Raw genomic sequence first — 228,318 nt, 5'->3', positions numbered from 1 at the left:
TTCTGCTGCGCTTCGATATCCGGCATAGTATCCGCTAATATTAGGGAGAAGTGGTTGAATTTTACTTAGGCCGATGGCCTGTCAATCCGGAGCCTGTTCATTTCCCGTCTTGGGCAGGCATATTGCCAATCGAAACGGGGCGTATAGCAAAACCCGCCGGTCGGGCCGGCGGGTCGAACGAGTGAGATCAAATCTAACGCGATCAGAACGAGACGGAGAAGCCGACGACCGGCCCGTGCTGGGTCACGTCATACTTGAACTTCGCAATCGTATCGTTGTCCTTGTAATCCTGGTAGAGGGCCCGATAACCGACGCGGAACGTCGTGGGAACGTCGAAAACCATCGTGCGGTAACCCAGATAGATCTGGCCGTTGGCACTGAGCTTGGTGCCGGCGCCAAAACCGCCAATGTCGGCTTCCGCGAAAATGTTCCAGCGGTCGTTGATATCATAGAAGACGCGCGTTCCCACGAACGGGTCTGTCCATTCCACCTTGCTCGTTTCGCTGAAGCGGCCAACCTGCAATCCTGCTTCAAGCTTTGTCCAGCGAACGCCGACCGTCGGTTCGATCGCGAAGACGCGCTGGTTTCCGAATAGTGTCGTTCCTTCGAGCTGCTGCTCATAGACGCGATAGTAAGCGCCAGCCGACAGGCTCGCTGTCTTGATGTCGAGAGCAAGCTCATTGTCGCGGAGGCTTTCGTCCTGGCTGGTCTTGACGTACTGCCCGTCAATGAAAAAGCCGAACGTGCCGTTGGTGATATCGACATTGCCCATCACGCCCATATCGAGATTGTCGAAAATCTCGCTGAACGGCATATTCACGTCTGTGCTGCGGCCAAGCAATCCGGCGCTACCATTGAGTGACGCGCCCCAGAGATAAGGGCTGACAATCACCTGCCAGCGCTGCTGGTCCTGAATTTCTGGTTGTGCTGTTACGGCATCGGCCGCGAGCGATGCCGTTGATGTTCCAATTAAAACAGACGATGCTAATATAATACTTCTGTAAAATTTTAACAGTAAATTCCCGTTCTGGTTACGTAATTTTCCGTCTTTCACTGAAAAAACCCCCTCAATTATGTATTAGCATTCCTGATAATACATCGGAATCAAATCTTTCTCCATATATATGTTAATCGATTTGGGAAATAAAATGAAAATTCTTACTTGTACTGGTGTTTGTTCTGTGGATTTTAAACGGGCGTTGCAATTTATTGGTGGGCAGCGCTGCACGGCGCTCTTCTGCCGTTGCTGCCTGAGAGCCAGTCTATCAGCGCAAATGCGCATCTTTCTCGCCAATTGTCGCAAGCTAGTGATGACTGGAATTGCTGCCATTTTTTCCTGCGCTGTTGATAATGATTTCGAGCAGCCAGGGCCTGTGGTCGATGATTTCGGTCAGTTCCTGCAGACCGATCTGCGAACCGGCTTCCTTCAGCAGCGCGTTGGCGTCGGAGGCCGATCCGTTCTTGCCTTCGAGCGCCACGCGGTGTGCCCGGCGGATAAGCAGTTCGGGCTGTGTAAAACTGCTCTCGGCAAGTCTTTTCTCAATTCGGCGCTGCAGTTCTTCCGGAGCAATCATCTGCTGAGTTCCTTCATTCCTGTAAAAGTGCGCAGCCATTGCTGACCGTGATCCGCACCCGGAATCTATGTTGAGATTAAGTTTTTACCACGTGACAATTCGTACAAAGCGATCATGTGGAGAGGATTTTACTGCCGGGAGCGAGGCAGGAGACGGCGGGTGGGTTCGACTTTAGTATCACGGAATAGTAACGAAATATTTCAGCACATCAAATCCGCAAAATTGCCAATTTATTGCCACGCTTTCTCTTGTTTGCATCTCACATGCTACTTACATAGCCGATACGCCTTGGCGGGAAGAGCAGTGGTCAGGTAGAACGGATGCGGGAAGCGGGCTTCGCTTCGCGGGTTCGTTGCGCGGTGTCCATTGCCTGTTTCCGTTTGATAACAATAATAATCCGATGGTTTGCAATGGCCACTCTTCGCTATTTTATCTGGCCCATGGTTTTTACCGTATTGGGTCTCGCAGGTGCCGTCTGGCTCGGTTACGAAATGACCGGCACTTTTGGGGGAATGGTCTCCGTCTTCATCATCTGTGCGGTTCTCAGCGTTCTGGAAATATCGCTTTCCTTTGATAACGCCATCGTCAATGCGCGCATCCTGCGCGACATGACGCCGGAATGGCAGCACCGGTTTCTGACCTGGGGCATTATCATTGCCGTTTTCGGCATGCGCATCATCTTCCCGCTCGCCATCGTCGCGGTTGCCATGTGGACCGATCCGATCTCGGCGCTGAAACTCGCCATCTGGCAGCCCGATGAATATGCCCGCGTGATCTCGGAATCGCACACCGGCATCGCCGCCTTCGGCGGCACGTTCCTGCTGATGGTCGGCATGAAGTACTTCTTCGATGTCGAAAAGGATGTGCACTGGATCAAGGCCATCGAAAGCCGCATGTCGAAGTTCGCTTCCGTGCAGGGAGTGGAAATCGGGGTCGCAATCGCGCTGATCATCTTCTTCTCCTACCAGCTGGATGCCGAACATTCGCACACATTCCTGATTGCGGCGCTGTTCGGCCTTCTGACCTTTCTGGCTGTCGAAGGGCTGGGCGAGGTGCTGGATGCGACGCAGGAACAGATGGACATGGTCCATCGCGGCGGTCTTGGCGCCTTCATCTATCTGGAAGTTCTGGATGCCAGCTTCTCGTTCGACGGTGTTATCGGTGCCTTCGCGCTCACCACGAACCTGTTCATTATCGCCATCGGCCTCGGCATCGGCGCCTTCTATGTGCGTTCGCTCACCATCATGCTTGTCGAGCGCAAGACGCTTGGCCAGTACCGCTATCTCGAGCATGGCGCTTTCTATGCAATCCTGGTTCTGGCGGTCATCATGTATGTCCAGACACTGGTGCATATTCCGGAAGTCATCACCGGCCTTATCGGTGCGGCCCTGATCGGTCTCTCGTTCATGTCTTCGCTGCGCTACAACCGGCTCAATCCGAACTGGCAGGAAGAAGCTGAAGAGGTCACAGGGCATTAGAGCGGTTCCTGTTCTGAAGAATCGCCGGAACCGCTCTAACTATTTGTTTTATCGCATTATCCAACGCAAAACCGTTTCACACTTTTGCTGGAAATGCTCTAGCCTTGCCTCGTGCAGTCTGAACAAAGGGGCAGCTTACGCTGCCCTTTTTTGTTGGTCTTGACCGAATCGCCGGAGTTGAGGACCATTGATCATTGCGATGGGTTTCGCAATTTGCCGCGGGTCGTCTCGAATGCAGCGATGCGGCTTCACTGGGGAGGGCACGTTTCCATGGTCGTTACACGGTTGAGCAAGACCGCCTTCGTGGCGGCAATAGCCTTTTTCGCAACGCTGGTTTCGTTCGGCAATATCACCGATTACGATACCAATTTCGCCTTCGTGCAGCACGTTTTGATGATGGACACGATCTTTCCCGATGCCACGATCAAGTACCGTGCCATCGATAATCCGATGCTGCACAATGCCGCCTATATTCTGATCATCGCGGCGGAAACGCTGACGGCGATCCTGTGCTGGATCGGGGCTTTTGCCATGCTTGGCCGCCTGACCGACCGGGCGGCGAGCTTCAACCGCTCCAAGAAGTGGGCCATTGCCGGCCTGTCGCTCGGCTTTCTGGTCTGGCAGGTCGGCTTCATGTCGGTCGGCGGGGAATGGTTCGGCATGTGGATGTCGCAAACCTGGAACGGGATCGAATCCGCGTTCCGGTTCTTCATCACCATCATCGCCGTGCTGATCTTTATCGCCATGCCGGACGGCGAGCTAGAGTAAGTGGGATGCCGAAACAGGCTCGTCGATCAGTTCGACGCCAGCCTGTTTCATCCTTTCGAGCATGATGTCCATCGAGCCGTTGAGGTCGATGCCGCGGCAGGCATCGAGACGGACGCGCACCTGAAAGCCTTGGGCCACGGCATCCAGCGCCGAATAAGCGACGCAGAAATCGGTGGCGAGGCCCACAAGGGTGAGCGAGCCGATATTGCGTTCGCGCAAATATCCGCCAAGGCCGGTCGGCGTTTTATGATCGTTCTCGAAGAATGCTGAATAGCTGTCTATGCCGATGCGAAAGCCCTTGCGGATGACGAGCTGCGCCCGCGTCCATTGCAGGTCCGGGTGGAAATCCGCTCCGTGGCTGCCTTGTACGCAATGGTCGGGCCAGAGCGTCTGCAGGCCATAGGCCATTTCGACCGTATCGAAAGGCCTGGCGCGAGGGTGGGTCGAAGCAAAGCTTGAATGGTTGGCGGGGTGCCAGTCCTGCGTGAGGATGACGTTTTCGCTTTCCTCAATCAGCCGGTTGACGGTCGGAATGATTTCATCGCCGCGATCGACCGCCAGCGAACCGCCGGGGCAGAAATCATTCTGGACGTCGATAACCACAAGTGCATGACCGATCATGAAACGCTCCCGCTTGGCTTGCTTTGCAACCAGATATAGAGCGCATCCTGAAAAGTGGGAACCGGTTTTCGGGCAAGATGCGTGCCACGGCAGGAGCCGGAGCGGTTTCGCGAGGCCTGCAATAAGCCGCGTTCTGGTATAACATCGGCAAGGGTGCTACGGACGAGCCAGATCAGACACCAGACAGGAAACCACCATGACAGATGTAATCGTCCGCGACAGCAATGGCACCCAATTGAATGACGGCGATTCCGTCACGCTCATCAAGGACCTGAAGGTGAAGGGAACCTCCACCACATTGAAGCGGGGAACGCTGGTCAAGGGCATTCGCCTTACCGGAAACCCGGCGGAAGTCGATTGCAGCACCAAGCAGGTCAAGGGATTGGTGTTGCGGACCGAGTTTCTGAAAAAAGCCTAGGCCTCTTCCAGAGCTCGTGCTGTGACTGCAAGGTCAGGCATCGATCTCCACGCGGCCGCGCGGGCGGCTGCAGCAGGCGAGGATATAGCCCTCCGCGATCTCGTCATCGCGGATGCCGCCATTGTGGTTCATTTCGGTCTCGCCGCCGAGGCACTTCACCTTGCAGGTGCCGCAGATGCCGAACTCGCAGGCGCTCGGAATCTTGAGCCCGCCATTGCGTGCCGCAAGCAGGATCGTGTCGTTTTCCGTGCATTCCACTTCCACGCCGGAAAGGCTGAAGACGACGCTGGCGGACGCTACCGCCGGGGCGGCGGGGGCTGCCGCAGCCGTCTCGGAAAGTGTTGAAGGCACCGGCACCGACGAAATCTCGCTTGCCGGATTAAAGCTTTCCTGATGGTAGTTGGCCATGTTGAAGCCGGCATCTTCCAGCAGGCCGCGCACACCGTTCATGAACGGCTCCGGCCCGCAGCAGAAAACCGTGCGGTGCAGGAAATCTGGCGCAAGCAGTTCGAGCCGGGCGCGGTCGATGCGCCCGTGCAGGCCCGGCCAGACATGGCGCGCCGAGGATTGCTCGACGATAAAGGCCAGCCGCATGGCTTCCATGCGGCCCGAAAGCAGTTCCAGCTCCCGGCGGAAAATGATGTCGTCCGGCGTGCGGGCGCAGTTGATGAAGGCGACGTCGGTGGCAGGCGCACAATCGAAGAGCCAGCGGGTCATGGAGACCATCGGCGTTATGCCTGAACCGGCGGAGACGAAGAGATATTTTTCGCCGGGATGGTTGGCGAGCGAGAAGTCGCCATTCGGCCCGTAAGCCTTGATCTTCATCGGCGGGCGCAGATTGTCGAGCATCCAGCGCGTGCCGATGCTGCCCTTCTGCGCCTTGACGGTGACGGAGATATGGTAGGGACGGGAAGGGGTCGAGGACAGCGTATAGGTCCGCAGCACCGGCCCCAGCCCGTCGGCCCGTTCAATCGGCAGTTCAAGGGTGACGAACTGGCCCGGCGTATAGCGGAACCAGTTGTCCTCGGCAGTCTTGAAGGAGAAGGTCATGACGTCTGGCGCTTCTTCGATGGCCGAAATGCATTCCAGCATCTGCAACCTGTCGTTCCACGGCAGCATCTCATCCAGATATTTCAGAGGCTGCATGGCCTTCTCACTTCTCGCTTCGTATTACGGTATCAGGCGACGCGGCTAAGCTTTGCCGCTTCGCCACGCAGGCGCGGCGTCATTGTGTTGGTGTACCATTCGAGGAACTGCATCACGCCGCCTTCATGTTCGACCGAGTAAGGGCCGGGCTGATAGGCGGGCGACCGGATGCCGACGGCGTTTTCTTCCACGATCTGCCGGTCCTGATCGTTTGTCTGTATCCAGACATGGGTCAGTTCGTCGAGATCGTAATCCACACCTTCAACAGCATCCTTGTGAACGAGCCATTTGGTGGTGACAAGCGTTTCCTCGGCGCTGATCGGCAGAACGCGGAAGGAAATCGCGTGGTCCGCCATCAGATGGTTCCAGGTCGACGGATAGTTGAACAGCAGCATGGCGCCGATATTCGTGCCGCCAGCCACCTGATCGCTCAGATGCTTCTTCACCGCCGCCTTGCCGGACATCGTGTAGCTCACCGCGTCGCGCAGGAGCGGGATGCGGGTGATGCGATAGCGGCCGTCTTCCGACATGTTGAATTGTGCTGGCAGGCCGACGCTGGCGCAGTTCTTCCAGAGCTGGTTGATCTCCGGATCTTCCATGACGCCCTGCACGCCGGTTGCCGACGGCGCTTCTGGATAGGTGCGGCAGAGTTCGGGATGGTTGGCGGCGCAGTGATAGCACTCGCGATTGTTTTCCCAGACGAGCTTCCAGTTGCCCTTCTCGATGATCGAGCTTTCGAAGGCGACCTTCGCGTCCTTGATGTTGTGCGGTGCGAGATAAGGCTCGACCAGATTGCGGAAGGAAGCAAAGTCGGGGGCTTCGTCGGCCACGCAGACATAGATATAGCCGGCGACGGTTTCACAATGAACCGGCTTCAGGCCGTATTCGGCTGGCTTGAAGTCCGGGCCGACCTGACGCGCGAAGAGCAGGCGTCCGTCCAGTTCGTAAGTCCACTGGTGGTAGGGACAGACGAGCTTCGCGGCAGTGCCCTTTTCGGCAGCGCAAATGCGCGAGCCGCGATGGCGGCAGGAATTGTGGAAAGCACGAATGCCGCCCTGCGCGTCGCGAACGATGACGACAGGGTAAGCGCCGATCTGCACGGTCATGTAGGAACCGGTCTTCGGCAGCTCGCAGTCGTGGCCGACAAACAGCCAGTCCTTGTAGAAAATGTTGTCCAGATCCTGCTTGTAATATTCAGGATCGGTGTAGAATTTCTGCTCCAGGCTGAAATTGGGGTCGCGCCCGGTCAACAGCCCCAGCATTTCGTTGCGAACGTCCATAGCCTCGAACCCTTGCTTTCCATCTTGATCGGCCCTTCTGCTGTTCTCGCAGCGACTATGGCTCGATCCGGTGTTCCCTTTGTCTTCCGGAAGCACGGCTTGTCCCGTTATCTCAATGGCTTGCCCACATCTCCCGAGGTCTGTGAACTGGCTTCCGTTATCCTGATTCAATCACTGAACTATTCTAAACGCGCATTGGGATGCGACATGGTTTTCGCGTAAAGACGACACGCCAAAATGTCGCTTTTGCGGCGCAGCCAGATCATCGCAAATGTGTGTTACATGCGCCTGCGGAGCGTTTCCGGGATTGCAAATTGGTTTAAAAGCCAGTTACCACGTCAACCATATCCCAATTGTTTCATTCCATGGGAGGCTCGGTGGCCATGAAACGTTCTGAAATCAACGAAATCATCCGCGAAAGCGACGCATTCATCCGTTCTTTCGGCTATGTCATGCCGCCCTTTGCCTATTGGTCGCCCGAGGAACTGAAGGCACGCACCTCGTCTGATGCGCGTGCAATCCGCGATGCGCGTCTCGGCTGGGATATTACGGACTACGGACAGGGAAAGTTCGCCGATCTCGGACTGTTCCTCTTCACCACGCGCAACGGCAATGCCGAGGACCTCAAGCGCGGCGGTGGCATGCTCTATGCCGAAAAGATCATGATCTCGCGCAAGAACCAGCTTTCCCCGATGCATCGCCATGTGGTGAAGGCGGAAGACATCATCAATCGTGGTGGCGGCACGCTGGTGCTCGAACTGTTCAATTCGCGGTCCGACGGCAGCGTGGACAAGGAAACCGACGTGACGGTTGCAACCGACGGACGCCTTGTGACGCAGAAGGCCGGCGCTCACTTGAAGCTTCAGCCGGGTGAAAGCGTGACACTGCTGCCCGGCAACTGGCATGCCTTCTGGGGCGAGGGCGGTGACGTGTTGATCGGTGAAGTTTCGACCGTCAATGACGACCTGACTGATAATATTTTCCGCGAGCCGATCGGCCGCTTTTCGAATATCGAAGAAAACGAGAAGCCGCTGCATCTGCTGGTGTCGGACTACGACAAATGGCTGTGATGCTACCGATATTTCGGTTCTGGCAGCCTGCAAATGGTGTTGTTTGACGCTTCCGGTCCGCATGTAACTTTAAGTGAACGATGCTCCGGTTCTCTAACGCCTCCATTTCCGGCAAACCGGAGCCGGAATCTCATCAGGCTCTCGCGAATGCAAACTGAAGGACTGAACATATGAAGCTGGCGATGATCGGAACGGGCTATGTGGGGCTGGTTTCGGGTGTGTGTTTTGCCGAATTCGGCTTTCACGTCACCTGCGTGGACAAGAATCCGTCGATCATCGAACGGCTGAAGGCCGGTAAGGTCACCATCTTCGAGCCGGGTCTCGATGAATTGATGACCCGCAACATTCGCGATGGCAGGCTGGAGTTCAGCACTGACCTTCCGGCAAGTGTCGCGGATGCCGATGTCATCTTCATCGCGGTAGGCACGCCATCCCGTCGCGGCGACGGCGAGGCGGATCTGCAATATATCGAGGCTGCTGCGGACGAAATCGCTGCCGCCATGAAGCCCGGCGCCGTCGTCGTCATCAAGTCGACAGTCGTAGTCGGCACCAATGCGCGCATACGCGACCGCATCAAGGCCGCCAATCCGGGTGTACCGTTCTCGATGGTGTCCAATCCGGAGTTTCTGCGGGAAGGTTCGGCGATCGAGGATTTCATGCGACCCGACCGTGTTGTCGTCGGCGTGGAGGACGAGCGCGGCAAGGCCGCAATGCAGCGCCTCTATCGTCCGCTTTACCTGCGTGAAACACCGATGGTCGTCACCTCGCTGGAAAATGCCGAAATCATCAAATATGCGGCCAATGCCTTTCTGGCCATGAAGGTGACTTTCATCAACGAGGTCGCCGACCTTTGCGAGAAGACCGGCGGCAATGTGCAGGAAGTGGCTCGCGCCATCGGTATGGATAATCGTATTGGCTCCAAGTTCCTGCATGCCGGACCGGGTTTCGGCGGATCGTGCTTCCCGAAAGATACGCGCGCCTTTGCTGCAACCGGCAAGAAATACGAGGCGCGTCAGTCGCTGATCGAGCAGGTTATAGCGGTCAATGAAACCCGCAAGCAATCCATGGCGGAACGGATCGTGACCGCCGCCAAGGAGAGCGGTGCGGACAGGGTTGCTGTTCTAGGCGTCGCCTTCAAGCCGAACACCGACGATATTCGCGAGTCTCCCGCGCTCGACATTATCGCGGCCATTCAGAAGGCCGGAATCAGGGTTCAGGCGCACGATCCGGAAGCTATGGACGCGGCCCGGGCGGTGCTGCCCGATGTTGTCTGGTGCAATTCAGCCTACGAAGCTGTAGAGGGGGCGGGTGTCGTGGCTCTGCTGACGGAATGGAACGCCTATCGTGCGCTCGATCTGAAACGGGTGGCGGGTGTCATGGCCGGAAATGTGCTGATCGATCTGCGCAATGTCTACAAGGCCGAGGACATTGCCGGTACCGGGCTTGACTATCGCTCAGTGGGCCGGACGCTGAGGGCCTAAAAACAATAATTCTGAACCGGGGAGTTTACTCCCCGGCTGTCAGCCGCTTCTTTTCGTTGGCGATGAGCCAGAGATTGCGGATATAGACGATGAGGCCGAGGCCCTGACCGGCGATGAAGACCGGGTCCTTGCGCTGGATGGCATAGATCAGCAGCAAAGCGCCGCCGAACAGCGAGAAGAACCAGAAGGCCACCGGCATGACGCTGCGCCTTGCCTTTTCGGATGCGAGCCACTGCACCACGAAGCGCATGGTGAAACAGGCCTGGGCGACAAAGCCCAGCACGATCCAGCCATCCCATTGCGCCACGAAAACGTCGTGCAGCCACTGCGACAGGCTGTTGAAAATATCAGTCATGGGTGATCTCCCTCACGCGAGGAACGACCTTGCGGCGCTTGCGCAGCCACCAGACGCCATAAAGGTCCAGAATGCCGCGCATTCCACGGTCCAGAATGCCGTAATTGGATTTGCCGTGGCGGCGTTCGCGATCGACCACGTCGACATGCACCACATCGTAGCCTTCGCGCAGCGCCAGCGCAGGAAGGTAGCGATGCCAGCCATCGAAGAACGGCAGTTGCCGGAACAGGTCGGTATGCAGCGCTTTCAGGCCGCAGCCGGAATCGCGCGTCTTGTCCTTGAGGATCGCGCCGCGCAGATTATTGGCAAAGCGCGACGACAACTGCTTGAGTTTCGTATCCGTGCGCTTGAGGCGCTGTCCCGCTGCAATGCCGTAATCCGGTCCGGCTTTGATCAGCGCATCCGCCAGAACGGGGAGATAGGCGGGATTGTTCTGCCCGTCGCCATCCATGGTCACGACGATCTTGCCGCGCGCCGCGAAGACACCGGAGCGCACTGCGGCGCTCTGGCCCGATGAACGATCATGGCGCAGATGGCGAAGCGGCTTGCCTGCATGGATGCGGCCCGCGAGTACGTCGCTGGTCGAGTCCGTCGAACCGTCGTCTACGACGATGACTTCGTATGCGCGGCCCTGCATGGCGGCATCGACTTCATCCAGCAGAAAGGCAAGATTGTCGGCTTCGTTGCGGCAGGGGATAACCACAGAAATCGTCGGTGTGTCCAAGCGGAGTGTTCCTTCATTCCTCGCGCCATCTGCTTAAGCCCGGCTTACCTGCCCGGAAACCCGATAGCGCGCAAGGCGCGCTGCATAGCATTGATTGCATGGCAAAGCCAAGACGGTTCAAGTAATCGTGAGTTCTGGCCCGGATAATAACTCGATTGATCGGTTGACTGCCGTTTTCTAGCTGGTCAATGCCGGTGACGGAAGAGCCTCCGCCAGCCAATCCAGAAAATTCTGCATCACCTGATCCCGGTTGGTCTCGTTGAGGCTTTCGTGGCGGGTGCCGGGAAGGATCGTGCAATCGACACGCTTGAAGCCCATCTTCCGCATTCTCTCCCCCAACTTCTGCACAGCGGCGCCGTTCGCCGTTGCCGGGTCTTCGGCGCCGCCAACCAGATTGAACGGCATGTCCCGCGGAACCTTTGAGAAATTGCGGTCGTCGGCCCCGCGCCGGATCAACCGGAAAATGTCGATCCACAGCGCCACGCTGGCGTCGAAGCCGCAAAGCGGATCGGCGATATAGGCATCGACCTCCGCTGCATCGTGCGAAAGCCAGTCGAACAGCGTGCGGTGGCCCTTTATGGACCGGCCCCAGGCGCGGAAGGTCATTTTCGGCAGAATGCTGCTTGGAACGTCCGAGCCTTTCAGCATGCGCTCCATATAAAGAAGTGCGAGTGCCGCAGCGCTTTGCGCTCCACCGTCAAAATTTGCATTCCAGACCGCCGCCGCATTCACTGTGTCGGCATGGTCCAGCACATAGTTCAGCGCGATCAGCCCGCCCATAGAATGGCCGAAAAGTACCACGGGCAAGCCCGGATGCTTCTCGTGAATGTGACGGTTGAGCGCCCGCACGTCCTCGATGGCCACGATATGGCCCTGCTTTTGCGCGAACGTGCCTCTCGGTGCATGAGCACCGATATTGGTGCCGTGCCCGCGATGGTCGTGAATATAGACGTGGCAGCCAGCCGCCGCGAGGGCGAAGGCGAAGCGTTCATATCGCGCCGAATGTTCGGCGAGGCCGTGGCACAGCTGGACAACCGCTCGCGGCATGGCGGCGCGGACGGTGCGGAACGGAAGTTCTGATTTGTCTGCGACCGGCAGATGATGAATGGTTTTGAACGTCATTTCGCCATCTGATTTTATGCCGTGCAAATAGTCAATCTCCCCGATGCAGCGTCGCTAAAACAGGCATTGGATCGACGGGTGAACGAATTTTAGGCAATAGCGTTTTTTGTGCAGATTCTGCTTGAAAAGCGCAAAAGCTTGGGCAAATCTAGCTTTGCAGACGGGGTTTTGAAGGGCATCCAGGGGCGTCTAGAGACAGAATTCACGTCATAACTTGCAGGCCGTCCGATGAAAGGGAGGAAACTTTCGCGGACGGTGGCCAGAGGGGAAACCGGGTGACGGAAATATCCGCGCCCGGTTTCATTATATTTGTTTCTCGAGCAGATGCGGACTGGTGGTTCCGGCTGCTTCCATTTCGCGGGTTGGCGTTTGCTTCCGGGGCATATTTGGCCTACATACGCCTCAGCAATTTCCGCGCGGTTCGACCTGATCGGCGACCCGCGCTTCTCAACCTGCGGAGACGACGCGCTTTATGGCACGCCAGTTCATTTATCACATGTCCGGCCTCAACAAGGCCTATGGCAACAAGAAGATTCTGGAGAACATTCATCTCTCCTTCTACCCTGACGCCAAGATCGGCATTCTCGGTCCCAACGGCGCCGGTAAGTCGACCGTGCTCAAGATCATGGCCGGTCTCGACAAGGAATATACCGGCGAGGCGTGGCTCGCCGAAGGCGCGACCTGCGGTTATCTCCCGCAGGAACCGGAACTCGATCCGTCCAAGGATGTGCTCGGCAATGTGATGGAAGGCGTCGCTGAGAAGAAGGCGATCATCGACCGTTACAACGAACTGATGATGAACTATTCCGACGAAACGGCGGATGAAGGCGCAAAGCTGCAGGACATCATCGACAGCCAGAACCTCTGGGATCTGGACAGCCAGGTGGAAATGGCCATGGAAGCGCTGCGCTGCCCTCCGGGCGATGCGGACGTGTCCAAGCTTTCGGGTGGTGAAAAGCGTCGCGTGGCGCTTTGCAAGCTTCTGCTTTCCAAGCCCGACCTGCTGCTTCTCGACGAACCGACCAACCATTTGGATGCCGAAACGACCGCATGGCTGGAAAAGCACCTGCGCGAATATCCGGGTTCGGTGCTGATCATCACCCACGACCGTTACTTCCTCGACAATGTGACGGGCTGGATTCTCGAGCTCGACCGTGGTCGCGGCATTCCGTATGAAGGCAACTATTCCGCCTATCTGGAAGCCAAGGCCAAGCGCATGCAGCAGGAAGGCCGCGAGGAAGCAGCGCGTGAAAAGGCGCTGTCGCGTGAACGCGAGTGGATTTCAGCAAGCCCGAAGGCGCGTCAGGCCAAGTCCAAGGCGCGTATCAAGGCCTATGACGAACTGGTCAAGAGCGCGGAAGAACGCCGCCCCGGCGACGCGCAGATCATCATCCCGGTGGGCGAGCGTCTGGGTCAGGTGGTCATCGAGGTTGAGAACCTGTCGAAGGGCTTTGGCGACCGCCTGCTGATCGACGATCTGAGCTTCAAACTTCCGGCTGGCGGCATTGTCGGGGTGATCGGCCCGAACGGCGCCGGTAAATCGACGCTCTTCAAGATGCTGACGGGGCAGGATCAGCCGGACAAGGGTTCGGTTCGCATCGGCGACACGGTTCACCTTTCCTATGTGGACCAGAGCCGCGACGCACTCGACGCCAACAAGACCGTATGGGAAGAAATTTCCGGCGGCAATGACGTCATCAAGCTCGGCAAGTTTGAAATGAACTCCCGCGCTTATTGCGGTGCGTTCAATTTCAAGGGCGGTGACCAGCAGCAGAAGGTCGGCAATCTTTCGGGCGGTCAGCGCAATCGCGTTCACTTGGCCAAGATGCTGAAATCCGGCGGCAATGTCCTGCTCCTCGACGAACCGACCAACGATCTCGATACGGAAACGCTCGGCGCGCTTGAAGATGCGCTCGAAAATTTCGCGGGCTGCGCCGTTATCATCAGCCACGATCGCATGTTCCTCGACCGCCTGGCGACGCACATCCTCGCATTCGAAGGCGACAGCCACGTCGAATGGTTCGAAGGAAACTTCGAGGATTACGAAGCCGACAAGATCCGCCGTCTTGGACCGGATAGCGTCAATCCCAAGCGGGTTACCTATAAGCCGCTCACTCGTTAATTACTCTCAAAAGGCCGGTGCATAGCGCCGGCCTTGTCGTTTGATGAAGGGAGACAGGATGAAAGACTGGTCCGCAAAGCAATATCTGAAGTTTGAAGACGAACGCAGTCGCCCGGCGCGTGATCTTCTGGCCCGGATACCGCTCGACGCGCCGCGCAAGGTTGTCGATATCGGCTGCGGCCCGGGCAATTCGACGGAGCTTCTGGCCGAACGTTGGCCAGACGCCCATGTCTCCGGCTTCGACACATCACCCGACATGATCGAAAAGGCCAGGGCGCGCCTGCCGCATGTTGATTTCACCATCGGCGACGTGACGAGCTTTGAGCCGGATGCGCAGACCGATGTTCTTTTCTCCAATGCCGTGTTCCAGTGGCTTCCCGATCACATCGCGCAGATGAAGCGCCTCTTGTCGCTGCTTCGTCCCGGCGCAGTGCTGGCCGTCCAGATGCCGGATAATATGGGTGAGCCCACGCATGTCGGCATGCGCGACGTGGCCAGAACGGAAGCCTTTGCCGCCAAGATCGGCACCGAGGGCAGGGAGCCTTTGCCGCCGGTGGCGGAATATTACAACGCACTGGCCAGCCAGGCTGCACGGATCGATCTATGGCATACGATCTATAACCATCCGCTGGATGGCGTGGATGCCATTGTGGAATGGGTGAAGGGGACAGGTTTGCGGCCTTTTCTCGATCCGCTCGATGAGCAGGAACAGGCCGACTATCTGGAGGCCTACAAAGAGCAGATCGCGCCGCATTATCCAGCGACGGTCGACGGAAAAGTGCTGTTGCGTTTTCCGCGTATTTTTCTGGTCGCTCAAAAGAAATAACTGTCTCAAAGGTCGCTCCACACGGGGAATTGATCGATTGCCCGTGCGGGCGATCTCAATTATTTATTTGTTATTTCAAAGGGTTGCATCGTCTCTGGAACAGGCGGCGCTGCCAGCCGTTTCATTTAGCAATTTCTCATATTGTAATAGATTGCATGCAAACGATTTTGTTCCTATGGTCTGGCCGCATCCTGAAACCGCTCTAGATATGGAGCCTGTGATCGCAACGCCGTGATGCGTTTCATCCCGTCGCGATTTCGTTCAGGAGGCCGGTTTCGATGCTCTTGCTCCGTTTATATTCTTCGTTGGGAATGAACACCGAGACCGCCGGTTCAAGGACCGTCTGTCATCGCCAGCGATTCAGACGGCATGATTTTGACCGGGAGGACATTTCAAATGCGAGGCTGCCTTTCGACTGAAACGCGGATCGCTTTTTATGTTTGTGAAGTGAAACAATCGCCGATTTCGGTCATCCCGCATGGGACCGGCGGCTTGCGGGCTGTTCGACAACTGCCCGCTATCGGGAGTTTTCAGAATGAACAATGCAGAAATGCATGCTGACGCCAATGGCGAGATCGAAGCGGCACATGATGCCCATGACACGCGCCGCCGCGTCTTTGCCATCGTGGCCAGCGCATCGGGCAATCTGGTGGAGTGGTACGATTTTTACGTCTATTCCTTCGGCGCGCTTTACTTTGCGTCGCAGTTTTTTCCCGCCGAAGACCAGACCAGCCAGTTGTTGAACGCGGCTGCGATTTTTGCGGCTGGTTTCCTCATGCGCCCTATCGGCGGCTGGCTCTTTGGCCGCATTGCCGATAGGCTCGGCCGACGCACATCCATGCTGATTTCGGTCACGATGATGTGCCTCGGTTCTTTCGCGATCGCCATTCTGCCGACCTATCAGAGCATTGGCATTGCGGCACCATTCCTGTTGCTGATTGTGCGGCTTTTGCAGGGGCTTTCCGTCGGTGGCGAATACGGCACCACCGCTACCTATATGAGCGAGGTGGCGTTGGCCGGTCGTCGTGGCTTCTTTTCCTCGTTCCAGTATGTCACGCTGATCGGCGGGCAGTTGCTTGCCGTTCTGGTGATCGTGGTGCTGCAGTTCTTCCTGACATCGGATGAGCTTCACGCCTGGGGCTGGCGCATTCCTTTCGCCATTGGCGGTGTCGCGGCCATCGTGGCGCTTTTCCTGCGGCGGACCCTTCACGAGACCTCGACGGAAGAAACCCGCAGCAACAAGGCAGCGGGCAGCTTCGCCAATATCTGGAAGAACCACCGCAAGGCTTTCCTCGTTGTGGTCGGCTTCACGGCTGGCGGTTCGCTCGCCTTCTATACCTTCACCACCTATATGCAGAAATATCTGGTCAACACGGCTGGCATGAGCAAGGAAACGGCCAGCGAAACCATGACCGTCGTGCTGCTGGTCTATATGCTGATGCAGCCGCTCTTTGGCGCATTGTCCGACAAGATCGGGCGCAAGACGATGATGATCGGGTTTGGCGGCATTTCCATCCTGACGACGATTCCGCTCCTGACGCTGATCGGTTCGGTTCAGAGTCCGCTCTGGGCGTTCATCTATATCGTGATCGCGCTGGCGATCGTCAGCATGTACACCTCCATCAGCGGCATCGTGAAGGCAGAACTGTTTCCGGCGGAAGTGCGGGCGCTGGGCGTCGGCTTTTCCTATGCCATCGCCAACGCTATTTTTGGCGGCACGGCGGAATATGTGGCGCTGTGGTTCAAGCAGCAGGGCATGGAAAGCGGCTTCTTCTGGTATGTGACCGTGATCATGGTGGTAGTCTTCGTCGTCAGTATCGTGATGCCGAACCCGCGCACGCACGGCTATCTGCAAGGGCACGGTTCGGTCGATTGACATTCGCCAAGCTGGAATATTTTCAGGCCCGGATCGGTACGATTGCGGGCCTGAATGCATTGTGTGGCCTTGCATTCCGCGATGCGCTATCATCCGGGAGTTTTTATGGGGCGTTTTCATGAAATATTTTCTGAGATCAGAGCATTTCAAGCAAAGGCATAATGCGTTCGCGGTCCCGTTTTTGGGGGCGGCCCTATTCATGGTGCTGCTTACTTTCCCTGCTCATGCGGTGCTCGCACCGAATGTCGAGGCAGGCCGGGAACTCGCCTCCGTGACCGAGGCGGTCGGAAAGCGCTTTCCGGGCCAGCCCATCCAGAGTATCACCCGACAGGATTCCGGTTCTTACGATGTCCGGGTCGGAACATGCAGGTTGAAGGCCAGGATCGTCACCCTGCCGACACCGCAAGGCATGGTTGGTCCACGGCAATATACCGTGCGGTTGACCCGGCCCAAATGTGCGGCGGCAAAACAGTAAATCCCGGCTGGTTTACATCTGTACGACTTCATCGTCCTCCGGCGAGACGAGCCGTGTGGAGCGCCACTCCGTGAGTTTCGCGTTGATCGCATCCAAAACGAAGAACCGTGCCGAATCCCTGTCATAGCCTTCGTCGCGCAGCGCGTCGTAATCGGTGTGGGAATGGCGCACATGCGCAACGGTCGCGAGCCACACGGCAGTGGAAGGCGGCAGCGTCTTCATATGCGGAGCAAGTGCTGCGGCGCGGATAGGTTCGGAGTCCGAATAGGGGACGGCCGGAAGCAGAAGCGTCAGGGACTTGGCGATTGCCTTCTGGCGATTGGTGCCTGCGCTCATTCTGCTCTCCTTCCATATCCGCATGCGCCTGAAAATCCGAACCGATTTCAGGAAGCACGACGCTTGGCTTCCTGTCTGGAACGTTTTTCGTGCATCCGTAAGGCGTGGGGCGCTCGTTTGCGAATCCCTTACGCCGCCATTCTGCATGAAAAGTCCTTGCGTCAAAATTGTTTTCCATATAAACATATCTTTATGTCTTTTAGTCAGCCCGAGGGCCAAGTGATGAGCAGTTTGCAGCTGCAACTCGATCAGATGGTGGATGTGTTGAAGGCGGTGGCGGAGCCAAGCCGCTTGCGCATTCTGGCGCTGTTGGCGCGGGGCGACCTGACCGTTTCGGACCTCACGACGATATTGGGGCAATCCCAGCCGCGTGTTTCGCGTCATCTGAAGCTGCTGGCCGAAGCTGATCTGATCGATCGCTATCAGGAAGGGGCGTGGGCCTATTTCCGTCTCGCTGACAATGTGATCAGCGGTGATCTGGCGCGCGGGCTTCTGGCGCGCCTCGACAGTGCCGATGCGCTGGTCGAGCGCGACATGGAGCGCCTGTCGCAGGTGAAGTCCAGCCGTCAGGAAAAGGCAGCCGCCTATTTCAGCGCCAATGCCGGCAGCTGGGATCAGATACGCAAGCTGCATGTGCCCGAAGACGCGGTCGAAGTGGCGCTCAAGAAAATAGTCGGCGACAAGCCGTTTCAGGCCATGCTGGATGTCGGCACGGGTACGGGCCGGTTGCTGGAGCTTTTTGCGCCGCTTTACCTTCGCGGCGTCGGTATCGACATCAATCGCGACATGCTTGCCGTGGCGCGGGCCAATCTCGATCTGGCGGCAATCGGCAATGCCCAGGTTCGTCAGGGCGATGTCTATGCGCTGCCTGTCGAGCGCGAGAGTTTCGATCTGGTGACCATTCATCAGGTTCTGCACTTTCTTGACGACCCGCTGGCTGCGATCAGGGAAGGCGCGCGGGCGCTGCGCCCCAACGGGCGGCTGCTGATCGTCGATTTTGCACCGCACAGGCTTGAGTTCCTGCGCGAGGAGCACGCGCATCTGCGGCTTGGCTTCAGCGACGAGCAGATGCTGGGCTGGATGAGGGATGCCGGTCTTGAACCGGAAAAGACACTGGAGCTGGAGCCGAAGGCTACCAACGGAGATCAGGGGCTGACAGTGAAGCTGTGGCTTGCCCGCGATCCGCGCCTTCTGATCGCCGACCCGGTGTCGAAAACGATAGAGCGCGTTTCGGCTTGATGAAGTCAGACGGAAGCACACTCTAAATATTTGTATTCACGGCATTATGCGACGCCCGATGTTTCCATCTGGCTGCAAAATGCTCCGAGCATGACGGAGACAGTTTGATGGGTTTTTACGGTCTTTCCCGCCGACCGGACGTTGGCCAGACCACCCGGGTATCGTTCGAATTCTTCCCTCCCAAGACGGAAGAAATGGAACAGCGTCTCTGGGATACGGTCACGCGGCTCGCCCCGTTGCAGCCTGAATTCGTTTCGGTGACCTATGGCGCCGGTGGTTCCACGCGGGAACGCACGGCGCGCACCGTTGCGCGCATTCTCAAGGAAACCGACGTCAAGCCCGCCGCGCATCTGACCTGCGTGGATGCGACGCGTGAGGAAGTCGACCGTGTGGTGCGTGAATTCGCAGCGTTTGGCGTTAATCGTTTCGTGGCGCTGCGCGGTGATCCGGCGGCGGGTATAGGCGAAAAATATGTGCCGACGCCGGGCGGCTACCAGAACGGTGCCGAACTGGTCTCCGGCCTGCGCAATATTGCGGATTTCGACATTTCAGTTTCCGCCTATCCTGAAAAGCATCCGGAAAGCCCGGATTTTGCAACTGATATCGATATGCTGAAACGCAAGGTCGATAATGGTGCGACGCGCGCCATCACCCAGTTCTTCTTCGAGAACGATCTTTACGAGCGTTATGTCGAGCGGGTTCGCCGCGCAGGCATCTACATCCCCATCGTTCCGGGCGTGCTGCCGGTACACAACTTCAAGCAGGTCAAGAATTTCTGCGCGCGGTCGGCGACGCATATTCCGGCCTGGCTGGCCGAGCGTTTCGACGGGCTGGACAACGATCCGCAGACGCACCAGCTGGTGGCAGCCGCAATTGCCGCCGAACAGGTGATGGATCTGATCGAACGCGGCGTGCAGGATTTCCATTTCTACACGATGAATCGCGCCGATCTGCCCTTTGCGATCTGCCATATGATCGGCATAAGGCCGAAGGCGGAAGCAGCGCTGGAAATGGCCTGAAACAAAAGAAAGTCCGGCGATTTCGCCGGGCTTTCTCGTTTCCGTGCGGGTCGACCTATCCTCAAAAACCGAAGCCGCCGTAATGGTTTAGGCCATTTCCCTTAGAGCATTTCCTGTTTAGGCTGGTGTCTTTATCCCGAAACCGGTTCCCACTTTCGGGAGACATACTCTAAGGGATGACCCCTGCTATCAACGCTGCAACAAATGCAAATGCCGCACAGATCATGAGGACATTCAAAGATCGCGTAAGTCCCATTGGTCTGTCTCCTTCATATGCGCCCGACTGGTCGGACGCGCGCTGGTAGGAAACCGGAATCTAAGCGCAAAACGCCCCGAACAAAAGAAGATTTCGTTCTGCAATCTGCCGTGATAGGGGAATAAACCTATTGTTTACCCTCTAAACTATTGAAATATTTGACTAGAAAAATTTGTTCACATTTCATGAAAAAGACATCGAACTGCCACGTTTGGTGCTGTTTTCGCCGCACTTGCCACAGCTTTTTTGACACGTTTTTAGCCCATTTCAGCGAATTAGCGCCAGATATGCCGACAAGGTGAGGACTGATATCACGGTCGAATAGAGGATGACGTTGGAGGTTATCGCCGCTTCGCGACGATAATGCTCGGCCAGCATGAACGGCCCGGTGCCGGTCGGCAGGGCTGCGAGAAGCGCGGCGCTCTGCGCCAGCAGGGGCGGTAGTCCGAACACATGGACCGCCAGCAGCCAGGTTGCGAGCGGTTGAACGATGAGCTTCACCGAGACCAGGAAGGCGATGGCATTCACGCTTTCACGTTCGATCTTGCGCGGTTGGGCGAGGAACAGGCCAAGGGCCACGAGCGCGCAAGGCGATGCGGCACCGCCGAGCATCTTGAGGAAGGTTTCCGCCGGGGGTGGGATCGCGAGCCCCAGAAAGGACACCACGGCACCAAGCGCTGGAGCGACAAGCAGCGGATTGCGGATCAGGGATAGCACCACCTTCCAGATGAGACGGAGCGGCTTCTTTTCGGTTTGCAGGCCGATTTCGATTAGCACGATGGCAAAAGCGAAGGTGACGCAGACGGTGATGATGATCGAAATGGTTGTCGCGGCCAGAACGCCCGAGCCGAAAGCGATCATCGAAAGCGGGATGCCCATATAACCGGTATTGGGATAGGCGGCGTTCAGGCCGTCCAGCGCGGTATCGGCAAGCGGCATTTTTCCGCGCAGCCGCACCAGAAATGGCAATGCGAAAGCAATGGCGCTTGAAAGCAGAAACACTGCGATGAAGCCTGGCTGCCACAGCTCGCTGCCATGGGTATTGGCCATGATGTCGAAGAGCAGGGCAGGCAGTGCAAGATAGACGACGAAACGGTTCAGCTCCGCTATTGCATGCGGCCCGAGAATTTTCAGCCTGAAGGCACCCCAGCCGGAGAAAATCAGCGCGAAAACGGGAAGGACGACGAACAGCGTTGTGAGCATGGGGCGCATTTCAGTTCGGGAAAGGAAAAGGCGCGGGCTTTGAACTCCGCGCCTTGTCGAATATCAGAGCTTGTCGAGAAGCTCCTGCGTTGGCCAGGAATCGGCGGGCATTCCGAGGCGCAACTGTTCGGCGCGCACGGCATCGCGGGTGGCGACACCGAAAACGCCGTCGATCTTGCCCATTTCATAGCCGCGCGCCTGCAGCTTGGTCTGGAGTTCCTTCAGCTGGTCCTGCGTCAGGCCGGGAACCGGGGTGCCGGGATCGAAGGCAGGCGCACCCGCCAGACGGGTCGCGAAATAGGCCGCCGTGGTCGCATAGACGATGGACTTGTTCCATTCCACGAACACGTCGAAGTTCGGATAGGACAGGAAAGCCGGTCCCTTGCGGCCAAGCGGCAGCAGAAGCGACGCATCACCGTCATCCGGACCGAGCGGACCATTGAGGCCGGTCACGCCCTGTTCAGCCCACCAGGAATGCGGCTTGCGATTGGTGCGGATCGCTTCTTCCCAAGGCAGGTCCTTGGTGAGGCGAACTTCCTCGAGCCATGGCTGGCCACGTTTCCAGCCGAGTTCCGAGATCATGCGACCGGCGGTCATCATGGCGTCGGGAACGCTGTTCTTCAGATCGACCTTGCCGTCGCCATCGCCGTCAACGCCACGTTCAAGATAGTCCTTCGGCAGAAGCTGCATCATGCCGATTTCGCCAGCCCATGCGCCAGTGGTCGCCGCATCGACGACCCCCTGATCGAAAAGCTTGAGAAGGGCGATCAGCTGCGGGCGGAACAGGTCCGGGCGGCGGCAGTCATAGGAAAGGGTGACAAGCGCATTGAGCGTGTCGAAATCTCCCTGAATTGCACCATAGTCGGTTTCCAGGCCCCAGAAGGCGGCAAGGACTGGTCCCGGTACGCCATAGGTATCTTCGACCTTCTTGAAGACATCGGCATATTTGACCAGATTGTCACGGCCCTTCTTCAGGCGCGCTTCCGAGATGAGGCGCTTGGAAAATTCGGTGAAGGTCAGGTTGAAGACAGTCTGCTTGCGGTCGCGGTCGAGCACCTTCTGCTCAAGCATGGCCTTGTGCAGTTCGGCGATGCCCTTCTCGCCGACACCGGCGTCACGGGCTTCCTTGGTCAGATTGTCCATCCACTGGCCGAAATCGATCTCGCATTCCGGCTTTGGAAGATTGACGGCGTTTTCAGCCGGGGCCGCAGCAGGCGCAGGGGACGCGGCGGCCTGTGCATTGGACATGGCTGTCGATGCCAGCAGGGCGGCTGCGATAACTGAAGCAAACAACTTCATTGGTAACTCACACTAATAAACCGGGAGCAGTCGGCTCCCTTCCGAGGATTGTTTTGCTATTGCCCCAACAAGCCCCGGAAATGAAGCAAAACTTGGTGTGAACTGCCAAACTGGGCCGTGTTAGCGGACCTTGTTGCTTTCCAGCCACTTTTTCCACGTATTGGCGTCACCTGCGAAGACGTTGATGTCGGCGTCGCCCTTGATGCCGGGAATGGAGCCGGTGCCGGTATATTGCCAGAACGTCCACGGATGCGGTCCGTATTTTTCGTCAGGATGACCGGCGACGGAGCGCAGCCAGAACGGATAATCCGCCATCTGCCGCAGATCGTTGTCATCGAAGAAATCGACCGTCGTGTAGACGATCGGGCGCTTGCCGTAATGTTTTTCCAGCGCTTGCAGGAAAATGCGCATTTCCTTGCGCACAACGGCTGCGTTGGGGCGCAGCTTGCAGGTTGGCGACTGCGGGTTCCATTCCATGTCGAGAACGGGCGGAAGCGCGCCGGGGTCACGCGGTACGTTTTGAATATACCAGCGCGCCTGCTCGATCGCCGGACGGCAGAAATAATAGAAATGATAGGCGCTCCGGGCGATGCCTGCCTGACGGGCGCCGTTCCAATGTTCCTGAAAGCGGTCATCGACCCGGTCGCCGCCTTCGGTCGCCTTGATGAAGGCAAAGGAAATGCCACTGGCGCGAACGGCGCTCCAGTCAATATTGGTCTGGTATTTGGAAACGTCCGTGCCGTGGATCGGATAGTGCCACGGCGTCTTGCCGGTCCAGTCGTGCGGGTCGCGATCCCCGAAACGGGGCGCCTTCACCGGGCCTGACGGCGGTGGAATGCGGGCTACCGAACCACCTGATTTCTTTACGTCGGAAAAGTCGTAGTCCACCGTCGTGCAGGCGGAAAGAAGTAAAGCGCCGAGGGCGAGAATGCTGCAGCTGGCCAGACGGTTCATATAGTGGTTCCGTGTCGCGAATCAGTCCTCTAACGGTTACGCGATCCGGAGGCAGACGTCACCAGTCTGCCGGTCAAGTTTGCTGCTAATCTGTTGAAGTGGCTGGCATCGCCGCACGAACGACCGCTATCCAGGCAAAGCCGCGATACAGAATGCGCTTTTCAACAGTGGCGTTCCGTTCCTGTGCGAGCTGATCGCAAATCGCAAAAAGGTCGCTGCGCGGTGTGACGTGGAACCATTCCAGCCATTTGAACAGAGCTTTTGCGAACCAGCGGGGCAGACGAGACTGATCGCCAAAATCGACGATATGCAGTTCGCCGCCCGCATTGAGGTGTCGGACGCTTTCCCGGATGACCGATTGCCATTGCGGGATCATCGACACCGCATAGGAAATGAAAATCCGGTCAAAGCCCGCTTGTCCGAACAATCGCTCCGGGTCGAATTGCGCTGCGTCGGCCCGGTCGAGGCGGACGCGGCTTTCGATGCCGGCGCGTTCCGCCGCATGGCGGGCGGTATCCAGCATTTCCGCGGAAATATCGATGCCGAAGAGCGTGACGTCAGGATAATGTTCCGCAGTCTTCACCAGATTGCGGCCCGTGCCGCAGCCGATTTCCAGAACCGTGCCGTTCCGGGGAACGTCCAGCCCCGCAATCATTGGGTCGCGACCCAGAAGATAGTATTTGCGGGTTGCATCGTAGAAATGCCGCTGACGACGGTAGACCCGATCCATGAGGTTGGCGTGGTCCATACCCTGAACACTCCATGGGCTGCGCAGCATGTCAGGCATCCTTCAAGATATAGAGGTGGAAGCCGCCATAGATCGACGAACGGTCGCGATCATGCAGGGCGCGGGACTCGTCTGCCTGATATTCCCAGCGATCCAGTATCTCGGGCGCTACCCGTCCCGGAAGCAGGCTCGGTTCAGCAGCAGTGCGGAAGATGACGCGGGCGTTCGGCGCGGCCGTGCGGGTGATTTCGATCCACAGCGCGTTGAGTTGCTCGTCATTCATCCAGTCCTGCGCATCCAGCAGGATATAGCGGTCGACGGAAGCGGCGGGCTTGGCGGCGAGAAAATCGGTATAGCTGGCGTTTTGCACTGTCATGCGGTCGGCACGCGCCCGCACCGTTTCGAAATTGCTGCGCGACAGATAGGGCGGCAGCGGACCGGTCTCCTCATTGCCGCTATAGCCGCGCCCGAAGGCCTGCCACGCGAAATAATTGTCGGTAAGGGGAAAGCCGCAGGCGAGTTTTTCAAGGCGGCTGCGCAGGACAAGCGCCATATCGCCATTCCCAGCGGTAGCAAGGGCATCATATTGCTGTGGCGGTATGCCGAGCCCAAACAGGGAGGATTTGCGGGCCGTCGCCCAGCGCACCATGCGTTTTTCAAAAAGCGGTGCCAGCGCGGTGTCGAAGAAACTGCGCTGCTCTTCCATGGTGCGCGCCTTCAAGATGTCGCGCGGATCGATCCCATAGAGCCGCGCCACGCGGTGGCCCATGCCGATGAAGACGCCAAGCAAACCGTGGCGATAGAGGTCGCGCCAGAAAATGGAAATGCGCTGGCGGCCGTTCCACTTGCGCTTTTCCCAATAGGTGCGGCTTTCGCTGTCGAGGTGCGGGCGGATGAAGCGCTTGTAGGCCGCCAGATTGGTCTTGTCATCGGCCTTGCCGTAGAAGCGGTAGAAAGCGTTGTAATCAGGGAGGTTTTTGACGGCGGCGAGTTTAAGCCGGTTGAACGCGACATGCGCCCGATTGAGATCGACCGCTTCCACGCATGCCGGATCGGCGGTTAGGTAGGACATGGCATTGCATCCGCCGGAAGCGATGGTGACGATGCGGTGGCCGGGCTCGATGGCAAGTGCCGCCATGTCGACTTCCGGGTCTTCCCAGATTTGCGGATAGACCAGCCCCTTGAACAGCCACGCGAACAATCTTTCGGAAAAGCCCGCGCGCGAAAGAGCGTTGTTTTGTGTCACAGCACGCTTGAGAATTGTGCCGCCTGTTGCCTGCTCTGTCATCAAAAGTTCCCCTGATCCTCGAATCCAGACTTCGATTTTGCAAAGTTAAACATCGTCCAATGACAGGGACGTGACGAAATAATTGCGGGCTTATAAACGGGAAAAAATGGGCTACTGCTCTGTAATACTGTCGCTTTATTACGTTCGGTAAGACTATTTGAGAGAACTTTTCCGCGCTGTTGCCGTTTTTCGGTGTGAAGGTCCAGTCGACAGGACTTCTGTGTCGATGAGCGACCGTAAAGGTGATTGGCCGGGTAAACCGGCCACGCACGGAGAAACAGCGAGGCGTTTGGCAAGCTTGCCATTGATGCCTGAAACCAGGCCAAGAGCCTAACCTAGGAAGGAGAGCCTAAGTGAAGAAGTTTCTGATTGCTTCTGTCGCCGCCGTATCGCTTCTCGGTCTTGCAGCTTGCAACGACAAGAAGGACGATACGAACAACGCACCGGCACCATCCACGCCGGCAGCGCCTTCGAACAATGACACGACGCCAGCGCCGACCACTCCGGCCACCCCGGCACCATCGACGCCGGGTACGGGGACTGCACCTTCCAACTAAGGGTGCGATGTCGTGACTGCTTTGCAGGCGGATGGCGATCCGGTGTCGGGTCGCCATTCGTGCTTGACGGCTTCGGCCGGTTTCGGATTTGACATGAACGCTAAGGCAACCACAGTGGGAAAAGACGGGCACTCTGCGTTTTCCGTGTTTCAACGCAGGCTCGGTTCGGTTATGGCTTTCGTCATGAACCGTAACTTTCTCTTTTTCATTTCTGCGATCGTTCTCGTTGCGCTTGCCGCATGCGGCAAGGGAGATGACGAGAGCGCTGCCACGACCAATGGCGGAGAGCAGGGCGCTGCCGCCATTTCGCAGCCTGCCAAGCCGGCAGAAAGCACGGGCACGGAAAAAGGTCCCGATCTGGTCAAGTCGCTTCGCGAGAGTTCAGGTGTGGTGACCCCGGAAGAAAAAGCCGCCGCCATCGAAAGGGCGCGCGCAAATGCGGTTGCCGCCGCTCAGTCGGTGGGCCAGACGGATGAGCAGGCACAGGCGGCTGGAGAGGCTGCGGCTGCTGTCGCACAGCGCTCCTTCAACGACCGCGAGCCGCAGCAATAATGTAAGAGCCTGTTCCAACAGTCGTCGTGCCGGTCTCCAAATGGCGCCTTTCTGTATTCCGCTGCTCACGTATCCTTAAGTACGCTCCGCTCCGGTACTCGAAAATTACCATTTTCGCCACGGCCCCACGCTTTTTGATTGAGGCTCTCAGCCTGCGGTTCGATATTCTTTCTAAATGTTTGTTTTTTCAACTTTCGCCTGCCTAGGCGGTTTTCAGTCCTTTCGGAATTCTATAGAAAAGTGCCATGTCGATTTGGGTCCGCATCGGTGAGTTTGTCACGTCCGTGGCGTCGAATGCCATTACTGGCGTTATCGAAGCCGTGCGCACCGTTTTTGAAGGCGATGCCGACACGCGCCGCCGGGTGGCTTTCTCCATCGCGATGATCGCGCTTTCCGCCAAGATGGCCAAGGCGGACGGGGTTGTCACCCAGGATGAAATCCGCGCCTTTCAGGACATATTCGCGGTGCCGAAGGAAGAGACGGCGCATGTCGCGCGGCTCTACGATCTCGCCAAACAGGATGTTGCGGGCTACGAATCCTATGCGCGTCAGCTTGCCGGATTGTGCAGCGAGGGGCAGACCGACTGTCATCTGCTGGAAGACATCCTTGACGGGCTTTTCCATATCGCCACCGCCGATGGCTATGTGCACGAAAAGGAAATGGCCTTTCTTGCAGGCGTGGCGGATATATTCGGCTATGACGAGGCGGCCTTCGACCGTATTGCGATCCGGCATGTCCAGCGCGGCGCTGACGATCCCTACGCCATTCTGGGGTTGGAGCGCGGCGTGTCCTTCGATATGGCCCGCAAGCGCTATCGCGCGCTGGTGAAGGAACACCACCCTGACCGGCTGGTGGCCGAAGGGTTGCCGCTCGAATTCATAACCATTGCCAACAGGCGTCTTGCGGCGATAAACGCAGCCTGGGCGAGTATCGAGAAGAATCTGGAGGCTGCATGAGCAGCGCACACGAAATCGAGAACGAATTGTTGGAGGAGCTGGTGCTTGTCCGGCCTGATTTCGTCGGTGCAATGCTTGACCCGTCGCCCAATTTCGGTCCGCGCCGCGACGGCAAGGTGCCAACCTTTCTCATTCTCCACTATACGGGTCTGGCAACCGCCGAAGAGGCGGTGCAGGTCCTGAAGTCGCCGGACATGGAAGTTTCCGCGCATTATCTCGTCCATGAAGACGGGCGGATCGTGCAGATGGTATCGGAAAAGGCGCGGGCCTGGCACGCAGGCCAGAGCTTCTGGAAGGGCGAAACGGACATCAATTCGGCTTCCATCGGCATAGAGATCGTCAACCCGGGCAACCTCCAGGATTATCCGCCGTTCAAGGATGCACAGATCGAGGCGGTTATCCGCCTTTGCCGCGACATATGCGAGCGCCAGGCCATCAGACCGGAGAATGTGCTGGCCCATTCGGACATCGCTCCGTCCCGCAAGACCGATCCCGGCCATAATTTTCCGTGGAAGCGGCTTCATGAGGCAGGTATCGCCCATTACATCGAGCCGACGCCGATCCGCGGCGGAAGGTTTCTCGCAAGGGGCGAAAACGGCCAGCCGGTCGAAGCCTTGCAGTCCATGCTGGCGCTTTACGGCTACGGAATTGCCATCACTGGCATCTTCGATGAGGATACGGAGACCGTGATTAAGGCCTTTCAGCGCCATTTTCGGCCACAGAATGTGGACGGCGTGGCCGATGTTTCTACCATAGATACCCTCTACAGGCTGATTTTTTCCCTGCAAAATGTTACCGCCTGAAGCGGCACGAGTGATCTGTTTGTCTAAGGGCAACATTTCAGATTTTCGTAATGTTTTCATAAAAATAGATCGATCCAGTCCCGTTGCAGCGGGGCTGTGACGGCGGTTCGCTGCGGCCGCGCATGAATCGCTAATGTTGCAACCTGTAAGACTATTTTACTTTTGCAACCAATCTTCAGCTGCATTTCCCCGCCAATTCATTGGTCAATCCCAGCGGTCACGGGCCCTTACAGGCCATATCGGGCGGGATCAAAAAACAGGATCGTCTCCCCCAAGACAGGCGGTCTGACAAAAGAAACGTTTCAAGACGGTAGGTTATGAAAGTAAAATTTGTTGTTGTTAGCGCCCTTGTCGGCGCGATGAGTTCGTTTGGCCTGAATCCGGCGCTGAGTGCCCCTTCAACTGAACCGACCAACCTCGCAGCTCTCCTCAAGGCACGCCAGCAGAACAAGTCTGCCGCGGCGGAAAAGCCAACCACAGCGCCCAAGAAGGCATCGGTCGTCAGCCGTCGTGCGGCCCCGGCCACAAAGGGTTCCACCGGTAAGCGTTCGCAGTCGAAAGACACGACGACCGCCCGTAACGCCAAGGGCGGCGCCTATTCCACCATCATCAACCGTTATGCGTCGACCTATGGCGTGCCCTCCGCACTGGCCCATGCGGTTGTGCGTCACGAGAGCAATTTCCAGCCGAATGTGCGCGGCAAGGCCGGTGAAATCGGCCTGATGCAGATCAAGCTCTCGACCGCTCGCAGCCTCGGCTACACCGGCTCCGCCAAGGGCCTCTACGAGCCGTCCACGAACATCCAGTTCGGCATGAAGTATCTCGCCATGGCGCAGAAGCTCGGCGGCGGAAGCACCTGTGGCACGATTCTGAAATACAATGCCGGTCACGGCGCAACGCGCATGAACCCGACCTCTGCGAAGTACTGCAGCTCGGTCAAGGCCTATATGCGCGCTCTCTAACAGATTTGCGTCAGCGGTCGCGTAGAGTACAGGCAGCCTGATGCGAACGGAAAGCCGACAGTGGCAACACTGTCGGCTTTTCTGTTGTGACGAGATTTTTTCGAAATCCGGTTTCACTGTCGCGCTATCGTTGCTATATGCGCCGTGTCAGTCGGTCGGGCAGCCGCGCCTGTCATATGCCGAAAGGCGGCAGGTGAGGAAAGTCCGGGCTCCATGGAAACACGATGCCGGGTAACGCCCGGCGGGGGTGACCCCAGGGACAGTGCCACAGAAAGCAGACCGCCCCGTCTTCCGTACCGTTGCAATGACGAAACGGCAGGGATGACGGGGTAAGGGTGAAAGGGTGGGGTAAGAGCCCACCGCGTCGGCAGCAATGCAGACGGCACGGTAAACCCCATCGGGAGCAAAACCGAATAGGGACGGCGCGTCGGTTCGCAAGGGCCGGCAATCGGTTTCCGGATCAGCCGTCCGGGTGGGTTGCACGAGGCGGGTGGCGACATCCGTCCCAGATGAATGGCTGCCACGTCGGGCGCAAGCCTGGCCATACAGAACCCGGCTTACAGACCGGCTGACAATTTCCTCCAGGACGGTTTCGATCTTCCAACGCAAGAAACGGATAGTTGCGTTGCGGCCGAGGCTCTAATTGGGACCTCCACGAAATCATGGAGGTTCACTATGACCAGCTTGAAGGACAAGGTTGCAATCATTACCGGCGCGTCGTCCGGGATAGGACGTGCGGCCGCATTGCTCTTTGCAAGAGAGGGCGCGTCGCTGGTGCTGAACGCGCGCGGACTCGCGGGACTTGAGCGCGTTGCACAGGAGATCGCGGCGTTTGGCGGAAAGGCGCATTGTGTTGCCGGGGATGTGTCGGAAGCCCGGACCCATGCGGCGCTGGTGGCAGCGGCGAAAGATCAATTCGGCGGGCTCGATATTGCTTTCAACAATGCCGGAACCGTCGGTCCCATCGCGCCGCTTGCCGAAATCGCGCCCGGCGATTGGGAAGCGGTACTGGCGGGTAATCTCACTTCCGCATTTCTGGGAGCAAGATCGCAAATCCCCCTCATGCTCGAACGGGGCGGCGGCTCAATCATCTTCACCTCCACATTTGTCGGCACGAGCGTCGGCATACCCGGCATGTCGGTTTACGGAACCTCGAAGGCGGCCCTCATGGGGCTGGTGAAGGGCATAACCGCCGATTACGGCGTCCGTGGTATCCGGGCAAATGCGCTTCTGCCGGGCGGTGTGGACACGCCAATGGGCGGAGATGAAAAACACAAGGAGTGGGCCGCCGGTCTTCATGCGATGAAGCGGATCGCCCAGCCGGAAGAGATCGCGCAGGCTGCGCTTTTTCTAGCGGGTCCCATGTCCAGTTTCGTTGCGGGGACAGCGCTTTATGCCGATGGCGGCAATGCTGCGGTAAAATGAATGAAAGGGCGGCTCTGCAATGCAAAGTCGCCCTTTTGAAGCACTTCGGGCCTTAGATGGGCACGCCGGTCAGGAAGTCGTAAATCAGCTTCATGTTCAGGACGATGATGATTGCAGCGGTGATGGCGGCAAGCAGCGTGACCCAGCGCGGAGCGACAAGCGATCCCATCTTCTTTTTCTCCGCCGTGAACATGACAAGCGGAATGATCGCAAAGGGCAGTTGCAGGCTCAACACGACCTGAGACAGGATAAGAAGCTCGGTCGTTCCCTGAGAGCCATACATGATCGTCACCACGGCAGCCGGAACGATGGCCACGAAACGGGTGATCGCACGGCGCAGCCACGGCTTCAGGCGAATGTCGATGAAGCCTTCCATGACGATCTGCCCGGCCATGGTCGCGGTGATGGTGGAGTTCAGCCCGCAACACAGAAGCGCAATGGCAAAGAGTGTTGGCGCGAGGGCCGAGCCGAGCAGCGGGTTCAGGAGAGCATGTGCCTTGTCCAGATCTTCGACGGCGGTATTGCCGGTGGCGTTGAAGCTCGCAGCAGCCAGGATCAGGATCGACGCATTGACGAGCAGCGCGAATGTCAGAGCAATGGTGGAATCCCATGTCGCAAAGCGTATGGCCTCGCGCTTTTCAGCGCTCGTATGGCCGTAGTCGCGCGTCTGGATGATACCGGAATGCAGATAGAGGTTATGCGGCATCACCGTCGCGCCGATGATGCCAAGCGCAATATAGAGCATGTCCGGATTGCGGATGATCTCGGTCGTGGGTGCAAAGCCTTTGATGACTTCGCCCCATTGCGGCTGCGCCATCAAAATCTGAATGAGGAAACAGAGCGCGATCACGCCAAGCAGCGTGATGATAAGCGCCTCGACGCGGCGGAATCCCTTGTTCTGGAGATATAGCACCAGAAGCACGTCGGCTGCGGTGATGATGACGCCGATTTCCAGCGGAATGCCGAACAGGAGGTTGAGGCCGATGGCTGTGCCGATGACTTCGGCAAGGTCGGTGGCGCAGATTGCAAGTTCCGCCAGAAACCAGAGCGGCCAGGCGAGAAAACGCGGATAGGCATCCCGGCAGGCCTGCGCCAGATCGCGGCCCGTCGCGACTGCAAGGCGAGTGCAAAGCGCCTGCAGGAGCACGGCCATAAGGTTGGACAGCAGAACGACGGAAAGCAGCGTATAGCCGAAGCGGGAGCCGCCAGCCAGCGAGGTTGCCCAGTTGCCGGGGTCCATATAGCCAACAGCTACCAGATATCCCGGGCCGAAAAAGGACAGCGCGCGACGAAACTTCGAGCCGGAGCGATTGACCCTGATCGAACGGTGGACATCGGACATGGATGCTTCACCGCGATCGCGCCGCCAGCCTTCAAATGTAACTTCGCCAGCGCCGGACGAATTTTCTCCATATGGAGCCATTATAAACGCCTTGATGTCGTAATGCAGTTGCAAACTATTTGCATTAAATACGGCAAGGACGCGGAGACGTCAACAGGGGGCAGGGCATCACAAATCATAAGCTTGTGATGCATAGCGTGTGGGCCGGAGGTGATGCGTTGAGTGAAACGCGCTCCGGTTTTCGGTCGATGCCGCGAAACTGCTCTCCAAAAAATCTCTGTTGAAAGTTCCGAGGCTGAGCGGGTTCCGGCGCGAAGCCCATCCAAAGGATAACGCTTCATTAAGCTTAATATCCGATAACTGACGAACGAATCCGTCATGCCCTCAAGTCGACGGCAAATGGGCGGAATCCAAAGGCAACACTCAGGCATGTCTCCCGAAAGCGGGAAGATGCTCTCAAGCGCAATGCGCTTTAGCTAACGGGCTGCGTACCCGGGAAAGGATCGGAATGATGGCAAGCCTCGGCGGAGACAATTCTCAAGCCGGTGGGGCTGAAGTCCGTCACGTTCCGGTGCTGATTGCCGAAGTGATCGATGCCCTGAAGCCCGTAGCTGGCGCGGTGATCGTCGATGGGACATTCGGCGCGGGTGGTTACACGCGCCGCATACTCGAAGCGGGTGCGGACGTGATCGCGATTGACCGCGATCCGACCGCAATCGAAGCCGGGCGGGTGATGGAAAAACAGTTTCCGGGCAGGCTCAATCTGGTCGAGTCCCGGTTCTCTGCCCTGGATGACGCGGTCTCGACAGTGAAGGGAGCGGGCAGCAAGGTGGACGGCGTTGTGCTCGATATTGGCGTGTCGTCGATGCAGATCGATGAGGCCGAGCGCGGCTTCTCCTTCCAGAAGGACGGTCCGCTCGACATGCGCATGTCGAAAAAAGGGCCGAGCGCTGCCGATGTGGTCAACCGTCTCAAGACCGGCGATCTGGCTCGTATCTTCAATTTCCTGGGCGAGGAACGCCATGCGGGCCGCATTGCGCGCATGATCGACAAGCGCCGCACGGCGCAGCCTTTCACGCGCACGCTCGATCTTGCCAATGCCATCGAAACGCTGGTCGGTCGCAACCCGAAGGATCGCATTCATCCGGCCACGCGGGTGTTTCAGGCGCTGCGTGTCTATGTGAACGACGAGTTGGGCGAACTGGCGCGGGCGCTGCTTGCTGCCGAGCGCATCCTGAAACCGGGCGGACGGCTGGTTGTCGTGACCTTCCATTCGCTCGAAGACCGCATGGTGAAGCGTTACTTCGCGGACCGGGCGGGCGGTAGTGCCGGATCGCGCCATCTACCGGAAACGCATGTTCGTCTCGCGAGCTTTACGCCGGCGATCAAGGGTGCGGTCGGCCCGACGGCTGAGGAAGAAGAACGAAATCCGCGTGCGCGCTCGGCGAAGCTGCGCGCCGGAACAAGGACGGAAAATCCGCCACTGGAAGACGATCTATCGCTTTTCGGGTTGCCCAAACTGCCCGAGACGAACGAACTGGCCCGGAGTTAAACGAGTGCTGCGTACTTTCGACATCATCATGATAGCGGCGATGCTGGTGGCGGCGACCGTCACCTACACGATCAAATATGACGCGGAAAAACAGATCGCGGTAATCGCCAAGCTGAAGCGGCAGATCGACTCCGAGAAGGACACCATCACGCTCCTGCGCGCCGACTGGGCATTGATGAACCAGCCGGGCCGCTTGCAGAGCCTCGTGGGCGTCTATGAAAAGGAACTCAATCTCCAGCCGATCGAAGCCGAACAGCTTCTCCTTGGCGTCAACGAAATTCCGGAACGCCCGGTGGATGATATCCAGAAGATCATCTCCGGCAGCGACGAACTGTTGGCAAGCGGCGTGCTTGAAAAGGATGCCATCACGACCGGCAGCGTCAAGAATAGCGGGACGAGGCACTGATCATGCGGCTGAGACCTTTCAGAAAAAAGAACATGCAGGCAGGTAACGGTGTTGAGCCGGTTGGCGATGAAAAGCTGGCCGGCAACATGGCGTTTGTCGGCTCGCGCAAGAAACACGGCAACCGCGCGCGCAATCGCCTGTGGATGGCCATCGCCTGTTTTGTCGGCATCTATGGCGTGATGGGTGGAAAGCTCATCTATTTCGGCGTCATCGGCGGCGAAAACGAGGATAATGCTGGCCCGGCTGTCCAGCAGCTGGCATCGCGCCCGGATATCCTCGACCGGAACGGCGAAATTCTCGCTACCGATATCAAGACGGCGTCGCTCTATGCCGAACCGCGCAAGATCGTCGATCCTGACGAAACCATCGAAATGCTGTCCACCGTGCTGCCGGACCTCGACTGGGAAGCGACATACAAGCGCCTGAAAAGCGGCGCGGGCTTCGTCTGGGTCAAGCGCGGGCTGACGCCTCGCCAGCAGAGCCAGATCATGGCGCTCGGCGTACCGGGCATCGGTTTCCGGACGGAAAAGCGCCGTTTCTATCCGGGTGGCCCAACCGCGTCGCACATCCTCGGTCTCGTCAATGTCGACAATCAGGGCATTGCGGGCATGGAGAAATATATCGACAGCCAGGGCCTGACCGACCTGCGCTCCGTAGGTCTTGCGACCGGGCAGTCGCTGGAACCGGTGCGTCTCTCCATTGACATTCGCGTGCAGCACATCATGCGCGATGTGCTGGTCAAGGCCATGGAACGCTATCGGGCGATTGCCGCCGGTGCGGTTGTGCTGAACGTCAAGACCGGCGAAGTCATCGCCATGGCATCGGTGCCGGATTTCGACCCGAACAATCCGGTCCATGCGCTGGACAAGGATCGCCTGAACCGCATGTCGGCAGGCACCTATGAAATGGGCTCGACCATCAAGAGCTTTACCACGGCGATGGCGCTCGATTCCGGCAAGTTCAACCTGAACTCGCGTCTTGATGCGTCGCGTCCGCTGGTGTTCGGTCGCCAGACCATCCGTGACTTCCACGGCAAGGGCCGTGTGCTGACGCTGCCGGAAGTCTTCATCTTCTCGTCCAACATCGGTTCGGGCCGCGAGGCCGATGCCGTCGGCATCGAAGGCCACCGTGCGTTCCTGAAAAAGATCGGTCTTCTCGACCGCTTGCAGACGGAACTGCCGGAAGTGGCGCGCCCCGTCGAGCCGCGTGTGTGGAAGAAGGTTCATTCGATGACCATTTCGTTCGGCCACGGCATGATGACGACGCCGTTGCAGACGGCAGTTGGTGCTGCGGCGCTGATGAATGGCGGCAAGCTGATGCCGCCGACATTCCTGACGCGCACGCAGGCCGAGGCCGATCAGGTGGCCAAGCAGATCATCCATCCACAGGTTTCTGCCGACATGCGTTATCTCTACCGCCTCAACGCGACTGCGCAGGGCGGTTCCGGCAAGCGCGCGACGGTTCCGGGCTATCGCGTCGGCGGCAAGACCGGCACGGCGGAAAAGGTGGTGCATGGGCGCTATTCGAAGGATGTGCGCTTCAACGCATTTCTGGCGTCATTTCCGATGGATGACCCGACTTATGTCGTGCTGACCATCATCGACGAACCGAAGCCGGAGGAAGGCAAATTCAGCGCAACCGCAGGTCTCAACGCAGCGCCGATGGTTTCGGAAATCATCCGCCGGTCCGCTTCGTTCCTCGGCGTGAAGCCCGATTTCCAGCTCGAAGCCCAGCCAGCAATGGTTAGCAATTTAAGCGGCAAGCCTGATTTTCAACAGGATGTGCCGCCAGCAATGGTTTCCAACGAATACGACTGATTCGCATAAAACAGCCTTTGCAGCGTTACGCGCACAACTGAATCTGGATTTGGTATGACCATGAAACTGAAGGAAATCGCTCTTTTCAAGGAACTGGCCTCCGGCAATGCCGGCGAGGTGGAGATCACCGGTGTCACGTCGGACTCCCGCAAGGTCGAACGCGGTTTTCTTTTCGCAGCCTTGAAGGGTGTGAAAGCTGATGGCGCGGCTTTTGTCGCCGATGCCGTCAAGCGCGGCGCCAGCGCCATCGTTGCGGGCAAGGATACGGTCATTGCCGATGCGGGTGTGCCGGTCCTTCATGTCGACGATCCGCGTCTTGCCCTGGCAGTTGCGGCGGCACAGTTCTATGGCAAGCAGCCGCAGGTCATGGTTGCGGTCACCGGCACCAGCGGCAAGACGTCCGTTGCATCCTTTACCCGTCAGATATGGGCGTATGCCGGTTTCCCCGCCGCCAACATCGGCACGACCGGCGTCTTCTCACCGACCCGCAGCGACTATAACTCGCTGACCACGCCCGATCCGGTGGAGCTGCATCGCGTGCTGGCCGAACTTGCCGACGAAGGCGTCACCCATGCCGCCATGGAAGCTTCGTCTCATGGTCTCGACCAGCGCCGTCTCGATGGTGTCAAGCTTGCTGCCGGTGCCTTCACCAATCTCGGTCGCGATCATATGGATTATCACGCGACCATCGAGGAATATCTGGGCGCGAAGATGCGTCTCTTCAACACGCTTCTGCCGAAGGGCGCGCCAGCCATCATCTTCTCCGACGATCATTTTTCGGCGCAGGCCATCGAAGCGGCGACGCTAGCTGGATGCGACGTCAAGACGGTCGGACGCAAGGGCAATTTCATCGCTCTCAAGCGCGTGGAGCATGAGCGTTTCCGCCAGCATGTCGAAGTGCGCATCGGCGACGAGATCTTCGAGATCGAGCTGCCGCTCGCCGGAGATTTTCAGGTGGCTAATGCGCTGGTGGCGGCAGGACTTGCCGTGGTCACGGGCGTTCCGGCTGCGGCTGCAATGCGCGCACTGGCGCTCCTGAAAGGGGCGCCGGGACGGCTGGACCTCGTCGGCGCGACGGAAGATGGCGCACCGGCCTATGTCGATTACGCCCATAAGCCGGAAGCGCTGGAAAATGTGCTGACTTCGGTACGCCCGTTCACGACGGGCCGTGTGATCGTGGTTTTCGGTTGCGGCGGCGACCGCGACAAGGGCAAGCGCCCGATCATGGGCGAAATCGCGTCGCGTCTGGCCGATGTGGCCATCGTCACGGACGATAATCCGCGTTCGGAGGTTCCGGCACAGATACGCTCGGAAATCATGGCGGCAGCGCCCGGTGCGACGGAAATCGGTGATCGCCGCGAGGCGATCTTCACCGCCGTGTCGATGATGCAGCCGGGCGATACGCTGGTCGTTGCAGGCAAGGGTCATGAAGAAGGGCAGATCGTCGGCAACATCACCCTGCCGTTCTCGGATCATGCGGAAGTTGCGGCAGCACTGGCTGCCCGTCTTGAGGAGCGCTCGGAATGAGTGAGTGGCTCTGGAAATCCGACGATATGGTCGAAGCCATGGAAGGAAGGCCATTCGGCAACCTTCCCGGCGGCATAACCGGCATCTCTATCGACAGCCGCTCGCTGAAGCCAGGTGAGGCGTTCTTCGCCATCAAGGGCGAGCAATTCGACGGCCATGATTTCGTCACCGCTGCCATGGCTGCCGGTGCCGGTCTGATCGTGGTGGCGGAACACCGTCTGCCCGCTTTCGGCAATTCCAAGGTGCCGATGATCGTGGTGGAGGACGTGCTTGAAGCCCTGACCAAGCTTGGCATTGCTTCGCGCGCCCGCTCGAAGGCACAGATCATCGCGGTGACGGGTTCTGTCGGCAAGACCACGACCAAGGAAGCACTGCGCCATGTACTTTCGGAAGTCGGCAAGGTTCATGCTTCGGTGGCGTCGTTCAACAATCACTGGGGCGTGCCGCTGACGCTTGCGCGCATGCCTGCCGATACGGATTACGGCGTCTTTGAAATCGGCATGAACCATCATGACGAAATCCGCCCGCTGGTAAAGATGGTGCGCCCGCATGTGGCGCTGATTACGCTGATTGCGCCTGCCCATCTTGGTCATTTTGCCAATCTGGAGGAAATCGCCGTCGCCAAGGCGGAGATTTTTGAAGGCATTGTCCCGGGCGGTTATGCACTTCTCAACCGTGACGACAAGCGTTTCAAGCAACTGGAAGAACTGGCTGAAAAGGCAGGCGTCGAGCATATCGTCACCTTCGGCGAGAATGCACGCTCCGATTACCGCCTGCGCGAAGTGAAGCTGCATCCCACCTGTTCCTGCATGACGGTGAAGGCTGGTACGCATGAAGCTGCGGTCAAGGTCGGCATGCCGGGCCGCCATATCGTCCAAAATATGCTCGCCGTCCTCGGCGCAGCCGATCTGGTTGGTGCGGATATCGCCAAGGTGATGATGGCAATGGCGACGCTCACCGCGGAAGGCGGTCGCGGCGCGCGCCATGTGCTGCAGCACCCCGAAGGCACGTTCACGCTGATCGACGAAAGCTATAATGCCAATCCAACCTCGATGCGCGCAGCCCTGTCGCTCTTGCATTCAACGGCGCCGGAAGGTTCGCGCGGCCGTCGCATTGCGGTGCTGGGGGATATGCTGGAGCTTGGGCGTCAGTCGGGAAAACTCCACGCCGATCTCGCGCGTCCGATCGTGGATGCCGAGGTGAATGCGCTTTTTATCGGTGGACCGGACATGTCGGCGCTTAAAAATGCCTTGCCGGTTGAAATTCATACCGAGTACAGGCAGAGCACCGACGAATTGTTGCCGCTGGTGGTCAAGACTGTCCGTCCGGGCGATGTCATCATGGTGAAATCGTCGAAGGGAATCGGTTTTTCCAAAATCGTCAAGGCGCTGATCAGCCAGTTTCCGCCGGTGGAACCGGCGGAATAAGCGGTATTTGAGGGATTTTTCTCTAAATGTTGATGCTTCTCACCTTCTTCGCCGAACATATGACACCGCTCAATGTGTTCCGCTACATTACTTTCCGCACCGGCGGCGCGATGATCACTTCGGCGCTGATCGTGTTCCTGTTCGGCCCGTCGATCATCAACTCGCTCCGGGTGCGTCAGGGGAAAGGCCAGCCGATCCGCGCCGACGGCCCGCAGACCCACTTCAAGAAAGCCGGTACACCGACCATGGGCGGTCTGATGATCATGACCGGCATTCTTGTGTCGTGCATGCTCTGGGCCAATCTCTCCAGCGTCTATGTCTGGGTGGTGCTGCTGGTTACCGTGGGTTTCGGCGCAATCGGCTTTTATGACGATTATCTCAAGGTGACGAAGCAGTCCGACAAGGGCTTTTCCGGCAAGGCGCGTCTTGGCATCGAATTCCTGATCGCCGCCGCCGCCGCTTTCATCATCATGCGGGCAGGGCAGGAGCCGTTCTCGTCCTCGCTGACATTCCCGTTTGCCAAGCAGTTCGTCATCAATCTGAGCTGGTTCTTCATTCCGTTTGCTGCTTTCGTCATGGTTGGCGCAGGCAATGCCGTGAACCTGACCGACGGTCTCGACGGGCTTGCAATCGTGCCGGTCATGGTCGCCGCTGCCTCCTTCGGCTTCATCGCCTACCTGTCTGGCAATGCGATCTTTGCCGATTACCTGCAGATTCATTTCGTACCCGGCACGGGTGAGCTTGCAGTGGTTCTGGGCGCCGTCATCGGCGCGGGCCTCGGCTTCCTCTGGTTCAATGCGCCGCCTGCCGCAATTTTCATGGGCGATACGGGTTCGCTTGCGCTTGGTGGCATGCTGGGTACGGTTGCCGTTGCGACAAAGCACGAAATCGTTCTCGCCATCATCGGCGGCCTGTTTGTCGTGGAAGCGCTTTCCGTCATCATTCAGGTTGGGTCCTTCAAACTGACCGGCAAGCGCGTGTTCCTGATGGCGCCGATCCACCATCATTTCGAAAAGAAGGGCTGGACCGAGAGCCAGGTCGTGATCCGTTTCTGGATCGTCGCGATCATTCTCGCGATGATCGGCCTTTCCACCCTCAAGCTCCGGTAAAGTGCCATGATCCCGATCACCGCCCTCAAGGACAAGACGGTCGCCCTTTTCGGACTGGGCGGGTCGGGCATCGCGACCGCCAAGGCCATTCTTGGTGGAGGCGCAAAGGTCATTGCCTGGGACGACAATCCCGACAGCGTTGCCCGTGCACAGAGCGCGGGCATTGCCACGGGCGACCTGCGGCAGGCGGACTGGTCGCAGTTTGCGGCTTTCGTGCTTTCGCCGGGTGTCCCGCTGACCCATCCGAAGCCGCACTGGACCGTCGATCTGGCTCATGCTGCCGGGGTCGAGATTATCGGAGACGTGGAGCTGTTCGTTCGCGAGCGGAACCACATTGCTCCCGATTGCCCGTTCATTGCCATTACAGGCACCAATGGCAAGTCGACGACGACCGCCCTGATCGCCCATATCATCAAGGCTTCCGGTCGCGACATGCAGCTCGGCGGCAATATCGGCACAGCAATCCTCACGCTAGAGCCGCCGCAGGCGAACCGCTTTTACGTGGTTGAATGTTCATCCTACCAGATCGATCTGGCGCCTTCGCTGAACCCGACCGCAGGCATCCTGCTCAATCTGACACCGGACCATCTCGACCGTCATGGATCGATGGAAAACTATGCGGCGATCAAGGAACGGTTGGTCGCGGCAAGCGACACGGCCATTGTCGGGGTCGACGATCAATATTGCGAAGCCATTGCCGACCGGCTTTATCGTGACGGCGTGCATGTCGTGCGGATTTCCAAGGAAAAACAACTCGGCAAGGGCTATTTTGCTGACGGTGCGAAACTGCTCTGGGCACAGGATGGAGAAGTCGATGAAATCGCTTCTCTTGAAGGTATCGGCTCGCTGCGCGGCGCGCATAATGCGCAGAATGCACTTGCGGCGATTGCCGCCTGCCTGTCCGTGGGCCTGAGCCTTGAAGAAATCCACGCCGGTCTGAAAAGCTTTCCTGGCCTCGCTCACCGTATGGAACAGGTCGGACATCGCGGGAAAGTCCTGTTCGTCAACGATTCCAAGGCGACCAATGCGGAAGCGACGGCTCCGGCATTGTCTTCGTTCCCGCAGAACATCTACTGGATTGCAGGTGGCGTGCCGAAAGCTGGGGGAATTGCTTCGCTGGCCGGGTTCTTCCCACGGATTGCCAAGGCCTATCTGATCGGCGAAGCCGCCGCGCAGTTTGCGGCAACGCTTGGCGATGCGGCGCCGTTCGAAATTTCCGACACGCTTGCGGTCGCCGTTGAACACGCTGCCCGGGATGCCGGCAACGATGCGGCTCCCGAGCCGGTCGTGCTGCTGTCGCCTGCCTGCGCGAGCTTCGACCAGTTTCAGAACTTTGAAAAACGCGGCGATGCATTCCGCAGCGCTGTTCTCGCACTTCCGGGTGTCGAGCGGATAGGAGGGGAAAGCTGATGGTAAGCCGTGTCGATCGCGGTCCTGTCGCCAACTGGTGGTGGACAATAGACCGCTTCTTCCTCGCTGCATGTCTGGCCCTGATGGGGCTTGGCATTTTGTTGTCATTCGCCGCAAGTCCTGCCGTCGCGTCGCGCATCGGGCTGGACAGTTTTCATTTTGTCGAACGACAGATTTTCTTCATGCTTCCGGCGGTCGTCGTCATGATCGGCGTGTCGTTTTTCTCGCCGCGCCAGATCAGGCGCTTTGCCCTGATCCTGCTCGGCATTTCGCTCGTCCTGATGGTCGCGGCACTGTTCTTCGGCATCGAAGTGAAGGGTGCTCGGCGCTGGGTCAACCTGGCGGGCATATCCATCCAGCCATCGGAATTCATGAAGCCCGCCTTCGTGGTGGTTTGCGCCTGGCTGTTCTCGGAACGTGAGCGCGGCGGCGAAATGCCCGGCAATTTTCTCGCCATGCTGCTGTTCGGCACCGTTGCGGCCCTGCTCGTGCTTCAGCCAGATCTTGGTCAAACGATGCTGACCACCGGCACATGGGGCGCGATGTTCTTCCTTGCGGGCCTGCCGATGTTCTGGATTCTGGTTCTTGGCGGTCTTGCGGTTTGTGGCGGCATTTCGGCCTATTTCATGTTCGATCACGTCGCCGGACGTATCAATCGCTTCATGACGGGCGAGGGCGACACGTTCCAGGTCGATGCCGGTCGCGAGGCGATCCTGCGCGGTGGCTGGTTTGGACAGGGGCCGGGCGAAGGCACCGTGAAGCGCATCATTCCGGATAGCCACACCGACTTCATTTTCTCGGTCGCGGCGGAAGAATACGGCATCATCCTGTGCATGGTCATCATGCTGCTGTTCGCGTTCATCGTCGTGCGTGGCCTTTCCATCGCGCTGCGCGAACGCGATGCGTTTACGCGTCTGGCCGTCTCGGGGATTGTCATCCTGTTCGGCTTCCAGTCGATCATCAACATGGCGGTGAACCTGCATCTTATGCCTGCAAAGGGCATGACCCTGCCGTTCATTTCTTATGGCGGATCCTCGCTCATCGCCATCGCCATCACGATGGGCATTCTTCTGGCATTGACACGCCGCCGTCCGGAAGCCCGCATGACCCATACGGTGAGCATGGGCGCCGATGTGAACAGGCGCATTCCGGCTTTGTGAGGGGAATATGGGGAAAGGCGTAATCGTACTGGCCGCCGGGGGAACGGGCGGCCATCTGTTTCCGGCGGAAGCGCTGGCACATGAACTGAAGGCGCGCGGTTGGGACGTCCATCTGGCGACCGATGCGCGCGCGCAGCGTTTCGCTGGCGCCTTCGCGGAAGACCATGTTCATGTCATTCGTTCGGCGACGATCGCAGGACGCAACCCGATTGCGCTCCTGAAGACGTTCTGGTCGCTGTGGCAGGGCAATCTCGATTGCCGCAAATTGTTCCGTCGGCTGAAGCCAAAACTGGTTGCGGGCTTTGGCGGCTATCCGACGCTGCCGCCGCTTTATGCCGCCAGCAACATGAACATTCCGACCATGGTCCACGAGCAGAACGCTGTTATGGGCCGCGCCAATAAGGGCCTTGCGGGCCGGGTGAAAGCCATCGCCGGTGGCTTTTTGCCTGAAACAGGTGGCATCCATGCCGAGAAGACGGTCACGACCGGCAATCCGGTGCGTCCGCCTGTGCTGGTTGCAGCCGGAACGCCTTACAAGCCGGTCAAGGCGGAAGAACGTTTTCGCCTGCTGGTTTTTGGCGGCAGCCAGGGCGCGCAGTTCTTTTCGACCGCTATTCCCGCTGCCGTGGCCTTGCTGCCGGAAAAAGATCGCGCGCGGTTGCTGATCACCCAGCAGTCCCGCAAGGAAGACGAAGCCGCGGTGCGGGATGCTTACAAGAAGCTTGGCATTCCGGCGGACGTGGCGCCGTTCTTCAACGACATGCCGGCACGCATGGCCGATGCCCAATTCGTGATTTCACGTTCCGGGGCTTCCACCGTTTCCGAGATCACGGTCATCGGTCGCCCGGCCATGCTGGTGCCGTTTCCGCATGCGCTGGATCACGATCAGGCAGCGAATGCGGCAGCGCTCGCGGCAGTGGGCGGCGGCGAGGTCGTTCGCCAGTCGGAATTGTCGCCGGAACGCCTGGCGGGGATACTCCAGGCTGCGATGAATGAGCCACAGCGCCTCGAAGCACAAGCAAAAGCTGCGAAAAGCGTTGGCAAGCCGGATGCTGCGCGGTTGCTTGCCGATCTGGCAGAGGCTATTGCAGCGGGTAAATCTGTTCAGGAATTCAAAGAAGGAACTCGGCCATGAAAATGCCGCTGAATATCGGGCTCGTCCATTTCATCGGAATTGGCGGCATCGGCATGAGTGGTATTGCCGAAGTGCTGCATAATCTGGGCTACAAGGTACAGGGCTCGGACCAGTCCGACAGCGCCAATGTGCAGCGCCTGCGCGAAAAAGGCATTGAGGTCTTTGTCGGCCACAAGGCCGAAAACATTGGCGATGCTGAAGTCGTCGTCGTTTCGACCGCGATCAAGAAGAACAATCCCGAACTGATCGCCGCACGCGAAAAACTGCTCCCCATCGTGCGCCGCGCGGAAATGCTGGCCGAACTGATGCGCTTCCGGCATGCGGTTGCGATTGGCGGAACTCACGGCAAGACGACCACGACCTCGATGGTTGCGGCATTGCTAGATGCCGGGCACCTCGATCCGACCGTCATCAATGGCGGCATCATTAACGCCTATGGCACCAATGCCCGCATGGGCGATGGTGACTGGATGGTCGTGGAAGCGGACGAAAGCGACGGCACGTTTCTGAAGCTGCCAGCCGACATTGCGGTTGTCACCAATATCGATCCGGAGCATCTCGACCACTACGGCAATTTCGATGCCGTGCGCGCCGCTTTCCGCCAGTTCGTGGAAAATGTGCCATTCTATGGTTTCGGCGTGATGTGCCTCGATCATCCGGAAGTGCAGGCTCTGGTGAGCCGCATCGAGGATCGCCGCATCATCACCTACGGTCAGAACCCGCAGGCGGAAGTGCGTTTCGTCAATCACCGCATGGACGGTGCTGCGAGCCTGTTCGATGTCGTGATCCGCTCGCGCAAGGGCGAGGCGACCGAGATCAAGGATCTGCGCCTGCCTATGCCGGGCCAGCACAACGTATCTAACGCGACGGCGGCAATTGCGGTTGCGCATGAACTCGGTATCTCCGCCGACGATATTCGTCGTGGTCTCGGCTCTTTCGGCGGTGTGAAGCGCCGCTTCACCCATACCGGCACATGGAACGGCGTCGAGATATTCGATGATTATGGCCATCACCCGGTTGAAATCCGCGCGGTGCTGAAAGCAGCCCGTGAAGCCGCCAAAGGCCGTGTGATCGCCATCGTCCAGCCGCACCGTTTCACGCGTCTGGCAAGCCTGTTCGATGAATTTGCGGCATGTTTCAACGATGCCGATACGGTCATCGTGGCGCCGGTCTATACGGCAGGCGAAGACCCGATCGAAGGCGTCAATTCCGAGACACTGGTATCGCGCATCAAGACCGCAGGTCATCGCGATGCGCGTTATGCGAACGGCCCGGAGGCGCTGGCGCCATTGGTCGCGTCGATTGCGGAGCCGGGCGACTTCGTGGTGTGCCTCGGTGCAGGCAACATAACGCAGTGGGCCTACGCATTGCCGAAAGAACTGGCTGAACAGGGCAAGAAGTAAGATGGAAAGCGGCGAGACGCTTCTGAAAAAGCTCGACGGCAAGTTGTCGGGCCTGCGCGGCAGGCTGACAGCGGATGCCGGCATGGACAAGATTACCTGGTTTCGCGCTGGCGGACCGGCGCAAGTCCTTTTCCAGCCCGCTGACGAGGAAGACCTTTCCGCTTTTCTGAAGGCGGTGCCCGAAGAGATTCCGATCCTCGTTGTGGGCATCGGCTCCAACCTTTTGGTGCGCGATGGCGGCGTTCCCGGCTTTGTCGTGCGGCTCTCGGCCAAGGGTTTCGGCGAAGTCGAGCAGGTTTCCGACACGCAATTGCGGGCAGGGGCGGCAACGCCTGACAAGCGTGTGGCTGCGGCGGCGCTGGATGCAGGGCTTGCCGGATTTCATTTCTACCATGGCATCCCCGGCGGCATAGGTGGCGCGCTGCGCATGAATGCGGGCGCGAACGGCGTGGAAACGCGCGAGCGCGTCGTGGAAGTGCGCGCGCTTGACCGCAAGGGCGAGGTGCAGGTGCTTTCCAATACGGATATGGGCTACGCCTATCGGCATTCCTCGGCTTCGCCAGACTTGATTTTTACCTCCGTCCTGTTTGAGGGGATTGCGGGCGAGCGCGACGCAATCAGGCAGGCCATGGACGAGGTGCAGCATCACCGCGAGACGGTGCAGCCGGTGCGCGAAAAGACAGGCGGTTCGACCTTCAAGAATCCGGAAGGCACATCGGCCTGGAAGGAAATCGACAAGGCAGGCTGCCGCGGTTTGCGGGTCGGCGGCGCGCAAATGTCAGAGATGCACTGCAATTTCATGATCAATACAGGCACCGCAACGGGGCATGATCTGGAGACTTTGGGCGAAACGGTTCGCGCCCGAGTTTTTGAAAATTCGGGTATTCGCCTTCATTGGGAAATCAAACGTCTTGGTTTGTTCCGCGATGGCGAGCCGGTTGAAGAGTTTCTTGGAAAATTTTGATAAAAAAGTTGCCCGGATTTTCTACCTGATATTCCGGGCTTTTTTGCCTTCGCAAGCGACACGTAAGGTTCGTCCCTTCCTATAGGGTCTTGTCACGGAATCAATCCTCTGATTCTTTAGGGTTAACCACACAGTGATTTGATTCGGCAGGATTTTCCTGCCGCGGGTGCCTGCGGCCTGTGCTGCTGGGTTGCTCGGATTCTGTTTAATTGATGCGCAGGGGATTGCGCAGAGGGGATGCTAACATGACGGGAAAGCACGTTGCCGTTTTGATGGGCGGTTTCTCTTCGGAGCGTCCGGTAAGCTTGTCCTCCGGAGCGTCTTGTGCTGCGACCCTCGAAGAGTGCGGCTATCGCGTGACGCGTATTGACGTGGATCGCAATGTTGCCACCGTTCTTGCCGAGCTGAAGCCTGATGTTGTTTTCAACGCGCTGCATGGGCCGTTCGGTGAGGATGGCGCTATCCAGGGCGTTCTCGAATATCTCCAGATTCCCTACACGCATTCGGGCGTTCTCGCTTCGGCGCTGGCCATGGACAAGGATCGCGCCAAGAAGGTTGCCGCCGCCGCTGGCGTTGCCGTTGCTCCTTCGCTTCTGCTCAATCGTTTCGAGATCGGCGCCGAGCATCCGATGAAGCCGCCTTACGTGGTCAAGCCGGTGCGTGAAGGTTCCAGCTTTGGCGTTGTGATCGTCAAGGAGGATCAGGCCCATCCGCCGCAAATCATCAGCTCTGCCGAGTGGAATTACGGTGCTGAGGTTCTGGTCGAAAAATACATTCCCGGTCGCGAGTTGACCTGTTCCGTTATGGGTGATCGCGCCATGGACGTGTGCGAGATCATTCCCGTCGGGCATCAGTTCTACGATTATGATTCAAAATATGTTGCAGGCGCATCAACTCACGTGTGCCCGGCGAAAATTTTACCAAATATTTACCAAAAAATACAAACAATGGCCCTTACGGCGCATCGGGCAATCGGGTGTCGGGGCGTAAGCCGGTCAGACTTCCGTTTCGATGATCGTTTCTCCGAAGATGGCGAAGTTATCTGGCTGGAAATCAATACCCAGCCGGGGATGACTTCCACCTCGCTCGTGCCTGATATCGCCAGAGCGGCTGGTATCTCTTTCGGTGAATTGTTGAGTTGGATGGTGGAGGACGCGTCTTGTTTGCGTTGAACGGAAAATCGGACGGATACGGGCGCTCGGGCTCGATGCGGGATGCATCGGGTGCGATGGGTGCCGCTTTTGTCCTGCCCCGCTTCCTGCGCAAGCCGTTCCGCTTTGCCGTCCGCCTGTTTCAGGGCAATGTCAATATTCCGCGCCATGCTGGCACCGTCGGTATGCTGGGCTTCCTCGGTGCGACCGGTCTCTATGGCATGGCCGTCGGCGGTCATACGCCCGAGGTCGTCAAGGCAACAGCATCCACGCTTGGTTTTGCAATCGAGGATGTGAAGGTTGTCGGCAACAACGAGACCTCCGACATCGATATTCTTGGTCAGCTCGATCTCGACGGCGAGACGTCCCTTGTCGGCCTGAGCGCCGAAGAGGCACGCCAGTCCATCGACAAGCTGCCCTGGGTTGAAAGCGCGGAAGTCCGCAAGGTTTATCCCGGCACCGTTCTCGTGTCGCTGCGCGAGCGCAAGGCGTTTGCCATCTGGCAGAACGACAAGGATCTGTCCTTGATCGACGCTGCGGGCGACACCATCGTTCCGTTTCGTCCGGGCCGTTACAATTCGCTGCCTCTCGTGGTGGGTGAAGGCGCAGAAAAAAAGGTCAAGGGCTTCGTCGATGAGATTGCCGCCTATCCGGCGCTGGCCGGAAAGGTTCGCGCTTACGTCCGGGTCGGCGACCGTCGCTGGGACCTGCTTCTGGATAATGGCGTGCGCATCATGCTTCCGGAGACTGATCCGCTGAAGGCGCTGGCGCATGTCGAGAAGCTTGATCAGGAGCAGCATCTTCTGTCGCGCGATATCGCTGCGGTCGATCTTCGTCTCGAAGATCGCGTGACGGTGCAGCTGACGGCAAGCGGCATGGAGCAGCGCCAGAAATTTCTGGCAGAGCGTAAAAAAGAACTATCCCGCACGGGGAAACGCGTATGAGTATTCTGGGCGGCAAGGGGACATCACAAGGCGGGACTGCAGGGCGCAAGGTGCGCCTGTTAACGGTTCTGGATGTCGGGTCGAGCAAGGTTTCCTGCGTCATCGCGAGGTTGCGTCCGCATGAGGGCGGCGCACTGCTGCCAGGCCGCACGCACCGCATGGAAGTGCTGGGCATCGGCCATCAGCGTTCGCGCGGCGTCAAGTCGGGCGTCATCATCGATCTGGATGCGGCTGAACAGTCGATCCGTCTTGCGGTCGACGCCGCAGAGCGCATGGCCGGCCTGACCGTCGATAGCCTTATCGTCAATATTTCCGCTGGTCGCCTCAAGAGCGAAACCTTCACGGCAAGCGTCAATCTGGGCGGCCATGAAGTGGAGCAGACGGATATTCGCCGCGTTCTGGCGGCGGGCGCAAAGCAGGCGCTGGCCGCTGAACGTCACCTCGTCCATTCGCTGCCCGTCGGCTATACGCTCGACGGTGAGCGCGGCATTCGCGATCCGCTTGGAATGCTCGGCGACAGTCTCGGTGTCGACATGCATGTGCTGACAGCCGATGCTGCGCCGCTGCGCAATCTGGAGCTTTGCATCAATCGTTGCCATCTGTCGGTGGAAGCCATCGTTGCAACGCCTTATGCCAGCGGTCTTGCGGCTCTGGTCGGCGACGAGGCTGAAATGGGCGCGGCCTGCATCGATATGGGCGGCGGCACGACGACGATTTCCGTCTTCTCCGAAGGCAAGTTCATTCACGCCGATGCAGTGGCCATCGGCGGCACGCACGTTACGATGGATGTGGCGCGCGGCTTCTCCACCCGTATGGAAGACGCCGAACGCCTCAAGGTCATGTACGGCTCTGCGCTGCCAAGCGCTGCCGATGACCGCGACCTCATCTCGGTTCCGCCGATCGGTGACGATGAGCGTGATGTACCCAATCAATATCCGCGCTCGGTACTGACGCGGATTATCCGTGCGAGAGTGGAAGAGACGCTGGAACTGGTGCGCGACAGACTCAACCAGTCCGGCCTCGGACATATCGTCGGCAAGCGCGTGGTTCTGACGGGGGGCGCAAGCCAGCTGCCGGGAATGCCGGAGGCTGCCAGACGAATCCTTGCAAGAAATGTACGAATCGGGCGTCCTCTAGGAATAGCGGGATTGCCTGAGGCGGCTAAGGGGGCGGCTTTCGCCGCGACCGTTGGACTTCTGATTTACCCGCAGGTGGCCGGGATAGAAGAACGGTCGGTGAAAGCGGCTTCCTCCGGTCTCATGACCGGTACGGGTGGGCGCATTCAACGTGTCAGCCAATGGCTGAAAGAGAGTTTCTGAGTATCCAGTATTGTGTAAGCTGTTGAAATAGCGTGTTGAATTAGCGTGTCGACTTATTGGGGCGTGACCATCTGGGTAACAACCAATCCACACCGCGGCGGCGAAGCGGTGGTAAGGCTTAAGAGGAACAAGGACCTATGACTATCAATCTGCAAAAGCCGGATATCACCGAGCTGAAGCCCCGCATCACCGTATTCGGTGTCGGCGGCGGCGGTGGCAATGCGGTCAACAATATGATCAATGCCGGCTTGCGCGGCGTGGATTTTGTCGTGGCCAACACCGACGCTCAGGCTTTGACGATGTCGAAGTCCGAACGCATGATCCAGCTCGGCGCTGCCGTTACAGAGGGTCTTGGTGCTGGTTCCCAGCCAGAGGTTGGCCGTGCGGCTGCTGAAGAATGCATCGACGAAATCGTCGATCATCTGAACGGCACCCACATGTGCTTCGTGACGGCAGGCATGGGCGGCGGCACCGGTACCGGTGCTGCTCCGGTCGTGGCGCGTGCTGCTCGTGAACGCGGTATTCTCACCGTCGGCGTCGTGACCAAGCCTTTCCATTTCGAAGGCGCACGCCGCATGAAGACCGCCGATCTCGGCATCGAAGAACTGCAGAAGAATGTCGATACGCTCATCGTCATTCCGAACCAGAATCTTTTCCGCATCGCCAATGACAAGACTACCTTCGCCGATGCTTTCGCAATGGCTGACCAGGTGCTCTATTCGGGCGTTGCCTGCATCACCGACCTGATGGTCAAGGAAGGCCTGATCAATCTCGACTTCGCCGACGTTCGCTCGGTGATGCGCGAAATGGGCAAGGCAATGATGGGTACGGGCGAAGCGTCCGGCGAAGGCCGCGCGATGGCTGCTGCCGAAGCTGCAATCGCCAACCCGCTGCTCGACGAAACCTCGATGCGCGGTGCGAAGGGTCTCCTGATCTCGATCACCGGCGGTCGCGACATGACCCTGTTCGAAGTGGACGAAGCCGCGACGCGTATTCGCGAAGAAGTCGATCCGGATGCGAACATCATTCTTGGCGCGACCTTCGACGAAGGCCTCGAAGGCGTCATCCGCGTGTCTGTCGTCGCTACCGGTATTGATAAGCAGTTAGGAGACGCGGCGCCTGCGCCGCTGGAATTTCGCCAGCCGGTAAAGCAGACCGCACAGGCAAAGCCGATGGCTCCGCATGGCGCACTGCGTCCTCCGGTCGTTGAACAGCCGCGTCAGGTTGATCCGATTGCCCAGGCGATCCAGTCTGCTGAAGCTGAAATTCCCGCCGCACCGGCTGCACCTGCCGCTTCGGCAGAGCCGGAATTCCGCCCGCAGAGCCGCATCTTCCAGGCTCCGGCACCGGAATCCTTCGAACGCGCTCCGGTTGCCCGTGCGCCGATGCCGCAGGCTCCGGCTGCCCATCAGGCACAGGCCGTGCAGCAGCCGGCCTATCAGCAGCCGCAGATGCATGAACAGCCGGTTCGTGAACCGCGTCCTGCTCCGCGCATGCCAGCCGTTTCGGATTTCCCGCCGGTTGCACAGGCTGAAATCAATGCCCGTCGCGCTCCGCAGCAGCCTGTACAGGAAGAGCCGCGCGGTCCGATGAGCCTCTTGAAGCGTCTGACCCACGGTCTGTCGCGTCGTGAGGACGATCAGCCTGCGGCCCGTCTGGAACCGGCTCAGCACCGCGAACCCGGCATGCGCCCGGCTGAACGCCGCGCTCCACAGCAGGATTCGTCGATCTATGCACCGCGTCGCGGCCAGCTTGACGATCAGGGCCGCCCGCAGCCGCGCGCAGCTTCGGAAGAAGACCAGCTCGAAATCCCGGCCTTCCTGCGCCGCCAGTCGAACTGAGCCATTTCTGGCAATGAATATGAAAGCCGCGGGTAACTCCGCGGCTTTTCGTTTCTGTAAACAGAAACAGCACGTTCGTAAGAAAGCGTGATTTTGTTCAGGCCGCGCGAATTATTATCTTGATCGAAACGGGTATGGTTCGGGCGGCGGAGTTTTGTACACCCTTGCGTATTTCCTGTCGCAATTTTAGCTATATCTATCCATATAGACCCAAGAATTGCGAAATCGGTCGTTGAAATTCCTTTTGGGCGACCTGCACTCATTATATTCAGCAGATTGGAACTGTCTTGAGCGCTTATCAAAAGACAATTGGTCGTGCGGTTACGCTTTCAGGCGTCGGCGTTCATGGCGGAGCTCCTGCTTCGGCGACATTCTTCCCGGCGGATGCCGACACCGGCATCGTATTCCAGCGCTCCGACCTGAAGGGCAAGGCGCCCGAAGTGCGCGCCCATGTCTCGCAGATCGGTGCGACGGACCTTTGTACGTCTCTCGGGCCGAAAGAGTCCAAGATCGACACGGTGGAGCATCTCATGGCGGCAATCGCCGCTCTCGGGATTGACAACCTTGTCGTGGAAGTCGATGGCCCTGAAGTTCCCATTCTTGATGGTACCTCTGCGCGTTTTATCGAGGCTTTCGATGAAGCGGGTATCGTCACGCAGGAAGCGAAGCGCCGCTTTATCCGCATTTTGAAAACGGTCCGCGTCGAGGCTGGCGGCTCCTGGGGTGAGTTTCGCCCCTTCGCCGGCACGCGATTTGAGGTCGAGATCGACTTCGAGTGCCCGCTGATCGGCCGGCAGAAATTCGCGGACGATGTGGATGAGGCAACCTTTCGCAAGGAGCTTTCCACCGCACGCACTTTCGGTTTCATGAAGGACGTGGAGCGCCTCTGGGCTTCCGGCCATGCGCTTGGTTCGTCGCTCGACAATTCGCTCGTCATCGGTGACGATAATTCGGTCATCAATCCCGGTGGTTTGCGTTTCAAGGACGAGTTCGTCCGTCACAAGACGCTCGATGCCGTTGGCGATCTGGCCTTGGCAGGCCTGCCGTTCATCGGTTGCTTCCGCTCCTATCGCAGCGGCCACCGGCTGAATGCGGAAACCGTGAAGGCGTTGCTGTCGGACAAGTCGGCATTCGATATTGTCGAAGCTTCGGGTGTCCGCAAGAATTCAAGAGCCTCCGATTTCGTTGCCGTGAAGCCGAATATCGCTGCTCCCTGGGCGCTTTGATTTATAGCATGAAATGAGTGGGTATCGGCACATGGCCTTAATTGGGCCGTGTTCGCCGGTTCCCCTCGCAATTGAGTCGGTGCGCCGTTTCCGCGGTGGATTGATCGGGGAGTATCTACCCATGCGGGTGGTCAATACCGGGGACAATTCACACTGGTTACGGGTTTCGACGTGCCGTCCGGCGGATTCGGGCTACTAGACGATTGCCGATTTCGCCTGCATGTGGTTTATGGACGGCCAAAACAGCGTCAGCAATGTTCTTACATTGGCTGGAGCTGAATGTTTTGTATGGATGGAGCAGCCGTGCAGTGCTAGAAGCACGCAACTCCAAACAGGAATGACGCTGCCAGAAGGCCGGAGACCGCATGACGAGTTTCAAATTCAAGGGTGTGACGAAAACCGCGCTGCTTACTAGCGCTATCGCCGTTCTTATCCCGCTCGCCGGTTGTGCCAGCAAGGACGACGACATCGATCTCACCAAATATGTCGAGACGATCGATCCTGCCGACAAGCTCTACAATGAAGGTCTCGCCAATCTGGATGCAGGTCGCCTCGATGAAGCCGCGAAGAAATTCGCAGCCGTCGACCGCCAGCATCCCTACACGGAATGGGCGCGCAAGTCGCTCGTGATGGCTGCCTTCACCAACTACCGCAAGGGCAATTACGAAGAAGCGATCTCGATGGCGAAGCGTTACAACACGCTTTACCCGACTTCGCCGGAATCGGCCTATGCCTATTACATCATTGGTCTTTCCTACTTCCGCCAGATTCCGGACGTGACCCGCGACCAGGCCGCAAGCCGCCGCGCGATCGCCGCGATGCAGGAAGTGGTCGATCGCTTCCCGGATTCCGAATATACGGATGACGCCAAGGCCAAGATCCGCTTCGCCCGCGACCAGCTTGCAGGCAAGGAAATGCAGGTCGGCCGTTACTATCTGGAACGCAAGGAATATCTGGCAGCCATCAAGCGCTTCCGCGGCGTGGTGGAAGAATATTCCAACACCCGTCAGGTGGAAGAAGCACTCGCCCGTCTTGTCGAAGCCTATTATGCGCTTGGCCTGACCTCGGAAGCCCAGATGGCCGCGTCGGTTCTCGGCAAGAACTATCCGGACAGCCAGTGGTACAAGGACAGCTACAAGCTCCTGCAGAGCGGCGGTCTTCAGCCGCGCGAGAATGGCAATTCGTGGCTGGCCAAGGCTTCGGCGCTCATCACCGGCGGCGGCTCATAAGCTGAATCTCACATGCTGTCGCACCTGTCGATCCGCGATATTGTTCTGATTGAAAGGCTCGACATCGAGTTCAAGACGGGCTTGTCCGTGCTTACCGGTGAAACCGGGGCGGGCAAGTCCATCCTGCTTGATTCGCTTTCACTGGCTCTGGGCGCGCGCGGCGACGCCTCACTGGTGCGTCATGGCGCCGATCAGGGGCAGGTGACGGCGGTATTCGATGTGCCGGGCGGACATCCTGCCCGGAATTTTCTGCGCGAAAACGGTTTTGACGATGATGGCGACATCATCCTGCGCCGCCTGCAGATGGGCGATGGCCGCACGCGCGTCTTCATTAATGATCAGGCGGCGAGCGTCGCGCTCCTTCGCGACCTTGGGCGCAAGCTGGTGGAAATTCACGGCCAGCACGACGACCGCGCCCTGATCGATACCGATCTTCATCGTACATTGCTGGATGCCTTCGGTGGTCTCGAACAAGAGGCCGCGGTGGTTCGTGAGCGTCACAAGGCTTGGCGCGACGCAGAAACCGCACTTTCCAAACACCGCGCCCGCGTCGAACAGGCCGAGCGAGAAGGCGACTATCTGCGCTCTTCGGTCGAAGAACTGACGAAGCTCGATCCGCAACCCGGCGAAGAGGAAGAACTCGCTGAACGTCGCGCGATCATGATGAAATCCGAAAAAATCGCCGGTGACGTGAACGAAGCTGGCGAATTGCTGTCGGGACAGGGGTCTCCCGTGCCGTCGCTTGCAAGCCTTGTGCGTCGGCTGGAGCGCAAAATTCCGGAAGCGCCGCATCTGCTGGAACCGGTTTGCAAGGCAATCGACGAAGCGCTCAACAGCCTGGCTCTTGCGCAGGACGGCATCGATCATGCCATGCGCGAAATCGATTTCGATCCCCGCGTACTGGAACAGGTCGAGGAACGGCTTTTTGCGCTGCGTGCTGCCGCGCGCAAATATTCCGTTGCCGTGGAAGGCTTGCCCGCGCTGCGTGACAAGATGGATGCCGATCTTGCCGACCTCGATGCCGGGGCGGAAAAGCTCGTCCAGCTTGAAGGCCAGGCGAGCGAAATGCGTGCGGCCTATGATATGGCTGCCGCCAAGCTCTCCGCTTCGCGCAAGGAAACCGCAGAACATCTGAAGGCCGCTGTGATGGCCGAATTGCCTGCGCTCAAGCTCGAGCGCGCCGAGTTCATCGTCGAAATGACGACCGATCCGGAAGCCCGCGCGGCGGAAGGCATCGATACGGTGGAATATTGGGTGCGCACAAATCCGGGCACGCGGGCAGGGCCCATGATGAAGGTCGCTTCGGGTGGCGAGCTTTCGCGCTTCCTGCTGGCGCTGAAAGTGGCGCTTGCCGATCGCGGTTCTGCTCCGACGCTCGTATTCGATGAAATCGATACCGGCGTGGGCGGCGCTGTGGCGGATGCGATCGGCCAGCGCCTTGCACGGCTTTCGGGCCGTGTGCAGGTGCTTTCGGTTACGCATGCGCCGCAGGTGGCGGCGCGTGCCTCCACCCATTTCCTGATCGCCAAGTCGGCGACCAACGAAGACCGGATGGCGACTTCGATTCGATCCATCGGGGTGGACGAGCGGCAGGAAGAGATTGCCCGTATGCTCGCCGGCGCCAGCATCACCGATGAAGCGCGCGCGGCGGCGGAGCGTCTGCTTGCCGAAAATAGCGCGCTGGCCATTTAAAAGCCTGTCAGCAGTCATTGTGCACCTCGCTGTTTTCGTAGGCGTAATCATATTTCTTGTTTATGTTGGGCGAAACTGAATCAGCAGGTTTTGCTTCGCCTATGACCGATATTCCCGTCGAAAAACTGACCGAGCCTGAAGCCGTTTCCGAACTGGAGCGGCTGGCGCGTGAGATTGCGCATCATGATGAGCTTTATCATGCCAATGACCGGCCGGAAATTTCAGATGCGGAATATGACGCGCTGAAGCGGCGCAACGATGCAATCGAAGCGCGCTTTCCGCATCTGGTGCGGACAGATAGCCCGTCCTTGCGGGTCGGCACTGCGCCGGTTTCCAAATTCGCCCCGATTGTCCATGCGCGCCCGATGCTTTCGCTCGGCAACGCGTTTTCGGATGAGGACGTGCGTGATTTTGTCGGCAGCGTCTACCGATTTCTGGGGCAGTTGCCGGATAATTCCATCGCTTTTACCGCCGAGCCGAAGATCGACGGCCTTTCCATGTCGATCCGTTACGAGAACGGAGTTCTGGTCAGCGGCGCAACACGCGGCGACGGCACGACCGGTGAGAATGTGACCGCGAATATCCGCACCATTGCCGAAATCCCGAACAGGCTACCGGCTGGAGCGCCGTCCGTGGTGGAAGTGCGCGGCGAGGTCTATATGGCCAAGAGCGATTTCCTCGCGCTCAATGAGCAGATGGCCGCTGAAGGCAAGCAGACCTATGTGAACCCGCGCAACACGGCAGCGGGTTCGTTACGCCAACTGGACGCCAAGGTGACGGCGAGCCGAAAGCTGAAGTTCTTCGCTTATGCCTGGGGTGAAATGTCGGACATGCCCGCCGACACGCAGATGGGCATGGTCGAGATGTTTCGCGAGTGGGGATTCCCGGTCAATCCGCTGACAAAGCGGCTTCACGGGGGGGACGAATTGCTTGCGCATTACCGTGCCATTGGGCTCGAACGACCGACGCTGGACTATGATATCGACGGCGTGGTCTACAAGGTCGACCGGCTCGATCTGCAGACGCGGCTTGGTTTCCGCTCGCGCAGCCCGCGATGGGCCATTGCGCACAAGTTTCCGGCAGAACAGGCGACGACGATCCTGCGCGATATCGACATTCAGGTCGGGCGAACCGGCGCGCTGACACCGGTGGCGCGACTGGAGCCGATCACGGTCGGCGGGGTGGTCGTCACCAATGCGACGCTGCACAACGAAGATTATATCAAGGGCATCGGTCTCAAGGGGGAGCGTATCCGCGCGGACGAGCATGACATTCGCCTTGGCGATACGGTCATTGTGCAGCGCGCAGGTGACGTTATCCCGCAGATTGTCGATGTTGTACTGGAGAAGCGTCCGGTCGATGCCGTGCCGTTCCATTTCCCGCATGAATGCCCGGTCTGCGGGAGCCACGCGGTGCGTGAGGAAGGCGAGGCGGTCTACCGCTGTACCGGTGGCCTGACCTGTGCGGCGCAGGCGGTCGAGCGCATTCGCCATTTCGTATCGCGCAATGCCTTCGATATCGAAGGTCTTGGCGAAAAGCAGGTTGAGTTCTTCTTCCACGCCGAGGACGACAGCCTGAAGATCAAATCGCCTGCGGATATCTTTACGCTGCAAAAGCGGCAGGCGGGTTCGCTCAAGAAGCTTGAGAACATCGAAGGCTTCGGCGCGACTTCCGTGAAGAAGCTTTACGATGCAATCAACGACCGGCGCGAGATTGCGCTCAACCGCTTTCTGTTCGGCCTCGGCATCCGTCATGTCGGCGAAGTCAATGCCAAACGCTTCGCCCGAGCCTATCTGTCTTATGCCGCGTTTGAAAAAGCTGCACTGGAAGCCGTCCCGCCGAAAGAAGGCGACCGTACAGACAAAGGTAATGAAGTCTGGCAGGACCTGATCGCGGTAGAGGGCATTGGTTCCATTGTTGCCGAGGCGGTCGTGGATTTTTATGCCGAGCCGCATAACCGCGAAGTGCTGACGGCTCTTCTGGCGGAAGTGACGCCGCTTGATGAGGCGGCGCGCGTTGCCACCGGTTCGCCGGTGGAAGGCAAGACGGTGGTGTTTACGGGCAGTCTGGAGCGTATGTCGCGCGATGAGGCCAAGGCCATGGCAGAACGCTATGGGGCAAAGACCGCCGGATCGGTATCGAAGAAGACCGATCTTGTGGTGGCTGGACCGGGTGCGGGCTCCAAGCTTGCGAAGGCATCGGAGCTTGGCATCGAAGTCATCAACGAAGATGCCTGGTTCAAGCTGGTCGGAGAAGAATAATGGCCCCGTTCAACGGTTTTGGCGAGAAAGCGATCCCGTTTCTGAAAGCTCTGGATTTTCACCAGAACCGCGAATGGTTCGTGGAGAACAAGGAACTTTTCGAGCAGCAATTGAAGGAGCCGCTTGGCGATCTTGTCGAGGAACTGACGAGCCGGTTCGAAAAGGCCGGTCTGCCGTTCAAGGGCGACCGGGTGAAATCGCAGTTCCGTATCAAGCGTGACACGCGGTTTTCAAAGGATAAGGCTCCCTATAATCGTCATCTGTCCGCATTGCTGTCGCAATCGGGCACGAAATGGGACGAGAGCGGATGCTTCTATGTCTGCATCGGCTTGCCGGGTGTGCGCGACAGCTACGCCTGTGTCGCGTGGTGGGGACCGAAGAAAGAACTGCTCCAAGCCATACGCAACTCTATCGTCGAGAAGCCGGAAGAATTCCGCGCCATGGTCGCGAAACTCAAGAAAAACGGTTTGAAGATCAGCGACTACGACCGGCTGAAACGAACGCCGCGAGGTTTTGAAGCCGTCACCGACGACGATCTGCTGGAAGCCATCCGCAATCGGCATTACTCGGTGCGGATGGAAATCGATCCTGAAACGATTACCCGTGCCGATCTGGCGGATCGTCTTGTCGATTTCACCGAACGGGCTCGTCCACTGGTGGACTGGATGCACAAAATCGAAAAGACTGTTCCACAACAATCATGATCATTCATGAATGCATCAGCGGGATTTATGAGTGATGCCCAAATGCGGCATCGCCGTTTAATAGTATGATTTTTTGGGAAATCATATTCCAACGGGCAGCAGAATTTCATAACTACTCTTCATTCGGAGGAGTAAGTATTCGTGAATCAGACTTTTCGGCCCGGAAGGGCTTCAGCGCGCGCCGATATTGTTGACGGTGTCCGGCGTGGACTTCCGCTTGTCGTCGCAGGAGCGCCATTTGGCTTGCTGTTCGGCGCGCTGGCTGTCGATAACGGCTTGTCGCTTTCCGAAGCGGTGTTCATGAGCGCGATCATCTATGCCGGTGCCAGTCAGATGGTGGGGCTCGATCTCTTCAGCCAGAATATTGCGCCGTGGATGATCGTCATGTCGATCTTCGCGGTCAATTTCCGGCACGTGCTCTATTCGGCGACGACAGGTCGCCGCATCCGTCACTTCAAGCTATGGCAAAAGGCGCTGGCTTTTTTCGTTCTGGTGGACATCCAGTATGCGGAAGTCGAACAGCGTGCGGAAGCCGGCAAGCCGGTCACCTTCGCCTGGTACATGGCCCTCGGGCTCACCTTCTATCTGACCTGGGTTCTGGAAGCGCTTATCGGTGGATTGTTTGGCAATCTGATTACCAACCCCTATGCCTTCGGCATCGACTTTCTTTTGCCAATCTATTTTCTCGGCATGGTCATGAGTTTCCGCCATCGCCAGAACTGGCTGCCTGTCGTTATAGCCAGTGCGATTTCTGCGGTCGCAGCCTACAAATTCGTGGGGTCTCCGTGGCATGTTTCGCTGGGCGCGCTTGGCGGAATTGCGCTGGCGGCGATTATCGCAAAACCACGCGAAGGGGAGGCATAAATGTCCACCACGATCTGGATCATTCTTGCAAGTGCGCTCTGTACCTATCTTACCCGCATCGGCGGGCATCTGGTCCTGTCACGCTTCAGCCATGTGCATTATCGGGTGGAAGCGGCGCTCAACGCTGTGCCTGCGGCTGTTCTGACGGCCATTGTGGCCGCACCCGCTTCAGATCACGGCTGGCGGGAACTGCTCGTGTTGGCGGTGTGTATCGTGCTCTCGCTGCGGCTCAGCATGATGACAATGTTCTTTGCGGGCGTAGCGCTCCTGATAGTGCTACGCCATTTTGCTGCGTGAAAGTGCTATTAAAGCGGCGCGGTGGCCGCTTCAAGCCATTTGCGTTCAGCGTCCTTGAGATGGCCGGAGAGCTTCTCGCGCACGCGGGCGTGATAGCTGTTCAGCCAGTCTATTTCCTCCTGCGTGAACAGCGACTTGTCGATCAAGCGCCGGTCGATGGGGCAGAAAGTCAGTGTCTCGAAGCCCATCATCGGAATGTCGCCCCCTTCGGGCACTTCCGGTTCGGTGACGATGATGAGGTTTTCGATGCGGATGCCGAATGAACCCGGTTTGTAATAACCCGGCTCATTGGAAAGGATCATGCCCGGCAGCAACTCCTGCGCGCCCTTCTTCGAAATGCTCTGCGGACCTTCATGGACCGACAGGTAGGAGCCGACGCCATGGCCGGTTCCGTGCGCGTAGTCGAAACCATGCTTCCACAGTGCGATGCGGGCCAGAACGTCGATATCCTGGCCGCGCGTGCCTTTCGGGAAACGGGCGGTGGTGATCGCGATCACCCCTTTCAGCACGAGCGTGAAGGCCTTGATCGTCTCCGGCGACACGCTGCCGATGGGCACGGTGCGGGTGATGTCGGTGGTGCCATCGCGATATTGCGCGCCGGAATCGACCAGATAAAGCTCACCGTCTTCGAGCGTCCTGTTGGTATCGGTGTTGACGCGGTAATGGATGATCGCACCATTTGGCCCCGCACCGGAGATCGTGTCGAAGGATATGTCTTCCAGCGGCATCTGGAAATCTCGCCCGGCATCGGCACGCGATTCTTCCAACTTTCGGGCCGCGCTGATTTCATCGACCGTACCGGGCTTCTGGGCGTCGATCCAGGAAAGGAAATTGACCATCGCCACACCGTCGCGCTCATGTGCTGCGCGCGAGCCATCAAGCTCAGCCTTGTTCTTGATGGCGCGAGGAATACGGGCTGGATCCTTCCCTTCGATCACGCTACCGCCTGAACTGTCGACGATAAGGCGGAGTTTTTCGGCAGCAAGAGCGGGATCGAGAAGGATGGCTTCGCCTTTGACCGCGCGAGCACTGAGATGCCCCTCCAGATCGGCAGGTGCTGCGAGCCTGGTAAGCTGCGTCAGATAGGCACGCGGTTCGATGGCAAGCTTGCGTTCATCAATAAAAAGCTCTGGCTCGCCTTGCGCGGGAATGATGGCAAAGCTGAGCGGAAGCGGCGTGTTGGAAACGTCCTTGCCGCGAATATTGAACACCCACGCGACCGAGGACGGATCGGTGAGGACAGTCGCGCTGGCGCCACTAGCGGCAACGGCCGTCTGCATTTCCCTGATTTTGTCCTCCGCCTCATGACCTGCGAAACGGGCTGGCTGGATCGTGACTTCCGCCGCAGGCACGCCGGGCTGGTCGTCCCAAATGGCGTTGACAAGGTTGATTTCGACTGGAACCAGTTGACCACCCTGGTTTTCGAGCGCCTCGCGCAAAGCGCGGGCTTCCGAAATGGTGTGAAGCCACGGGTCGAAGCCGATATTCAGACCCTTGCCGTTCTCCGCCAGCCAGGAAGCCGGTGGGTTGGTGACGAGGCTTTCATAGGAAAAGACCTTTGGGTCGGTCTGGGCGCGAACCTGCAATTCGTAGCGTCCATCCACGAACACATAGGCGCTGTTCTTGAGGATGAGCGCAGCACCTGCCGATCCGGTGAAGCCGGTCAGCCAGGCAAGACGCTGCGCATGGGGCGGGACATATTCGCCCTGATGCTCATCGGCGCGAGGAACCAGAAAACCGTCGAGGCCAAGCTCGGCCATCTTCGCGCGCAGCTTTGCAACGCGCGGGGCTCCATTGGCCGGATTTGTGGTGACGTCGAAATTCTGAATAGCCATTTTGTAACTCGCTCAAAACAGGAATACGCCGTGGTGCATGCGGCCAGTTAGAGCAGTCTGGTTAAACTGCTCTGACTCTTAGATGTTACGCATTATCCGGAGCAAAACCACTTCGCACTTTTGCTGGAAATGCTTTATTTCAAATGGATCGCCACCCAGCCTTCGCGATGCAGCGTCTTTTGATGGGTGAGACCCTGTGCCTGATAGGCAGCGAGCACCGCATCGTGCTGGCTGTCAAGTATTCCGGAAAGAATGATGGAACCGCCGGACGCGAGATGTTCTTTTAGGGAAGGCGCAAGCTCGATAAGCGGATTGGCCAGAATATTGGCGACGATCAGGTCGAACGGCGAATGGGAACGGAATATCGCGTGGCCGAAGCCTTCGGCCGTTGCCGTGACGATGTGCTCGGCAACGCCATTCTTGGCGGCATTTTCAGCAGCGACCGTAACGGCGACGGGGTCGATATCGGTAGCCAATACCGGAATGGGAGCGAGCTTGGCGATAGCGATGGCGAGAACGGCGCTGCCGGTACCGAGATCAAGCGCATTGGTCGGATGTTCGCTGGTGACGGTCTCCTCGATCAGTTCGAGGCATCCCGCCGTTGTTCCGTGATGGCCGGTGCCAAAAGCAAGACCCGCGTCGATTTCGATGGGAATATCGCCCACTTCGATCTTGTCGCGGTCGTGCGAGCCATGGACGAAGAAACGTCCGGCTCTCACCGGCTTCAGACCATCCAGCGAATGCGTGACCCAATCGATGTCCGGCAGTTCCTCGACGGCAAAAAGGCCCGTACCCACCAGTTCATCGATCCGCCCAGCAACTTCTTCGGCATTGTCCTCGACATAGACCGAAACCTCGAAAACCTGTCGATCTTCATCGATCTCGGTGATTGCTATGGGAAAGCCATCCTCCTCGAAAGCCTGTTCGAGAATGTTGTAGACGCGCTCGGCTTCCGCCTTATCTGCCGAAAAGAAAAGTCGTGACTGGGCCATGAAGTAAAAAGCTCTCTGCTGGAAATGTTCTAGAGCTTCTCCTTAGCTCTTTGCAGCGCCTTTGGCCAGATTCTTCAACTTTTCCAGAGCCGTATCCGGGTTTTCCTGATAGGCGATGGTGCTGCGGAAGCGGCCGCCCTTGTCGAGCAGAAATACCGATGCCGTATGATCCATGGTATATTCGCCGTCTTCACCGGGAACCTTCTTTGCGTAGACGTGGTAGGACTTCACCACATCCGCAATATTCTGCGGCGTACCGGTGACGCCGATGATGCGGTCGGAAACGTTGCCGACATAGGTTTTCATGACTTCCTGCGTGTCACGTTCCGGGTCGACGGTGATAAAATAAGCCTTGATGTCACTGCCCTCCGGTCCGAGCTGCTTCAGCCAGCCATCCATCTCATAGAGCGTGGTGGGGCAGACATCGGGGCAGTGAGTGAAGCCGAAGAAGATGGCCGCCGGCGCAGCGCGCAGGTCGTTCTCGGTGAACGGCTTTCCGTCCATGGTGACGAGGTTGAGTGGGCCGCCAAACGGTTCTTTAGCCGCCTGCTTGTCGCGGAAAAGGTTAAGCCCCGCAGCGCCGACAATGACGACGATAAAGGCGATGATGAAGATGGGCAGGAATTTTTTCATGTCCAGTCAGCCTTGAATTTCCGAACGCGCCTCGTTGCGCTGCTCAACAACCTATCTTTTCTTTATGCATTGCAGAACCGTCGTTAAAGCCGCATCCTGCCATCATGAAGAGCTGGCGGCAGTGTAGGGTCATTTGTTCAATTTTCAATAATTTCTGAAATTTTTGACTATTTGTCGCGTGGGAGATGAACGAGTTTAGGGGACACTTGCTTTGTCTTTCGCAAGGGGGCGAACTGATATATGCCTGAAATGGCAGCGGCATAGGCCGATCTTCGCGGATTTCGCTGTTTGTAGCGATGCTTCGGGTGAATATTCATGACGTCGTCAGATGACCTTCGTTTCCAAAACAGTGAACCTCGCATTCATTCCACTGCTCAGCTGAAATCAGTCAAGCTGGGGCGGTATGCGGATATCGGTGAGCGTGTGATTCTGCGTGAAGTCACGGTCGGCGATTTCACCTATTTCGAGCGGAACGGTGAGGGGATCTATGCCGAGATTGGCAAGTTCTGCTCCATTGCTGCGAATGTCCGCATCAATGCGCTTGAACACCCGATGGAGCGGCTGACGACGCATAAGGTCAGCTACCGGCCAAATGAATATTTTCGTTATCTGGGCGTTGATGGAGAGTTCCGCGCAAGGCGTCAGGCGCAGCGCGTGATCATCGGTAATGATGTGTGGATCGGCCACGGTGCGGTCATCACACCGGGCGTCCAGATCGGCCATGGCGCTGTGATTGGCGCGAACGCCGTGGTCACGAAGGATGTGCCGCCTTATCATGTGGTCGGTGGTGTTCCGGCCCATTTTATTCGCAAAAGGTTCGACAATGCCGTCATAGAACGGCTGCTTGAACTTGAATGGTGGAACTGGCCAGTGGAAAAACTCTACGAAGCGGTGCCGTACATTCAGACGCTCGAGATCGAGGCGTTTCTTGAAAAGTGGAGCGGCTGAATCCGGCTCTTGCAAAGCCGTAATTATTTTCCCACTTTCACGTCACGATAGTTCTGGAGACTGGAAAATATGGTCGGACTGAAGCGTTTTGCCGGTTTGTTGCTTGCTCCAATGATGGTTGTTGCAGCTTCGGCGGCTCCCGCCGAGGAAGTCGGCAAGGTCGGCGTCGACTGGCTTGGAAATGATATCGTCATCGACGCGGTACAGGACCCGAAGGTGCAGGGCGTAACCTGCCATCTGGCGTCGTTCTCACGTGGCATGATCGACCGGTTGCAAAAGGGTAACTGGTTTGAAGACCCATCCAATGCTTCGATTTCATGTGAGCAGACAGGGCCGATCACCATAGGCGACATTGATCTTGGCAAGGGTGGAGAGCGGGTTTTCTCCGAACGCACCAGTCTGATCTGGAAGAAGCTCGTCATCACGCGCATTTACGACAAGACGAACAATACGCTGCTTTATCTCGCCCATGCGACGCAGGTTCAGGACGGTTCCGCGAAGACCTCGCTTTCGACCGTGCCGCTCTATAAGGGCGATGTTACGTGGGCTAAAGGTAAGCCGGAATAACAAAGCTTTTGCTATTCCGGCTTCTTGACCAGATGTTATTCAGATCGGCTGGACGAAGCTGTCGAGAACGCGCTTCTGCCCGGCCTTGTCGAAATCGATGGTGAGTTTGTTGCCGTCGATAAGCGAGATCGTGCCATTGCCGAACTTGATATGAAACACGCGGTCGCCAAGCTTGAAGGCCGATGGCTTGTCTGCCACTGACTTGGCTACCAGTTCGCCGTCTATCGTGCGGCCCTTCACAGAACCACGTCCGGCGCCGAAGCCGGAATCGGTCTCGCCATAGCCGATACGCTCGACGCGGCTGCCGGAGCGCGAGCCCCAGTTATTGCGTGTCGCATCGGAACGGTTCTGCTGTGCGCGCTGCCAGCCGGGCGTCGAATAGGTGTTCTGGAACGGATCGGCCTTATCGAAACGGGACTGCCCATAGCCACCGCCATAACCGCCGTAATTGCCTTCCAGTTCAGCCACTTCCACATGCGCTTCCGGCAATTCTTCCAGAAAACGGGAGGGAATGGTGGATTGCCACATTCCATGAATGCGCCGGTTGGACACGAACCAGATATGCAGATTTTTCTTGGCGCGGGTCACGCCGACATAGGCGAGGCGACGTTCTTCCTCAAGGCCCGAACGGCCACCTTCATCAAGCGCGCGCTGGTGGGGAAACAGGCCTTCTTCCCAGCCAGGAAGGAAGACGGTTTCAAACTCCAGACCTTTGGCCGAATGCAGCGTCATAATGTTGACGGCATCCAGATCCTCGTTCTGCTCGGCATCCATGACAAGGGCGACATGTTCAAGGAAACCACGCAGACTTTCATATTCCTCCATGGAACGGATGAGTTCCTTGAGGTTTTCAAGCCGACCCGGTGCTTCGGCAGACTTGTCATTCTGCCACATAGCCGTGTAGCCGGACTCATCGAGGATGGTTTCCGCCAGTTCCGTGTGCGGGGTATTGTCGATCATTGACTGCCAGCGCAGGAAATTCTCGACCACTTCGCGCAGCGCGGAGCGTGGCTTCGGCTTCAACTCTTCGGTTTCGATGAGGTCGCAAGCCGCAGCGAACATGGAAATGTCGCGTGCGCGGGCATAATCATGCACCTGCCGGATGGCGGCTTCGCCCAACCCGCGCTTCGGCGTATTGATGATGCGCTCCAACGCCAGATCGTCGGCCGGTTGCGCGACCACGCGCAGATAGGCCATCGCATCGCGGATTTCGAGGCGCTCATAGAAGCGCGGACCGCCAATGACACGGTAATTGAGGCCAAGCGTGACAAAGCGGTCTTCGAATTCACGCATCTGGAAAGAGGCGCGAACGAGGATCGCCATGTTGTTGAGGAGGTGCCCCTGACGCTGCGCTTGTTCGATCGCTTCGCCGACTGCGCGCGCTTCTTCTTCGGAGTCCCAGGCGGCATGAACTTTCACCCGTGGATCGTCCGGATTGGGCGCTTCCGTAAACAGCGTTTTGCCGAGGCGGCCCTCATTATGGGCGATCAGGTGTGCGGCGGCGCCGAGAATATGCGCCGTGGAGCGGTAGTTGCGCTCGAGCTTGATGACGACTGCGCCCGGGAAATCCTTCTCGAAACGAAGAATATTGTCCACTTCTGCCCCGCGCCAGCCATAGATCGACTGGTCGTCATCGCCGACACAGCACAGATTGACTTTGTTTTCGCTCACGCCGAGTTCGCGGCGCTCACCGGCTCCGCGGGGGCCTTCGGACGCCCTAGCGGGCTGTATGGGCGCATTTGTGTTTTGTGTTGTGGGAGAGGTATTTCTCGATTGAGGGCGTTGTGCAAGCAAGCGCAGCCAGAGATACTGCGCTGTATTTGTATCCTGATACTCGTCCACCAGAATGTAGCGGAACTTTGCGTGATATTCGCGCAGGATATCCGGATGATTGCGGAAGATGCGGATCGGATGCAGCAGAAGATCGCCGAAATCGCAGGCGTTCAATGTGCGCAGGCGTTCCTGATAGGCTTGATAAAGCTCGCGCCCGCGACCATTGCCGAATGAGCGTGCATCGCCTTCAGGAATATCGGATGGGCCGAATCCCTTGTTCTTCCATCCGTCGATCATGTTGGCGAAGGTGCGCGCCGGCCAGCGCTTGTCATCAAGGCCTTCAGCCTGAATGAGCTGCTTGATCAGCCGGATCACATCATCCGTATCGAGGATCGTGAAATCCGATGTCAGATTGGCAAGTTCCGCATGGCGGCGCAAAAGCTTGACGCCGATGGAGTGGAATGTGCCGAGCCATGGCATGCCTTCCACTGCGCCGCCGACCAGATGGCCGATACGCTCCTTCATTTCACGCGCAGCCTTGTTGGTGAAGGTCACGGCGAGAATCTGGCTTGGATAGGCACGGCCGGTGGTCAGAATATACGCGATACGGGTCGTCAGAACGCGTGTCTTGCCAGTGCCCGCACCGGCAAGCACCAGCACCGGACCCTCTGTCGTCAGCACGGCCTGACGCTGTTCGGGGTTCAGCCCTTTCAGGTAATCGGGTTCGCCGCGCTGCTGGTTGCGTGCTGCCATGGCACGTGCGGCAATGCTGCCGGGAGCAGGCGTGCGGCTTGCCGGAGCGTCGTCATCGCCGAAAAACGGCATATCGTCGGGAAAGTCAGACATTTGACCCGAATGTAATGATTCGTGGCTGAAAGACCAGCGAAAGGGTTAAAATATTCGACTACTCTAATTGAGTAACGCGCCGATCCGTAAAGTTCAGGCGATGAGAAGCCAGCGCTTCGACGAGCCCGCGCAGTTCGGGTTCACGCTGCAACAGATCGTCCAGTTCCGTCATCTGGTTCATGGCGATCAGCCGCAGAATGTCGTCGCGGACGGTCCCATCGGCGCGCCGTGGCAGATGGGCAACCGGCTGGATCAGTTCGACCTTCTGTCCTTTAAGCCTTGCGCGCAGACTTTTCTCGTCTGCGTTCAGCGTTTCCACGAAAGCGTAGATGCCGACGCCCTTGGCTGGAAGTGAATAGAGCGCAAGCGCCACATCGGTTACGCGCGGATCGGATTTCAGTGCCGCACGGATTGCAGGACCTTCGTTGTCGATCCGGTCGCCCGTACCTTCACCGTCCGACCAGCTGAAAATGCCACGGGTGATGAAGTTGTAGACCTTCTTGCCTGTCGCGAGCCAGATGCGGGAGGGCAGCGACCGGCGCGCCAGAATGCGTTTTTCCGTTGGCGTCATCCGGTCCTTGGCGAAGGCACGCTTCTGCTTGAGCAGATGGCGGAAATCCTCATATGCCATCAGGCGATAGAGGGCACCGCGACGGCGATGAACGCTTGCCAGCTGGAAGTCGATGACCGCTGCTTCGCCTTCAGGCGTCATCAGCCAATTCTGTGGCTTGGCGAGATCGTTATGGGTGACACCGAGCCGGCGCATGTCGCGCAGAATGCGATGCGCGGTGCGATACCATTTCGGATCGGAAGGGCGCGCAAGATGCAATGGCGTTCCTTCTGTCCAGGATCGATAAAGCCCGTCCTTGTCGGTGGCGAGGAGTTGTGGGACGCCTTCGATACCGCGCACTGTCTTGAGACCGCGAATTTCGCGCCGGGCCAATATCCAGGCCAGCGGCTTCGACCACCAGGGAGCGGCGCTCACCACGCGACGGATGATGCGGGTTTCGGGATCGTTCACGAAATAGCCGGCATGGGTTTCTGAAAACACGTCGCGCTTGAATACGGCGGTTTCCACAAATTCCGGTATTTGATCGCCTTTCAGAGGCACATCTATATTGGGGTTCTGAACCATAAGGCTCCACTAGTGGATTGCATCCGATCAATCAAGTTTGATGGCCGACAAGCCTTATTGCAATCACGTGATCGAAGGCGCACAAGGAACGCACAGATTTCGTGCAGCTCATCGGGGAAATGCAGAAAATGGCACAAGGCGACGACAGCAAGCAGGCGATTGCGCAGATCATCCGACAGGAACAGGCGCTTATTTTTCCCTCGTTTGACGAAAATGCAGCATTTGCGCTGGGTGCGAGCATCCGCGATATCGCCGTGAAGGAAAAGCTTGGAATCGCCATCGAAATATCCCTGTGGGACCGGCAATTGTTTTATGCAACGACAGCCGGAAGCACAGTGGACAATCAGGAATGGTTGCGCCGCAAGTTCAATGTGGTGCGCCGCTTTCACGCTTCGACCTATCGTCTTGTTCTGGAACAGAACCGCGAGGACCGCATGTTCGCTCCCCACAAGGCGCTGAATGTGGAGGATTACGCGCTGGCAGGGGGCGGGTTTCCGATTTGCGTTGCCGGGGCGGGCGTGATCGGTGCGGTGATCGTATCGGGGCTGCCGCAGCGCGAGGACCATAATCTGGTGATCCGGGCAGTGGCGAAACATCTTGGGCAAGACCCGGTTGCTCTGGCGCTGCCTGCCGTTTGAATATCGAGTTTCGGAGAATGAACGATGTCGCTTGAAAATGTTGTCGCGCTTGCCCGCAACGAGGACGGTATCGCCGCAGCAGTCGGTGTCCTCAAGCAGCGTTTCGGTGAGCGTGCGCAGACCGGTCAGGCTATCCGCGAACAGCACGGCCACACGACAACCTATGTGCCGACGCAGGCGCCCGACATCGTCATCTTTGCCGAGAACGCGCAGGAAGTGCAGGATGTCGTGCGTATATGTGCCGAGCACCGTGTGCCGGTTATCGCTTTCGGTGCCGGTTCGTCGCTCGAAGGGCAGGTGAACGCGCCCGCTGGCGGCGTGTCGCTTGACCTCACCCGCATGAACAAGGTCATTGCCGTTCATGCAGAGGATCTCGATTGCGTGGTGGAGCCGGGCGTTACGCGTCGGGAACTGAATGAATATCTGCGCGACACGGGACTGTTCTTCCCGATCGATCCGGGCGCCAATGCCACGCTGGGCGGCATGGCTTCAACCCGCGCTTCGGGCACGAATGCGGTGCGCTATGGGACCATGCGCGAAAATGTGCTGGCGCTTAAAGCCGTGATGCCCGATGGCCGCCTGATCGAGACCTCCAAGCGCGTGAAGAAGACGGCTGCGGGCTACGACCTCACGAGGCTGCTTGTCGGAGCGGAAGGAACTCTTGGCATCATCACCGAACTGACATTGAAACTACAGGGAATTCCACAGGCGATTTCCGGTGGCATCTGTCCTTTCCCGGATGTGGATTCGGCTTGCCGCACGGTGATCGAAACCATCCAGATGGGCATTCCCGTTGCGCGCATCGAGCTTGTGAACACGCTTCAGATGCAGGCGCTGATACTCCACTCCAAACTGCCTTATGAGGCGCAGCCCTATCTGTTCGTCGAGTTTCACGGCACGGAAAGCGGCGTTGCCGAGCAGGCGGAATTGTTTGGAGAGATTGCTGCGGGCAATGGCGGCGGCGATTTCCGGTGGACACACGATGGAGAGGAGCGCGACAGGCTCTGGCGTGCCCGGCACGATGCCTATCTGGCATCGTTCCTGCTGAGACCGGGTTGCAAAGGTGTTTCGACGGACGTTTGCGTGCCGATTTCGCGTCTGGCCGATTGCATTGGCGAGACGGAAAAGGACCTCGCCGAAACCGGCCTGATCGCTCCGATCGTTGGGCATGTGGGCGATGGAAATTTCCACCTGCTCCTGCTTCTGGACACGGATGATGCGAGCGAAATGGAACGTGCCGAAGCTTTCATGGACCGGCTCGCCAAACGCGCCATCGCCATGGAGGGCACCTGCACCGGTGAGCACGGTATCGGGCAGGGCAAGATGAAGTATCTTACCATGGAATTGGGTGAGGCCACGGATTACATGCGGGCCATCAAACAGGCGCTCGATCCCGACAACATCATGAATCCGGGTAAAATACTGATTTCGTGATTCAAATCAGGCCTTTGAACGATTTTGCCAAGAGTTTGATTCATGCAGGCGTGCATATCGGCGTGGCCGGGATGCAATTTGCCTTGTTGTCGCCGGATCGATGCCGTTATGTTGCGCAGATAAAGACAGCGTGATTCACCGTTTGTTTCACGCTAACTTGCAATCTGTTTGACCGGAGCTGGTTTTTGGGCCGCATATTCGTCATCGTCGGCGGGCTACTCGTGCTGCTGTTGACGGCAGCACTTGTCGTGCCGCCTTTTGTTGACTGGAGCGGCTATCGCGCCGATTTCGAGCGGGAGGCGAGCCGTATTTTGGGCCGCCCCGTCAAAGTCGCCGGTGATGTCAGCGCCCGGCTTTTGCCATTTCCCTCGGTGGCCTTCTCCGATGTGCGTGTGGGGGCCGACGCGGCTCAGCCGGTGATGACCGTCGACACGTTCTCGATGGATGCCGAACTGATGCCGTTCCTGCGCGGCCAGCTTCTGATCTTCGATATGCGTGTCGACCGACCGCGGGCGACGATTTCGCTCGACAGGGATGGCAAGGTCGATTGGGCAATCCGTCCGTCGACGCCGCTCGATCCGGCGAAAATCAAGCTGGAACGACTTTCCGTCAAAGATGGCACCATCACGCTTCGCGAAGAAGCGAGCGGTCGCAGTCATACGGCGACCGAACTCAATGCGGTGATTTCTGCAAACAGTCTGGCAGGTCCGTGGCAGGCCAATGGAAGCCTCGTCTTGCGGGGAGAAAGGCTTGCGATCGACCTGACAAGCGGCGAAGCGAAGCCTGATGGATCGCTGCGCGTGCGGGCTCGAATTTCACCGGATGCAATCCCGGCTACTTTCGAGACCGATGGCGATGTGACCGTAACCGATGGGCGGCTCGACTATGCGGGCGACTTTTCTCTCCGTTCGTCGGATATGGTTGCAAAGACGGGCAAAGACCAGAAGGCGCCGGCGGAAACGCCCTTTTTCAGTGGCGTGCGTGTAACCGGAAAGTTCAAGGCGGATGGCAGTCGCTTCGACGCGAGCGAATTCCGGATGGAACAGGGGCCAGCCGACAATCCTTATGTGGTGAATGGCAAGGCCTTCATCGATTACGGCGAAGAGCCACGTTTCGAAGTCAGCGCCGATGGCCAGCAGCTCTACTGGGGGCCGAACGAAGCCGCCAGCGAAGAACAGACTGGCTCAGACATGCCAATTGCAGACCGGATTGCGATTGCACGCCGTGTTCTTGAGCAATTGCCCATTCCGACCATACCCGGCAATGTGGATTTGCGCCTGCCTGCGGTGATCGCGGGTGGTACGACGATACGCTCGGTCACGGTGAGTGCGGAACCTGATGGAAACAACTGGAATATTCGTCAGTTCGCTGCCGATCTTCCTGGACGAACCAAGGTGGAAGCCAAGGGCACGCTTTCGGTCGGCAAGGATTTCGGCTTCAAGGGCGAATTGCTGGTTGCTTCGCGCCAGCCTTCGGGACTGGCAACATGGCTCAACGAGACAGTCGATGATTCCGTCCGCAAGCTGGACGGTGCAGGCTTCTCCGGTCAAGTCGAACTTCGCGACGGTATGCAGCGGATCGATAATCTTGAAATCGCCTTGGGAAAGACAACGCTCAAAGGCTCGTTTGTTCGCGAAGTAAAGGGGTTGGCGCAGCCTGCAATAACGCTCGCGCTCAATGGCGGTGTGGTGGAAAGCGAAGCACTGCAAGCCTTTACAGGATTTTTCTCGAGCGGTGACGGCCTCGGTCTCCTTGATGGTCAGTCGTTGAATCTGGCATTCAAGGCGGGACCAGTCCGGTATCAGGACATGGAGGCTGGCAATGTCGATATGGCGCTCCGGCTTCATGACGGACGCTTCGATTTCGACCGGCTGATGATCGGCGACGTGGCGGGCACGACACTGACTGCGACCGGCACTTACGAACCCTTTGCCAATACGCCGTCCGGCTCGCTCGACGCGACAATCCTGTCTGCCGACCTTTCGCGGTTCCTGTCGCTGATGGCCAATCGCTATCCCCAGTTGCCGCTGTTCCACGCGCTTTCGATACGGGCAGCCAATTTCCCTAGCCTGTTCGAGGACAGCGAAATCAATGTCATCGCCAACGCAGTTTCGCCTTCGGTACCAGCGGTGGCCCCGGTGCCTGCAAAAACTGCGGCATCAAAAGGCAAGAGCGACCGACCCGCCGAGGCGAAAGCCAAGAATCCTCCCGGTGTTGGCGAGTTTTCGTTCAGCGTTACCGGCAAGGCGGGTGGCATGAAGCTGGACCTGTCGGGGACCGCGAGCGGCGGCGAAGGGGAGAGCGAGCCGTTGCAGATGCAATTGAACGGTACCGCGGCATCGGAACAAGGCGAAGCGGTGCTTGCATTGATCGGATTGCCCACCCTGCCGCTGGGGCTTGCGGGTGAACTTACGGCCGATCTAAGTATGCAAGGTGCACCGAGCGCGGGTATGCGGACGCTCCTCAAGCTCACGGCACCTGACGGGGCAGCGACCGCCGACGGTGTGATTTCGCTGGTTGGCGGTGATATTGCCGCCAGTGGCAAGGCTCAGCTGAAGTCCGCCGATCTGCAACCCTTCATCGCGACGGCGGGTTTCGCCCTGCCTGGATTTGGGGAGGGACTTTCAGCAGACCTTGCCAGCGACTTCCAGTTTGCAAAAGGTATCTTGCGGTTCCCCAATCTGACGGGAAAGCTGGACGGGGAAGAGGTCTCGGCGAGGCTGGAGGCCAATTTTGCCGACAGCGGACTTCCGCAGCTGAAAGGTGAGGCAAAGCTTGCCACGCTTGAGGTCGACAGCCTCGCAGCGATCATGCTCGGGCAGGATGCGTTCGAGCCGGCAAAACCTGTTGCGAAGACGATCTGGCCGCGTGGCGCATTCGCTGTGCGATCATCGCTGCCGCTCCTGCTGGATGTGAAACTCAATGTAGCGCAGGCGCATATGGGCGGCTTCGGGACCGCCACGGAGTTTTCGGCACGGCTTCTGAAGACCATGGACGGCCTTCAGCTGAACGAACTGACTGGTAATTGGGCGGGCGGATATCTGGTCGGCAATGTCTCCTTGAGCAACAGCGACAAGAATGCTCTTCTCTCGACGGAACTCAAGTGGAGTGGCGCAAACCTCAAGGATTTCTACCAGCTGGAGACCGGTGCTGCGCCGATTGGCGGCGTAGTGAAAGCTGCCGTCAATCTGAACGGAAGTGGCGAGAGCGTGGCGGCGCTCGTCGGATCGCTAGCCGGAACTGCAAGTTTCGACGTGGAGAATTTTACCGTCAATGGTCTGGACGGGGCGGCATTGCCCGCGATGATCGCGGCAGCTGACGCGGCGGGCGATCAGTCGTCTGGCCCGGACAAGCTCGCTTCGAAGCAATTTGTCGGTATTGCCGACAAGGCTATGGGGCAAGGTATGTTCACGCCGGGTAATGCGCGGTTTGACTTTACCATTAGCGGCGGTGTCGCGCGTATGGCTGCGGCGAACCTGAATGACGGCAATGCAGTCCTTCTCGGTGATCTGCAATTCGATCTGTCCACGCTCGGTATTGGCGGAAACGGCAGTCTGACGTTCCAGAACGATGGCGGTTCCGATACCGGCATCTCACCGCAGGTAGCCTTTTCTCTGGGGGGCACCTATAGCGTACCGGAAGTGACTTTCGATAAGCAGCCCTTGATCCAGTTCCTCACCCAGCGTGCACTCGAGCGCGAGCAGGAGCGTGTTGAATCGATGCAGGCGAGCCTCATGGAGAAGCAGCGTCTTCGCCGCCAGCTTGGACTTTTTGAGGCGGATGAAGAGGAACGCAACCGCTTGCAGCGTGACGAAGAGGCAAGGCGCCGTTCTGAAGCAAAGGCGCGTGAAGTGGCCCGGCAAGCCGCAGAGGAAGCGCAACAGCTTGAGGCGCAGAAGCCGCAGGCCGCTCCGGCGGGAGGGACGAATGCTCCCCTCGCATCGCCGGACGGCGGGCAATCCCTCAACGAATTTCTGAAAAGCCTGGAGCAAGTGCCTGCTGCTCCGGCACCTCAGCCTTGAGGCAATCGGGATTTGAGCCAATCCAGAACGTGGAGCCTCAGCGCGGAAGACAGGTTGATTGACCTGTCACGCCTGCCATCGATTTCTGCGATCAAGCTTGCAACGGACATCTCGCGCGCACCTGCAATTTCTTCAATCAACTCAAAGAACGGGTCTTCGAGTGTATAGCTCGTCGCATGTCCGCGAATACTGACGGAATGTTTACGTAACCGTCCCGGCGCGTTCACTTTTCCGCGTCCGGTTTGTCGCTTTTCTCCAGGCGGTTCTGATCCAGAAAACGGTGCGCTTTTGTCATTTCCGCCTGCGTAAGAACCTTTTCGGATTTCGTTCGTCCGAAATGAACGCGGTTCTGGTCCGCGTGTTTCTCTTTCTCAGCGCGGGCTTTCTGTTTTCTGAACTGCCGTAGGTTGACAATATCGCTCATGGAACCACGCGGAAACGTTGAAGATTTTTCGAAAAATTACCGCGTTTAGGTCCGAGCCTGCAAGTGCGTAATAGGTTGGCACTATTTCTGCGGGTTCTTCGGATTGGTGAACCACCAGATAGCCAGGGAAACCAGAATTAGAAGTATGAGCCCGACCGTCATTTGCAGAAGAGGGAAATTCGGTTCGTCCTTGGCCACAAAGAAGGCTGCGACAAGGCCGCTTATCCACAATACTGCCTGAGCAATTGCACGAATCATCGAACTCATCCTGAACCGGTTGCCGTCGAAACCGACTATAAAGCGGCCGTTTGCTTTTCACCATTGATTGCAATCAACGGTGAAAAGGGATCCATTCAATCAAACAAATAGAGCCAGCAGATTTTCAGATCGGGATGGCAATCGCGGTATTATTTCTTCCGGAATGCATCCAGCGAAACCACATCGGCCGAAGGCTTGGCTTCCTTGTCGGCCTCATCTGCATTGCTGTCTTTGGAAGCAGCAGCTTCTTTTTCGGCCGAAGTCTTGCGCGACTTCGATTTAGGCTTTTCCGCCTTCTCGACCGGGGCTTCCGTTGAAGCGATCTCAATGGGGGCAACATTGCCGCCTTCGTCATTGTCGCTTTCGGGCTGGCTGATCGCTACGTCGAATTCGAGTTCGAAATTGACCGAAGGGTCATAGAAACCGCGGACTGCCGAAAATGGAACGGTCAACTTTTCCGGAATATCTCCGAAGGAAAGACCAACTTCGAAAAGTTGGTCGGTCACATGCATGTCCCAGAACTGATGCTGTAAAACGATCGTCATCTGCTCGGGATATTTCTCCTTCAGGCGCGATGAAATTCGCACACCAGGCGCTCCGGTCAGGAACGTGATGAAGAAGTGGTGGTTACCTGGCAAGCCAGCCTTGGCCACTTCCGCAAGAACCTTGCGAATGACGCCGCGGAGGGCTTCCTGAGCGAGAATATCGTAACGGATTAGGTCCTGTACCATGGTTTGCTTATCCCACGGATTCGGAGGTCGATGTCAAGTTCGTTCTCATCAGATACGATGATATATGACCTGAAAATGCAACAGCGCGATGCTTGTGGCCTGAAGATGTGCAATTTTTGAACGCCACTGGAGGCGCCGGGTCTATCGACGTCCGAATGCCCTCAGGAAGGTGCGCACTCCGTTGACGGCGCTCTTCTCGATGATCGCATCATCCAGACACTGGCCGGTCAGTATATGATAATGGGTGTCGGCGTTGATCAGCGCCATGAAATGGCGCGCCGCCAGATCGGGATCATCGACGTGCAGATGGCCATCCATCGCAAGGCGGGCCAGGCGCGCCGCGATCGCAGGTATGGCCTGTGCAGGGCCCTTCGTATTGCAAATGCTGGCGGCAAGCGGCAGGTTGGTCTCATTGGCCTGCAATATCTTGCGCAGAAACGCCCCGGACGAATCGTAGATGCAGTTCCGGCTCATGCGGATGGAGAACGCCACCAGATCATGCTCCAGATTGTCGCCGGTCTGGGGAAATGTGGCCAGAACCGCGAACATGCTCGCACTCATACGCGCCAGTGCATCCTCGACGACGGCAGCGAGCAGCGCTTCCTTGTCGCGGTAATGATTGTAGATGGTCTGGCGTGACACGCCCGCTTCGCTGGCAATGAGATCGATACTCGCCCCCTGAAACCCGTCGCGGTTGAAAACCCGCGCTGCGGAACACAAGATGAAGTCGCGCTTCATGCACTGTCCGGGCTTTATCGCCGCGGAATTCAAGCCCTTTTCGGATACGGCGCGCTTCTCGGGCAGGACGGCCATGTCGATTATGTCAGTAGGTTTCATAATCCCAACATAAGATAGCTTGACGTTTTGGACAATGGTGTCTAATTTGACATTAGTGTCAAATCTGTTTTGACCATCCGTATAGAATGCCTTTCGCTTCAGAGTTTTCAAATGTCAGCCACAACCAAAAATGGGCTGACTTCATCGAGTGAGAACGAAAACTCGAAGCGAATACAAAGATTTATCTGTCCTGTACCGATTTTGCGAGCCCGATGGCGCCATCCTCCCAAGCAAAACCGGAGATCCGAAATCGGTGCGGGAATCTCACGAAACATTGATGAAAGCGCGTCCCCCATGGCTTCCAGTCTTGTGCGCAATGCCATTGTTCTTGGCCTTCTTTCCGCCATTGGCCCATTTGCGATCGATATGTATCTGCCCGCTCTGCCCACCATTGCCGCCGATCTGCATGCGGAAACCGGTGCCGTGCAGATGAGCCTTCTGGCCTTTTTCATTGCGCTCGCGATAGCGCAGCTCTTCTGCGGACCGCTGTCCGACATGATCGGGCGCAAACTGCCGCTCTATGGCGGGCTGGTCCTGTTTGGCATAGGCAGCATCGGTTCGGCTGTCGCCACCGACATAGATGTGCTCGTGCTTTTCCGTTTTGTGCAGGGGCTGGGTGCTGCTGCGGGGATGGTTATTCCACGTGCTGTCGTGCGTGATCTTCATACGGGCATCGAGGCTGCGCGCCTCATGTCGCTTCTGATGCTGGTTTTCTCCATATCGCCGATTCTGGCTCCCTTGACGGGATCCGTCATTATCAGCTTCTTCGGCTGGCGGGGTGTCTTCTGGGCCGTTCTGGTTGCGGCTGCTATCGGTATCGTTCTCGTGGCGACTGCGCAGAAGGAGACGAGAACGGCGGAAGCCCGGCTAGAAAGCAATCTGGGCAGCGCCTTACGCGGCTATGGTCGTCTGTTGAAAGATCGTTACTTTCTCGGGCTGGTTTTTGTGGGGGGCTTCGGGATTGCGTCCTTCTTCGTCTATCTCGCCAATTCGTCTTTCGTGCTTATCGACCATTACGGCCTGACGCCCACGCAATATGCGATCGCCTTTTCAGCCAATGCAGTATCGTTCTTCGGTGTTTCGCAGTTGAACGGCTGGCTGGGATCGCGCTTCGGCCTTCGTCGGGTCATGCGATTCGCGGTCTCCGGATTTGCTGCGGCAATGCTCGCCATGTTCGCCGCCGCCCTGATGGGGCACCAGTCGCTCTGGCTGATCGCCGGTTTCCTGTTCGTGGGATATGGCTTCCTCGGCCTCGTCATCCCGACAACAGCAGTTCTGGCTCTTGAGGATCACGGTGAAATTGCCGGTACGGCTTCGGCGCTCATGGGCACGCTGCATTTCGTGATCGGCGGCGTGGCGATCGGCGTGACCGGTTCGTTCTTCGATGGAACGGCACTGCCAATGGTCGGCGGGATTGCCGGTTGTGCGCTGACCGCCTTCGTGCTGACGCAAGTCGTTCTGTCGCGCAAGGCGAGCGAACTCGATACAGAGGCTGCTGCGGCGTAATCCATGGAAAGGGAAGTGGAGGCTTCTGTTGCCAGGTGCCTCCGAACCCCGCCTTAAGGTGCTAACCCCAAGGGCTTTAGAGTGGGTTTCCCGCACCGCCATTAGGCAGCGAGAGCATAACCCTGAGCTTTGTTGTCATTTGCAACTACTCAATTGACCCGATAACGGTGGTATCATGCCGAGTAAAAGAGCGATCTTTACACCCTTGTCGATCCTGTTTCGCCCCCGCCACAATACAAACCACTAGCCGATCTGTATTCTGGTGGAGGCGCCGGGTACCGCCCCCGGGTCCAATGGGTTTATTACACCGTCCATTTATCACCATAGTCAACTTGCGCTGACACGCCGTATATAGGCGCGGTTGACCGCGATTGGAAGAGGGGACGCAGTTTTTAACGGGTTTTGCTGATATTCCGGGGCCTGCGGTTCCCGTTCATTTTTCATTGACAGTCTGCTTTCGCTGGTCAATCCTACCAATATATCGGGGGCGGCGAGCGAAATTTCGATGAAGCCGGTTTCCGTGAGCTGAAACGGGGTATTGAAACCCCAATCGAAGGAGAGTGGATATATGAGTGAATATCTCGCGGATGTCCGTCGTTACGATGCCGCTGCCGATGAAGCTGTCGTCGACAAGATCGTCAAGCATCTGGGTATTGCGCTGCGCAATCGCGATTCCTCCCTCGTTTCGGCAACGGACCCGGAAGAACTGAAGCGCGTCCGCACGAATTGGGTCGCCAAGAAGCTTGGCGTCGACGACGAAGCCAAGGGTGATGAGGTCGTTGCCCATGTTGCTGAAGTCATGAAGGGCGACCGCAACAAGCATCGCGTCACCTTCTATTATCTGGTTGCCAAGCAGCTCGGAAAACTCGGCAGCCTTTGATCCACAGCGATCTGGTGAAATCGAAGCCCCGGTGCCCGACGCCGGGGTTTTTCTTTATACTGGGCTCAACCGAATCGGATTCTGGATATCCCCCATGCGCACCTATCTCGATCTTCTTCAACATGTGCTCGATAACGGTGTTGACCGTGGCGACCGCACAGGCACGGGTACGCGGTCGGTTTTCGGATATCAGATGCGCTTCAATCTGGAAGAGGGCTTTCCCGTGCTCACCACCAAGAAGCTGCATCTCCGGTCGATCATCCATGAACTTCTCTGGTTTCTGAAAGGCGACACGAACATCGCCTATCTGAAGGAAAACGGCGTTTCGATCTGGGATGAATGGGCAGACGAAAACGGCGATCTGGGGCCGGTTTACGGTTATCAGTGGCGCTCATGGCCCGCGCCGGACGGCCGTCACATCGATCAGATCGCGAATCTTCTGAAGATGCTGCATGGGAATCCCAATTCGCGCCGCCTCATCGTATCGGCCTGGAATCCGGCGCTTGTCGATGAAATGGCGCTGCCGCCATGCCATTGTCTTTTCCAGTTTTATGTCGCCGACGGCAAGCTATCGTGCCAACTCTATCAGCGCTCGGCTGATATTTTCCTGGGCGTGCCGTTTAATATTGCGTCCTACGCATTGCTGACGATGATGATCGCGCAGGTCACGGGATTGAAGCCGGGAGAGTTCGTCCACACGCTGGGTGACGCACATATTTACGCCAATCATTTCGATCAGGCGCGCGAGCAACTCACGCGTACTCCAAAGAAATTGCCCCAGATGTGGATCAATCCGGATGTGAAAGACCTTTTTGCCTTCCGTTTCGAGGATTTCCGGCTTGAGGGCTATGAGGCCGATCCGACGATCAAAGCTCCGATTGCGGTCTGAGGTGCATCATGTCCGCAAAGAAGCCCATCGTTTCGATCATTGTCGCTGCCGCTGAAAACGGGGTTATCGGGCGCGATAATGATATGCCGTGGCGGCTTTCGACCGATCTCAAGCGCTTCAAGGCGCTGACGCTCGGAAAGCCTGTCATCATGGGGCGGCGGACCTGGGAATCCATCGGACGGCCCTTGCCGGGACGGCCCAACATCGTGGTGACAAGAGACAAGGGATTTCAGGCTGAGGGCGCGGCCACGGTCGGTTCTCTTGATGAAGCGATTGCGCTTGGGTGCAAACTCGCTGCCAAGGTGGGGGCCGAAGAGGTCTGTGTCATCGGCGGGGGAAAAATCTATGCGCAGGCTCTGCCTCTCGCCGACCGCGTTCACCTGACGCGCGTTCTGGCGGAGATCGACGGCGATACGCGTTTTCCGGAAATCGATCCGAACCTATGGCAAGCGGTTTCGCAGGAAGATGTGCCCGCCGGGGACAAGGACAGCCACCCAACGCGCTATGTCGTGTACGAAAAACGTGCTGTGTAAAGCATAGTTCACGAATTTTGTCGTCTTCGCGTTGAAAGCGGACCTCCCGATGCCTATAAAACGGAAACATTAGTTGATGACGGGAGTGGGCAACTCGCTTTCCCGTCGCCTGGACGAGAGGTGAGGATGCCCTGGAGTAACCAGAATGGTGGCGGCGGCCCGTGGGGTGGCGGCGGCGATAATAACAACAATAATGGTGGCCCGTGGGGACAAGGGCCGAAAGGTCCTCGTGGTGGCGGCCAGAACACGCCACCTGATCTCGAAGATATTTTGCGCAAGGGCCAAGACCGTCTGAAGCAGGTATTCCCCGGCGGTGGGGGCAAGGGCGGCAGCAATCGAAGCGTTCTGTTCCTGATCGGCGCAGCTGTTCTCGGCTTCTGGCTTTTCCAGTCGATCTATACCGTGCAGCCGGATGAACTTGCCGTCGAACTGCGCTTTGGAAAGCCGAAGGAAGAAGTGTCCGAACCGGGCCTGCATTTCCATTGGTGGCCGATCGAAACCTATGAGAAGGCGCAGATCGTCGAAAAGCAGATCAACATTGGCGGCCAGGGCAACCGGAGCGCGACCCAGGGCCTGATGCTGACGGGTGACCAGAACATCGTCAATGTTCAGTTCTCGGTTCTTTACCGTGTCTCCGACCCGCAGGCATATCTGTTCAACGTCGATAATCCCGATGCGATGGTGCAGCAGGTTTCTGAAAGCGCGATCCGCGAAATCGTTGGCCGTCGCCCGGCTCAGGATGTTTTCCGTGACAACCGTGCGGCTATCGCAACGAGCGTCCGCGATATCGTCCAGCAGACGCTCGACGCCTACAAGGCGGGTATTCAGATCAATGCCGTTTCCATCGAAGACGCAGCGCCGCCGCGTGAAGTGGCAGATGCCTTCGATGAGGTGCAGCGCGCCGAACAGGACGAAGATCGTTTCGTGGAAGAATCGAACCAGTATTCGAATCAGAAGCTCGGTCAGGCCCGCGGTGAAGCAGCGCAGCTTCGTGAAGAAGCAGCCGCCTACAAGAACCGCGTCGTTCAGGATGCGGAAGGTGAGGCGCAGCGTTTCAGCTCCGTTTTGGGTGAATACCAGAAGGCGCCTGAAGTCACGCGCAATCGTCTGTTCCTCGAAACCATGGAACAGGTGCTGAAGAGCACCAAGAAAGTTATTGTCGAACCTGGAAAGGATGTCGTGCCTTATCTGCCGCTGAACGAGCTCATGCGCCAGCCACGCCCCGGCGTGAATGCGACGACGACGACCCCGAGCGGAGGTAACCAGTAATGGCCCAGAACAGGCTTCCAATCATTGGCGGTATCGTTGCCGTCATCGCTTTCCTGATCTACTCCGCCACGTTCATCGTATCCGAGCGTCAACAGGCTATCGTGCTTCGCTTCGGCCAGATCGTCGATGTGAAGACGGACCCGGGCATCTATTTCAAGCTGCCTTTCGGCTTCCTGGATGCTGACACCGTGCAGTTGATCGATGACCGTCTGCTGCGCTTCGATCTGGACGATATCCGCGTTCAGGTTTCGGGCGGCAAGTTCTATGACGTCGATGCCTTCCTCGTCTACCGCATCACCGATGCGCGCAAGTTCCGTGAAACCGTTTCAGGCAGCACGCTTCTTGCCGAGCAGCGGCTGCGCACCCGTCTTGATGCTGCACTGCGCAGCGTTTACGGCCAGCGCGGTTTTGAAGCGGCGCTTTCGGAAGAGCGTGGCGACATGATGCGCGAAGTGCGTGACCAGCTTCGTCCCGACGCGACGTCGCTTGGCCTTACCATTGCCGATGTTCGCATTCGCCGTACGGATCTGACCGCCGAGGTCTCGCAGCAGACTTATGACCGCATGAAGGCCGAACGTCTGGCCGAGGCGGAGCGCCTGCGTGCCCGGGGCCGTGAGGCCGCCCAGCGCATCCGCGCTGTGGCCGACCGTCAGGTCGTCGAAACGATAGCTGAAGCGCGCAAGGAATCGGAAATCCTTCGCGGTGAGGGCGATGCCCAGCGCAGTGAGATCTTCGCCCGTTCCGCAGGCAAGGACCCCGGTTTCTTCGCCTTCTACCGGTCGATGTCCGCTTATCGTGAAGCACTTGAGACACCGGATACAACGCTGGTTCTCTCCCCGGACTCGGAGTTCTTCAAGTTCTTCCGGGACGCTGGCGGCAGACTTGCAACGCCTGCCCAGTAACAACCGGGGCAAACGCTCATGAGCGATTTTCTAGCCGCCGTAGGTCTTCTTTTCGTTCTCGAAGGGCTGCTCTACGGCGGCTTTCCTTCTTTGGCGAAGAAGCTGGCCCGTGAGGCTAGCGAGACGCCGGAGAATATGTTGCGCATCGCCGGGATTGCAGCGCTTGCAATTGGCGTCGGCATTGTCTGGCTTGTCAGGGGATAAGCCGTTTTCCTCCCGTTATTTATTGTCTGCGGTCTATGCGAGGCCGTAAACAGGTCGTATTTTGCAGCGATCAAGCCGTAGTACATCTATCGCTAATCAAACGACTGCAAGCAGACAGGAACGGAGCAGGGCTTCATGGTAATTGCACCAAAGGCGGGATTTGCTCGCACCCTTTTCGCAACCGTGGCGCTGGGGGCGATGACGGTTGGTGGCACTCTTTCGATGGGGACGCCTCCGGCAATCGCGGCTCAGGGGCCAGCTTCCGTTGCTGACCTGGCCGAGGGTCTGCTCGATGCGGTCGTGAACATCTCCACATCCCAGACCGTCAAGGGAGACGGGGAAGGTGACGGTGCCGTTCCCATGCCGCAGGTGCCGGAAGGCTCTCCGTTCCAGGAATATTTCAAGGACTTCTTCGGCGACAATGGCGGCGCGCAGGGTGACGAATCGCGCAAGGTCCAGTCGCTGGGTTCGGGCTTCGTCATCGATGCCGAGAAGGGGTTCATCGTCACAAACAATCACGTCATTGCCGATGCTGACGAAATCGAAGTCAATTTCAATGATGGTTCCAAGCTGAAAGCGGAGCTCGTCGGAAAGGACATCAAGACCGATCTGGCGATCCTTAAAGTGGACCCGTCCAAGCACAAACTGAAGGCCGTCCAGTTCGGCAATTCGGAAAAGGCGCGTATCGGCGACTGGGTCCTTGCAATCGGCAATCCGTTCGGTCTTGGCGGAACGGTTACCGCCGGCATTATTTCGGCCCGCAAGCGTGATATCAATTCCGGTCCCTATGATGATTTCATCCAGACCGACGCGGCGATCAACCGGGGCAATTCCGGTGGTCCCCTGTTCGATATGGAAGGAAAGGTGATCGGCATCAACACGGCGATCATTTCGCCGTCGGGAGGTTCCATCGGTATCGGCTTCGCCATTCCGGCAGAAATGGCTGTCGGTGTGATCGACCAGCTCAAGGAATTTGGTGAGGTTCGCCGCGGCTGGCTCGGTGTGCGCATCCAGCCGGTTACGGACGATATCGCCCAGAGCCTCGGGTTGAAGGAAGCCAAGGGCGCGCTGGTCGCCGGATTGATCGAAAACTCCGGCGTCGACAACAAGGCCATTGAAGCAGGCGATGTCGTGATCCGTTATGAAGGCAAGCCGGTTAACACTGCCCGCGATCTGCCTCGATTGGTTGCCGAAACGCCTGTCGGCAAGGAAGTTGAAATTGTCGTGGTCCGTCAGGGTGAGGAAAAGACCGTGAAGGTAAAGCTCGGTCGTCTCCTAGAGGACGACAAGAGCACCGAGGCTGCGACGGAAGACCAGGCTCCGCTTCCTGAAGGTGAAGGCGGAGACGAAGGCAAGCAAATGCCGGATACGCCGAAAAAGGACCAGAAGAGCGACGCTGCTCCAAGCGTACTTGGGATGAAGCTCAGCGAGCTGAGCGACGAGGTCCGCGGTGAGTTTGGTATTGCCGAAGATGTAGAAGGCGTTGCGGTTCTTTATGTCTCTCCCGGGTCCGCTGCCGGCGAAAAGCGTATCGAAACCGGCGATGTCATCGTCGATATTGGCCAGGTGACCGTAAAAACACCCGACGATGTGAAGAAGCGCATCGATGCGCTGCGCCGCGAGGGACGCAAGAATGCACTCCTGATGCTGGCATCCCGCTCGGGCGAACTGCGTTTTGTGACTGTCCGGATCAATTGATCCCTCCATGGTTATCCGCAATGGCAAAGCTTTCTGTTTCATAAGCTTCGGCTGTGCTATGGACCGGCGCCATTCGGAGTAAGATGAGTTGGAAACAGTCGATATTGTGGTCATAGGCGCCGGTGCGGCAGGCATGATGTGCGCCATCGAAGCGGCCAGACGCGGGCGTTCCGTGCTGGTCGTGGATCACGCCAAAACAGCCGGTGAGAAAATTCGCATATCGGGCGGTGGACGCTGCAATTTCACTAATCTTCATGCGAGCCCGAAGAATTATCTCTCGCAGAATCCGCACTTTTGTATCTCGGCCCTCAGCCGCTATACACAGCGCGATTTTATTGCACTGGTTGAGCGCTATCGCATCGCCTATCACGAGAAGACGCTGGGACAACTCTTCTGCGATGGTTCGGCATTGCAGATAATCGAAATGCTGCTGGCAGAAATGAAGTGCCATGGTGCGCGACGGAAGCTTGGTTGCAGCGTCAGCTCGGTTGAAAAATCTGTAGAAGGCTTTTCTCTTCAACTGTCGGACGGACCTGTTAGCTGTCGATCACTGGTCGTGGCCTGTGGCGGGAAATCGATTCCGAAGATGGGGGCGACAGGCTTCGGCTACGATGTCGCGACACAATTCGGATTGCGGATTGTAGAAACACGACCTGCGCTGGTTCCGCTGACGTTTGAACCCAACACGCTGGAAAGGCTGAAGCCGCTGGCCGGTGTTGCCGTCGACGCTGTTGTCTCCTGTGGTAAAACCAAATTCGCCGAGGCGATGCTTTTTACGCATCGCGGCATTAGTGGCCCTTCGATTTTGCAGATTTCTTCCTACTGGCGGGAAGGCGACGAAATCCGCATAGCCATGCTGCCCGAAACAGACATTTTCGAAGCACTGCGCGAGCAGCGCAAGCAGAACGGCAAGCAGGCATTGCAGACCGCACTGGCTGTTTATCTTCCAAGAAAGCTGGCGCAGACCTTAGCCGAGGATGTCGGCGCAACGGGTCATCTGGCGGATATGTCCGACAAGATGTTCCGTCGCGTCGAGGCAGCGATAAACGACTGGCGCATCAAGCCTGCGGGCTCGGAAGGTTACCGTACCGCAGAAGTTACGCTTGGAGGGGTCGATACGCGTGAGCTCGATTCCAAGACCATGGAAGCCAAATCCGTCCCCGGCCTCTTTTTCATCGGCGAGGTGGTGGATGTCACCGGCTGGCTCGGCGGCTATAACTTCCAGTGGGCCTGGTCGTCCGGCTGGGTTGCCGGTCAGGCTGCCTGAATGCTTATGCAACGTCAGGTGATCGATCTGATTGTAAAATGCGATAGACCGCATGACGCTTCAAATGCGGAGTTTCATCCGGCACGCGCGGGTGATCAAAATCACGCCCTGGATCACGGATCATGCCGATGCGCTGCATGACAGCTGTAGACCGATCGTTATTGTGAACGGCGAAAGAAACGACTTCCGAGAGGCCAAGGGTGTCGAAAGCATAGTCGATCAGCGCTTTGCCGGCCTCGGTTACGTAACCCTTGCCCCAATAGGGCGTGGCCAGCCGCCAGCCGATTTCAACAGTGCCGTCCGGTAGATGAGGTTCAAGATCGGTGCGGGCGAGACCGGCGAAGCCGATGCATTGACCGCCTGTTTTTTCTTCCAGCGCATAGAAACCGAGACCCGTTTCAGAAATGGTCTTCTGGAGGCGGTTGAACAATTCATCTGATTGCACGCGGTTTCTGCGAAAGGGAAAGAAACGCATCACCTCTTCATCGGAATTGATGACATGGAACAGACCGCGGTCGCGATCTTCCCAGTTTCGGACGACGAGGCGTGGGGTTTCCAGAATGATCATTGAACGAAGTCCGTTTTTCGGTAGCCTTGAATATAGAGCAGGGCAGTCAGGTCGCCATGGTCAACGCGCATCCGGGCTTGCGCTGCCACGGCTGGTTTTGCATGAAGCGCCACGCCTGTTCCCGCAAGCTGGATCATGCCGAGATCGTTCGCGCCGTCCCCCACCGCAATCGCATCATCCGGTGTAAGACCAAGACGATCAGCGATTTCCACGAGCTTCTCCACCTTGGCCTCACGGCCGAGAATGGGTTCCGTGACCAGGCCGGTCAGGTGCATGCCATCATCGATCAACCTGTTTGCGCGCTCTTCGTTGAAGCCGATCATTTCGGCAATGCGATGGGTGAACGATGTAAAGCCGCCGGACACAAGCGCGGTGTAAGCGCCATGCTTGCGCATGGTGCGTACAAGTTCGGGTCCGCCGGGCATCAGTGTGATGCGGGTTGAAATCACCTTGTCGATGACGGAGAGCGGCAGGCCTTTCAACAGGGCCACCCGCTCGCGCAAGGCCGGTTCGAATGCAATCTCACCGTTCATGGCGCGCGCGGTGATCGCTGCCACATGCTCGCGCAGGCCGGCTTCTTCCGCCAGTTCGTCGATGCATTCCTGCTGGATCATGGTGGAATCCATGTCGGCAATCAGAATCTTCTTGCGCCGACGCTCCTGTTCCTGCACCACGACATCGACTGGCGCGCCATCAAGCGCATCACGAAGCAGGGCTTCTGCTTCTTCGCTGCTGATCCCCGATGGTAGCGGAATGTCGCAGGCGATGTTGTCGGCCAGCCAGTAAAGCCCGGTTGCATTCACTGCCGAGGACGCTTTAATCCCAAGCGCTGATGCAAGCGAAGCCTTGGCCGGATTGGCGATCAAGGTGGCGACGAGAGAAAGCTGTTGGGACATGGAGAGCAATTCCGGCGATGAATGAGGATGCGATCACGAATGCAATCCTGATAGCTGGCCCGACAGCCAGCGGCAAGTCGGCACTTGCGGTTCGCATGGCTCGAGACACAGATGGCTTCATCGTGAATACCGACTCCATGCAGGTTTACGACGTACTCGATCTTCTGACTGCCCGGCCGGACAAAGCCGATCTTGCTGCCGCGCCGCATTATCTTTACGGCCATGTCGCGCCATCGATAAGCTATTCAACCGGACGATGGCTGGAGGACGTAGCTCGTCTGTTATCGCACCCCCGGATGAAGGACCGCACTCCGATCTTTGTCGGCGGGACGGGGCTTTATTTCAGGGCATTGCTGGGCGGACTGTCGCAAATGCCGGAGGTGCCGGGTGATGTTCGGGCCTATTGGCGAGGGCGAATGGAGACAGATGGACCGGAGTTGCTTCACCGGATCCTCGGTGAACGCGATCCAGATATGGCTGCAACACTTCAGCCTGCCGACAGTCAGCGCATCGTTCGGGCACTGGAAGTGCTGGAGGGCACCGGAAAGTCTCTTCTCGATTGGCAGCAGACAAAAGGTAGGGCCCTTGTAGATGAAAACAGCGCCCATAAAATTGTATTGGCGCCTGATCGGGCATGGCTTTCAGAGCGCATCGCGCAGCGATTTGCGTTGATGTGGGACAATGGCGCGATCGACGAGGTCAAGGCATTGCTGGCCCTTGATCTGGACCCCGGACTGCCAGCGATGAAAGCCATCGGTGTGCGTGAAATCACTGCGTACCTTGAAGGCACGATGTCCCGAGAAGAAGCTGTTGATCGTTCGGTTATCGCCACGCGGCAATATGCGAAGCGTCAATCGACATGGTTTCGAAATCAGCTCAATGCCAGCTGGTCCGTCCATGCAAATTCTAATGATGCTTTCGCTCAATTAACGACAACGAAATAACTCGCTGGCACTCTCTGAAACAGGAGGCGGGCGTGGATTATGCGGTTCAACAGATCGGAGCGGGCATTTTTTATTCTGATCGTTTTGATGGTCGGTATCGGGCTGCTGCTCTACCAGGCTCGCGTTGACATCGGACAATTGCTGACCTTACCGCTTGAGGGGCGCACCTTGGAACTGGTTTCGCGGCTGGACCAGTTGAACGACGTCACGATCTGGTTGCTGGCGGCGACGCTCGCTTGCGGGCTGTTCCTGATCTACCCCCAAATAAGAATCGATGCGCTGGATCGCGGCAAGTTGCAGGTCATCACGCAGGATCTTTCCGAGCGGTCGCAGACCCTCGAACATGCTGCGCTGACGGACAGCCTGACGGGCATGCAGAACCGGCGTTATTTCGACGAGGCGCTGAAGGAATATCTGGTCCAGTTCGACCGTATTCACCGGCCCGTCGGGCTGATGATTATCGACCTCGATCACTTCAAGACCGTGAATGATACTTACGGGCATGACGTTGGCGACATCGTATTGCAGGAGGTGGCGCGGTGCCTCAGGGATTACACACGCTATCATGACGTTGTCGCCCGGCTGGGTGGGGAGGAGTTCGCAGTCCTCGCACCGAACATGGATGCGGAATTGATGATCAAGCTTGCCAATCGCATTCGCAAGGCAATATCGGCGCTTGAAATCGATCTCGGTGACGAAAAGCTTGGTGTTACCGTCAGTATCGGTCTTGCGATATGGGACCGTCGCGAGACCTCGAAGGATCTCTATCGCCGCGCAGACAAGATGCTCTATGCAGCAAAGAACATGGGACGCAACCGCGTCTGCGCCTGAGCGTGTCTAGCGCTCGCGGTCCTTGCGAAAACTGCGCACCAATTCGCCCATCTTCTCAATGCTCTGTTTCGTGTCCAGGCTGAGTGGAGTTTGCGGCTTCAATGAAGGTGCCCGATGAAATTGCTCTCCGATCGATGCATGGTCGCGATGAGAGGTGGAAGCCGGGTTGCCCCAAAGATTGTCGTCGTCTGCGAGCCGGTCCGCTGGTTCCGCCTGGGAGCTGCTTTCGAATGCGCGCAGCTTTTCGACGATACGGTCCAGCGATATCTTGCCGTCGTTGCGCCAACCGGAAAGGGCGCTTTCGCTTTTGCTGCGTCCCGGAAGCTGATGGGATGGAATAGTCTCAAATGTAAGTCGCATGGGCGTCGAGAAGGCTTCGCCGAAGGCGATGGCCTCGCGATTGGCGATCGATGAAAGGAAACCCGCCATACTTTGCGCGCCGCCGCGAATGGCACCTTTGATGATTTCCTGGTCGCGTTCATTGCCGAGCCGCATCGCGAAAATGGAATTGCATTGCGACAGGATTGTCGCGTCAAGCTCGCCAGGGCGCTGGCTGATGACGCCAAGATAGGAACCGTATTTTCGGCCTTCCTTGGCAATCCGGGCTATAGCCTGCCGTGTCGGCCAGAAGCCGGCGTCGCGGTCGGCCGGAATATAGCGGTGAGCTTCTTCGCAGATCACCAGCGTCTGCAGGCTGCCTTCGCTTGATAGAGCGATATCGAACGCCAGTCGGCACAAAACCGACGCGACGGCGTTGACCACCTCGGAAGGCAATCCCGCAAGCTGGAATGTGCAGATGGGCTTTCCGTTTTGTGGGATGCGGAAAATGCGGCCAATGGCGTGCCGCATCGTCTCGGGTCCCCCAGTCACGGCAAACATGAAGCGGAAGCGAGGATCGGCAGAAATCGATTCCAGACGAGCCTTGAGGCTTCGCAGATAAGGACGTTCCGCTTTGCTGTCGAGAAGCCCCATGCGTTCGTCGATGAGGGCGATCAGATCTGGGAGGCGATAGGCAACGGGCGTGTCGGCGCTGACGCTCTGCCGGTCCGCCAGCTGCCGCCGCAAGGTTTTCGCGGACAACGGCTCGGTGCCTTGCATTTTTTCCCGCGCAAGCTGGACAAGATCGCGCAGTATATCGAGTTCCATCGGATCGGGCGCGCGCCCGCGAAAGATCACGTCTGCGAATTCTTCAAGCCGCAGCATCCAGAACGGCAGCTCGATATTCGTCTGATCGACGGCTACTGCGAGGTCAGGAAATGCGCTCGCGAACTCGTTGTGTGGATCTAGGATGAGTACACGAAGATTGGGCTTTTCGGCGACGATGCGGCGCAGAAGCAGCATGACTGCGCTCGATTTACCGACGCCCGTTGTGCCAACGATGGCGAAATGCCGGGAAATAAGATCGTCGACCGAAATATGAGCCTGAACTGTTGCGTCCTGTGTCAACGTGCCGATCGAAACGCTGCTGTGCCCGGTCTGGGCATAAATGGCCGCCAGGTCGCTCGCGCGGATACGGTGGGCGATAGCGCCCGGATGGGGAAATTGAGAAATACCGCCGTTGAATGTGGTTTGCCCATTGGACTGCACGCGAACCTCGCCCAGAAACTCGACATGGACATGGAGCGTGTTGTCACCGCCGCGTATCCAGACATCACCCGGCACAAGCACATTGCGAATAAGACCGACGACGCGATTGTCGCCTGACCGAATGGATATCAGCTGTCCTACTGCCCAGTAATCGTCGGATGCGGCGGAGGAAGGGCCTGACAACGCCGAGACGATGGCGCCTGCGCCATCACACTGGATGACGTACCCTTCCGTGCGATTGCGCTGCACGTATTCGCCGTCTTCTCGTGCGCCGGAATTGTCGCCGATTTCGCTCATGCTGCCCGCTTGCCCCAACTTTCAACAGGAGGTTTCGCATCAGGATAAGAGTCTTCGGTTGAAATAAAGTTATCGTTTAGGGTGAGCGAGCCTAAGAAAATATCGCGGGCGATGTATTTATGCGTTGACGACGCCAAATCCGGCTATTAGTGTCCGCCACCATGAACACGATTATTATTCTTGTGGTACGGGCGCGCATGGGCAGGATGGTGTAACCATCCGGCGAAAGCTCCCATGCGCGAAAGACAGGCTCCCTCGGGGGCCTTTTTTATTATCCAAATCAGAAATGAAATGCAGACGGGAAGAGAACAATGACTGCAGGTAAACGTGAGGCGGACGCAAACGCCGCAGAAACGCAGGAAGCAAGCAATCCGCGCGAAATGACCGGCGCGGAAATGGTCATTCAGGCTTTGATCGATCAGGGCGTCGAGAGCATCTTCGGTTATCCCGGTGGCGCTGTGCTTCCGATCTATGACGAGCTCTTCCAGCAGGACAAGGTTCAGCACGTTCTGGTGCGTCACGAGCAGGGCGCCGGACATGCGGCGGAAGGCTACGCGCGTTCGACCGGCAAGGTTGGGGTGATGCTTGTCACATCCGGTCCGGGTGCGACCAATGCGGTCACGCCGCTTCAGGACGCTCTGATGGACTCCATTCCGCTGGTTTGCATTTCGGGCCAGGTGCCGACGACCCTGATCGGTTCCGATGCATTTCAGGAATGCGATACGATCGGCATTACACGCCCCTGCACGAAGCACAATTGGCTCGTAAAGGACGTCAACGATCTGGCGCGCATCCTGCACGAAGCCTTTCATGTCGCTTCCACCGGTCGTCCGGGTCCCGTTGTGGTCGACATTCCGAAGGATATCCAGTTCGCCAAGGGCATTTATACGCCGCCGGAAACTGCACCGCGCACCAGCTACCGTCCGGTTCTCGACGGCAATGCGCAGGCAATTTCGGATGCCGTTCGTCTGCTCGTCAATGCGAAGAAGCCCGTCATCTATTCCGGCGGCGGCGTGATCAATTCCGGCCCGGCAGCTTCCCGTCTGCTGCGCGAGCTGGTGGAGATCAGCAATTTCCCGATCACCTCCACGCTTATGGGACTGGGCGCTTATCCGGCTTCCGGCAAGAACTGGCTTGGAATGCTCGGCATGCACGGCACCTATGAAGCCAACATGAGCATGCATGACTGCGATGTCATGCTGTGTGTTGGTGCCCGTTTCGACGACCGTATCACCGGGCGCCTGAACGCATTTTCCCCGAACTCGAAGAAAATTCATATCGATATCGATCCATCTTCGATCAACAAGAATGTTCGCGTCGACGTGCCGATCATTGGCGACGTTGCCCACGTTCTGGAAGACATCGTTCGTCAGTTCCGCGCTTCTGAGAGGAAACCGGAAAAGCAGGCAATCGGCGCATGGTGGGAGCAGATCGACCGCTGGCGCTCCCGCAATTCGCTTGCCTATGCGCCGAACCGGGACGTCATCATGCCGCAATATGCAATTCAGCGGCTGTATGAACTGACAAAGGATCGCAAGACCTACATCACTACTGAGGTGGGACAGCACCAGATGTGGGCTGCGCAGTTCTATGGCTTCGAGGAGCCCAACCGCTGGCTGACCTCCGGGGGTCTCGGCACCATGGGTTATGGTCTGCCGGCGGCGCTCGGCGTGCAGATCGCGCACCCTGATGCTCTGGTTATCGATATTGCAGGCGATGCATCCATCCAGATGTGCATTCAGGAAATGTCGGCTGCGATCCAGCACAATGCACCGATCAAGATCTTCATCCTGAACAACCAGTATATGGGCATGGTGCGCCAGTGGCAGCAGCTTCTGCATGGCAACCGTCTGTCGCACTCCTACACGGAGGCGATGCCGGATTTCGTGAAGCTGGCCGAAGCCTATGGCGCGCACGGCATCCGCTGTGAAAAGCCGGGCGATCTCGATGCCGCCATTCAGGAAATGATCGATATCGACAAGCCGGTTATTTTCGATTGCCGCGTGGCAAATCTCGCCAACTGCTTCCCAATGATCCCGTCGGGCAAGGCGCATAACGAAATGCTGTTGCCGGATGAAGCAACAGATGAAGCCGTTGCCAATGCAATCGATGCCAAGGGCCGCGCGCTCGTCTGACCCGGAGGAAAGAAATCATGAACGCACAGAACCTAGCTTCCGGATCGGCCTATTTCATCGCTGCCGAAACGCAAATGCCGGAAACGCACACGCTTGCCGTCCTCGTTGACAACGAACCGGGCGTCCTTGCCCGCGTGATCGGTCTTTTCTCCGGCCGTGGCTACAATATCGAAAGCCTGACCGTTTCGGAAACCGAGCATGAAAAGCACCTCTCGCGCATCACAATCGTGACGCGCGGCACCCCGCATGTGCTCGACCAGATACGCCACCAGCTGGCCCGCATCGTGCCGGTTCACCGCGTTGTCGATCTCAGTCATCGCGCCTCGGAACTCGGCCATGATCGTCCGGTGGAGCGTGAACTGGCATTGGTGAAGGTCGCCGGCAAAGGTGAGGCAAGGGCCGAGACGCTACGTCTGGCCGACGCATTCAAGGCCAAGGTGGTTGATGCGACGACAGATCATTTCATTCTGGAAATCACCGGAAAAACTGCCAAGATCGATCAGTTCATCTCGATCATGAAGCCGCTCGGTCTGGTTGAGACCTGTCGTACCGGCGTTGCGGCCATGAACCGGGGGCCGGAAGGCATGTAATAGCTTCCGAGGCGATCGATACAATATCGTTAAAAACCGGCACAATGTTTCGATTGTGCCGGTTTTTTATTGAGCTAATTTGTCCCTATAAATCGGGGCCGTCCTATGTCTATCGAAATTTTTCTGGCGCTTCTTGTCTTCGCCTTTGTCTCATCCGTTACACCGGGACCGAACAATCTGATGCTGCTGGCATCAGGTGTAAATTTCGGTTTCCGCCGCACCATTCCGCATATGCTGGGGATCGGCGTCGGCTTCTTCGTATTGCTCCTGGCGGTCGGCTTCGGCCTCGGCGCTTTGATCGAAACGGTGCCGTCATTCTATACGGCGCTGAAATTCGCCGGTGGCGCCTATATGCTTTATCTCGCCTGGAAAATCGCCATGTCGCGCTCCATCGGAGAAGCCAGACATCGCGATAAGAGCGTGCCGATGACTTTCCTTCAGGCGGCAGCGTTCCAGTGGGTCAATCCGAAAGCGTGGGTGATGGCAGTCACCGGCATTGCCACCTATGCCAACCACGACAATTATTATGTTGCCGTGCTTCTGGTGAGCACTGCCTTCGCGATCGTGAACTTGCCGAGCGTGTCGGTCTGGGCGGGGTTCGGAACCTTGCTGCGCAACTGGCTTTCCGATCCTGTTCGGTTGAAATGGTTCAATCTTGTCATGGCTTTGCTGCTCGTGCTGAGCCTGTGGCCAATGCTGAAATAAAGATGAAGAGGCAGATGATGAACAAGCTTCCAACTTACGATGACGTGATCTCGGCCGCAAAGCAGATCGAAGGCCATGCGCACCATACGCCCGTATTCACATCGTCCACGATCGACCGCGAAACCGGCGCGCAGTTCTTTTTCAAGTGTGAAAATTTTCAGCGCATTGGTGCATTCAAGTTTCGAGGTGCATTCAATGCTTTGTCCCGGTTTACAGATGAGCAAAAGGCGCGGGGTGTGCTGGCTTTTTCATCCGGCAATCATGCCCAGGCGATAGCGCTTGCAGCAAAATTGCTCGGCATCGGAGCGACCATCATCATGCCCGAAGACGCGCCGCGCGCCAAGCTGGAAGCAACGCGAGGCTATGGTGCGAGGGTTGTAACCTATAACCGCTACGAAGAAGATCGCGATGCGATTTCAGGCCGGCTGGCGGAGGAGGGCGGGCTGACCCTCATTCCGCCGTTCAATCATCCCGATATCATCGCTGGCCAGGGGACCGCCGCCAAGGAACTGATCGAGGAAACCGGCCCGCTCGATGCATTGTTCGTCTGTCTCGGCGGCGGTGGCCTGCTTGCGGGTTCGGCGCTGGCCGCGAAAGCCTTGTCGCCCGCTTGCGATGTCTACGGGGTGGAACCGGAGGCTGGAAATGACGGCCAGCAATCGTTCCGCTCCGGCAAGATAGTCCATATAGATGTTCCAAAGACGTTGGCGGACGGTGCGCAGACGCAGGCGCTGGGTGACATGACCTTTGCTATCATTCGCAACACCGTTCGCGATATTCTGGCGGTTGGCGACGATGAGCTCGTGCAAGGCATGAAATTCTTCGCCAGCCGGATGAAGATGATCGTCGAGCCCACCGGCTGTCTTGCTTTTGCCGGAGCGCGACAGATAGCGTCGAAGCTGCAAGGCAAGCGCGTAGGCGTCATCGTCAGCGGCGGTAACGTTGATCTCGACAGATTTGCAGCTTTGATGAGCAAAAACGTTTGATCACGGTTTGATCTTGTTTTCAGGCGGCGAATCCTGTCTGAAAGGATCATGCAGTTTTCACCGGAACAGGATCAGGCGCTGAAAGCCGTGGGGCATTGGCTCAAGGACGGTCGCAGCCCCATTTTCAGATTGTTCGGCTATGCGGGTACGGGCAAGACGACGCTCGCCCGTTATTTCGCCGAGCATGTGGATGGCGATGTGCAGTTTGCTGCGTTTACCGGGAAGGCAGCTCAGGTGCTGCGTTCGAAAGGTGCCAGCAACGCTCGCACGCTTCATTCGCTCATCTATCGCCCGCGCGGTGAAGAAGCGATCGAAGACGAAACCACCGGCAAGACCTCCATCGCGCCGACCTTCTCGCTCAACCGGCAAAGCCCTGTCGCCAAGGCAGCGATGATCGTCGTGGACGAATGTTCCATGGTCGATGAAGCGCTGGGGCGGGATTTGATGAGTTTCGGCACGCCTATCCTTGTCCTTGGCGATCCGGGACAGTTGCCTCCGATTTCCGGTGGTGGGTTTTTCACGGAGCACGAGCCGGATTACCTGCTGACCGAGATTCATCGTCAGGCACAGGACAATCCGATCATCCGTATGGCGCTCGACGTGCGAGAGGGAAGGGAACTTCCCTATGGCGACCACGGCGCTGCGAAGGTTATCGGTAAAGGCGATGTCAATCAGGAGATGGTTCTGGCTGCCGATCAGGTGCTGGTCGGTACAAACCGAACGCGACGCCGCTACAATCAGCGCCTGCGGGAATTGAAGGGCTTCACTGCGGATTATCCGCAGGCTGGCGACAAGCTGGTTTGCCTTCGCAACGATCCTGCCAAGGGGCTTCTCAACGGATCTTTATGGAAGGTGATGACCTCTTCCAAGGAAACCGTGAAGCCGGGCATCAACCTGCTTGTTACGCCCGAGGACGATGACCGCGGCGTTGCGAAGATCAAGCTGTTGAAGGCGCAGTTCGAAGATCCGGACAGTGAAATTCCGTGGCAGACCAAAAAGCGTTATGACGATTTCGATTATGGCTATGCCTTGACGGTTCATAAAGCGCAGGGCTCCCAATGGGACGAAGTGGTGCTTTTTGACGAAAGTTTTGCGTTCCGCGATACGCGTGAGCGTTGGCTTTATACGGCCATTACCCGCGCCGCCGAACGCCTGACTATCGTAAAATAATCATTCTTCGATCGGTCTTGCGCCGAGCCATTCCCAAGCCTCGTTTTCTTCGTCCGCTTCAAATGCACGGAGTTCTATCGAGAGGAACGGCTGCATGAGGGTTATGCTGGCCTGTATCCACAGTGGACCGCCCACGATAGCATAGCGGCGAAGCTTTTTGAGCGATTTGGCACGCATGGACAACATGCTCTCCGAAAACGCAGCGGTCCAGTCGAAGCCTTCATAGCCGGTGAGACGGACCAGAAGATCGATTTCGTCGTGGGTTTCGTAAGCGGCATCGAGAAGTCCGTAGAGGTTCTCCAGCGATGCGTCGTCAAGATGCCCCTCGATTGCAAAGGCAAAAACGTCATCCCGGTTTGTGGGAATGCGGCGAATGACGGGTATGTCCTCATTTCGCATCATAGACCTCCATCATTGATCAGATTCAAACGCCGAAGCGGGGTCAAAGGTTGCGTCCAGCGCCAAATTGATACGAACTGAAAAAGCTCTGCAAACCCAGTTTGTTACAACAAACTTGCGCGGTTGGGGATTGCAGGCGTGGTGCGACGGCAAAACACTCACATTTTTTCATGGCAGGCGTTATAAAGCGGAATATTCATCCGGGAGTCTCCAATGCCTGCGAAATTATCGGTCAATCTCAACGCTGTTGCGATGCTGCGAAACCGGCGCGATTTGCCGTGGCCAAGCGTTACCGGTCTAGGCCGCGCCGCGCTCGCTGCAGGGGCTGCCGGATTGACGGTGCATCCGCGTCCAGACCAGCGTCACATCCGGTTTTCCGACCTCGGCGAAATACGCGCTTTGATCGATGACGAGTTTCCGCAGGCGGAGTTCAATATCGAAGGCTTTCCAAGCGAGGCATTTCTAGATCTCGTGGAGAAGCATCAGCCTGAGCAGGTGACGCTTGTGCCTGATGATCCGACACAGGCGACATCTGATCACGGATGGGACTTCGTGTCGAAGTCTGATTTTCTCGCGCCGATAGTCGCTCGCCTGAAAGCAGGTGGAATGAGGGTGTCGTTGTTCGCCGACCCCGATCCGTTGGGATACGAACGCGCAAAGGCTATCGGGGCGGACCGGGTGGAACTCTATACCGGTCCCTACGGCGCTACCTACGACGATCCGGCTGCCGCGGTGCACGAACTGGATCGTCTGGAAAAGGCTGCAAATGTTGCCACGGCGTTGGGATTGGCCATCAATGCCGGGCATGATCTAACAGTAGACAACCTGCCTGCGCTTGTTAAACGTGTTCCTCAACTGAATGAAGTTTCCATCGGGCATGGATTGACAGCCGATGCCCTCATGTATGGGATGCCGACGACGGTAAGCCGCTATATCGCGGCCTTGCGATAGATGTTATTCAATGCGCTTGATGCATGGCTGGGATTGGAGCTTTGCAAAAAGCGCATTTGCATTCGGATGCGACAAGCTATAGGCGTCCGCCACTATTCAGATGCGTTTGGGGGCGCGCAGGATCGTATGAGGGAAGCATTGAAGCAGTTCTCCGACGTCTGCTTTGCGCGCTGCGGCATTTGCAATGTTGTTGCATTCGTGCAGATTGCTACGTTCAGTCGACGCCATGACCATGATTGAAACTGGTCGGGGGAAAGCTTGGCAGCGATGCCGCAATTCGCAACTTTTTGCGAATACGCTCATTATCTCAATTCGATCCCAGTAACTCCAGCCAGAACGTTTTCAGGAAGTTGCGAGGTGCCTGCATATGAGCGGCGAGCTAAATGGCAATGACACGCCGATGCAGGCTGGTGTGCCTGCAGTCGGTGTTCCTGAAAGCGTTGCGTTTGCTGAAGATGCCGGGCAGCACAATGAGAGCATGAAGACGCTGGTGCTGGGAGCATTGGGTGTCGTCTACGGCGACATCGGCACCAGCCCTATCTACGCTTTTCGTGAAGCGCTTCATGCAGCCGCGAGTGACGGCATTCTCGCCCGCAGCGATATTCTCGGCGTCGTTTCACTGATCTTCTGGGCGCTGACACTGGTTGTCACAATCAAATATGTGCTGTTTGTTCTGCGTGCAGACAATAATGGCGAGGGTGGCATTCTTTCGCTAATGGCCCTTGTCAGAAGTGCGTTGAAAGGCAGGCCGGACCTGATCCTGGGGGTAGGCATCTGCGGCGCGGCGCTGTTCTTCGGCGATGCGGTCATCACGCCCGCCATATCGGTCCTTTCGGCAATGGAAGGACTGGAGATTGTCGCTCCCGATCTTACGCCTTTCGTGGTTCCCATAACCGTCGTTATTCTCGTGACGCTGTTCTCCGTACAAAAATTGGGAACGGGAAAGGTTGCCATCGTCTTCGGACCGATCATGGCATTGTGGTTTCTGGCGCTGGGCGCGTCGGGTCTATGGCATATTTTCGATGATCCTACCGTGATGGTCGCGCTTAATCCCTATTATGCGGTGCGCTTTCTGGTGGTCAGCCCCGGCATCGCATTCATTACGGTCGGCGCCGTTTTTCTCGCAATGACGGGCGCTGAAGCCCTTTACGCCGATCTCGGCCATTTTGGGCGCAAGCCCATTGTCCGTGCATGGCTCTGGATCGTTTTCCCATGCCTGCTGCTCAACTATTTCGGGCAGGCTGCGTTCATTCTTTCTCACGGTGAAGCGGCTGCGCTGCCGTTCTTCCAAATGATGCCAAGTTTCGCACTCCTGCCCATGGTGTTGCTTGCCACCGCTGCGACCGTGATAGCGAGCCAGGCGGTTATTACCGGCGCCTACTCCGTGGCGCGTCAGGCCGTTCAGCTCAACATTCTTCCCCGCTTGGAAATCCAGCACACCTCGGAAAAGCTGCACGGCCAGATTTATATCCCGCGCGTCAACCTGCTTCTGGGGCTGGCAGTGGTCATTCTGGTGCTCGGTTTCGAGAAATCCAGCAATCTTGCGGCGGCATATGGCATTGCCGTCACCGGTAACATGCTGGTGACGACGGTTCTGCTCTATATCGTGATGACTCGTATCTGGAACTGGCGTGTAAGCCGCGCCCTGCCATTTATTCTCGGCTTCCTTATCATCGACATCATGTTTTTCAGTGCGAACATCATCAAGGTTCACGAAGGCGGGTGGGCGTCGATCGGTATCGCAGTGGTGCTGGTCCTCATCATGTGGACCTGGGTGCGGGGAACGCGGCACCTGTTTCACAAGACCCGCAAGGCTGAAGTTCCGCTGGACCTGATCGTCCAGCAAATGACCAAGCGTCCGCCTACCATCGTGCCGGGTACGGCTGTTTTTCTGACGGGCGACCCAAAAAGCGCTCCGACCGCCCTCATGCATAGCCTGAAACACTACAAGGTTCTGCACGAAAACAATGTCATATTGACGGTTGTGACCGCCTCGAAGCCATGGGTTTCGAGTGCCGACCGGGCACGGGTGTCCCAATATAACGAGCGCTTCATGCAGGTGACGCTCACTTTCGGCTATATGCAACAGCCTAACATCCCGCGGGCGCTCGGCATCTGTCGCAAGCTCGGCTGGAAATTCGACATCATGACCACGTCTTTCTTCCTGTCGCGCCGGTCACTCAAGGCATCCGCGCATTCCGGCCTGCCGCTCTGGCAGGACAAGCTGTTCATCCTGCTTGCGCGCACGGCATCAGACGCAACCGAATATTTCCAGATACCGACAGGTCGAGTGGTGGAAATTGGAACGCAGGTAAACCTCTAAACCTGCTTGAGCCGACAATTTTCCAAGGCGCTTTCCCGGCTTCGGGAGGGCGCTTTTTGCGTTCTATGCGCACCGAACTGAATTCTGCAGTAGCGAACTGTAATTTTCGAAAACACGCTTGACCGTGGCGGGAACAATAATTATGAATTGGGGAACCGTACCGTACGGTACAAGGTGGAGGAAAGACCCGTGACTGATACCAGCGACGAATTGCAGGCTCAAAAGCAGCAGGCTCTTTCGCCGCGTCAGAACGATGTTCTGGAGCAGGCGTTGCGCCTTCTAGTGGAAGGCGGGGACCGCGCTTTGACGACGGCAAGTATTGCGCGTGCCGCCAACTGCTCGAAGGAAAGCCTCTACAAATGGTTTGGTGACCGCGATGGTCTGTTGACCGCGATGGTTCGCTGGCAAGCCTCGAAGGTTCGCGTTGTGCCGCTGACGCGTGAGAAGCTCGATGCGGAGTCCCTGTTTTCCAGTCTGGAGCATTTCGCGCGCGACTGGCTTCTGGTGCTGTCGGGGAAGACCTCGATTGCTCTGAACCGCCTCGCGGTGAGCCACGCAGCGTCCGCAAAATCCGCATTGGGCGATATCGTCCTGGCCAACGGCCCTGTGGCCATGGCCAAGCGCCTCAAGCCCATTCTGCATATGGGGCAGGAGGCCGGTTTGCTGACCTTCGACGATATTGATGAGGCATTTCGCACGTTTTTCGGGCTCGTCGTCCGGGACATGCAAATACGGTTGCTGCTTGGCGACCATCTGGAACTGACTGACGACGTGGTCATCCGGGACGCCCGGCGCGCCACCAAGCAGTTTTTTGCCCTCTACGGGGCCTAATCACATCGGCGGACGCGAGAAAGCCGAAGAACAATCTGAACGAAGGGAATAAGGAAATGCGCGTTTACTACGATCGGGATGCAGACGTTAACCTGATCAAGTCGAAGAAGGTGGTTATCGTCGGTTACGGCAGCCAGGGCCGTGCCCATGCGCTGAACCTCAAGGATTCCGGTGCCGCTAACGTGCGCGTGGCCCTTCGTGAAGGTTCTGCGACTGCGAAGAAGGCACAGGCTGACGGCTTCGAAGTGATGAATGTTGCCGATGCCGCCAAGTGGGCCGACCTCATGATGATGGCAACGCCTGACGAGTTGCAGGCCGACATCTACAAGGAGCACATTCACGACAATCTTCGTGATGGCACTGCTATCGCCTTCGCCCATGGCCTCAATGTCCATTTCGGCCTCATCGAGCCAAAGAAGTCGGTTGACGTCGTGATGATCGCGCCAAAGGGCCCGGGCCATACGGTTCGCGGCGAATATCAGAAGGGTGGCGGCGTACCTTGCCTCATCGCCATTCACCAGGATGCGTCGGGCAACGCGCACGATCTGGCGCTCTCCTACGCTTCGGGCGTCGGCGGCGGTCGTTCGGGCGTCATCGAAACCACTTTCAAGGAAGAGTGCGAAACCGATCTGTTCGGCGAACAGGCTGTTCTCTGCGGCGGCGTGGTCGAACTGATCCGTACAGGCTTTGAAGTTCTGGTCGAAGCTGGCTATGCGCCGGAAATGGCGTATTTCGAGTGCCTGCACGAAATGAAGCTGATCGTGGACCTGATCTACGAAGGCGGCATCGCCAACATGAACTACTCGATCTCGAATACGGCCGAGTGGGGCGAGTACGTGACCGGCCCGCGCATTATCACTGCCGAAACCAAGGCTGAAATGAAGCGCGTCCTCAAAGACATCCAGACGGGCAAGTTCACATCGGATTGGATGCAGGAGTGGAAGGCCGGCGCTGCCCGCTTCAAGGGTATCCGCCGCATGAACGATGCTCACCAGATCGAAGAAGTGGGCGGCAAGCTGCGCGCAATGATGCCGTGGATTGAAAAGAACAAGCTCGTGGACAAGGCTCGCAACTAAGAGACTTCAGCTTCCATTGTTCGATCAAGGGGGCGTTTCATGCGCCCCCTTAATAGTTGGCGTCCCAGAAGGCTTATGCGTTCGTTGCGAACGAAAAGAACTCAAATTCTGCGCCAGTTTTTCGTTTCATGCACTTAAAGGCCCAAAACAATTCCGAATATCTTTATTCCATAGAAGCATGGGAAAAGCTGTTCTCGTCTGCCGAAAAGTGCGCTAGAGCTTCACATCCAATAGCCAAGTTCTGAGGAGACTTCGCTATTACAAGTTCCGTAAAATCTACGGATAGTCTAATTGAGGAGATTTCCCGTGTTGGACTGGGAAAATGTATTTGCAACGCGCTCGAAACGTATGCGCGCATCAGAAATCCGCGAACTGCTGAAGCTTCTGGAACGGCCCGATATTATTTCGTTTGCGGGCGGAATTCCTGATCCGGCGCTTTTCCCGCATGACGAATTCCAGGCCGCCTATAAGGATATTCTTACCGGTCCCGAAGCCAATGCAGCGCTGCAATATTCCATTTCGGAAGGCTACAAGCCGCTGCGCACCTGGCTCGTCGGTGAGCTTGCCAAGATCGGCATTCCCTGCACGGAAGACAATGTGTTCATCACATCGGGTTCCCAGCAGGCGCTCGACTATCTGGGCAAGCTGTTCCTGTCGCCTGCCGACACGGCGCTCGTGACCGCACCGACCTATCTCGGCGCGCTCCAGGCCTTCAACGCTTACGAGCCCAATTACGATATACTGGCGATCAAGGGCAATCGCACGCCGGAATCCTATGCGCAGGCAGCGGAAAAAGCTGGCGGTCAGGTGAAGTTCGCTTATCTGTCTGCCGATTTCAGCAATCCGACGGGCGAAACCGTCGATCTTGCTGGCCGCGAGAAACTGCTCGCACAGGCGGATGAACTTGACATTCCGGTGATCGAGGACGCGGCTTACCAGTATCTTCGCTACAATGGCGATGCGATTTCGCCGATCCTGGCACTCGACATTGCCCGTAACGGCGGCGATATCGAGAAGACCCGCACCATCTATTGCGGTTCCTTCTCCAAGACGCTGGCTCCGGGCCTGCGCGTCGGCTATGTGGTGGCGTCGAAGCCGGTTATTCGCAAGCTTGTTCTGATGAAGCAGGCAGCGGACCTTCACTCTTCCACGATCAACCAGATCGCCATTCAGCGCGTTGCCAGCAGTGGCTTCGATGCTCAGGTAGCGAAGCTGCACAGGGTTTATAAGCACCGTCGCGACAAGATGCTCGAAGCGCTGGCGAAATATATGCCGGAGACCACGAGTTGGACGAAGCCTGAGGGCGGCATGTTCGTCTGGGTCACGTTGCCGGAAGGCATGGATGGAGCTGCACTGCTTGCCGCGTCCATCGATAGCGAAAAAGTCGCGTTCGTTCCGGGCCGCGCTTTCTTTGCTGACGGCAGCGGAGCCAATACACTGCGCCTCAGCTATTCCTGCGCCAATGACGAGATGATCGATGAAGGCATCAAGCGGCTTGGTCGCCTGATACGCGCTCACACAAAATCTGCCGCTGCCTAAGCCGCAGATGTAAAAGCCGGGTTCTGACCCGGCTTTTTTCTTACTGGAAGGGTGAATTGCAGCCCGTTCTCGGACCGGCTATCGGCTGGTAGGTGTTGTCGGATGTTCGATAGCTGCGATAGCGGTTCGAACACCACTGGATATGGTTGCTGCTCGGGCGCGCGCCGGCGGTCGGCGGCTGCATCGTGCGCCGATATTGCAGGGCATCGCCGTTCTTGTAATTTAATACGCCGTGTTCGGTAATATAAGTTCCGCTTTCCCGGCAAAGTGTCGAACCGTAGCAATTGCGGGCGCTCGGGTCGGTGCGATTGGCTCCCGCCTGACCGCCGATAATCAAAGGGCCGCTCGGCTTCAACGAGGGAAGATACTGGCTGTTGCGAAGTTCGACGGCTGACCCCGCACTCGCAATACCGGCAACGAAAAGTCCGGTCAGTATCGTCAGGTGCAGTAGGTTTCGCATCGTCTCGGCTCGCTTCAATGACGTTTCTCCCGGTATATGGGTACTTTTGAAACCCAAGTCACGGTTTCAGCAGAAATTTATTGGTTTCGGAATTCATCCTCTTGCCAATCGCCCGGCAAGCGGAGAGATTGCGCATGCATGTTTACAATAGCTACCTTCAATGTCGAAAACCTGATGCGCCGGTTCGATTTTTCCGGCTTTCGCAATGAATTGCATCAGGATCGCACCTTGCAACTCTTTGAAATCAGCGATGAGGCGCAATATCGCCTTCTCGAGCAGGCACGGGCCATTGCGCATGCCGACGATACGCGCCAGATGACGGCCCTTGCTATCGCCGAAACACGCGCCGACATTCTTTGCCTGCAGGAAGTGGACAACCTCGCTGCGCTGAATGCATTCGAGTATGGCTATCTTTTCAAGATGATAGGCCATGGCTTCCGGCATAAATACCTGATTGACGGAAACGACAGCCGTGGCATCGATGTCGCCGTTATGATGCGCGACACCACACGGGACGGCCAGCCCATTGAGGTTGATGAGGTCACAAGCTACGCCTACGTAACCTATAATGATTTCGGCCTGTACGAGCCTGCCCTCGGCGAACTCGGACTTGAAGCCCATGACCGCATCTTCAAGCGGGATTGCCTTAATGTGGATATTCGTATTGCCGGAAAGCCGCTGTCGCTTTTCGTGACACATCTGAAATCGATGACGGGCGCGCGCAACGGCTTTGATGGACGAACTTCCTCTTTGCCGGTGCGTCGCGCGGAAGCGCGAGCGATACGCCGTATCATCGAAGACAAGTTCGGTCCTTCCAATGTTGCCAATCGCCGCTGGCTGATTTGCGGTGACTTCAATGACTATCGCGAGCGGATCATCATCGGAGGCGATGAATGGAACGGTTACGAATTCACGCCAATGGTCGAGGAAGAAAGTGCGCTGGACGTGCTTCTGGGAGACGGGTTTGCGGTCAACCTGGTCGAACGCCGTCCCGTGATGGACCGCTGGACGCTCTATCACACGCGCGGGCCGCAAGAGCGCCATCTCTGCCAGCTTGACTACATCATGGCGTCGCCTTCATTCGCGAAGAAGAATGAAAGAGCGGTTCCCAACATCATTCGGCGCGGGCAGCCGTGGCGCACGATTTTTCCGCCGGGTCAGCAGATCGACCGCTATCCCCGAACCGGGTGGGATCGTCCGAAGGCAAGCGATCATTGCCCGGTTGCAGTGACGCTGAATATGGTTTGAATGATGGAACAGGTCCGCGAAAACACCGTCCATATAATCGACCGTGCGGATGTGCGGGTGCTGCCCGGTTCTTTGCCATATACGGTGGAGAACAGCGAAGCGATTGCTTCGAACTGGACGAAAGAGCGGGCTGCGAACCCGACCTTGTTCGATGGTGAGTTTTATCTCGCCCCGCAAGCGGAATTGACGGGCGGTCTATTTAAAGCCGGTTTCAAGCGTACAAGTTTTGCGACATTGATGCACTGGCGACGTGACGTATCGCAGGAACGTCCTTGGCACATTTTCGGCGTCGGTGTGATTGTCTCCAGCGAGGGTCATCTGATCGCAGGCCGCATGGGGGTGCAGAATGCGGGAGCCGGAAGGGTTTATTTTCCGGCTGGCTCGATCGACGATAACGATATTGTCGACGGATATGTCGACTATGATGCCAATCGCAGGCGAGAGGTTCAGGAAGAAACCGGTCTCGATCTTCATGACGCCAGAGCGGAGCAGCAAATCAATCTCGTGACTGGCAATCGCAGCGTTGCGCTTTTCCGCCGTTATTATTTTGACGCGCCATCGACGGAGCTGGTGTCGCGGATCGAGCAGTACTTGGCTGATGAGGCCGAGCCCGAGCTGTCAGAGATCATTCCGGTGAAGGCAGCAGGGGCGATGGGCGAGGCCACGCCGAGTTATGTGCGAGCCTTCGCGGACTGGCATTTTAACAATCTCTAAAACTTGGTCAGACTTGCAGATGACAGCGCCACGAAATTGTCTATGCTCGCAGATAACGCGCAGCATGAAGCATCGGAGTGAAATCGCCTTTGCAATTTGTCTTGTGAGCATGTCGTGGGGAGAATGAGGGATGAGTGAAGCCGCTGTTTCCGGCAGATTTTACGAGGTTTTCGACGTTTTCGCCGACAAGGCTCTGGCTGGAAATCCGCTGGCTGTGGTTCATGACAGCGAAGGTTTGAACGATACGCGCATGCAGGCCATCGCACGCGAGTTCAATCTTTCTGAAACGGTGTTCATTTTCCCGCCGAGCAATCCGGCGCATGAGGCGGCGGTGCGTATCTTCACGCCTGATTATGAGCTTCCCTTTGCCGGGCACCCTACGGTGGGTGCGGCGGTTTCGCTCGCCCGACGCCGCAAGACGGGGGATGAGACGGACAGGCTCGTCGCTCTGGAAGAGAAGGTCGGCATTGTTCGGTGTGGCGTGATACTTGGCGAGAACAGCGCTTTCGCCGAGTTCGATCTCCCCCGCCTTCCGGAACGGCTCGAGGTCAAGATCGAAAAGGAAGAGGCCGCCGCCGCAATCGGTCTCGGCACACACGAGATCGGATTCGAGAACCATGTGCCCGCAGTCTGGAGTGCGGGTACACCCTATCTGCTGGTGCCGGTCCATAATCTGATAGCGGCAGCAAAAGTGTCCATTGATCCGGTCTATGTCAATGAAAGCCTGCCGCACGTCGATGGCCGTCCCTTGCCGATTTATGTCTATTGCCGCGAAACAATTCTGTTCGACAGCAATTTCCATGCACGCATGTTTGTAACGGGCGCCAATGTCTATGAAGATCCGGCTACCGGTTCTGCAGCGGCTGCCTTTGCAGGCATGATCCAGAAAAACGACAAGCCTGTTGATGGCAGTTCGCAGTGGTGGATCGAGCAAGGTATGGAGATGGGGCGGCCTTCGCGGATTCGCCTTGAACTGGACGTTGCCAAACAGCAGCTTACAGGTGCCCGGATCGGCGGAACCGCAGTCAAGATCGCGGAAGGACGTCTCTTCATCTGATAAAATTACCGCCCCTGCGCTTTGATTACGGTCAAAGCTGGAACGCCGCCCTATGTTAACCTGTCGGCAGACAAGCAAACGGCGGAGCTGAGCCATGATGATCAGGGAAATGTCGGATTACGATATCCGGAACATGATACAGCACACCCAGTTGGGGCGGCTGGCTTACGTTCTCGACAATCGCCCGTATATCCTACCACTGAGTTTCCGGTTTAGCGGCGGTTCACTCTATTGTTTTACGACCGAGGGCCATAAAACCGACGCCTTGCGCAAGAACGATGCGGTTTGCATCCTTTTCGATCAGATTGAATCCCGGACCAGCTGGCGCACCGTAGTGCTGAACGGCCGATATCGGGAGATCGAACGCGAAGACGAAAAAAACTCGATCGTCGCGCTCATGGCTTCGGAGCCAACCTGGTGGGAACCCGCCTACACAAAAACGGTTGCCAAAGACGGTCACGAACGCAAACTTGCGCCAGTCTTTTTTCGCGTTGATATCGAAAGCGCAACAGGTCATCAGGCCGGCTGAAATAAGGGCCGGCATTTCAGGCCGGGCTCGACTTCGTGTTACTTTACGACCAGAACCGGTGTGTTGCCGCGGGTCAGGACTTCATGGGTCTGACTGCCGAGAAGCATGCCCTTCAGTCCGCGACGACCATGGGAAGCCATGACGATGAGATCGTTGCGCAGTTCCTTGGCTGTCTCAATGATGGATGTCGCCGGATGCGGGGCAACCTCATGCAGCGTATGAACTTCGACTTCCGCTTCGTTCGCCAGCTCGCGCGCACGCGCGAGGGTTTTATCGGCATACTCGTTCCATTCCTGCTCGAAACGCTCGATGAAAGCAGGGCTATCGGTCCAGCCGCCCGGAAGCCCCGAAACCGAATAGGGCGCGGTCACCGTCAACACGGTCACCTTCGCACCAACGCTATGCGCCAGCTTAAATGCGTGGGCAAGGCCGCGCTCTGCAAACTCCGACCCATCGGTCGTGACGAGAATATTCTTGTACATGTTGCCCTCGCTGTCGGTTTTCAATCTTTAACCTAATGTTTTAAACAGCCATATCAAACCCCTTGCCTGACAAGTTGTTTAGACGGAACGAATTCATGCCCCTCGATTGCGATGCATTTCATGCCAGCTGGATAGCGACGGTCCTCAATCTCGATTGGCCGTCGCGCAGTTCCTCTCGGATCGAGGACGATGCCGAACGTGTAAAGCGCCAGAAAGAAGAACTTGTCAGGCTTTTTGACGAGGCGGCCGAGCACGGTATCAACGCCGTCATTTTTCAGGTTTCGCCCACTGCCGATGCGTTTTACCAGTCAGCCTATTTGCCGTGGTCGTCCTATCTGACGGGAACGCTAGGCAAAAATCCGGGCTTCGATTCGCTGAAATTTGCGGTTCAGGAAGCGCATAAGCGGGGCATAGAACTGCACGCTTGGTTGAACCCCTATCGCGTTTCGATGGATACAAAGCCGTCAACCCGCAAGGAGTTGCGAAATTCGTCGAAGGAGTCGCCAGCCAGCGTATATAAAACCCACCCGGCCTGGGTTGGCGTATCGGCGGATCGTTATGTTCTCGATCCCGGCATTCCGGCCGTTCGCGAATGGGTGACGAATGTTACCGCTGAGGTTGTTCAGAAATATGATGTCGATGGCATTCAGTTCGATGACTATTTCTACTATGAAACTGCATCGTCGAGACTCGATGACGATAAATCCTATGCACAGTTCGGGACGCGTTTTTCGAGCAAATATGAATGGCGTCGCTACAATACCCATACGCTGGTGCGGCAGATTTCCGACAAGATAAAATCAATCAAACCGAATGTTCGTTTCGGCATCAGTCCGAGCGGCGTCTGGCGCAATGCCGCTGACGATCCGCGCGGTTCTGCAACCCGCGCCGGGAAAACCAATTACGATGGAGATTTTGCCGACACCCGGCGCTGGGTGAAGGAGGGGATGATCGATTATATTGCGCCGCAGATTTACTGGTCCTTCGGAAGGAAGGAAGCGTCCTACGGGACGATTGCCAGATGGTGGGCAGAGACGGTTCGGGGGACGCAGACCGACCTTTATATCGGTCTGGCGCTTTATCGGGCCGGCGCCGGGACTACACTCGAGCCCGGATGGGAGGCTGGCGATGGCGTGACAGAAATCAAGCGCCAGCTCGAACTCAATGATGCATTACCGGAAGTGAAGGGAAGCATTCTATTCCGTCAGGGGTTTCTCTCCGATCCGAAGCTCGGAGCTGTCTCGAACTATCTGAAGAAGACATGGGGCAAATGCAGGCCACGAAAAAACTGACTGGGAAAACGATCATAGTTCGCGGAATTGTCTCCTGTTTGATTGAAATCAAAGAGCTTCCTATGAGCGGGTGCTAACTAGCCATCGTTGCCGGGTTCCACCAGAGCCGGTGACCCGGGGTGCCGAGGCCCTACTCGAAAGGCACCCCGGCTAAATCAATCTGTCGAGCGCATGAGCGCGATCTTTCTGCAACGTCGCCTGTCGGCAGCCAGCGGGTGCTGTCGGCGTTGCTCCCCTCTGTTTCATCAAATCAGCACCCGCGTCTCCAACGACATCGATGTTTTAGCTGTTCTTGATCCTAATCAAGGCGAACGGTTTCGGCGATGGCTAGAGCAGACCCAGCCGGGAGTTTGCGATTCTGGATCGCTTCCCCCAATTCACCGGTTGCTAAATGAGAAGGTAGTTCCATATCCCCCAAAGAAGGTTCCGGTCCATGCCGGAGGCGGGGCGGTGGGGATGACGAAAACCCTCGCAGACAGCGACCGCTTGCCGATGCTTCGTTTGAAGACGGTATCGTGACGACGATGGCAATGAGGGTGCTTCATTATGGCTTTCAACCGCAAGCAATGGATACTGGCTGGAGCGATTATCGTCCTTGCCGCAGGCGTGTATTACGCCTGGAAATCGCTGAACGGAGACGGGCTGCCGGAAGGCATCGCCCGGGGTAACGGCCGCATCGAGGCGGTTGAAATCGATATTTCAACGAAGAGTCCGGGGCGCATCCGCGAAATCCTCGTCGACGAAGGCGATTTCGTACAGGCAAATGACATCCTTGCACGCATGGATACGGACCAGCTTGAAAGCCAGCTCAAACAGGCCGAAGCGCAACTGCGCCGAGCCGAGATCGGTATCGAGACGGCACGGAGCCTGGTCACGCAACGCGAAGCTGAACACACGGCTGCGGAAGCGACGGTGGCGCAGCGGGAAGCGCAGCTCGATGCCGCGCAACGACGTTTGGCCCGCTCCCAGCAATTGACGCAAACACGCACGATTTCTCAGCAGGTTCTTGACGACGATCGCGCGACTGCGCAGGGAGCAGAGGCAGCGGTCGGTGCAGCCAGAGCACAGCTCGCCGCCACGGAAGCCGCCATAGGCGCCGCAAAGGCGCAGGTCATCGATGCCGAGGCATCCGTAGAGGCCGCCAGGGCGGCAATCGCCAGCATTCAGGCAGATATCAACGACGCCACCCTGAGGGCCCCGAAACCCGGGCGCGTCCAGTATCGCGTCGCCCAGCCGGGCGAGGTGCTTTCCGCCGGCGGACGGGTGCTCAATCTTGTCGATGTCAGCGATGTTTATATGACCTTTTTCCTGCCGACTGCTCAAGCAGGGCGGGTCGCCATTGGTGCCGAGGCCCGGATTGTTCTCGACGCCGCGCCGCAATATGTCATTCCTGCGAATATTAGCTTTGTGGCCGATGTTGCCCAGTTCACGCCCAAGACCGTGGAAACGGAGGAGGAGCGCCAGAAACTGATGTTCCGCGTCAAGGCGAAGATCTCGCAGGAACTGCTTCAAAAATATATTCAGCAGGTAAAAACGGGACTTCCGGGCATGGCCTATGTCAAGCTTGATCCCAATGCCGAGTGGCCGCAGCATCTTGCGGAAACAATGAAATGAATGATGTTCCGGTCAAAGCTGGCGCTAGCGACGACAGCTTTGTCGTCCGGGCGCAAGACGTAGGATTGTCCTACGGAAAAACCCGCGCGCTGCGGGAGATCAACCTTGATGTTCCGGCAGGTTGCATGGTCGGGCTGATCGGGCCTGATGGGGTGGGCAAGTCGAGCCTGTTATCGCTGATCGCCGGGGCCCGGACGGTGCAGCAGGGCCATATCGAGGTCCTGAACGGCGATATTTCCGATAAGCGGCATCTTCAGTCCGCCTATCCGCGCATCGCCTATATGCCACAAGGGCTTGGGAAGAACCTTTATCCGACGCTTTCGGTGTTCGAAAATATCGATTTTTTCGGACGGTTGTTTGGACATAACCGGAAAGAACGCGAGCGGCGTATTACCGATCTTCTGGCACGAACCGGCATGTCGCCCTTCGCCGACCGTCCCGCGGGCAAACTTTCCGGCGGCATGAAGCAGAAGACAAGCCTCTGCTGCTCGCTGATCCATGATCCCGACCTGCTCATACTTGATGAGCCGACGACCGGTGTCGATCCACTATCCCGGCGTCAGTTCTGGGAGTTGATCGACGATATCCGCAAGGATCGTCCGGGAATGAGCGTCATCGTTGCCACGGCCTATATGGAAGAAGCCGAGCGTTTTGACTGGCTCGTCGCGATGAATGACGGTCAGATACTGGCGACGGGTACGTCGCAGGAATTGCTGCAGCGTACCAATACTCCCAATCTCGATGCTGCCTTTATCGCGCTTCTGCCGGAAGAATTGCGAAAAGGGCATCACGATATCGAAATCCCAAAGCGTGAATTCGGCGACGATGCCGAAATCGCAATCGAGGCGCAAAACGTCACTGTTCGCTTCGGCAATTTCACGGCAGTGAATGACGTGAGTTTTCGCATCCCGCGTGGCGAGATTTTCGGCTTTCTGGGCTCCAACGGTTGTGGCAAGACCACGACCATGAAAGTCCTGACGGGGCTGTTGCCCGCCAGTGAGGGTACAGCCCTGCTGTTCGGGCGTGAGGTCGACCCGAAGGATATCGATATACGCCGCCATGTCGGATATATGTCCCAGGCGTTTTCACTTTACTCGGAATTGACCGTTCGCCAGAATCTGGAGCTTCACGCCAAGCTGTTCGAGATGGCGGACGACCTGACCGAACGTCGGATCAAGGAATTGACCGAACGTTTTGATCTTACAGAGGTCATGGATTCCTTGCCCGACGCCTTGCCGCTTGGTATTCGCCAGCGGCTCTCACTGGCTGTGGCTTTGATCCATTCGCCCGATATCCTTATCCTCGATGAGCCGACATCTGGTGTCGACCCGGTCGCCCGTGACGCCTTCTGGCAAATCCTTGCCGATTTGTCGCGCAAGGACAACGTCACCATTTTTGTCTCCACCCATTTCATGAACGAAGCGGAACTCTGCGACCGTATTTCGCTGATGCATGCGGGCAAGGTGTTGATCAGCGATACCCCCAAGGCGATTACCGAAAGTCGCCATGCGGAAACTCTGGAGGAGGCCTTCGTCGCTTATCTTCAGGATGCTATCGGCGAAACAGGACAGCTCGCGCAATTGCCCGCAGTCTTGCCGGATCAAGCGGCAGAGGCAGATGAATCGCATCCAAAGCAGGCTTCAGGCTGGTTGCCGGACCTGAGGCGAATGCTGGCCTATACGCGGCGCGAGGCGCTGGAATTGAAGCGCGATCCGATCCGTGCAACGCTTGCTATCCTTGGCAGCGTTATCCTGATGTTTGTCATCGGTTACGGCATCAACATGGATGTCGAGAACCTGAAATTCGCTGTTCTCGACCGGGACGACACGACGATCAGCCGTAATTATGTCCAGCAGATTGCAGGTTCGCGTTATTTTTCCGAACAGGCTCCGATAACCGATTATGACGATCTCGACCGGCGAATGCGCGAGGGGGAAATCAGCCTCGCCATCGAAATACCGCCGAATTTCGGCGCAGATGTCATGCGCGGACGCCCAGTGGAAATCGCCGCATGGATTGACGGCGCGATGCCAACCCGCGCGGAGACAATCAAAGGCTATGTTCAGGGGATGCATGCCAATTGGCTGACGCAGAAAGCGCGTGAGCTTTATGGGCGCGCGGCGACTGTCGGCAGTTTCAACCTGGAAATCCGCTACCGTTATAATCCCGATGTGCAAAGCCTCGTGGCCATGGTGCCGGCGGTCATTCCGCTTCTGCTGCTGATGATCCCGGCGATGCTGGCGGTGCTAAGCGTAGTCCGTGAAAAAGAACTGGGTTCCATCATCAACTTCTACGTGACGCCAGTGACGAAATTCGAATTTCTGTTCGGCAAGCAATTGCCGTATATCGGGTTGGCGTTTCTCAATTTCCTGATGCTGACTGCCTTCGCAGTCTTCATTTTTCGGGTACCGTTTACGGGCAGCTTCCCAACCTATGCGCTGGCGGCATTGCTCTATGTCACGATCGCGACCGGCATGGGACTGGTGCTGTCGACTTTCATGAACAGCCAGATCGCTGCAATCTTCGGCACGGCGTTGCTGACACTCATTCCGGCGGTGCAATATTCTGGCATTATTGACCCTGTGTCGTCGCTGCAAGGCGCGGGCGCTTTCATCGGCAAAATCTATCCTGCAACGCATTTCGTAACCATTTCGCGTGGCGTTTTCTCCAAGGCACTGGGATTTGCCGATCTCGCAGGTTCGTTTCTGCCCTTGTTGATCGCGGTGCCGCTACTCATGGCGCTCGCCATCATTCTTCTCAAGAAACAGGCGGGCTGAGATGCGGATATCCAACATAGTCCAGCTTGGTGTGAAGGAACTGCGGGGTCTCGCACGCGATCCGATGCTGCTGATCCTCATCGTCTATGCCTTTACGCTTGCGATCTACACCGCTTCCAAGGCGATGCCCGAAACGCTCAACAATGCGGCCATAGCGATTGTCGATGAAGATCTGTCACCGGTTTCGGCCCGCATCACGACAGCGTTCTATCCGCCATATTTCGTACCTCCGAAACTCATTTCATCTTATGAAATGGATGCCCGGATGGATGAAGGGCTGGACACGTTCGCACTCAACATCCCGCCGAATTTTCAGCGGGATCTTCTGGCTGGGCGTTCCCCGACGATCCAGCTCAATGTCGACGCGACCCGGATGAGCCAGGCCTTTACCGGGGGTGGATATGTGCAGGCGATTGTGACGAGCGAGGTGAACGAATTTCTCAATCGCTATCGCGGCAGCGCACAAACACCCGTCGAACTCAATCTGAGGGCGAGATTCAATCAGGATTTGAACAAGGGTTGGTTCGGGGCGATCAACAATGTGATTTCGTCGGTGACGATGCTGTCTATCATTCTGACGGGCGCAGCCCTTATTCGAGAGCGCGAACACGGAACCATAGAGCATCTGCTGGTGATGCCGGTAACGCCCGTCGAAATCATGGTCAGCAAAATATGGTCTATGGGGCTGGTCGTGCTGATTGCTTCAGCTTTTGCCTTGGTCGTGGTGGTGCAGGGACTGCTCGCTGTTCCCATCTATGGATCGGTGTCGTTGTTCCTCGTCGGTGCGGCGCTGCAGCTTTTTGCGACGACCAGTCTTGGTATCTTTCTGGCGACTGCGGCTGGTTCCATGCCGCAATTCGGAATGCTGCTGATGCTGGTGCTACTGCCCTTGCAAGTGCTTTCAGGAGGCACAACCCCTCGTGAAAGCATGCCCGAGGTCATCCAGACGATCATGCTGGCGGCGCCGAACACGCATTTCGTCATATTGGCGCAGTCGATCCTGTTTCGTGGTGCAGGGCTAAGCGTCGTGTGGCCGCAGTTTCTGGCCCTTGTCGTCATCGGCTCGGTGCTTTTCTACTTCGCGCTCCAGCGCTTCCGTGCGTTCCTGCGATAAGAAAATTCTTTTGAAAACAGGAGGCTGAATCCATTCCTTGCCAATGTGATTCAGTTTTCTCTTCCGGATTGCGCTTCGTCGCAGTTGCGAATCCTTAACCATGTTGCTATCGCAATCACTAGGAAACGGTTCCGCTGTTCAGGCGGATGAAAAGGGAACACGGTGAAGCCATTCGGGCTGATGCCGCGACTGCCCCCGCAACTGTAACCGGAGAGCTATCCTCCACAGCCGTGCAAGCGGTGAAAGCCACTGAAAGCTATCGTGCGATCGGGAAGGCGGCGGAAAAGCGATGACCCGGAAGTCAGGAGACCTGCCGTATCCGGTCACCCATGCATGGATACGGGGTGTGTCCAGGCGCGGCTGTCCGTGGCGGTGACATTGTTGAAATGTTGCCGTCGGGAAGAAGGGCGTATCACGCCACTATCACTTCAACCTGCGGTGAGAGGAAAAGCCGGTTATCGGTCCTCCGATACGGCAGGTTGAGGAAAAAATGCATCTTTTGAAATCATCGGTTCTATTGGTATCGGCCAGTGTTCTTGCACTACCGTCTGTGACGCTTGCGCAAAACCTGCCGGAAAGCGAGGGCAGCGTCGTTCTCGATACAATCGTGGTCACGCCATTGCGCCGCGCGTCTTCGCTGCAGCGCTCGACCTCATCGGTGACTGTCATCGATTCCTCGGATATCGAGCGTTCGGCCGCTCCCGATCTGCAGTCACTGCTGAAATCCTATAACGGTATTTCCATCAAGACGAATGGCGGGCAGGGTTCTTCGGCTGGTATCTTCATTCGTGGGATGTCCGCCACGCAAACAGTCGTGCTGGTCAATGGCGTGCGCACCGCGTCCGCGACAAGCGGCGCAACTGGATTGGCGAATATTCCCCTGAGCTCAATAGACCGCATTGAGATCGCAAAAGGCCCTCATTCTGCTCAATATGGCGCCGACGCCATGGGTGGCGTGGTCAATATCATTACCAAGCAGGGTGGTGCCTGTGGCGAGCGCTCCTGGTGCGGCAGCCTTTCTACCGGGGTTAGCCATCCATGGGGCGGCTATGTTTCCGGTTCCGTTCAGGGGCGCAGTAAAGATGGGGTCGATTACACTTTCGGCGCGGCTATCACCGGCACGCAAGGATATGACTTCACCACATCGGATGCGTTTGGTCATGAGCCTGATCGCGATGGATTTCTACAGGGCTCCTTCAACTTTGCGCTGTCGAAAGATTTCGATTGGGGTAAAATTTATGCAGATGGTCTCTTCAGCCGGGGGCGTAACCAGTATGACGCCAAAGCGCCTTCGCCGAACCAGGCTGACAGCACGGCATTTAACGGCAAGATCGGAACGCGGATCGATCATTCGGCGGACTGGTCGTCAACACTGGAATTCAGCACCGGTATCGACAATAGCCGTAACTTCCGCAAGGGCGTGAACGGATCTGACCGGTTTGAAACCAGGCGTTATGGGGTTTTTGGATCGACCGAGAAGAGCTTCGATACCCGCAACGTTGGTCATACGGTCACCGTTGGCGTGGAGGCCTACCGCGAGGAGATCAACACCACGGTTGCCTATGATGAAACCAGCCGCGACCTGGCTGCCGTGTTCGGTCAATATTCGCTGGAATATGAGGCGTTGCGCATTGACGGTGGCATTCGCTATGACCACAACAGTCAATTCGGCAACGTCGCCACTTATAACCTTGGCGCGAGCTATGAAATTTTGCCGGATTTGGTGCTGAGGTCTTCTTACGCAACCGGTTTCCGTGCGCCGACATTTAATGATCTTTACTATCCGCTGTCGGGAAATCCTGATTTGAACCCCGAGAAATCGGGTTCTTATGAACTCGGTTTGAATTGGCGGATCGGCGCTCGCACCAGTCTGGATATGGCTTTCTACGATACCAGACTAAAGCAGGGCATCAGCTGGAGAGAAAACGAGCAAACGCATCTCTGGTTGCCGGTGAACGTTGACCGAGCCCACATTACCGGTTTTGAAGCGACGCTCGACCACCGCTTCAACGACCAGTGGGGTGCCAAAGGCATGGTGGATTTCAAGCGGCCTATCGATGAAGACACTGGAAACGATCTTCCCTATCGTGAACGTTTCAAGGCAGCGGCTGAGGTCAATTTCACGCCGATTGAAAAGCTCGATCTGGCTGCAAGATTGATCTACGGCGGCTCCCGCTACGCGGACGCTGCGAACAACAAGAAACTCGGTGATTATGTGACCGCTGATTTTGTGGCGCTGTATTCCATCGACAAGCAATCGCAACTGAAGTTTTCGGTCGAGAATATTTTTGACAAGGACTATCAGGCCAGCTCTGGCTATATTGCGCCAGGACGTACGATCAATGTCGGATTGACCCGGAATTTCTGAGGCTGAACAGAGAATGAAAAGGGCATCCGCAAACTGGACCATCAGCTTCTGCCTCGCGGCGGGGCTGGCCCTTTTCGTTCGAAATCCGGCAGATGCAGCGGATAGTCCAAAGCGGGTTGTTTCCATCAATGTATGTACCGATCAGCTCGCAATTCTGTTGGCCAGGGAAGGGCAGCTACAATCGGTTTCCTATCTATCGCAGGACCCGGAATTGTCCGTCATGGCGGCGAAAGCCCGGCAGTTGCCGGCCAACCATGCGCAGGCAGAAGAAGTTTTCCTGATGAAGCCCGACCTTGTGCTGGCGGGAACATTCTCCTCGAGAGCGACGGTTGGACTATTGCGGAGGCTCGGCGTACGGGTGGAAGAGTTCGCGCCCGCCCGCTCGTTCAGCGATATAGAAGATCATCTGCGTCGCATGGGCGAGTTGCTCGGAAGACAGGCGGAAGCCAGCCGGGAAATCGATAAGATGAAAGCTGCTTTAGCGGCAATCCAGCAGCCTGTCCGTCGCAAGACGGTCGCGCTTTATTACGCCAACAGTTACACATCCGGTCGGGGCACGCTGGTCGATGAAGCAGTTCGCCTTGCCGGACTTGATAATCTGGCCGACCAGGCAGGCGTCAGTGGCTCTGCGCCGCTATCACTGGAAAAACTGGTGCTCGAAAAGCCGGATATTCTGGTGCGCAGTTCCAGAGAACGCGCGCCTGCGCTGGCTTTCGAGAATTTCGAACACCCGGCCTTGCGGGCGCTCGAGAGACAGGCGAGGGCGGTGACGATAGCAGACAATCTGACCGTGTGCGGTGGACCATTCAGCGTGGAAGCCGTGGCAGAACTCGCGGAGGCCGCGCGTGACTGAGTGTAACCGCTTCTATCTTCTGCTGGTCGGGCTGGCCCTGCTCGTGGCTTTGCTTTTCGTTGTTTCGCTGCTGACGGGACCTGCGGCAATCAGCATCCCCGACAGCCTCAAGGCACTTTTCGGCGATGACAGCGAAATGATCGTGCTAGTGATGCGCGAAATCCGTCTGCCCCGGGCATTGCTCGCGCTCCTTATCGGAGCTTCGCTTGGGCTGTCTGGCGCTGCCTTGCAGGGCTATCTGCGCAACCCGCTCGCGGAACCGGGTTTGCTGGGAGTGAGCGCATCGGCGTCGTTCGGAGCGGTTATTGCTATCTATAGCGGCCTGTCGCTTCTGTTTCCGCTGGCCTTGCCGCTGCTTGCGCTGGCGGGGGCTTTTGTGTCGGTGTTTCTCGTCAAGCTTCTGGCGGGGCGGAATGCCGGCACGCTCGCCGTCATTCTGGCAGGTGTCGCGGTGACGAGCCTTGCCGGAGCATTGACGGCGCTGGCGCTCAACCTGTCACCCAATCCATTTGCGGCAATGGAAATCGTGTTCTGGATGCTCGGATCGCTGGCAGACAGATCAATGACCCATGTCGGTCTTGCCGCACCATTTATTCTGGTTGGCTGGACGATGCTTCTGGCACTCGGGCGGTCTCTCGACAGCCTGACATTAGGGGTCGACGCTGCGGCCACGATGGGCGTCAATCTGGCTCGTGTGCAGCTTTTTGCCGTGCTGGGTACCGCGGCCTGCGTCGGTGCTTCCACTGCGGTTGCAGGGGCAATCGGTTTCGTAGGACTGGTGGTCCCTCATCTCTTGCGTCCCCTTGTGGGTTCGCGTCCATCGCGATTACTGGTCGCAAGCGGTTTCGGTGGCGCTGGCCTTTTGCTGGCGGCTGACATATTGGTGCGCATCGTCATGCCGGGGCGTGAGCTGAAACTGGGCGTCCTCACCGCAATCATCGGTGCGCCGTTCTTCCTGTGGCTGGTTTTCAAATATCGGAGGCGGCTCGTATGACATCGCTTTCGGCAAAAAATCTTTCCGTTACGCTCGGCGGAAAAGCTGCGCTCAACGATGCAAGTTTCGCTATTCGCGACGGTGAATTCATCGGGTTGATCGGACCCAATGGCGCCGGAAAGACGACGTTGTTGCGCGCTATCCTGGGGCTTGTTGCGTCCCGAGGAGAGATTTCGCTTGATGGGGACGACTTGCGCCGAATGACGGCTTCGGAAAAAGCGCAAAAGCTTGCCTATCTGCCCCAGGAGCGTGATGTGGCGTGGCCGATATCAGTGGAGATGCTTGTTTCCTTGGGCCGTTCTGCGTTGAAACCGGTCTTTGCGAGCATGAATGCGCAGGACAAGGCGCTTGTCGATAGTGCAATGCAGCGTATGGACGTTGCCCAATTCCGAGACAGGCCCGCAATGGAGCTTTCCGGCGGCGAGCGGGCGCGGGTACTGATTGCGCGTGTGCTGGCGCAGGATACGCCGATGATACTCGCTGACGAGCCGGTGGCAGGCCTCGACCCTTCTCATCAACTGGGGTTGATGGAGAGTTTTTCTGAACTTGCGCGGGAGGGGAGAACGGTTGTTGCCTCATTGCATGAGTTGAGCCTTGCGGCACAGCATTGCACGCGCCTGCTTGTGGTGGACAAGGGGGAAATCGTTGCGGACGGGGCGCCAACGGAGGTCCTCACGCCGCAACTATTGCAAGACGTCTATGGCATAGATGCGAAAATACTGACAGTCGACGGAGAGTTCATCGTTCATCCTGCTTCACGTACAGGCTAGACATTTTTCCATTGGCGGTCACGGGACGAGGCGTAGATCGTTTCTACAGCCTTCTGCACTTCATAACCCTCACGAAAATCGGCGTGACCGTTCCTCTGTCCAGCGGTGGCAAGCAGGAAGTCGCGGACCTCGATTGTCTTGAGATCATTGAAGCCGATCTGGTGACCGCCCGCGACGCAAAAGGCTCCATAGGGTTCGTGCTCAGGTCCTGCGAATATCTTGCGGAAGCCCTGTTGCCCTTTTTTGTCGGAAAAGAGAAACAGGTCGAGCTCGTTGAAGCGTTCCTGCGAAAAGCATAACGAACCTTTCGATCCGGAAATCTCGAAATCATGCTGCATCTTGCGACCGCTGGCGATCCAGCTTGCTTCGAGCGTTCCGGTCGCTCCGTTTTCAAAACGCAGGAAAGCACGCGAAACGTCGTCCACTTCCACGGGTTTCATCCGTGAAGGGTTCAAACTATCCGGACGCTCGCTGATGACTGTCACGGCGTCTCCCATGACGGCTGTGATCGGTCCAACGAGATAGCGCGCAGCAGCGATGATATGACTGCCGATGTCGGCCAGTGCTCCGCCTCCGCCCGCCGGATCAAGCCTCCAGGTCCAGGGGATACGGGCGTCGGCCATGAAGTCCTCAGCGTGAATGCCGCGAAAATTGCGGATTTCGCCCAGTTCTCCGCTTTCGATGATTTCCCTTGCCAGCTTTATCATCGGGTTTTTGAGGTAGTTGAATCCGACTGCGGTCTGAACACCTTTCCGTTCAGCGGCGAGCGCCATTTCGAGGCACTCGGCTGCGGTGGGGGCAAGCGGCTTTTCGCAATAGACGTGTTTGCCTGCTTCAATGGCGGCGAGCGCCATTTCCCTGTGAAAACGGTTTGGCGTAGTGATGTCGATGAGATCGACATCCGGGTTTGAGATCAGTGTACGCCAATCGCCGGTGGCATTTGCAAAGCCCAGTTGTTTTGCGGCTTTTGTCGCTATTTCCGCATTCACATCGGCCAATGTGTGAAGCCGCACTTCAATCGGCAAGTCGAACACCCGGTTGACGTTTGCGAGTGCAAGGGCGTGCGTCTTGCCCATGAAACCGGACCCGATCAAACCGACCGTCAGAAGCTCAGTTCTACCAGTCATGGCATTCCTCCCGAAACGATGGTCGAGGTGTTTGGCGCTGCGCAACTCCTTTGCGAAATAAGCATATCGTCGGCAGCTTATGCGATTGACATCAGCTACCAGAAATGGAATTATAATTCCACGATAATTTGTTATGAATGTTTCATTCTATTGAATAAACCCAACCTCTGCATGAGTTGCCGGACAAACGCTTGGAGGAGCGCCGGGATGCCGCAGACGAAGGTAAAGCGTTAACGCAAACCGGCGGGGAGCGCCGGACAAGGGAGGAGTGAACATGCAATCTCTATTGAAGTCGGCCGTAGCCGGGGTGGCCTTGTTGGCTGCTTCTGTCGCAGCCCAGGCAGCTGATATTAATATCGTCGTGGTCAGCCATGGTCAGGCATCCGACCCGTTCTGGTCTGTCGTGAAGAATGGCGTTGCGGAAGCGGCAAAGGATACGGGTGTGAAGGTCGATTACCGCGCACCGGAAACCTTTGACATGGTGCAGATGGCGCAGCTTATCGATGCTGCGATCAATCAGAAACCACAAGGTATCGTGGTTTCCATTCCAGATGCGGATGCGCTTGGACCGTCGATTCAACGTGCTGTCGCAGCCGGTATTCCCGTCATTTCCATGAATTCCGGGTCCGATGCTTCGAAGAAGCTCGGCGCTCTGCTGCATGTCGGTCAGGATGAATTCGATGCCGGTAAGGTTGCCGGTGAAGCATTGAAGAATGCTGGCGGAAAGAAAGGCATTTGCGTCAATCAGGAAGTCGGAAACGTCTCGCTCGATCAGCGTTGTGCAGGCTTCAAAGAGGGCTTTGGTGAGGTGACGGTTCTGCCTACGTCGACAGATCCTGCAGAAAACGAAGCCAAGGTTCGTGCGGCTTTGGCATCCGATGCTGCCGTCGACACGATCCTGACCCTCAATGCGACACTCGCGGGTGAACCAGCTGTGAAGGCTGCTGCAGAGAGCGGTCGCAGCGGTATCCACGTTGCGACGTTCGATATGTCGGCTGGCTTTCTGGAAGCCGTCGAAAAGGGACAGGCGGATTTCGCCATCGATCAGCAGCAGTTCCTGCAAGGCTATCTGCCGGTATCGTTTCTCGCGCTTAACGCGAAGTACGGCTTGATGCCGGGTGGTAATGTTCCATCGGGTCCGAACCTGATCACCAAGGACAAAGCCAAGCAGGTCGTTGAACTTTCGGCCAAGGGCATCCGTTAACCTCGTTTCGACGATCAAACATCAAGCCCGCCCATGACAATGGGCGGGAATGGGTTTCTGCGCCCGGAATGTATCAGGAGAAGATCATGAGTGAGCCACTTCCCCATCAAAAGGCCGGAACGGCACCGCTGTCGAAGGATGAGCGTTTGCAATCGGCCAGCCCGTTGCAGCGGCTCCTGAGCCGGCCGGAATTGGGGGCGGTGTCTGGTCTGATCCTTATAACGATCTTTTTCGTTTCTGTTGCCAACCCTGCGATGTTCACGGCAGCCGGTATCATGAACTTCATGGCGCCTGCTTCGCAGCTTGGCATTCTGGCCGTCGCCGCGGCGCTTCTTATGATCGGCGGCGAGTTCGATCTCTCCATCGGCTCGATGGTCGCCTTTGCTGGCCTGATCTTCGCCGCTGCCCTCGTCGTGTGGCAGGTACCACTCGCCGTCGCCATCATCGTCACCCTGCTTTTTGCGGCTTTCGTGGGCGTGGTGAATGCCCAGATAGTTATCCGGACGGGCCTGCCATCCTTTATCGTAACGCTCGCTTTCCTCTTCATTCTGCGTGGTTTGTCGTTGGTTGGGCTGAAATGGGCCACGGGCGGAGCCACCCAATTGCGGGGTGTGAAGGAAGCCGTTGCGGGCAGTTATCTTGCAGGACTCTTTTCCGGCGATGCCTTTCAGGGAGTTTTTGCCTGGATGGCTGAAAACGACCTGATCGCCAAATTCCCCAATGGGGAGCCGTCGGTAAGAGGCGTCCCTGTCGAAGTTCTCTGGTTCATCGCCATTGCGCTTATCGCGACCTATGTGCTGGTGCGCACCCGCTTCGGCAACTGGATTTTCGCGGCAGGCGGTGATGCACTTGCCGCCCGCAATTCCGGTGTTCCCGTGCGCCGTGTCAAGACGACACTCTTCATGTGCACGGCAATGGCTGCAGCACTGGTGGCTATCCTTACCGTTCTGGATGCTGGCTCAACCGACGCGCGCCGCGGCTTCCAGAAGGAATTCGAGGCGATTATTGCCGCGGTGATTGGGGGCTGTCTGCTGACCGGCGGTTATGGCTCTGCGATAGGCGCATTCTTCGGTGCGATCATATTCGGGATGGTGTTGATCGGGTTGACCTATACCCAGATCGATCAGGACTGGTATCTGGTCTTTCTCGGCGGAATGCTATTGATCGCGGTGCTCTTCAACAATTTCATTCGCAAGCGTGCGACCGGCGAGCGCTGAGGAGGTTTGCCATGACGACGCCCATCATCGAAGTCCGCAATCTCGTTAAACATTTCGGCCCAGTCATCGCATTGAACGGCGTCTCGTTAAGCGTCGAACCGGGGCAGGTGCACTGTCTGCTTGGTGACAATGGCGCTGGTAAATCGACCCTGATCAAAACGCTGTCCGGCGTGCATAAGCCGACGAGCGGCGACTTTCTGGTTGAGGGGAAGCCTGTCTTCTTCAACAGTCCGCGTGATGCGCTCGATCATGGCATCGCGACCGTCTATCAGGATCTAGCTATGATCCCGTTGATGTCCGTCATGCGCAATTTCTTTCTTGGGCGCGAACCGACAAAGGGCGTCGGACCTTTCCGCTGGTTCGATGCACAACAGGCCGAAGAGGTAACACGCGAGGAAATGCGCAAGATCGGGATTGACGTTCGTGATCCACAGCAGGCTGTGGGAACGCTTTCCGGCGGCGAGCGCCAGTGTGTGGCCATTGCCCGCGCCGTCTATTTCGGGGCGAAGGTGCTCATCCTTGATGAACCTACCTCGGCGCTGGGCGTGCGCCAGACAGCGATGGTTCTCAAATACATCAATCTGGTGCGCTCGCGGGGGCTGGGCGTCATCTTCATCACCCACAATGTTCGTCATGCCCATGCGGTCGGCGACAAGTTCACGGTTCTCAATCGCGGCGTAACGCTTGGAACGCGAACCAAGAACGATGTGGACATGGACGAACTGCAAAGCCTGATGGCGGGTGGGCAGGAGCTTGCCGATCTGACTGCCGAACTGGGCGGCAGGGTTTGATGGGTTTTCGGAGTGTAGAATGAACGGACAATTCAGCGGTAAAGTTGCTGTCATAACGGGAAGCACCCAAGGGCTGGGAGCAGCAACGGCCAAACTGTTTGCTGAAAGAGGCGCGAAAGGTCTCTTGATATGCGGGCGTTCGGCTGAGAAGGGGCGGGCACAGGTCGATCAGTTGAAAAAAGCGGGAACAGAAGCCGTTTTCGTTCAGGCCGATCTTGAGAAGGTGGAAGACTGCCGCAAGATCATCTCGGAAGCTGATCGTGTGTTTGGACGACTCGATGTCCTCGTAAACGCTGCTGGTCTCACGGATCGGGGCACCATTCTGGATACCGACCCCGAACTGTTCGACCGTTTGTTTGCGGTGAATATGCGAGCGCCGTTCTTCCTCATTCAGGAAGCGATAAAGCTGTTCCGACGCGACAAGGTTGAGGGAACCATCGTCAATATTTCTTCGATGTCCTCCATGGGCGGCCAGCCATTCATTGCGGCTTACTGTGCCTCCAAGGGGGCGCTCGACACGCTGACCCGCAACGTGGCCTATTCGGTGCTTCGCAACCGCATTCGCATCAATAGCCTGAATATTGGCTGGATGGCATCGGACGGCGAGGATCGCATCCAGCGCGAATTTCACAATGCGCCGGCGAACTGGCTCGATGAAGCGGCCCGGAGCCAGCCTTTCGGAAGGCTGATCGATCCGGCCGAAGTTGCCCGTGCGATAGCTTTCCTGGCCTCGGAAGAATCCGGATTGATGACCGGCGCCAACGTGAATTTCGATCAATCCGTCTGGGGCGCGTATGGTGCATCTCCGCATCCAGATCAGCCGCTTTAGCGGCTGACAGTATCCGTATGTTCGTATGAGGGGTTGGAGCCTGGTTCGGCAACTGAAGTGGTTTGATAGATATTTCCATCGAGATTGCGAATATTTGTATGTTGCTTTGTTCGAGTATTGCTTGAGCAAAGCATAAAATATTGTGAGAAAATTTTATATCCCTTCTTGCGCTTGCAATTTCAGGTAGTTAGAGCATCTGCCTGCCTGACCGATTCAGGCTGTGTGTTTCAAGCAGTTGTTTCAGCCGTATTAACGCAATGTCAAAGCCTCCCTTCGACTGCGAATTCGCTCTAGACAATAAGCTGGCACAGACACCGTTTTAATTTGCGCTGAAAGGACCAGCATCGTGGAGCAGGCAAAGAACGGAACCCGCAAGGGTGGGCGCAAGGCGCTGTGGGCGGCTGTTGCGATAATCGCTATCGCCGCCGCCGGTTTGACCGGATACAAATTCACACTTGAGAAGACCATTACATCGCAGCTTGAAAAGCGTGGCGGCAAGGCATCTTCCGTCGAAGCGGATTTTCTCGGACGTATCCACCTGCGCGACGTGACGTTGCCGCTGAAGGATGGCTCTGACGTTCGTATTGCTTCGGTCGATGGTCGCCCGAAGTTCCTGTTCCTCACGGGGATGCTGAATGCGTCGGGCATCGATACAGAGATCGGCAACTACAAGATTTCCATTCCAAGCGTGGCGATCGAAGACGCCAATTTCGATAGCGCCATGCTGAAGGACACTTTCGGCAATAGCGGTCTCACGCTGCCGGAGCGCGTTGGCCGTTTCTCGGCAAAGCGCCTCACCGCGCAGGAAATCAAGGTCGTCCAGACGGTTGCGAATAACGAACAGAACGTTGTCTACAAGGACGTTGCGCTGGAAGATATCAACCTCGGCAAGGTTGCTCACTATACCGCTGGCAGCACAGATTTCGACTTTACGGTCGAAGTTCCAGACGAAGACGGCGAAAAAGTCACGGAAAAAATGACCGGTACCATCGGTGCCGCAGAAGGCAAGGACATAGATGGTGTCTTCCTTGCTCGCCTTTATACCGAGAAGGCAGGTCCGGACGACAAGGAGGCCAAGCCGGTCTACGGTCCGTTCTCGGCGAAAAACATCGTCATGAAGACGAAGGATGTGACTTTCAGCTACGATGAAGTTCGCAGCAACGGCTTTTCAGCTCGTATGCCTGCCGTACCATTCACCGAAACTTTGCAAAAGCTGCAAGCTCTCGAAAAGATGGACGAACCTTCCCCGGCAGAAACGCGTGAGCTTATTCTCCAGCTGACTTCCCTATTCGAGACGATCGGCAAGGGTGATGTCGAGCTGATCGGCATGAAGATCGAGCCTACCGACGCCTCGAAGGGCAAGGGCGGCATCGAACGCATTGCGGTCGCTTTCGACAATCAGAAGATGGACGCGACCATCAAGGGTTTCGGGTTTGCGGAAGGCCCGAATTACATGAAGATGGAAGAAGCTTCCTTGCAGGGCTTCTCCTGGGCGACATCAATCGAAGCGTTGAAAAAGTTTGCGGCGCTAAGCGACGATCAGATTGAGAACTTCCCTTATACGACCATGCTCCCGGAATTCGGCACGCTTCGGATTGTGGGAATCGACGCAGACCTGCCATACGACGAATCTGAAGATGTAGATGCAGGCGAAGAAAACGCGGACGATGCGGATCAGGCTGCAACGGAAGAAACGTCGGTTCCTTCGCTGCCGGAACGCATTCAGTTTGCCATGAAGAGCTACGAAGTCTCTCTCAACAAGCCTTACAACGGCATTCCGACCGACGTGCGCGTGGCTTACGAAGATATGTCGCTCAAAGTCCCGGCACAGGGCGATGACGAATTCTACCAGCAGCTTCGCAAACTTGGTTATGACCGTCTCACCATGTCCTCAAATTTCGAGGCCAACTGGGATGAAGCAAACCAGAATTTGATCATCAAGGACATCTCGGTCAGCGGTAAGGATATGGGGTCCGTGTCCATGTCGGGCTTGATGGGGGGCTTCACCAAGGAGTTCTTCTCGGGTGACAAGGTGATGACACAGGTCGCTTTGCTTGGGCTCAAGGCCAAGCAGGTAAACCTCAAAATCCAGGAAAAGGGTATCATCGCGAAGGGCATCAAAATGTATGCCCAAGAAAATAATTTGACCGAAGACGAAGTGCGCAGCACTGTGTCTCTGATAGCTGCAGCCGCTCTACAGGAACTGGCAGCGGATCAGCCGCAGTTACAGGATGTTGCGGCGGCGTTTTCTACCTTCCTTGCTAAGCCGAATATTTTCGAGCTTGCCGTCAAGGCGAAAGCCGATAAGGGCATTGGCGCCCTTGAAATGGTAGCTGCATCGCAGGATCCGCTCACTTTGCTCGACAAGGTCGATATCGAAGCCAAGACGGAATAATCGGCTATTCAATCGACATAAGCGAAACGCCGGCCTTTGGCCGGCGTTCTTGTAATCAGAGCTTCACCAAAACATTACACAAGGGTCATGCCCTTGAAATACAAGGGTCCTAGTAAGCCTCGGAAATAACGAGGCCAACATGACCAGAAAAAATGTCCTGCTTATCGTCGTTGATCAATGGCGAGCAGATTTTATCCCTCACCTGATGCGGGCGGAGGGGCGCGAACCTTTCCTTAAAACTCCCAATCTTGATCGTCTTTGCCGGGAAGGCTTGACCTTCCGCAATCATGTCACGACGTGCGTGCCGTGTGGTCCGGCAAGGGCAAGCCTGCTGACGGGCCTCTACCTGATGAACCACCGGGCGGTGCAGAACACTGTTCCGCTTGACCAGCGCCATCTAAACCTTGGCAAGGCCCTGCGCGCCATTGGCTACGATCCCGCGCTCATTGGTTACACCACCACGACACCTGATCCGCGCACAACCTCTGCAAGGGATCCGCGTTTCACGGTCCTGGGCGACATCATGGACGGCTTTCGTTCGGTCGGCGCATTCGAGCCCAATATGGAGGGGTATTTTGGCTGGGTGGCGCAGAACGGCTTCGAACTGCCAGAGAACCGCGAAGATATCTGGCTGCCGGAAGGTGAACATTCCGTTCCCGGTGCTACCGACAAACCGTCGCGCATTCCGAAGGAATTTTCGGATTCGACATTCTTCACGGAGCGCGCCCTGACATATCTGAAGGGCAGGGACGGCAAGCCTTTCTTCCTGCATCTTGGCTATTATCGCCCGCATCCGCCTTTCGTAGCCTCCGCGCCCTACCATGCGATGTACAAAGCCGAAGATATGCCTGCGCCTATACGTGCGGAGAATCCGGATGCCGAAGCGGCACAGCATCCGCTCATGAAGCACTATATCGACCACATCAGACGCGGCTCGTTCTTCCATGGCGCGGAAGGCTCGGGAGCAACGCTTGATGAAGGCGAAATTCGCCAGATGCGCGCTACATATTGCGGACTGATCACCGAGATCGACGATTGTCTGGGGAGGGTCTTTGCCTATCTCGATGAAACCGGTCAGTGGGACGACACGCTGATTATCTTCACGAGCGATCATGGCGAACAACTGGGCGATCATCACCTGCTCGGCAAGATCGGTTACAATGCCGAAAGCTTCCGTATTCCCTTGGTCATAAAGGATGCGGGACAGAACCGGCACGCCGGCCAGATCGAAGAAGGCTTCTCCGAAAGCATCGACGTCATGCCGACCATCCTCGAATGGCTGGGCGGGGAAACGCCTCGCGCCTGCGACGGCCGTTCGCTGTTGCCGTTTCTGGCTGAGGGAAAGCCCTCCGACTGGCGCACGGAACTACATTACGAGTTCGATTTTCGCGATGTCTTCTACGATCAGCCGCAGAACTCGGTCCAGCTTTCCCAGGATGATTGCAGCCTCTGTGTGATCGAGGACGAAAACTACAAGTACGTGCATTTTGCCGCCCTGCCGCCGCTGTTCTTCGATCTGAAGGCAGACCCGCATGAATTCAGCAATCTGGCTGGCGATCCTGCTTATGCGGCCCTCGTTCGTGACTATGCCCAGAAGGCATTGTCGTGGCGACTGTCTCATGCCGACCGGACACTCACCCATTACAGATCCAGCCCGCAAGGGCTGACAACGCGCAACCATTGATCTCAGGAGCAACCAATGATCAATCTGACCCGACGCGGGATGCTTGGACTTTCAGCCGGTGCCGCGGGTTCGCTCATCCTGCCGCGCTTTGCCATCGCACAGGCCGACAATCGCCCATCGATCACCATAGCCGTGCAAAAGGTGGCGAACAGCAATACGCTCGATGTCCTTCGCGAACAATCGAACGTCGGCGAACGCGTCTTCTTCTCCAGCATCTGGGAAGCGCTAATCGACCGTGACTGGCTGGGCGGGCTTTCTGCCGTGCCGGGCCTTGCGACCGAATGGACCCGCATTGACGACAAGACCGTCGAATTGAAACTCCGTCAGGGCGTGAAGTTCCACAATGGCGACGAGATGACCGCCGAAGACGTTGCCTTTACCTTCGGCAAGGAACGCATGTTCGGCGACACGCAGCCAGCCGAAGGCAAGACGATTTACGTCACGGAAAAGAATCCGCTGGGTCGCGAAAGCAAGGAACTGCCGCTGGAAGTTCCCGCGACTGCTCGCCGTTCATGGCCGGCCCTGCTGGGTGTGGAAGTGGTCGACAAATATACGGTGCGTTTCAAGAACGGTACGCCGGACGTCACCATGGAAGGCCGCATCTCGCGTTACGGCAGCCAGATCATGAGCCGTCGCGGTTGGGAGGAATCCCCAAGCTATCTCGATTGGGCGCGCAAGCCGATCACCACCGGCCCCTACAAGGTTGTCGAGTTCAAGCCAGACAACATGCTGGTGCTCGAAGCTCATGACGAATATTGGGGCGGACGTCCGCCGCTGAAGCAGATCCGTTTCATCGAAGTGCCGGAAGTAGCCTCCCGCATCAATGGTCTGCTCTCGGGTGAGTATCAGTTTGCTTGCGACATTCCGCCGGACCAGATCGAGGGCATCGAAAAGAACGACGCTTTCGAGGTCCAAGGCGGTACGATCCTTAACCATCGTCTGACCGTTTTCGACAAGTTCCATCCGCAGCTTGAAAATCCGCTGGTGCGTCGCGCATTCACCCACGCGATCGATCGTCAGGCGATCGTGGATTCGCTGTGGGCTGGCCGCACGGTCGTTCCGGCAGGGCTTCAGTGGGATTATTATGGCGATATGTTCGTCCAAGGCTGGAATGTTCCGGAATATAACCCTGATCTCGCCAAGCAGCTTCTGAAAGAGGCCGGTTACAAGGGTGATGCAATCCCTTACCGCCTGCTAAACAATTACTACACCAACCAGACCCCGACCGCGCAGATCCTTGTGGAGATGTGGAATCAGGTGGGCCTGAACGTCGAAATCCAGATGAAGGAAAACTGGCAGCAAATCCTGGAAAAAAGCCCGGGACGCGCAGTGCGAGACTGGTCCAATTCTGCGCCGTTCAACGATCCTGTTTCTTCCATCGTCAGCCAGCACGGCCCGAACGGCCAGCAGCAGCAGGTCGGCGAATGGACGAATGAGGAAGCAAACAAGCTTTCCGTCATTCTGGAAACAAGCACGGATCACGCGAAGCGCAAGGAAGCGTTCAAGCGGATGCTGGAAATCTGCGAACGTGAAGACCCAGCCTACACGGTCCTCCATCAGAACGCGACGTTCACGGCCAAGCCGAAGTCATTGAAGTGGAAGGCGGCACCTGCTTTCGCGATGGACTTCCGCAAGAACAATTGGGCTTGAACCATTTGTAGTAGCGAGCCCGGTCTGACCGGGCTCGCTTGTCCTTCGGGGCTTCCCGCCCCGCGAATGTGAATGAACCAGAAGGATTGCATGATGCCGCTGGTCGAAATTTCCAATCTCCACGTAGCCTTTGACGGCGTGCCGGTTCTGCATGGTATCGACCTCTCGATTGAGCGTGGCGAAGCTGTGGGGCTTGTCGGGGAATCCGGCTGCGGCAAGTCTGTAACCTGGCTGGCAGCGCTCGGTCTCCTTCCGAAGAAGGCGTCAATCTCCGGCAGTGTTCTCCTCGAAGGAACGGAATTGCTGACCGCTTCCCACAGCACGCTCGAAAATGTTCGCGGCGGCCGCGTCGCAATGATCTTTCAGGACCCCTCGAGTTCCTTGAACCCGGTTATCCGGGTGGGGCGACAGATAGAGGAAGCCGTGCGGCTGCATCGCGGCCTGAGAGGAACTGCGGCCCGGGCAGAGGCGTTGCGATTGATGGAGCTTGTTGGAATTCCCGATGCTCGCCGACGTATTGATAATTATCCGCACGAATTTTCGGGTGGCCAGAACCAGCGTTTGATGATCGCCATGGCGCTCGCGGGCAACCCCGACATCCTTATCGCTGATGAGCCGACGACCGCCCTCGATGCGACGATCCAGGCTCAAATTCTCGATCTGCTGGCTGCCCTGCGCGCGGAAACCGGCATGGCTCTGGTGTTTATCAGCCACGATCTTGGCGCTGTTTCGCAAATCTGCGAACGGGTTTCCGTCATGTATGCGGGACGTATTGTCGAGCAGGCCCGGACCGAAGCGCTCTTCGCTACGCCCCGTCATCCTTATACGCATGGCCTGTTTGATTCCATTCCGAGCCTTGACGGCGGGCGTAATCGTCTGATCCCCATCGAAGGCACGGTTCCCGAACCCGGCAAGCTTCCGCAAGGTTGTGCATTCTCGCCACGCTGCCTGAGCGCGAGCGACCTCTGCGCGCGAAGTCTTCCAAGGCTTGGAGTTCCGCAGGACGACGCCGGTGAGGGGCGCATGGTCGCCTGTTTTCATCCCTATCCGGCAGTGTCGTCTTCACTGCCATCAATGCGCGGTCGTGTTTCAACGCAAGCGAGTACAAAGGCGATAGCACAATGACAGCCGCTCTCATCGAAGCCCGCGACCTTGTCAAAACCTATACGTCACGCAAAGGGCTGTTCGCGCAACCAGTTGCAGTTCGCGCTGTAGATGGGCTTTCCCTGTCGGTAGCTCCCGCGACGACACTCGGAATAGTTGGCGAATCCGGCTCGGGCAAATCCACAACTGGACGCCTGCTTCTCGGTCTGGAAGATCCCAGCGAAGGGGAAGTCACCTTTGAGGGCTCAGCTCTGCCGCGGCAAAAGACGGCGAGCTGGCGCGCTTTACGCGCGCGTATGCAACTCATTTATCAGGACCCTCTTGCTGCTCTGGACCGGCGGTTGCCTGTTGGCCGTCAGATAGCCGAGCCGCTGGAAATCCACGCCATTGGGACTCCGGATGAGCAGAAAGCCTGTGTCGCCGAATTGATGCGAGCGGTGGGGCTTCGTCCCGATCAGGCTTCACGCTACCCGCACGAGCTTTCCGGCGGGCAGCGTCAGCGTGTCGTCATCGCGCGGGCCATCGCGTCCAGACCGCAACTCATTGTCTGCGATGAACCAGTATCAGCGCTGGATGTTTCTATTCAGGCGCAGGTCGTAAACCTTCTGCGGGATTTGCAGGAACGCGAGGGCATTGCGATGGTTTTCATCAGCCATGATCTGAAAGTGGTGCGCAATATATCGGATCGTGTCGCGGTCATGTATCTGGGCCGTATCGTCGAAGAAGCTTCCTCTGACGAAGTTTTTGCCAAGCCGCTTCACCCCTATACGCAGGCACTCGTGTCGAGTGTTCCTGTCGCGGGAACGCCGCTCAGCGATCGCATCATTCTGCAGGGTGAGCCGCCTAATCCTGCGGCGCGGCCCAGTGGCTGTGCCTTTCATCCCCGCTGCCGTTTTGCCGCTCCACGCTGCAGCAGCGAGGTACCTGAACTCCTCGACATGCCAGCGGGACGTAAAGTGGCTTGCCATTTTGCCGGAACCCCGCAGACGGACAATATTCATGCTTAGATTTCTGATGGTTCGCGGATTCCGTGCATTTGTGACCATTCTTCTGGTGGTGACATTTGCCTTTGTGGTGTTGCGCATGTCTGGTGATCCAGCCCAGATCATCATGGGACCGGACGCTCCGCCGGAAGCCATAGCTGCATTCCGGAAGAACTGGGGTCTCGACGATCCCCTCTGGCAGCAATATTTGCGCTATTTCGGAGCCATCGCGCGTGGCGACCTTGGAATATCGATGCGCGACGGTCAGTCTGCGATCACGCTTGTGGCGGAGCGCATCCCTGCCACCCTTCAGCTTACGATACCGGCGTTGCTGATCAAGCTTGGGCTTGGCATTCCCGCGGGAATTTATGCGGCGCTGCACCGCAACAGCTTCATTGACCGGGCCGTGATGGCAACGGCTGTCATTGGCTTCACGTTACCGAGTTTCGTACTCGGCCTGCTGCTCGTGCTCGTGTTCTCGGTATCGCTTGGATGGTTGCCTTCGGGCGGACAGGATAGCTGGATGCACGCCATTCTCCCTATCATCACGATGGGACTTGGCGGTGCGGCTATTCTGGCGCGTTTTTCCCGCAGCGCGATGATCGAGATTCTCGGGCAGCCATATATTCGCACGGCGAGCGCCAAAGGTGTGTCCTGGCGCAATGTCGTCTGGCGGCACGCGCTGCCTAATGCGGCTATTCCGATTGTCACGATCGTGGGGTTTATGGTCGGATCACTGATTGCAGGCGCTGTGGTGGTAGAGTCGCTCTTTTCCTGGCCAGGAGTGGGCAGATTGCTGGTGGTTTCGGTAGCTAATCGCGACCTCGCAATCGTGCAATGCATCCTGCTTCTCGTGGCCGCGACGATGGTGATCTCCAATTTCGTGGTCGATCTTCTCTATGGTTATCTCGATCCGCGTCTGCGTCAGGCGCAGGGCAAGGCGTGAGGCTGAACCGATGACGGATATGATTGCCAATGCCGCCGCTGTTTCCACGCAACTGAAAAAGAACCGCAGGCGCATTCCACTGATGGTCATCATCGGATTTGTCTGGATTGCGGCGATGATCCTGATTGCGGTCACCGCAGATTGGATAAGACCGTACAACATCACAGCCTTCGACCTGAAAAATCGCCTCGCGCTGCCCGGGAACGCACAGCACTGGCTGGGAACCGATGAGCTCGGTCGCGACGTGCTTTCGCGCCTTATCGAGTCCATCCGCATTTCGCTGCTCATCGCGTTTGGCGCGACGATCATTTCCGCAGTGTTCGGGACAACGCTCGGTTTCCTTGCGGCCTATTTTCGGGGGGCCGTCGAACAGGTTGTGGTCATGCTGGCTGATTTTCAGGCAGCGCTGCCATTCCTCATTCTGTCGCTGGCCGTGCTTGCATTCTTCGGAAGCTCGCTCCTGCTGCTGACCTGCCTGATGGGCTTCTACGGTTGGGAGCGTTATGCCCGTATAGCACGTGGACTGGCCGTTTCTGCCAATGCGCAAGGCTACGCTGCGGCGGTTACGCAGCTTGGCGCTACGCCGTCACGCGTTTATCTCAAGCATATTCTCCCGAATATCGCTTCGACGCTGATCGTCTCGATGACGCTGACCTTCCCGGAGATCATTCTGCTTGAAAGCAGTCTGTCATTCCTTGGTCTCGGCGTGCAGCCGCCAATGACCAGCCTCGGCAATATGGTCGGTTATGGTCGCGAGTATCTTACCCGCGCGCCGTGGATCATGCTCGCGCCGTCATTTGTGATCATGTTCACTACGCTGTCGATCAGTTTTGTGGGCGATTGGCTGCGTGACAAGCTGGACCCGACAACCCGATAGGGCCGCACCTCCGCCAGCACTTGGACCTTGCGATTCTGAAAGCGAGTTGTTTAGTGTGACCTGTTCGAATTTTTATGGGAACTGACTCCTTATGTTGAAGAATATCAATCCATTGCTGACGGGCTCGCTGCTGGAAGTCCTCGCAGATATGGGGCATGGCGACGATCTGGTGATTGTGGATGCCAATTATCCGGCGCAGTCTTCCGGCGTGCACGTGCTCGATTTTCCGGGAATCACGGCGACGGATATGGCTGAGGCCGTGCTGTCGCTGCTGCCTCTAGACGATTTTGTCGACAAGCCAGCGGCTGTCATGCAGGCACCCAATGAAACGCCGGCGATTTTCAAGGAGTTTGAAACCGTCATTGAAAAGGCCGAAGGGCGTAAAATTACCGTCGATCCAATGGAGAGATTTGCTTTCTATCACCGTGCCCGTGACGCTTTCGCGATCATTCGGACGGGCGAAAAGAGGCTCTACGGAAATATCATCTTCAAGAAGGGCGTCATCCGCTCGTGAACCTGTCGCTGATATCTGTCGAAAAAAGCCCGGGCATTGAGCCCGGGCTTTTGTTTGGATTTATTCCTGCGGCTTTTCTGCCTGGCCCTTCATCGGGCCTTTGTGCTCTCCGCCCTTATGGTGCTCCATGCGATGGGGACCCTTATGATGAGAACCTCTGGCGTGGTGCATCTTCGCTGCGCGCATTTCGCTGCGATCAATCTTGCCGTCCTCGTTCCGATCCAGTGCAGCGAATTCCTTCTTGCGCTGGTTCTCAATTTCCGCAAGCGTGACCTTGCCGTCGCCGTTGATATCGAGACGACGCTCCATGCGGTCAGCCGCACGGCTCACAATGCGCTTTTGTGCCAGCGCTTCGATTTCGGTTCGCGAGAGTACGCCGTCGCCATCCGTGTCGGCTGCCTGGAGATCGTCCAGGCGTGAGAATTTGTCGAGATCAACGGGGCCGTGTCTGCCCTTCATGTCACTGTTTTGTGCAGCGGTCGTCTCTGTCGCCGGTTTATCAGTATTTGAATTGCTTTTTTCTTGTGCCAATGCGGGTAGGGAAAGCAAAGACGTTGCAATTACAGCGATAAGTGCGGTCTTGGATTTCATGGCTATTTAACTCCATTACTCTTTTACAGGGGCGCCGCTAAATGGCGTGCGAGTAATGTCTGTCATTTTAGATGAACCCCATATGAATGGGCGAATTAATTATCGGTAATGTATCAGGGGAGCAATAGAGCGGCCCACGAGAACATTCTTAAAGGTGCGGGGAATCCCGAAGCATCGAAGCGTATGCTCCATAGGAAGAGTCTGGGTTTGTCCAGTCACTCAAGACAATTTATCAGCGGAAGCGTTTGTTTTCTGAAGAGAAAATGGTGGGTGATGTAGGGATCGAACCTACGACCCGCTGATTAAGAGTCAGCTGCTCTACCAACTGAGCTAATCACCCACTCGCTTTGCCGAGGCAGCGGCCCCGGTGAAGTGAGCGGTTCTATAACGGCCTCTTTTCCACCTGTCCAGCCTCCAACTGCAAATTTTCTGAAAAAAATGACAGCTGGCGCAAAAAGCCCGGAAATGCGGGATTTTTAAATACCCGATTTTGCACGTTACCAGTGTCTCTTTGAAATATGCTTACTATGGTTGTGGATTTTCAGCGCGTGTTTGAGAATCAAAAAAGAGAAATTCTTGATTTGATTCATTTTTTTCCATTGTGGCGTTGTATGGAGAGCTGGCCGACTCCATATTCGGCGTTGCCGGTACAATATGTGCGGCGGGAGGTTGATCGGGGAGTAGGGCTACGCTGCAAATGTCGCAGCCATGTCATCAATTATTGATGCTTGTCTGAGAAGCTACGGCATATAAAAGACTTGATCGGTTGGTAGTCGTCCTGGACAGGAGGCACCCGTACCGCCCAAAGTTATGAGAGCAAGGCGATTCATGCACCGGAGTTGCCCTTGCCGAATAAAGGAACGGTTCATATCGTTTCGGAATCCGGTTCGCGGTATTTGAGGACGGAATGGAAAGCATAATAGGCGATCTCGGACAGTTTATTTCCGATCATCGGGCATGGGCTGGGCCTATCGTGGGCATCATCGCCTTTGGCGAATCTCTCGCCATCATAGGAATGTTCATTCCGGCCACACCGATCATGATCGCTATCGGCGGCCTTGTGGGCGCCGGAATCATCGAACCCATTCCCGTCATCATCGGCGCGATCATCGGTGCGGTGATTGGCGATATCATCTCCTATTTCCTTGGCTGGTGGCTGGGCCGTAACATCATCCACAAGTGGCCCCTCAACAAGCACCGGAGCGGCGTGGCGCGTGCGCGCCTTCTTTTCCGCCGTTATGGTTTTTTGGCAGTGTTTCTGGGGCGCTTCTTCGGCCCCATCCGCTGCACCGTGCCAATGGTGGCAGGTATGATGTCGATGGACCAGACGCGCTTTCAGACCGCCAATATCCTCTCAGCGCTGGTGTGGGCTCCGGTGATGTTCCTTCCGGGCTGGCTGGCTGGCCGCGGCGCCGGCGTTTTCGCCAGGATGGACGGGGATCACATGTTCTGGTTCGTAATCGGGATCACCATCGCCACGATTATCGTGACCGTCATTGGTGTCCGGTTTTTCAAGGCGCGTCCGCGCCGCGAACGCAAGCGTCGCGTTCATGTGTCACCGGCCGAATAGTAATCTCTTGTGCGGCTGGTTTCCGTCTGCATAATCACGAACGATATCTTCCATATGACAACCGGTATTCGCTGAGGCGCCGAGCTTCACATTGCCCGATATAAGGTTCATCGCGCTTTATGCCCGACGACAGTTCTGACGATTCGTCTTCCCGAAGTCCGGATTCCCTAGAGGGACGTTCCGGGCTTCCTGCGCGTTGCACAACTCCCGACAATCTCGCCTGCATGGGGCTGGTCCGCTCAAAGTGGTCCGGCCAGCACCTGTTTGCAGCGTTAGTTCTATTCACTGTTTCTGCTGAACTTTAAAGGAGCCGACATATCATGGACTGGTCCATGGACTGGATTGCCGACCCCAATGCCTGGATAGGTTTGGTGACATTGGTTGTACTCGAGATTGTTCTCGGTATCGACAATCTCGTTTTCATCGCCATTCTCGCCGACAAACTGCCGCCGCATCAACGCAATCGTGCACGGTTGATCGGCCTCAGTCTGGCGCTTTTGATGCGCCTTGTACTGCTTGCCTCCATTTCATGGATCGTTGCCCTGCGTGAGCCTTTGGTCACGTTGATGGAAATATCCTTCTCGGGACGCGATATCATCATGCTGATTGGCGGTCTCTTCCTGCTTGCAAAAGGCACGATGGAGCTTCACGAGCGTCTGGAAGGGGCACATGGACCCAAAAATTCCAAGGTCGTGCATGCCGTGTTCTGGCAGGTGATCGTTCAGATTGTCGTGCTGGATGCTGTGTTCTCGCTGGATAGCGTCATTACCGCAGTGGGCATGGTTCAGCACCTGCCGGTCATGATGATTGCCGTCGTAGTCGCCATCGGCGTCATGATGCTTGCTTCCAAGCCGCTGATGGACTTTGTCAACAAGCATCCCACGGTTGTCATCCTCTGTCTTGGCTTCCTGATGATGATCGGTTTCAGCCTGATCGTGGAAGGTTTCGGCTACCATATTCCAAAGGGCTATCTCTATGCAGCGATCGGCTTCTCCGTACTGATCGAAGCAGCCAACCAGATGGCGCGACACAATCGCGAGAAGCTGGTCACCACCAATGATCTGCGAGAACGCACGGCAGGCGCGGTCTTGCGTCTGCTCGGGGGCGGGCGCGGTGAAAACCCGCTCTCCGATACGGTTGACGTAATTGCTCAGCAGACGGCGGCCAGCGATGTCTTTCTTCCGGAAGAAAAGGAGATGATCCGCGGTGTGCTGGATCTGGCTGATCGGCCTGTACGCTCCATCATGTCGCCGCGCAATGAGATCGAATGGCTCGACCTTGATGAAGACGAGGCGGAACTTGACGCAGCTATTCGCAAGTTGACGCATTCGCGCGTCGTCGTTGCGCGCCGTCAGGTGGATGAATTCGTCGGTGTGGCTCTGGTCAGGGACCTTCTGCTGGATATAGGTGACAAGAAACCCATAGACTGGGATAAAACCGTGAAGCAGCCGCTGGTCGTGCATGAGAATGCTAACGTGCTCCGCGTCATGGAGCAATTGCGCAACTCTCCTGTTCAGATCGCGGTGGTGGTGGACGAGCATGGCTCATTCGAAGGCGTTGTGACGCCGACCGATGTTCTTGAGGCTATCGCTGGCGAGTTTCCGGATGAAGACGAAGAAGCGGCTGTCGCTCAGTCGGACGGAAAGGGCGGCTATCTCGTTGACGGTTTCACCGATATTCGTCGCTTGAGCGGGCTCTTGGAACGCGATCTGGTGGACGAGGTTGATCGCTATACGACGCTCGCGGGCTATGTCCTCTGGCATCTGGGACACTTGCCCCTGGGAGGAGAGAGCTTCGCCGCTGACGGGCTGGAGTTCAAGATCGAGTCGATGAATGGCCGTCATATCGGCAAGGTCCGCATTACCGCGCCCGTCGATTACGAGGTGTGATTGGAACAGATTTGCGGGCCAAACGGTTTGGCTCGCAAATTATTTCACGATGTTAACTCCCATAAAATAAGTAGGTTATTGACAAATTCCCGGAAGCCTACAAAATTAACCTGTCGTTCATTGTTGCGGCGAAAGCGCGACAATATCTGAGCGTGAGGTGATGAGGAGGCTTGGCATGAAGCGAATAGTTCAACTGGTCGCTACTAAAATGAAGAATGCGTTCTTGCGTATTCCGACCTTTCTTGAGCAGCCATGGCGCGAAATGAAGCTGAATGCCGAGGAAATTGCAGCCCGCCGCCGCAGTCGGGTCGAGCGTGGCGAGCATAATTTTCTCTGGTGCTGGCAGCATCGCGGTTTCTGGTAAATCCGCGCAAGCGCGTAAAGTTTTGAAGGCAGGAGAGGGAAGGCTCCTGCCTTTTGCATTGCATTTTATGGTTTTGCCCCAGGTGAGAATTATTTTCTCATGCCAGCAAATGGATTGGGTGCAGGTTCCATGAATGACTATGAAAGTAGTTTATATATTTAAATCAATTATTTAGATTGATTTTGTCTCTTCTCTCGTTAGATTTGTTTTCCGAAAACAATCCAGTTTATAGCGCTTCTCGCAAACGGCGCGGTGGGGATGGGTCTAATGAGAAAAATTATTCTATATGCGGCGGTCGCCCTCGGTTTGGGCTCCGCCCCGCTTCATGCGCAGGAGCCAAAGGAAATCCTCAACGTTTCCTATGACATCGCGCGGGAACTCTACGAACAAGTCAACAAGGCCTTCATCGCCGACTGGAAGACCAAGACCGGTGAAGATCTGACCGTCAACCAGTCCCATGCCGGCTCGTCGAAGCAGGCGCGTTCGATTCTGGAAGGGCTCGAAGCTGACGTCGTGACCTTCAATCAGGTAACCGACGTGCAGGTCCTCCATGACAAGGGCAATCTGATCCCGGCGGACTGGCAGAAGCGGTTGCCCAACAACTCGTCGCCCTATTATTCCTTCCCTGCGTTCCTTGTACGTGAGGGGAATCCGAAAAACATCAAGAATTGGGATGATCTGGCGCGCGACGATGTCAAGGTGATCTTCCCGAACCCCAAAACGTCGGGCAATGCGCGTTATACCTATCTTGCTGCGACCGCTTACGCGAACGAGGCGTTCAAGGGTGATCAGGCAAAGGTGCACGACTTCATTGGGAAGATTTTCAAAAACGTTCCGGTTTTCGACACGGGCGGTCGCGGGGCAACGACAACATTTGCCGAGCGTGGTATTGGCGACGTGCTGGTGACTTTCGAGGCGGAAACGCGCGGCACCGAAAAGGTGCTGGGGCCGGACAAGTACGATGTTGTCGTACCGGAAGTCAGCCTGCTGGCAGAGTTCCCGGTTACGGTCGTGGATAAGGTGGTGGACAAGCGGGGATCGCGCAAGATCGCCGAAGCTTATCTCGATTACCTCTATTCCCCGGAGGGGCAGGAAATCCTGGCCCAGAACTTCAACCGCGTGCATGACAAGGACGTCATCGCAAAGCACAAGGATATCTACCCTGATGTGCGCCTTGTAACGGTTGAGGATGCTTTCGGTGGCTGGGAGAAGGTGCAGAAGGAACATTTCGCCGAAGGCGGAGTGCTTGATCAGCTTTTCAAAGGCAAATAATAAAGCCAACTGGCGATCCCGGGCGGGGTCGCCTCGCATTTTGGAAAAATCCAGTGGCGCTTCTAAGCATGAAACGTAATTCGGTGTTGCCGGGGTTCGGGCTGACCCTCGGCTGCACCTTGCTTTATCTGGCCGTGATCGTAGCCTTGCCGCTATTAGCAATGATCCTGAAAACGGCGAGTCTCGGCTGGAGCGACTTCTGGAATATTGTGACTTCAGAGCGGGCGCTGGCAACTTACAAGATCACCTTGAGCGCCGCTGCAGTGGCGACCGTGTTCAACGGTCTGTTCGGTCTTCTGCTGGCCTGGGTACTGACGCGGTATGAATTCCCAGGCAAACGTTTGATCGACGCCGCTGTCGATCTTCCTTTCGCGCTGCCAACTGCCATTGCGGGTCTGGCGCTGGTAACACTGTTTGCCCAGAACGGCTGGTTCGGACGGTTTCTTGAACCGATCGGCATAAAGGTCGCTTACGCACCGCTTGGCATCATGATCGCGATGTTCTTCACCAGCATCCCGTTCGTCATCCGCACGGTTCAGCCGGTCCTGGAGGATATGAGTGCCGATGTGGAAGAGGCCGCACGCAGCCTTGGTGCCAGTTCGTGGCAGACATTCTCCCACATTATCTGGCCGACGATCTTTCCCGCTTTCCTTGCAGGCTCGTCGCTTTCCTTTGCGCGCAGCCTTGGCGAATTTGGCTCAATTGTCTTCATCTCCGGCAATCTGCCCTTCGAAACCGAAGTCACATCACTCCTCGTTTTCATCCGGTTGGATGAGTATGATTATCCAGCCGCGGCTGCGCTTGCATTCGTGATGCTTGTCACGGCTTTTGTCATGCTTCTCGTGACCAATCTCATTCAGGCAAGGCAGCTTCGTTATGCAGAACGCTAGCGCAAGCATGCACGCGCGAAATTCAGGGCCAATGCGCAGCCTGTTGATCTGGCTCGCGGCCCTGTTGTCGGTCATCTGTATCGGGGCGCCGCTCGCCGTCATCTTCTCCTATGCCTTCAGCAAGGGAGTCGATGTCTTTTTCAGCGAGATATTGATGCCGGATACATTGCATGCGGTGTGGTTGACCATTCTGACGGCAATTGTGGTCGTGCCGATCAATATGGCTTTTGGCGTCTGTGTTGCATGGCTGGTAACCAAGTTTCGGTTCCCGGGGCGGCGGTTGCTCATTACTTTCGTCGAAATACCGTTTTCCGTGTCACCTATCGTGGCCGGTGTGACATATCTCTTCCTCTATGGATCGCAGGGTTTGCTGGGGCCGTTGCTGGAGTCCTATGACATCAAGATCATGTTCACGGTCCCGGCGATTTTTCTTGTCAGCCTCTTCGTGACTTCGCCTTTTGTGGCACGTGAGCTGATCCCGCTTATGGAAGTGCAGGGGAGCGATGAAGAAGAAGCGGCCCTGACACTGGGGGCCAACGCCTGGCAGACCTTTTTCTATGTCACCTTGCCCAATATCAGATGGGCGTTGCTTTATGGCGCGGTGCTTTGCAATGCACGTGTGATGGGGGAGTTTGGGGCAACGTCGGTTGTTTCGGGCGCAATTCGCGGCAAAACCAATACGCTGCCCCTGCAGGTAGAGCTGCTGTTCAATGACTATAATGTCGCCGGTGCTTTCGCCGCAGCCTCGACGCTGGCATTGATCGCACTTGTGACGCTTGTCTTGAAGATACTGCTTGAGCGAAGGCAAGGTGCCTGAAATGAAGAGCCGCCCATTCGAAAAATGGGCGGCTGGGCGGTCACGCTGCTTGGGAAAGCGTATTGTTTACAGGTTCTCTGTGAAGAGAGGACGCGAGGATAATCCCCTCAGGCCAGCGGCTGAATCCGCTTGCCACGTTGATGTGACCGGCATGACCAAGATCGACAAACCCCGATCCCCACACATGCGAAAGCGCTTCAGCCTTGGCAAAGCTCATATATTCATCGTTACGACTTGCCACGACGATGGAAGGAAAACCCAGTTCATGGCGGGGCAGCGGGGCAAAGCTCTGGAAGCGGCTATCCTTGCGGGCCATGGTCTCGGCGTCGGCCGGTGCAACGAGAAGTGCACCCGCCACATGAGCGGCCGATGGGCGGCTCGCCAGATGTGCGACGAGCGCACAGCCCAAACTATGGGCAACCAGAACTGCGCCGGGATTTTCAGCCAGCTTGGCTTCGAGCGCGTGCATCCAGTCGGATAGAACGGGATAGTGCCAGTCGTCCTGTTCGACGAGCAATGCTGACGGATCGTCATGCAACCATTGGCGCTGCCAGTGGCCTGCTTCCGATCCCTTGTAACCGGGGATGATCAATGTCGCAGGCATGCGTTTTTTCCTCTTGGATAAAGCCTTGGGAGGGCGTTCAATTTCGCAATGTCGATGCTTCGCGAAACTGGTTCCAAGATAGGCGGCGTCAGCCGCTATTTTAAGGAAGATAAATTCAAATAAGGGCGGAGTTTGTGAAAAATATACTCCACCCTTGGTCCGCTCCTATTTCTGCTGTTTTTCGTTCCAGCGCAGCAGAAATTGGGACTTTTCGAAAACCAGCACCACCACGAGCGACATTGCGAACGGAATAAGCAGGTAGAGCAGGCGGAAGACGATCAGGGCGGCGAGGACATCGGCCTGATCCATGTCCGGCAGACCTGTGAGGAAAACGAGCTCCAGGACACCGAGACCACCGGGAGCGTGCGATATCAGGGCTGCCGAAAACGAGACCAGAAAAATGCCGAGAATAATGAGAAATCCGGGATTGCCGGCTTCGGGCAGGGCAAAATAGATGATGCCGGCGGCGCCGATCAGTTCCAGAGGAGCGACGATGAGCTGCTGCACAACCACCGACATGCGCGGATATTCCAGACGGAAGCTGCCGATCTTCAGCGGGCGCAGGCCCAACCAGCTGCCGAAGACATAAACCAGCACGAATGCCAGCATCAAAAGCGCAATAACGATAGAGACTGTCGGTGTCAGCTCCTCGTTGAAACGCATCAGAATGTGCGGTTCGAGTAGAAGAACGACGCTGGAAGTTATGATGACGCCAAGAATGAACGTGAAGGAGCAGAAAGCGATGAGAACGGCGATTTCACTGCCGGGCATGCCTTGCGAGGAGTACGCTCGATAGCGCACCACGGCGCCGGAGACGACGGAGGCCCCGATATTGTGCGACAAGGCGTAGGTGGTGAAAGAGCAGAGCGCGATGAACAGCCAGGAGATTTTGCGCTTGAGATGCATGAGCGCGATACGATCATAGCCTGCAAGCGAACTATAGGCGAGAAGCGCGGAGCCAGCCGCAAGAATCCAATGATGGGTGCGGATGGCATAAAAACTGTCCAGAACATCATCCAGCGAGATGCTGCGAAGCTCTCGATAAAGGAGCCAGACCGAAATTCCAACTGCGCAAATGCCTACGACCGGCCAGATGTAATCCTTTGCTTTCATCAACCGGTCACCACGCCTTCATGCTTCATATCGTCCCCTTTTTTGCCCATAATATCGGTTGTTCCGTCCGATATTATCCCCATTATGCCTGTCTGAGGGGCGCCTTCCGAAACGGTGTCGGCGTTTTTCCTCTTGATCTCGGTGCCGATTGCCTTCGCCATGGCGGCTGCAATTTCTTCTTCTCCCAGAATGACAGAATTGGCGCCAAGATCATGCAGATATTGTGCTTCTGCCTTCGAGCAGGCGCGCACGACGATGTTGATTTCCGGGTTGGCAGCTCGAGCCAGCGCTGTCACCCGACCAGCCTCAAAGGCGTTGGGTATCGCGATGACCAGATTTCGAGCAGCTGACGGATTGGCGGCCTCCAATATTTCCGAATCGGAGGCATTGCCGGTAATCGCCTCAATGGCTTTATCCTTCAAAGATGCGCTGACTTTCGGCGAATCTTCAATCACGAGGAAAGGCGAAGTTTGCGCCTGCAATCCTTCTGCGATCCCCGCACCGATTTGGCCATAGCCAACGACAATCGTGTGTCCGGCCAGTAATGTTTGCGGTAAAGGCTCGGGCTCGGAAATGCTGGGTTCGACATCGCTGTTGTCACCAGCTGTAATTTCGCCCTTGCTCCGCTTCTCGATCCATGGCCGCATCCGCTCTGCCACGATGAACATGACCGGATTGAGGAAAATCGAGAGGATTGCGCCAGCGAGAATGAGGTCGCGCCCCGCCGGAGGGAGTAGATTGAGGCTGACGCCCAACCCAGCAAGAATGAAGGAGAACTCACCGATTTGCGCAAGGCTTGCGGAAATGGTGAGCGCCGTGCTGACCGGGCGACGGAAAGCGCGCACGATGAAGAACGCCGCAACCGATTTTCCGACGAGAATGATGGCGAGTGTTCCCAGTAGCGGGAGCGGATCGCGAACAAGGCTCATGGGATCGAACAGCATCCCGACGGAAATGAAGAACAGCACCGCGAAAGCGTCGCGCAAGGGGAGGGATTCTTCCGCTGCCCGATGGCTGAGCTCGGATTCGCTCATCACCATTCCGGCGAAGAACGCGCCCAACGCGAAGGAAACGCCAAACAGATGGGCCGCGCCGAAGGCAACGCCCAGTGCTATGGCGAGCACACCGAGACGAAACAATTCACGTGAGCCGGTCTGGGCCACGACGTTGAGAAGCCACGGTATGACCTTGCGCCCGACTATGAGCATCAGCGCAACGAAGACAATGACCTTGGCAATGGTGAGAAGAATGATGCCGCCTATGCCGAGGCCAAGCCATGAAACAATGGGATCGCTTGCTGCCGTGCCTTCAGCGCGGCCGGTGACGCTGGCAATGGCCGGAAGCAATACCAGGGCCATGACCATGGCGAGATCTTCAACGATCAGCCAGCCGACGGCAATGCGCCCACGCTCGGTATCGATCAGGCGGCGCTCCTGCATGGCGCGGAGCAGGACGACTGTACTGGCGGTTGAAAGGGCCAGGCCGAAAACCAGACCCGCCTGAACATCCCAGCCGAGGGCCAGGCCGAGGCCCGTGCCAAGTGCGGCAGCGGCGGCAATCTGCGCAAGCGCGCCGGGCACCGCGATGGCTTTGACGGAAAGAAGATCCTTAAGCGAAAAATGCAAGCCCACACCGAACATCAGCAGGATGACACCGATTTCGGCGAGCTGAAGGATGAGGTCCTGATCTGCGACGAAGCCGGGAGTATGGGGACCGGCAATAACACCGGCAAGGAGATAGCCAACGAGGGGCGAGATTTTCAAACGGGTGGCTATCGCACCGAAGATGAAGGCCAGGCATAACCCGATGACGATTGTCGCAATCAAAGGCGTGTCATGGGGCATCAGGTGCCTTCCCCCTCTGGCTTCTCGGCTTTTTGCATGTGGATGCCGGGCAAGGACTGAGCCCTGCCCGGCGAATGATTTTATTTCTGCGCTGCAGCGCTGTCTTCGATAGCCTGATGGGCTTCCTTCCGGTGCTGCCACCAGTTGCCCAGCAGAAGCAGAATCGGAGCGGCGATGAAGATCGACGACGACGTTGCGATCACGATACCGAACAGCATCGGCACGGCAAAATTATGAACCGCGCTGCCACCCCAGATGGCCATCGGAACCATACACAGGAATGTCGTCACCGATGTATAAATACAGCGCACGAGCACCTGATTGATACTCATGTCGACGATTTCGCGCAGAGGTTTCGATTTATAAAGGCGCATGTTTTCGCGCATGCGGTCATAAACCACGACCTTGTCGTTTACCGAGTAGCCGATGGCGGTCAGAAGCGCTGCGATGGCGGTCAGGTTGAAGTCGAGCTGGAACAGCGCGAAAAAGCCGACCATCTTCGTGGTGTCGAGGACGAGGGTGATGATCGCTCCCATCGCGAAGAACCACTCGAAACGCCACCACAGATAGATGAGCATACCGAGTGCCGAAAGGACAACGGCGATGAAGCCGGAACGAGCCAATTCGCCCGAAACCTTCGGACCGACGACTTCCGTCCGTTCGATCTTCACGCCCGGATCAAGCTCGGTTACGGCCTGGCGCATCTTGTTGACGGCGGCCGTCTGCGCTTCTTCGCCACCATCCTGACGCTGCACACGGATCAGTACATCATTCGGACTGCCTGCAGACTGCAGTGCTACTTCACCAAGGCCAAGCGCCCCAAGCTTTTCGCGCAATTGTGCCAGATCGGCAGGTTGTGACGTGACGATTTCCGCCTGGATACCGCCCTTGAAATCGATGCCGTAATTCAGACCCGGCTTGAAGAACAGACCAATCGAAAGGATGGACAGGACGATCGAGACGCCGATGCCGACGAAACGGGCGTTCATGAAGCTGATGTTCGTCTTTTCGGGAACGAATTTCAGGAATGGCTCGATGACGAGCACCTTCAGCTTACGCTTGCGCACGTACCAGGCCATGACCATGCGCACCAGCGTCACATCCGTAAACATGGAGATCGCGATACCGAGCATCATAGTGATGGCAAAGCCGCGAACCGGACCTGTGCCGAACGTGAAGAGCAGCAAGGTCGAGATCAGGGACGTAACGTTCGCATCCACGATGGTGGAGAAAGCGCTGTGGAAGCCCTTGTCCAGCGCCGCCATGGCTCCGAGGCCCCGGCGCGTTTCTTCACGAATACGTTCGTTGATGAGAATATTGGCGTCGACCGCGATCCCAATACCGAGAATGATACCGGCAATACCGGGCAATGTCAGAGTTGCCCCGATAAGGCTCAGTGCAGAGAAGGTGAGCAAGGTGTGGAGCAGCAGCGCCACGTTCGCAATGGTACCCCAGACGCCATAAAGCAGCTGGATGAAGACCGCGACAAGCACAAAGCCGACGATACCGGTGATCAGGCCCATCTTGATAGCGTCGCCGCCAAGATCCGGACCAACGGTACGTTCTTCGATAACGGTAAGCGGAGCGGGCAGGGCGCCGGCGCGAAGGAGCGCGGAAAGGACGACCGTGTCCTGGACTGTGAAGCTGCCGGAAATCTGGCCCGAACCGCCGGTGATCGGTTCGCGGATGACCGGTGCGCTCAGCACCTTGCCATCGAGCACGATTGCGAACGGACGATTGACGTTCTTGGTCGTAATGTCCGCGAACTGGCGGGCCCCAAGGCTGTCGAAACGGAAGGAGACGATCGGTTCATTGGTGCGCTGGTCGAACCCTGCACGCGCGTCAGTGAGACGCTCGCCGGAAAGGGCGATCTGATCCTCGATCGGGAACTTGATGTTCGGGTTCTTGGAATCCGGCATGATCGTTACGCCCGGAGGCGGCGGATCGTTCGGATTGGCATCGGCAACCATGTGGAAGCTCATTTTCGCCGTGCTTCCGAGAAGCTGGCGAAGCTGTGCCGGGTCCTGAAGACCTGGAAGCTGAACGACGATGCGATCCGAACCCACACGCTGGATGGAAGGCTCGGCAACGCCGACCTGGTCAACGCGCTGACGGATGATTTCGAGGCTCTGCTGGAGAGCGGCGTCGAGACGGTAGTTGAAGCCCGCCTCGGTCAGGGTCAGGCGCACCTGGTTGTCGGTCGAGGCGACATCGATGTCGTTGATCGCAGTGCCGAAACCGCTGGTGTTGACCTGCGAGATCAAGGTGCGCAGTGCAGTTTCCGCCCTGGAACGCTGATCGGCATCAGGAATGGTGACGACAACGGCGTCGCCAACTGCGCGGATAGACTGCGGCTGGATACGCTCGGCGCGCAGCTTGCTGCGGGCATCGTCGAGCAGGGTCCGCAGACGGTCCTTTTTCAGACCAGCGGCATCGACTTCAAGCACGAGATAGGAGCCGCCGCGCAGGTCGAGACCGAGCGTGACCTGACGCTTCGGGAACCAGGACGGCATCGCGTCAAGGTGCTTCTGGGTAAAAAAGTTGGGCAAGGCGATGATAACGCCGATCACAACGATCAGGCTATACAGCGCAACCACCCATTTCGAAGTACGCATGGATTAAGGTTCCGGTTGGTGCGCCCCAATTGCCACTTACTGAGTGGCGGTGCGGGCTTTGTTTATTACGGGCGTTAGGATTGGTAAGGGCCAATCATCAAGAATGGCGTATTATGCGCTTTTCGGAGGCGCACGGGCAGAGCCAAAATGTCTCTGCAAGACCGCGAGACGCGGGAAATTCTGCGCCGCTTCGGCTGATTTCGTCTCTGGCAGTATCACGCCTGCCGAAGCAACGAGCAGGGCCGCCCCGGTGCCATCGAGATAAGCTGTCTTGATTTTGGCCGCTATGGCTTCGATCAGGATTGCCCGCATGGGCTGGGGTGAAGGAGTGGACTGCTGGCGAACAGGTGTCGCCGGACTGCCTTCGACCTGTCTTGCTACAATCCCCCCGGCATGGCTGCGGGCTGCATCCTCATCAATGGACGAAAAATTGACGGCAAAGAGAAAAGCGGTAAAAGACAGAACGCAGGTCACGAACAGCATGAAGCCATGCCGTTTGTGCTGTTCCGTGTTTGTTATGCCCTTCATCAATTCGCCAAGACTTTCTCTAGAGTCTATCCGTGGAGTCGAGCCAGCTTTTCACACTCATTGCGAATCCTCATTAATCATTTGTGTTCGCGGGAACAAGGAAATACTGGCATCACGGCTTGTCTTATACGGTATCTGTCCGCTTCCTACGCGCGATGAAATCTTGTAAACAGCCACGCCTTGCATCCGTTTTAGGGCGCTTTATGTTGAAACCATGTCTTGTTTAACGGCAGAATTGAATTGGCATATTCATCGACGTTTCGTGTTCTTGCATTTTCTCTTCTGATCGGCGTCCTGTCGCCGGGGAGCCTTGCGCCCGCCATCGCGCAGGACAATAAGCAGCCGACACCGGCCGCGACGCAAGCCTCACCAGTTGCGGCTCCCCAGAGCAATACAGCCCAGCAAGCGCCTGCTGCCACTGATCAGCCCACGCCGGTTTCCAATATCGTTAAGCAGCAAAGGCCCGTTATCGACGATCTGCAGCAGCAGACGAAACGGATCAGCGATCAGCTTCCGAAAGCGGCTTCAAACGATGAAACGCTCGCCAACCTCAAGCTCCAGTTGGATTCTCTTTCAAAGAAGCTTCTTGATGCCGGTGTTTCATTCCGTCCGCGTCTAAGCGAAATCAACACGCGGCTGGAACAGCTGGGGCCAGCGCCGTCGAGCGATCAGCCGCCTGAACCGGCCATCGTCAGCGAAGAACGTGCCCGGCTGACCTCCGAAAAGGCGGAAATCAATGCGATTGTCGGCGAGACGGAGGATACGTCGCTTTCCGTCAACCAGATGTCCGCAAAAATCGGGGATATGCGCCGAGATCTTTTTGCAAGGACGCTTTCCCAGCGCGTGAACATCGACACGACGCTGGGGACTGAGGTTGCATCGGCGGCGAGCTCTCAAATGGTATCGCTCTGGCGCATCGTCCAGTCATGGTGGCGCTTTGTAAGCACGTTCAAGCTCAATTCGTTTCTCGCCGCCGCCTTTTTTGCGTTCGTAGCCGCGTTGGTCATCCAGCTGGGTGCGCGACGCGTTCTGGGAACGCTGTACCAGCGTGATCCAACGGTGGAGTCGCCCTCCTATCTGAGCCGACTGTCGGTGGCCTTCTGGTCCACGGTAATACCATCGGCGGCTGTCGGTGTATTCTTGGCGACCACGTACTTTTTTCTGAATTACTTCAACGTCTTGAGAACGGACATTGCGTCTCTTCTCCAGTCGCTTTTTCTGGTGCTCGGGCTGGTTTTCTTCATCCACAGGCTGGCATCCGCCTGCATCAGCTCTGATATGCCGCAATGGCGGCTGGTTCCGGTCGCGCCGCGTCCGGGACGAGTTCTGGGCTGGCTGATAACGGGAACGGCGCTGACAAGCGGGCTCGATTCCTTCTTCGGAACGGTCAATCAGATACTTTCATCACCGCTGTCGCTGACGATGGCGAAAAGCCTGCTCGCTACCGTAATGGTCGGTGTTCTTATTCTGGCGATTGCTTTCCTGAAGCCCGTTGAGCGCGAAAAGGATGGCATTGTCCGGTCGTGGCCGCGTGCCTTCAGAACGTTCCTCATCATATTGGGGCTTTTGCCTATTCTGACTGCGGTCTTCGGCTATATAGGCATGGCGCGCTTCATATCGCAGCAGATCGTGGTGACCGGCGCATTCCTTGTGACCATGTATATGGGTTTCCTGACCGGGCGTGCGATTTCCGAGGAGCAGGCTTTTGCATCCAGCCAGATCGGCAGGGCAATGCGGGAGCGCTTTCATTTCGATGACGCGACGCTGGATCAGCTTGGCCTCGCAGCAGGCATCCTGATCAATCTCGTCGTGGCGCTGATCGGTATTCCGCTTGTTCTGATGCAGCTGGGCTTCCAGTGGGCGGAACTGAAAAGCACATTCTATCAGCTGATGACCGGCTTCCAGATCGGCAATATGTCAATCTCGCTGATGGGGCTGCTGTCAGGCGTGCTGCTGTTTGTGATCGGTTATCTGCTGACGCGATGGTTCCAGAACTGGCTCGACAACAGTGTCATGGCGCGCGGGCGCGTCGATTCCGGCGTACGCAATTCGATCCGCACGGTCATAGGGTATGTCGGTCTCTGTCTGGCGGCCTTGATGGGGATATCGGCAGCCGGGTTCAACATGTCGAATCTCGCTCTTATTGCCGGTGGTCTTTCACTCGGTATCGGTTTTGGCCTGCAGAATATCGTTCAGAACTTTGTTTCAGGTCTCATCCTGCTCGCCGAGCGTCCCTTCAAGGTAGGCGACTGGGTGGAGGCCGGCACGGTCAGTGGTATCGTCAAGAAGATCAGCGTGCGCGCGACGGAAGTCGAAACTTTCCAGAAGCAGTCGATCATCGTGCCCAATTCGACGCTTATCAATGGTAACGTTGGCAACTGGACTCATCGCAACAAGCTTGGACGCATCGATATCAACGTGCAGGCCTCCTATACTGCGGAACCGCGCCGGGTTCATGCATTGCTGCTGGAAATCGTTCGTGGCCATCCATCAATCTTGAAGAATCCGGAGCCTTTCGTCGCTTTTCAAAGCATGAACGATTCACTGATGGTTTTTGATATCTATGCTCATGTAGCCGATATTACATCGACCGGCGGCATCAAGAATGAGCTGCGTTTCCAGATCGTCGAGCGTTTCCATGAAGAAGGACTGCATCTGTCCTCATCCTCGACCGATCTCATCCTCAGCGTGCCGGAAATCGAAAAACTTTCCGGGTTAATGCAGCAGGAAAGAGAGAATTCGTCTGCGGTCAGGACAAAAAAGGCAAGTGCGGAAAAGCCGGAAGCCAAGGACAAGGACGATGATCGCGCTTGATGAACATTACGTTCAGTTGCAGTTCAGTTTTGTCCGCTTATAAAGGGCTGTCTCAGGGCAATAGGGCTCACGCGACACAGGATATATCGCAGCGGGAGCGATAGAAAGGTCGGGACGATATGAACACAAATCAGCTCAACAGTTTGGGCAAACTTGTTCTTGGTGCAGCAATTGGTTTTGCGGTCTCGACTGGCGGCGCCTACGCTGCCCAGATATCCAATAATGATAGCGGCCCTCAGACGGTTGTGGTTACGGAAGGCGCTTCCAAGCGCGAAATGATCGTCGCGCCGGGTGAGACGGTGGATTTCTGCGCTTCAGGTTGTTTTGTGACCTTTCCCAATGGGGATCGTGAAGCATTGACCGGTGATGAAAAGATCACGATCAGCGGTGGCAAGGCAACATTGAAATAACACTTCCTCCGGTAATAAAAAAGCCGAGGCGACACCCTCGGCTTTTTTTATAAAAAGTGTTCAGCTTCGAGGCTTCAAGTTTTCCGGATCGTAGAGCGGTTTATAACCGATAGAGCGTACTTCGACCGGATAAGTCTCACCGAAATATTCCACGCTCAGTTTGCGGCCTTCCTGGCAATAAGCCCAGGGCAGATAAGCAAGAGCAATATTCTTGCCGATGGTCGGGCCATAAGCGACGGATGTGGTGAAAGACCGGCGGCCCAATTCGTCGACAAGCGTTTCTCCCGTTTCAGGGTCCTGTACTGGCATGATGCCGACCGGATAACGGGCCACGCCGTTCTTATCGAGATTGTCAGTCATTACCAGCGTGCAAAGCATGGCCGGTTGGTGCTCGCGGGCGCGATATTCCAGATACTTTGCCTTGCCACGGAAGTCAGCTTCCTTGACCTTAGGACGGGCAAGATCTGCTTCCAGAAGATTGTATTCGGTCAGCAGATCGGCATTTTGCAGGCGCAGGCTCTTTTCCATGCGCCGCGTGTTGGCGTAGGTCTCGACACCGACCGCAATCACGCCGGTGGAGCGAAGCGCATCCCAGACGGCGAGGCCGTCTTCATAACGCATATGCAGTTCCCAACCCTGCTCGCCGACATAGGAGATACGGAAGGCGGTAACGTCTTTGCCTGCAATCCTGATAGGCTTGATGGCAGCGAACGGGAAGTTTTCCGCATCAAGGCCTTCCGGGTTCTCAACCACCTTTTTCAGGTTTTCACGTGCATTCGGACCCCAGATGCCGATGGTGACGTATTTTTCGGTCACATCGGTGATGGTGACGTCAAAGCCCTTATCTTCGGCTACGCGGCGCATATAGTGGAAGTCACGAGGCCCGGCATCGGCGCCATTGATCATGCGGATACGATCAGCCATGCGGATTGCTGTGAAGTCGGCGCGCACCATGCCTTCGTCATCGAGGAAGTGGGTATAGATACCCTTGCCGATATTGGCGTCGCCGCCAATCTTGGCAGCACACAGCCACTCCATCAGTTCGACTTGGTCGGGGCCTTCGATATCGTACATGGCGAAGTGGGAGAGATTGATGATGCCGCAGTTTTCGGTGAGTTCGAGATGTTCGGCATTGGAAACGCGCCAGAAATGGCGGTTGTCCCATTCGTTCTCGCGCACGGGAACGCGGTCGCCGTATTTCTCCAGCAGGTGCTCATTGGCGGCGTAGCCATGCGCACGCTCCCATCCGCCCAGTTCCATGAAATAGCCGCCGAGTTCGACCTCACGTTCGTAGAACGGCGAACGGCGGATGTTGCGGCCCTTTGAAAAGGGTTCGCGCGGGTGAACTGCCGGATTATAAACCTTCATCGCGGTTTCCGTGCAGCGGTCCCAGATGAACTTTTCTGTCATCTGATGCGGATAAAAGCGCGAATAGTCGATAGCGTGATGGTCGATGGATGTGCGGCCGTCGGTCATCCAGTCAGCAATGAGCTTACCCATGCCGGGGCCGTCCTTGACCCAGATGGCGACGGCATACCACAGGCCGCGCACCTTCTGGCTTTCGCCCATGGATGGACCGCCATCGGTCGTGACTTGCAGGAAGCCGTTGAAGGAGTGGCTTTCATTATAGCCAAGTTCGCCCAGAATGGGCGTCAGTTCGATTGCACGCTCCAGCGGTTCCAGAATCTGGTCCATTTCAAGGTCGCGCTGCGATGGCGAGAGACGCGCTTCATGCTTTTCCAGAAGGTCACGAGGATGGCACAAGCGCGGGTTCTTTTCTTCGTAATAGCCCCATTCGATCTGTCCGCCTTCGGCGGTCTTTGGATCGCCCGTATCGCGCATATAGGCCGAGTTGCCCTGATCGCGCATGAGCGGCCAGCCGATTTCCTTGCCCGTTCCTTCGAACTCGGTATAGGGACCGAAAAATGTCAGCGGATGATCGATCGGCATGACAGGCAGGTCTTCGCCAACCATTTCGGCAATCAGGCGGCCCCAAAGTCCCGCACAGATGATGACATAATCGGCCTCGATGCTGCCACGATGCGTGACGACGCCCTTGATGCGACCGTTTTCCACGATCAGCGACTGTGCAGGCGTGTTGGCGAAACTCTGCAGCTTGCCTGCGGCCTCCGCCTGATCGATCAGCTTGCCGGCAACGGTCTGCGAGCGCGGGATAACCAGGCCGGCATCCGGGTCCCACAGGCCGCCTTGAACGAGGCTCTCCTCGATGAGAGGGAACTTTTCCTTTATCTCCGCCGGTTCCATCAACCGCGCGCGGGTGCCGAAGGCCTTGCCCGATGCAACCTTGCGCTTGATTTCGTCCATGCGGGCATCGTCGCCCACGCGCGCCACTTCGATACCGCCGACGCGGGCGTAATGCCCCATCTTTTCGTAGAAATCGATGGAATAGAGCGTCGTCCAGCAGGAAAGGAAGTCGTGGCTCGTCGCATAGCAGAAGTCTGACGCATGGGCTGTCGAGCCGATGTCGGTCGGAATGCCGGATTTATCGATGCCGACGATATCATCCCAGCCGCGCTCGATCAGATGATGTGCAACCGAGGCCCCGACGATACCGCCCAGCCCGACAATCACAACTTTCGCCTTCTTAGGAAACTCTGCCATTTTATGCGACCCTAGTTGGTATTTTTACAAAACCATAGTCGTTGGCTGGCCGCGACATTTGCCTTTATACGACATATTCGCAGCGCCAGACGACTGCATGGCAGCTTCTGGAAATCGCCGAATGGCCGAAAGATGCTGTTCTGTTCGCGACGTGCTAGCCCATCCGAGGGGGCACACAGCACGCCTTACGTAAGTGATTCCGAAAAGAACTGTATGGTTTTGATTTTCTTTCGAAAGCCGGAAGGGCCGAGCCCTCCCGTTCAAGAGCCCGCACCGTTCCCGTTCGATATCGTGCTCAGGCAGCGATGAGCATTTTGCGCTCAGCACGTTCCTGTTGGGGCGAGCGCCCATATAGTTCCCGGTAGCATTTGGAAAAATGCGACGCGGATACGAAACCGCAGGCAACTGCAACCTCAACGACCGGCATGGACGACTGCAGCAACAGGTGCCGTGCCCGATCTAGCCGGATTTCGAGGTAATAGCGCGCCGGAGATCGGCCCATTTCCTGGCGGAAAAGTCGTTCAACCTGCCGGCGGGACAGGCCTATCGTATGGGCGACATTGATCAGCGCCTGCGGTTCCGAAAGGTTGGCTTCCATCATCTCGATAATGGTCAGTACCTTCGAATTTTGAATGCCGAGGCGGGCGCGCAGTGGCAGGCGCTGGCGATCCTGTGGGCTGCGAACACGATCGGTCAGGGCCTGCTCGCAAATCTTGTTGACCAGGTTCGCGTCGAAATCGTCGCCAATCAGTTTCAGCATCATATCGAGAGAAGCTGTTCCGCCGGCGCAGGTGTAGAGGTTGCTATCCACCTCAAAAAGATCGGCATATACCTCGGCCTTGGGGAAAGCCTCCGAAAAACCCGGAAGATTTTCCCAGTGAATTGCGCAGCGTTTTCCGGATAGAAGTCCGGCTGCCGCCAGTATGTGGGCGCCAGTACAAAGCCCGCCGACGGCAACACCGCGATTATACTCCTCGCGCAGCCACGCAAAGACTGATTTGTTCCTGAATTCTTCTACGTAGACGCCTGAACAGACGAACACCATCGATGGACGCTGTTCGCGCTGTAAAAAGCGCCGCTCGTCTTCCAGCGATGCGTTGACAGCGCATTCCACGCCATTGGAGGCCGTCACCGGCTTTCCGTCGACAGATGTCAGCCGCCAACGATAGGCGTCATAGCCCAGCATTCGATTTGCAATGCGCAATGGCTCGATGGCCGTTGCGAAAGCAATCATCGAAAAATTTGGAACAAGAAAAAAGACAATAGACCGCTTAACCGATGAAGCCTGGATCATGCCCGATCGTTCCCATTCTCGAAGGCTTTGGCCGCGGTTCCCGACGCAGCTGAGGCCTTGTGTCTCCGTCACGACTCCGGGTCATTTTGGGCCCGGTTTCTATCCGGTCGCTTTCAGACCGGCGATCCTGTCGCGCATACCCGGATTCACAGGGGGCAGGTGATGACGCAAACAAGATAGTGTTCTATTGAGACACAGAACGGGTAGGTTGCAAAGTGCGGCTAAATGCCTGCCGCGAAAAGGTATTTCAATGTCGGGAAATTGAGGGCGGGCCGCATGGTCGCCCTCAATCGATTTCAGTTTTTGCGCCGGATTTCGGCCGGATTTCGCGGGGTGCCGGCCAGCCGATCATCCACGTTGGGCCAGCCAATATCGTGCAGTATGTGTTCAGGCAATGATTCCAGTACCCGGCGGCTGCGCTTCACGCGTCCCTCATAAGCCCAGATTTGCAGCTGCTGCCGCATTCTGGAGTGAAGTTCCAGAAGCCATGACGGCGCATTTGTGACGGTCCAAGTTGGCAGGAAGCGAACTGTCGCCGCCTTGCCATGGGAAGCGGTTTGGCATTGAACGGTCATTTTCTCTCTCCTCGTTCAGAAAGTCCGGTTGATGCGTTCGCTGCAGCTCGCCTTGTTGATGCTCTGAATATGTATTCCGCTTGACGTTCAATCAAACGAAATATAGAAAGGCTTAAGATCAGAAAATTTGAACAAAGTGCTAGAAACGGAGTCCGTCATGACAGCGCCCGTTCAACATCCTCTTCCGATGCTCGATATTGATGTGTTGCGCACATTTGTGGCGATTGCCGATACCGGAAGCTTTTCTTCAGCGGCGAACGCGGTGTTCCGCACGCCGTCTGCTGTTTCGATGCAGATCAAGAAACTGGAAGAACAGCTGGAGGTAGCGGTTTTCGACCGTGACGCGCGTTCGGTCACGTTGACCAGCGATGGTGAGATTCTGCTCGGCTATGCGCGGCGTCTTCTGGCTCTCAATCGCGAAGCGGTGTCGAAATTCGTTGCGCCCACGGTGACCGGCGTGGTCCGGCTGGGCTCGCCGGACGATATTGGCGAATGTGTCCTGCCTCTCGTGTTGAAGCGTTTTTCTGAAAGCCATCCGGGGGTAACGGTCGATGTGGTGATCGACCAAAGCAGCAACCTGCGCAAGCGGCTGGATGAGCGCCGACTGGATGTGACGCTGATCAATATTTCCCACACGGTGCCCAACAAAGGCGATGTGGAAGTTTTGCTGGACGAGGAACTGGTGTGGGCTGGCGCCAAGTGTGGTACGGCTTATCGCCGGGACCCTTTGCCGCTCTCCATATGGGAAGAGGGCTGCGCCTGGCGGGGCAATGCGCTCGAAGCGCTTGAAAGCAGCGGGCGTCCTTATCGGATCGCTTATATGAGTTCACACTCGACCGGGCAGCGGGCCGCAATCATGGCTGATCTTGCCATCGCGCCTTTCGGTAAAACGCTGTTGAGTGAAGGAATCGTTGCTTTGGGGCCGGAGCACGGCTTGCCTGCTCTCGGTCGCTATCAGCTTGGCATGGTTGTGAAACCGGAAGCCGGTCCGCATATTCAGGTTGTCGCCGACCATTTGCGAAGTGTTTTCGAAGGTTATCGTCGCTCCGGGCGGTTCGAGACCTTCCGTGCTTGCTGATGAAGATCACAGTTTATTGGGATAGGACTAAAGCATTCTCTTGCCAGTGAAAAACGCTGCGCTAGATTTCTTGTGTGACAGCCGAGTGAATCGGCTTCACCGCCAGCTGCCGAGCAGGGGCTTGTATGCGGCGGGAGGCATAACTGGTTTGAATAGGCTTGGAACTTTAGGCGTCTGCTCCTTCAAAAGGGCAGAAACGCGCATCCCATTGGAGAGACTGTCATGAAGCTGACCCGACTTGTCCCATTAGCTATCGTTCTCTGCGCATTTACGCTCGCCTCCTGCGCAAACACGGTTCGAGGCGTTGGCCGCGATGTAAAGAGTACCGCACATGCGGTCCAGGATACCGTAGAATAAAGAACAAATGGCCCGGGAAGACCCGGGCCATTTCGCTACGGCACCAGAAAATAGCTGACCGTCATATGCTTGTCGGGCCGGGTTTTGTATACAACTTCCGTGGTTACGATGCTTTCATGAGGCACGGCTATATTTGCGTTCTGCAACAAGGCGGCAATGCGCTCATTTGGTTCAGCCCCACCAAACCACATCACGAGGACAGGTGGCGTCAAATGCGCTCTGGTATCCGGTGTTTCTGGGTGCACTACTCGTAAGGCAGAATCAAATAATCTGAAATTGCCCGGTATCTGGGCATTGTCCGTCAGGATCGTCTTGAACGGGCCTTTCGCCTGCACTTCCTCATAAAGATGTCGATAGTCGAGTTGGCCGTAAGGCGGCGAGCCGGAGCCGTAGGTCAGATTGTAGCTCAACACCGGCGGAACAATCAGCGCGGCAACAGCGCTGACGACGGCATAGTCGAACAAAGGCCGATCTCCGATCCGATAACGCCCCATAAGGCTCGCCATCAGTGCCGGAGTCAGAAACAGCACTGGCTGCAGCCAGCGGTCTTTCACGTTATTGGCACCGGTCGCCACAACACCCACAAGCACAATAACCAGCCCGACCAAGATGAGGAGACGGAGAAATTTTTCGCCGGTGGTCAGCGGGGTTGCGGGTGCGTTACGTTTCCTCCAGTGAATAAGCGCGATGATGCCAGCAATCGCGATCGCAAGGATTGAGAACAGAAATGCCGCTTCAATGAGGCTTTCGACGCCCATCAGCCTGTCGAAGAGCAGATTGCCGGAAGCGCCGATCTCAAACTTGCTCGCACGCGCCATGACACTCGATTTGTGCGCCAGCATCCAGGTCGCGGTTGGTCCGAAGCAGATCGCGAATGTCAGAACCGTTACGAGACTGAGCCTGGAGAGCAGTATCCGGCGATATTCGGGCATGAGAAGGCCCGTCACAATCAGCATGATCAGGAAAAACGACGCGTTGAACTTGCCGAGAAGTGCCGCAGCCATCGCGACGCCAAGAGCGGCAGCAGATCCCGCGTGACGCGCCCGCATATGCCAGGCAAAAGCCAGAAATGCCCAGCCACAACCGGCGGTACCTGCAACTGAATGCGTCAATGCGCGCTGCGATTCCCATCCAATTTGCGGAATGAGGAACAATCCGAGCATGCTGGCCGACGCAATAATGCGCGAAAAACCAAGCAATTTCATCGCGCCGTAAACGCTCAGGAACAGGCTTGCGAGAAGGCTGAACTTGACGATCTGCAGCGTGAGCATCGAGGTGCCGAGCAATGACGCCGCCAGGTTGGTAATCCATGTATAGAGAGGGGGTTGCGATCCGCCATAGCCCCAGTCCAGATAGCCGATATTCGCCAATTGTTCAGCGTCATCGAGACCGGCACCGTTCGAAACAACAGTGACAAGAACGGCCTGGAACGCAAAATAGCACAGCACGAAAATGACAGCCACGGGCAGGCCGAAGAGCTTCCTGTCTGCGCTGGAAATAGCGGTGGCTGATCGTTGTGCGGTCAAACTCATTGCCCCGAATAAAATATGGCCTGTGCAGGCGCGCCATTGGAGGCACACTGCATTTCACAGGATTATGTCCGGATTTCAATCGGACGGCTCAAAAAGCTTTGTAACAAAGGCGTGTAATTGGGCAATAACGTGGGGGCAAGAGGTCTGGGCTCGAGACCCAACAATTTAATGGAGACCAGCAATGGAAATGATAAAAGCTGCGAGCCTCACACCATGTCCGTCAGATTAACAGTTCCTGAGCCTAGTGCTGATACGGCAGTATTTTCAGGCCAGGAACGGCAAAAACCGCGCTGCCAAAGGTGCACGGTTTTGCCAATTACGCATGGCATCTCCGCCGAACAATACACTGGCGGGATATACTTAGCTCCGGTACGCAGTACCAGATCCGGAGCGTCGAGCCGGTGTGAACCGCCTCTTGCTCCTTTCTAGCTCAACATCGTTACCGTACGGTTATCAGACACTTAAGCAAATCTAAACAATGCAAGTTTTTTGCATGGGGATTTGTTTACCTTGCTCCAGATTTAGCGCGCAGATAATTGATGATGCCTGAAAAGTCTTCGCCGCCGTGGCCCTCACTGTCGAAGAGACGGTAGAGTTCCTGCGCATGCGCTCCGAGCGGCGTTTCAGCGCCAGCGCTTTGAGCGGCTTCCTGAGAGAGCTTGAGGTCTTTCAGCATCAGGGCTGCGGCAAAGCCGGGTTTATAGTCCCGATTGGCAGGCGACGTAGGAACGGGGCCGGGAACAGGACAATAGGTCGTCAGCGACCAGCATTGCCCCGATGAAGTCGAAGCCACGTCGAAGAGGGCCTGATGTGAAAGTCCCAGCTTTTCCGCAAGAACAAAGGCTTCGCTGACACCGATCATCGATATGCCGAGGATCATATTGTTGCATATCTTCGCGGCCTGTCCCGCGCCATTGCCGCCACAATGCACGATCTTTCCGGCCATGGGCTGGAGGATCGGCTCGCCGCGCTTGAACGCTTCGTCGCTTCCGCCAGCCATGAAAGTCAATGTGCCTGCGGAAGCGCCCCCGGTGCCGCCGGAAACCGGCGCATCGATTGAAAGATGTCCGTGGCTCGCGGCCAGTTCATGTGCCTTGCGCGCCGAATCCACATCGATTGTGGAACAGTCGATGAAAAGTGAATCTCTGCGTGCCGTTGGTGCAATGTCTTCATAGACCGCGAGAACATGCTTTCCCGCCGGCAGCATGGTGATCACCACGTCCACGTCAGCAACTGCGTCCTGGGCGCTCGAAGCGACCGAGAGACCGTTTGTCCTTGCTTCATCAAGATGTTGCGGCAAAAGGTCGAAACCGCGCACGGTGTGACCGGCTTTCACGAGGTTTGCGGCCATTGGCCCGCCCATATTGCCAAGGCCGATAAATGCTATTTTGGCCATAATGAACTCCTCCCTTGGCGATTATTAATTCAGTCAGCGCCCGATCATCTGGCGTGCAATGATGACGCGCATGATTTCGTTCGTGCCTTCGAGAATCTGGTGCACGCGCAAATCACGGACAAGCTTTTCGATCCCGTATTCATGAAGATAGCCGTAGCCGCCGAAAAGCTGGAGCGCTTCGTTTGCTACATCAAACCCCGTGTCCGTGACGAAGCGTTTGGCCATCGCGGACCATTTTCCTGCGTCATAGGTTTTACGATCAAGCTTGCTGGCTGCGGTATATAGAAGAAGACGCGAGGCGGAGAGTTCGGTTTCCATGTCGGCCAGACGGAATTGCAGCGCCTGAAACCGGTCAATCGTCTGGCCGAAAGCCTTGCGCTGGCTGCAATATTCCAACGACTTGTCGAGCGCTGACTGTGCTCCACCGAGCGAGCAGGCAGCGATGTTGAGCCGCCCCCCATCAAGCCCTGCCATTGCTATGCGGAAGCCGGTTCCTTCCTCCCCTAGAAGATTTTCAACCGGAACGCGGCAATTATCGAAAATGACGGTTCTCGTCGGCTGCGCATTCCAACCCATCTTGAATTCATTGGCGCCGAAAGAAAGGCCGGGTGCATCTTTTGGCACAACGATGGTGGAAATTCCCTTGGGACCGTCCTCGCCGGTACGCACCATTGTCACATAGATATCTGTTGCGCCAGCACCAGAAATGAACTGCTTGGAGCCGTTGAGAATATAATGGTCACCATCGCGCGTGGCGCGTGTTCTGAGCGCTGCAGCATCCGAACCTGATCCGGGCTCTGTCAGGCAATAGCTCGCAAGCGATTCCATCGACGTGAGCTTCGGCAGAAAGCGTTGCCGCGGTTCTTCGTTTCCGAAAGTGTCGATCATCCATGCGGCCATGTTGTGGATGGAGACGAAGGCCGAGAATGAAGGACATGCGGTTGCCAGCGCTTCGAAAATGAGCACCGCGTCGAGCCGTTTCAACGCCGAGCCACCTACATCTTCACGCACATAAATGCCGCCCATGCCGAGCGGTCCCGTCTCTTGCAATACATCGACGGGGAAATGCTTGTCACGATCCCACTGCAATGCATGCGGCGCGACACGATCACTGGCGAAGGCTCGCGCCATATCCTGAATGGCAAGCTGATCTTCGTTCAGTTCGAACTGATTCTGGTCGGCAGCATCCATGGTTTCCTCCCTGTAGCACCGTACCCCTCCGCCGAACTAGATCATAACCGGGTGAGGCTGCCAACGCTCCATTGGAATAATGTTGCTCACATTTGTAATAAACTGATGCGCATTTTTGCATAGAAGGTGGCCGAACGGCATGCCGTTGCCAGCGCCTCGAGTTTAAGCTACGCACCTTCCATGGCACGCGCAATCATGTTTCAAGGGACGGGTTCGGACGTCGGCAAAAGTGTTCTTGTTGCCGGATTATGCCGCGTTGCACGCAATCGGGGGCTCAAAGTCAGACCGTTCAAGCCGCAGAACATGTCCAACAATGCTGCAGTCAGCGATGATGGCGGAGAAATCGGCAGGGCGCAGTGGCTGCAGGCTCTGGCTTGCGGAGTACCGTCGTCCGTCCATATGAACCCGGTGCTCCTGAAGCCGCAGACCGACATGGGCAGTCAGGTCGTCGTGCAGGGGCAGGTGCGAGGCGAGGCGCGCGGGCGCTATTATCAGGAATTGAAACCGCAGCTCATGGCAGCGGTCATGGAATCATTCGCCCATGTCAGCGAAGGTGCAGACCTTGTGCTGGTGGAGGGGGCAGGATCGCCCGCCGAGATCAATCTGCGTGCTGGTGATATCGCCAATATGGGATTCGCTACGCAGGCCGATGTGCCGGTGGTTCTCGTCGGCGATATAGACAGGGGCGGAGTGATCGCTTCCCTTGTCGGGACGCACACAATTCTTTCCGTACAGGATCGCGCGATGGTTCGCGGGTTCCTGATAAACAAGTTCCGGGGCGATATTTCGCTTTTTGATGACGGGCTGGCCGCGATTACCCGGTTTACCGGCTGGCGTTCATTTGGGGTGGTGCCGTGGCTGAAAGCAGTGTCGCGATTGCCAGCGGAGGACTCAGTCGTTCTTGAACGTGCTGTGGCTGGGCACAAGAAGGCGCTTGTGGTCGCGGTGCCGATGTTGCCGCGCATCGCGAATTTTGATGACCTCGATCCGCTGAAAGCTGAGCCGGATGTGGAAGTGGTCATGGTGCCGCCCGGTTCGAGCATTCCCGGCGAGGCGGGTCTCGTCATTCTGCCCGGAACCAAGTCTACGATAGCTGATCTGATGGCGCTTCGGGACAATGGCTGGGACCGGCAGTTGTCCGCCCATGTGAGACGGGGCGGTCATGTGCTTGGTATCTGTGGTGGATTTCAGATGCTTGGTCGCCACATCAGCGATCCTGCTGGTATCGAAGGGCATGTGCGCGACATCGATGGCCTCGGATTTCTCGATATAGAAACGGTGATGGCGCCTGAAAAAGTGGTCCGCAACGTGCAGGCGACTTCTTGTCTGCACAATGCACCGCTGGAGGGCTACGAAATCCATATCGGTCGCACGACCGGACCGGATATGGCGCGGCCTTTCGCCCGGTTAGCTGAGCATCACGATGGCGCGATATCGCCGGATGGCCGGATCATGGGAACCTATCTCCATGGTGTTTTCAATGCGGACGAATTTCGGCGAAAATTTCTGAAGAGTCTTGGTGTGCGAAGCAGCTCGGTAAATTATCGCGCCGGCGTCGAAGATGCATTGAATGAGCTGGCCGAAGGACTGGAAGAATGTCTCAATATCGACGCTTTGTTTAATTTGAAATGAGATTGCAGATATTCTGCCGCGATTGACGCCGGTGGGGCGAAAGCCTAATGTCAAACCATGCAACAGGTTTTTGTCGGGACGAATCCCGGCGATACCAAAAAGGGAATGCGACGGACGGACCCAATCCGGGCGTCTTTATCGCAGCCGACCCCGCGACTGTAGAGCGGAGAGGGATGAGGCAAGCCGGGCAACCGGTAACCACTGGAGGCAGAAGGACCTCTGGGAAGGTAGCCTTAATCCCCGCGACCCGTGAGCCAGGAGACCTGCCTGTTGCGTGAGGGCATTGAGCCCGCACCCCATGGGAGGTTTTTCCCTGCTGCCTGCACGGAGGTTGTCATGGCTGCACATACTCAGAATTCTGTTTCCAGCACACTCGCAATGCCGCTCGCTGCCCGTCTGGGCACGGCTGTTGTTTCGCTGCTTCTTGGCGCGTTCCTGATTTACGGCGTAGGGCTTGCCCATTCCGATACGCTGCACGATTCGGCACACGATACGCGCCATTCCTATGGTTTTCCCTGCCACTGAGCAGTCGAATAGCTGTCAGAATTGAAGTTGAGCAAAGCTTGATGGTGGATGGCCATCGGCGCGGAATTGCTATGGGGGACAGAAATGTTGATCCGCTATTTGTTGGCGTCGCTCGCCGCCGGTCTTCTGGCCGGGTTGCTGGTTACGCCTGCCATGTATCTGAGAACAGTGCCTTTGATCCTGCAGGCTGAAACTTTCGAAGAAGCTGGTGGTGGCCATAGCCACGGCGAGGTGGAAGCTGCACCGCATGATCATGGCGCTGTTACTGCAGACGCCGAAGAGGAAGGTGCCGAACTGCCGTTCGGACGATTGGGTAACACGATCCTTGCCAATCTTGTTGCGGGGGCTGGCTTTGCCCTGCTGCTTGGCGGCGTGGCGTTGCTGCTCGGACGTCGTATTACCGTGCAGAATGGCATTTATTGGGGCGTTGCAGGCTTCTTCGCGGTGGCATTTCTGCCTGCGTTGGGGCTCTCGCCGGAGTTGCCGGCAATGCCGGCGGCCGATCTGGCAGAGCGGCAGCTATGGTGGATTGCTGCCGTGGTGCTGAGCGGTCTCGGTATATATCTCGTCGTGTTGCGTCAGGAAATTTGGGCGAAAATCCTGGGGCTGGTTCTGATCGTTGCGCCACAGCTCTATGGAGCACCGCATCCGGAAGATATCTCGTCTCCCGTTCCCGCGCTGCTTGCGTCGCAATATGCGGTCGCATCGCTGGCGACCAACTTGTTCATGTGGGCGGTGATTGGCCTCGCGCTCGGCTGGTTCATCCAGCATTATGCATCGTCCGAGATTGAGGGCTGACGAAAATGGCTTCGCCGGGAAAATCGGTTCTGGTCCTTGGCGGAGCCCGTTCGGGCAAGTCGTCCTATGCCGAGAAAATGGCGCAGTCCTCGGGGTTGCAGCCGCTCTATCTTGCAACTGGGCGCGCCTTCGACGACGAAATGGAAAACCGCATTGCCATTCATCGGGACCGACGTGGATCCGACTGGCAGACAGTAGAAGAGCCGCTCGATCTCGTCAGTGCACTCACGCTGCATGTTACCGTTAATCGGTTCGTGCTGGTTGACTGCCTGACCCTGTGGCTGACTAATCTGATGTTGGCCGAGCGCGACATAGCGGCGGAGACGGCAGGACTCGTCGCCATGCTGCCGGACCTCGCGGGACCTGTGGTTTTTGTTTCGAACGAAGTTGGGTTTGGAATCGTGCCTGAAAATCGCATGGCACGGGAATTTCGCGACCACGCAGGCTTTCTGCATCAGGCAGTAGCTGCGGTTGCGGATGAAGTTTATTTGATAGCGGCAGGGTTGCCGCTGAAGATGAAGGGATAAATCAATGCAGGGACAGAAAATTCCCGCAACCGTTATCACGGGTTTTCTTGGATCGGGCAAAACGACGATGATCCGCAACCTGCTGGAAAACGCCAACGGAAAACGCATTGCATTGATCATCAATGAGTTCGGGGATCTCGGGGTCGATGGCGGTATTCTGAAAGGCTGCGGTATCGAGACCTGTCGCGAGGAAGATGTAATCGAGCTCAACAATGGCTGCATCTGCTGCACTGTTGCCGATGATTTCATCCCGACCATGACCAAGCTTCTGGATCGCGCTGATCGCCCCGATCATATCGTGATCGAAACCTCCGGCCTTGCCTTGCCGCAGCCGCTGGTCGCGGCTTTCAACTGGCCGGAGATCAAGACGCAGGTGACGGTCGATGGCGTGGTGACGGTGATCGATGCCGCAGCTGTTGCCGAAGGTCGTTTCGCTGATGACCACGACAAGGTTGATGCGCAGCGGGCAGCGGACGAATCCCTTGATCATGAAAGCCCCTTGGAGGAACTGTTTGAGGATCAGATTCATGCAGCCGACCTTATCGTTCTCAACAAGGCCGATCTGATCGATTCATCAAGACTGGAAAGCGTCAAGGCCGACGTCGCCGAGCGTTCGGCGCGCCGCGTGAATATGGTTCCTGCGAGCTTCGGCAAGCTTGGCGCCGATGTTCTGCTCGGTCTTGGTGTCGGCACTGAAGACGATATCGCCAACCGCAAGTCTCACCATGAAATCCATCATGCAGATGGACACGAGCACGATCACGACGAATTCGAGAGTTTTGTGGTTGAAGCGGGTTCTGTCGCCAATCCCAAGCTATTTGCGGATAAGCTGAAAGCGGTTATCGCGGAACATGACATTCTTCGTCTGAAGGGCTTTGTCGATGTTCCTGGCAAACCGATGCGTCTGGTTGTGCAGGCAGTCGGCCCGCGCATCGAGCATTATTTCGACCGTCCATGGGGCAAGGATGAAGCGCGCTCCACGCGACTGGTCGTGATCGGGCTGCATGACATTGATGAGGCGGCCATCGCCAAGGCAGTGAAAGACGCCGTCTGACCGATGCATCTTCTCCTTGCCCAGAAAGGAACAATCAGCGACGGCAATGAGGCCGTCGATCTCGCCCAGACGCCGGGAGAGATATTGTTCCTTTCCGCCGCCGATACGGAACTGGCCAGTCTGGCGCAGGCGCACAGGCTCGCGCCGGATTTGCTGAGTTTGCGGCTGGCCAATTTCCTGACCCTCACTCATCCCATGTCGGTGGATGCTTATGTGGAGCGTACGGCCAGATATGCGAGCCTTATTGTGGTGCGCATCATTGGCGGTGAGACCTATTGGCCTTACGGGCTGGAAGCGCTGCATGCCTGCGCCGTCAATCATGGCATCAAGATTGCCGTATTGCCGGGAGACGACAAACCGGACCACGGGCTGGACCGGTTTTCGACCGTCTCTGCCCATGATCGAAATGAACTCTGGCAGTATCTGGTCGAAGGCGGGGCAGCGAATACGGGCGCATTTCTTCAATATTGCGCCGCACTGATTTCAGGTTCCGAGAAGCCGGAGAGTGCCGCACCTCTGCTCAAGGCTGGTCTGTGGTGGCCGGGAGACCATGTCTCGTCGCTGGACAGCATCGGCCAGCACTGGAGCGATGCAAAAGCACCTGTCGCTGCCATCATTTTTTACCGGGCGCTGGTGCAAAGCGGACAGACGCAGCCCGTCGATGCGCTGATCGCTTCGTTGCAGGCAAGGGGCCTTAACCCGCTTCCGATATTCGTCTCGAGCCTCAAGGACCGGTTGTCCGCAGCCGTTGTCGATGGTCTGTTTGAGGATTGTCCGCCGGATATCGTATTGAATGCCACGGGATTTGCGATTTCTTCGCCGGGTGCCGAGCGCCAGCCGACCGTGCTCGACAGGCGCGGCAACATGGTGCTGCAAGTCATCTTTTCCGGTACGCCGAAGTCCGTCTGGGAATCGTCGCAGCAAGGGCTGCTGGCGCGCGATCTGGCGATGAATGTCGCCTTGCCGGAAGTGGACGGGCGCGTGCTTTCACGTGCGGTTTCCTTCAAGTCGGCCAAACAGTTCGACGCGGCAGTGGAGGCGAATATCGTTACCCACGAGCCGCATGAAAACCGCGTGGATTTTGTGGCGCAACTTGCGGCAAACTGGGTGCGGTTGAAACGGAAATCACCCGAAGAAAGACGTGTTGCGCTTATTCTTGCGAATTATCCGAACCGTGACGGGCGGCTTGGAAACGGGGTAGGGCTCGATACGCCAGCCGGGACGATCGAAGTCCTGCACGCGATGGCGGATGGCGGCTATTCCCTCTCTGACCTGCCGGTGGACGGGAATGCTCTGATGCGCGCCCTGACAGCTGGTCCGACCAATGCCGCGCGTGACGGGCGAGAGATACGCGAGACGATTTCACTGAATCAATACAAGGCTTTCTTCAAAAGACTTCCCACTGCGATTCAGAAGGAAATTGAAGTCCGCTGGGGTGCGCCAGAAAACGATCCTTACTTTGCGGAGGAACTTGTCGCTTTTGCATTGCCGTTGATGCGGCTGGGTGAAACCTTTGTCGGTATTCAGCCCGCGCGCGGTTACAATATCGATCCGAAAGAGACATACCACTCGCCCGATCTGGTGCCTCCACACGGATATATTGCCTTCTACGCGTTTCTGCGCGAGGTCGCAGGTATCGATGCCATTGTGCATATGGGTAAGCATGGAAATCTGGAATGGCTGCCGGGAAAGGCGCTTGCGCTGTCCGAAAACTGTTATCCGGAAGCCGTGTTTGGTCCCACCCCGCATATCTATCCTTTCATCGTGAATGACCCCGGGGAAGGCACGCAGGCCAAGCGTCGCGCCAGCGCGGTCATTATCGACCACCTGACGCCGCCGCTGACACGCGCCGAAAGCTATGGTCCGCTCAAAGATCTGGAAGCGCTGGTGGACGAATACTACGAGGCCTCCGGTGTCGATCCTCGCCGCCTGCTGAGGCTGAAAGGACAGATACTCGATCTCGTGCGCGACATCGGGCTCGATCGGGATGCGGGCATTCACGATCATGACGATGAAGACATGGCTTTGCAAAAGCTGGATGCCTATCTTTGCGATCTGAAGGAAATGCAGATACGCGACGGGCTGCATATTTTCGGACTTGCACCTCAAGGCAGGCTGCTGACCGATCTTTTGGTCGCGCTGGCCCGCGTGCCGCGCGGTGTTCCGGTTGCGCTCGGTGGTGCGCCGGGCGATCAAAGTCTCCAGCGGGCAATCGCTGCGGATTGTGGACTTGGCGAAACATTCGATCCGCTCGGTTGCAATATGGCCGAAGCCTGGACCGGGTCCAAACCGGAACTCCTTTGCGCCGCAAGCCCTGCAACGTGGCGCATAGCAGGCGATACGGTGGAACGTATCGAACTGCTGGCGGCGAGTTTTATTGCGGGCGAAACGGACTGCCCGGAAGACTGGCTGCAGACGCGGGCGGTGCTGCAATCCATAGAGGAGCATCTGCGCCCCATGGTCGTTTCATGCGGGCCTTCGGAGATAGACGGGTTTCTTGCCGCACTCGACGGGCGATTTGTGCCGCCGGGACCGTCCGGCGCACCGACGCGGGGCCGCCCCGATGTGCTGCCGACCGGTCGCAATTTCTTCTCTACCGACAGTCGGGCCGTTCCCACTCCGGCGGCATGGGAACTTGGTCGCAAATCGGCCGAACTCCTGATTACTCGCTACACACAGGATCATGGTGAATGGCCGACGTCTTTCGGCCTGACCGCCTGGGGAACGTCGAATATGCGTACCGGCGGCGATGATATAGCGCAGGCTTTGGCACTGATCGGCGTCAAGCCGCTGTGGGATATGGCATCACGCCGGGTGACTGGATATGAAATCATTCCGATTGCAAAGCTTGGCCGTCCCCGGGTCGATGTGACGCTGCGCATTTCCGGTTTCTTCCGCGATGCGTTCCCGGAACAGATTGCGCTCTTCGACAAGGCCGTGCGTGCAGTTGGCGCTCTCGACGAAGATGCCGAGGACAATCCAGTCGCAGTTCGTATGCGGATTGAGCAGGCGCGTCTTGTTGTCGAAGGGGCGGATGAAAAGACAGCGCAACGCCGCGCGGGCTATCGTGTCTTCGGTTCCAAACCCGGCGCTTATGGAGCAGGCTTGCAGGCCCTGATCGACGAGAATGGCTGGGCCGGGCGCAACGATCTGGCCGAAGCCTGGCTTGTCTGGGGCGGCTACGCCTATGGTGCAGGCGAGGAAGGGCAGGCCGAGCGCGGTCTTCTTGAAGAAAGGCTTCGCTCTGTTCAGGCCGTGGTTCAGAATCAGGACAATCGCGAGCACGACCTTCTCGACAGCGATGATTACTACCAGTTCGAAGGTGGAATGGCCGCGACCGTGGAAAGCCTGAACGGGGCAATGCCTGCGGTTTATCACAATGACCATTCCCGCCCGGAAAAGCCAGCGATCCGGGCGCTGGAAGAAGAGCTGTCACGCGTCGTGCGCGGGCGGGCGGCTAATCCGAAATGGATCACAGGTGTGATGCGTCACGGCTATAAAGGCGCGGCAGAGATTGCGGCGACCGTCGACTATCTGTTCGCCTTTGCGGCGACCACCGGCAAGGTCGGAAATCATCACTTCGAGGCGGTCTATCAGGCTTATATTGCCGACAGGACAGTGCATGATTTCATGGCCGAGAAAAATCCCGCGGCGCTTGCCGAGACAGCGGCGAAGCTGAACAATGCCATCGAGCGGGGCTTCTGGACACCACGCTCCAATTCGGCGCGGTTTGAACTGGAACAACTTGCGACTTTGAATCCGGGAATGAGGACAAATGGCTGAAAAATCTGCAAAACTTCTGTCCATGACGGAAGAGGAACTGAACGCCCGCCATGCGGACAAGATGCGCAAGAAGAAAGCTGCCCGCGACAAGATCCAGGCGACAAAGACCGAGGAAAAAGGTCTGGTGATTGTCCATACCGGCAAGGGCAAGGGCAAATCGACCGCCGGTTTCGGGATGGTTTTCCGCGCGTTGGGCCACGGAATGAAGATCGGGGTCGTGCAGTTCGTCAAGGGATCGTGGGACACAGGCGAGCGCTGGGTTCTCGAAAAATTTCCCGATCAGGTCACGATTTCAGCGCTGGGAGAGGGCTTTACCTGGGAGACGCAGGATCGCACGCGAGATATCGCCATGGCGCGCGGTGCTTGGGAACAAGCCAAGGCGCTGATAATGGATGAAAGCTACGATATGGTGCTCTGCGACGAGTTGAATATCGTGCTTCGCTACGATTACCTGCCGGTCGAGGAAGTGATAGAGGTTCTCAAGGCCAAGCCGGAGATGAAGCATGTCATCATCACTGGCCGCAATGCCAAGGACGAGCTGATTGAAGCCGCAGACCTGGTGACCGAGATGGAGATGATCAAGCATCCATTCCGCGCCGGGGTGAAGGCACAGAAGGGCATCGAGTTCTAGTTGCGCATTATCCTGCGCAAAACCGTTTCACACTTTTGCTGGAAATGCTTCAATGTTGGACAGCTGGCAGTTCTGGGCACTGATGTCGGCGGTGTTTGCCGCGTTGACGGCGATCTTTGCCAAGATCGGTATTCAAGGCATCAATTCGGATTTCGCCACGCTCGTGCGCACGCTGGTTATCATCGGTGCATTGTGCCTGTTCCTGACCGTTACCGGCCAGTGGCAGAAACCGGGCGAAATTTCCGGGCGGTCGTGGCTGTTTCTGGTGCTTTCTGGGCTGGCGACCGGCGCTTCGTGGCTTGCTTATTTCCGGGCCTTGCAGATAGGTGACGCATCGCGCGTCGCGCCGATCGATAAATTGTCGGTGGTGCTGGTGGCCCTGTTCGGCGCGGCATTCCTCGGCGAGCGCATGTCCACCATCAACTGGTTCGGCATTCTGCTGATTGGTTGTGGTGTCGTTTTGGTGGCGCTTAGAATTTAAAATCCCATCCACTGGCGCAGCGGATTGGTTCCATCCATCAGGAGGCGAACTGCCAGCGCCAGGCTGACGACGACCAGAAGCGGCTTGATGATGCGTGAGCCGACCTTCATGGCGAGGCTTGCGCCGATCTGCGCGCCGATGAACTGGGCAATACCCATGCAGATGCCGATTTTCCAGTTGATGGTGCCGACGAGGGCAAAGGTTACAAAACTGCCGACATTGGAAGCGCAGTTGAGAAGCTTCGTATGCGCGGTAGCTTTCAACACACCGAAACCGGCAAGCGCCACAAAAGCGAGCATGAAGAACGATCCGGTTCCGGGGCCGAAAAGCCCATCGTAAAAACCGATCAGCGGAACGAGGGTTACGCCGAAAAGAAACGGTCCGAGACGTCGTGCCCGATCAACATCGCCAAGGCTCGGCTTGACGGCAAAATAGACTGCGATGGCGATCAGGAGGATCGGCAGGGCCGCGCGCATGATATCCACGGGCAGAACGGTTGCCAGCAATGCGCCGAATACCGAGCCGATGAGCGAAGCGAGCGCTTCGGGCCACTGTTCCCTGATATTGACATGCCCTTTGCGCGCATACGCAATGGTTGCTGACGATGAGCCGAACAGTCCTTGCAGCTTGTTCGTGCCCAATGCTTCAACGGGCGGTATTCCGGCCAGCAACAGGGCGGGAATCGTAATCATTCCGCCGCCTCCGGCTATGGAATCGATGATTCCGGCAATGAATGCCGCAGCCGTGAGGAGCAGGGTAAGCGTGTCAAAAAATTCAAGCATCGGGGGAGCCTAAAGGAGAGGTTGGGGCAACATAGAGCAGCTGCTTGGCGAACGCCAGTCAAACAAAGGCGCACTCGGAAGAAAGCTGGGTCTCGGAGCGAGATTGTTTTCCTGCTCGTCCGGCGCTATTCATTATAAGCAGACTGAAAGTTTAGAGGGGTTCCATGAGCGAAAGCATCTTTGAGCGGATTACTGCTTTTCTGAGCAGGAAGAGCGCCGTGCAGCGTGTCGCCGATGATCCGGCGCTCGCTTCTGAACTGCTTTTGCTGTTGCATGTGGTGTTTGCCGATGGCGATCAGCACCCAGCCGAAATAGCCGCATTCAAGGAAATTGCCGAAAAGAATTTCGGCATTCCACCGGAAGAGCTTCCGGAAGTCGCGGAATATCTCAAGGATTTTGCTTACGAGACGACAACCAAGCAAGCCGCCAACATGCTGGCGGAAATGGCGCCGGAGCGTCGGCTGGCACTGCTTGGTGACCTCGTGACGATTGCCTGCTCCGATAATCGCCTTGATCGTAGCGAAGCAACAATGATCCAGCGCATTGCCGATACGCTTGGGGTCAAGCCGGAAGAACTGCACAAAGCGCGCCAGTCATCTCCCTTTGGGTTCTAGAAATTTCAATAGGGTTCTTGGCATGGGCGGTTCGTCGGGCGTGACGCTTGATGAACTTTTGGCCTTGGCCGAGCAGGTGTTGGCTCGGGGTGGGGGCGCACGGCCCGATGCTATTGCAACCTTGAGCGCGAAGCGCGCCGAGCCGGTGTGGGCGGAGCTTGCGTCGCATTATGATTGTGCGCTCTGTTTTTTCGATGCCGCGCGACTGGAGCAGGAAACACCGCGTCTCAAAAACCCGTCGGACGCTGTTTTCCGGGCAGTCGGTTGTCATGGCGTTGCCGAAGCGGCAGCGCTTGCTGCTGCCGGTCCGCACGGTATTCTCGCGGTCGAGAAAACCGCGTCCGTCCGGACAACTGCCGCCTTGGCGATTGCTGGTTCCGACGCCGCTCCGCAGTTCAGGAAGGTAAAATTGTGACTGTTCATTTCATTGGCGCCGGTCCTGGCGCGGCGGATCTTATCACCGTTCGTGGCCTGCGCCTGATCGAGCGATGCCCCGTCTGCATCTATGCGGGATCACTGGTGCCGATTGAACTTGTTGCCGGAGCACCAAAGGATGCACGTCTGGTCGACAGTTCATCCCTAACTTTGGATGAGATCATCGCCGAAATGGAAGTCGCCCACGCTAACGGCCTCGATGTCGCGCGGGTGCATTCCGGTGATCCATCGATCTACGGCGCGATGGCCGAACAGATGCGCCGGCTGGACAGTCTCGGCATTCCCTATGATGTGACGCCGGGCGTGCCAGCCTTTGCGGCCGCTGCCGCCGCCATGAAGCAGGAATTGACCATTCCAGAGGTCAACCAGACCATCATTCTGACCCGCACCTCGATGAAATCGTCCGCCATGCCCGAAGGCGAAGACCTCGCCACGCTTGGCCGGTCAGGCGCGACGCTGGTGATTCACCTCTCCATTCGCAACCTCACGAAGATCAAGGCCGAGCTGATGCCCCTTTATGGCGCTGATTGCCCTGTTGTCGTTGCCTATCGCATAGGATGGCCGGACGAGCAGATATTGCGCGGTACTTTGGCGGATATAGCGGAGAAGGTGGCGGCATCCGGGTTGATACGCACGGCGATGATTTTTGTCGGGCGCGGGCTGGACCCAAAGAGCTTTCGCGATTCAGCGCTCTATCATGAGGCGCATAACCACGCGGCACGTTCAAAAGCCTAAGCTTGTGCGGGCAAATGCGATTGCATCTTCCGGCGAGGTGACGATGTTCCTGGCCGCAACCGGCGGGCGGGAAATTATCATGACCGGAAGCCTGAGCGCGCGAGCGGCTTCGATCTTGGCATAGGAAATGGTGCCACCCGAATTGCGGCTGACGATCAGTCCGATCTTGTGTTTCTCCAGAAATTGCTTTTCCGCAGCGAAATCGCCGGGCCTTGCGAGGATAAGCTCGCAATCCGGCGGCAGCGCCGCGTCCGGCGGGTCGATCATGCGCATGACGAAATGAACATCAGCGCGCTTGGCAAAAGGGGCGATGTGCTGGCGACCGAGCGCCAGAAAGACGCGCGCGTGGGGAGGAATGGCGTTCGCAGCTTCGGCTTCGCCGGAAATATCGATCCAGTTGTCATCTGGCTGCTTTTCCCAGGCGGTGCGCTCCAGCCGAACGAGTGGGGTTTTCGTCGCCTCTGTGGCGATGACGGCATTTTGCGATATACGCGCCGCGTAAGGATGGGTGGCGTCGATCACGAGGTGGATTTTTTCGGCCCTGATATAGTCTGCAAGGCCCTCCGGTCCACCGAAGCCACCGATGCGAACCGTTCCAGTGAGTCTGGCTGGATTGCTGGTGCGTCCGGCAAGCGAGGTGATGGCTTTGACAGGGAGTTCCGCAAAAGCCGTTGCGAGCGCTGCCGCCTCGGCGGTTCCGCCCAGAATGAGTATCTTCGGCTCAGACCCGCGCAAGGATATTTCCACTGCGGTCAGTCACGATAATCTCAACCTCCACAGGTGCGCCGCGAAGGGTTTCCAGCGCAGTTTCCTTCGCTTTGAGCGCAATCGGTGTGGCCATGTCGATGCCGATTGATTGAGTCAGTTCAAGTACTTCCAGCGCAGTGTTCGCAAAGAGAATCTGATCCTTCATACTTGTCGGGGCGCCCGCCTTATCGGCAATGGCCCAGAGGAAGCCCTTGTCCACTTGCGAGCGCGACGAATGAAGATCGAGCGCGCCTTGCGCAAGCTTGGTCAGCTTGGCGAAGCCACCTGCGATCGTCAACTTGTCGATGGGATGGTCTCGCAGATATTTAAGCACGCCGCCTGCGAAATCGCCCATGTCGAGAATGGCAAAATCCGGCAGATCATAGAGCGCCTGCGCTGCGTCTTCGGACGTGGAACCGGTTGCGCCGAGCACATGTTTTTGCCCGGCAGCACGCGCAACGTCGATGCCGCGATGGATCGAGTGAATCCAGGCCGAGCAGGAAAACGGGTGAACCACACCAGTGGTGCCGAGAATGGAAATGCCGCCGATAATGCCGAGGCGCGGGTTCCATGTTTTCGTGGCAATCTCTTCCCCGCCTGGCACTGATATCGTGATCACGAGGTCGGCGGGCAGGCCATATTCGGCGCAAATCTGCTCGCAGATTTCCGTCATCATGCGGCGTGGAACCGGGTTGATCGCTGCTTCGCCGGGTGGAATTTGCAAGCCGGGACGCGTGACCGTGCCAACCCCTTCACCGGCGCGAAAGACGACGCCGGTCCCCGGCGGGGCCGGGTATACCGTCGAGATGATGGTTGCGCCGTGGGTTACGTCGGGATCGTCGCCCGCATCCTTGACGATGCCCGCCATCGCATAGCCGTCGCCCAGTCCTTCATAGGCAAGCTGGAAGTACGGCACTTCGCCCTTGGGTAGAATTATGCCGACAGGATCGGGAAATTCCCCGGTGATGAGCGCCGTCAAAGCCGCTTTGGTGGCAGCCGTCGCGCAGGCGCCAGTGGTCCAGCCGCGGCGAAGCTCGACCTTTTCCTGACTTTTATTCGTTGGAGCAGTTTCGTCATTCATGGACGCCTTATAATGTATCTGCTAGCTGTGTCGCCAGATAGAATAATGGTTGACGAGAATGAACAAGGCTGAAGAAACAGCGGCATGTGTCATTGCTAAAAGCAAAATGACGTTGCCCGTCATGGAGCCCGGCCACGTCTGGCTCGTGGGGGCTGGGCCGGGGGATCCCGGCCTTTTGACGCTTCATGCCGTCAACGCCCTGCAACAGGCGGATGTTATCGTTTATGACGCACTGGTGGATGATGCCTGCCTCTCTCTGAAACATGCAGATGCTGTTCTGGAATATGCAGGCAAGCGCGGCGGCAAGCCTTCGCCGAAACAGCGCGATATTTCTCTGCGGCTTGTCGAACTTGCGAAACAAGGCAATAAGGTGCTGCGGTTGAAAGGTGGCGATCCGTTTGTTTTCGGACGCGGAGCAGAAGAGGCGCTGACGCTAGTGGAACACGGGGTTCCGTTTCGCGTCGTTCCCGGAGTGACTGCCGGAATTGGCGGCCTCGCCTATGCAGGCATCGCCGCTACGCATCGCGACATCAATCAGTCCGTGACGTTTCTGACTGGCCACGACGCCAGCGGTCTGGTGCCCGACGGAGTAGACTGGACCGGTATCGCCAGAACCTCTCCGGTGATCGTCATGTATATGGCGATGAAACATATTGATCTTATTGCCAGGCGGCTGATCGATGCCGGACGCTCGCCCGACGAGCCTGTCGCCTTTGTGTGCAATGCGAGCCTGCCTAGCCAGACCGTGCTCGAAACGACATTGGCGCAGGCTGCAAAAGACGTGGAAGCGGCGGGGCTGAACCCGCCTGCGATCGTGGTTGTGGGGCAAGTGGTTCGCCTGCGGGATGGATTGGACTGGATGGGCGCTTTGAGCGGCAAGATCCTGTTCAGCGACCCGCTTGGCAGAAAGAACCAAAATGAGGGAGCGCAAACCGCATGAAGGGTTTCATGATCGCTGCACCGGCTTCCGGGTCGGGCAAGACAACGGTAACGCTGGGTTTGTTGAGGGTTTTGAAACGCAGGGGCGTAGCGCTTGCACCGGCGAAAGCCGGGCCGGATTATATCGACCCTGCCTATCACAAGGCTGCGAGCGGCGCGGATTGCTTCAATCTCGACCCTTGGGCGATGCGTCCTGAACTTATCAGCGCGCTTTCCTCGCGCATGACCGAAAGCAGCGCCAAGCTGCTGGTCGCCGAGGGCATGATGGGGCTCTTTGACGGAGCGATGGACGGGAAGGGTTCTTCCGCCGATCTGGCCCGGGTTCTCGAGCTGCCGGTGGTGCTGGTGGTGGATTGTGCACGGCAATCACACTCGGTCGCGGCGCTTGTGTGGGGCTTCAGCCAGTTTCGCAAGGATGTGCTGATTGCCGGAATTATCCTCAACCGGGTTGGCAGCCCGCGGCACGAAGCGATGCTGCGTGGCGCGTTGGAGCCACTCGGCATTCCGGTTCTCGGCGCCTTGCCTCGCGATACCGATCTTTCGCTGCCAGAAAGGCATCTGGGACTGGTGCAGGCGGGCGAGCATTCCGACCTCGAAACTTTTCTGGATCATGCCGCTGATGTGATTGAAGCGCATATCGATCTGGATACGTTGCAGTCGATCTGGTCGCGGCCGAAGCGTTACGATGCGATGGCCAATGTTCCACGCCTGAAACCGCTTGGGAACCACATTGCGGTTGCCCGCGACGATGCATTCGCCTTTGCCTATGCGCATCTGTTTGAAGGCTGGCGCAGGCGAGGTGTGGAGATTTCGTTCTTCTCGCCGCTTGCAGATGAGGCTCCGAGACAGGATGCAGACGCAATCTATCTGCCCGGCGGTTATCCGGAACTTTACGCAGGCCGTCTGGCACAAGCCGCACGTTTTCAAACGGCAATACGCGATGCCGCAACGCGTGGTGCGACTGTTTATGGCGAATGCGGCGGCTACATGGTTCTTGGCGAGAGCTTGCAGGATGCGGAGGGTGTTGCGCATCCGATGCTGGGTCTTCTGCCGCTTGAAACGAGCTTCGCGAAAAGAAAGCTGCATCTTGGCTATCGCCTGCTGGAACCGCTTGAGGGCTCACCCTGGAAGGAGCCATTGAAGGCGCACGAGTTTCATTATGCAAGCATCCTGCGCGAAGGAGAGGCGGATCGGCTTTTCCGTGTGCGGGATGCCGCACGAGACGAGCTTGGCGAGGCAGGTCTCAGGGTCGGGTCCGTTTCAGGCTCTTTCATGCATGTGATCGATTTTTGCGGAGACAAAGCTTGAGTGCAGAAATCGAGCATGGCGGCGCGCTGGACAAGGCCGTCGCGCGCTTTGGCGGAAAGCCGGGAGGCTGGCTTGATCTTTCAACGGGCATCAACCCGGAGCCTTTTTCACTTCCCGAACTGACACCGGAAATCTGGAACCGCTTGCCGGATGAACGGCTGATGCTGGAAACGCTGCGGCTGGCCCGCAGCTATTATGGGCTGCGTGAGAATGCGTCCATTGTCGCAGCTCCCGGCACACAGGCTTTGATCCAGCTCGTCCCGACATTAGTTGCTCCGTCGACGGTTGCGGTTCTCGGGCCGACCTATCAGGAACATGCCGCTTCGTTCGTTGCCTGCGGCTGGAAGGTCGTGTCGTGTGCGGCAATCGGTGAAATTCCGGACGAGGCGACGGCGGCAGTTATCGTCAATCCCAATAATCCCGATGGTCGTGTGGTTTCAAAAGACGATCTTCAGCATCTGGCGCGAAAACTTGGTGCGCTGGGCGGCTTTCTGATCGTGGACGAGGCTTTTGCGGACGCGCATGAGGATGTCAGCGTTGCAGCGGATGCGGAAGACATGCCGATGATCGTGCTGAAATCTTTCGGCAAGTTTTTCGGGCTGGCTGGCGTTCGTCTGGGCTTTGCCGTTGCCGGTCAGCCGTTTGTCGAGGCATTGCAGCAGCGGCTTGGGCCATGGGCGGTATCCGGCCCGGCGCTTGCCATTGCCAGCCATGCCTTCCGCGGTGCCGAGGCGCTTTCCAACTATCGCGCGCGTATTGATCTGAGGCGCCTGGAACTCTCTGCTGTTCTCGAGAAATCCGGTCTGAAGGAAATCGGCGGCACGGCGCTGTTTTCTCTTGTTGAACACCCGGATGCGCACGAACTCTATGTCAGACTGTGCCAGAGACATATTCTGGTCCGGAAATTCAATTACGCCTCGCGCTGGTTGCGCATTGGTCTGCCGTTGGATGACGTGGCGCTTGCGCGCTTGGAAAAGGCGTTGAAACTTTGATTCAGTTTTTCTGGTCAAGCTCATGGAAATAAAGCTGATTATTCTTTCGCTTGCGCTGCTTCTCGATCGCTTTGTCGGCGATCCGCCGCAGCTATGGCAAAGGATGCCGCATCCCGTCGTCCTGTTCGGGAAAGCAATTTCATGGGGTGAAAAGCGCTGGAACAACCGAAATCTCGCTGCTGCGGTGCTTCGCCGAAATGGCATGTGGCTGACGGTTGGGCTGGTGGCTGTCTCTGTCGTTCTGGGGCTTGTCCTTGAGTTCCTACTGCCCTTTGCCGGAACAGCAGGCGCTGTTGCCGAAATTCTGATCGTGACGGTGCTGCTTGCGCAGAAAAGCCTTGCCGATCATGTGCAGGCGGTTGCGCTGGCGCTGCGGGAGGACGGCCTCGAGGGCGGACGGCGGGCCGTGTCGATGATTGTTGGACGCAATCCCGAGCATCTTGATGAGGGCGGCATCAGCAGGGCAGCGATAGAAAGTCTGGCCGAAAACGCATCCGACGGCATTGTCGCGCCTGCATTCTGGTTTCTGGTGGGCGGATTGCCGGGGCTGTTTGCCTACAAAATGATCAATACCGCCGACTCGATGATTGGTCATCTCAATGATCGCTATCGCGATTTCGGCCGTTTCGCGGCGAAGCTGGACGATGTTGCAAACTACATTCCTGCCCGGTTGACGGGGCTGCTGGCTTCACTGGCCACCGCGATCACGAAAGACAGGCTTTCAGGAAGGGGAGCTTTCTCGGTCATGCGCCGTGACGCGCGCCTGCATCGCTCGCCCAACGCAGGCTGGCCGGAATCGGCATTTGCAGGCGGGCTGGGGCTGGCATTGGCCGGTCCGCGCCAATATGGGACGGAAAAAGTTGAAGGTCCCATGCTCAATGCATCCGGCAAACGCGATGCCAATGCCGATGATATAGATGCCGCGCTTCACCTTTTCTGGTCAACCATGAGCCTGATGACCGGGCTGGTGATCGCCGCCAGTCTCATTGGGCTACTTGTCGGCTAGCACGAACCGTTTGCCGTCGAACCGCTGGAGGCGGTTGGGGTTGTCCGTTCGGATGCCGTTGTCGTCGAACTTGATCGTGCCAAGCACGGTTTCGAAGGAACCAGTGCGAAGCGTATCAAGCACCGGCTGCTTCTTCTCGTCGGCGCGCAGGATCGCATCCGCAGCAATCTCCGCGCTGGCATAGCCGATGATGGCATAAGCATCGGCCAGTTTTCCGGCCTGATGCAGTGCGTCGATTGCGGGTTTTGCTGTTGAAAGGTCCTGCGGCCGGACCGGAGCGATCATCAAAGTGCCCTCGCTTAAGGGCTGTGCGCCGGGCGCGGCATCAAGCAGGCTCCCGCCTGCAATCGTCAACGGATGATTGAGGACGGCAGCGCTTGTACCGATGGCGGCGATATCGTCACGTTCGCCGCCGACATAGACATGGGTTGCGCCTGCGCGCCGCAGGCGGGCGACTAGCGCATTCTGATTGTCGAGGCCGGGCCGATAGGTATCGGTAAAAACCGGTTGCAGCTGCTGCTCCTTGAGGCTGGCCAGAACACGTGCGGCACGTTCGCGTCCCTCAATCGTCCCGTCATCGATGACGGCAAAAGCCTGGGCACGCCAGAGACTGCCGAGAAAACTGCCTGTTGCTTCCGTTTCCTTGTCGAGTCCGGTTGCGAGTCGGAATACTGCCATCGGTGCGGGTGCGCGCCTTTCGGTCAGCGTGGGTTCACTGACGCCCGAGGCCACGATAACTATGTTGCCAGCTGCGAGAACCGGGAGCGCCGCCTCAAGGGCGTCGGGACACAGAAAGCCGGTTACGATCCGGACGTTTTCCCTCACGAAACGTTCCGCCGCTTCCCTGCCGCCTTCGGCATCGCAGCGGTCATCGGAAATGACGAGTTCAGCGCCTTTCGTCGCGGCCGCGATGCGCGCCCCTTCGGCCAGCTGATTACCCAACGGAGCGAAGGTTCCCGACAGGGGCGCTGCAAGTCCGATGCGCATATCTGCTGCCTGTGCCAGTACGGAACTGGCCAGCAGTGAGAGGATGATGCTTGTCAGCGCTGCGGCAGGACGTTTCCCTAGCTCGATCACGTGATCCGTCTTCAATAAACAATTCGTGGCATTTTCAACGAAAAGTGGGTAGCTGTTTCCTCGCCTTTGTGCAATGCCCGTTTCTGGGGGCCGATATCGCGGGCTTCTGAACATGGTAGCTGGCTTCAGGTAACATACCCATAGGGCGAGATGGATTCTGTTGGACGTGCAAACGATTAAGAACATCATTTCAAGTGCAGCTTCGGTGGAATCCAAGTCCTACCGCGATGCCATGAGCCATTATGCCGGCGCAGTGCAGATCGTCACGACCGCGGGCAGTGCGGGACGGCGCGGTCTAACCCTGACGGCGGCCTGCTCAGTGTCCGATAATCCGCCGACCATCCTCATCTGCCTGCAGAAGATCCACGAGGAAAACCGGCTGTTCATCGACAATGGGGTTTTTGCCGTCAACACGCTTGCCGGCTCGCATCAGCAGCTGGCGGACGCATTTTCCGGCCGCATTGGTCTGACGCAGGACGAGCGGTTCGAACTGGCGCGGTGGGAAGTTCAGGTTACCGGAGCGCCCATATTGGAGGGAGCGCTTGCCTCTTTCGATTGCCGAGTGGTGAGCGTTCAGGATCATTCCACCCATCACGTGCTTTTCGGCGAAGTGGTAGGCCTGCGGTCGAGGGCCGAAGAGGAAGCGCTGGTTTATCTCAACAGGCGCTACCATACGCTGGAGCTGTGATGTCGAGACGTGCAACACGCAGCCTCCTCGGAGTGTTGTTTCTGCTTTCGGCGGCGACGGCATCCGGGGCTTCGTCGCTGCCGCCTTACAAGGACGACTATTTCGCCTATCCCGGCGTCATCAGCAGCGCCGACAATGGCGATTACAAGGTCGTCGGTTACAATGAAATGCGCGATATAAACGGGCGCGATGCGGTGCCCGAAAAGCGGGTGAAAGACGCCTATGTCTCGCTAAAGGCGCGCGCCTACCAGAAGGACGTCACGTTTCAGACCAAAGCTGGGCCAGTCAAGGCCATGACGGCGGGCAAGCGCGAAGGTGCATCCTTCATCGTCATCTATCTGCATGGCCGGGGCGGCAATCGCCTGCAAGGCATGAATGATTTTACCTTCGGCGGTAATTTCAACCGGGTGAAGAATCTCGCTGCATTGAACGGCGGCTTGTATGTCACACCGGACTTCAAGGATTTCGCCGATGCGGGCGAGGCGCAGATTGCCGGGCTGATTGAAGCTGTCAAAGCTTCGTCGCCAAGCGCTCCCTTGATCCTGTCCTGCGGCTCGCAGGGCGGAACGCTGTGCTGGCGCATAGCGGGCAACGAAAACGCCGGTAGTCAGCTTTCAGGTCTCATCCTGCTCGGCTCGCTTTGGGATGAGGGATTTTTCAAGTCTCCCGCATTCAGGAAGCGCGTGCCCGTTTTCTTCGGTCATGGAAGCCGCGACCCGGTTTTCGCCATCGACAAGCAGGAATCCTTCTATCGCGAGATACGCAAGCGCGCGCCGGGTTATCCGGTTCAGTTTCGCCGTTTCGAGAGCGGCAATCACGGCACGCCCATCCGCATGTCGGATTGGCGGGAAATGCTGAACTGGATTTTGGCAAAGCAGTGACGTCAGCCTGTGGATGCGAATCGAAATTCTGGCAATGTGACCTTCCTGCCACTCGACAATCGAGCAAAACCGAATAGTTATCGAACTTAAATTTTACCTACTCAGCAGATCCTATGAGGTTGATCATGTACGGACGCGCCCGCACCGGAGCCCGTTTCCTAGCCATTGCCATGTTGGCCCCGCTTGCCGCTGCCTGCACGACGACTGTACCGACCACGACGGCGACGCCGGGCAAAACCGAGGCCCCGGTTAGCGCGCCGACGATTTCGATGCCGCGCTTCACTCCGACTGCTTATGTCGACCCTGCGCTGGCGCAGCCGTGCATCACCGCTGCTGCCAACAAATACTTCCTGCCGGAACGCGTTATCTCCGCCGTCAATTCCCGTCCGGGTGCAGCAGGCGGAACGGATGTCGATCTCAAGGTGGACCTGCGCACGGCTGTTTGCCAGCTCACTGCAAAGGGCGGTGTGCGTGCCGTCATCGACACGTCGCCGAAAAGCGCGGATCAGATTGCAGCCGAAGCAGCTGCCGCCAAGGCGGACGCCGCCGCCGCTGCCCAGCCGAAGAAGGCCAAGGCGAAGAAGAACTGATTCAACTGTCACGGCTAACATGCGAAAAAGGCAGGGTTTTCCCTGCCTTTTTGTTTGTCACTTCTCAGGCTTTTCGCCGTACCAACGCGGTGTATAAACCCATTCGCGGCCATCGGACTTCGCAAACCGTTGTGTATGCGAGGAGCCGATGATGACCACGGTGCGCATGTCGACATCCTCTGGCGTCAATGCACCCAGCGTAGTTGTCCGTGTCGTCTCGGCAGGTCTGCCTATGTCTCGTCCAAGGACGACGGGCGTTCCAGGCGATCGATATTGGCGCAGGATTTCCAGCGCGCGGCCAAGCTGATGCGGGCGCGCCCTGGAGATCGGATTGTAGAACGCCATGGCGAGATCGGCTTCGGCGGCAAGCGCCAGGCGCTTTTCGATGACCTCCCAGGGCTTCAGGTTGTCCGATAGCGAAATGATGCAGAAGTCATGTCCCAGCGGCGCACCAATGCGCGATGCGGCAGCCATTGCCGCTGAAATTCCAGGCTGGATGACAAGCTCCACGCCGTGCCACGCGGGATTGTCCGTTTCGTGCAGCGCCTCGACAACCGCCGCAGCCATCGCAAAGACACCGGGATCTCCCGACGAAACCATGACGACATGCCGCCCGGAAGCCGCGAGTTCGAATGCATGACGGGCGCGCTGCATTTCCTCACGATTGTCGGTCATGTGAATGGTTTGGTCCGGGCGGAAAGGGCGAAGATTCTCCTCAGCCATTCGCACATAGGTCTCATAGCCGAGAATGTCTTCAGCCTGTTCCAGTTCATGCTGGACGGCAGGCGTCATCAGGCTGCGCGATCCGGGCCCAAGTCCGATAACGACCAGCTTGCCGCGCTTTCGACCGACAAACAGCACATCTGCCGGGGTTGACGCAACGGCGATGGCGAGTCCGTCGTCTTCTATCAGCTCAATCGGCTGCTCGACCGAACGAAGGACGAGTTCGCGGACATGGGGTGCATCCGCCACAAAACGGAGTGGAATACCAAGCATCTGTGCCGCTCCGTGAAGTTCCGACGCAGCGCAGTCTTTTTCATCGGCGAGGAGCAAGGCCAGTGACTGCCGGGCTTTCCCCGCCCGGGCAAGCGCATGCTCAACATTGGCCTGAAGGTTTTCGCGGACCATATCAACGGCAATCGCCACGCTGCGCGGATGATAAATCAACTCGTCGGGACGCGGCACGCGATTGTGGGGCGTTATGCTGATCGTCAACGCGCCGTCGTCGGCGAAAGGCAGTTTCGATTGCGCAAGCCAGCGCGATCGTCCTTCAATCCGCAGCTTCTGTCCCGCGAGCAGGTTCGACATGAAACTTTTCGCGCTGTCTGGATTGGCAAGCGTGAGTTCGGCAGGCGGATGCAGCAGATTGATTCCGAAGCGCAGTTCGCCGGACGTGGTTATTGCAGGCGCGACCTCAAGCGCCGCTGCAATCTGCCGCGCCATGTCGTTGACACCCGAGAGCCCACCCAACAGTGGCACGACCGCACTTCCATCCTCAGCCACGGCGAGAACTGGCGGTTCGATACGCTTGTTCTCAAGTAGCGGGGCGAGCGCCCGGATGACGATACCGGCGGCGCAAAGCGCGATGATCGGACGGCCTTCCTCATAGAGCGACCTTATTGCATCGCCGAAATGCATGAAGGTGTTGTCAACCGATGCAACGCGGCTCTGAAGGCCGCGTATTTCGGCGCGCTCCAACGCCATTGCGATCCGTTGCGCGGTGGGAACAGCTGCTTCTCCAAGCACCAGAATCGCAGGGGTCATGCGCCGTTCCATTTTTGCCCCGGAACGAGAATGATCGAGAAATAAGGGCAGTCGTCACCATCGACTTCGGCAAGGGGCACGATGCGCTGGTTGGACATGGTGGCGCGCTCGACATAGAGCGCACGGTCCATGAGACCGAGATCACCCAGCACTGCGCGGACCTTGTCGAGGTTCTTGCCGAGCTTCATGATCGCCGCAGCTCCCGTATCCGCGAGCCGCTGCTTCAGTTCCTCCGCGCCCATGACGCCGGAAAGAACGGAGAGCGTCTGGTTGCGATAGACAAGCGGCGCACCGAGGACGGCAGAGGCACCGAGAACGGAACAGACACCGGGCACGACTTGCGTTTCATACCGCCCTGCGAGCCGGTCGTGGATATACATGAACGAGCCGTAGAAGAAGGGATCGCCTTCCGCGATCACGGCCACATCCTGTCCCCGATCAAGATGGCTCGCGATCGTGTCCGTTATCTCACCATAGAAATCGCTGACGATCTGCTCGTAATCCATATGCGCCGGGAGCTTTTCCGTCGTCACCGGATAGATCAGCGGCACGAGAACCTGTTCGGGCGAAAGATATTCCTCGACGATGGTAAGGGCGTTGCCCTTCTTTCCCTTGGCGGCGTGATAGGCAACGACCGGCGCGCTCTTGAGAAGGCGGAGGGCTTTCAGCGTGATCAGTTCAGGATCGCCGGGGCCGACACCGAGGCCAAACAATCTGCCTTTTGCTGCCATTATTCGCGCTCCGACGCGAGCGCGTTGACCGCCGCTGCCGTCATGGCGCTGCCGCCGCGTCTTCCGCGAACGATCACGTAAGGCACGCCACGGCTGTTGGCGGCGAGTTCGTCCTTGGATTCCGCCGCACCCACGAAGCCAACCGGCATTCCGATGATGAGCGCCGGTTTCGGCGCACCGGCATCCAGCAATTCGAAGAGGCGGAAGAGGGCGGTTGGTGCATTGCCGATTGCAACCACGCTGTTGGCGAGATGGGGAAGCCAGAGGTCGAGTGCTGCGGCCGAGCGGGTGTTGCCGACCTTCGCGGCTAGCTCGGGAACCGACGGATCGCCAAGCGTGCAGATGACTTCATTATTTGCAGGCAGACGGGAACGGGTAATGCCTTCGGCCACCATGCGCGCATCACAAAGAATGGGCGCACCGGCGAGCAGGGCGTCGCGCCCGGCTTTACCTGCGCCTTCCGAGAAGGCGAGGTCATTGACTACATCCACCATGCCGCAGGCGTGAATGACCCGGACTGCAAGCTTTTCCAGATCGGCGGGTATGCGGCTCAGATCGGCCTCGGCACGAATGATGGCGAAAGACCGGTCGTAAATGGCCTGTCCGTCGCGGATGTAGTCTGTCATGGTGGACCACTCTAATCAGTGTCGGGCGTTCAGAAGGTGCGCCGCTTGGTCAATGGTAATATCAGTCGCCAATAACCGTCCGAAGCGCGATGGTCCAGCCCCGTCTTGCGGAAACGGCTCCTGCGTATAGAGATCGTAGCGGCCTGCCGAGCGCGCCAGCAGGGTATGCGGCAATGGCGCAAGCGCGGCGCATGATTTGGCGCATCCTGTAATGTGCACGGATGACGTTCCGGGACTTAAACGTGTCGCCAGCTTCCCGCCGTCGGTTTGAGTGTCGGCGAGCGCAGAGGCACATCCACTCGAGCCCGAACAGGCACGAAGCCGCGCGTGCGGGACTTCGGCTGTCGTTTCGAGACCAAGCGAACGGAGTTTTTGGGTGAGGTCGATCACCCGGGTTTCGTTTACATAAGGCAGGATGACACCTTGCCAGGGCGTAAGGCGCAGCTCGCTTTTTCCGCTCTCGGAGAGGTCCGCCAGCGCGCTGAGTTGGCGCGGCGTCAGCCGTCCCATCAGCGGTGTCGCGCCGATATAAATCGACCCATCGCGCTGCCGGTTCGGTCCGAGATGCGAAAACGCCATCGGTACCTTGCGTTTCCAGCCATTTGCCGAATGGATGGGAAAAGGGAGTTCCCTTTCCAAATTGGCCAGAAACTGCGATGGCGAAATGATCTCGAAGAGATGCTTCATCCGCGCAAAGCTGCCCTGCTGTAAAAAGCAATGCAGCAACGCTTCGATGAACAGCAGGGCGTGTCCCGCATCTATGGTTCCCAGCGCGGGTTTTTCGGGAGACGAGGCGAGGCCAAAAGCGTAGGTTTTCCGGTCCATGGATGAAAGCCAGATATCGCCCGGATGCGAAACCATTGCGCAATCCTCACCGCCGTCAATCTGCAAGGAGAATTTCGGCGATAGCGCATAGAAAGTCTCATTCGCCTGCAGCGTATCGAGCGCGGATGAGGCCAGTTCCGTGACATCGGCTATCTGGCTCCGATCAATGCCGGCCGTGGGGCTGACCATCACGTTGCGAATATCATCAGCACCGGGGTTTTCTGCTCCAAGGCCGGCGTCGTGCAGCGCAGCGACAACATTATCCCAATGTTCGGGCGCAATACCGCGCAACTGGATATTGGAGCGAATCGACAGCTCTATTGCGCCTGCATCGAAACGTTCAGCTATTGCTGCAATTGAACGTGCCTGATCGGCTGACAAGCGGCCCAGCTTCAGTTTTATGCGGGCAATCGCACCGTCTTTCGCCATCACCATGCGCGAGAGGCCGGGGCAGGCGTTGCGCCTGTCAGGATAGGTATGCAGCGAATTGGTGATCGGATTGCTCGGCATTTCAGTCTTATACGCCTTGCCGCATGCACTTGCTACTGTCCGCGACAGAGCGAAATGCCTCACATTCGTTCGCGCTTCCGCTCTATCCGTTTGTTTTGCCGCATTTATGCGAAGTCAGGTGATTTCACCTGACTGCAAAATGCTCTACGAACTCGGGAAAAGGAGCATCGCGCATGGCACGCTGGCTGACAGTGATCGGGATCGGTGAAGACGGGTTTGATGGGCTTGGAAAAACCGCGCTTGCGGCTATCGCCTCGGCCAAGGCCATTTTCGGCGGCAGACGCCATCTGGATTTTCTGAACGATGGCATCAAAGCCGAACGCGTGGCCTGGCCGTCTCCATTCGACGAAGCTATCGGGATGATCGAGGCCTATCGCGGCCAGCCGGTCATCGCGCTGGCAAGTGGCGATCCGATGTTTTTTGGCGTGGGTGCAACTTTGGCCCGGCATTTTTCGCCGGAAGAATTGCTGGTTCTACCGCATCCGTCTTCGCTTTCACTGGCCGCGGCGCGGATGGGCTGGCCGCTCCAGGATGTCCGCACAGTCAGCGTGCACGGTCGTCCGTTTGAATTGCTGCAGCCGCATATCCTGCCCGGCGAGAAGCTCCTGGTGCTCAGCAATGACGGTACGACGCCAGCAAAAGCGGCGGCACTGCTCAAGGGCAAGGGGTTTGGCCAAAGCCGCATGACTGTTCTTGAGCATATTGGTGGCTCCAAGGAGCAACGTGTACAGGATATCGCCGAAAACTGGTCGCACGGGCGATGCGCCGATCTGAATGTTCTGGCAATCGAATGCATCGTCGCACCGGAAGCGAACGTGTTTTCGCCTGTCGTAGGTCTTCCCGATGAAGCGTTCGAGAATGATGGCCAATTGACCAAGCGCGACATTCGTGCCGTCACGCTGTCACGATTGCAGCCATTGCCGCGTCAACTGCTATGGGATGTGGGTGCCGGTTGTGGTTCGATTGGCATCGAATGGATGCGTGTTCATCCCTCGTGTCGTGCGATTGCCATTGAGGCCAGCGAACAGCGACAGGCAATGATCGAGCGAAATCGCGCCGCACTGGGCGTTCCCGGATTGCAGCTTGTCAGGGGGGAGGCGCCCCTGGCGTTGGCGGGCTTGGAAGCGCCAGACGCGATCTTCATCGGCGGCGGGGTGACGGATGATGGTGTGCTGGAAGCTTGCTGGAACGCCTTGAATCCGGGGGGTAGGCTGGTTGCCAACGCCGTGACCCTGCAAAGCGAAATGCTGCTTTTCAACTGGCGTGAAAAGTACGGCGGAGAACTGACGCGATTGTCGGTTGCGCAGGCTGGGGCGCTCGGTTCTTTCGATGTCTGGCGGCAGGCACTACCCGTCACGATTTATTGCGGGTTCAAGCCAAAATGATGACTTGAATAGTCATGTTATATTCGGGTAAGGCTGGGGAAATTGTTTCCCAAAGGAGGACGGGGCATGTCCGAACTCAACGCCAATACCCGCTTTGCGCTTACCAATGCCGGTCATGTGGTCAATCAGCTTCTCGATCATTTCGTCGAGCATGCCGACGTGCACCGTCAGGGCAGCACGGCAAAGCTGGTGCTGAGCTTCGGTCAGGCGGATGTGCAGTGGGACGATGAAACGGTCAGCGTCGATGTCTCCAGCGAGGACGAAACTGGCCTTGCCTATATGAAATATTCCATTGCCGAACATGTGCTGGAGTTTCTCGACAAGGGCAGCGCCAAACCGAAAATCATCTGGGAAGGCGATGGGGCTGCCGGACTGCCGCTGCCCTATTTCCGCGAGATGCAGGTCGTCTCGGTGTCGAATGTAACACCGCACATGCGGCGCGTTCGCCTGAAAGGCGAAAACCTGTTCCGCTTCTCGCAGCTGGGGCTCCATATCCGCCTTCTGTTTCCGCCCGAAGGCCTGGCAAAGCCGCAATGGCCCACAACCGGTGAAGATGGCCGTCCGGTCTGGCCCGAAGGCGCAGCCAAGCTTGCGACACGTGTCTATACGATCCGCAACATCGATACCGTCGCCGGATGGGTGGATATCGATATGGTCGTTCACGGCGATGATTGCGACGCACCGGGTTCCGGTTGGGCCCTCAGCGCCAAGCCGGGCGATATTGTCGGCATGACAGGTCCTGGCGGCGGCGATGCAGGTGAGGCGAAGTGGTATCTGCTCGCCGGAGACGAAACCGCTCTGCCTGCCATCGGACGCATTCTGGAACGGTTGCCGGAAGGAACCAAGGCGGTCGTACGGGTCGAGATCGGCAGCGCAGAGGAAGAGCAGGAACTTTTTTCGCGCGCCGATATCGATCTGCAGTGGCTGAACCGCAATGGCGCGGAAGCCGGAACGACGACCTTGTTGCAGGATGCCGTGCGGGCGGTCGAATTGCCGGAAGGCCAAGACGATATTTACGTCTGGGTCGGTTGTGAGTTCAACGCGTTCCGGTCGATCCGCACCTATATGCGCAAGGAACGCAATATTCCGAAGGATCGGCAGTTGATCGTCGCCTATTGGCGGCGCGGGCAGGATGGCGACACGCCGCGTAAGTCCGACGATTGATGCAATGAAAAAGGGGGCCCCGAGGTCCCCTTTGTTTTTAGTGTATCCTGAAACGGACCGCTTCTGCTTTACCTGCGGAAGCCTTCGCTCGCCCGCATCAGGTTCTTCGTATAGTCGGCATGGATATTGCCGCTGACAAGATCGTTTGCCTGCAGCTGTTCCACGACCTCACCATTGCGCATGACGGCAAGCCGGTCGCACATATGGGTGACGACGCCAAGGTCGTGGCTGACCATGACGAAGGTCAGGTTGCGGTCGCGCCGAACCTGTTCGAGCAGGTTCAGCACTTCCGCCTGAACCGAAGCATCGAGCGCGGAGGTCGGCTCGTCGAGCAGCAATATGCTGGGCTCGACGATCAGGGCGCGAGCAATGGCGATGCGCTGGCGCTGGCCGCCTGAAAGCTGGTGCGGATAGCGAAAGCGGAAGCCGGAACCGAGGCCGACTTCATCGAGCGCCTTCACGATGCGCTGTTCCGTATCGCCGACCCCATGGATGGCGAGCGGTTCCAGCAACAGCCGGTCCACCGTCTGGCGCGGATGCAGCGAGCCGTAAGGGTCCTGAAACACCATCTGAACGTTGCGATAGAACGCCTTGTCACGCGGTGTTTTCAGCAATTGCCCGTCGATACGGATTTCGCCGTCCTCGACAGGCGCCAGTCCCGCAACAGCGCGCAGCAGGGTGGATTTGCCCGACCCGGATTCACCCACGAGGCCGTAGGATTCGCCTCGAGCCACTTCGATGCTGACCGATTTCAGTGCATGGAAGTGGTCGAAATAGACGTCGATATTGTCGACGCTCAGTGCAGATGCCGTGCTCATAGCTTCCATGCCTCCTCACGCTGCAAGGTTGGCAGGGGATGGCGATCGGCTCCGATTTTCGGCATGCAATTCAGCAATCCTTGCGTATAGGGGTGTTTCGCATTGGCGAGGTCCTTGGCCGCAATTTCCTCGACGATCTTGCCCGCATACATCACGATGACGCGGTCGCAGAAGGAGGAAACGAGGCGCAGGTCGTGGCTGACGAAGATCAGACCCATGCCGCGTTCGGCAACCAGCTTGTCGAGGATGCCGAGCACTTCAAGCTGGACCGTAACGTCGAGCGCCGAAGTCGGCTCATCGGCGATCAGCATTTCCGGTTCGGCAACCAGCATCATGGCAATCATGACGCGCTGGCCCATGCCGCCCGAAACTTCGTGCGGATAGAGGCTCATGACGCGTTCAGCATCGCGGATCTGCACGGCTTCCAGCATGGCGATGGAGCGCCTGCGGATTTCTTCACTGCTGAACTTGCCGTGGGCCTTCAGCGTTTCGGCAATCTGCTTGCCGATGGTCATCACAGGGTTGAGCGAGTATTTCGGGTCCTGCAAAACCATGGCGATGCGTCCGCCACGCAAAGCGCGGCGTTCGCGTGCCGGTGCGTTCAGAAGATCGATGCCGTCAAATTCGAGTTTTTTGGCGGTGATCTTCGCATGCGGCGGGGTCAAACCCATGATGGCGCGGCCGGTCTGCGACTTGCCGGAACCGGATTCGCCTACGATGCCGAGGCGTTCACGACCCAGTTCGAAGCTGACGCCGCGCACGGCCTCGATTGCACCGGTGCGGGTCGGGAAAGTGACGCGTAGGTCTTCGACAGTCAGAAGAGGCTTCATTGGTTGTTACCCCGCGGATCGAGCGCATCGCGCAGGCCATCGCCCAGAAGATTGAAGCCGAGGCTGACGATGAGGATCGCGATACCCGGCATGGCGGCCACCCACCACTGGTCGAGAATGAAGCGGCGACCGGAAGCGATCATCGCACCCCATTCAGGCAGAGGCGGCTGTGCGCCGAGGCCGAGGAAGCCGAGACCGGCGGCGGTGAGGATGATGCCTGCCATGTCGAGCGTTACACGCACGATCAGTGACGATGTGCAGAGCGGCATGATGTGGCGCACGACGATGCGGATAGGCGAAGCGCCCATCAAACGGACGGCGGAGATATAATCCGAATTGCGCACGGTCAACGTTTCCGCACGCGCAATGCGCGCATATGGCGGCCACGAAGTGATGGCGATGGCGATGATGGCATTTTCGATGCCCGGTCCGAGAGCGGCAACGAATGCCAGTGCCAGGATGAGCTTCGGGAAGGCGAGGAAGATGTCGGTGATGCGCATCAGCACGGCATCCACCCAACCACCTGCATAGCCTGCAACGGTGCCGACCAGAAGGCCGATGGGAGCTGCGATGATGGCGACCAGCAGCACCACATAAAGGGTAAGGCGGGAGCCATAGATCAGACGCGAAAGAATATCGCGACCCTGATCGTCAGTGCCGAGCAGGTAACCCGGTGATCCCGGCGGCAACAGACGTGCATTGGCCAGATCGCCGGCGACCGGCGAATGCGGCGCCAGCACATCGGCCAGGGCTGCAACGACAAGAAGACCGATGATGATGAGGAGGCCAAGGACGGCCAGCTTGTTGGCGGTGAAGCGTCGCCAGACCATATAGGCACGGCCGAGGCGGGCTTGTGTGCGTGACTGTGGCCGCTCCGTAAGCAGCCATTCACGCCATGAGAGGTTGGAAGTATCTGTCATTTGGCTCATCGTGCGCGCGTCCTTGGATCGAGAAGCCGATAGAGAAGATCGGACACGAGGTTGAGCGCGATAAAGACCGACCCGATGACGATGGTGCCACCCAGAACGGCATTCATATCAGCGTTTTGCAGTGAATTGGTGATGTAGAGTCCAAGGCCGGGCCAGGAGAAGATGGTTTCGGTCAGCACCGAACCTTCCAGAAGTCCGGCATAGGAAAGCGCGATCACGGTCACCAGCGGTACGGCGGCGTTGCGCAGTGCGTGGCCCCAGATGATGCGAGTTTCCGAAATGCCCTTGGCGCGCGCTGCAATGATATACTCCTGTTCCAGCTCGTTGAGCATGAAGGAACGGGTCATGCGGCTGATATAGGCAAGCGAGAAATAGCCGAGCAGCACGGATGGCAGGATAAGGTGGGAGACAATATCCTTGAGGGCTGGCCAATCGCGCTGGAGGATCGCGTCGATCAGGTAGAAACCGGTGATCGGGGTGAAGGTATATTCGAATGTGATGTCGATGCGTCCGGGACCAGAGGTCCAGCCTAGCCGTGCATAGAAGATCAGAAGCGCAAGCATGCCGAGCCAGAAGATCGGCACCGAATAGCCGACAAGGCCGATCACGCGCACGATCTGGTCGACAATGCTGCCGCGCTTGACCGCAGCGAGAACGCCGAGCGGAATGCCGAACAGGGCGCCGATGATCGTGCCGACGGTGGCGAGTTCCATCGTAGCCGGGAAAACGCGGCGAATATCGGTCATGACGGGGTTGGTGGTCAGTACCGAGGTGCCGAAATCGCCCTGCAGCACGCCCTTCACGTAGAGAAAGAACTGCTGGTAATAGGGCAGGTTGAAGCCCATTTCTTCCCGCACGCGGGCGACGACATGCGCTGGAGCGCGGTCGCCAACGATGGCAAGCACGGGATCAATCGGCACAACGCGGCCGATGAAAAAAGTTACGGCCAGAAGGCCCAGATAGGTCGTGACGACGATACCCAGAAAACTGGCTATCGATGCGGCAAGGGCCGTTGAGCGCCGCGGCGCTCGCCTTACCTTTTTGGTAGTGACAGTGTTACTCAATGTTTTGACCGCTTCCGACAGTGAGAGCCTGTTCCAAAAGTCGCGCCTTGAGTGGCTGCAAATGGCAATTTTTTGCGTTCCGGTGCACATGTACTTTCAAGTACACTCCGTCGCGGAACTCAAAAATCATCATTCTCGCACACTCATGCCGCCTTTTGTTTCAGGCTCAGAGAGCGTTTCAGGACATCTGTCGCTCCGGAAAGCCGGATCGGCAGCGCTGAAAATTTCGTGGAGCGGCTTTCCTTATTGATTCAGAAAACCGCTCCATCCCGTTGATTTAAAGCCGTTTCAGCACGTGGTTGTTTCCACACGCCGAAGCATGGCCGACTATTCCTTGCTGACGTTCGCCAGGAAGTTGGAGTCGAATGTCGGGCCGAGCTTGTAGCCCTTCACATTGCCGCCAATGCCGGCGACTTCAACCTGCTGGAACAGCATGACGAACGGGCTCTGGTCGAGCGCTTCCTGCTGCAGCTTCTTGTACTGTTCGGCGCGCTTGTCGTTGTCCCGTTCCAGAAGAGCAGCCTGCGTCTGCTTGGTCAGCTCCGGAATGTCCCAGGCGTTGCGCCATGCAAGCGTCTTGGTCGAGGCGTCGTCGCTGTTGTCCGGGTTGCTGGTGAAAGCTTCAGCGTTGGAATTGGGGTCCCAATAGTCCATGCCCCACTGGCCGATATACATATCGTGGTTGCGGGCGCGATACTTGGTCAGCGTCTGCTTGCCGTCGCCGGGGATGATTTCGATCTTCACGCCGGCCTGTGCAGCGGTCTGCTGGAAGGATTCGGCAATGCCGGTGACCGGCTGACCGTTACGCACGTCGAACGTAACCGAAAGACCGTCCTTCAGACCGGCCTTGGCAAGCAGTTCCTTCGCCTTGGCGACGTCGAGCTTGTACGGCGCAGCATCGAGAGCGCCAAGAACGCCCTTGGCCTGATAGGTCTGGCGGATTTCGCCGATGCCCTTGATGAGCGTCGAACCGATTGCATCGTAATCGACCAGATATTTGAAAGCTTCGCGAACTTCAGGCTTGGCCAGGTTCGGGTTCTTTTGGTTGAGGCTGATGTAATAGACTGTGCCCTTGGCGGCGCTGGTCGTGGAAAGCTTGTCGTTCTTCAGGACAGCTTCGTAGTCGCCCGGTTCCAGATTGCGCGCCACATCGACATCGCCGGATTCGAGCATCAGGCGCTGCGTCGCGCTTTCCTTGACGTGACGATAGAAGACGCGCTTAAGGTTGGCCTTTTCGCCATAGAAATTGTCGTTGCGTTCCAGAATGACGACTTCATTGGCGCGCCATTCGCGGATCACGAACGGGCCGGAGCCTGCCGATTTGGTTTTCAGCCATGCATTGGCGTAATCGGTTTCGTACTTGTACTCGTCGGTCGGCGTCACCTTCTCGGCATGTTCTTCGAGAAGCTTCTTGTCGACGACTGCGGCGACGGTCGCGGTCAGGCAGTTCAGCACGAAGCTTGGTGCATAAGGCTTGTCGACGGTGAAAACGAAGGTGCTGTCGTCAACGGCTTTCGCCTTTTCGTTGACGTTATCCTTCGTCAGGCCGAACTGGGTCAGGATGAAGGCCGGGCTCTTGTCGAGACGCACGGCACGCTCAAAGGAGTAGGCAACGTCGGCAGAAGTGATCGGGTTGCCGGAAGCGAACTTGATGTCCTTCTTCAGCTTGAACGTATAGGTGAGGCCGTCGTCGGAAACGGTCCAGCTTTCGGCGACGCCCGGAACGACCTTCGACGTGTCGTTGATGTCGAGACGGACGAGCATGTCATAGGCGTTACCGATGAATTCAGCCGGGCTCAGTTCGAAAGACTCGGCCGGGTCCAGCGTGATCGTGTCGTCGATGGCCCATGCCTGGACCAGCGTATCGGCCGGCGTGGCGGACCAGGCCGGATTTGCAGCCAGCACGGCCGCAAGTGCCGCACCGGCAGCCAGAATACGAAAACGTCCGAAATGCATCATGTTAGAGTTCCCTTCCTGTGATTTTGTTTGGGATTTTGTCTTTGTTCCTGCGCGTCCTGTTCCGATAACCGTTCACAGGATGCGCTCCAGATCACGCTGCTTCGTGCCAGGCCTGTTTCAAAACGCGTATCCAATTGCCCCGGCAAATTTTTGCCAGCTCTTCTTCACCATATCCCGCTTTCCGCAAAGCTGCGACAAGGTTTTGCGTGCCGGCCGCATCGCCGATTTCCGCTGGAATTGTTGCACCGTCATAGTCCGAACCAAGCGCCACACAGTCGATGCCCATCCGTTCGACCATGTAATCCACGTGGCGCACCACATCGGAAAGCGGCGTGTTGGAGTCTTCCTTGGCATCGGCGCGCAGCATCGTCGTGGCGTAGTTCAGTCCGGCAAGGCCTTTGCTCTCGCGAATGGCATCAAGCTGACGGTCGGTCAGGTTGCGTGCGACGGGAGTAAGGGCGTGTGCATTGGAATGGCTGGCAACCAGCGGCTGATCGCTCAGTTTCGCCACGTCCCAGAAGCCTTTTTCGGTGATATGCGCCAGATCGATCAGAATGCCCTTGGCATTGCATGCCTTGACGAGGCGCTTGCCCGTATCCGTCAGGCCAGGGCCGGTGTCGGGGCTCATCGGGTAGGCGAACGGAACGCCGTGAGCGAAGATATTGTTGCGGCTCCAGACAGGTCCGAGCGAACGCAGGCCCGCGGCGTAAAAGACTTCAAGCGCGGCCAGATCTTCATCGATGGCTTCGCAGCCTTCCATGTGCAGCACGGCGGTGAATGTGTCGCTGTCCAGCGTCTCGTCGAGATCGCGGCCATTGCGGCAGAGCTTCCAGCCGCCAGCGGCTTCCAGCTTGAGAGCAATGGCAGCGATATCGAGAGCGATATCGAGGGAGGGGCTGCGTTCCAGCGGTGGCGAAAGGGGCGTTTCATAATGGCCATTCGCGTCCGGCTTGCCCAGTTCGATATGCTCGCCCGAGGGAACATAAATGGCGCATATGCCGCCAGCGAGACCGCCTTTAAGAGAGCGGGGGAGATCGATATGGCCGCTATCCGTTCCGTCGATAAATTCCCTGATCGGGTCTTCGCCCTTGCGGGCATTTTCCCAAAGCCGCAGAAGGACATCATTATGTCCGTCAAAAACGCGCTGCATTCTTTCATTCCTGACTGCATGGCCTGCGGAAGCAGAACCACATATCCAAGTGTTCAGGCGCGGGAGAATTAAACGGCAAGGTAAGACAACCTCCCGATATGATGGTTGAACTTTTCGCTCTTATTGTTCCCCGCAATCCACTCGCAATTTATAAGCGGTGAGTGCCTGTCGGAGTCAAGCCATCCGATGACGTAGTCAGACTGCGAAATGAAGATAAATTTATGCAAAACGAAAGGGCTGCGCCGTGAAACGCAGCCCTTTGTGCAAAAGGCGAATTGCTTGATGCGAAAACAGAATGAAGTTTCGCATCGATCAAGAGGTCTAGAACTTGTAGTTCAGGCCAGCCTTGATCGAATGGTTCTTCAGATTGTTGCGCTGCTCCACGCCGTTGACGCGGGACTTCACATCGCTGAAGCGCTGGAAGTCATACTCGGCCTTGACGGAAAGCGGGCCGGTCAGTGCCTGCTCGACACCGGCGCCGATCAGTGCGCCGCCTTCCCAGCCGGGGGCCGAGGTGGTGTTGTCCTTGGCCTTGAAGCGGGTCACACCGTAGCCGGCGGTGCCATAAACCAGCGTCTTGTCGAAAGCATAGCCGACCTTGCCCTTGGCATTGCCGTTCCACGATTGCTGGAGGCTGCCGCCATGGCCGATGCGATGCTCCGCTTCGGCGAAGTTGCCTTCGAGTTCCGCACCGAACACGACATTGCCGCTCTGCATGTTCTTGCCGACAACAACGCCGCCCAAAGCGCCGGTGCGGTTGGTGAAGGGGCCGGGAACCTTGGACGAGGAAGCGCCGATCTGTGCGCCGATATAATTGCCGGACCAGTCATGCGGACCGCTGGCAACCGGATCGTTATAGGAATAGTCCGTTGCTCCCATCATGTCGGCAGCGAAAGCCGACCCTGCAAAAGCAACGATTGCGGCGCCAAGCGCCACTGCTATGATAGAACGCTTCAACATTTTTTACTCCGATTTTCCCGTCGAAGAACGCTGGCGGGAAACATGCCTGAATTCATTATTGCCATCGAAAGGCCTTGCCTTCGCTCTGGCTTCCGTCTCACCTCTGATTGTGTCCAAATTTAAGAAAATTCGAGCGATTTCCATGCATTGCGCAGCCATTCCTTGCGCTATGCTTAACAATTGGTAACGGCTTGAGGTGGATGCGCTGTCAGATCAATCCCAACCCGCGAAAGCTGGCATGACCGTGCTTTCCGACGATGACGTGGTCGTGCACCGTGATGTTGAGCGCCTTGGCGGCATTGACGAGTTGCCTGGTCATGTCGATATCGGCGCGCGATGGGGTCGGGTCGCCGGACGGGTGGTTGTGCACCAGGATGATGGCGGTCGCGGATAGTTCCAGCGCCCGTTTGACGACCTCGCGCGGATAGACGGGCGTATGATCGACCGTGCCGGTCTGCTGCACTTCATCGGCAATCATCTTGTTCTTCTTGTCGAGGAACAGGATGCGGAACTGCTCACGGGTCTCGTAGACCATGGCGGTGGTGCAATATTCGATCACCTGATTCCATGAGCCCAGAACCTCGCGCTCCATGACCGTGCTGCGGGCGCTTCGCTTGGCGACGGCTTCCACAAGCTTGAGTTCATGCGCGACGGTGGGCCCGGCACCGGGAACTTCGGCGATCAGTTTTTCGGGGGCGGCCAGCACTTCGGCAATCGAGCCGAACCGGGTCAAAAGCGCCTTGGCGAGCGGCTTGGTGTCCGCGCGCCGAATGGCGCGAAACAGCAGCATTTCGAGCAATTCATAATCCGCGAGCGCGTCGGGAGTTTCCCTGAAACGCTGTTTGAGACGATCGCGATGCCCGGCGTAATGCGGCTTTTCGATTTTTGGCGTCAGTTGCAGCGTATCGCTGAAGCCGGGCATCTGCGCATTACCCGTCTCGGTCTTGCTCTTTGCCATACTGTTTAAACCCCCGCAAAAACAGACCAGACAATTATCGAGATGATATCACTTCGACGTCATCTCATGGAAGGCGGTCCGAAGACGTTGGCTGGGGAGAGAGTGAATATCTCGCAGCCGTCTTTCGTGACGCCGACCGTATGTTCATATTGCGCCGTCAGCGACCGGTCCCGTGTAACGGCCGTCCAGCCATCGGCTAGAACCTTCACATGCGATTTGCCGAGATTGATCATCGGCTCGATGGTGAAGATCATGCCTTCCTTGATTTCCACCCCTTCATTAGGCGTGCCGTAGTGAAGGATATTTGGTGCGTCATGGAACAGTTGTCCGACGCCGTGGCCGCAGAAATCGCGCACGACAGAACAGCGCTCGCCTTCGGCATAGGTTTGGATCGCCGCACCGATTGCACCGGTCTTGGCGCCCGGCTTGACGGCTGCGATCCCGCGCAAAAGGCTTTCATAGGTGACTTCCAGCAGCCGCTCGGCGGCGCGCTTGATTTCGCCTACCGCATACATGCGGCTGGAATCGCCGTGCCAGCCATCAAGGAGATAGGTGACGTCGATATTGACGATATCGCCCTCGCGCAGCGGCTTGTCGTTCGGAATACCGTGGCAGACGACGTGATTGATCGACGTGCAGGTCGATTTCGTATAGCCGCGATAGTTCAACGTTGCCGGAAACGCGCCGTGATCCATGCCGAACTCGAACACGAAGCGGTCGATCTCGTTGGTGGTCACACCTGGCTTGACGATATCGTTGAGGGCATCGAGACAGCGTGCCGTCAGATTGCAGACCGTGCGCATACCCTCGAAAGCCTCGGGGCCATAGAGCCTGATCTGGCCCGTATATTTCATGGGTGCACTTGTCGCTTCGATATAGGTTACCATCACTCGATCCGTCTTAGACCTTAATCATTCAATTGGCACCAGTTCAGTGGCGTCAATGCTGTTATCCGTTATGTGGCACCGAACGGCCCAGGCCTCAACCCCGTTTGCACGCGCATGTTCAAAAGCGCGTGCGTAAGTGGGATCGAGATCGCCGGAAATGCTGAATCTGCTGCAATCGTTTCGCTGGATAATAAACAGCATCACGCCCCGATGACTAGCGGCAACCACGTCGATCAGTTCCTCAAGGTGCTTCGCTCCGCGCGCCGTCACCGTGTCGGGGAACTCCGCCAGTCCGAGCGTGCGAATGAAATGTACATTTTTGACCTCGACATAGGCCCGCTGGCGGGGGCCGTCATCCAGCAGAAGATCAATGCGCGAATTCCGGCCATATTTCTGCTCGCGCTTGAGGCTGGCATATCCTGAAAGGTGCGGAATGAGACCTTTCACGATCGCTTCTTCGGCGATTCTGTTGGGCAAGCCGGTGTTCACGCCAACCAGCGTATTATCCGCTTCGACAATCTGCAGCGTATGGGCATATTTGCGGTGAGGGGCATCCGAAACACTCAGCCAGACGCGGGAACCTGGAGCGCTCAGTCCGAGCATCGAACCGGTGTTGGGCACGGACGCTGTGATGAACCGCCCGTCATCCAGCGTGACGTCGGCGAGAAATCTTTTGTAGCGGCGTTCCAGCCTGCCGGTGACCAGAGGCGTTTGAAAAATCATGCGCCGATGTAGAGCAGTTCGGCGCGTATGCGAAAGGCTTTTCTGACAGCTTCGCGGAAATAGCCAATATAGGCGGTGGCGGTCAGAAAAGGGCCTTGATGACGTCGGCCCAGCTCATATCCGCACCGAGAGCCATTGCCGCAGCAACCAGGCCGGCGCCGAGAAAGGTGAGAGTGGTTCTTGTTTCGCTTGTCATTATTCTTCCCCATTAAATCAGTCATTTGAAACTGGGAGGAATTTCGCGGGAAAATTTGCCCGGATTGTGATGCGATAATGGCTATTCCGGGCAATTTGCGGGCATTTTACGGATAGGGTAAACGCTGCCGCCTTTGCTATTGCCTTATCCACTCGAAGACGAGTTCCTCGCGAAAAGCGAAGCGGACAACATGGCTCGCCACGACTTCTTCGAGGCGGGCAAGGTTTTCTTCCGATGTTTCGACAGTCGTGGTCAGTTTTTCAGCATCGGCATCGAGAATCACGAGACGATTCTCGCCAAGATCGATCGTGCCATGTTCAGGAGAGAATTCGACCGCGAATTTGTGCGCCCAATGCTTGCAGAGCTGCTGCAGGTAACGGCTGGCATGGGTGGTGGGAACGATTGCTGTTGCTTTCGGCATCATGCTGTCCTTTCAAAAAGGTTGCAGTCCGGCGCGTAGCAACATCCTGGCAGTTCAGCCAGTAATATTTGCGTCAATTTCGAGGGAAAAGAAAAACCAGCAATGGTACGCCCAAGGGGAATCGAACCCCTGTTTCCGCCGTGAAAGGGCGGCGTCCTAACCGCTAGACGATGGGCGCCCGTTGCTGGTGTGGGGCGCTTATAGTCAGGAAATTTCCGACATGCAAGCCCCTTTTTCACTTGTCTGTGAATAAGTTTTGACAGCGCAAAACAGAGCACATCGAGTGCTAACAGATTGAATTGTAAGGGGAAAAGAAAAAACCAGCAATGGTACGCCCAAGGGGAATCGAACCCCTGTTTCCGCCGTGAAAGGGCGGCGTCCTAACCGCTAGACGATGGGCGCCCGTTGCTGGTGTGAGTGGGCTTATATTGAGGAAGGTTCTGACTCGCAAGCCCAAAAAACACTTTTCTGAAAAAAATCGAATGTACTGCAAAAATGGGGAAAATCCCTGCGGCCGATTTTGTTACTCGGTTGAAAAATAAAGACAAAAGAAAAAGCCGGATCGGGTGATCCGGCTTTAAGTGTTCAGTGAGGGCGCTTCGTCAACCCTTGCAGCGCCAGTTCCAGTCGCGCTCCGGCCCGACATCGACGTGAACCGAAGTCGTGTGGCAGTAGGTGCCGACGCCGCCACGTCCCGGCATGGAGCGGGCGAAGCGCGCGATTTCCCACTTGGACACGCCATCGATCTGGATGTCGGCGGCGGCGCAGATCATATGGAGCGATTTCCGTGCGCCGTTGACCTTGCGGTTATAGGAAGGGCTGCGGTAACCCGAAGTCACCATCACCGGGCGGCGGAAATGACGCTCCATGGTTTTCAGCATGGAAACGAGCTGGGGCTTGAGGCAGGCGACATCCACGGTCTGTCGTTGCACTTTCAGCCCGTTGGGCGCAAGGCGCGCAAGGCCGGGAGCCGAAGCAAGCGTCAGATTTGCCGATTCATCGTCTTCGTTCGCATCAATATCGCTATCGTCATAGAGACTGTTGCGATGTTTGATTTCGATGCCGCCATTCGGGCGCACGCCCGGTAGCGAATAATTGTAATCATGCTTCGCGGAAGGCGAAACAGGCTTCACCACGGCAACCTTCCTGCTTTCGGTTCGGTCGGATCGCGTGCCGGTCGATTCGTCGGAGAAAAGCCGGGCAATGCTTCCTTGCGAGGCCGTTGGGCGCTGTGGCGAGGCGTAAGCGCTTTTCGTGGAGCCAAAGAGCGAAGCGACCTGAACAGGCTTTTCAGCCTCGGCAGGCTTTGCCGCTGCGGTCTGTTCCGGCGCTGCTGCTTCGGCGGGCTTTTCTTCCTTTGCCGGTTCCTGCGGCTTCTTCGCGGTTTCGGCAGGAGCCGCTTCCGCTGGCTGCTCTACGACCGGAGCCGCTTCAGGTGCAGCGGGCTTGCTGCCGCCGAACATGCCAAAAAGCGATGTGCTCTTCGGCTGCTGGGGGGCGAGGGCTGCTACCTGGGTCTGCTGCTGCTCGGCGGGTGCGGCAGTTGGGGCTGGCTTCGCCTGCTCCTTGTTATTGGTGTTTGCCGCCTCTGCCACGACGGCGGGCTTTGTTTCACCGGGGTTGGCTTCCGCCTTTTTCTCCTCCGCAGGCGACGCCTTCGCCGCCTCGGCTACGGCTGTCTGATCGGCTGCGCTTTGCAATGTATCCGCAATCACGGAGCCATCGGAGGCGGAGGTCATCTGTAGCGGCTTGCCGTCAAGGCCTGTGCCGGTCGACGTGCAGGACGTGACAAGAAGCGCAAGCAAAGCCACGCTGCCTGATAGAAACCTGCCCGAGGTCCGGTGTGTAGAATGTGCAAATTTCAACAGTCTGCTCCAGCTCGATTTCCCTGACCAGTTTGGCGACCCGGATTCGCCGGGCCTACCTGGTTTCGGGAGATCGGCTCTCCCGTGCGAGGCTGACGTCACGTCCAGTGGCTGATCGTCCCCACAGCTCCCGACTGTTCGTGCCGGGAAAGAAATTCAGAAATATCAGCGAGTTATGATAGTCACCTCAGAGCAATGACGGTCATTCCGCTGTAATGGACAAATCACCTGTTCGGCAATTCGTTACCAATTTTTAAGTTTTTTAATCGCCGAGTGCAACTATTGATGCGCATCTGGCGTTAAATGACTTCGCGCCTATGGCGGAATATTCGCTTATAACGAAATATTACTTTGTGTAACCTTTGGTTACATTTTCCTTTTCTGCTGGGGTCTCGGATGGTTTGGAGCAGCCTCCGGCCTTCAACGCAAGCCGAATTTCCGATTTGCATCACTCACTTGTTGACAGGATGCCTCGACTTGGTGCTATCCCTTGCCAATTGCTTTATCTTTGTGTGGCGCTGTGACCAACGGCGCCTTATGCGGCATCAACCGGGAACAGAAACATGACCAAGCGCACGCGGCAGATCGCCAACCTATTGCTGGCAGCAACAGCGGCGGCGATGCTCACGGCATGCGCGGGCGGAAAAGAGTTTCAGGGTACGCCGCAGGAAGGCGCTTCCCGCACCGGTGTTTTCCCGACATTCGGCCATATGCCGAAGGCTGCGACCACGCAGATCACCGCAGAAGAAAAGCAGCAGCTTACTACCAAGCTTGATGCCGACCGCACGCGTCTGGCGGCATCCAGAACCGGCGGTGCGGGGTTCACGCCCGCCGAGGCTGCTGCCCTGCGCAAGCAGGCGCAGCAGGATACGGACGCTACCCTGAAACAGATCGAAAGCGGGGAAGAGTAACTTCTTCCTTGGTTTTTGGCGCGCATCTTATCCGAAACCGTTAAACTTTTCGGGATGTGCTCTAGAGACGAAATCCGCATCCTTTGACGCGGCAACACGTCTCGACCCGATTCGAGAACAGGTGTATAGCTCCTTTGCGGCGCATGCGCGCCATTACGTCAACCCTCCACTGGAACAGGATCATGTCGGAAGAATTCCATAAAGTCCGTCGTCTGCCCCCTTATGTCTTTGAACAGGTCAACCGTCTGAAGGCATCGGCGCGAGCGGCGGGCGCCGACATTATCGATCTTGGTATGGGTAACCCCGATCTTCCGACCCCGCAGAACATCGTCGACAAGCTCTGCGAGGCCGTTCAGGACCCGCGCGCACATCGTTATTCGGCTTCCAAGGGCATTCCCGGCCTGCGTCGTGCGCAGGCGCAATATTATGCGCGGCGCTTTGGGGTGAAGCTCAATCCGGATACGCAGGTCGTGGCCACGCTCGGCTCCAAGGAAGGCTTCGCCAATATGGCGCAGGCCATCACCGCGCCGGGCGATGTGGTTCTGTGCCCGGACCCTACCTATCCGATCCACTCCTTCGGCTTCATCATGTCCGGCGGCGTGATCCGCTCGGTCCAGGCAAAGCCGGACGAGAACTTCATCCCGACGCTGGAGCGCGGCGTGAAGCACTCGATCCCGAAGCCGATCGCGCTGATCCTGAATTTCCCGTCCAACCCGACGGCCTATGTGGCGACGCTCGATTTCTACAAGGACGTCGTCGCGTTCGCCCGCAAGCATGACATCGTCATCCTGTCGGATCTTGCCTATTCGGAAATCTATTTCGACGACAATCCGCCGCCATCGGTGCTGGAAGTGCCGGGCGCCATGGATGTGACTGTAGAGTTCACCTCCATGTCGAAGACATTCTCCATGCCAGGCTGGCGCATGGGCTTTGCGGTCGGTAATGAACGCCTGATCGCAGCGCTCACCCGCGTGAAGTCCTATCTCGATTATGGTGCTTTCACGCCTATTCAGGTTGCGGCGACAGCGGCGCTGAATGGAGACGGATCGGACATCGCCTATGTGCGCAATGTCTACAAGCAGCGCCGGGATGTGCTGGTCGAGAGCTTTGGCCGTGCGGGCTGGGATGTTCCGCCGCCTGCTGCGACCATGTTCGCCTGGGTTCCGATTCCGGAACGCTTCCGTTCGCTGGGTTCGCTCGAATTCTCCAAGCTTCTGGTCGAACAGGCCGATGTGGCCGTCGCGCCCGGTATCGGCTTTGGCGAGCACGGCGACGATTACGTGCGTATTGCGCTGGTCGAGAACGAGCACCGCATCCGTCAGGCCGCGCGTAACATCAAGCGTTTTCTCTCCGCCAAGCATGAGAACCTGCAAAATGTAATTCCGCTCGACGGTCGTCGCGGATAGTCTTTAGAAATCGCCACGGACGGCAACTCGCCGCCCGTGGCATCCCACCTGATAGCCACTCCATACAGAAGGTCGAAATAATGAGTGATGCATTACGGATCGGCGTTGCCGGCCTCGGCACCGTTGGTGCTTCGGTGTTGCGTATCCTGCGTGACAAGTCCGAAATGCTCACGCGCCAGTGCGGCAAGCCTGTTACGGTCACGGCGGTCAGCGCCCGCGACCGCAACCGGGATCGCGGCATTGATCTTTCTGGTATCAATTGGTTCGACGATCCGGTCGAGCTGGCCAAATCTGCCGATATCGATGTTTTCGTAGAACTCATCGGCGGCGAGGATGGACCGGCCCGGGCTTCTGTCGAAGCGGCTTTGCGCGCCGGTCGCCATGTGGTCACGGCCAACAAGGCGCTGCTGGCGCGGCACGGCGTTGCGCTTGCCAAGATCGCCGAGGATAAGGGCGTCCTTCTCAACTTCGAAGCGGCGGTGGCCGGGGGTATTCCGGTCATCAAGGCAATGCGTGAATCGCTGACCGGCAATACGGTTTCCCGCGTCTATGGCATCATGAACGGCACCTGCAACTACATCCTGACCCGGATGTGGGAAGAGGGCATTTCGTTCGAAGCCTGTCTCAAGGATGCCCAGCGCCTCGGTTATGCAGAGGCCGATCCGACTTTCGACATTGAAGGCAATGACACGGCGCACAAGCTGGCGCTGCTGACCAGTCTTGCCTTCGGCACGCAGATCGCTGCCGATGACATTTATCTCGAAGGCATCAGCAATATTTCGCTCGCCGATATTCGCGCCGCCGATGAACTCGGCTATCGCATCAAGCTTCTGGGTGTCGCGCAGAAGACCGATACAGGCATCGAACAGCGCGTGCATCCCACCATGGTGCCGACCTCGTCGGTTATTGCGCAGGTGCATGGCGTGACCAACGCCGTGGCAATCGAAACCGATCTTCTGGGCGAGCTTCTGCTTTCCGGCCCCGGCGCGGGTGGCAATGCGACGGCATCCGCCGTGATCGGTGATGTTGCCGATATCGCCAAGAGCCGTCCGGGCTTCCAGCATGGGCCGGTGTTCGGCACGCCTGCCAAGGCGTTGCAGCCTTACAAGCGCGCCAAGATGCGCAAGCATGCGGGCGGCTACTTCATCCGCCTGACCGTGCTTGATCGTATCGGCGCTTTCGCGGCCATCGCCAAGCGCATGGCTGAAAACGACATCTCGCTGGAATCGATCGTGCAGCGCCCGCCGATGGATGATGCAGCAAGGGAAGGTGTCAAGACGGTCATTCTCGTCACGCATGAGACGACCGAATCGGCTGTCAAAAAGGCGCTGGAAGCGATCCTCAAGGACGATCATCTGGTCGACAAGCCACAGATGATCCGCATCGAACGCGCCGGATAAAGCGTGCCTCCCCAAAGCGGGTACCGGTTTGGGAACAAAGACATGCGTTAGACAAAATCCAGAACGCGCTGCACTTTTAGCGCGTTTTCTGGAAGTCCTGCCACTCTTGCAGGTTCAATTCACCTTTGTTATAAAAGCCGGGTCGGAATCGATCCGGCTTGATTCATTTGAAGAGACAAGAACAGGAAAAGGAGGGCTGTATGATGTATGTGACGCGTCATGATCATCACCGTCAGCACGGCCCCGGTTTTGCCCTGCATAAGTAACTTGTGCAGGGCGGAAAAAGACGAGTACACTGTCTTATTCTGCCTTTTCCTGAAGGCGCGGTCATTGATCGCTGCCGGACATTCGCCAGCACATTGATGCATATCGCGGTTTGGAAACCGGGCATTGGTGCGTGGCAGAATTGAGCAGATTGCCATGTCTCTTGTTTCTATCCAGAATCTTTCGCTTACTCTTCATGAGCCACTTTTTGCCAATCTCGATCTCGTCATAGGCGAGGGCGAACGTATTGGTCTCGTTGCTGCCAACGGGCGCGGCAAGACCAGTCTCCTGCGTCTTCTTGTCGGGGAGGGCGAGCCGACGCTCGGCACGATCACGCGGTCGCGTGGATTGAAGATCGGGTATGTCAGCCAGTATGTGCCGGAACAGCTGTTTGACCGGACATTCTATGATCTCGTGCTGGATGGTCTCGACGAAGAAGCCCGCGATTATGAAAGCTGGCGCGCCGATATCGTTCTGGACGACCTGCGTGTTGCCGAGGAATTGCGACTGCTCCCCGTGCGCCAACTCAGCGGCGGCTGGCAGCGGCTCGCGCTTCTGGCCCGCGCATGGGTGTCGGAGCCCGACGTTCTCCTGCTCGACGAGCCGACCAACCATCTGGATCTCGAAAAAGTGCGGCTGCTGGAAGACTGGCTGAATGCGCTGCCGCGTTCAGTCGCGGTCGTGGTCAGCAGTCACGACCGCGCCTTTCTGGATGCGGTGACGAAGCGGACGCTGTTCCTGCGGGCGGAAAAATCACCGATCTTCACCTTGCCATACAGTCAGGCGCGGGTTGCTCTGGATGAAATCGACGCGGCGGATGCCAGGCAGTTCGAAAAGGACATGAAGACAGTCCAGCAACTGCGCAGGCAGGCCGCGAAGCTCAACAATATCGGCATCAATTCCGGCAGCGATCTGCTGGTGATCAAGACCAAGCAGTTGAAAGCGCGCGCCGACAAGATCGAGGAAAGCGCCAAGGCAGCGCATGTGGAACGCTCTGCCGGCAAGATCATACTGAACAGCCGCGGCAGCCACGCCAAGGCGCTGGTTGTTCTCGATCGGGCTGAAATTACAACCCCCGACAGCAGGCTGCTCTTTAAGACGGGGCAGCTCTGGATCAATCCGGGCGACCGTATCGTCCTGCTGGGCGCCAATGGCATGGGCAAGACCCGTTTGCTGACGCTGGTGCGGGAGGCCATCCTTGCGCCGGACCGCGCACAGGCCGGTATCAAGGCGACACCGTCGCTGGTGCTCGGATATAGCGATCAGGCCTTGTCGGAACTTCGTCCGGAATGGACCCCATTCGAGACGATTGCGAAACGTTTCGATATTGGCGACCAGCGGACGCGGTCCCTTCTGGCTGGTGCCGGCATGACGCTCGAGATGCAGGCAAAGCCGCTTGAACGCCTGTCCGGCGGGCAGAAGGCACGGCTGGCCATGCTGGTTCTGCGGCTGACCAATCCAAACTTCTATATCCTCGATGAACCGACGAACCATCTTGATATCGAAGGTCAGGAAGCGCTGGAGGTGGAACTGCTGCGCAATGAGGCAGCAAGCCTGATCGTCTCGCACGACCGCAGTTTTGTTCGCAATGTCGGCAACCGGTTCTGGATGATCGAAAGAAAAAAGCTGGTCGAGCTGGAAAGTCCGGAGTTTTTCTTTGATGCTATCGGAAGCTGAATAGTTCAACATCTTTCGGTTGTTTAATAACTTCTGGCCGGGTGTGAGTGTTCACATCCGGCCGGGAGGTGAAACGAACCGTGTATTGCTTAAATCGATTAAGAGTTTGAGCGTACAATGTTTTTAGCTTTCCCGCCCTTGCAGGGGGCGGGGGACTTTGACAAAAGGTTTGCACAGTGTCGCTATAAGAGGCGGCAGTAGCGGGCGTGATGCGCCCCATCCACGCAATTCGAATTCAGGACTTTGTTCAAATGGCCAAGACCGCAGAGCAGCAACCCCACGGACTCGATCGCATTCTCACACTCGAACTGGTCCGCGTGGCCGAGCGTGCAGCAGTGGCGGCGGCGAGGCTGCGTGGCCGCGGCGACGAAATGGCTGCCGATCAGGCGGCCGTCGATGCCATGCGCCAGGAACTGAACCGCCTTCCGATTGCCGGAACGGTGGTTATCGGTGAGGGCGAGCGCGACGAAGCGCCGATGCTCTACATCGGCGAAGAAGTTGGCACCAAGCAGGGGCCGGACGTCGATATCGCGCTCGATCCGCTGGAAGGCACGACGATCTGCGCCAAGAACCTGCCGAACTCGCTTGCCGTGATCGCGATTGCCGAGAAGGGCAACCTGCTTTACGCGCCTGACGTCTACATGGAAAAGATCGCCGTCGGTCCGGGTTACTCGAAGGGCGTCGTCGACCTCGATGCCAGCCCGACGGACAACATCATGTCGGTCGCCAAGGCGAAGGGCGTGAAGCCGAATGAAATCACCGCCTGCATCATGGATCGCCCTCGCCATGCGCGTCTGATTGAGGAAGTGCGCGCGACGGGTGCCGCAATCCGCCTTATCGGCGACGGTGACGTGGCCGGTGTGATGCACACAACCAATCCCGACGAGACGGGCATCGACATCTATATCGGCATTGGCGGCGCGCCGGAAGGCGTTCTGGCAGCGGCAGCCCTGCGCTGCATCGGCGGCCAGATGCAGGGCCGTCTCCAGCTCAATACCGACGAAAAGATCGCCCGCGCCGCCAAGATGGGCATCGCAGACCCAAAGAAGGTCTATACGATGGAAGAAATGGCCAAGGGCGACGTGCTCTTCGCCGCGACCGGCGTGACGGACGGCAACATGCTCTCGGGCGTCAAGTTTGCCCGCGATTATATCCAGACGCATACTATCGTAATGCGTTCTTCGTCGCAGACTGTCCGTGAGATCAAGGCGCGCCATCAGGATCTGTCGAAGTTCTAGGACCTGTCGGTCCTTCGTTTAGTTCAGCTGGATCAGCGTAAGTTTCTCAAAGGCGGCATTGCAGAATGCCGCCTTTGTCTGTTCTGGTTCAGGTTTTTGGCTGAGGCTGCAACGCCTTCAATACAAGTCGTGCGACATCAGCATGAATGTCGGCACGCGGACGAGTGGCACCATCACTGCAAATGGGGTCTATTTCTCCGGCGGCTTTCAGATGTTCTGCGGCGCCTTCCTTGCATTCGGGCAGAAAACTGAAATGGGTGGCGCCAGCGACAACCGCATAAGTTCCTTTGGGCGTGATCGATGCCAGCTTGTCGGCCACCACTCCCGGAGGAACGGTCTGGGTTTCGCCGAGATTGATGAAGGTCATCGGAATTGAAATCGATGCAAGGCTCTGTTCATCGTAGGCTTGCGCAAGACCGGGATCAACGATGACAGCTGATGTAATGCGGCGGTCGAGATTGGATTGCTCGAAGCGGTTCCTGTCGATTGAGCGCAAATCAACCTTGTCGACCTTGATCTGCCCGCCATTTCGATAGCCAACGCCACCGGCGTACCATGCGCAATCCCATTTGCTGTAAGCATCGCAATAGCGGGCATAAGCTTCGAGATTGGCTCTTGCGCCTGCAATTTCCATGGCGGCAGCACCGCCGAGCGAGAAGCCGAGAACGCTGATCCTGTCCTTGTCGATTATTGCGCGCCACGTCGGGTCCGTTGTCATCGTATCGATCACCGCCGACAGGTCCCCGGTGCGCTCCCAGATTTTCGGCGTGTCCTGCGGTGTGGAATCGCCACTGGTTGTACCGGGGTGGTTGGGGGCTGCGACGATAAATCCGGCTTTGGCCAATTCAGTTGCCAGCCAGGTCATGCTCTCAGAACGACCGCCGGAACCGTGAGTCATGACAAGCAACGGGAAGTTGTCTTTTTCCGGTGTGGCATTGATCACAGCCGGAGCACCTTTGAAAATAATATTGTCGCCGATCAAAGTAGCTTTGCCACCGGCCGCGGCTGGATACCATATACCGACTTCAAGCGTGCGGCCTGTTTCCGCATTGGTGAAGTTGATCTCCCGCTGGCCGACCTCATGAGCCTGACTGGGGGCGGCGACGAAAAGGGCAAGAAGGAATATGACGGTATGATAGGGGAACATGACGGTCTCCGCTGATTGATGGAACAGGGAGACCGTCACCTGTTTTCACACGAACGGCGTCCTTGATCATGATTCAGGTCGTTTCGGATCACGATTTGGGCCATGATCGGCTGTCTGCGTTTCACTCGTGTGTGTTTTATGATTTTCATTCCCTTGCCTTTCGTTTCCTCCCTTTTGATGCTTCTGCTGATGGCCGTTCTTCTGCATCGGTTCGGCTGGCGCGGAGCGAACCGGCCCTTCCTGCTCGTGTTGGGATTGTGCGCGTTGCAGTCGCTCATTGTCGGTTTGCGCTGGGGCTACGGGATTACAGAACTGCGCTTTGTTCTGCCTGTTGTAGCCAGTTGCCTGCCGGGACTGACGCTGATGAGTTTCAGAAGCCTCATCCATCAGTCGAAAGCAGACGATACCGTTCTGGTCTGGTTTCACGCGTTGCCGCCATTCGTCATTGCCGCAATGGTCTACTTCGCGCCGGGTTTGATCGATGCGGCGCTGATTGGGCTTTACGTTGGCTATGCGCTTGCCCTGCTGTTGCTAGGGCGCTCCGGTCCCGATGCCTTGGATGCGGCGCGCCTCGATAGTGCGGTGGCAGCTCATCGGGCTCTTGTCATTGCCGCTGCATCCTTGTGTTTTTCCGCCCTGTTCGATCTGATGGTGGTGCTGGATTTCGAATGGCGGAAAGGCGATTACACGGCTGCGATCATCGGCAATGCCAATCTGCTCGGCCTGTTCCTTATCGGCTTGACCGCGCTGACGGCAGCTCGCGCCAAAGCTGCGCCAGAAGCGGATTTTGAAACGACGCCATCGGCGCCGGATGCCGAAATAGATCGCAATGTTCTGGATAAGGTCGAAGCGCTTTTGACTGAGCAAAAGCTCTTTCTCGATGAAAATCTGACGCTGTCGCGGCTGGCTCGACGAGCCTCCATTCCGGCGCGCCAGATATCGGGCGCCGTCAACCGGCTGACAGGCCAGAATGTTTCCCGTTTTATCAATGATTATCGAATTGCCGAAGCTTGCCGTCGGCTTGAGAAGGACGACATTTCGATAACAACCGTCATGTTTGAATCCGGGTTTCAGACCAAATCGAACTTCAATCGCGAGTTCCGGCGGGTGACGTCGCTCAGTCCTGCCGACTGGCGCGATAAAAATCGTCCGGCTTGACCGTCTGCCGCCTTTTGTGTCTTTAGAATCTCATGACGACAGAGCGCTTTTTCCTCGGAATAAAACAATCCGCAACCGGGCAGAAATGGGTGGACCGGCTTGGCCTGCGTGAGGCCAACACGGCCCTTGCCATTGCGCAGCATCACGGCATTACCGATCTCGTCGCGCGCGTGCTGGCCGGGCGGGGTGTGTCGGTGGAAGGCGCGCCTGAGTTTGTCGACCCGACGTTGCGCAATCTCATGCCCGATCCGGCGACGCTCACCGATATGGACAAGGCGGCAGGGCGCATTGCCGATGCCATTCTGCGCCGCGAGACCGTGGCCATTTTCGGCGACTACGATGTGGATGGGGCCTGTTCCTCCGCCCTGATGTCGCGTTTTCTCAAACATTACGGCATTCAGCATTCCATCTATATTCCCGACCGGATTTTCGAAGGTTACGGCCCAAATCCCGATGCCATGCGCGATCTGGTCGCCAAGGGCGCAACTCTGATCGTCACAGTCGATTGCGGCACCAACAGCGCGCCATCCATTACAGCCGCGAAGCAGGCAGGCGCCGATGTCGTCGTGCTCGATCACCATCAGTTGGGTGGTGATCTGCCGGAAGATGCCGTGGCTATCGTCAACCCGAACCGAGAAGACGATATTTCGCTGCAAGGGCATCTCTGCGCTGCAGGCGTGGTCTTTCTGACGCTGGTGCAGGTGACCAAGATATTGCGGGAGCGTGGCAAGGGGGCGGGCCCGGACCTGCTTTCCCTGCTCGATCTCGTGGCGCTCGCCACGGTCTGCGACGTGGTGCCGCTGACTGGCGTCAATCGCGCTTTCGTCGTGAAGGGACTGCTCGTTGCGCGATCACAGAGCAATGTCGGCCTTGCGGCGCTTGCCCGCGTCTCGCGGATTGGAGAGCCTCTCAATGTCTTCCATCTGGGTTACCTGATCGGGCCGCGCATCAATGCGGGCGGGCGCATCGGCGACGCCGGGCTTGGCGCGCGACTGCTGACGCTGGATGATCCCGCAACGGCAGATCGCATCGCTGTGGAGCTTGACCGGCTCAACCAGGAGCGGCAGGCCATGGAAGCGGAAATGCTCATGGAGGCGGAAGCGGAAGCCTCGCTGGAAATCTCCGGTGGTGCGGGCGCCTCGGTGATCGTGACGGCAAGCGACCGCTGGCATCCCGGCATTGTGGGGCTGCTCGCCTCGCGGCTGAAGGAAAAGGCGCGGCGGCCGGCCTTTGCCATCGCCTTCAACGCCAATGGCGTTGGGTCGGGCTCCGGTCGCTCCATCATGGGGCTTGATCTTGGCAAACTGGTTCGCGGGGCGATGGATCGTGGGCTGCTCGTCAAGGGCGGCGGCCACGCCATGGCCGCCGGTATCACCATCGAGCGCGGCAATCTTGGCGCGTTGCGTGCCTATCTTGAAGAAGAGTCGGCGCATATCGTCTCGCGTCTGCGAGAAAATCAGAGCCTTTCCATCGATGGCGCGCTGGCCGCATCGGGCGCCACCGTATCGCTTTATGAAGCCTTGCAGAAGGCGGGGCCCTATGGTTCGGCGCATCCGCAGCCCATATTGGCGCTGCCGCATCACATACTGGCCGATGTGCGGGGCGTCGGGCGCGATCATGTGCGCGTTACACTGCGCGGCGCGGATGGAAAGCGCGTCAACGCCATAGCCTTCCGGGCGGCGGAAGGCGATCTCGGACGCTTCCTGTTCAACAATATCGGCCAGAGTGTCCATGTCGCAGGCAATCTGTCGCTAAACCATTGGAATGGCTCGGTCACTCCCCAGATCCAGATTCTGGACGCGGCTTTGCCAATCTAGAGCGTTTCCGGGCCATTTGAAATTCTTCAGTTTTTTGTCTTCACGCTCTTGTGAGGGGCGGGGGCGAATTCCCATATGAGCACTTAAACATTCAGACATGACTCTAAGTGGGAGAAACCGATGCCGGGTTCCGGAAACCGCCTGACCAAACTGACAGCTGCAATGGTGCTGGGGCTGATTGCCTCCTTTGCTGCGGTCGATTTCGCCGAGGCTCGCCGCGCGGGCGGTGGCGGTTTCGGCAGCCGTGGTGCGCGCACCTATTCGGCACCCGCGCCAACCCGCACCGCGCCTAACAACGCAGCTCCCATCGAACGTTCCATGACGCCCAATACCGGCGCTACACAAACCAGCCGCCCGGCGGCGGGCGCAACGCAGAATGCTGCTCAGGCGCAGCGTTCCGGCGGCATGTTCGGCAATTTCGGTCGTTCCATGCTCGGCGGTCTTCTCGTCGGCGGCCTTATCGGCATGCTGCTCGGCAACGGCCTTGGCGGTCTTGCCGGCATGTTCGGCCTGATCCTGCAGGTTGCCGTGATCGCGCTCATTGCCATGTTCGTCATGCGCATGTTCGCGAACCGCCGCCAGCCGGCAGCGGCAGGTGCCGGTAATGCAGGCGCCCAGCCCTTTGGCGCGGCAAAATCCGCCGCTGCCCAGGCCGGGCCGTTGGCGGGTTTTGGTGGTCGCACCCCATCGGTAAACCCGTTTGAGACAAAGCAGGACGCTGCTCCGGCTGCTCCGGCCGTTGAAGACGAGCCGATGGATGTCGGTCAGGAAGATTTGGACCGGTTCGAGCAGATGCTTTCTGAAGTCCAGACAGCCTATGGCCGTGAGGACTACGCGGCGTTGCGCAAGCTCGCGACCCCGGAAGCCATGTCCTATCTGGCTGAAGAACTGGGCGAGATCGCTTCCAGCGGCATGCGCAACGAAGTGAAGGATGTCAAGCTTTTGCAGGGCGATGTTTCCGAAGCCTGGCGCGAAGGCAACGCCGAATACGCAACCGTCGCGATCCGCTATTCAGCAATCGACGTCATGCTGGATCGCAATACCGGCGCCGTCGTCGAAGGGAATCCGAATGAGCCGGTGGAAAGCGTCGAGCTTTGGACATTCACCCGCCAGGATGGCGGCGAATGGCAGCTTGCTGCCATTCAGGGAACGGAATAGCCGTTCAGGATCGAAAAAAGCCCGGTCTCGCGACCGGGCTTTTTGTTTTATGCATGTCTTTGTTACCAGCTGCCGATATTTTCGGCGGAAGCCCAAGGCTCCTGTGGCGCCAGACGTTCGCCCTTCTGGATCAGTTCGATGGAAATGCCGTCGGGTGACTTGATGAAGGCCATATGACCGTCACGCGGCGGACGGTTGATGGTGACACCTGCATCCTGCAGCTTCTGGCAGGTGGCGTAGATGTCGTCGACCATATAGGCCAGATGGCCGAAATTGCGGCCTCCCATATAGGTTTCCGGGTCCCAGTTGTAGGTCAGTTCCAGTTCCGGCGCGCGTTCCGCCTTTGCCCGGTCCGTATCGGAAGGCGCGGCGAGAAAGATCAGCGTGAAGCGGCCCTTCTCATTTTCAGTGCGGCGGATTTCTTCAAGGCCGAGTTTGTTTACATAAAAATCGAGAGATTCATCGATGTCGCGAATTCGGACCATCGTGTGCAGATAGCGCATAGTCTTTTCCTCGGCTGTTGTAATTCATGGGCTGACGCTCGTGAAACGCATGGAACGCCGATTGGTTCGGCGGGGATATCGAATCCGATGTCGGAGACCGAACGTCAAGCTATCACCCACAGAACAGGGTTCAAGAATTTTGAGCCGCAGATGTGACCGGAAATGTCCCCGGACCCTCATTGCCAAATCGGCGACCGGCCATATTTGAAGTGGTTGGCGGGTTGCGAGGGCTGCCGCGCGGGAAAAGTAACCATGAAGTTGTGAAGTGTGTGGTCTTCATGGGGACTGACACAAGTTTGGACTTGCCGCCTCCGGTTAAGGAAGTGTTATTCTTTGGACAAGAATCAGGTCGGAATCGCAATGGAAGAACAGAGGAGGGGCGAACGCATGGCGGACAAGTCTGTGTCAAATGACCAGTTTCGCAGCCAGCACGCCTCGGAAGAGCTGGGCGATATCATCGAAATTTCGGGCCATATCAAATGGTTCGACGTAGCCAAGGGCTACGGCTTCATTGTTCCGGACCAGCCGGGCCTTAATGACATTCTTCTTCATGTGACTTCACTGCGTCGCGATGGTTTCCAGACCGCTCTGGAAGGTGCTCGCATCGTCTGTGAGGTCCGGCAGGGCGAGCGCGGCCTGCAATGTTTCCGCGTGCTGTCGATGGATACCTCGACCGCCGTTCATCCCGCGCAGATGCCGCCGCAGCGCACCCATGTCACCGTCACGCCGTCGAGCGGACTTGAGCGCGTGATTGTGAAGTGGTTCAACCGCACCAAGGGGTTCGGTTTCCTGACGCGCGGCGAAGGCACGGAAGATATTTTCATCCATATGGAAACGCTGCGTCGTTTCGGCATGATGGAACTGCGTCCCGGTCAGGTGGTGCTGATCCGCTTCGGTGAGGGCGACAAGGGCCTGATGGCTGCTGAGATCCATCCGGATATCGGAACGGCAATTCCTGTTTCTCACTAGAGCATAATCCGGCCAGAGTGAAACGAAGGCGTTCAAGTTTATGCTTGATATAGAAGAAGGCGGAGCGTCCATCTGATCCCGTCAGATCGAAGCGCGTTCTGGAGTGCGGCTGTTCAAAGTGCGCCGGCTTTACCCGATCGCTGTAACAAGCAGGTGAGGGCGCGGCGTGGCTGTTCGCGCGGTCTTGTGGTCATCACCTCCCGTTGATAGGTTCCGGCTTGGTTTCTTTCTTTGAATAGGCAGGTCATGGGCCGCATTTTTCTTGCTTTTGCATTTGTTTTTCTCGCATTCACCGCTCAGGCTGATGAAGCACAACCGATGAGGCTGCCGGTCGACAAGGAGCCGCTGACATTCGTCGCCGCCAACGGCAACAAGGTGAATTTTGCGCTTGAAGTGGCGGATACTGACGACGCTCGCGTTCGAGGCCTGATGTGGCGCACGGACTTTCCCCGGGACCGGGCGATGATCTTCGTGTTTGGCGAGATGCGCCGCGTCATGATGTGGATGCAGAATACACCGTCGCCGCTCGATATGGTCTTCCTTGACGACAAGGGACGCGTATCGGCCATTCACGAAAATGCAGTGCCATTCTCCGAAAATATCATTTCATCCGAGGTTCCGGCGGCGTATGTCGTGGAACTTCTGGCCGGCACGGTCAAGCAAACCGGCATAAAGCTTGGCGACAGGGCCACCCACCGCGTGATTTGCGGTGTTTGTCGGTCCTGATCGCAGTCAGGTGTTCCAGCTAAAGCGGAACCGCTCTGTCTATCTGTTTTACGCATTTTCCTGATGCAAAGGCTTCGCACCTTGGCTCGGAAATGTCCCAAGAGGAATAAGGAATTGAGTGCCCTCGATATCGAATATTTCGAACATGACGGCCTGCGCCTGGCCTATCGTCAGGACGGTGAAGGCGATCCGATCCTGCTCATTCACGGCTTTGCTTCGTCAAGTCTGGTCAACTGGGTTTCGCCCGGCTGGTTCCGAACGCTGACCGAAGCCGGATATCGCGTGATTGCCATCGATAATCGCGGGCACGGGCTTTCAGCGAAGCCCCATGATGCGGACGAATACACGCCGACGAAAATGGCGGCGGATGCGGCAGCGCTTCTCGATCATCTCGGCATCGAAAATGCGCATGTCATGGGCTATTCCATGGGCGCGCGTATCTCGGCATTTCTGGCGCTGGAACATCCCGAGCGCGTTCACAGTGCCGTTTTCGGTGGCCTTGGCATCGGCATGGTAACGGGCGCGGGCGACTGGGAGCCGATTGGAGAGGCGCTGCTTGCCGAAGACCCGACGACGATCACGCATCCGCGTGGCCAGATGTTCCGCAAATTCGCCGACCAGACCAGGAGCGACCGTATCGCCCTTGCAGCCTGCGTGATCACCTCCAAGGAACTTGTTCCGGCTGCCGCGATAGCGCGCATCATGCAGCCTGTTCTCGTTGCAGTCGGCACGACCGACGATATTGCCGGCAGCGCACAGGAACTCGCCGATCTTCTGCCGAATGGACAGGCGGTCGACATTCCGGGCCGCGACCATATGCTGGCCGTGGGCGACAAGGTCTACAAGCAGGCAGTGCTTGGGTTTTTGAAAGAAAACCCGCTTTGACGGGAGTTTGATCCTCAGCAAAGCACGCACCTTGGATGCTGCGCCAAACTCGGCGGTGGCAGGCAAGGCATTTTAAGCCAATCCCCCGGACAACCGAGGATTGCTATTTGCAGGTGCGCATTTCCGAACGCAAAACCGTTTCACACTTTTGCTGGAAATGCTGTATGCTGCGCGCCGAACTCGTATTGCGGTGCGGGGACAGAGCGAAAGCACGGCTGTCTCTTCCCTCGCGCGGTGCAAAACTGGAGTATGCATATGTCCGTTCGCACATCAGCGAAAGCGACCCCCGGTCTGGGTCAGGTTGATCCTATCTGGCATTCCATCCGTGCCGAAGCGGAGGAAGCGGCCAAGAATGATCCCGTTCTGGGCACGTTCCTCTATGCCACGATCCTCAACCAGCCTAGTCTGGAAGACGCGGTCATGCATCGCATTTCCGAGCGTCTCGGCCATGCCGACCTGAGCGCCGATATTCTACGCCAGACCTTTGATGCCATGCTGGATGCCAATCCAGATTGGTCGCAGATTGTCCGCGTCGATATTCAGGCGGTTTATGATCGCGATCCGGCCTATAGCCGCTTCATGGACCCGATCCTTTATCTGAAGGGTTTCCATGCGATACAGACCCACCGCCTAGCGCACTGGCTTTACCATGAAGGCCGCAAGGATTTCGCCTATTACCTGCAAAGCCGTTCCTCATCGATCTTCCAGACCGATATTCATCCGGCGGCGCGGCTCGGCAGCGGACTCTTCCTCGATCATGCGACCGGTCTTGTCGTGGGCGAGACGGCCCTGATTGAAGACAATGTGTCGATCCTCCACGGGGTTACGCTGGGCGGTACGGGCAAATCGAGCGGGGACCGTCATCCGAAAATCCGCCATGGCGTGCTGATCGGCGCGGGGGCGAAAATTCTCGGCAATATCGAAGTCGGCCATTGCTCCAAGATCGCAGCCGGTTCGGTGGTTCTGAAACCCGTTCCCAACAATGTCACCGTCGCTGGTGTGCCCGCCCGGATCATGGGCGACACGGGCTGCGCGGAACCTTCCCGTGTCATGGACCAGATGCTGGGTGACGGAATCTAGATCCATTTTCCATCACTGAGGCCAACCGATGTCAGGAAATCGGGCCGCTTGCTGGTTTTCTCCCGCAGGCGGCCTATATTGTGATGCAAGCGGCGATTAGCTGGCCACGCCCCTTGGGATAGTCGATGTCAGGGGTTTACATAAGAAAATGCCGGGTGCAATAAACCGGCTCAATTCAATATCAGGAGAAGCCGGTTGAAACCCGAAGAACTCAAAAAACTGGACGCCTATTTCAAACGGACCTTCAACAATCCCGGCCTGCAGGTCAAGGCACGCCCGCGCAAGAACGACTCCGCCGAGCTTTATCTCGAGGACGAATTCCTGGGTCTGATCTACAAGGATGAGGACGAAGGCGAACTCTCCTACAATTTCTCGATGGCAATTCTCGACGTCGATCTTTGATCGGCAGCGGCGAGTGCGTCGTAGGCGACGCCCATGCCCATGCAGGAATGCTCTTGACGCCCTTTCCCATGGAGAGGGCGTTTTGTTGTTGAAACACGCTTGCGAGGATGCATGAAGATCATTGCTGCCGCTCTGACCTTGTCCGGCATGCTGAACTGAGCAGTTATGAAATCTGCGACTGATTTCGGTGCGACTTCATGAAATTCCGCTTTTCACTCACCGTCCTCCTGATCGGCCTGTCGTTTCCGGCGCGGGCAGAAGTTCTAGGCACCATCTAAACCGAGCAGGACGACGGCTCCCTGTCGGTGATCGAGATTCTGGATGAACCTCCAAGTGTCGCTAAATGCGATGGCGCTCACGCCGTCGCAGTCTATGTCAAGGAAAGCAACTTTTCCCTGCCCGTTGGAAAAGGATGCTGGAAGCTGCTCGGATCGGCAGAAATGCTGAAGCTGGAAATCGTTCTAAGCGCCACTGAGGAGCATGTCATGAGCGGGGTTCCGTTGAACAAGATCAAGTTCGACGGAGAGGGACAACGAGCATTTCAGGAATTGATGCGTGAACGGGAACGATCGGGACAGCCGATACCGCTCCAATCCATCGATTGACACCAGCAAGCCAGGATCGAACAGGCCCTCCGGGCCTTCGGTACCCGGCACTCAATCACGCTCGTCCGGAATCAGTTGGCGCGTTTGCCATCAAGAAGATGAGTATTGGCGAAATCGACGACCGCCTTGTCCAGTGACTTCCAGTCGCCCAACATGGATCGGGGGAATCGATAGAGTATCTGCAAGTCGCGCCCGAACTGGACGTCGCGTTCGCACGAATTGAAGCTTTCTGCCGCGCTGTCGGCAAGGCATCGTGCGACAAATTCCGGCTTGCCGCTGCTGGTGTCGGAGAGCACCAGTTCCTCGCCCTTGTAGCCGCTGTTTTCCAGAAACCGGTGTACCGTCAGGTTTCCGGGAGCGGTTTCTCCGCCGGGTTCTATCAGCTCGGCGTAGATCGGCAGGTAACGCCCGCTCATGTCGCGGGACATGGTGCGTTGCTCTATGGACATGAAAATGAGGTGCCGTTTCGGGGTAAGAAGGTTGAAGATGGCGCGGTCGCGTTCCGTATAGCCGGTAAGCCCCGGCCAGCGGGCGTAAAGATCGAGGCGGCCCGTCACTCCGTCGCGCCGCTGATTCGAAAAGCGGATCATATTGGCGGGAATCGAGAGGACGTTGTTGCCGATGATGATCTCATAAGCCTGCGTGCTGTCGGAATGGCCGCCCCGGGCAATCAGCGGACCGAGCAGACGCCCCCCGATATTCACGGCGATCGAAAGGAGGACCAGCGCGACAACGGCCAACAGCAGCCAGCCGAAGAGGCGGTTGCCCATTTTCGAGGCGGTGTAATCGGGTGCTGTTTCCATTTGGCTCGAATATCTGTCTTCTATGGTTAACAGAGCGTGAAACCGTGCTTGTCTGGCGACCTGAAACAGCTTAGCGATTCAATATCGAGTTTGCTGATGGAGGAAAGCACATGCCGATCTATGCTTATAACGGGCACAAGCCGCAATTCGTGGATCGCAGCAGCAACTGGATCGCGCCCGATTCGACCCTGATCGGCAAGATCGTCGTGGGTGAAAATGCCGGTTTCTGGTTCGGCGCCGTTTTGCGGGGCGATAATGAGCCTATCACCATCGGCGACGATACCAATGTTCAGGAACACACCATCATGCATACCGATATCGGCTTTCCGCTGACGGTCGGGGCGGGGTGCACCATCGGGCATCGAGCCATACTCCATGGCTGCACGGTGGGTGAAAACACACTGATCGGCATGGGCGCCATCGTTCTCAATGGTGCGAGAATCGGAAAGAACTGCCTGATCGGGGCAGGGGCACTAGTCACCGAGGGCAAGGTAATACCGGATAACTCGCTGGTCGTCGGTTCTCCTGCAAGGGTTCTTCGGGAACTGGACGAGGCGGCGGTTGAAAAGCTGAAGGCTTCGGCAGCGCATTATGTCGAGAAGGCACGGTCCTTCATGCGCGGCTTGGAACTTGCGTGAAATGAATAAGGACGGGGCCAGAGGGAGACTGGCGCCCGTCCTTCTTCAGTTTTTCTTTTTGATCAGTTCTTGATGCTGCCGACGAGCAGTTCTCGGTCGCCCTTGATCGAGACCCAGCTGCCGGTGTTCGTGGTCGACTGGCGCTTCAGGTAAGTGTAGTCGGTCTTGTTCCAGGCGAGAACGCGGGTATCGAGATTGTCGAGAATGAAGTCGCCGCGGTCGGTGCGGACGGTCAGAACCGCGTGGCCTTCGCCATTCGGCTGTCGAACCACCGTGAAAAGCAGGGTGTTCGCCGGAATGCCGAGCGTCATCAGTTCGCGGCGCTTCGAAAGCATATAGTCGTCGCAGTCGCCCACCGTTGTCGGATATTCCCAATACTCTTCGCGGCCCCAGGCTTCCATGTCGGTCATCGGCGCGATCTTTTCGTTGACGCTCGCATTGACCGTGATGATCTGCTTCCAGATTTCCGGGGTCAGCTTCAGCATGTTGCTGTTGCGGCTGGTGATATTGCATTCGGACTTGTACCGGTCGCAGAATTCATAATGGCCGATCGGCTGTGACGTGCGCTCGCCCGTCGTCATCCACGGGGAATTGGCGGCGGGGCTTGCAGCCTCGGCCAGTCCGATTCCGAGCAGCATCAGGATGGCTGCAATGATGGTCTGCTTCGTCATTCTTTTGTCTCCCTGTTGGAGACCAAGATGACTTAGACAATTTGAAGGCACGCAAATTTAAGCGCGAAAATGCGAGTTAAATTCGATTAAAAGTGCAAATAACGCCGAAACTTTTTGTCAACGGACGGACAAATTCAGGGCAAATCGGGCTATTTTTATGGCTTTTTTGTGATTTCGGTCGTTTCGCGGTTTGCCATTCCGTAACCTTGACGCGCGTTTATCTTTTGGGCCGATGCTTTCAGCCGAAAAGATTGTCCAGTGTCGCGCTGGTCTGGATGGTGGCGAATTCGATTGCGAAACCATCCTGGAAATGACGTACGACAGTTCCCCGGATCGGCCCGAGCATGACACTGCTTTTGATCGCGGGCTTGAACTCGCTTTCGATTGCCGCACCTGAAAGCGAAAGGTCGGCGATACGACACAGCCTTTGTGTGCCGTCGGCAAAAGTGATGTTCTGCCGGTTCTTGTGCGGCACGACGCGTTCGTGACGGCGGTCTTCGGGCAGGGCAAGCTCGTGCTTGTTGGCAAGCCAGGTCAGCTGTGCCGAAAGCTTGTCCTTCTTCTGCTCGGACGTCGCCAGAAGAATATGGAAGCCCTCGGATGTAACCTCATGGGCAATTCCTTCGATCCGCCCCACATGGTCGATATAGGCGATGATCCGTTCGCCGTTGCGCGGTGTCGCTATGCCGCTCATCAGGGCCGTGCCGGGCGACATGCGCTTGATAACGCACGGAAATTCGCTGCGATTTTCCAGCATGTAGCGACCGTTGAGATCGACATTCACGGCGTTGAAGTTTTCCTGCCGCACATTGCTGGCAGTGGGGGCCGCAGCAAATCTGTTCATCAAAGCCGATCCATTTCGAATTTTGTCCGCTCCACGTCAGCACATTACAGCACGGACTGATAAAGAGAAATCGCGATTGCGACCTGTTTCAGGCTTTGCCGCCCTTGATGACGCGCAATTTCGGCGCTGCATGCGGTTCCGTCAGGCGAATATTCGTCCACTGTCGGCCTGTCCGGGGTGCGTTTACGGTTACGGCTGCCGATTGCCGCACGTCGTCCGCGAGAATCAGATCGGGCGCCACCGGCTCGATGGAATTCAAATGGCCGAGCACGATTGGGTCGGCGCCTACCCACGTGACGGAATCAAGCACTGCAATGCTGCCGAGTATGCTGATCTGGCCGTCCGCCGCTTCGAGCGGGGCGAGGAACATTTCCAGCCCCAGGCTGCGTCCCGACATGCTGATTCCAACATGCGAGACGAGGGCAGGGATCTCGAGCCCACTGACGTTTTGCGAGGTTTCCCGAAGTGCGGCGCGGTCGCGTTCGGACCAGAGCGAGAGGAACCGCGTGTTCTTCAGTTCGCGTCCAAAAAGGGTGCAGATGCGCGTTCCAGCCAGACGGAACGACAGGTCCCCATGCTCTCCAGCCTCGAGGAAGAAGAGGTCGGACAGATGACGCCCCAGCTTGCGCGGCTCGATCCGCTCGCGCATCGGCGCGCGAAAGGTGCCGCGTTCCGTGCGGGCCAGTCGCTGCCATTCGCTGAAAATCGCGATCGTACTGCGGTGTTTCATCATGCGCCGTTGGTTTTTCCGTTGCACGCGGAGACAGGCTCCGCTGGTGGACGCATTAAAATAGTATTAACGGGGAGGATGCCAGTTTAACCCTTTGTTCATCCACCGGGCTCGTCCGTTAAGGTTAACAATAAGTAATGGTTGCACTGCTTTAAAAGACGCGCTTTGATAAGGCATCAGACGAAGCCTTTGACTTGGTTGGCGTTTTTCTGAGCTCCAGATTTAATTTCGCGAAATATTCTGTTCGCGGACAGGCCGACCGGGTATCTCCGTCGGCCTTTATTTTTAACAGATTTTGCCCTATCTAGATGCTTCCACCCGATGTAAGGGGCCGACCTGGCCCGGTTGTCGGCGTGCAAGGATGAGAAAGCAGCAGTTCATGAGCGTTCCCCAGCCGGAAACGGACGGCAGTAACCGCCGGTCAGGCGGTAGCGAGCCGATCTTCAATATACCCGGCGTCGTTCTTGCGCTTATCGGCCTGTGCGCGGCGGTGTATGTCTATCAGAACTATCTCATCAGCGAGCAGCAGAACTACAGCTTCATGCTGAACTTCGCGCTCATTCCGGCGCGATTCTCACTTGCGGGCGGCTTTACTGATCCGACCGCGCTTTTCACGCTCATCAGCTATTCCTTCATGCATGGCGGAATTGCGCACCTGGTCGTCAACATGATTTGGCTCGCCGCCTTTGGTTCTCCGCTTGCGGGCCGCATCGGCACCGGGCGGATGATAGTTTTCTGGGTCTTCACGTCGGTTATCGCCGGTCTGACCCATTATGCGATCTATCCGGACAGTATTTCACCGCTGGTGGGTGCTTCGGGAGCGATTTCGGGCATGATGGGTGCTGCGGCGCGCTACGGCTTCCGGCGCATCGGCCACGGACGCAAATCAGAATTTGCAGGGCCAGTACTTCCGGTGGGGCTCACCCTGACGCTGAAGCCTGTTCTGACCTTTGTCGGGGTCTGGTTCCTGATCAACATCATTACCGGTCTCTACTCGACTGGCGGTGCAGACCTTTCCAGCATCGCCTGGGAAGCGCATATAGGCGGCTTCATCGCCGGTTTTTTCGGCATTTCACTGATGGACCGCCCGCGCAGTTACGATGCGGTTCTGAGGCGCTAGGAATCTGGCTCAGAAAGGCCTTCTTCCCCATTTGATGCCACTTGCTAATCCGACGTTCAGAGCGCACCATCATGGAACGTGGTGGGAGGAGCTGCGTTCTGCTTCATATGGCGCTGAAACGCCCGAAGCAGCGAGTGCTAGAGCTGTTCCCTCATTAGAGAACAGTCGAACCGCTCTAGCTCTTTGTTTTAAGCATTATCCGACGCAAAACCGCTTCACGCGTTTGCCGGAAATGCTTTAATCTTGGAGGGACTTTGGCATGACCGTAAGATCGATTCTCGAGACAAAGGGCAGGGATGTGGTGGTTATCGCGCCTGCCGATACGCTGTCCCACGCTGTCGCCATGCTGAACAAACACAAGATCGGCGCGTTGGTGGTGTGCGACGAGGCCGGTCGAATCAAGGGAATCCTGTCTGAACGCGATGTCGTCCGCGCCGTTGCTGCGCAGGAGACCAAGGCCATGAGCATGCCCGTCGCCGAAGTAATGACGGCAAAGGTGCAGGTCTGCCGCGAACATCATACGATCAATCAGGTGATGGAAATCATGACGAGGAGCCGATTCCGCCATATGCCGGTGGAAGAAGGCGGCAAGCTCGTGGGAATCGTTTCAATCGGTGACGTGGTGAAACGGCGCATCGAAGATGTCGAACGCGAGGCGGAAGATATCCGCACCTATATCGCTACGGCCTGAGCGACTCGACTTTTGGCCATTCTCCCGGATGGAAAGGCCAGCCGGGAGAATTTTTACAGGCGAATCAACTCAACGTGCGCGGAGATATCTCTCGGCAGCGTAAAGCGAGATTGCAGCCGCATTCGATACGTTGAGCGACTTTATTTCGCCCGGCATGTCGAGGCGGGCAAGCGCGGTGACCGTTTCGCGTGTCTTTTGACGCAGGCCTTTGCCTTCCGCACCAAGCACGAGAGCGATTCGTCCGCCGGACAAGGTGGCTTCCATTTCCAGCGGCCCCTCCGAATCAAGCCCGATGGTCTGGAATCCGAGGCTATGAAGTTCCTCAATCGCTTCGGCCAGATTGCGCACTTCGATATGAGAGATCAGTTCGAGGGCTCCGGAGGCTGCTTTGGCGAGGACGCCAGTTTCCTGCGGGCTGTGGCGGCTTGTCGTAATCAGCGCACCGGCACCGAAGGCTACCGCTGAACGCATGATGGCGCCGACATTATGCGGATCGGTCACCTGATCGAGCACGAGCAGCAGCGGACTGTCCTTCAGTTCGGACAGCTTTCTGGCGCGCAGCGGCTCGGCCTCGATCATGACGCCCTGATGGACGGCTTCCGAACCGGTTTCCTTGTCTATATCGCGCGGATCGACGATTTCGACAGGGAAGGGGAGAGATTCGGCCTCTCCGATTTCCAGACGTGCGAATCCGTTTCGTGTCGCCAGCATGCGCAGTATCCTGCGTTCCGGGTTTTCCACGGCGGCGCGGACCGTATGCAATCCATAAAGGCGTACCGTTCCTTCGGTCACGGCACTTGCCGATATGGAAGGACGCTGCGGCTTGCGCGGTGATTTGCCTTCCGTTCCGGCCTTCTGGTCGCGATGCTGGCGGCGCAGGCGCGCATAATGAGAATCTTTTGGTGTGCGGGGTGAATTTTGATCGGTCATGGCGTGCTTATAGCTCTTTAGCAGTGCGGAAGATAGCGGCCAGCCCTGCAAATGCTATCAGGCTGTTCTGATTGCAGAATAATTTGCAAAGCCCGCCAAACCGGGCCTTTCTTCCCGCATGAACGGGCCGGAGAAGGCAATGTTTCCACGCCGTTGTGAACAGACATGCATTCTTTTCGCTTTTACCCTGTTGACAGGGGATAAGCTTATCGTCATAAGGCCCCTCGCGGATCGACGGCTGGCCCAACAGTCAGCCAGAAGCCCCGCGGAAATGCCTAGTCGCTCGACTCTGCTGATAGTGATATCTGGAGGGATGCCCGAGTGGTTAAAGGGGACGGACTGTAAATCCGTTGGCTATGCCTACGTTGGTTCAAATCCAACTCCCTCCACCACTGTCGGATCAGAGTTAAGAGTGCGCGGGTATAGCTCAATGGTAGAGCAGCAGCCTTCCAAGCTGAATACGCGGGTTCGATTCCCGCTACCCGCTCCAAATTTTTCCGAGCGGTTTGGCGTGTAAGGAATCATCGACGGGCGGTTCGCCGTTCCGTTTTGGCATAAATGCTGGCCCGGAAGCCAATAGGCTTTTGTGCTGGCGCTTGAGCGGTTCTAGAACAAAGAGAACAACGGCGATGGCAAAGAGCAAATTCGAACGTACGAAGCCCCACGTTAACATCGGCACGATTGGTCACGTTGACCATGGCAAGACGTCGCTGACTGCAGCGATCACCAAGTTCTTTGGTGAGTTCAAGGCGTATGACCAGATCGACGCCGCTC

209 protein-coding genes, 5 tRNA genes, 2 other RNA genes and 2 riboswitches are annotated in these 228,318 nt (G+C 57.4%); of the genes, 141 read left to right on the top strand and 75 right to left on the bottom strand.

Annotated elements, in window-relative coordinates; translation table 11 throughout:
* Positions 1 to 202 precede the first annotated feature (202 nt).
* Positions 203 to 994 carry a hypothetical protein gene (locus ABWW28_RS12180; RefSeq protein ID WP_376780803.1) on the bottom strand — a complete coding sequence of 264 codons (792 nt, stop codon included), beginning with the start codon at positions 992 to 994 and terminating at the stop codon, positions 203 to 205.
* A 154-nt stretch (positions 995 to 1,148) separates the two neighbouring features.
* Between ABWW28_RS12180 and ABWW28_RS27610 the strand changes: the two genes are divergently transcribed.
* The 3 genes from ABWW28_RS27610 to ABWW28_RS12165 all read left to right on the top strand — a co-directional run bounded on the left by ABWW28_RS27610 (position 1,149) and on the right by ABWW28_RS12165 (position 3,820).
* The gene (locus tag ABWW28_RS27610) at positions 1,149 to 1,619 is read left to right on the top strand and encodes a hypothetical protein (protein WP_155268892.1); all 471 of its coding nucleotides are present in this window, start codon (positions 1,149 to 1,151) and stop codon (positions 1,617 to 1,619) included.
* 365 nt (positions 1,620 to 1,984) lie between these two features.
* Positions 1,985 to 3,052 (top strand): DUF475 domain-containing protein, encoded by a 1,068-nt coding sequence (locus tag ABWW28_RS12170; protein ID WP_021586909.1) that lies wholly within the window; start codon positions 1,985 to 1,987, stop codon positions 3,050 to 3,052.
* Between the two features lie 270 nt (positions 3,053 to 3,322).
* Positions 3,323 to 3,820 carry a DUF2165 family protein gene (locus tag ABWW28_RS12165; RefSeq protein WP_021586908.1) on the top strand — a complete coding sequence of 166 codons (498 nt, stop codon included), beginning with the start codon at positions 3,323 to 3,325 and terminating at the stop codon, positions 3,818 to 3,820.
* Here ABWW28_RS12165 and pncA read toward each other — a convergent pair.
* On the bottom strand, positions 3,812 to 4,441 hold the full coding sequence (gene pncA, locus ABWW28_RS12160; RefSeq protein ID WP_021586907.1) for a bifunctional nicotinamidase/pyrazinamidase: 630 nt from the start codon (positions 4,439 to 4,441) through the stop codon (positions 3,812 to 3,814). The genes ABWW28_RS12165 and pncA overlap by 9 nt on opposite strands.
* A gap of 196 nt (positions 4,442 to 4,637) precedes the next feature.
* Between pncA and ABWW28_RS12155 the strand changes: the two genes are divergently transcribed.
* On the top strand, positions 4,638 to 4,859 hold the full coding sequence (locus ABWW28_RS12155) for an alkylphosphonate utilization protein (protein WP_006467255.1): 222 nt from the start codon (positions 4,638 to 4,640) through the stop codon (positions 4,857 to 4,859).
* A 33-nt stretch (positions 4,860 to 4,892) separates the two neighbouring features.
* On the opposite strand, the gene ABWW28_RS12150 is transcribed toward ABWW28_RS12155, so the two are convergent.
* Both ABWW28_RS12150 and ABWW28_RS12145 read right to left on the bottom strand, forming a co-directional pair.
* A complete protein-coding gene (locus ABWW28_RS12150) occupies positions 4,893 to 6,005 on the bottom strand; it encodes an FAD-binding oxidoreductase (protein WP_006467254.1) in 1,113 nt (370 codons plus the stop codon).
* 32 nt (positions 6,006 to 6,037) lie between these two features.
* The gene (locus ABWW28_RS12145) at positions 6,038 to 7,285 is read right to left on the bottom strand and encodes an aromatic ring-hydroxylating oxygenase subunit alpha (RefSeq protein ID WP_021586906.1); all 1,248 of its coding nucleotides are present in this window, start codon (positions 7,283 to 7,285) and stop codon (positions 6,038 to 6,040) included.
* 383 nt (positions 7,286 to 7,668) lie between these two features.
* On the opposite strand from ABWW28_RS12145, the gene ABWW28_RS12140 reads away from it, so the two are divergent.
* Together ABWW28_RS12140 and ABWW28_RS12135 are read left to right on the top strand one after the other, a co-directional pair.
* The gene (locus tag ABWW28_RS12140; protein WP_021586905.1) at positions 7,669 to 8,355 is read left to right on the top strand and encodes a D-lyxose/D-mannose family sugar isomerase; all 687 of its coding nucleotides are present in this window, start codon (positions 7,669 to 7,671) and stop codon (positions 8,353 to 8,355) included.
* Between the two features lie 170 nt (positions 8,356 to 8,525).
* Positions 8,526 to 9,836 (top strand): UDP-glucose dehydrogenase family protein, encoded by a 1,311-nt coding sequence (locus tag ABWW28_RS12135; protein WP_021586904.1) that lies wholly within the window; start codon positions 8,526 to 8,528, stop codon positions 9,834 to 9,836.
* A 25-nt stretch (positions 9,837 to 9,861) separates the two neighbouring features.
* Here ABWW28_RS12135 and ABWW28_RS12130 read toward each other — a convergent pair whose 3' ends face one another.
* From ABWW28_RS12130 to ABWW28_RS12120, 3 genes are all read right to left on the bottom strand, one after another.
* Entirely contained in the window at positions 9,862 to 10,191 is a 330-nt protein-coding gene (locus tag ABWW28_RS12130) for a lipid-A-disaccharide synthase N-terminal domain-containing protein (protein WP_006467250.1), read from the bottom strand.
* Entirely contained in the window at positions 10,184 to 10,915 is a 732-nt protein-coding gene (locus ABWW28_RS12125; RefSeq protein ID WP_006467249.1) for a glycosyltransferase family 2 protein, read from the bottom strand. The genes ABWW28_RS12130 and ABWW28_RS12125 overlap by 8 nt, the downstream gene beginning before the upstream one ends.
* Before the next feature lie 177 nt (positions 10,916 to 11,092).
* Positions 11,093 to 12,037 (bottom strand): alpha/beta fold hydrolase, encoded by a 945-nt coding sequence (locus ABWW28_RS12120; protein WP_021586903.1) that lies wholly within the window; start codon positions 12,035 to 12,037, stop codon positions 11,093 to 11,095.
* Between the two features lie 472 nt (positions 12,038 to 12,509).
* Between ABWW28_RS12120 and ettA the strand changes: the two genes are divergently transcribed.
* The 4 genes from ettA to ABWW28_RS12100 all read left to right on the top strand — a co-directional run bounded on the left by ettA (position 12,510) and on the right by ABWW28_RS12100 (position 17,336).
* Positions 12,510 to 14,159 carry an energy-dependent translational throttle protein EttA gene (gene ettA / locus ABWW28_RS12115; protein ID WP_021586902.1) on the top strand — a complete coding sequence of 550 codons (1,650 nt, stop codon included), beginning with the start codon at positions 12,510 to 12,512 and terminating at the stop codon, positions 14,157 to 14,159.
* A gap of 58 nt (positions 14,160 to 14,217) precedes the next feature.
* Positions 14,218 to 14,985: a trans-aconitate 2-methyltransferase gene (gene tam / locus ABWW28_RS12110; RefSeq protein WP_021586901.1), complete on the top strand. Its 768-nt coding sequence runs from the start codon at positions 14,218 to 14,220 to the stop codon at positions 14,983 to 14,985.
* A gap of 535 nt (positions 14,986 to 15,520) precedes the next feature.
* Positions 15,521 to 16,861 carry an MFS family transporter gene (locus ABWW28_RS12105; RefSeq protein ID WP_021586900.1) on the top strand — a complete coding sequence of 447 codons (1,341 nt, stop codon included), beginning with the start codon at positions 15,521 to 15,523 and terminating at the stop codon, positions 16,859 to 16,861.
* Positions 16,862 to 17,060: 199 nt separating this feature from the next.
* A complete protein-coding gene (locus ABWW28_RS12100; RefSeq protein WP_235694383.1) occupies positions 17,061 to 17,336 on the top strand; it encodes a hypothetical protein in 276 nt (91 codons plus the stop codon).
* A gap of 12 nt (positions 17,337 to 17,348) precedes the next feature.
* On the opposite strand, the gene ABWW28_RS12095 is transcribed toward ABWW28_RS12100, so the two are convergent.
* Positions 17,349 to 17,672 carry a DUF2293 domain-containing protein gene (locus ABWW28_RS12095; RefSeq protein WP_021586898.1) on the bottom strand — a complete coding sequence of 108 codons (324 nt, stop codon included), beginning with the start codon at positions 17,670 to 17,672 and terminating at the stop codon, positions 17,349 to 17,351.
* Positions 17,673 to 17,894: 222 nt separating this feature from the next.
* Here ABWW28_RS12095 and ABWW28_RS12090 point away from each other — a divergent pair, with 222 nt between their 5' ends.
* Both ABWW28_RS12090 and metF read left to right on the top strand, forming a co-directional pair.
* Complete coding sequence (locus ABWW28_RS12090; RefSeq protein ID WP_021586897.1) at positions 17,895 to 18,911, top strand: ArsR/SmtB family transcription factor; 1,017 nt, start codon at positions 17,895 to 17,897, stop codon at positions 18,909 to 18,911.
* Between the two features lie 107 nt (positions 18,912 to 19,018).
* Entirely contained in the window at positions 19,019 to 19,930 is a 912-nt protein-coding gene (gene metF, locus ABWW28_RS12085) for a methylenetetrahydrofolate reductase [NAD(P)H] (protein ID WP_021586896.1), read from the top strand.
* A 523-nt stretch (positions 19,931 to 20,453) separates the two neighbouring features.
* Here metF and ABWW28_RS12080 read toward each other — a convergent pair.
* The 5 genes from ABWW28_RS12080 to ABWW28_RS12060 form a co-directional block, all read right to left on the bottom strand.
* Positions 20,454 to 21,389, bottom strand: coding sequence for an AEC family transporter (locus tag ABWW28_RS12080; RefSeq protein ID WP_021586895.1), 936 nt, complete (start codon positions 21,387 to 21,389; stop codon positions 20,454 to 20,456).
* 63 nt (positions 21,390 to 21,452) lie between these two features.
* Positions 21,453 to 22,688: a lytic murein transglycosylase gene (locus ABWW28_RS12075; RefSeq protein ID WP_021586894.1), complete on the bottom strand. Its 1,236-nt coding sequence runs from the start codon at positions 22,686 to 22,688 to the stop codon at positions 21,453 to 21,455.
* A 120-nt stretch (positions 22,689 to 22,808) separates the two neighbouring features.
* The gene (locus ABWW28_RS12070; RefSeq protein WP_006467237.1) at positions 22,809 to 23,642 is read right to left on the bottom strand and encodes a glycoside hydrolase family 25 protein; all 834 of its coding nucleotides are present in this window, start codon (positions 23,640 to 23,642) and stop codon (positions 22,809 to 22,811) included.
* A gap of 85 nt (positions 23,643 to 23,727) precedes the next feature.
* Complete coding sequence (locus tag ABWW28_RS12065; protein WP_025090510.1) at positions 23,728 to 24,420, bottom strand: class I SAM-dependent methyltransferase; 693 nt, start codon at positions 24,418 to 24,420, stop codon at positions 23,728 to 23,730.
* 1 nt (position 24,421) lies between these two features.
* Positions 24,422 to 25,657 carry a BtaA family protein gene (locus ABWW28_RS12060; RefSeq protein WP_021586892.1) on the bottom strand — a complete coding sequence of 412 codons (1,236 nt, stop codon included), beginning with the start codon at positions 25,655 to 25,657 and terminating at the stop codon, positions 24,422 to 24,424.
* Between the two features lie 353 nt (positions 25,658 to 26,010).
* On the opposite strand from ABWW28_RS12060, the gene ABWW28_RS12055 reads away from it, so the two are divergent.
* The 7 genes from ABWW28_RS12055 (at position 26,011) to ABWW28_RS12025 (ending at position 30,912) form a co-directional block, all read left to right on the top strand.
* Positions 26,011 to 26,214 carry a hypothetical protein gene (locus tag ABWW28_RS12055; protein ID WP_006471673.1) on the top strand — a complete coding sequence of 68 codons (204 nt, stop codon included), beginning with the start codon at positions 26,011 to 26,013 and terminating at the stop codon, positions 26,212 to 26,214.
* 93 nt (positions 26,215 to 26,307) lie between these two features.
* Entirely contained in the window at positions 26,308 to 26,766 is a 459-nt protein-coding gene (locus ABWW28_RS12050; protein ID WP_025090509.1) for a hypothetical protein, read from the top strand.
* A 245-nt stretch (positions 26,767 to 27,011) separates the two neighbouring features.
* Positions 27,012 to 27,722 carry a J domain-containing protein gene (locus tag ABWW28_RS12045; RefSeq protein ID WP_021586890.1) on the top strand — a complete coding sequence of 237 codons (711 nt, stop codon included), beginning with the start codon at positions 27,012 to 27,014 and terminating at the stop codon, positions 27,720 to 27,722.
* A complete protein-coding gene (locus ABWW28_RS12040; RefSeq protein WP_021586889.1) occupies positions 27,719 to 28,525 on the top strand; it encodes an N-acetylmuramoyl-L-alanine amidase in 807 nt (268 codons plus the stop codon). Before ABWW28_RS12045 ends, ABWW28_RS12040 begins: the two co-directional genes overlap by 4 nt.
* Positions 28,526 to 28,842: 317 nt before the next feature.
* Positions 28,843 to 29,487 carry a lytic transglycosylase domain-containing protein gene (locus ABWW28_RS12035; protein WP_025090508.1) on the top strand — a complete coding sequence of 215 codons (645 nt, stop codon included), beginning with the start codon at positions 28,843 to 28,845 and terminating at the stop codon, positions 29,485 to 29,487.
* Positions 29,488 to 29,634: 147 nt separating this feature from the next.
* Positions 29,635 to 30,063, top strand: an RNA gene (gene rnpB, locus ABWW28_RS12030) — RNase P RNA component class A.
* 99 nt (positions 30,064 to 30,162) lie between these two features.
* Entirely contained in the window at positions 30,163 to 30,912 is a 750-nt protein-coding gene (locus tag ABWW28_RS12025; protein WP_021586887.1) for an SDR family oxidoreductase, read from the top strand.
* Positions 30,913 to 30,964: 52 nt separating this feature from the next.
* On the opposite strand, the gene ABWW28_RS12020 is transcribed toward ABWW28_RS12025, so the two are convergent.
* Positions 30,965 to 32,335, bottom strand: coding sequence for an Nramp family divalent metal transporter (locus tag ABWW28_RS12020; RefSeq protein WP_036592933.1), 1,371 nt, complete (start codon positions 32,333 to 32,335; stop codon positions 30,965 to 30,967).
* 427 nt (positions 32,336 to 32,762) lie between these two features.
* Between ABWW28_RS12020 and rsmH the strand changes: the two genes are divergently transcribed.
* From rsmH to ABWW28_RS11910, 22 genes are all read left to right on the top strand, one after another.
* Positions 32,763 to 33,806, top strand: a complete 1,044-nt coding sequence (gene rsmH, locus ABWW28_RS12015) for a 16S rRNA (cytosine(1402)-N(4))-methyltransferase RsmH (RefSeq protein ID WP_006467229.1) — start codon at positions 32,763 to 32,765, stop codon at positions 33,804 to 33,806.
* Positions 33,807 to 33,810: 4 nt separating this feature from the next.
* Positions 33,811 to 34,212: a cell division protein FtsL gene (ftsL, locus tag ABWW28_RS12010; protein ID WP_021586885.1), complete on the top strand. Its 402-nt coding sequence runs from the start codon at positions 33,811 to 33,813 to the stop codon at positions 34,210 to 34,212.
* A gap of 2 nt (positions 34,213 to 34,214) precedes the next feature.
* Complete coding sequence (locus ABWW28_RS12005; protein ID WP_006467227.1) at positions 34,215 to 36,029, top strand: peptidoglycan D,D-transpeptidase FtsI family protein; 1,815 nt, start codon at positions 34,215 to 34,217, stop codon at positions 36,027 to 36,029.
* 54 nt (positions 36,030 to 36,083) lie between these two features.
* Positions 36,084 to 37,556, top strand: coding sequence for a UDP-N-acetylmuramoyl-L-alanyl-D-glutamate--2,6-diaminopimelate ligase (locus ABWW28_RS12000; protein ID WP_021586884.1), 1,473 nt, complete (start codon positions 36,084 to 36,086; stop codon positions 37,554 to 37,556).
* The gene (locus tag ABWW28_RS11995; RefSeq protein ID WP_006467225.1) at positions 37,553 to 38,983 is read left to right on the top strand and encodes a UDP-N-acetylmuramoylalanyl-D-glutamyl-2,6-diaminopimelate--D-alanyl-D-alanine ligase; all 1,431 of its coding nucleotides are present in this window, start codon (positions 37,553 to 37,555) and stop codon (positions 38,981 to 38,983) included. The genes ABWW28_RS12000 and ABWW28_RS11995 overlap by 4 nt, the downstream gene beginning before the upstream one ends.
* A gap of 26 nt (positions 38,984 to 39,009) precedes the next feature.
* Positions 39,010 to 40,092 (top strand): phospho-N-acetylmuramoyl-pentapeptide-transferase, encoded by a 1,083-nt coding sequence (mraY, locus tag ABWW28_RS11990; RefSeq protein ID WP_006467224.1) that lies wholly within the window; start codon positions 39,010 to 39,012, stop codon positions 40,090 to 40,092.
* Positions 40,093 to 40,098: 6 nt separating this feature from the next.
* Complete coding sequence (gene murD, locus ABWW28_RS11985) at positions 40,099 to 41,502, top strand: UDP-N-acetylmuramoyl-L-alanine--D-glutamate ligase (RefSeq protein ID WP_021586882.1); 1,404 nt, start codon at positions 40,099 to 40,101, stop codon at positions 41,500 to 41,502.
* Positions 41,502 to 42,662: a putative lipid II flippase FtsW gene (ftsW, locus tag ABWW28_RS11980; protein ID WP_006467222.1), complete on the top strand. Its 1,161-nt coding sequence runs from the start codon at positions 41,502 to 41,504 to the stop codon at positions 42,660 to 42,662. The genes murD and ftsW overlap by 1 nt, the downstream gene beginning before the upstream one ends.
* A 7-nt stretch (positions 42,663 to 42,669) precedes the next feature.
* Positions 42,670 to 43,797, top strand: coding sequence for an undecaprenyldiphospho-muramoylpentapeptide beta-N-acetylglucosaminyltransferase (gene murG, locus ABWW28_RS11975; protein ID WP_021586881.1), 1,128 nt, complete (start codon positions 42,670 to 42,672; stop codon positions 43,795 to 43,797).
* The gene (gene murC, locus ABWW28_RS11970) at positions 43,794 to 45,200 is read left to right on the top strand and encodes a UDP-N-acetylmuramate--L-alanine ligase (protein ID WP_006467220.1); all 1,407 of its coding nucleotides are present in this window, start codon (positions 43,794 to 43,796) and stop codon (positions 45,198 to 45,200) included. The genes murG and murC overlap by 4 nt, the downstream gene beginning before the upstream one ends.
* A 1-nt stretch (position 45,201) precedes the next feature.
* A complete protein-coding gene (gene murB / locus ABWW28_RS11965) occupies positions 45,202 to 46,164 on the top strand; it encodes a UDP-N-acetylmuramate dehydrogenase (RefSeq protein WP_021586880.1) in 963 nt (320 codons plus the stop codon).
* Between the two features lie 245 nt (positions 46,165 to 46,409).
* A complete protein-coding gene (locus ABWW28_RS11960; protein ID WP_025090506.1) occupies positions 46,410 to 47,336 on the top strand; it encodes a D-alanine--D-alanine ligase in 927 nt (308 codons plus the stop codon).
* Entirely contained in the window at positions 47,324 to 48,259 is a 936-nt protein-coding gene (locus ABWW28_RS11955) for a cell division protein FtsQ/DivIB (RefSeq protein ID WP_025090505.1), read from the top strand. The genes ABWW28_RS11960 and ABWW28_RS11955 overlap by 13 nt, the downstream gene beginning before the upstream one ends.
* On the top strand, positions 48,256 to 49,578 hold the full coding sequence (gene ftsA, locus ABWW28_RS11950; RefSeq protein WP_006467216.1) for a cell division protein FtsA: 1,323 nt from the start codon (positions 48,256 to 48,258) through the stop codon (positions 49,576 to 49,578). Before ABWW28_RS11955 ends, ftsA begins: the two co-directional genes overlap by 4 nt.
* 137 nt (positions 49,579 to 49,715) lie before the next feature.
* Complete coding sequence (gene ftsZ, locus ABWW28_RS11945) at positions 49,716 to 51,419, top strand: cell division protein FtsZ (protein WP_006467215.1); 1,704 nt, start codon at positions 49,716 to 49,718, stop codon at positions 51,417 to 51,419.
* 287 nt (positions 51,420 to 51,706) lie between these two features.
* Positions 51,707 to 52,645: a UDP-3-O-acyl-N-acetylglucosamine deacetylase gene (gene lpxC, locus ABWW28_RS11940; protein ID WP_021586877.1), complete on the top strand. Its 939-nt coding sequence runs from the start codon at positions 51,707 to 51,709 to the stop codon at positions 52,643 to 52,645.
* A 365-nt stretch (positions 52,646 to 53,010) separates the two neighbouring features.
* On the top strand, positions 53,011 to 53,874 hold the full coding sequence (locus ABWW28_RS11935) for an outer membrane protein assembly factor BamD (protein ID WP_021586876.1): 864 nt from the start codon (positions 53,011 to 53,013) through the stop codon (positions 53,872 to 53,874).
* 12 nt (positions 53,875 to 53,886) lie between these two features.
* The gene (gene recN, locus ABWW28_RS11930) at positions 53,887 to 55,566 is read left to right on the top strand and encodes a DNA repair protein RecN (protein WP_021586875.1); all 1,680 of its coding nucleotides are present in this window, start codon (positions 53,887 to 53,889) and stop codon (positions 55,564 to 55,566) included.
* Positions 55,567 to 55,667: 101 nt separating this feature from the next.
* The gene (gene ligA, locus ABWW28_RS11925) at positions 55,668 to 57,827 is read left to right on the top strand and encodes an NAD-dependent DNA ligase LigA (RefSeq protein WP_025090504.1); all 2,160 of its coding nucleotides are present in this window, start codon (positions 55,668 to 55,670) and stop codon (positions 57,825 to 57,827) included.
* Positions 57,827 to 58,531, top strand: a complete 705-nt coding sequence (locus ABWW28_RS11920; RefSeq protein WP_021586873.1) for a DUF2461 domain-containing protein — start codon at positions 57,827 to 57,829, stop codon at positions 58,529 to 58,531. Before ligA ends, ABWW28_RS11920 begins: the two co-directional genes overlap by 1 nt.
* 141 nt (positions 58,532 to 58,672) lie before the next feature.
* Entirely contained in the window at positions 58,673 to 59,395 is a 723-nt protein-coding gene (locus ABWW28_RS11915; RefSeq protein ID WP_021586872.1) for an AzlC family ABC transporter permease, read from the top strand.
* Positions 59,396 to 59,692, top strand: coding sequence for an AzlD family protein (locus tag ABWW28_RS11910; RefSeq protein WP_021586871.1), 297 nt, complete (start codon positions 59,396 to 59,398; stop codon positions 59,690 to 59,692).
* 8 nt (positions 59,693 to 59,700) lie between these two features.
* Here ABWW28_RS11910 and ABWW28_RS11905 read toward each other — a convergent pair whose 3' ends face one another.
* The 3 genes from ABWW28_RS11905 to ABWW28_RS11895 all read right to left on the bottom strand — a co-directional run bounded on the left by ABWW28_RS11905 (position 59,701) and on the right by ABWW28_RS11895 (position 63,152).
* Positions 59,701 to 61,527 carry an aminopeptidase P family protein gene (locus ABWW28_RS11905; RefSeq protein ID WP_021586870.1) on the bottom strand — a complete coding sequence of 609 codons (1,827 nt, stop codon included), beginning with the start codon at positions 61,525 to 61,527 and terminating at the stop codon, positions 59,701 to 59,703.
* 134 nt (positions 61,528 to 61,661) lie between these two features.
* Complete coding sequence (locus tag ABWW28_RS11900; protein WP_021586869.1) at positions 61,662 to 62,519, bottom strand: 50S ribosomal protein L11 methyltransferase; 858 nt, start codon at positions 62,517 to 62,519, stop codon at positions 61,662 to 61,664.
* A 42-nt stretch (positions 62,520 to 62,561) separates the two neighbouring features.
* A complete protein-coding gene (locus ABWW28_RS11895) occupies positions 62,562 to 63,152 on the bottom strand; it encodes an SCO family protein (RefSeq protein WP_006467205.1) in 591 nt (196 codons plus the stop codon).
* A 315-nt stretch (positions 63,153 to 63,467) separates the two neighbouring features.
* Here ABWW28_RS11895 and ABWW28_RS11890 point away from each other — a divergent pair, with 315 nt between their 5' ends.
* Both ABWW28_RS11890 and ABWW28_RS11885 read left to right on the top strand, forming a co-directional pair.
* Positions 63,468 to 64,100 carry a DapH/DapD/GlmU-related protein gene (locus tag ABWW28_RS11890; protein WP_021586868.1) on the top strand — a complete coding sequence of 211 codons (633 nt, stop codon included), beginning with the start codon at positions 63,468 to 63,470 and terminating at the stop codon, positions 64,098 to 64,100.
* 69 nt (positions 64,101 to 64,169) lie between these two features.
* Positions 64,170 to 64,667, top strand: a complete 498-nt coding sequence (locus tag ABWW28_RS11885) for a CreA family protein (protein ID WP_021586867.1) — start codon at positions 64,170 to 64,172, stop codon at positions 64,665 to 64,667.
* Between the two features lie 39 nt (positions 64,668 to 64,706).
* Here ABWW28_RS11885 and ABWW28_RS11880 read toward each other — a convergent pair whose 3' ends face one another.
* Positions 64,707 to 67,286 carry an ATP-dependent helicase gene (locus tag ABWW28_RS11880; RefSeq protein WP_021586866.1) on the bottom strand — a complete coding sequence of 860 codons (2,580 nt, stop codon included), beginning with the start codon at positions 67,284 to 67,286 and terminating at the stop codon, positions 64,707 to 64,709.
* Positions 67,287 to 67,344: 58 nt separating this feature from the next.
* Positions 67,345 to 68,421, bottom strand: coding sequence for a serine/threonine protein kinase (locus ABWW28_RS11875; RefSeq protein WP_006467201.1), 1,077 nt, complete (start codon positions 68,419 to 68,421; stop codon positions 67,345 to 67,347).
* A gap of 128 nt (positions 68,422 to 68,549) precedes the next feature.
* Here ABWW28_RS11875 and ABWW28_RS11870 point away from each other — a divergent pair, with 128 nt between their 5' ends.
* The 3 genes from ABWW28_RS11870 (at position 68,550) to ABWW28_RS11860 (ending at position 74,515) form a co-directional block, all read left to right on the top strand.
* Positions 68,550 to 69,059: a heme-degrading domain-containing protein gene (locus ABWW28_RS11870; RefSeq protein WP_021586865.1), complete on the top strand. Its 510-nt coding sequence runs from the start codon at positions 68,550 to 68,552 to the stop codon at positions 69,057 to 69,059.
* Positions 69,060 to 69,083: 24 nt separating this feature from the next.
* Positions 69,084 to 70,493, top strand: a complete 1,410-nt coding sequence (locus ABWW28_RS11865; protein ID WP_021586864.1) for an FAD-binding oxidoreductase — start codon at positions 69,084 to 69,086, stop codon at positions 70,491 to 70,493.
* Positions 70,494 to 70,678: 185 nt separating this feature from the next.
* On the top strand, positions 70,679 to 74,515 hold the full coding sequence (locus ABWW28_RS11860) for an AsmA family protein (protein ID WP_021586863.1): 3,837 nt from the start codon (positions 70,679 to 70,681) through the stop codon (positions 74,513 to 74,515).
* Here ABWW28_RS11860 and ABWW28_RS11855 read toward each other — a convergent pair.
* The 5 genes from ABWW28_RS11855 to ABWW28_RS11835 form a co-directional block, all read right to left on the bottom strand.
* The gene (locus ABWW28_RS11855; RefSeq protein WP_021586862.1) at positions 74,506 to 74,742 is read right to left on the bottom strand and encodes a ribbon-helix-helix domain-containing protein; all 237 of its coding nucleotides are present in this window, start codon (positions 74,740 to 74,742) and stop codon (positions 74,506 to 74,508) included. The genes ABWW28_RS11860 and ABWW28_RS11855 overlap by 10 nt on opposite strands.
* The gene (locus tag ABWW28_RS11850) at positions 74,739 to 74,939 is read right to left on the bottom strand and encodes a DUF4169 family protein (protein ID WP_353391049.1); all 201 of its coding nucleotides are present in this window, start codon (positions 74,937 to 74,939) and stop codon (positions 74,739 to 74,741) included. The genes ABWW28_RS11855 and ABWW28_RS11850 overlap by 4 nt, the downstream gene beginning before the upstream one ends.
* An 81-nt stretch (positions 74,940 to 75,020) precedes the next feature.
* Positions 75,021 to 75,197, bottom strand: a complete 177-nt coding sequence (locus tag ABWW28_RS11845; RefSeq protein ID WP_006471686.1) for a hypothetical protein — start codon at positions 75,195 to 75,197, stop codon at positions 75,021 to 75,023.
* Positions 75,198 to 75,346: 149 nt separating this feature from the next.
* Complete coding sequence (locus ABWW28_RS11840; protein ID WP_021586860.1) at positions 75,347 to 75,928, bottom strand: SspB family protein; 582 nt, start codon at positions 75,926 to 75,928, stop codon at positions 75,347 to 75,349.
* 141 nt (positions 75,929 to 76,069) lie between these two features.
* On the bottom strand, positions 76,070 to 76,765 hold the full coding sequence (locus ABWW28_RS11835; RefSeq protein ID WP_025090503.1) for a TetR/AcrR family transcriptional regulator: 696 nt from the start codon (positions 76,763 to 76,765) through the stop codon (positions 76,070 to 76,072).
* A 294-nt stretch (positions 76,766 to 77,059) separates the two neighbouring features.
* On the opposite strand from ABWW28_RS11835, the gene ABWW28_RS11830 reads away from it, so the two are divergent.
* Entirely contained in the window at positions 77,060 to 78,271 is a 1,212-nt protein-coding gene (locus ABWW28_RS11830; protein ID WP_021586858.1) for a multidrug effflux MFS transporter, read from the top strand.
* A 14-nt stretch (positions 78,272 to 78,285) separates the two neighbouring features.
* On the opposite strand, the gene ssrA is transcribed toward ABWW28_RS11830, so the two are convergent.
* Positions 78,286 to 78,652: a transfer-messenger RNA gene (gene ssrA, locus ABWW28_RS11825) on the bottom strand.
* A gap of 187 nt (positions 78,653 to 78,839) precedes the next feature.
* Between ssrA and ABWW28_RS11820 the strand changes: the two genes are divergently transcribed.
* The 8 genes from ABWW28_RS11820 to ABWW28_RS11785 all read left to right on the top strand — a co-directional run bounded on the left by ABWW28_RS11820 (position 78,840) and on the right by ABWW28_RS11785 (position 85,913).
* Positions 78,840 to 79,151, top strand: a complete 312-nt coding sequence (locus ABWW28_RS11820) for a DUF2853 family protein (protein ID WP_021586857.1) — start codon at positions 78,840 to 78,842, stop codon at positions 79,149 to 79,151.
* Positions 79,152 to 79,245: 94 nt separating this feature from the next.
* Complete coding sequence (locus tag ABWW28_RS11815) at positions 79,246 to 80,040, top strand: thymidylate synthase (protein WP_021586856.1); 795 nt, start codon at positions 79,246 to 79,248, stop codon at positions 80,038 to 80,040.
* Between the two features lie 8 nt (positions 80,041 to 80,048).
* Positions 80,049 to 80,573 carry a dihydrofolate reductase gene (locus ABWW28_RS11810; RefSeq protein WP_021586855.1) on the top strand — a complete coding sequence of 175 codons (525 nt, stop codon included), beginning with the start codon at positions 80,049 to 80,051 and terminating at the stop codon, positions 80,571 to 80,573.
* Between the two features lie 126 nt (positions 80,574 to 80,699).
* On the top strand, positions 80,700 to 81,842 hold the full coding sequence (hflK, locus tag ABWW28_RS11805; RefSeq protein ID WP_025090502.1) for an FtsH protease activity modulator HflK: 1,143 nt from the start codon (positions 80,700 to 80,702) through the stop codon (positions 81,840 to 81,842).
* A complete protein-coding gene (hflC, locus tag ABWW28_RS11800; RefSeq protein WP_006467186.1) occupies positions 81,842 to 82,744 on the top strand; it encodes a protease modulator HflC in 903 nt (300 codons plus the stop codon). Before hflK ends, hflC begins: the two co-directional genes overlap by 1 nt.
* Positions 82,745 to 82,762: 18 nt before the next feature.
* Positions 82,763 to 82,948 carry a DUF2065 domain-containing protein gene (locus tag ABWW28_RS11795; RefSeq protein WP_006467185.1) on the top strand — a complete coding sequence of 62 codons (186 nt, stop codon included), beginning with the start codon at positions 82,763 to 82,765 and terminating at the stop codon, positions 82,946 to 82,948.
* 135 nt (positions 82,949 to 83,083) lie between these two features.
* Positions 83,084 to 84,646, top strand: coding sequence for a Do family serine endopeptidase (locus tag ABWW28_RS11790; protein WP_021586852.1), 1,563 nt, complete (start codon positions 83,084 to 83,086; stop codon positions 84,644 to 84,646).
* Positions 84,647 to 84,734: 88 nt separating this feature from the next.
* Positions 84,735 to 85,913, top strand: coding sequence for a BaiN/RdsA family NAD(P)/FAD-dependent oxidoreductase (locus tag ABWW28_RS11785; protein ID WP_021586851.1), 1,179 nt, complete (start codon positions 84,735 to 84,737; stop codon positions 85,911 to 85,913).
* A gap of 4 nt (positions 85,914 to 85,917) precedes the next feature.
* On the opposite strand, the gene ABWW28_RS11780 is transcribed toward ABWW28_RS11785, so the two are convergent.
* Positions 85,918 to 86,481, bottom strand: a complete 564-nt coding sequence (locus ABWW28_RS11780) for a GNAT family N-acetyltransferase (RefSeq protein ID WP_021586850.1) — start codon at positions 86,479 to 86,481, stop codon at positions 85,918 to 85,920.
* Positions 86,478 to 87,377, bottom strand: coding sequence for a phosphoserine phosphatase SerB (serB, locus tag ABWW28_RS11775; protein ID WP_021586849.1), 900 nt, complete (start codon positions 87,375 to 87,377; stop codon positions 86,478 to 86,480). The genes ABWW28_RS11780 and serB overlap by 4 nt, the downstream gene beginning before the upstream one ends.
* Before the next feature lie 17 nt (positions 87,378 to 87,394).
* Between serB and miaA the strand changes: the two genes are divergently transcribed.
* Positions 87,395 to 88,321: a tRNA (adenosine(37)-N6)-dimethylallyltransferase MiaA gene (gene miaA, locus ABWW28_RS11770; protein WP_025090501.1), complete on the top strand. Its 927-nt coding sequence runs from the start codon at positions 87,395 to 87,397 to the stop codon at positions 88,319 to 88,321.
* A 39-nt stretch (positions 88,322 to 88,360) separates the two neighbouring features.
* Positions 88,361 to 89,152, top strand: coding sequence for a GGDEF domain-containing protein (locus tag ABWW28_RS11765; protein ID WP_021586847.1), 792 nt, complete (start codon positions 88,361 to 88,363; stop codon positions 89,150 to 89,152).
* Positions 89,153 to 89,158: 6 nt separating this feature from the next.
* Here ABWW28_RS11765 and ABWW28_RS11760 read toward each other — a convergent pair whose 3' ends face one another.
* On the bottom strand, positions 89,159 to 91,036 hold the full coding sequence (locus ABWW28_RS11760) for an ATP-binding protein (protein ID WP_176588182.1): 1,878 nt from the start codon (positions 91,034 to 91,036) through the stop codon (positions 89,159 to 89,161).
* 311 nt (positions 91,037 to 91,347) lie between these two features.
* Here ABWW28_RS11760 and ABWW28_RS11755 point away from each other — a divergent pair, with 311 nt between their 5' ends.
* The 5 genes from ABWW28_RS11755 (at position 91,348) to ABWW28_RS11735 (ending at position 96,622) form a co-directional block, all read left to right on the top strand.
* Entirely contained in the window at positions 91,348 to 93,171 is a 1,824-nt protein-coding gene (locus ABWW28_RS11755) for an acetolactate synthase 3 large subunit (protein ID WP_021586845.1), read from the top strand.
* Between the two features lie 17 nt (positions 93,172 to 93,188).
* Positions 93,189 to 93,761, top strand: coding sequence for an acetolactate synthase small subunit (gene ilvN, locus ABWW28_RS11750; RefSeq protein WP_006467176.1), 573 nt, complete (start codon positions 93,189 to 93,191; stop codon positions 93,759 to 93,761).
* 105 nt (positions 93,762 to 93,866) lie between these two features.
* A complete protein-coding gene (locus ABWW28_RS11745) occupies positions 93,867 to 94,466 on the top strand; it encodes a LysE family translocator (protein ID WP_021586844.1) in 600 nt (199 codons plus the stop codon).
* Positions 94,467 to 94,483: 17 nt separating this feature from the next.
* Positions 94,484 to 95,452, top strand: a complete 969-nt coding sequence (locus tag ABWW28_RS11740; RefSeq protein ID WP_025090500.1) for a threo-3-hydroxy-L-aspartate ammonia-lyase — start codon at positions 94,484 to 94,486, stop codon at positions 95,450 to 95,452.
* A 48-nt stretch (positions 95,453 to 95,500) separates the two neighbouring features.
* A complete protein-coding gene (locus ABWW28_RS11735; RefSeq protein ID WP_006467174.1) occupies positions 95,501 to 96,622 on the top strand; it encodes an ATP-dependent DNA helicase in 1,122 nt (373 codons plus the stop codon).
* On the opposite strand, the gene ABWW28_RS11730 is transcribed toward ABWW28_RS11735, so the two are convergent.
* Entirely contained in the window at positions 96,623 to 97,021 is a 399-nt protein-coding gene (locus ABWW28_RS11730; protein ID WP_021586842.1) for a SpoIIAA family protein, read from the bottom strand.
* A gap of 213 nt (positions 97,022 to 97,234) precedes the next feature.
* On the opposite strand from ABWW28_RS11730, the gene ABWW28_RS11725 reads away from it, so the two are divergent.
* The 5 genes from ABWW28_RS11725 to ABWW28_RS11705 all read left to right on the top strand — a co-directional run bounded on the left by ABWW28_RS11725 (position 97,235) and on the right by ABWW28_RS11705 (position 103,741).
* Positions 97,235 to 97,972: a pyridoxine 5'-phosphate synthase gene (locus ABWW28_RS11725; RefSeq protein WP_021586841.1), complete on the top strand. Its 738-nt coding sequence runs from the start codon at positions 97,235 to 97,237 to the stop codon at positions 97,970 to 97,972.
* 367 nt (positions 97,973 to 98,339) lie between these two features.
* Entirely contained in the window at positions 98,340 to 100,295 is a 1,956-nt protein-coding gene (locus ABWW28_RS11720; RefSeq protein WP_021586839.1) for a potassium transporter Kup, read from the top strand.
* Between the two features lie 189 nt (positions 100,296 to 100,484).
* Positions 100,485 to 101,126, top strand: coding sequence for a TetR/AcrR family transcriptional regulator (locus tag ABWW28_RS11715; RefSeq protein ID WP_021586838.1), 642 nt, complete (start codon positions 100,485 to 100,487; stop codon positions 101,124 to 101,126).
* A 56-nt stretch (positions 101,127 to 101,182) separates the two neighbouring features.
* On the top strand, positions 101,183 to 102,202 hold the full coding sequence (ilvC, locus tag ABWW28_RS11710; protein ID WP_176588181.1) for a ketol-acid reductoisomerase: 1,020 nt from the start codon (positions 101,183 to 101,185) through the stop codon (positions 102,200 to 102,202).
* Positions 102,203 to 102,508: 306 nt separating this feature from the next.
* Positions 102,509 to 103,741 (top strand): aminotransferase-like domain-containing protein, encoded by a 1,233-nt coding sequence (locus ABWW28_RS11705; protein ID WP_031346792.1) that lies wholly within the window; start codon positions 102,509 to 102,511, stop codon positions 103,739 to 103,741.
* A gap of 40 nt (positions 103,742 to 103,781) precedes the next feature.
* Here ABWW28_RS11705 and ABWW28_RS11700 read toward each other — a convergent pair whose 3' ends face one another.
* Positions 103,782 to 104,201: a BA14K family protein gene (locus ABWW28_RS11700; protein WP_021586659.1), complete on the bottom strand. Its 420-nt coding sequence runs from the start codon at positions 104,199 to 104,201 to the stop codon at positions 103,782 to 103,784.
* A gap of 138 nt (positions 104,202 to 104,339) precedes the next feature.
* Between ABWW28_RS11700 and ABWW28_RS11695 the strand changes: the two genes are divergently transcribed.
* The 4 genes from ABWW28_RS11695 (at position 104,340) to ABWW28_RS11680 (ending at position 107,749) form a co-directional block, all read left to right on the top strand.
* Complete coding sequence (locus ABWW28_RS11695; RefSeq protein WP_021586660.1) at positions 104,340 to 105,449, top strand: endonuclease/exonuclease/phosphatase family protein; 1,110 nt, start codon at positions 104,340 to 104,342, stop codon at positions 105,447 to 105,449.
* A gap of 3 nt (positions 105,450 to 105,452) precedes the next feature.
* Entirely contained in the window at positions 105,453 to 106,163 is a 711-nt protein-coding gene (locus tag ABWW28_RS11690; RefSeq protein ID WP_031346687.1) for an NUDIX hydrolase, read from the top strand.
* Positions 106,164 to 106,293: 130 nt separating this feature from the next.
* Positions 106,294 to 107,220, top strand: a complete 927-nt coding sequence (locus tag ABWW28_RS11685) for a PhzF family phenazine biosynthesis protein (RefSeq protein WP_021586662.1) — start codon at positions 106,294 to 106,296, stop codon at positions 107,218 to 107,220.
* Positions 107,221 to 107,314: 94 nt separating this feature from the next.
* Entirely contained in the window at positions 107,315 to 107,749 is a 435-nt protein-coding gene (locus tag ABWW28_RS11680; protein WP_021586663.1) for a pyridoxamine 5'-phosphate oxidase family protein, read from the top strand.
* 38 nt (positions 107,750 to 107,787) lie between these two features.
* On the opposite strand, the gene ABWW28_RS11675 is transcribed toward ABWW28_RS11680, so the two are convergent.
* Complete coding sequence (locus ABWW28_RS11675) at positions 107,788 to 108,231, bottom strand: universal stress protein (RefSeq protein ID WP_021586664.1); 444 nt, start codon at positions 108,229 to 108,231, stop codon at positions 107,788 to 107,790.
* Positions 108,232 to 108,326: 95 nt separating this feature from the next.
* Here ABWW28_RS11675 and ABWW28_RS11670 point away from each other — a divergent pair, with 95 nt between their 5' ends.
* The 8 genes from ABWW28_RS11670 to ABWW28_RS11635 all read left to right on the top strand — a co-directional run bounded on the left by ABWW28_RS11670 (position 108,327) and on the right by ABWW28_RS11635 (position 120,013).
* Positions 108,327 to 109,523 carry a glycoside hydrolase family 10-like protein gene (locus tag ABWW28_RS11670; protein WP_353391038.1) on the top strand — a complete coding sequence of 399 codons (1,197 nt, stop codon included), beginning with the start codon at positions 108,327 to 108,329 and terminating at the stop codon, positions 109,521 to 109,523.
* A gap of 546 nt (positions 109,524 to 110,069) precedes the next feature.
* Positions 110,070 to 111,137 carry an HlyD family secretion protein gene (locus ABWW28_RS11665; RefSeq protein ID WP_353391036.1) on the top strand — a complete coding sequence of 356 codons (1,068 nt, stop codon included), beginning with the start codon at positions 110,070 to 110,072 and terminating at the stop codon, positions 111,135 to 111,137.
* Entirely contained in the window at positions 111,134 to 113,914 is a 2,781-nt protein-coding gene (gene rbbA / locus ABWW28_RS11660) for a ribosome-associated ATPase/putative transporter RbbA (protein ID WP_021586667.1), read from the top strand. Before ABWW28_RS11665 ends, rbbA begins: the two co-directional genes overlap by 4 nt.
* Position 113,915: 1 nt before the next feature.
* Complete coding sequence (locus ABWW28_RS11655; protein WP_021586668.1) at positions 113,916 to 115,028, top strand: ABC transporter permease; 1,113 nt, start codon at positions 113,916 to 113,918, stop codon at positions 115,026 to 115,028.
* 109 nt (positions 115,029 to 115,137) lie between these two features.
* Positions 115,138 to 115,360, top strand: a riboswitch (cobalamin riboswitch).
* Positions 115,361 to 115,518: 158 nt separating this feature from the next.
* Positions 115,519 to 117,396, top strand: a complete 1,878-nt coding sequence (locus ABWW28_RS11650) for a TonB-dependent receptor domain-containing protein (RefSeq protein WP_021586669.1) — start codon at positions 115,519 to 115,521, stop codon at positions 117,394 to 117,396.
* 13 nt (positions 117,397 to 117,409) lie between these two features.
* A complete protein-coding gene (locus tag ABWW28_RS11645; protein ID WP_021586670.1) occupies positions 117,410 to 118,249 on the top strand; it encodes an ABC transporter substrate-binding protein in 840 nt (279 codons plus the stop codon).
* Positions 118,242 to 119,243, top strand: coding sequence for a FecCD family ABC transporter permease (locus ABWW28_RS11640; protein WP_021586671.1), 1,002 nt, complete (start codon positions 118,242 to 118,244; stop codon positions 119,241 to 119,243). The genes ABWW28_RS11645 and ABWW28_RS11640 overlap by 8 nt, the downstream gene beginning before the upstream one ends.
* On the top strand, positions 119,240 to 120,013 hold the full coding sequence (locus ABWW28_RS11635) for an ABC transporter ATP-binding protein (protein ID WP_021586672.1): 774 nt from the start codon (positions 119,240 to 119,242) through the stop codon (positions 120,011 to 120,013). Before ABWW28_RS11640 ends, ABWW28_RS11635 begins: the two co-directional genes overlap by 4 nt.
* Here the strand turns inward: ABWW28_RS11635 and ABWW28_RS11630 are convergent.
* A complete protein-coding gene (locus ABWW28_RS11630) occupies positions 120,010 to 121,140 on the bottom strand; it encodes a Gfo/Idh/MocA family protein (protein ID WP_021586673.1) in 1,131 nt (376 codons plus the stop codon). The genes ABWW28_RS11635 and ABWW28_RS11630 overlap by 4 nt on opposite strands.
* Positions 121,141 to 121,414: 274 nt before the next feature.
* Between ABWW28_RS11630 and ABWW28_RS11625 the strand changes: the two genes are divergently transcribed.
* From ABWW28_RS11625 to ABWW28_RS11570, 12 genes are all read left to right on the top strand, one after another.
* Positions 121,415 to 122,344 (top strand): sugar ABC transporter substrate-binding protein, encoded by a 930-nt coding sequence (locus tag ABWW28_RS11625; RefSeq protein ID WP_006471710.1) that lies wholly within the window; start codon positions 121,415 to 121,417, stop codon positions 122,342 to 122,344.
* An 86-nt stretch (positions 122,345 to 122,430) separates the two neighbouring features.
* Positions 122,431 to 123,561: an ABC transporter permease gene (locus ABWW28_RS11620; protein WP_036592843.1), complete on the top strand. Its 1,131-nt coding sequence runs from the start codon at positions 122,431 to 122,433 to the stop codon at positions 123,559 to 123,561.
* 11 nt (positions 123,562 to 123,572) lie between these two features.
* A complete protein-coding gene (locus ABWW28_RS11615) occupies positions 123,573 to 124,352 on the top strand; it encodes an ATP-binding cassette domain-containing protein (RefSeq protein ID WP_006467147.1) in 780 nt (259 codons plus the stop codon).
* Between the two features lie 19 nt (positions 124,353 to 124,371).
* A complete protein-coding gene (locus ABWW28_RS11610) occupies positions 124,372 to 125,181 on the top strand; it encodes an SDR family oxidoreductase (protein WP_176588179.1) in 810 nt (269 codons plus the stop codon).
* Positions 125,182 to 125,527: 346 nt separating this feature from the next.
* On the top strand, positions 125,528 to 127,576 hold the full coding sequence (locus tag ABWW28_RS11605; RefSeq protein WP_021586677.1) for an aq_1923 C-terminal domain: 2,049 nt from the start codon (positions 125,528 to 125,530) through the stop codon (positions 127,574 to 127,576).
* Positions 127,577 to 127,715: 139 nt separating this feature from the next.
* Positions 127,716 to 129,260: a phosphoric/sulfuric ester hydrolase PehA gene (pehA, locus tag ABWW28_RS11600; RefSeq protein WP_075041968.1), complete on the top strand. Its 1,545-nt coding sequence runs from the start codon at positions 127,716 to 127,718 to the stop codon at positions 129,258 to 129,260.
* Between the two features lie 15 nt (positions 129,261 to 129,275).
* Entirely contained in the window at positions 129,276 to 130,910 is a 1,635-nt protein-coding gene (locus tag ABWW28_RS11595; protein WP_021586680.1) for an ABC transporter substrate-binding protein, read from the top strand.
* A 90-nt stretch (positions 130,911 to 131,000) separates the two neighbouring features.
* Positions 131,001 to 132,035 (top strand): ABC transporter ATP-binding protein, encoded by a 1,035-nt coding sequence (locus ABWW28_RS11590; RefSeq protein ID WP_031346694.1) that lies wholly within the window; start codon positions 131,001 to 131,003, stop codon positions 132,033 to 132,035.
* A complete protein-coding gene (locus tag ABWW28_RS11585) occupies positions 132,032 to 133,021 on the top strand; it encodes an ABC transporter ATP-binding protein (protein ID WP_021586682.1) in 990 nt (329 codons plus the stop codon). The genes ABWW28_RS11590 and ABWW28_RS11585 overlap by 4 nt, the downstream gene beginning before the upstream one ends.
* Complete coding sequence (locus tag ABWW28_RS11580; protein WP_006471716.1) at positions 133,014 to 133,943, top strand: ABC transporter permease; 930 nt, start codon at positions 133,014 to 133,016, stop codon at positions 133,941 to 133,943. Before ABWW28_RS11585 ends, ABWW28_RS11580 begins: the two co-directional genes overlap by 8 nt.
* Before the next feature lie 10 nt (positions 133,944 to 133,953).
* Positions 133,954 to 134,820 carry an ABC transporter permease gene (locus tag ABWW28_RS11575; RefSeq protein WP_021586684.1) on the top strand — a complete coding sequence of 289 codons (867 nt, stop codon included), beginning with the start codon at positions 133,954 to 133,956 and terminating at the stop codon, positions 134,818 to 134,820.
* A 91-nt stretch (positions 134,821 to 134,911) separates the two neighbouring features.
* Positions 134,912 to 135,334, top strand: coding sequence for an RbsD/FucU family protein (locus tag ABWW28_RS11570; protein ID WP_021586685.1), 423 nt, complete (start codon positions 134,912 to 134,914; stop codon positions 135,332 to 135,334).
* 60 nt (positions 135,335 to 135,394) lie between these two features.
* Here ABWW28_RS11570 and ABWW28_RS11565 read toward each other — a convergent pair whose 3' ends face one another.
* The gene (locus ABWW28_RS11565) at positions 135,395 to 135,925 is read right to left on the bottom strand and encodes an EF-hand domain-containing protein (RefSeq protein ID WP_021586686.1); all 531 of its coding nucleotides are present in this window, start codon (positions 135,923 to 135,925) and stop codon (positions 135,395 to 135,397) included.
* Between the two features lie 264 nt (positions 135,926 to 136,189).
* Positions 136,190 to 136,265, bottom strand: a tRNA-Lys gene (locus ABWW28_RS11560).
* Between the two features lie 567 nt (positions 136,266 to 136,832).
* Between ABWW28_RS11560 and ABWW28_RS11555 the strand changes: the two genes are divergently transcribed.
* The 6 genes from ABWW28_RS11555 to cysW all read left to right on the top strand — a co-directional run bounded on the left by ABWW28_RS11555 (position 136,833) and on the right by cysW (position 142,727).
* The gene (locus ABWW28_RS11555) at positions 136,833 to 137,495 is read left to right on the top strand and encodes a DedA family protein (RefSeq protein ID WP_021586687.1); all 663 of its coding nucleotides are present in this window, start codon (positions 136,833 to 136,835) and stop codon (positions 137,493 to 137,495) included.
* Between the two features lie 320 nt (positions 137,496 to 137,815).
* The gene (locus ABWW28_RS11550) at positions 137,816 to 139,384 is read left to right on the top strand and encodes a TerC family protein (RefSeq protein WP_021586688.1); all 1,569 of its coding nucleotides are present in this window, start codon (positions 137,816 to 137,818) and stop codon (positions 139,382 to 139,384) included.
* A 175-nt stretch (positions 139,385 to 139,559) separates the two neighbouring features.
* Positions 139,560 to 139,748: a hypothetical protein gene (locus ABWW28_RS11545; protein ID WP_022568359.1), complete on the top strand. Its 189-nt coding sequence runs from the start codon at positions 139,560 to 139,562 to the stop codon at positions 139,746 to 139,748.
* Between the two features lie 267 nt (positions 139,749 to 140,015).
* Positions 140,016 to 141,020 (top strand): sulfate ABC transporter substrate-binding protein, encoded by a 1,005-nt coding sequence (locus tag ABWW28_RS11540; protein WP_021586689.1) that lies wholly within the window; start codon positions 140,016 to 140,018, stop codon positions 141,018 to 141,020.
* Positions 141,021 to 141,088: 68 nt separating this feature from the next.
* On the top strand, positions 141,089 to 141,910 hold the full coding sequence (gene cysT, locus ABWW28_RS11535) for a sulfate ABC transporter permease subunit CysT (RefSeq protein WP_006471719.1): 822 nt from the start codon (positions 141,089 to 141,091) through the stop codon (positions 141,908 to 141,910).
* A complete protein-coding gene (cysW, locus tag ABWW28_RS11530) occupies positions 141,897 to 142,727 on the top strand; it encodes a sulfate ABC transporter permease subunit CysW (protein WP_176588178.1) in 831 nt (276 codons plus the stop codon). The genes cysT and cysW overlap by 14 nt, the downstream gene beginning before the upstream one ends.
* Before the next feature lie 40 nt (positions 142,728 to 142,767).
* On the opposite strand, the gene ABWW28_RS11525 is transcribed toward cysW, so the two are convergent.
* The 5 genes from ABWW28_RS11525 to ABWW28_RS11505 all read right to left on the bottom strand — a co-directional run bounded on the left by ABWW28_RS11525 (position 142,768) and on the right by ABWW28_RS11505 (position 149,431).
* Complete coding sequence (locus tag ABWW28_RS11525) at positions 142,768 to 143,331, bottom strand: alpha/beta hydrolase (protein WP_021586691.1); 564 nt, start codon at positions 143,329 to 143,331, stop codon at positions 142,768 to 142,770.
* A 165-nt stretch (positions 143,332 to 143,496) separates the two neighbouring features.
* A complete protein-coding gene (locus ABWW28_RS11520) occupies positions 143,497 to 144,444 on the bottom strand; it encodes a lysylphosphatidylglycerol synthase domain-containing protein (protein WP_021586692.1) in 948 nt (315 codons plus the stop codon).
* Positions 144,444 to 146,288, bottom strand: a complete 1,845-nt coding sequence (gene ybaL / locus ABWW28_RS11515; RefSeq protein WP_021586693.1) for a YbaL family putative K(+) efflux transporter — start codon at positions 146,286 to 146,288, stop codon at positions 144,444 to 144,446. The genes ABWW28_RS11520 and ybaL overlap by 1 nt, the downstream gene beginning before the upstream one ends.
* 80 nt (positions 146,289 to 146,368) lie before the next feature.
* Complete coding sequence (secD, locus tag ABWW28_RS11510; protein ID WP_021586694.1) at positions 146,369 to 148,903, bottom strand: protein translocase subunit SecD; 2,535 nt, start codon at positions 148,901 to 148,903, stop codon at positions 146,369 to 146,371.
* A gap of 111 nt (positions 148,904 to 149,014) precedes the next feature.
* Complete coding sequence (locus ABWW28_RS11505; protein WP_176588176.1) at positions 149,015 to 149,431, bottom strand: hypothetical protein; 417 nt, start codon at positions 149,429 to 149,431, stop codon at positions 149,015 to 149,017.
* A gap of 240 nt (positions 149,432 to 149,671) precedes the next feature.
* Between ABWW28_RS11505 and ABWW28_RS11500 the strand changes: the two genes are divergently transcribed.
* Both ABWW28_RS11500 and ABWW28_RS11495 read left to right on the top strand, forming a co-directional pair.
* Complete coding sequence (locus ABWW28_RS11500; protein WP_021586696.1) at positions 149,672 to 152,245, top strand: mechanosensitive ion channel family protein; 2,574 nt, start codon at positions 149,672 to 149,674, stop codon at positions 152,243 to 152,245.
* 119 nt (positions 152,246 to 152,364) lie between these two features.
* The gene (locus ABWW28_RS11495) at positions 152,365 to 152,655 is read left to right on the top strand and encodes a hypothetical protein (protein WP_006467123.1); all 291 of its coding nucleotides are present in this window, start codon (positions 152,365 to 152,367) and stop codon (positions 152,653 to 152,655) included.
* Between the two features lie 60 nt (positions 152,656 to 152,715).
* On the opposite strand, the gene ABWW28_RS11490 is transcribed toward ABWW28_RS11495, so the two are convergent.
* From ABWW28_RS11490 to ABWW28_RS11480, 3 genes are all read right to left on the bottom strand, one after another.
* Positions 152,716 to 155,277 carry a GcvT family protein gene (locus tag ABWW28_RS11490; RefSeq protein WP_031346354.1) on the bottom strand — a complete coding sequence of 854 codons (2,562 nt, stop codon included), beginning with the start codon at positions 155,275 to 155,277 and terminating at the stop codon, positions 152,716 to 152,718.
* A gap of 295 nt (positions 155,278 to 155,572) precedes the next feature.
* Entirely contained in the window at positions 155,573 to 156,571 is a 999-nt protein-coding gene (locus ABWW28_RS11485; RefSeq protein WP_021586008.1) for a GlxA family transcriptional regulator, read from the bottom strand.
* A gap of 296 nt (positions 156,572 to 156,867) precedes the next feature.
* Positions 156,868 to 157,146 carry a hypothetical protein gene (locus ABWW28_RS11480; RefSeq protein WP_021586007.1) on the bottom strand — a complete coding sequence of 93 codons (279 nt, stop codon included), beginning with the start codon at positions 157,144 to 157,146 and terminating at the stop codon, positions 156,868 to 156,870.
* Positions 157,147 to 157,303: 157 nt separating this feature from the next.
* Between ABWW28_RS11480 and ABWW28_RS11475 the strand changes: the two genes are divergently transcribed.
* Together ABWW28_RS11475 and ABWW28_RS11470 are read left to right on the top strand one after the other, a co-directional pair.
* Positions 157,304 to 158,224: a LysR family transcriptional regulator gene (locus tag ABWW28_RS11475; protein WP_021586006.1), complete on the top strand. Its 921-nt coding sequence runs from the start codon at positions 157,304 to 157,306 to the stop codon at positions 158,222 to 158,224.
* Positions 158,225 to 158,446: 222 nt separating this feature from the next.
* On the top strand, positions 158,447 to 158,581 hold the full coding sequence (locus tag ABWW28_RS11470; protein ID WP_006470280.1) for an entericidin A/B family lipoprotein: 135 nt from the start codon (positions 158,447 to 158,449) through the stop codon (positions 158,579 to 158,581).
* Between the two features lie 35 nt (positions 158,582 to 158,616).
* On the opposite strand, the gene ABWW28_RS11465 is transcribed toward ABWW28_RS11470, so the two are convergent.
* The 3 genes from ABWW28_RS11465 to ABWW28_RS11455 all read right to left on the bottom strand — a co-directional run bounded on the left by ABWW28_RS11465 (position 158,617) and on the right by ABWW28_RS11455 (position 162,700).
* Positions 158,617 to 160,113 carry a glycosyltransferase family protein gene (locus ABWW28_RS11465; protein WP_031346352.1) on the bottom strand — a complete coding sequence of 499 codons (1,497 nt, stop codon included), beginning with the start codon at positions 160,111 to 160,113 and terminating at the stop codon, positions 158,617 to 158,619.
* 505 nt (positions 160,114 to 160,618) lie between these two features.
* On the bottom strand, positions 160,619 to 161,509 hold the full coding sequence (gene mmsB / locus ABWW28_RS11460) for a 3-hydroxyisobutyrate dehydrogenase (protein ID WP_021586004.1): 891 nt from the start codon (positions 161,507 to 161,509) through the stop codon (positions 160,619 to 160,621).
* A 33-nt stretch (positions 161,510 to 161,542) separates the two neighbouring features.
* Positions 161,543 to 162,700: an isobutyryl-CoA dehydrogenase gene (locus ABWW28_RS11455; RefSeq protein ID WP_021586003.1), complete on the bottom strand. Its 1,158-nt coding sequence runs from the start codon at positions 162,698 to 162,700 to the stop codon at positions 161,543 to 161,545.
* A 180-nt stretch (positions 162,701 to 162,880) separates the two neighbouring features.
* On the opposite strand from ABWW28_RS11455, the gene ABWW28_RS11450 reads away from it, so the two are divergent.
* The 8 genes from ABWW28_RS11450 to ABWW28_RS11415 all read left to right on the top strand — a co-directional run bounded on the left by ABWW28_RS11450 (position 162,881) and on the right by ABWW28_RS11415 (position 172,131).
* Entirely contained in the window at positions 162,881 to 164,332 is a 1,452-nt protein-coding gene (locus tag ABWW28_RS11450; RefSeq protein WP_021586002.1) for a cobyric acid synthase, read from the top strand.
* 47 nt (positions 164,333 to 164,379) lie between these two features.
* Positions 164,380 to 164,617, top strand: a riboswitch (cobalamin riboswitch).
* A gap of 51 nt (positions 164,618 to 164,668) precedes the next feature.
* Entirely contained in the window at positions 164,669 to 164,857 is a 189-nt protein-coding gene (locus ABWW28_RS11445) for a CbtB domain-containing protein (RefSeq protein ID WP_021586001.1), read from the top strand.
* Positions 164,858 to 164,941: 84 nt separating this feature from the next.
* The gene (locus ABWW28_RS11440) at positions 164,942 to 165,655 is read left to right on the top strand and encodes a CbtA family protein (protein WP_031346351.1); all 714 of its coding nucleotides are present in this window, start codon (positions 164,942 to 164,944) and stop codon (positions 165,653 to 165,655) included.
* Between the two features lie 5 nt (positions 165,656 to 165,660).
* Positions 165,661 to 166,182 (top strand): bifunctional adenosylcobinamide kinase/adenosylcobinamide-phosphate guanylyltransferase, encoded by a 522-nt coding sequence (cobU, locus tag ABWW28_RS11435; protein WP_021585999.1) that lies wholly within the window; start codon positions 165,661 to 165,663, stop codon positions 166,180 to 166,182.
* Between the two features lie 4 nt (positions 166,183 to 166,186).
* Complete coding sequence (cobW, locus tag ABWW28_RS11430) at positions 166,187 to 167,236, top strand: cobalamin biosynthesis protein CobW (protein WP_021585998.1); 1,050 nt, start codon at positions 166,187 to 166,189, stop codon at positions 167,234 to 167,236.
* Between the two features lie 3 nt (positions 167,237 to 167,239).
* Entirely contained in the window at positions 167,240 to 171,019 is a 3,780-nt protein-coding gene (cobN, locus tag ABWW28_RS11425) for a cobaltochelatase subunit CobN (RefSeq protein WP_021585997.1), read from the top strand.
* Positions 171,012 to 171,650 (top strand): cob(I)yrinic acid a,c-diamide adenosyltransferase, encoded by a 639-nt coding sequence (gene cobO, locus ABWW28_RS11420; protein WP_021585996.1) that lies wholly within the window; start codon positions 171,012 to 171,014, stop codon positions 171,648 to 171,650. The genes cobN and cobO overlap by 8 nt, the downstream gene beginning before the upstream one ends.
* 52 nt (positions 171,651 to 171,702) lie before the next feature.
* On the top strand, positions 171,703 to 172,131 hold the full coding sequence (locus ABWW28_RS11415) for an EamA family transporter (protein WP_006467107.1): 429 nt from the start codon (positions 171,703 to 171,705) through the stop codon (positions 172,129 to 172,131).
* Here ABWW28_RS11415 and ABWW28_RS11410 read toward each other — a convergent pair.
* Positions 172,128 to 172,913, bottom strand: a complete 786-nt coding sequence (locus tag ABWW28_RS11410) for a TSUP family transporter (protein WP_021585995.1) — start codon at positions 172,911 to 172,913, stop codon at positions 172,128 to 172,130. The two genes, ABWW28_RS11415 and ABWW28_RS11410, sit on opposite strands and share 4 nt — an antisense overlap.
* Positions 172,914 to 173,077: 164 nt before the next feature.
* On the opposite strand from ABWW28_RS11410, the gene ABWW28_RS11405 reads away from it, so the two are divergent.
* From ABWW28_RS11405 to cobM, 3 genes are read left to right on the top strand one after another with little or no spacing between them, the layout of a single operon-like run.
* A complete protein-coding gene (locus tag ABWW28_RS11405; RefSeq protein ID WP_353391019.1) occupies positions 173,078 to 173,527 on the top strand; it encodes a tellurite resistance TerB family protein in 450 nt (149 codons plus the stop codon).
* Between the two features lie 22 nt (positions 173,528 to 173,549).
* Complete coding sequence (locus ABWW28_RS11400) at positions 173,550 to 173,942, top strand: cobalamin biosynthesis protein (protein ID WP_021585994.1); 393 nt, start codon at positions 173,550 to 173,552, stop codon at positions 173,940 to 173,942.
* On the top strand, positions 173,939 to 174,697 hold the full coding sequence (cobM, locus tag ABWW28_RS11395) for a precorrin-4 C(11)-methyltransferase (RefSeq protein WP_021585993.1): 759 nt from the start codon (positions 173,939 to 173,941) through the stop codon (positions 174,695 to 174,697). Before ABWW28_RS11400 ends, cobM begins: the two co-directional genes overlap by 4 nt.
* Here cobM and ABWW28_RS11390 read toward each other — a convergent pair.
* Both ABWW28_RS11390 and ABWW28_RS11385 read right to left on the bottom strand, forming a co-directional pair.
* Positions 174,686 to 175,432: a cobalt-precorrin-6A reductase gene (locus ABWW28_RS11390; RefSeq protein ID WP_021585992.1), complete on the bottom strand. Its 747-nt coding sequence runs from the start codon at positions 175,430 to 175,432 to the stop codon at positions 174,686 to 174,688. The genes cobM and ABWW28_RS11390 overlap by 12 nt on opposite strands.
* Positions 175,419 to 176,525 carry a cobalt-precorrin-5B (C(1))-methyltransferase gene (locus tag ABWW28_RS11385; RefSeq protein ID WP_021585991.1) on the bottom strand — a complete coding sequence of 369 codons (1,107 nt, stop codon included), beginning with the start codon at positions 176,523 to 176,525 and terminating at the stop codon, positions 175,419 to 175,421. Before ABWW28_RS11385 ends, ABWW28_RS11390 begins: the two co-directional genes overlap by 14 nt.
* 58 nt (positions 176,526 to 176,583) lie before the next feature.
* Here ABWW28_RS11385 and cobA point away from each other — a divergent pair, with 58 nt between their 5' ends.
* The 4 genes from cobA to cbiB are packed head-to-tail and all read left to right on the top strand — an operon-like array spanning position 176,584 to position 180,770.
* The gene (gene cobA, locus ABWW28_RS11380) at positions 176,584 to 177,465 is read left to right on the top strand and encodes a uroporphyrinogen-III C-methyltransferase (protein ID WP_031346345.1); all 882 of its coding nucleotides are present in this window, start codon (positions 176,584 to 176,586) and stop codon (positions 177,463 to 177,465) included.
* Positions 177,462 to 178,772, top strand: coding sequence for a cobyrinic acid a,c-diamide synthase CobB (locus ABWW28_RS11375; protein WP_021585989.1), 1,311 nt, complete (start codon positions 177,462 to 177,464; stop codon positions 178,770 to 178,772). The genes cobA and ABWW28_RS11375 overlap by 4 nt, the downstream gene beginning before the upstream one ends.
* Positions 178,769 to 179,764 (top strand): threonine-phosphate decarboxylase CobD, encoded by a 996-nt coding sequence (gene cobD, locus ABWW28_RS11370; protein WP_112670221.1) that lies wholly within the window; start codon positions 178,769 to 178,771, stop codon positions 179,762 to 179,764. The genes ABWW28_RS11375 and cobD overlap by 4 nt, the downstream gene beginning before the upstream one ends.
* A 22-nt stretch (positions 179,765 to 179,786) precedes the next feature.
* Positions 179,787 to 180,770: an adenosylcobinamide-phosphate synthase CbiB gene (gene cbiB, locus ABWW28_RS11365; protein WP_353391015.1), complete on the top strand. Its 984-nt coding sequence runs from the start codon at positions 179,787 to 179,789 to the stop codon at positions 180,768 to 180,770.
* Here the strand turns inward: cbiB and ABWW28_RS11360 are convergent.
* Positions 180,756 to 181,847, bottom strand: coding sequence for a branched-chain amino acid ABC transporter substrate-binding protein (locus ABWW28_RS11360; protein WP_031346344.1), 1,092 nt, complete (start codon positions 181,845 to 181,847; stop codon positions 180,756 to 180,758). The two genes, cbiB and ABWW28_RS11360, sit on opposite strands and share 15 nt — an antisense overlap.
* Positions 181,848 to 182,013: 166 nt before the next feature.
* Between ABWW28_RS11360 and ABWW28_RS11355 the strand changes: the two genes are divergently transcribed.
* The 3 genes from ABWW28_RS11355 (at position 182,014) to ABWW28_RS11345 (ending at position 184,006) form a co-directional block, all read left to right on the top strand.
* On the top strand, positions 182,014 to 182,535 hold the full coding sequence (locus ABWW28_RS11355) for a flavin reductase (RefSeq protein ID WP_031346343.1): 522 nt from the start codon (positions 182,014 to 182,016) through the stop codon (positions 182,533 to 182,535).
* Positions 182,535 to 183,416, top strand: a complete 882-nt coding sequence (locus ABWW28_RS11350) for an alpha/beta hydrolase (RefSeq protein ID WP_021585984.1) — start codon at positions 182,535 to 182,537, stop codon at positions 183,414 to 183,416. Before ABWW28_RS11355 ends, ABWW28_RS11350 begins: the two co-directional genes overlap by 1 nt.
* Positions 183,417 to 183,541: 125 nt before the next feature.
* Positions 183,542 to 184,006, top strand: a complete 465-nt coding sequence (locus tag ABWW28_RS11345; RefSeq protein WP_021585983.1) for a hypothetical protein — start codon at positions 183,542 to 183,544, stop codon at positions 184,004 to 184,006.
* Positions 184,007 to 184,063: 57 nt separating this feature from the next.
* Here the strand turns inward: ABWW28_RS11345 and cobJ are convergent, their stop codons facing one another.
* From cobJ to cobG, 4 genes are read right to left on the bottom strand one after another with little or no spacing between them, the layout of a single operon-like run.
* On the bottom strand, positions 184,064 to 185,770 hold the full coding sequence (gene cobJ, locus ABWW28_RS11340; protein WP_170873265.1) for a precorrin-3B C(17)-methyltransferase: 1,707 nt from the start codon (positions 185,768 to 185,770) through the stop codon (positions 184,064 to 184,066).
* Positions 185,767 to 186,501, bottom strand: a complete 735-nt coding sequence (locus ABWW28_RS11335; RefSeq protein WP_021585981.1) for a precorrin-2 C(20)-methyltransferase — start codon at positions 186,499 to 186,501, stop codon at positions 185,767 to 185,769. Before ABWW28_RS11335 ends, cobJ begins: the two co-directional genes overlap by 4 nt.
* Positions 186,501 to 187,127: a precorrin-8X methylmutase gene (locus tag ABWW28_RS11330; protein WP_021585980.1), complete on the bottom strand. Its 627-nt coding sequence runs from the start codon at positions 187,125 to 187,127 to the stop codon at positions 186,501 to 186,503. Before ABWW28_RS11330 ends, ABWW28_RS11335 begins: the two co-directional genes overlap by 1 nt.
* 15 nt (positions 187,128 to 187,142) lie before the next feature.
* Complete coding sequence (cobG, locus tag ABWW28_RS11325) at positions 187,143 to 188,462, bottom strand: precorrin-3B synthase (RefSeq protein ID WP_021585979.1); 1,320 nt, start codon at positions 188,460 to 188,462, stop codon at positions 187,143 to 187,145.
* Between the two features lie 173 nt (positions 188,463 to 188,635).
* Between cobG and ABWW28_RS11320 the strand changes: the two genes are divergently transcribed.
* Positions 188,636 to 189,847, top strand: a complete 1,212-nt coding sequence (locus tag ABWW28_RS11320; RefSeq protein ID WP_021585978.1) for a bifunctional cobalt-precorrin-7 (C(5))-methyltransferase/cobalt-precorrin-6B (C(15))-methyltransferase — start codon at positions 188,636 to 188,638, stop codon at positions 189,845 to 189,847.
* A gap of 66 nt (positions 189,848 to 189,913) precedes the next feature.
* The gene (locus ABWW28_RS11315) at positions 189,914 to 191,011 is read left to right on the top strand and encodes a siderophore-interacting protein (RefSeq protein ID WP_021585977.1); all 1,098 of its coding nucleotides are present in this window, start codon (positions 189,914 to 189,916) and stop codon (positions 191,009 to 191,011) included.
* Positions 191,012 to 191,079: 68 nt separating this feature from the next.
* Here ABWW28_RS11315 and ABWW28_RS11310 read toward each other — a convergent pair whose 3' ends face one another.
* From ABWW28_RS11310 to ABWW28_RS11245, 14 genes are all read right to left on the bottom strand, one after another.
* Entirely contained in the window at positions 191,080 to 191,829 is a 750-nt protein-coding gene (locus tag ABWW28_RS11310) for an ABC transporter ATP-binding protein (RefSeq protein ID WP_025090430.1), read from the bottom strand.
* Positions 191,826 to 192,659 carry an ABC transporter ATP-binding protein gene (locus tag ABWW28_RS11305; RefSeq protein WP_006467081.1) on the bottom strand — a complete coding sequence of 278 codons (834 nt, stop codon included), beginning with the start codon at positions 192,657 to 192,659 and terminating at the stop codon, positions 191,826 to 191,828. The genes ABWW28_RS11310 and ABWW28_RS11305 overlap by 4 nt, the downstream gene beginning before the upstream one ends.
* Entirely contained in the window at positions 192,656 to 193,588 is a 933-nt protein-coding gene (nikC, locus tag ABWW28_RS11300) for a nickel transporter permease (protein WP_025090428.1), read from the bottom strand. The genes ABWW28_RS11305 and nikC overlap by 4 nt, the downstream gene beginning before the upstream one ends.
* Positions 193,585 to 194,652 carry an ABC transporter permease gene (locus ABWW28_RS11295; protein ID WP_025090427.1) on the bottom strand — a complete coding sequence of 356 codons (1,068 nt, stop codon included), beginning with the start codon at positions 194,650 to 194,652 and terminating at the stop codon, positions 193,585 to 193,587. The genes nikC and ABWW28_RS11295 overlap by 4 nt, the downstream gene beginning before the upstream one ends.
* 327 nt (positions 194,653 to 194,979) lie before the next feature.
* Entirely contained in the window at positions 194,980 to 196,611 is a 1,632-nt protein-coding gene (locus ABWW28_RS11290; RefSeq protein ID WP_006467078.1) for an ABC transporter substrate-binding protein, read from the bottom strand.
* Positions 196,612 to 196,702: 91 nt separating this feature from the next.
* The gene (locus tag ABWW28_RS11285) at positions 196,703 to 197,761 is read right to left on the bottom strand and encodes a dipeptidase (protein ID WP_021585973.1); all 1,059 of its coding nucleotides are present in this window, start codon (positions 197,759 to 197,761) and stop codon (positions 196,703 to 196,705) included.
* 321 nt (positions 197,762 to 198,082) lie between these two features.
* Positions 198,083 to 198,721: an outer membrane protein gene (locus ABWW28_RS11280; RefSeq protein ID WP_176588175.1), complete on the bottom strand. Its 639-nt coding sequence runs from the start codon at positions 198,719 to 198,721 to the stop codon at positions 198,083 to 198,085.
* Between the two features lie 208 nt (positions 198,722 to 198,929).
* Positions 198,930 to 199,679 (bottom strand): RadC family protein, encoded by a 750-nt coding sequence (gene radC, locus ABWW28_RS11275; RefSeq protein WP_176588174.1) that lies wholly within the window; start codon positions 199,677 to 199,679, stop codon positions 198,930 to 198,932.
* Positions 199,680 to 199,738: 59 nt separating this feature from the next.
* A complete protein-coding gene (map, locus tag ABWW28_RS11270) occupies positions 199,739 to 200,566 on the bottom strand; it encodes a type I methionyl aminopeptidase (RefSeq protein WP_021585971.1) in 828 nt (275 codons plus the stop codon).
* A 24-nt stretch (positions 200,567 to 200,590) separates the two neighbouring features.
* Complete coding sequence (sfsA, locus tag ABWW28_RS11265; protein WP_021585970.1) at positions 200,591 to 201,289, bottom strand: DNA/RNA nuclease SfsA; 699 nt, start codon at positions 201,287 to 201,289, stop codon at positions 200,591 to 200,593.
* A 332-nt stretch (positions 201,290 to 201,621) separates the two neighbouring features.
* The gene (locus tag ABWW28_RS11260) at positions 201,622 to 201,906 is read right to left on the bottom strand and encodes a DUF2218 domain-containing protein (RefSeq protein ID WP_031346339.1); all 285 of its coding nucleotides are present in this window, start codon (positions 201,904 to 201,906) and stop codon (positions 201,622 to 201,624) included.
* A gap of 103 nt (positions 201,907 to 202,009) precedes the next feature.
* Positions 202,010 to 202,084, bottom strand: a tRNA-Glu gene (locus ABWW28_RS11255).
* A gap of 149 nt (positions 202,085 to 202,233) precedes the next feature.
* Positions 202,234 to 202,308, bottom strand: a tRNA-Glu gene (locus tag ABWW28_RS11250).
* A gap of 200 nt (positions 202,309 to 202,508) precedes the next feature.
* Complete coding sequence (locus tag ABWW28_RS11245; RefSeq protein ID WP_031346338.1) at positions 202,509 to 203,771, bottom strand: YcbK family protein; 1,263 nt, start codon at positions 203,769 to 203,771, stop codon at positions 202,509 to 202,511.
* 563 nt (positions 203,772 to 204,334) lie between these two features.
* On the opposite strand from ABWW28_RS11245, the gene ABWW28_RS11240 reads away from it, so the two are divergent.
* The 3 genes from ABWW28_RS11240 (at position 204,335) to ABWW28_RS11230 (ending at position 207,488) form a co-directional block, all read left to right on the top strand.
* The gene (locus ABWW28_RS11240; protein WP_006467069.1) at positions 204,335 to 204,682 is read left to right on the top strand and encodes a hypothetical protein; all 348 of its coding nucleotides are present in this window, start codon (positions 204,335 to 204,337) and stop codon (positions 204,680 to 204,682) included.
* A gap of 182 nt (positions 204,683 to 204,864) precedes the next feature.
* Positions 204,865 to 206,088: an LL-diaminopimelate aminotransferase gene (locus ABWW28_RS11235; RefSeq protein WP_021585967.1), complete on the top strand. Its 1,224-nt coding sequence runs from the start codon at positions 204,865 to 204,867 to the stop codon at positions 206,086 to 206,088.
* Between the two features lie 80 nt (positions 206,089 to 206,168).
* The gene (locus ABWW28_RS11230; protein ID WP_021585966.1) at positions 206,169 to 207,488 is read left to right on the top strand and encodes a homoserine dehydrogenase; all 1,320 of its coding nucleotides are present in this window, start codon (positions 206,169 to 206,171) and stop codon (positions 207,486 to 207,488) included.
* 128 nt (positions 207,489 to 207,616) lie between these two features.
* Here ABWW28_RS11230 and ABWW28_RS11225 read toward each other — a convergent pair whose 3' ends face one another.
* On the bottom strand, positions 207,617 to 207,910 hold the full coding sequence (locus ABWW28_RS11225) for a hypothetical protein (protein WP_021585965.1): 294 nt from the start codon (positions 207,908 to 207,910) through the stop codon (positions 207,617 to 207,619).
* On the opposite strand from ABWW28_RS11225, the gene ABWW28_RS11220 reads away from it, so the two are divergent.
* Complete coding sequence (locus tag ABWW28_RS11220; RefSeq protein ID WP_021585964.1) at positions 207,909 to 209,429, top strand: ABC-F family ATP-binding cassette domain-containing protein; 1,521 nt, start codon at positions 207,909 to 207,911, stop codon at positions 209,427 to 209,429. The genes ABWW28_RS11225 and ABWW28_RS11220 overlap by 2 nt on opposite strands.
* Before the next feature lie 251 nt (positions 209,430 to 209,680).
* Positions 209,681 to 210,667: a class II fructose-bisphosphatase gene (gene glpX, locus ABWW28_RS11215; protein WP_006470299.1), complete on the top strand. Its 987-nt coding sequence runs from the start codon at positions 209,681 to 209,683 to the stop codon at positions 210,665 to 210,667.
* Between the two features lie 88 nt (positions 210,668 to 210,755).
* On the opposite strand, the gene ABWW28_RS11210 is transcribed toward glpX, so the two are convergent.
* On the bottom strand, positions 210,756 to 211,814 hold the full coding sequence (locus ABWW28_RS11210; RefSeq protein ID WP_353391006.1) for an alpha/beta hydrolase family protein: 1,059 nt from the start codon (positions 211,812 to 211,814) through the stop codon (positions 210,756 to 210,758).
* A 138-nt stretch (positions 211,815 to 211,952) separates the two neighbouring features.
* Between ABWW28_RS11210 and ABWW28_RS11205 the strand changes: the two genes are divergently transcribed.
* The 3 genes from ABWW28_RS11205 to ABWW28_RS11195 all read left to right on the top strand — a co-directional run bounded on the left by ABWW28_RS11205 (position 211,953) and on the right by ABWW28_RS11195 (position 215,947).
* Entirely contained in the window at positions 211,953 to 212,972 is a 1,020-nt protein-coding gene (locus ABWW28_RS11205; protein WP_025090420.1) for a helix-turn-helix domain-containing protein, read from the top strand.
* Positions 212,973 to 213,004: 32 nt separating this feature from the next.
* Positions 213,005 to 214,789 carry a single-stranded-DNA-specific exonuclease RecJ gene (gene recJ / locus ABWW28_RS11200; RefSeq protein ID WP_025090419.1) on the top strand — a complete coding sequence of 595 codons (1,785 nt, stop codon included), beginning with the start codon at positions 213,005 to 213,007 and terminating at the stop codon, positions 214,787 to 214,789.
* 120 nt (positions 214,790 to 214,909) lie between these two features.
* On the top strand, positions 214,910 to 215,947 hold the full coding sequence (locus ABWW28_RS11195; RefSeq protein ID WP_021585960.1) for a Tim44 domain-containing protein: 1,038 nt from the start codon (positions 214,910 to 214,912) through the stop codon (positions 215,945 to 215,947).
* Positions 215,948 to 216,009: 62 nt separating this feature from the next.
* On the opposite strand, the gene gloA is transcribed toward ABWW28_RS11195, so the two are convergent.
* On the bottom strand, positions 216,010 to 216,450 hold the full coding sequence (gene gloA / locus ABWW28_RS11190) for a lactoylglutathione lyase (RefSeq protein ID WP_021585959.1): 441 nt from the start codon (positions 216,448 to 216,450) through the stop codon (positions 216,010 to 216,012).
* 387 nt (positions 216,451 to 216,837) lie between these two features.
* Here gloA and ABWW28_RS11185 point away from each other — a divergent pair, with 387 nt between their 5' ends.
* From ABWW28_RS11185 to ABWW28_RS11160, 6 genes are all read left to right on the top strand, one after another.
* A complete protein-coding gene (locus ABWW28_RS11185; RefSeq protein WP_006470303.1) occupies positions 216,838 to 217,419 on the top strand; it encodes a cold-shock protein in 582 nt (193 codons plus the stop codon).
* A 246-nt stretch (positions 217,420 to 217,665) separates the two neighbouring features.
* Positions 217,666 to 218,145 (top strand): DUF192 domain-containing protein, encoded by a 480-nt coding sequence (locus ABWW28_RS11180; protein WP_021585957.1) that lies wholly within the window; start codon positions 217,666 to 217,668, stop codon positions 218,143 to 218,145.
* 114 nt (positions 218,146 to 218,259) lie between these two features.
* A complete protein-coding gene (locus ABWW28_RS11175) occupies positions 218,260 to 219,030 on the top strand; it encodes an alpha/beta fold hydrolase (protein WP_021585956.1) in 771 nt (256 codons plus the stop codon).
* Positions 219,031 to 219,285: 255 nt separating this feature from the next.
* Positions 219,286 to 220,110: a serine O-acetyltransferase gene (gene cysE, locus ABWW28_RS11170; RefSeq protein WP_006470306.1), complete on the top strand. Its 825-nt coding sequence runs from the start codon at positions 219,286 to 219,288 to the stop codon at positions 220,108 to 220,110.
* A 195-nt stretch (positions 220,111 to 220,305) separates the two neighbouring features.
* On the top strand, positions 220,306 to 220,512 hold the full coding sequence (locus tag ABWW28_RS11165; RefSeq protein ID WP_006467055.1) for a DUF3126 family protein: 207 nt from the start codon (positions 220,306 to 220,308) through the stop codon (positions 220,510 to 220,512).
* Positions 220,513 to 220,817: 305 nt separating this feature from the next.
* The gene (locus ABWW28_RS11160) at positions 220,818 to 221,117 is read left to right on the top strand and encodes a hypothetical protein (protein ID WP_021585955.1); all 300 of its coding nucleotides are present in this window, start codon (positions 220,818 to 220,820) and stop codon (positions 221,115 to 221,117) included.
* 71 nt (positions 221,118 to 221,188) lie between these two features.
* Here the strand turns inward: ABWW28_RS11160 and ABWW28_RS11155 are convergent, their stop codons facing one another.
* A complete protein-coding gene (locus ABWW28_RS11155) occupies positions 221,189 to 221,920 on the bottom strand; it encodes a hypothetical protein (protein WP_031346337.1) in 732 nt (243 codons plus the stop codon).
* Between the two features lie 110 nt (positions 221,921 to 222,030).
* Between ABWW28_RS11155 and ABWW28_RS11150 the strand changes: the two genes are divergently transcribed.
* Positions 222,031 to 222,558, top strand: coding sequence for a gamma carbonic anhydrase family protein (locus tag ABWW28_RS11150; protein ID WP_021585953.1), 528 nt, complete (start codon positions 222,031 to 222,033; stop codon positions 222,556 to 222,558).
* 62 nt (positions 222,559 to 222,620) lie between these two features.
* Here ABWW28_RS11150 and ABWW28_RS11145 read toward each other — a convergent pair whose 3' ends face one another.
* From ABWW28_RS11145 to ABWW28_RS11135, 3 genes are all read right to left on the bottom strand, one after another.
* Positions 222,621 to 223,229: a transglutaminase-like cysteine peptidase gene (locus ABWW28_RS11145; protein ID WP_021585952.1), complete on the bottom strand. Its 609-nt coding sequence runs from the start codon at positions 223,227 to 223,229 to the stop codon at positions 222,621 to 222,623.
* A 238-nt stretch (positions 223,230 to 223,467) separates the two neighbouring features.
* Positions 223,468 to 224,073: a PilZ domain-containing protein gene (locus ABWW28_RS11140; protein WP_006470308.1), complete on the bottom strand. Its 606-nt coding sequence runs from the start codon at positions 224,071 to 224,073 to the stop codon at positions 223,468 to 223,470.
* Positions 224,074 to 224,161: 88 nt separating this feature from the next.
* Complete coding sequence (locus tag ABWW28_RS11135) at positions 224,162 to 224,803, bottom strand: PAS domain-containing protein (protein WP_025090596.1); 642 nt, start codon at positions 224,801 to 224,803, stop codon at positions 224,162 to 224,164.
* Positions 224,804 to 225,182: 379 nt separating this feature from the next.
* On the opposite strand from ABWW28_RS11135, the gene ABWW28_RS11130 reads away from it, so the two are divergent.
* Both ABWW28_RS11130 and ABWW28_RS11125 read left to right on the top strand, forming a co-directional pair.
* A complete protein-coding gene (locus ABWW28_RS11130; protein WP_021585949.1) occupies positions 225,183 to 225,923 on the top strand; it encodes a rhomboid family intramembrane serine protease in 741 nt (246 codons plus the stop codon).
* A 259-nt stretch (positions 225,924 to 226,182) separates the two neighbouring features.
* Positions 226,183 to 226,614, top strand: coding sequence for a CBS domain-containing protein (locus ABWW28_RS11125; RefSeq protein ID WP_006467047.1), 432 nt, complete (start codon positions 226,183 to 226,185; stop codon positions 226,612 to 226,614).
* A 69-nt stretch (positions 226,615 to 226,683) separates the two neighbouring features.
* On the opposite strand, the gene rlmB is transcribed toward ABWW28_RS11125, so the two are convergent.
* The gene (gene rlmB, locus ABWW28_RS11120) at positions 226,684 to 227,544 is read right to left on the bottom strand and encodes a 23S rRNA (guanosine(2251)-2'-O)-methyltransferase RlmB (protein ID WP_025090595.1); all 861 of its coding nucleotides are present in this window, start codon (positions 227,542 to 227,544) and stop codon (positions 226,684 to 226,686) included.
* A 307-nt stretch (positions 227,545 to 227,851) separates the two neighbouring features.
* On the opposite strand from rlmB, the gene ABWW28_RS11115 reads away from it, so the two are divergent.
* From ABWW28_RS11115 to ABWW28_RS11105, 3 genes are all read left to right on the top strand, one after another.
* Positions 227,852 to 227,936 (top strand) — tRNA-Tyr (locus ABWW28_RS11115).
* Between the two features lie 24 nt (positions 227,937 to 227,960).
* Positions 227,961 to 228,034 (top strand) — tRNA-Gly (locus tag ABWW28_RS11110).
* A gap of 139 nt (positions 228,035 to 228,173) precedes the next feature.
* The coding region (locus tag ABWW28_RS11105) for a GTP-binding protein (RefSeq protein WP_230350295.1) at positions 228,174 to 228,318 on the top strand (145 nt) is incomplete at its 3' end.

Source organism: Brucella sp. NBRC 14130, assembly GCF_040371715.1.
Taxonomy (GTDB): domain Bacteria; phylum Pseudomonadota; class Alphaproteobacteria; order Rhizobiales; family Rhizobiaceae; genus Brucella; species Brucella intermedia.
The sequence above is the reverse complement of the archived record's forward strand: the minus strand, read 5'-3'. Positions and strand labels throughout refer to the sequence as shown.

Bases quoted from the DNA above. Each gene is read 5' to 3' on its own strand.
- ABWW28_RS27610 (WP_155268892.1), top strand. From the start codon at position 1,149: ATGAAAATTCTTACTTGTACTGGTGTTTGTTCTGTGGATTTTAAACGG.
- ABWW28_RS12170 (WP_021586909.1), top strand. From the start codon at position 1,985: ATGGCCACTCTTCGCTATTTTATCTGGCCCATGGTTTTTACCGTATTG.
- ABWW28_RS12165 (WP_021586908.1), top strand. From the start codon at position 3,323: ATGGTCGTTACACGGTTGAGCAAGACCGCCTTCGTGGCGGCAATAGCC.
- pncA (WP_021586907.1), bottom strand. From the start codon at position 4,441: ATGATCGGTCATGCACTTGTGGTTATCGACGTCCAGAATGATTTCTGC.
- ABWW28_RS12155 (WP_006467255.1), top strand. From the start codon at position 4,638: ATGACAGATGTAATCGTCCGCGACAGCAATGGCACCCAATTGAATGAC.
- ABWW28_RS12150 (WP_006467254.1), bottom strand. From the start codon at position 6,005: ATGCAGCCTCTGAAATATCTGGATGAGATGCTGCCGTGGAACGACAGG.
- ABWW28_RS12145 (WP_021586906.1), bottom strand. From the start codon at position 7,285: ATGGACGTTCGCAACGAAATGCTGGGGCTGTTGACCGGGCGCGACCCC.
- ABWW28_RS12140 (WP_021586905.1), top strand. From the start codon at position 7,669: ATGAAACGTTCTGAAATCAACGAAATCATCCGCGAAAGCGACGCATTC.
- ABWW28_RS12135 (WP_021586904.1), top strand. From the start codon at position 8,526: ATGAAGCTGGCGATGATCGGAACGGGCTATGTGGGGCTGGTTTCGGGT.
- ABWW28_RS12130 (WP_006467250.1), bottom strand. From the start codon at position 10,191: ATGACTGATATTTTCAACAGCCTGTCGCAGTGGCTGCACGACGTTTTC.
- ABWW28_RS12120 (WP_021586903.1), bottom strand. From the start codon at position 12,037: ATGACGTTCAAAACCATTCATCATCTGCCGGTCGCAGACAAATCAGAA.
- ettA (WP_021586902.1), top strand. From the start codon at position 12,510: ATGGCACGCCAGTTCATTTATCACATGTCCGGCCTCAACAAGGCCTAT.
- tam (WP_021586901.1), top strand. From the start codon at position 14,218: ATGAAAGACTGGTCCGCAAAGCAATATCTGAAGTTTGAAGACGAACGC.
- ABWW28_RS12105 (WP_021586900.1), top strand. From the start codon at position 15,521: ATGAACAATGCAGAAATGCATGCTGACGCCAATGGCGAGATCGAAGCG.
- ABWW28_RS12100 (WP_235694383.1), top strand. From the start codon at position 17,061: ATGGTGCTGCTTACTTTCCCTGCTCATGCGGTGCTCGCACCGAATGTC.
- ABWW28_RS12095 (WP_021586898.1), bottom strand. From the start codon at position 17,672: ATGAGCGCAGGCACCAATCGCCAGAAGGCAATCGCCAAGTCCCTGACG.
- ABWW28_RS12090 (WP_021586897.1), top strand. From the start codon at position 17,895: ATGAGCAGTTTGCAGCTGCAACTCGATCAGATGGTGGATGTGTTGAAG.
- metF (WP_021586896.1), top strand. From the start codon at position 19,019: ATGGGTTTTTACGGTCTTTCCCGCCGACCGGACGTTGGCCAGACCACC.
- ABWW28_RS12080 (WP_021586895.1), bottom strand. From the start codon at position 21,389: ATGCTCACAACGCTGTTCGTCGTCCTTCCCGTTTTCGCGCTGATTTTC.
- ABWW28_RS12075 (WP_021586894.1), bottom strand. From the start codon at position 22,688: ATGAAGTTGTTTGCTTCAGTTATCGCAGCCGCCCTGCTGGCATCGACA.
- ABWW28_RS12070 (WP_006467237.1), bottom strand. From the start codon at position 23,642: ATGAACCGTCTGGCCAGCTGCAGCATTCTCGCCCTCGGCGCTTTACTT.
- ABWW28_RS12065 (WP_025090510.1), bottom strand. From the start codon at position 24,420: ATGCTGCGCAGCCCATGGAGTGTTCAGGGTATGGACCACGCCAACCTC.
- ABWW28_RS12060 (WP_021586892.1), bottom strand. From the start codon at position 25,657: ATGACAGAGCAGGCAACAGGCGGCACAATTCTCAAGCGTGCTGTGACA.
- ABWW28_RS12050 (WP_025090509.1), top strand. From the start codon at position 26,308: ATGAACGCTAAGGCAACCACAGTGGGAAAAGACGGGCACTCTGCGTTT.
- ABWW28_RS12045 (WP_021586890.1), top strand. From the start codon at position 27,012: ATGTCGATTTGGGTCCGCATCGGTGAGTTTGTCACGTCCGTGGCGTCG.
- ABWW28_RS12040 (WP_021586889.1), top strand. From the start codon at position 27,719: ATGAGCAGCGCACACGAAATCGAGAACGAATTGTTGGAGGAGCTGGTG.
- ABWW28_RS12035 (WP_025090508.1), top strand. From the start codon at position 28,843: ATGAAAGTAAAATTTGTTGTTGTTAGCGCCCTTGTCGGCGCGATGAGT.
- ABWW28_RS12025 (WP_021586887.1), top strand. From the start codon at position 30,163: ATGACCAGCTTGAAGGACAAGGTTGCAATCATTACCGGCGCGTCGTCC.
- ABWW28_RS12020 (WP_036592933.1), bottom strand. From the start codon at position 32,335: ATGGCTCCATATGGAGAAAATTCGTCCGGCGCTGGCGAAGTTACATTT.
- rsmH (WP_006467229.1), top strand. From the start codon at position 32,763: ATGATGGCAAGCCTCGGCGGAGACAATTCTCAAGCCGGTGGGGCTGAA.
- ABWW28_RS12005 (WP_006467227.1), top strand. From the start codon at position 34,215: ATGCGGCTGAGACCTTTCAGAAAAAAGAACATGCAGGCAGGTAACGGT.
- ABWW28_RS12000 (WP_021586884.1), top strand. From the start codon at position 36,084: ATGACCATGAAACTGAAGGAAATCGCTCTTTTCAAGGAACTGGCCTCC.
- ABWW28_RS11995 (WP_006467225.1), top strand. From the start codon at position 37,553: ATGAGTGAGTGGCTCTGGAAATCCGACGATATGGTCGAAGCCATGGAA.
- mraY (WP_006467224.1), top strand. From the start codon at position 39,010: ATGTTGATGCTTCTCACCTTCTTCGCCGAACATATGACACCGCTCAAT.
- murD (WP_021586882.1), top strand. From the start codon at position 40,099: ATGATCCCGATCACCGCCCTCAAGGACAAGACGGTCGCCCTTTTCGGA.
- ftsW (WP_006467222.1), top strand. From the start codon at position 41,502: ATGGTAAGCCGTGTCGATCGCGGTCCTGTCGCCAACTGGTGGTGGACA.
- murG (WP_021586881.1), top strand. From the start codon at position 42,670: ATGGGGAAAGGCGTAATCGTACTGGCCGCCGGGGGAACGGGCGGCCAT.
- murC (WP_006467220.1), top strand. From the start codon at position 43,794: ATGAAAATGCCGCTGAATATCGGGCTCGTCCATTTCATCGGAATTGGC.
- murB (WP_021586880.1), top strand. From the start codon at position 45,202: ATGGAAAGCGGCGAGACGCTTCTGAAAAAGCTCGACGGCAAGTTGTCG.
- ABWW28_RS11960 (WP_025090506.1), top strand. From the start codon at position 46,410: ATGACGGGAAAGCACGTTGCCGTTTTGATGGGCGGTTTCTCTTCGGAG.
- ftsA (WP_006467216.1), top strand. From the start codon at position 48,256: ATGAGTATTCTGGGCGGCAAGGGGACATCACAAGGCGGGACTGCAGGG.
- ftsZ (WP_006467215.1), top strand. From the start codon at position 49,716: ATGACTATCAATCTGCAAAAGCCGGATATCACCGAGCTGAAGCCCCGC.
- ABWW28_RS11935 (WP_021586876.1), top strand. From the start codon at position 53,011: ATGACGAGTTTCAAATTCAAGGGTGTGACGAAAACCGCGCTGCTTACT.
- recN (WP_021586875.1), top strand. From the start codon at position 53,887: ATGCTGTCGCACCTGTCGATCCGCGATATTGTTCTGATTGAAAGGCTC.
- ligA (WP_025090504.1), top strand. From the start codon at position 55,668: ATGACCGATATTCCCGTCGAAAAACTGACCGAGCCTGAAGCCGTTTCC.
- ABWW28_RS11920 (WP_021586873.1), top strand. From the start codon at position 57,827: ATGGCCCCGTTCAACGGTTTTGGCGAGAAAGCGATCCCGTTTCTGAAA.
- ABWW28_RS11910 (WP_021586871.1), top strand. From the start codon at position 59,396: ATGTCCACCACGATCTGGATCATTCTTGCAAGTGCGCTCTGTACCTAT.
- ABWW28_RS11905 (WP_021586870.1), bottom strand. From the start codon at position 61,527: ATGGCTATTCAGAATTTCGACGTCACCACAAATCCGGCCAATGGAGCC.
- ABWW28_RS11900 (WP_021586869.1), bottom strand. From the start codon at position 62,519: ATGGCCCAGTCACGACTTTTCTTTTCGGCAGATAAGGCGGAAGCCGAG.
- ABWW28_RS11895 (WP_006467205.1), bottom strand. From the start codon at position 63,152: ATGAAAAAATTCCTGCCCATCTTCATCATCGCCTTTATCGTCGTCATT.
- ABWW28_RS11890 (WP_021586868.1), top strand. From the start codon at position 63,468: ATGACGTCGTCAGATGACCTTCGTTTCCAAAACAGTGAACCTCGCATT.
- ABWW28_RS11885 (WP_021586867.1), top strand. From the start codon at position 64,170: ATGGTCGGACTGAAGCGTTTTGCCGGTTTGTTGCTTGCTCCAATGATG.
- ABWW28_RS11880 (WP_021586866.1), bottom strand. From the start codon at position 67,286: ATGTCTGACTTTCCCGACGATATGCCGTTTTTCGGCGATGACGACGCT.
- ABWW28_RS11875 (WP_006467201.1), bottom strand. From the start codon at position 68,421: ATGGTTCAGAACCCCAATATAGATGTGCCTCTGAAAGGCGATCAAATA.
- ABWW28_RS11870 (WP_021586865.1), top strand. From the start codon at position 68,550: ATGGCACAAGGCGACGACAGCAAGCAGGCGATTGCGCAGATCATCCGA.
- ABWW28_RS11865 (WP_021586864.1), top strand. From the start codon at position 69,084: ATGTCGCTTGAAAATGTTGTCGCGCTTGCCCGCAACGAGGACGGTATC.
- ABWW28_RS11850 (WP_353391049.1), bottom strand. From the start codon at position 74,939: ATGAGCGATATTGTCAACCTACGGCAGTTCAGAAAACAGAAAGCCCGC.
- ABWW28_RS11845 (WP_006471686.1), bottom strand. From the start codon at position 75,197: ATGATTCGTGCAATTGCTCAGGCAGTATTGTGGATAAGCGGCCTTGTC.
- ABWW28_RS11840 (WP_021586860.1), bottom strand. From the start codon at position 75,928: ATGGTACAGGACCTAATCCGTTACGATATTCTCGCTCAGGAAGCCCTC.
- ABWW28_RS11835 (WP_025090503.1), bottom strand. From the start codon at position 76,765: ATGAAACCTACTGACATAATCGACATGGCCGTCCTGCCCGAGAAGCGC.
- ABWW28_RS11830 (WP_021586858.1), top strand. From the start codon at position 77,060: ATGGCTTCCAGTCTTGTGCGCAATGCCATTGTTCTTGGCCTTCTTTCC.
- ABWW28_RS11820 (WP_021586857.1), top strand. From the start codon at position 78,840: ATGAGTGAATATCTCGCGGATGTCCGTCGTTACGATGCCGCTGCCGAT.
- ABWW28_RS11815 (WP_021586856.1), top strand. From the start codon at position 79,246: ATGCGCACCTATCTCGATCTTCTTCAACATGTGCTCGATAACGGTGTT.
- ABWW28_RS11810 (WP_021586855.1), top strand. From the start codon at position 80,049: ATGTCCGCAAAGAAGCCCATCGTTTCGATCATTGTCGCTGCCGCTGAA.
- hflK (WP_025090502.1), top strand. From the start codon at position 80,700: ATGCCCTGGAGTAACCAGAATGGTGGCGGCGGCCCGTGGGGTGGCGGC.
- hflC (WP_006467186.1), top strand. From the start codon at position 81,842: ATGGCCCAGAACAGGCTTCCAATCATTGGCGGTATCGTTGCCGTCATC.
- ABWW28_RS11795 (WP_006467185.1), top strand. From the start codon at position 82,763: ATGAGCGATTTTCTAGCCGCCGTAGGTCTTCTTTTCGTTCTCGAAGGG.
- ABWW28_RS11790 (WP_021586852.1), top strand. From the start codon at position 83,084: ATGGTAATTGCACCAAAGGCGGGATTTGCTCGCACCCTTTTCGCAACC.
- ABWW28_RS11780 (WP_021586850.1), bottom strand. From the start codon at position 86,481: ATGATCATTCTGGAAACCCCACGCCTCGTCGTCCGAAACTGGGAAGAT.
- serB (WP_021586849.1), bottom strand. From the start codon at position 87,377: ATGTCCCAACAGCTTTCTCTCGTCGCCACCTTGATCGCCAATCCGGCC.
- miaA (WP_025090501.1), top strand. From the start codon at position 87,395: ATGAATGAGGATGCGATCACGAATGCAATCCTGATAGCTGGCCCGACA.
- ABWW28_RS11765 (WP_021586847.1), top strand. From the start codon at position 88,361: ATGCGGTTCAACAGATCGGAGCGGGCATTTTTTATTCTGATCGTTTTG.
- ABWW28_RS11760 (WP_176588182.1), bottom strand. From the start codon at position 91,036: ATGAGCGAAATCGGCGACAATTCCGGCGCACGAGAAGACGGCGAATAC.
- ABWW28_RS11755 (WP_021586845.1), top strand. From the start codon at position 91,348: ATGACTGCAGGTAAACGTGAGGCGGACGCAAACGCCGCAGAAACGCAG.
- ilvN (WP_006467176.1), top strand. From the start codon at position 93,189: ATGAACGCACAGAACCTAGCTTCCGGATCGGCCTATTTCATCGCTGCC.
- ABWW28_RS11745 (WP_021586844.1), top strand. From the start codon at position 93,867: ATGTCTATCGAAATTTTTCTGGCGCTTCTTGTCTTCGCCTTTGTCTCA.
- ABWW28_RS11740 (WP_025090500.1), top strand. From the start codon at position 94,484: ATGAACAAGCTTCCAACTTACGATGACGTGATCTCGGCCGCAAAGCAG.
- ABWW28_RS11735 (WP_006467174.1), top strand. From the start codon at position 95,501: ATGCAGTTTTCACCGGAACAGGATCAGGCGCTGAAAGCCGTGGGGCAT.
- ABWW28_RS11730 (WP_021586842.1), bottom strand. From the start codon at position 97,021: ATGCGAAATGAGGACATACCCGTCATTCGCCGCATTCCCACAAACCGG.
- ABWW28_RS11725 (WP_021586841.1), top strand. From the start codon at position 97,235: ATGCCTGCGAAATTATCGGTCAATCTCAACGCTGTTGCGATGCTGCGA.
- ABWW28_RS11720 (WP_021586839.1), top strand. From the start codon at position 98,340: ATGAGCGGCGAGCTAAATGGCAATGACACGCCGATGCAGGCTGGTGTG.
- ilvC (WP_176588181.1), top strand. From the start codon at position 101,183: ATGCGCGTTTACTACGATCGGGATGCAGACGTTAACCTGATCAAGTCG.
- ABWW28_RS11700 (WP_021586659.1), bottom strand. From the start codon at position 104,201: ATGCGAAACCTACTGCACCTGACGATACTGACCGGACTTTTCGTTGCC.
- ABWW28_RS11695 (WP_021586660.1), top strand. From the start codon at position 104,340: ATGTTTACAATAGCTACCTTCAATGTCGAAAACCTGATGCGCCGGTTC.
- ABWW28_RS11690 (WP_031346687.1), top strand. From the start codon at position 105,453: ATGGAACAGGTCCGCGAAAACACCGTCCATATAATCGACCGTGCGGAT.
- ABWW28_RS11685 (WP_021586662.1), top strand. From the start codon at position 106,294: ATGAGTGAAGCCGCTGTTTCCGGCAGATTTTACGAGGTTTTCGACGTT.
- ABWW28_RS11680 (WP_021586663.1), top strand. From the start codon at position 107,315: ATGATGATCAGGGAAATGTCGGATTACGATATCCGGAACATGATACAG.
- ABWW28_RS11675 (WP_021586664.1), bottom strand. From the start codon at position 108,231: ATGTACAAGAATATTCTCGTCACGACCGATGGGTCGGAGTTTGCAGAG.
- ABWW28_RS11670 (WP_353391038.1), top strand. From the start codon at position 108,327: ATGCCCCTCGATTGCGATGCATTTCATGCCAGCTGGATAGCGACGGTC.
- ABWW28_RS11665 (WP_353391036.1), top strand. From the start codon at position 110,070: ATGGCTTTCAACCGCAAGCAATGGATACTGGCTGGAGCGATTATCGTC.
- rbbA (WP_021586667.1), top strand. From the start codon at position 111,134: ATGAATGATGTTCCGGTCAAAGCTGGCGCTAGCGACGACAGCTTTGTC.
- ABWW28_RS11655 (WP_021586668.1), top strand. From the start codon at position 113,916: ATGCGGATATCCAACATAGTCCAGCTTGGTGTGAAGGAACTGCGGGGT.
- ABWW28_RS11650 (WP_021586669.1), top strand. From the start codon at position 115,519: ATGCATCTTTTGAAATCATCGGTTCTATTGGTATCGGCCAGTGTTCTT.
- ABWW28_RS11645 (WP_021586670.1), top strand. From the start codon at position 117,410: ATGAAAAGGGCATCCGCAAACTGGACCATCAGCTTCTGCCTCGCGGCG.
- ABWW28_RS11635 (WP_021586672.1), top strand. From the start codon at position 119,240: ATGACATCGCTTTCGGCAAAAAATCTTTCCGTTACGCTCGGCGGAAAA.
- ABWW28_RS11630 (WP_021586673.1), bottom strand. From the start codon at position 121,140: ATGACTGGTAGAACTGAGCTTCTGACGGTCGGTTTGATCGGGTCCGGT.
- ABWW28_RS11625 (WP_006471710.1), top strand. From the start codon at position 121,415: ATGCAATCTCTATTGAAGTCGGCCGTAGCCGGGGTGGCCTTGTTGGCT.
- ABWW28_RS11620 (WP_036592843.1), top strand. From the start codon at position 122,431: ATGAGTGAGCCACTTCCCCATCAAAAGGCCGGAACGGCACCGCTGTCG.
- ABWW28_RS11615 (WP_006467147.1), top strand. From the start codon at position 123,573: ATGACGACGCCCATCATCGAAGTCCGCAATCTCGTTAAACATTTCGGC.
- ABWW28_RS11610 (WP_176588179.1), top strand. From the start codon at position 124,372: ATGAACGGACAATTCAGCGGTAAAGTTGCTGTCATAACGGGAAGCACC.
- pehA (WP_075041968.1), top strand. From the start codon at position 127,716: ATGACCAGAAAAAATGTCCTGCTTATCGTCGTTGATCAATGGCGAGCA.
- ABWW28_RS11595 (WP_021586680.1), top strand. From the start codon at position 129,276: ATGATCAATCTGACCCGACGCGGGATGCTTGGACTTTCAGCCGGTGCC.
- ABWW28_RS11590 (WP_031346694.1), top strand. From the start codon at position 131,001: ATGATGCCGCTGGTCGAAATTTCCAATCTCCACGTAGCCTTTGACGGC.
- ABWW28_RS11585 (WP_021586682.1), top strand. From the start codon at position 132,032: ATGACAGCCGCTCTCATCGAAGCCCGCGACCTTGTCAAAACCTATACG.
- ABWW28_RS11580 (WP_006471716.1), top strand. From the start codon at position 133,014: ATGCTTAGATTTCTGATGGTTCGCGGATTCCGTGCATTTGTGACCATT.
- ABWW28_RS11575 (WP_021586684.1), top strand. From the start codon at position 133,954: ATGACGGATATGATTGCCAATGCCGCCGCTGTTTCCACGCAACTGAAA.
- ABWW28_RS11570 (WP_021586685.1), top strand. From the start codon at position 134,912: ATGTTGAAGAATATCAATCCATTGCTGACGGGCTCGCTGCTGGAAGTC.
- ABWW28_RS11565 (WP_021586686.1), bottom strand. From the start codon at position 135,925: ATGAAATCCAAGACCGCACTTATCGCTGTAATTGCAACGTCTTTGCTT.
- ABWW28_RS11555 (WP_021586687.1), top strand. From the start codon at position 136,833: ATGGAAAGCATAATAGGCGATCTCGGACAGTTTATTTCCGATCATCGG.
- ABWW28_RS11550 (WP_021586688.1), top strand. From the start codon at position 137,816: ATGGACTGGTCCATGGACTGGATTGCCGACCCCAATGCCTGGATAGGT.
- ABWW28_RS11545 (WP_022568359.1), top strand. From the start codon at position 139,560: ATGAAGCGAATAGTTCAACTGGTCGCTACTAAAATGAAGAATGCGTTC.
- ABWW28_RS11540 (WP_021586689.1), top strand. From the start codon at position 140,016: ATGAGAAAAATTATTCTATATGCGGCGGTCGCCCTCGGTTTGGGCTCC.
- cysT (WP_006471719.1), top strand. From the start codon at position 141,089: ATGAAACGTAATTCGGTGTTGCCGGGGTTCGGGCTGACCCTCGGCTGC.
- cysW (WP_176588178.1), top strand. From the start codon at position 141,897: ATGCAGAACGCTAGCGCAAGCATGCACGCGCGAAATTCAGGGCCAATG.
- ABWW28_RS11525 (WP_021586691.1), bottom strand. From the start codon at position 143,331: ATGCCTGCGACATTGATCATCCCCGGTTACAAGGGATCGGAAGCAGGC.
- ABWW28_RS11520 (WP_021586692.1), bottom strand. From the start codon at position 144,444: ATGAAAGCAAAGGATTACATCTGGCCGGTCGTAGGCATTTGCGCAGTT.
- ybaL (WP_021586693.1), bottom strand. From the start codon at position 146,288: ATGCCCCATGACACGCCTTTGATTGCGACAATCGTCATCGGGTTATGC.
- secD (WP_021586694.1), bottom strand. From the start codon at position 148,903: ATGCGTACTTCGAAATGGGTGGTTGCGCTGTATAGCCTGATCGTTGTG.
- ABWW28_RS11505 (WP_176588176.1), bottom strand. From the start codon at position 149,431: ATGAAGGGCATAACAAACACGGAACAGCACAAACGGCATGGCTTCATG.
- ABWW28_RS11495 (WP_006467123.1), top strand. From the start codon at position 152,365: ATGAACACAAATCAGCTCAACAGTTTGGGCAAACTTGTTCTTGGTGCA.
- ABWW28_RS11490 (WP_031346354.1), bottom strand. From the start codon at position 155,277: ATGGCAGAGTTTCCTAAGAAGGCGAAAGTTGTGATTGTCGGGCTGGGC.
- ABWW28_RS11485 (WP_021586008.1), bottom strand. From the start codon at position 156,571: ATGATCCAGGCTTCATCGGTTAAGCGGTCTATTGTCTTTTTTCTTGTT.
- ABWW28_RS11480 (WP_021586007.1), bottom strand. From the start codon at position 157,146: ATGACCGTTCAATGCCAAACCGCTTCCCATGGCAAGGCGGCGACAGTT.
- ABWW28_RS11475 (WP_021586006.1), top strand. From the start codon at position 157,304: ATGACAGCGCCCGTTCAACATCCTCTTCCGATGCTCGATATTGATGTG.
- ABWW28_RS11470 (WP_006470280.1), top strand. From the start codon at position 158,447: ATGAAGCTGACCCGACTTGTCCCATTAGCTATCGTTCTCTGCGCATTT.
- ABWW28_RS11465 (WP_031346352.1), bottom strand. From the start codon at position 160,113: ATGAGTTTGACCGCACAACGATCAGCCACCGCTATTTCCAGCGCAGAC.
- mmsB (WP_021586004.1), bottom strand. From the start codon at position 161,509: ATGGCCAAAATAGCATTTATCGGCCTTGGCAATATGGGCGGGCCAATG.
- ABWW28_RS11455 (WP_021586003.1), bottom strand. From the start codon at position 162,700: ATGGATGCTGCCGACCAGAATCAGTTCGAACTGAACGAAGATCAGCTT.
- ABWW28_RS11450 (WP_021586002.1), top strand. From the start codon at position 162,881: ATGGCACGCGCAATCATGTTTCAAGGGACGGGTTCGGACGTCGGCAAA.
- ABWW28_RS11445 (WP_021586001.1), top strand. From the start codon at position 164,669: ATGGCTGCACATACTCAGAATTCTGTTTCCAGCACACTCGCAATGCCG.
- ABWW28_RS11440 (WP_031346351.1), top strand. From the start codon at position 164,942: ATGTTGATCCGCTATTTGTTGGCGTCGCTCGCCGCCGGTCTTCTGGCC.
- cobU (WP_021585999.1), top strand. From the start codon at position 165,661: ATGGCTTCGCCGGGAAAATCGGTTCTGGTCCTTGGCGGAGCCCGTTCG.
- cobW (WP_021585998.1), top strand. From the start codon at position 166,187: ATGCAGGGACAGAAAATTCCCGCAACCGTTATCACGGGTTTTCTTGGA.
- cobN (WP_021585997.1), top strand. From the start codon at position 167,240: ATGCATCTTCTCCTTGCCCAGAAAGGAACAATCAGCGACGGCAATGAG.
- cobO (WP_021585996.1), top strand. From the start codon at position 171,012: ATGGCTGAAAAATCTGCAAAACTTCTGTCCATGACGGAAGAGGAACTG.
- ABWW28_RS11415 (WP_006467107.1), top strand. From the start codon at position 171,703: ATGTTGGACAGCTGGCAGTTCTGGGCACTGATGTCGGCGGTGTTTGCC.
- ABWW28_RS11410 (WP_021585995.1), bottom strand. From the start codon at position 172,913: ATGCTTGAATTTTTTGACACGCTTACCCTGCTCCTCACGGCTGCGGCA.
- ABWW28_RS11405 (WP_353391019.1), top strand. From the start codon at position 173,078: ATGAGCGAAAGCATCTTTGAGCGGATTACTGCTTTTCTGAGCAGGAAG.
- ABWW28_RS11400 (WP_021585994.1), top strand. From the start codon at position 173,550: ATGGGCGGTTCGTCGGGCGTGACGCTTGATGAACTTTTGGCCTTGGCC.
- ABWW28_RS11385 (WP_021585991.1), bottom strand. From the start codon at position 176,525: ATGAATGACGAAACTGCTCCAACGAATAAAAGTCAGGAAAAGGTCGAG.
- cobA (WP_031346345.1), top strand. From the start codon at position 176,584: ATGAACAAGGCTGAAGAAACAGCGGCATGTGTCATTGCTAAAAGCAAA.
- ABWW28_RS11375 (WP_021585989.1), top strand. From the start codon at position 177,462: ATGAAGGGTTTCATGATCGCTGCACCGGCTTCCGGGTCGGGCAAGACA.
- cbiB (WP_353391015.1), top strand. From the start codon at position 179,787: ATGGAAATAAAGCTGATTATTCTTTCGCTTGCGCTGCTTCTCGATCGC.
- ABWW28_RS11350 (WP_021585984.1), top strand. From the start codon at position 182,535: ATGTCGAGACGTGCAACACGCAGCCTCCTCGGAGTGTTGTTTCTGCTT.
- ABWW28_RS11345 (WP_021585983.1), top strand. From the start codon at position 183,542: ATGTACGGACGCGCCCGCACCGGAGCCCGTTTCCTAGCCATTGCCATG.
- cobJ (WP_170873265.1), bottom strand. From the start codon at position 185,770: ATGACCCCTGCGATTCTGGTGCTTGGAGAAGCAGCTGTTCCCACCGCG.
- ABWW28_RS11335 (WP_021585981.1), bottom strand. From the start codon at position 186,501: ATGGCAGCAAAAGGCAGATTGTTTGGCCTCGGTGTCGGCCCCGGCGAT.
- ABWW28_RS11330 (WP_021585980.1), bottom strand. From the start codon at position 187,127: ATGACAGACTACATCCGCGACGGACAGGCCATTTACGACCGGTCTTTC.
- cobG (WP_021585979.1), bottom strand. From the start codon at position 188,462: ATGCCGAGCAATCCGATCACCAATTCGCTGCATACCTATCCTGACAGG.
- ABWW28_RS11320 (WP_021585978.1), top strand. From the start codon at position 188,636: ATGGCACGCTGGCTGACAGTGATCGGGATCGGTGAAGACGGGTTTGAT.
- ABWW28_RS11315 (WP_021585977.1), top strand. From the start codon at position 189,914: ATGTCCGAACTCAACGCCAATACCCGCTTTGCGCTTACCAATGCCGGT.
- ABWW28_RS11310 (WP_025090430.1), bottom strand. From the start codon at position 191,829: ATGAGCACGGCATCTGCACTGAGCGTCGACAATATCGACGTCTATTTC.
- ABWW28_RS11305 (WP_006467081.1), bottom strand. From the start codon at position 192,659: ATGAAGCCTCTTCTGACTGTCGAAGACCTACGCGTCACTTTCCCGACC.
- nikC (WP_025090428.1), bottom strand. From the start codon at position 193,588: ATGAGCCAAATGACAGATACTTCCAACCTCTCATGGCGTGAATGGCTG.
- ABWW28_RS11290 (WP_006467078.1), bottom strand. From the start codon at position 196,611: ATGATGCATTTCGGACGTTTTCGTATTCTGGCTGCCGGTGCGGCACTT.
- ABWW28_RS11285 (WP_021585973.1), bottom strand. From the start codon at position 197,761: ATGCAGCGCGTTTTTGACGGACATAATGATGTCCTTCTGCGGCTTTGG.
- ABWW28_RS11280 (WP_176588175.1), bottom strand. From the start codon at position 198,721: ATGTTGAAGCGTTCTATCATAGCAGTGGCGCTTGGCGCCGCAATCGTT.
- radC (WP_176588174.1), bottom strand. From the start codon at position 199,679: ATGGCAAAGAGCAAGACCGAGACGGGTAATGCGCAGATGCCCGGCTTC.
- map (WP_021585971.1), bottom strand. From the start codon at position 200,566: ATGGTAACCTATATCGAAGCGACAAGTGCACCCATGAAATATACGGGC.
- sfsA (WP_021585970.1), bottom strand. From the start codon at position 201,289: ATGATTTTTCAAACGCCTCTGGTCACCGGCAGGCTGGAACGCCGCTAC.
- ABWW28_RS11260 (WP_031346339.1), bottom strand. From the start codon at position 201,906: ATGCCGAAAGCAACAGCAATCGTTCCCACCACCCATGCCAGCCGTTAC.
- ABWW28_RS11240 (WP_006467069.1), top strand. From the start codon at position 204,335: ATGACCAAGCGCACGCGGCAGATCGCCAACCTATTGCTGGCAGCAACA.
- ABWW28_RS11235 (WP_021585967.1), top strand. From the start codon at position 204,865: ATGTCGGAAGAATTCCATAAAGTCCGTCGTCTGCCCCCTTATGTCTTT.
- ABWW28_RS11230 (WP_021585966.1), top strand. From the start codon at position 206,169: ATGAGTGATGCATTACGGATCGGCGTTGCCGGCCTCGGCACCGTTGGT.
- ABWW28_RS11220 (WP_021585964.1), top strand. From the start codon at position 207,909: ATGTCTCTTGTTTCTATCCAGAATCTTTCGCTTACTCTTCATGAGCCA.
- ABWW28_RS11225 (WP_021585965.1), bottom strand. From the start codon at position 207,910: ATGGCAATCTGCTCAATTCTGCCACGCACCAATGCCCGGTTTCCAAAC.
- glpX (WP_006470299.1), top strand. From the start codon at position 209,681: ATGGCCAAGACCGCAGAGCAGCAACCCCACGGACTCGATCGCATTCTC.
- ABWW28_RS11210 (WP_353391006.1), bottom strand. From the start codon at position 211,814: ATGTTCCCCTATCATACCGTCATATTCCTTCTTGCCCTTTTCGTCGCC.
- ABWW28_RS11205 (WP_025090420.1), top strand. From the start codon at position 211,953: ATGATTTTCATTCCCTTGCCTTTCGTTTCCTCCCTTTTGATGCTTCTG.
- recJ (WP_025090419.1), top strand. From the start codon at position 213,005: ATGACGACAGAGCGCTTTTTCCTCGGAATAAAACAATCCGCAACCGGG.
- ABWW28_RS11195 (WP_021585960.1), top strand. From the start codon at position 214,910: ATGCCGGGTTCCGGAAACCGCCTGACCAAACTGACAGCTGCAATGGTG.
- gloA (WP_021585959.1), bottom strand. From the start codon at position 216,450: ATGCGCTATCTGCACACGATGGTCCGAATTCGCGACATCGATGAATCT.
- ABWW28_RS11185 (WP_006470303.1), top strand. From the start codon at position 216,838: ATGGCGGACAAGTCTGTGTCAAATGACCAGTTTCGCAGCCAGCACGCC.
- ABWW28_RS11180 (WP_021585957.1), top strand. From the start codon at position 217,666: ATGGGCCGCATTTTTCTTGCTTTTGCATTTGTTTTTCTCGCATTCACC.
- cysE (WP_006470306.1), top strand. From the start codon at position 219,286: ATGTCCGTTCGCACATCAGCGAAAGCGACCCCCGGTCTGGGTCAGGTT.
- ABWW28_RS11155 (WP_031346337.1), bottom strand. From the start codon at position 221,920: ATGGAAACAGCACCCGATTACACCGCCTCGAAAATGGGCAACCGCCTC.
- ABWW28_RS11150 (WP_021585953.1), top strand. From the start codon at position 222,031: ATGCCGATCTATGCTTATAACGGGCACAAGCCGCAATTCGTGGATCGC.
- ABWW28_RS11145 (WP_021585952.1), bottom strand. From the start codon at position 223,229: ATGACGAAGCAGACCATCATTGCAGCCATCCTGATGCTGCTCGGAATC.
- ABWW28_RS11140 (WP_006470308.1), bottom strand. From the start codon at position 224,073: ATGAACAGATTTGCTGCGGCCCCCACTGCCAGCAATGTGCGGCAGGAA.
- ABWW28_RS11135 (WP_025090596.1), bottom strand. From the start codon at position 224,803: ATGAAACACCGCAGTACGATCGCGATTTTCAGCGAATGGCAGCGACTG.
- ABWW28_RS11130 (WP_021585949.1), top strand. From the start codon at position 225,183: ATGAGCGTTCCCCAGCCGGAAACGGACGGCAGTAACCGCCGGTCAGGC.
- ABWW28_RS11125 (WP_006467047.1), top strand. From the start codon at position 226,183: ATGACCGTAAGATCGATTCTCGAGACAAAGGGCAGGGATGTGGTGGTT.
- rlmB (WP_025090595.1), bottom strand. From the start codon at position 227,544: ATGACCGATCAAAATTCACCCCGCACACCAAAAGATTCTCATTATGCG.